At 69.0% G+C, this 223,013-nt stretch carries 228 protein-coding genes, 1 tRNA gene and 8 pseudogenes (1 of these 237 running past the window's edge); 99 read left to right on the top strand and 138 right to left on the bottom strand.

Annotated features, from left to right (window positions below; all coding sequences use genetic code 11):
- Positions 1-94 (top strand): annotated as a pseudogene (locus tag OP79_RS23115) (NUDIX hydrolase) (its annotated part extends 353 nt beyond the left edge of the window); the annotation flags it as partial.
- A gap of 31 nt (positions 95-125) precedes the next feature.
- On the top strand, positions 126-602 hold the full coding sequence (locus OP79_RS55345) for a hypothetical protein (RefSeq protein WP_157857354.1): 477 nt from the start codon (positions 126-128) through the stop codon (positions 600-602).
- Positions 603-613: 11 nt separating this feature from the next.
- Here the strand turns inward: OP79_RS55345 and OP79_RS23105 are convergent, their stop codons facing one another.
- Positions 614-2,020, bottom strand: coding sequence for a M1 family metallopeptidase (locus tag OP79_RS23105; protein WP_033322357.1), 1,407 nt, complete (start codon positions 2,018-2,020; stop codon positions 614-616).
- A gap of 109 nt (positions 2,021-2,129) precedes the next feature.
- On the opposite strand from OP79_RS23105, the gene OP79_RS23100 reads away from it, so the two are divergent.
- Positions 2,130-2,630 carry a hypothetical protein gene (locus OP79_RS23100; RefSeq protein ID WP_033322356.1) on the top strand — a complete coding sequence of 167 codons (501 nt, stop codon included), beginning with the start codon at positions 2,130-2,132 and terminating at the stop codon, positions 2,628-2,630.
- 169 nt (positions 2,631-2,799) lie between these two features.
- Here OP79_RS23100 and OP79_RS23095 read toward each other — a convergent pair whose 3' ends face one another.
- The 3 genes from OP79_RS23095 to OP79_RS23085 form a co-directional block, all read right to left on the bottom strand.
- Positions 2,800-4,215 (bottom strand): aromatic amino acid lyase, encoded by a 1,416-nt coding sequence (locus OP79_RS23095; RefSeq protein WP_245685420.1) that lies wholly within the window; start codon positions 4,213-4,215, stop codon positions 2,800-2,802.
- Positions 4,209-4,460 carry a hypothetical protein gene (locus OP79_RS57105; protein ID WP_033322353.1) on the bottom strand — a complete coding sequence of 84 codons (252 nt, stop codon included), beginning with the start codon at positions 4,458-4,460 and terminating at the stop codon, positions 4,209-4,211. The genes OP79_RS23095 and OP79_RS57105 overlap by 7 nt, the downstream gene beginning before the upstream one ends.
- Before the next feature lie 180 nt (positions 4,461-4,640).
- A complete protein-coding gene (locus OP79_RS23085; RefSeq protein ID WP_051744848.1) occupies positions 4,641-5,507 on the bottom strand; it encodes an RNA polymerase sigma-70 factor in 867 nt (288 codons plus the stop codon).
- A gap of 247 nt (positions 5,508-5,754) precedes the next feature.
- Here OP79_RS23085 and OP79_RS23080 point away from each other — a divergent pair, with 247 nt between their 5' ends.
- Positions 5,755-6,243 (top strand): carboxymuconolactone decarboxylase family protein, encoded by a 489-nt coding sequence (locus tag OP79_RS23080; protein WP_033322351.1) that lies wholly within the window; start codon positions 5,755-5,757, stop codon positions 6,241-6,243.
- 104 nt (positions 6,244-6,347) lie between these two features.
- Here OP79_RS23080 and OP79_RS23075 read toward each other — a convergent pair whose 3' ends face one another.
- Positions 6,348-7,031, bottom strand: a complete 684-nt coding sequence (locus tag OP79_RS23075) for a pentapeptide repeat-containing protein (protein ID WP_033322349.1) — start codon at positions 7,029-7,031, stop codon at positions 6,348-6,350.
- Positions 7,032-7,188: 157 nt separating this feature from the next.
- Here OP79_RS23075 and OP79_RS23070 point away from each other — a divergent pair, with 157 nt between their 5' ends.
- From OP79_RS23070 to OP79_RS50525, 4 genes are read left to right on the top strand one after another with little or no spacing between them, the layout of a single operon-like run.
- A complete protein-coding gene (locus OP79_RS23070) occupies positions 7,189-8,367 on the top strand; it encodes an NAD(P)-binding protein (RefSeq protein ID WP_033322347.1) in 1,179 nt (392 codons plus the stop codon).
- 52 nt (positions 8,368-8,419) lie between these two features.
- Positions 8,420-9,400, top strand: a complete 981-nt coding sequence (locus OP79_RS23065; protein WP_033322346.1) for a zinc-binding dehydrogenase — start codon at positions 8,420-8,422, stop codon at positions 9,398-9,400.
- 53 nt (positions 9,401-9,453) lie between these two features.
- The gene (locus tag OP79_RS23060; protein ID WP_051744838.1) at positions 9,454-10,890 is read left to right on the top strand and encodes an NAD(P)/FAD-dependent oxidoreductase; all 1,437 of its coding nucleotides are present in this window, start codon (positions 9,454-9,456) and stop codon (positions 10,888-10,890) included.
- A 14-nt stretch (positions 10,891-10,904) separates the two neighbouring features.
- The gene (locus tag OP79_RS50525) at positions 10,905-11,639 is read left to right on the top strand and encodes an alpha/beta hydrolase (protein ID WP_051744837.1); all 735 of its coding nucleotides are present in this window, start codon (positions 10,905-10,907) and stop codon (positions 11,637-11,639) included.
- A gap of 43 nt (positions 11,640-11,682) precedes the next feature.
- Here OP79_RS50525 and OP79_RS23050 read toward each other — a convergent pair whose 3' ends face one another.
- The 3 genes from OP79_RS23050 to OP79_RS23040 form a co-directional block, all read right to left on the bottom strand.
- Entirely contained in the window at positions 11,683-12,846 is a 1,164-nt protein-coding gene (locus OP79_RS23050) for a lactonase family protein (protein ID WP_033322344.1), read from the bottom strand.
- A gap of 252 nt (positions 12,847-13,098) precedes the next feature.
- Positions 13,099-13,755 carry a hypothetical protein gene (locus OP79_RS50520; RefSeq protein ID WP_051744836.1) on the bottom strand — a complete coding sequence of 219 codons (657 nt, stop codon included), beginning with the start codon at positions 13,753-13,755 and terminating at the stop codon, positions 13,099-13,101.
- A 187-nt stretch (positions 13,756-13,942) separates the two neighbouring features.
- Positions 13,943-17,755: an nSTAND1 domain-containing NTPase gene (locus OP79_RS23040; RefSeq protein ID WP_033322342.1), complete on the bottom strand. Its 3,813-nt coding sequence runs from the start codon at positions 17,753-17,755 to the stop codon at positions 13,943-13,945.
- Positions 17,756-18,156: 401 nt separating this feature from the next.
- On the opposite strand from OP79_RS23040, the gene OP79_RS50515 reads away from it, so the two are divergent.
- The 5 genes from OP79_RS50515 to OP79_RS23015 all read left to right on the top strand — a co-directional run bounded on the left by OP79_RS50515 (position 18,157) and on the right by OP79_RS23015 (position 21,910).
- Positions 18,157-19,062, top strand: coding sequence for a ribonuclease domain-containing protein (locus OP79_RS50515; protein ID WP_051744835.1), 906 nt, complete (start codon positions 18,157-18,159; stop codon positions 19,060-19,062).
- 121 nt (positions 19,063-19,183) lie between these two features.
- On the top strand, positions 19,184-19,666 hold the full coding sequence (locus tag OP79_RS50510; protein ID WP_051744834.1) for a barstar family protein: 483 nt from the start codon (positions 19,184-19,186) through the stop codon (positions 19,664-19,666).
- A gap of 278 nt (positions 19,667-19,944) precedes the next feature.
- Entirely contained in the window at positions 19,945-20,874 is a 930-nt protein-coding gene (locus OP79_RS23025; RefSeq protein ID WP_051744833.1) for a hypothetical protein, read from the top strand.
- A 164-nt stretch (positions 20,875-21,038) separates the two neighbouring features.
- Positions 21,039-21,599 carry a PH domain-containing protein gene (locus OP79_RS23020; protein WP_051744832.1) on the top strand — a complete coding sequence of 187 codons (561 nt, stop codon included), beginning with the start codon at positions 21,039-21,041 and terminating at the stop codon, positions 21,597-21,599.
- Positions 21,600-21,727: 128 nt separating this feature from the next.
- Positions 21,728-21,910: a hypothetical protein gene (locus OP79_RS23015; protein ID WP_033322340.1), complete on the top strand. Its 183-nt coding sequence runs from the start codon at positions 21,728-21,730 to the stop codon at positions 21,908-21,910.
- 101 nt (positions 21,911-22,011) lie between these two features.
- On the opposite strand, the gene OP79_RS23010 is transcribed toward OP79_RS23015, so the two are convergent.
- On the bottom strand, positions 22,012-23,022 hold the full coding sequence (locus tag OP79_RS23010) for a tyrosine-type recombinase/integrase (protein ID WP_157857353.1): 1,011 nt from the start codon (positions 23,020-23,022) through the stop codon (positions 22,012-22,014).
- Positions 23,023-23,130: 108 nt separating this feature from the next.
- Between OP79_RS23010 and OP79_RS55340 the strand changes: the two genes are divergently transcribed.
- Complete coding sequence (locus OP79_RS55340; protein ID WP_157857351.1) at positions 23,131-23,313, top strand: hypothetical protein; 183 nt, start codon at positions 23,131-23,133, stop codon at positions 23,311-23,313.
- Positions 23,314-23,472: 159 nt separating this feature from the next.
- Complete coding sequence (locus OP79_RS23005; protein WP_033322339.1) at positions 23,473-23,994, top strand: hypothetical protein; 522 nt, start codon at positions 23,473-23,475, stop codon at positions 23,992-23,994.
- A gap of 566 nt (positions 23,995-24,560) precedes the next feature.
- Here OP79_RS23005 and OP79_RS23000 read toward each other — a convergent pair.
- Positions 24,561-24,785 (bottom strand): hypothetical protein, encoded by a 225-nt coding sequence (locus OP79_RS23000; RefSeq protein WP_033322337.1) that lies wholly within the window; start codon positions 24,783-24,785, stop codon positions 24,561-24,563.
- Between the two features lie 129 nt (positions 24,786-24,914).
- Here OP79_RS23000 and OP79_RS49810 point away from each other — a divergent pair, with 129 nt between their 5' ends.
- From OP79_RS49810 to OP79_RS52025, 4 genes are all read left to right on the top strand, one after another.
- Entirely contained in the window at positions 24,915-25,922 is a 1,008-nt protein-coding gene (locus OP79_RS49810) for an AAA family ATPase (RefSeq protein ID WP_051744830.1), read from the top strand.
- Positions 25,858-26,655, top strand: a complete 798-nt coding sequence (locus OP79_RS50505; protein WP_051744829.1) for a hypothetical protein — start codon at positions 25,858-25,860, stop codon at positions 26,653-26,655. Before OP79_RS49810 ends, OP79_RS50505 begins: the two co-directional genes overlap by 65 nt.
- Before the next feature lie 275 nt (positions 26,656-26,930).
- Positions 26,931-27,308, top strand: coding sequence for a hypothetical protein (locus OP79_RS22990; protein WP_033322336.1), 378 nt, complete (start codon positions 26,931-26,933; stop codon positions 27,306-27,308).
- Positions 27,309-28,232: 924 nt separating this feature from the next.
- Positions 28,233-29,249: an HNH endonuclease signature motif containing protein gene (locus OP79_RS52025; protein WP_033322335.1), complete on the top strand. Its 1,017-nt coding sequence runs from the start codon at positions 28,233-28,235 to the stop codon at positions 29,247-29,249.
- 1,158 nt (positions 29,250-30,407) lie between these two features.
- On the opposite strand, the gene OP79_RS22975 is transcribed toward OP79_RS52025, so the two are convergent.
- Positions 30,408-30,776 carry a hypothetical protein gene (locus tag OP79_RS22975; RefSeq protein ID WP_033322333.1) on the bottom strand — a complete coding sequence of 123 codons (369 nt, stop codon included), beginning with the start codon at positions 30,774-30,776 and terminating at the stop codon, positions 30,408-30,410.
- 268 nt (positions 30,777-31,044) lie between these two features.
- Between OP79_RS22975 and OP79_RS22970 the strand changes: the two genes are divergently transcribed.
- The gene (locus tag OP79_RS22970; RefSeq protein WP_033322331.1) at positions 31,045-31,905 is read left to right on the top strand and encodes a DUF6551 family protein; all 861 of its coding nucleotides are present in this window, start codon (positions 31,045-31,047) and stop codon (positions 31,903-31,905) included.
- A gap of 289 nt (positions 31,906-32,194) precedes the next feature.
- On the opposite strand, the gene OP79_RS22965 is transcribed toward OP79_RS22970, so the two are convergent.
- Entirely contained in the window at positions 32,195-32,389 is a 195-nt protein-coding gene (locus OP79_RS22965; RefSeq protein WP_033322330.1) for a hypothetical protein, read from the bottom strand.
- A gap of 33 nt (positions 32,390-32,422) precedes the next feature.
- Positions 32,423-33,700: a hypothetical protein gene (locus tag OP79_RS50495; RefSeq protein WP_051744827.1), complete on the bottom strand. Its 1,278-nt coding sequence runs from the start codon at positions 33,698-33,700 to the stop codon at positions 32,423-32,425.
- A 785-nt stretch (positions 33,701-34,485) separates the two neighbouring features.
- Between OP79_RS50495 and OP79_RS22950 the strand changes: the two genes are divergently transcribed.
- The gene (locus OP79_RS22950; protein WP_033322327.1) at positions 34,486-34,737 is read left to right on the top strand and encodes a hypothetical protein; all 252 of its coding nucleotides are present in this window, start codon (positions 34,486-34,488) and stop codon (positions 34,735-34,737) included.
- A gap of 68 nt (positions 34,738-34,805) precedes the next feature.
- Here OP79_RS22950 and OP79_RS22945 read toward each other — a convergent pair whose 3' ends face one another.
- The 5 genes from OP79_RS22945 to OP79_RS22930 form a co-directional block, all read right to left on the bottom strand.
- On the bottom strand, positions 34,806-35,006 hold the full coding sequence (locus tag OP79_RS22945) for a hypothetical protein (RefSeq protein ID WP_033322325.1): 201 nt from the start codon (positions 35,004-35,006) through the stop codon (positions 34,806-34,808).
- A 173-nt stretch (positions 35,007-35,179) separates the two neighbouring features.
- The gene (locus OP79_RS58065) at positions 35,180-35,305 is read right to left on the bottom strand and encodes a hypothetical protein (protein WP_281193233.1); all 126 of its coding nucleotides are present in this window, start codon (positions 35,303-35,305) and stop codon (positions 35,180-35,182) included.
- A complete protein-coding gene (locus OP79_RS22940; RefSeq protein ID WP_245685419.1) occupies positions 35,302-35,532 on the bottom strand; it encodes a hypothetical protein in 231 nt (76 codons plus the stop codon). The genes OP79_RS58065 and OP79_RS22940 overlap by 4 nt, the downstream gene beginning before the upstream one ends.
- Positions 35,529-35,897, bottom strand: coding sequence for a DUF6415 family natural product biosynthesis protein (locus OP79_RS22935; RefSeq protein WP_033322324.1), 369 nt, complete (start codon positions 35,895-35,897; stop codon positions 35,529-35,531). The genes OP79_RS22940 and OP79_RS22935 overlap by 4 nt, the downstream gene beginning before the upstream one ends.
- A complete protein-coding gene (locus OP79_RS22930) occupies positions 35,894-36,103 on the bottom strand; it encodes a hypothetical protein (RefSeq protein ID WP_033322322.1) in 210 nt (69 codons plus the stop codon). The genes OP79_RS22935 and OP79_RS22930 overlap by 4 nt, the downstream gene beginning before the upstream one ends.
- 174 nt (positions 36,104-36,277) lie before the next feature.
- Here OP79_RS22930 and OP79_RS22925 point away from each other — a divergent pair, with 174 nt between their 5' ends.
- A complete protein-coding gene (locus OP79_RS22925; RefSeq protein ID WP_033322321.1) occupies positions 36,278-37,012 on the top strand; it encodes a DUF6879 family protein in 735 nt (244 codons plus the stop codon).
- Between the two features lie 10 nt (positions 37,013-37,022).
- Entirely contained in the window at positions 37,023-37,874 is an 852-nt protein-coding gene (locus OP79_RS22920; protein WP_033322320.1) for a helix-turn-helix domain-containing protein, read from the top strand.
- Here OP79_RS22920 and OP79_RS22915 read toward each other — a convergent pair.
- From OP79_RS22915 to OP79_RS22880, 9 genes are all read right to left on the bottom strand, one after another.
- On the bottom strand, positions 37,840-38,460 hold the full coding sequence (locus tag OP79_RS22915; RefSeq protein WP_245685418.1) for a hypothetical protein: 621 nt from the start codon (positions 38,458-38,460) through the stop codon (positions 37,840-37,842). The two genes, OP79_RS22920 and OP79_RS22915, sit on opposite strands and share 35 nt — an antisense overlap.
- Positions 38,461-38,507: 47 nt before the next feature.
- Positions 38,508-38,705 carry a hypothetical protein gene (locus tag OP79_RS22910; protein ID WP_033322319.1) on the bottom strand — a complete coding sequence of 66 codons (198 nt, stop codon included), beginning with the start codon at positions 38,703-38,705 and terminating at the stop codon, positions 38,508-38,510.
- A gap of 611 nt (positions 38,706-39,316) precedes the next feature.
- Complete coding sequence (locus tag OP79_RS22905) at positions 39,317-39,544, bottom strand: hypothetical protein (protein ID WP_245685417.1); 228 nt, start codon at positions 39,542-39,544, stop codon at positions 39,317-39,319.
- A 175-nt stretch (positions 39,545-39,719) separates the two neighbouring features.
- Positions 39,720-39,881: a hypothetical protein gene (locus OP79_RS55335; RefSeq protein WP_157857349.1), complete on the bottom strand. Its 162-nt coding sequence runs from the start codon at positions 39,879-39,881 to the stop codon at positions 39,720-39,722.
- Between the two features lie 5 nt (positions 39,882-39,886).
- On the bottom strand, positions 39,887-40,195 hold the full coding sequence (locus OP79_RS22900) for a hypothetical protein (RefSeq protein WP_033322315.1): 309 nt from the start codon (positions 40,193-40,195) through the stop codon (positions 39,887-39,889).
- A gap of 218 nt (positions 40,196-40,413) precedes the next feature.
- On the bottom strand, positions 40,414-41,544 hold the full coding sequence (locus OP79_RS22895) for an AAA family ATPase (protein ID WP_033322314.1): 1,131 nt from the start codon (positions 41,542-41,544) through the stop codon (positions 40,414-40,416).
- Positions 41,545-41,677: 133 nt separating this feature from the next.
- The gene (locus tag OP79_RS22890; protein WP_033322313.1) at positions 41,678-41,881 is read right to left on the bottom strand and encodes a hypothetical protein; all 204 of its coding nucleotides are present in this window, start codon (positions 41,879-41,881) and stop codon (positions 41,678-41,680) included.
- A gap of 1 nt (position 41,882) precedes the next feature.
- Complete coding sequence (locus OP79_RS22885) at positions 41,883-42,164, bottom strand: hypothetical protein (protein WP_033322311.1); 282 nt, start codon at positions 42,162-42,164, stop codon at positions 41,883-41,885.
- Between the two features lie 487 nt (positions 42,165-42,651).
- Complete coding sequence (locus OP79_RS22880; protein WP_033322310.1) at positions 42,652-42,846, bottom strand: helix-turn-helix domain-containing protein; 195 nt, start codon at positions 42,844-42,846, stop codon at positions 42,652-42,654.
- A 51-nt stretch (positions 42,847-42,897) separates the two neighbouring features.
- Here OP79_RS22880 and OP79_RS58570 point away from each other — a divergent pair, with 51 nt between their 5' ends.
- Positions 42,898-43,551, top strand: a complete 654-nt coding sequence (locus OP79_RS58570) for a helix-turn-helix domain-containing protein (RefSeq protein WP_078491950.1) — start codon at positions 42,898-42,900, stop codon at positions 43,549-43,551.
- Complete coding sequence (locus tag OP79_RS22870) at positions 43,532-44,734, top strand: tyrosine-type recombinase/integrase (protein WP_051744826.1); 1,203 nt, start codon at positions 43,532-43,534, stop codon at positions 44,732-44,734. The genes OP79_RS58570 and OP79_RS22870 overlap by 20 nt, the downstream gene beginning before the upstream one ends.
- Before the next feature lie 88 nt (positions 44,735-44,822).
- On the opposite strand, the gene OP79_RS22865 is transcribed toward OP79_RS22870, so the two are convergent.
- A tRNA-Thr gene (locus OP79_RS22865) sits at positions 44,823-44,899 on the bottom strand.
- A gap of 236 nt (positions 44,900-45,135) precedes the next feature.
- Between OP79_RS22865 and OP79_RS22860 the strand changes: the two genes are divergently transcribed.
- The 3 genes from OP79_RS22860 (at position 45,136) to OP79_RS22850 (ending at position 47,821) form a co-directional block, all read left to right on the top strand.
- Positions 45,136-46,272, top strand: coding sequence for an ABC transporter ATP-binding protein (locus OP79_RS22860; RefSeq protein WP_033322308.1), 1,137 nt, complete (start codon positions 45,136-45,138; stop codon positions 46,270-46,272).
- A 244-nt stretch (positions 46,273-46,516) separates the two neighbouring features.
- Entirely contained in the window at positions 46,517-47,011 is a 495-nt protein-coding gene (locus tag OP79_RS22855) for a hypothetical protein (protein WP_425428591.1), read from the top strand.
- Positions 47,012-47,089: 78 nt separating this feature from the next.
- A complete protein-coding gene (locus OP79_RS22850; RefSeq protein ID WP_033322306.1) occupies positions 47,090-47,821 on the top strand; it encodes a nucleotidyltransferase family protein in 732 nt (243 codons plus the stop codon).
- Between the two features lie 140 nt (positions 47,822-47,961).
- On the opposite strand, the gene OP79_RS22845 is transcribed toward OP79_RS22850, so the two are convergent.
- From OP79_RS22845 to OP79_RS22820, 6 genes are all read right to left on the bottom strand, one after another.
- On the bottom strand, positions 47,962-49,686 hold the full coding sequence (locus tag OP79_RS22845; RefSeq protein WP_245685416.1) for a DoxX family protein: 1,725 nt from the start codon (positions 49,684-49,686) through the stop codon (positions 47,962-47,964).
- 299 nt (positions 49,687-49,985) lie between these two features.
- On the bottom strand, positions 49,986-50,927 hold the full coding sequence (rlmB, locus tag OP79_RS22840) for a 23S rRNA (guanosine(2251)-2'-O)-methyltransferase RlmB (RefSeq protein WP_033322303.1): 942 nt from the start codon (positions 50,925-50,927) through the stop codon (positions 49,986-49,988).
- Positions 50,928-51,054: 127 nt separating this feature from the next.
- A complete protein-coding gene (gene cysS, locus OP79_RS22835; RefSeq protein ID WP_033322302.1) occupies positions 51,055-52,455 on the bottom strand; it encodes a cysteine--tRNA ligase in 1,401 nt (466 codons plus the stop codon).
- Between the two features lie 418 nt (positions 52,456-52,873).
- The gene (gene ispF / locus OP79_RS22830) at positions 52,874-53,389 is read right to left on the bottom strand and encodes a 2-C-methyl-D-erythritol 2,4-cyclodiphosphate synthase (protein WP_033322300.1); all 516 of its coding nucleotides are present in this window, start codon (positions 53,387-53,389) and stop codon (positions 52,874-52,876) included.
- Complete coding sequence (gene ispD / locus OP79_RS22825; RefSeq protein WP_033322299.1) at positions 53,379-54,122, bottom strand: 2-C-methyl-D-erythritol 4-phosphate cytidylyltransferase; 744 nt, start codon at positions 54,120-54,122, stop codon at positions 53,379-53,381. The genes ispF and ispD overlap by 11 nt, the downstream gene beginning before the upstream one ends.
- Positions 54,123-54,563: 441 nt before the next feature.
- On the bottom strand, positions 54,564-55,046 hold the full coding sequence (locus OP79_RS22820) for a CarD family transcriptional regulator (protein ID WP_003953493.1): 483 nt from the start codon (positions 55,044-55,046) through the stop codon (positions 54,564-54,566).
- Between the two features lie 616 nt (positions 55,047-55,662).
- On the opposite strand from OP79_RS22820, the gene OP79_RS22815 reads away from it, so the two are divergent.
- The gene (locus tag OP79_RS22815; RefSeq protein ID WP_033322298.1) at positions 55,663-56,379 is read left to right on the top strand and encodes a copper chaperone PCu(A)C domain-containing protein; all 717 of its coding nucleotides are present in this window, start codon (positions 55,663-55,665) and stop codon (positions 56,377-56,379) included.
- A 135-nt stretch (positions 56,380-56,514) separates the two neighbouring features.
- Here OP79_RS22815 and phoP read toward each other — a convergent pair whose 3' ends face one another.
- Both phoP and phoR read right to left on the bottom strand, forming a co-directional pair.
- The gene (gene phoP, locus OP79_RS22810; RefSeq protein WP_033322296.1) at positions 56,515-57,195 is read right to left on the bottom strand and encodes a two-component system response regulator PhoP; all 681 of its coding nucleotides are present in this window, start codon (positions 57,193-57,195) and stop codon (positions 56,515-56,517) included.
- Positions 57,192-58,532 (bottom strand): two-component system sensor histidine kinase PhoR, encoded by a 1,341-nt coding sequence (gene phoR / locus OP79_RS22805; protein ID WP_033322294.1) that lies wholly within the window; start codon positions 58,530-58,532, stop codon positions 57,192-57,194. The genes phoP and phoR overlap by 4 nt, the downstream gene beginning before the upstream one ends.
- A gap of 339 nt (positions 58,533-58,871) precedes the next feature.
- Between phoR and phoU the strand changes: the two genes are divergently transcribed.
- Positions 58,872-59,549 carry a phosphate signaling complex protein PhoU gene (gene phoU / locus OP79_RS22800; RefSeq protein ID WP_033322293.1) on the top strand — a complete coding sequence of 226 codons (678 nt, stop codon included), beginning with the start codon at positions 58,872-58,874 and terminating at the stop codon, positions 59,547-59,549.
- Positions 59,550-59,731: 182 nt separating this feature from the next.
- Positions 59,732-59,887: a hypothetical protein gene (locus OP79_RS56055; RefSeq protein ID WP_169786213.1), complete on the top strand. Its 156-nt coding sequence runs from the start codon at positions 59,732-59,734 to the stop codon at positions 59,885-59,887.
- A gap of 114 nt (positions 59,888-60,001) precedes the next feature.
- Here the strand turns inward: OP79_RS56055 and OP79_RS22795 are convergent, their stop codons facing one another.
- Entirely contained in the window at positions 60,002-60,763 is a 762-nt protein-coding gene (locus tag OP79_RS22795; RefSeq protein ID WP_033322292.1) for a phosphoglyceromutase, read from the bottom strand.
- A 147-nt stretch (positions 60,764-60,910) separates the two neighbouring features.
- Here OP79_RS22795 and OP79_RS22790 point away from each other — a divergent pair, with 147 nt between their 5' ends.
- Positions 60,911-62,173 carry an MDR family MFS transporter gene (locus OP79_RS22790; protein ID WP_051744825.1) on the top strand — a complete coding sequence of 421 codons (1,263 nt, stop codon included), beginning with the start codon at positions 60,911-60,913 and terminating at the stop codon, positions 62,171-62,173.
- A gap of 398 nt (positions 62,174-62,571) precedes the next feature.
- On the opposite strand, the gene OP79_RS22785 is transcribed toward OP79_RS22790, so the two are convergent.
- The 4 genes from OP79_RS22785 to OP79_RS22770 all read right to left on the bottom strand — a co-directional run bounded on the left by OP79_RS22785 (position 62,572) and on the right by OP79_RS22770 (position 66,170).
- On the bottom strand, positions 62,572-63,351 hold the full coding sequence (locus OP79_RS22785; protein ID WP_245685415.1) for a class I SAM-dependent methyltransferase: 780 nt from the start codon (positions 63,349-63,351) through the stop codon (positions 62,572-62,574).
- 182 nt (positions 63,352-63,533) lie between these two features.
- The gene (locus tag OP79_RS22780; RefSeq protein ID WP_033322290.1) at positions 63,534-64,328 is read right to left on the bottom strand and encodes an alpha/beta hydrolase; all 795 of its coding nucleotides are present in this window, start codon (positions 64,326-64,328) and stop codon (positions 63,534-63,536) included.
- A 14-nt stretch (positions 64,329-64,342) separates the two neighbouring features.
- Entirely contained in the window at positions 64,343-65,179 is an 837-nt protein-coding gene (locus OP79_RS22775) for an alpha/beta fold hydrolase (protein ID WP_033322289.1), read from the bottom strand.
- Between the two features lie 169 nt (positions 65,180-65,348).
- Positions 65,349-66,170: an alpha/beta fold hydrolase gene (locus tag OP79_RS22770; RefSeq protein WP_033322288.1), complete on the bottom strand. Its 822-nt coding sequence runs from the start codon at positions 66,168-66,170 to the stop codon at positions 65,349-65,351.
- A gap of 286 nt (positions 66,171-66,456) precedes the next feature.
- Here OP79_RS22770 and OP79_RS22765 point away from each other — a divergent pair, with 286 nt between their 5' ends.
- The gene (locus OP79_RS22765; RefSeq protein ID WP_033322287.1) at positions 66,457-67,437 is read left to right on the top strand and encodes a helix-turn-helix domain-containing protein; all 981 of its coding nucleotides are present in this window, start codon (positions 66,457-66,459) and stop codon (positions 67,435-67,437) included.
- A gap of 70 nt (positions 67,438-67,507) precedes the next feature.
- Here the strand turns inward: OP79_RS22765 and OP79_RS22760 are convergent, their stop codons facing one another.
- Entirely contained in the window at positions 67,508-67,996 is a 489-nt protein-coding gene (locus OP79_RS22760; RefSeq protein ID WP_078491949.1) for a DUF2000 family protein, read from the bottom strand.
- Here OP79_RS22760 and OP79_RS22755 point away from each other — a divergent pair.
- Complete coding sequence (locus tag OP79_RS22755) at positions 67,995-68,798, top strand: helix-turn-helix transcriptional regulator (RefSeq protein WP_033322285.1); 804 nt, start codon at positions 67,995-67,997, stop codon at positions 68,796-68,798. The two genes, OP79_RS22760 and OP79_RS22755, sit on opposite strands and share 2 nt — an antisense overlap.
- 21 nt (positions 68,799-68,819) lie before the next feature.
- Here the strand turns inward: OP79_RS22755 and OP79_RS22750 are convergent, their stop codons facing one another.
- Both OP79_RS22750 and mshA read right to left on the bottom strand, forming a co-directional pair.
- Positions 68,820-69,329 (bottom strand): type III secretion system chaperone family protein, encoded by a 510-nt coding sequence (locus OP79_RS22750; protein WP_033322284.1) that lies wholly within the window; start codon positions 69,327-69,329, stop codon positions 68,820-68,822.
- On the bottom strand, positions 69,322-70,659 hold the full coding sequence (gene mshA / locus OP79_RS22745) for a D-inositol-3-phosphate glycosyltransferase (protein ID WP_033322283.1): 1,338 nt from the start codon (positions 70,657-70,659) through the stop codon (positions 69,322-69,324). Before mshA ends, OP79_RS22750 begins: the two co-directional genes overlap by 8 nt.
- Before the next feature lie 203 nt (positions 70,660-70,862).
- On the opposite strand from mshA, the gene OP79_RS22740 reads away from it, so the two are divergent.
- The 3 genes from OP79_RS22740 (at position 70,863) to OP79_RS22730 (ending at position 74,733) form a co-directional block, all read left to right on the top strand.
- Complete coding sequence (locus tag OP79_RS22740; protein WP_078491948.1) at positions 70,863-71,675, top strand: class I SAM-dependent methyltransferase; 813 nt, start codon at positions 70,863-70,865, stop codon at positions 71,673-71,675.
- Between the two features lie 315 nt (positions 71,676-71,990).
- Entirely contained in the window at positions 71,991-73,070 is a 1,080-nt protein-coding gene (locus OP79_RS22735) for a C40 family peptidase (RefSeq protein ID WP_033322281.1), read from the top strand.
- A 322-nt stretch (positions 73,071-73,392) separates the two neighbouring features.
- On the top strand, positions 73,393-74,733 hold the full coding sequence (locus OP79_RS22730; protein ID WP_033322280.1) for a PP2C family protein-serine/threonine phosphatase: 1,341 nt from the start codon (positions 73,393-73,395) through the stop codon (positions 74,731-74,733).
- A 100-nt stretch (positions 74,734-74,833) separates the two neighbouring features.
- Here OP79_RS22730 and OP79_RS22725 read toward each other — a convergent pair whose 3' ends face one another.
- The 5 genes from OP79_RS22725 to OP79_RS22705 all read right to left on the bottom strand — a co-directional run bounded on the left by OP79_RS22725 (position 74,834) and on the right by OP79_RS22705 (position 78,401).
- The gene (locus OP79_RS22725) at positions 74,834-75,163 is read right to left on the bottom strand and encodes a DUF2516 family protein (protein ID WP_373302245.1); all 330 of its coding nucleotides are present in this window, start codon (positions 75,161-75,163) and stop codon (positions 74,834-74,836) included.
- 139 nt (positions 75,164-75,302) lie between these two features.
- Positions 75,303-75,896, bottom strand: coding sequence for a hypothetical protein (locus OP79_RS22720; RefSeq protein ID WP_033322279.1), 594 nt, complete (start codon positions 75,894-75,896; stop codon positions 75,303-75,305).
- A gap of 99 nt (positions 75,897-75,995) precedes the next feature.
- Positions 75,996-76,589, bottom strand: a complete 594-nt coding sequence (locus OP79_RS22715; RefSeq protein ID WP_033322278.1) for a helix-turn-helix domain-containing protein — start codon at positions 76,587-76,589, stop codon at positions 75,996-75,998.
- Positions 76,590-76,729: 140 nt separating this feature from the next.
- Positions 76,730-77,017 carry a DUF1905 domain-containing protein gene (locus tag OP79_RS22710; RefSeq protein WP_033322277.1) on the bottom strand — a complete coding sequence of 96 codons (288 nt, stop codon included), beginning with the start codon at positions 77,015-77,017 and terminating at the stop codon, positions 76,730-76,732.
- Positions 77,018-77,066: 49 nt separating this feature from the next.
- Positions 77,067-78,401 carry an MFS transporter gene (locus OP79_RS22705; RefSeq protein ID WP_106972450.1) on the bottom strand — a complete coding sequence of 445 codons (1,335 nt, stop codon included), beginning with the start codon at positions 78,399-78,401 and terminating at the stop codon, positions 77,067-77,069.
- A gap of 70 nt (positions 78,402-78,471) precedes the next feature.
- On the opposite strand from OP79_RS22705, the gene OP79_RS22700 reads away from it, so the two are divergent.
- Together OP79_RS22700 and OP79_RS22695 are read left to right on the top strand one after the other, a co-directional pair.
- Complete coding sequence (locus OP79_RS22700; RefSeq protein WP_051744824.1) at positions 78,472-79,494, top strand: GlxA family transcriptional regulator; 1,023 nt, start codon at positions 78,472-78,474, stop codon at positions 79,492-79,494.
- A 404-nt stretch (positions 79,495-79,898) separates the two neighbouring features.
- On the top strand, positions 79,899-80,762 hold the full coding sequence (locus tag OP79_RS22695) for a nitroreductase/quinone reductase family protein (protein WP_033322276.1): 864 nt from the start codon (positions 79,899-79,901) through the stop codon (positions 80,760-80,762).
- Between the two features lie 31 nt (positions 80,763-80,793).
- Here the strand turns inward: OP79_RS22695 and OP79_RS22690 are convergent, their stop codons facing one another.
- From OP79_RS22690 to OP79_RS22670, 5 genes are all read right to left on the bottom strand, one after another.
- Entirely contained in the window at positions 80,794-81,042 is a 249-nt protein-coding gene (locus OP79_RS22690) for a hypothetical protein (RefSeq protein ID WP_033322275.1), read from the bottom strand.
- Complete coding sequence (locus tag OP79_RS22685) at positions 81,039-82,382, bottom strand: S8 family peptidase (RefSeq protein ID WP_051744823.1); 1,344 nt, start codon at positions 82,380-82,382, stop codon at positions 81,039-81,041. The genes OP79_RS22690 and OP79_RS22685 overlap by 4 nt, the downstream gene beginning before the upstream one ends.
- Positions 82,383-82,656: 274 nt before the next feature.
- Complete coding sequence (locus OP79_RS22680) at positions 82,657-84,753, bottom strand: HelD family protein (protein WP_033322274.1); 2,097 nt, start codon at positions 84,751-84,753, stop codon at positions 82,657-82,659.
- A gap of 93 nt (positions 84,754-84,846) precedes the next feature.
- A complete protein-coding gene (locus OP79_RS22675; RefSeq protein ID WP_169786214.1) occupies positions 84,847-85,461 on the bottom strand; it encodes a TetR/AcrR family transcriptional regulator in 615 nt (204 codons plus the stop codon).
- A gap of 49 nt (positions 85,462-85,510) precedes the next feature.
- The gene (locus OP79_RS22670) at positions 85,511-86,638 is read right to left on the bottom strand and encodes a phosphotransferase (protein ID WP_245685414.1); all 1,128 of its coding nucleotides are present in this window, start codon (positions 86,636-86,638) and stop codon (positions 85,511-85,513) included.
- Positions 86,639-86,824: 186 nt separating this feature from the next.
- Here OP79_RS22670 and OP79_RS22665 point away from each other — a divergent pair, with 186 nt between their 5' ends.
- On the top strand, positions 86,825-87,634 hold the full coding sequence (locus OP79_RS22665) for an HAD family hydrolase (RefSeq protein WP_051744822.1): 810 nt from the start codon (positions 86,825-86,827) through the stop codon (positions 87,632-87,634).
- On the opposite strand, the gene OP79_RS22660 is transcribed toward OP79_RS22665, so the two are convergent.
- Entirely contained in the window at positions 87,576-88,259 is a 684-nt protein-coding gene (locus tag OP79_RS22660; RefSeq protein ID WP_033322271.1) for a GntR family transcriptional regulator, read from the bottom strand. The genes OP79_RS22665 and OP79_RS22660 overlap by 59 nt on opposite strands.
- Before the next feature lie 170 nt (positions 88,260-88,429).
- Here OP79_RS22660 and OP79_RS56045 point away from each other — a divergent pair, with 170 nt between their 5' ends.
- Positions 88,430-88,591 (top strand): hypothetical protein, encoded by a 162-nt coding sequence (locus tag OP79_RS56045; protein ID WP_033322270.1) that lies wholly within the window; start codon positions 88,430-88,432, stop codon positions 88,589-88,591.
- An 8-nt stretch (positions 88,592-88,599) separates the two neighbouring features.
- On the opposite strand, the gene OP79_RS22650 is transcribed toward OP79_RS56045, so the two are convergent.
- The 3 genes from OP79_RS22650 to OP79_RS22640 form a co-directional block, all read right to left on the bottom strand.
- Positions 88,600-89,265, bottom strand: a complete 666-nt coding sequence (locus OP79_RS22650) for a GntR family transcriptional regulator (RefSeq protein ID WP_245685413.1) — start codon at positions 89,263-89,265, stop codon at positions 88,600-88,602.
- A gap of 136 nt (positions 89,266-89,401) precedes the next feature.
- The gene (locus OP79_RS22645) at positions 89,402-90,112 is read right to left on the bottom strand and encodes an HAD family hydrolase (protein ID WP_033322475.1); all 711 of its coding nucleotides are present in this window, start codon (positions 90,110-90,112) and stop codon (positions 89,402-89,404) included.
- A gap of 32 nt (positions 90,113-90,144) precedes the next feature.
- Complete coding sequence (locus OP79_RS22640; RefSeq protein ID WP_033322268.1) at positions 90,145-91,023, bottom strand: GntR family transcriptional regulator; 879 nt, start codon at positions 91,021-91,023, stop codon at positions 90,145-90,147.
- A gap of 231 nt (positions 91,024-91,254) precedes the next feature.
- Here OP79_RS22640 and OP79_RS22635 point away from each other — a divergent pair, with 231 nt between their 5' ends.
- Complete coding sequence (locus tag OP79_RS22635; protein WP_033322267.1) at positions 91,255-91,443, top strand: hypothetical protein; 189 nt, start codon at positions 91,255-91,257, stop codon at positions 91,441-91,443.
- A 96-nt stretch (positions 91,444-91,539) separates the two neighbouring features.
- On the opposite strand, the gene OP79_RS22630 is transcribed toward OP79_RS22635, so the two are convergent.
- Positions 91,540-92,457, bottom strand: coding sequence for a winged helix-turn-helix domain-containing protein (locus OP79_RS22630; protein ID WP_078491947.1), 918 nt, complete (start codon positions 92,455-92,457; stop codon positions 91,540-91,542).
- Between the two features lie 202 nt (positions 92,458-92,659).
- Here OP79_RS22630 and OP79_RS22625 point away from each other — a divergent pair, with 202 nt between their 5' ends.
- On the top strand, positions 92,660-92,848 hold the full coding sequence (locus OP79_RS22625) for a hypothetical protein (protein WP_033322263.1): 189 nt from the start codon (positions 92,660-92,662) through the stop codon (positions 92,846-92,848).
- A gap of 111 nt (positions 92,849-92,959) precedes the next feature.
- On the opposite strand, the gene OP79_RS22620 is transcribed toward OP79_RS22625, so the two are convergent.
- On the bottom strand, positions 92,960-94,228 hold the full coding sequence (locus OP79_RS22620; protein ID WP_033322262.1) for a GNAT family N-acetyltransferase: 1,269 nt from the start codon (positions 94,226-94,228) through the stop codon (positions 92,960-92,962).
- Between the two features lie 252 nt (positions 94,229-94,480).
- Here OP79_RS22620 and OP79_RS22615 point away from each other — a divergent pair, with 252 nt between their 5' ends.
- Positions 94,481-96,469 carry an NAD-binding protein gene (locus tag OP79_RS22615; RefSeq protein ID WP_051744820.1) on the top strand — a complete coding sequence of 663 codons (1,989 nt, stop codon included), beginning with the start codon at positions 94,481-94,483 and terminating at the stop codon, positions 96,467-96,469.
- 15 nt (positions 96,470-96,484) lie between these two features.
- On the opposite strand, the gene OP79_RS22610 is transcribed toward OP79_RS22615, so the two are convergent.
- Positions 96,485-96,886: a nuclear transport factor 2 family protein gene (locus tag OP79_RS22610; RefSeq protein ID WP_033322473.1), complete on the bottom strand. Its 402-nt coding sequence runs from the start codon at positions 96,884-96,886 to the stop codon at positions 96,485-96,487.
- A 125-nt stretch (positions 96,887-97,011) separates the two neighbouring features.
- Here OP79_RS22610 and OP79_RS22605 point away from each other — a divergent pair, with 125 nt between their 5' ends.
- Together OP79_RS22605 and OP79_RS22600 are read left to right on the top strand one after the other, a co-directional pair.
- Entirely contained in the window at positions 97,012-98,883 is a 1,872-nt protein-coding gene (locus OP79_RS22605; RefSeq protein ID WP_033322257.1) for a S9 family peptidase, read from the top strand.
- Positions 98,884-98,968: 85 nt separating this feature from the next.
- Positions 98,969-99,805, top strand: a complete 837-nt coding sequence (locus OP79_RS22600; RefSeq protein WP_033322255.1) for an SURF1 family protein — start codon at positions 98,969-98,971, stop codon at positions 99,803-99,805.
- Positions 99,806-99,851: 46 nt separating this feature from the next.
- Here OP79_RS22600 and OP79_RS22595 read toward each other — a convergent pair whose 3' ends face one another.
- The 4 genes from OP79_RS22595 to OP79_RS22580 all read right to left on the bottom strand — a co-directional run bounded on the left by OP79_RS22595 (position 99,852) and on the right by OP79_RS22580 (position 104,566).
- Positions 99,852-101,174 (bottom strand): hypothetical protein, encoded by a 1,323-nt coding sequence (locus OP79_RS22595; protein WP_245685412.1) that lies wholly within the window; start codon positions 101,172-101,174, stop codon positions 99,852-99,854.
- A complete protein-coding gene (locus OP79_RS22590; protein WP_189323166.1) occupies positions 101,171-101,833 on the bottom strand; it encodes a SigE family RNA polymerase sigma factor in 663 nt (220 codons plus the stop codon). The genes OP79_RS22595 and OP79_RS22590 overlap by 4 nt, the downstream gene beginning before the upstream one ends.
- A 361-nt stretch (positions 101,834-102,194) precedes the next feature.
- A complete protein-coding gene (locus OP79_RS22585; protein ID WP_033322248.1) occupies positions 102,195-103,292 on the bottom strand; it encodes an aspartate-semialdehyde dehydrogenase in 1,098 nt (365 codons plus the stop codon).
- Entirely contained in the window at positions 103,292-104,566 is a 1,275-nt protein-coding gene (locus tag OP79_RS22580) for an aspartate kinase (protein ID WP_033322246.1), read from the bottom strand. Before OP79_RS22580 ends, OP79_RS22585 begins: the two co-directional genes overlap by 1 nt.
- 237 nt (positions 104,567-104,803) lie before the next feature.
- Here OP79_RS22580 and OP79_RS22575 point away from each other — a divergent pair, with 237 nt between their 5' ends.
- Together OP79_RS22575 and OP79_RS22570 are read left to right on the top strand one after the other, a co-directional pair.
- Positions 104,804-105,523, top strand: coding sequence for a response regulator transcription factor (locus tag OP79_RS22575; RefSeq protein WP_033322244.1), 720 nt, complete (start codon positions 104,804-104,806; stop codon positions 105,521-105,523).
- Positions 105,520-106,917, top strand: coding sequence for a sensor histidine kinase (locus OP79_RS22570; RefSeq protein ID WP_033322242.1), 1,398 nt, complete (start codon positions 105,520-105,522; stop codon positions 106,915-106,917). Before OP79_RS22575 ends, OP79_RS22570 begins: the two co-directional genes overlap by 4 nt.
- Here OP79_RS22570 and OP79_RS22565 read toward each other — a convergent pair.
- A complete protein-coding gene (locus OP79_RS22565; RefSeq protein WP_033322239.1) occupies positions 106,883-107,383 on the bottom strand; it encodes an SgcJ/EcaC family oxidoreductase in 501 nt (166 codons plus the stop codon). The two genes, OP79_RS22570 and OP79_RS22565, sit on opposite strands and share 35 nt — an antisense overlap.
- A 245-nt stretch (positions 107,384-107,628) precedes the next feature.
- Here OP79_RS22565 and OP79_RS22560 point away from each other — a divergent pair, with 245 nt between their 5' ends.
- Positions 107,629-108,360, top strand: a complete 732-nt coding sequence (locus OP79_RS22560; RefSeq protein ID WP_033322236.1) for a sulfite exporter TauE/SafE family protein — start codon at positions 107,629-107,631, stop codon at positions 108,358-108,360.
- Between the two features lie 341 nt (positions 108,361-108,701).
- Here the strand turns inward: OP79_RS22560 and OP79_RS49805 are convergent, their stop codons facing one another.
- The 4 genes from OP79_RS49805 to OP79_RS22540 all read right to left on the bottom strand — a co-directional run bounded on the left by OP79_RS49805 (position 108,702) and on the right by OP79_RS22540 (position 110,675).
- The gene (locus tag OP79_RS49805; protein ID WP_245685411.1) at positions 108,702-108,866 is read right to left on the bottom strand and encodes a hypothetical protein; all 165 of its coding nucleotides are present in this window, start codon (positions 108,864-108,866) and stop codon (positions 108,702-108,704) included.
- Between the two features lie 4 nt (positions 108,867-108,870).
- Positions 108,871-109,530 carry a DUF5063 domain-containing protein gene (locus tag OP79_RS22550; RefSeq protein ID WP_033322233.1) on the bottom strand — a complete coding sequence of 220 codons (660 nt, stop codon included), beginning with the start codon at positions 109,528-109,530 and terminating at the stop codon, positions 108,871-108,873.
- A 92-nt stretch (positions 109,531-109,622) separates the two neighbouring features.
- Positions 109,623-110,222, bottom strand: a complete 600-nt coding sequence (gene recR / locus OP79_RS22545) for a recombination mediator RecR (protein ID WP_033322230.1) — start codon at positions 110,220-110,222, stop codon at positions 109,623-109,625.
- A gap of 111 nt (positions 110,223-110,333) precedes the next feature.
- The gene (locus tag OP79_RS22540) at positions 110,334-110,675 is read right to left on the bottom strand and encodes a YbaB/EbfC family nucleoid-associated protein (protein ID WP_033322471.1); all 342 of its coding nucleotides are present in this window, start codon (positions 110,673-110,675) and stop codon (positions 110,334-110,336) included.
- A 288-nt stretch (positions 110,676-110,963) separates the two neighbouring features.
- Here OP79_RS22540 and OP79_RS22535 point away from each other — a divergent pair, with 288 nt between their 5' ends.
- On the top strand, positions 110,964-111,791 hold the full coding sequence (locus tag OP79_RS22535; protein WP_033322228.1) for an SLATT domain-containing protein: 828 nt from the start codon (positions 110,964-110,966) through the stop codon (positions 111,789-111,791).
- A gap of 132 nt (positions 111,792-111,923) precedes the next feature.
- Here the strand turns inward: OP79_RS22535 and OP79_RS22530 are convergent, their stop codons facing one another.
- The 5 genes from OP79_RS22530 to OP79_RS22510 all read right to left on the bottom strand — a co-directional run bounded on the left by OP79_RS22530 (position 111,924) and on the right by OP79_RS22510 (position 118,300).
- The gene (locus OP79_RS22530) at positions 111,924-113,324 is read right to left on the bottom strand and encodes a M20/M25/M40 family metallo-hydrolase (protein ID WP_033322225.1); all 1,401 of its coding nucleotides are present in this window, start codon (positions 113,322-113,324) and stop codon (positions 111,924-111,926) included.
- A 125-nt stretch (positions 113,325-113,449) separates the two neighbouring features.
- Positions 113,450-115,015 (bottom strand): PstS family phosphate ABC transporter substrate-binding protein, encoded by a 1,566-nt coding sequence (locus OP79_RS22525; protein WP_245685410.1) that lies wholly within the window; start codon positions 115,013-115,015, stop codon positions 113,450-113,452.
- A gap of 138 nt (positions 115,016-115,153) precedes the next feature.
- The gene (locus OP79_RS22520) at positions 115,154-117,142 is read right to left on the bottom strand and encodes a protein kinase domain-containing protein (RefSeq protein ID WP_033322221.1); all 1,989 of its coding nucleotides are present in this window, start codon (positions 117,140-117,142) and stop codon (positions 115,154-115,156) included.
- Positions 117,143-117,221: 79 nt separating this feature from the next.
- Positions 117,222-117,689, bottom strand: a complete 468-nt coding sequence (locus tag OP79_RS22515; RefSeq protein WP_033322219.1) for a MarR family winged helix-turn-helix transcriptional regulator — start codon at positions 117,687-117,689, stop codon at positions 117,222-117,224.
- Positions 117,686-118,300 (bottom strand): type 1 glutamine amidotransferase family protein, encoded by a 615-nt coding sequence (locus tag OP79_RS22510; RefSeq protein WP_033322216.1) that lies wholly within the window; start codon positions 118,298-118,300, stop codon positions 117,686-117,688. The genes OP79_RS22515 and OP79_RS22510 overlap by 4 nt, the downstream gene beginning before the upstream one ends.
- A 132-nt stretch (positions 118,301-118,432) precedes the next feature.
- Between OP79_RS22510 and OP79_RS22505 the strand changes: the two genes are divergently transcribed.
- Together OP79_RS22505 and OP79_RS22500 are read left to right on the top strand one after the other, a co-directional pair.
- Positions 118,433-119,116, top strand: a complete 684-nt coding sequence (locus OP79_RS22505; RefSeq protein WP_078491945.1) for a DUF4956 domain-containing protein — start codon at positions 118,433-118,435, stop codon at positions 119,114-119,116.
- Positions 119,113-119,904, top strand: a complete 792-nt coding sequence (locus OP79_RS22500) for a VTC domain-containing protein (protein ID WP_033322213.1) — start codon at positions 119,113-119,115, stop codon at positions 119,902-119,904. Before OP79_RS22505 ends, OP79_RS22500 begins: the two co-directional genes overlap by 4 nt.
- Here OP79_RS22500 and OP79_RS22495 read toward each other — a convergent pair.
- Together OP79_RS22495 and OP79_RS22490 are read right to left on the bottom strand one after the other, a co-directional pair.
- Entirely contained in the window at positions 119,901-121,190 is a 1,290-nt protein-coding gene (locus OP79_RS22495; RefSeq protein ID WP_033322210.1) for a sensor histidine kinase, read from the bottom strand. The two genes, OP79_RS22500 and OP79_RS22495, sit on opposite strands and share 4 nt — an antisense overlap.
- Entirely contained in the window at positions 121,190-121,876 is a 687-nt protein-coding gene (locus OP79_RS22490) for a response regulator transcription factor (protein WP_033322208.1), read from the bottom strand. The genes OP79_RS22495 and OP79_RS22490 overlap by 1 nt, the downstream gene beginning before the upstream one ends.
- A gap of 174 nt (positions 121,877-122,050) precedes the next feature.
- Between OP79_RS22490 and OP79_RS55330 the strand changes: the two genes are divergently transcribed.
- The 4 genes from OP79_RS55330 to OP79_RS22470 all read left to right on the top strand — a co-directional run bounded on the left by OP79_RS55330 (position 122,051) and on the right by OP79_RS22470 (position 125,817).
- A complete protein-coding gene (locus tag OP79_RS55330) occupies positions 122,051-122,599 on the top strand; it encodes a hypothetical protein (protein WP_157857348.1) in 549 nt (182 codons plus the stop codon).
- A 115-nt stretch (positions 122,600-122,714) separates the two neighbouring features.
- A complete protein-coding gene (locus OP79_RS22480) occupies positions 122,715-124,073 on the top strand; it encodes an aspartate aminotransferase family protein (protein WP_033322204.1) in 1,359 nt (452 codons plus the stop codon).
- Positions 124,074-124,223: 150 nt separating this feature from the next.
- Positions 124,224-124,952 carry a GntR family transcriptional regulator gene (locus tag OP79_RS22475; RefSeq protein WP_033322202.1) on the top strand — a complete coding sequence of 243 codons (729 nt, stop codon included), beginning with the start codon at positions 124,224-124,226 and terminating at the stop codon, positions 124,950-124,952.
- Positions 124,953-125,166: 214 nt separating this feature from the next.
- Positions 125,167-125,817 carry a hypothetical protein gene (locus OP79_RS22470; protein WP_033322200.1) on the top strand — a complete coding sequence of 217 codons (651 nt, stop codon included), beginning with the start codon at positions 125,167-125,169 and terminating at the stop codon, positions 125,815-125,817.
- 3 nt (positions 125,818-125,820) lie between these two features.
- Here the strand turns inward: OP79_RS22470 and OP79_RS22465 are convergent, their stop codons facing one another.
- The 11 genes from OP79_RS22465 to OP79_RS22425 all read right to left on the bottom strand — a co-directional run bounded on the left by OP79_RS22465 (position 125,821) and on the right by OP79_RS22425 (position 131,785).
- Positions 125,821-126,111: a DUF3303 family protein gene (locus OP79_RS22465; protein WP_033322197.1), complete on the bottom strand. Its 291-nt coding sequence runs from the start codon at positions 126,109-126,111 to the stop codon at positions 125,821-125,823.
- A 211-nt stretch (positions 126,112-126,322) separates the two neighbouring features.
- Complete coding sequence (locus OP79_RS22460) at positions 126,323-126,595, bottom strand: PIN domain-containing protein (protein ID WP_051744819.1); 273 nt, start codon at positions 126,593-126,595, stop codon at positions 126,323-126,325.
- 192 nt (positions 126,596-126,787) lie between these two features.
- Complete coding sequence (locus tag OP79_RS22455; protein ID WP_033322193.1) at positions 126,788-127,258, bottom strand: hypothetical protein; 471 nt, start codon at positions 127,256-127,258, stop codon at positions 126,788-126,790.
- Complete coding sequence (locus OP79_RS22450; protein WP_033322468.1) at positions 127,255-127,554, bottom strand: hypothetical protein; 300 nt, start codon at positions 127,552-127,554, stop codon at positions 127,255-127,257. Before OP79_RS22450 ends, OP79_RS22455 begins: the two co-directional genes overlap by 4 nt.
- A 98-nt stretch (positions 127,555-127,652) precedes the next feature.
- A complete protein-coding gene (locus OP79_RS22445) occupies positions 127,653-128,009 on the bottom strand; it encodes a hypothetical protein (protein WP_033322190.1) in 357 nt (118 codons plus the stop codon).
- Positions 128,006-128,158 carry a hypothetical protein gene (locus OP79_RS55325; protein ID WP_157857346.1) on the bottom strand — a complete coding sequence of 51 codons (153 nt, stop codon included), beginning with the start codon at positions 128,156-128,158 and terminating at the stop codon, positions 128,006-128,008. Before OP79_RS55325 ends, OP79_RS22445 begins: the two co-directional genes overlap by 4 nt.
- Positions 128,159-128,193: 35 nt before the next feature.
- Entirely contained in the window at positions 128,194-128,466 is a 273-nt protein-coding gene (locus tag OP79_RS22440; protein WP_157857345.1) for a hypothetical protein, read from the bottom strand.
- Entirely contained in the window at positions 128,466-128,852 is a 387-nt protein-coding gene (locus tag OP79_RS50490) for a hypothetical protein (RefSeq protein ID WP_051744817.1), read from the bottom strand. The genes OP79_RS22440 and OP79_RS50490 overlap by 1 nt, the downstream gene beginning before the upstream one ends.
- Before the next feature lie 180 nt (positions 128,853-129,032).
- Positions 129,033-129,230 (bottom strand): DUF397 domain-containing protein, encoded by a 198-nt coding sequence (locus OP79_RS22435; RefSeq protein ID WP_033322187.1) that lies wholly within the window; start codon positions 129,228-129,230, stop codon positions 129,033-129,035.
- 4 nt (positions 129,231-129,234) lie between these two features.
- Positions 129,235-130,089: a helix-turn-helix domain-containing protein gene (locus OP79_RS22430; RefSeq protein ID WP_033322184.1), complete on the bottom strand. Its 855-nt coding sequence runs from the start codon at positions 130,087-130,089 to the stop codon at positions 129,235-129,237.
- 412 nt (positions 130,090-130,501) lie between these two features.
- Positions 130,502-131,785 (bottom strand): adenylosuccinate synthase, encoded by a 1,284-nt coding sequence (locus OP79_RS22425; protein ID WP_033322182.1) that lies wholly within the window; start codon positions 131,783-131,785, stop codon positions 130,502-130,504.
- 187 nt (positions 131,786-131,972) lie between these two features.
- Between OP79_RS22425 and OP79_RS22420 the strand changes: the two genes are divergently transcribed.
- Positions 131,973-132,836 carry a diacylglycerol kinase family protein gene (locus OP79_RS22420; RefSeq protein WP_033322180.1) on the top strand — a complete coding sequence of 288 codons (864 nt, stop codon included), beginning with the start codon at positions 131,973-131,975 and terminating at the stop codon, positions 132,834-132,836.
- Between the two features lie 310 nt (positions 132,837-133,146).
- Here OP79_RS22420 and eutC read toward each other — a convergent pair whose 3' ends face one another.
- From eutC to OP79_RS22405, 3 genes are all read right to left on the bottom strand, one after another.
- Positions 133,147-133,986: an ethanolamine ammonia-lyase subunit EutC gene (gene eutC, locus OP79_RS22415; RefSeq protein WP_245685409.1), complete on the bottom strand. Its 840-nt coding sequence runs from the start codon at positions 133,984-133,986 to the stop codon at positions 133,147-133,149.
- Positions 133,983-135,377, bottom strand: coding sequence for an ethanolamine ammonia-lyase subunit EutB (locus OP79_RS22410; protein ID WP_033322177.1), 1,395 nt, complete (start codon positions 135,375-135,377; stop codon positions 133,983-133,985). The genes eutC and OP79_RS22410 overlap by 4 nt, the downstream gene beginning before the upstream one ends.
- A gap of 236 nt (positions 135,378-135,613) precedes the next feature.
- Positions 135,614-136,105, bottom strand: coding sequence for a GbsR/MarR family transcriptional regulator (locus OP79_RS22405; protein ID WP_033322175.1), 492 nt, complete (start codon positions 136,103-136,105; stop codon positions 135,614-135,616).
- 115 nt (positions 136,106-136,220) lie between these two features.
- On the opposite strand from OP79_RS22405, the gene OP79_RS22400 reads away from it, so the two are divergent.
- The 3 genes from OP79_RS22400 to OP79_RS22390 are packed head-to-tail and all read left to right on the top strand — an operon-like array spanning position 136,221 to position 139,097.
- Positions 136,221-137,138 carry an ABC transporter ATP-binding protein gene (locus OP79_RS22400; RefSeq protein ID WP_033322172.1) on the top strand — a complete coding sequence of 306 codons (918 nt, stop codon included), beginning with the start codon at positions 136,221-136,223 and terminating at the stop codon, positions 137,136-137,138.
- The gene (locus OP79_RS22395; RefSeq protein ID WP_033322170.1) at positions 137,135-138,751 is read left to right on the top strand and encodes an ABC transporter permease; all 1,617 of its coding nucleotides are present in this window, start codon (positions 137,135-137,137) and stop codon (positions 138,749-138,751) included. Before OP79_RS22400 ends, OP79_RS22395 begins: the two co-directional genes overlap by 4 nt.
- Before the next feature lie 37 nt (positions 138,752-138,788).
- On the top strand, positions 138,789-139,097 hold the full coding sequence (locus OP79_RS22390) for a hypothetical protein (RefSeq protein WP_033322168.1): 309 nt from the start codon (positions 138,789-138,791) through the stop codon (positions 139,095-139,097).
- Here the strand turns inward: OP79_RS22390 and OP79_RS22385 are convergent.
- The 10 genes from OP79_RS22385 to OP79_RS22340 form a co-directional block, all read right to left on the bottom strand.
- The gene (locus tag OP79_RS22385) at positions 139,080-140,330 is read right to left on the bottom strand and encodes a cytochrome P450 (protein ID WP_033322166.1); all 1,251 of its coding nucleotides are present in this window, start codon (positions 140,328-140,330) and stop codon (positions 139,080-139,082) included. The two genes, OP79_RS22390 and OP79_RS22385, sit on opposite strands and share 18 nt — an antisense overlap.
- 157 nt (positions 140,331-140,487) lie before the next feature.
- On the bottom strand, positions 140,488-141,153 hold the full coding sequence (locus tag OP79_RS22380; RefSeq protein ID WP_033322164.1) for a response regulator: 666 nt from the start codon (positions 141,151-141,153) through the stop codon (positions 140,488-140,490).
- Positions 141,150-142,514: a sensor histidine kinase gene (locus tag OP79_RS22375; protein WP_033322463.1), complete on the bottom strand. Its 1,365-nt coding sequence runs from the start codon at positions 142,512-142,514 to the stop codon at positions 141,150-141,152. The genes OP79_RS22380 and OP79_RS22375 overlap by 4 nt, the downstream gene beginning before the upstream one ends.
- Before the next feature lie 169 nt (positions 142,515-142,683).
- On the bottom strand, positions 142,684-143,358 hold the full coding sequence (locus OP79_RS22370; protein ID WP_033322162.1) for a response regulator: 675 nt from the start codon (positions 143,356-143,358) through the stop codon (positions 142,684-142,686).
- Positions 143,355-144,737, bottom strand: a complete 1,383-nt coding sequence (locus OP79_RS22365) for a sensor histidine kinase (protein WP_063741972.1) — start codon at positions 144,735-144,737, stop codon at positions 143,355-143,357. The genes OP79_RS22370 and OP79_RS22365 overlap by 4 nt, the downstream gene beginning before the upstream one ends.
- A 10-nt stretch (positions 144,738-144,747) precedes the next feature.
- The gene (locus OP79_RS22360; RefSeq protein WP_078491943.1) at positions 144,748-146,067 is read right to left on the bottom strand and encodes an acyltransferase family protein; all 1,320 of its coding nucleotides are present in this window, start codon (positions 146,065-146,067) and stop codon (positions 144,748-144,750) included.
- Entirely contained in the window at positions 146,060-147,127 is a 1,068-nt protein-coding gene (locus tag OP79_RS49800; protein ID WP_037973576.1) for an alpha/beta hydrolase, read from the bottom strand. Before OP79_RS49800 ends, OP79_RS22360 begins: the two co-directional genes overlap by 8 nt.
- 292 nt (positions 147,128-147,419) lie before the next feature.
- The gene (locus OP79_RS22350) at positions 147,420-148,325 is read right to left on the bottom strand and encodes an alpha/beta hydrolase family protein (RefSeq protein ID WP_051744815.1); all 906 of its coding nucleotides are present in this window, start codon (positions 148,323-148,325) and stop codon (positions 147,420-147,422) included.
- A gap of 231 nt (positions 148,326-148,556) precedes the next feature.
- Positions 148,557-149,219, bottom strand: coding sequence for a VC0807 family protein (locus tag OP79_RS22345; RefSeq protein WP_051744814.1), 663 nt, complete (start codon positions 149,217-149,219; stop codon positions 148,557-148,559).
- Positions 149,216-150,112, bottom strand: coding sequence for an alpha/beta fold hydrolase (locus tag OP79_RS22340; protein ID WP_033322159.1), 897 nt, complete (start codon positions 150,110-150,112; stop codon positions 149,216-149,218). The genes OP79_RS22345 and OP79_RS22340 overlap by 4 nt, the downstream gene beginning before the upstream one ends.
- 87 nt (positions 150,113-150,199) lie before the next feature.
- Here OP79_RS22340 and OP79_RS22335 point away from each other — a divergent pair, with 87 nt between their 5' ends.
- Positions 150,200-150,772, top strand: a complete 573-nt coding sequence (locus OP79_RS22335) for a TetR/AcrR family transcriptional regulator (protein ID WP_033322157.1) — start codon at positions 150,200-150,202, stop codon at positions 150,770-150,772.
- 57 nt (positions 150,773-150,829) lie between these two features.
- Here the strand turns inward: OP79_RS22335 and OP79_RS22330 are convergent, their stop codons facing one another.
- Positions 150,830-151,222: a VOC family protein gene (locus OP79_RS22330; protein ID WP_033322154.1), complete on the bottom strand. Its 393-nt coding sequence runs from the start codon at positions 151,220-151,222 to the stop codon at positions 150,830-150,832.
- Between the two features lie 166 nt (positions 151,223-151,388).
- Between OP79_RS22330 and OP79_RS22325 the strand changes: the two genes are divergently transcribed.
- A complete protein-coding gene (locus OP79_RS22325) occupies positions 151,389-152,174 on the top strand; it encodes a class I SAM-dependent methyltransferase (RefSeq protein WP_051744813.1) in 786 nt (261 codons plus the stop codon).
- 67 nt (positions 152,175-152,241) lie between these two features.
- Here OP79_RS22325 and kynU read toward each other — a convergent pair whose 3' ends face one another.
- Together kynU and OP79_RS22315 are read right to left on the bottom strand one after the other, a co-directional pair.
- Complete coding sequence (gene kynU / locus OP79_RS22320) at positions 152,242-153,453, bottom strand: kynureninase (RefSeq protein WP_033322152.1); 1,212 nt, start codon at positions 153,451-153,453, stop codon at positions 152,242-152,244.
- Complete coding sequence (locus tag OP79_RS22315) at positions 153,446-154,276, bottom strand: tryptophan 2,3-dioxygenase family protein (protein WP_033322150.1); 831 nt, start codon at positions 154,274-154,276, stop codon at positions 153,446-153,448. The genes kynU and OP79_RS22315 overlap by 8 nt, the downstream gene beginning before the upstream one ends.
- A gap of 276 nt (positions 154,277-154,552) precedes the next feature.
- Here OP79_RS22315 and OP79_RS22310 point away from each other — a divergent pair, with 276 nt between their 5' ends.
- From OP79_RS22310 to OP79_RS22280, 8 genes and pseudogenes are all read left to right on the top strand, one after another.
- On the top strand, positions 154,553-155,398 hold the full coding sequence (locus tag OP79_RS22310) for a hypothetical protein (protein ID WP_157857343.1): 846 nt from the start codon (positions 154,553-154,555) through the stop codon (positions 155,396-155,398).
- Positions 155,399-155,547: 149 nt separating this feature from the next.
- Positions 155,548-157,563: pseudogene (locus tag OP79_RS57100) on the top strand (bifunctional polysaccharide deacetylase/glycosyltransferase family 2 protein); the annotation flags it as partial.
- Between the two features lie 9 nt (positions 157,564-157,572).
- Positions 157,573-158,823, top strand: coding sequence for an acyltransferase family protein (locus tag OP79_RS57095; protein ID WP_245685423.1), 1,251 nt, complete (start codon positions 157,573-157,575; stop codon positions 158,821-158,823).
- Entirely contained in the window at positions 158,789-159,208 is a 420-nt protein-coding gene (locus OP79_RS22300) for a DUF3151 domain-containing protein (protein WP_033322145.1), read from the top strand. The genes OP79_RS57095 and OP79_RS22300 overlap by 35 nt, the downstream gene beginning before the upstream one ends.
- A gap of 217 nt (positions 159,209-159,425) precedes the next feature.
- Positions 159,426-160,214 (top strand): aldose epimerase family protein, encoded by a 789-nt coding sequence (locus OP79_RS22295; RefSeq protein ID WP_033322143.1) that lies wholly within the window; start codon positions 159,426-159,428, stop codon positions 160,212-160,214.
- 46 nt (positions 160,215-160,260) lie between these two features.
- A complete protein-coding gene (gene pyrE / locus OP79_RS22290; RefSeq protein WP_033322141.1) occupies positions 160,261-160,809 on the top strand; it encodes an orotate phosphoribosyltransferase in 549 nt (182 codons plus the stop codon).
- Positions 160,810-160,996: 187 nt separating this feature from the next.
- Positions 160,997-162,019, top strand: a complete 1,023-nt coding sequence (gene fbaA / locus OP79_RS22285) for a class II fructose-bisphosphate aldolase (RefSeq protein ID WP_033322139.1) — start codon at positions 160,997-160,999, stop codon at positions 162,017-162,019.
- A gap of 103 nt (positions 162,020-162,122) precedes the next feature.
- Positions 162,123-163,619, top strand: a complete 1,497-nt coding sequence (locus OP79_RS22280) for an MFS transporter (RefSeq protein WP_051744842.1) — start codon at positions 162,123-162,125, stop codon at positions 163,617-163,619.
- Positions 163,620-163,878: 259 nt separating this feature from the next.
- Here OP79_RS22280 and OP79_RS22275 read toward each other — a convergent pair whose 3' ends face one another.
- From OP79_RS22275 to OP79_RS22245, 7 genes and pseudogenes are all read right to left on the bottom strand, one after another.
- Entirely contained in the window at positions 163,879-164,802 is a 924-nt protein-coding gene (locus tag OP79_RS22275) for an SRPBCC domain-containing protein (protein WP_033322136.1), read from the bottom strand.
- A 57-nt stretch (positions 164,803-164,859) separates the two neighbouring features.
- A complete protein-coding gene (locus OP79_RS22270; protein WP_033322447.1) occupies positions 164,860-166,467 on the bottom strand; it encodes a polyamine aminopropyltransferase in 1,608 nt (535 codons plus the stop codon).
- Positions 166,468-166,637: 170 nt separating this feature from the next.
- Positions 166,638-167,156, bottom strand: a complete 519-nt coding sequence (locus OP79_RS22265; protein WP_033322133.1) for a DUF2617 family protein — start codon at positions 167,154-167,156, stop codon at positions 166,638-166,640.
- Positions 167,157-168,049: 893 nt separating this feature from the next.
- A complete protein-coding gene (locus OP79_RS22260; RefSeq protein ID WP_033322130.1) occupies positions 168,050-169,312 on the bottom strand; it encodes a tyrosine-type recombinase/integrase in 1,263 nt (420 codons plus the stop codon).
- A 79-nt stretch (positions 169,313-169,391) separates the two neighbouring features.
- A complete protein-coding gene (locus OP79_RS22255; RefSeq protein WP_033322128.1) occupies positions 169,392-169,631 on the bottom strand; it encodes a helix-turn-helix domain-containing protein in 240 nt (79 codons plus the stop codon).
- A gap of 299 nt (positions 169,632-169,930) precedes the next feature.
- Positions 169,931-170,539: pseudogene (locus tag OP79_RS22250) on the bottom strand (ATP-binding protein); the annotation flags it as partial.
- Positions 170,540-170,541: 2 nt separating this feature from the next.
- Positions 170,542-171,189: pseudogene (locus OP79_RS22245) on the bottom strand (bifunctional DNA primase/polymerase); the annotation flags it as partial.
- Positions 171,190-171,443: 254 nt separating this feature from the next.
- On the opposite strand from OP79_RS22245, the gene OP79_RS49795 reads away from it, so the two are divergent.
- Positions 171,444-171,974 carry an META domain-containing protein gene (locus OP79_RS49795; protein WP_078491938.1) on the top strand — a complete coding sequence of 177 codons (531 nt, stop codon included), beginning with the start codon at positions 171,444-171,446 and terminating at the stop codon, positions 171,972-171,974.
- Between the two features lie 52 nt (positions 171,975-172,026).
- On the opposite strand, the gene OP79_RS22235 is transcribed toward OP79_RS49795, so the two are convergent.
- The 3 genes and pseudogenes from OP79_RS22235 to OP79_RS57090 all read right to left on the bottom strand — a co-directional run.
- Positions 172,027-172,341: a MarR family transcriptional regulator gene (locus OP79_RS22235; RefSeq protein ID WP_245685408.1), complete on the bottom strand. Its 315-nt coding sequence runs from the start codon at positions 172,339-172,341 to the stop codon at positions 172,027-172,029.
- Positions 172,338-173,546 (bottom strand): FtsK/SpoIIIE domain-containing protein, encoded by a 1,209-nt coding sequence (locus OP79_RS22230; RefSeq protein WP_157857342.1) that lies wholly within the window; start codon positions 173,544-173,546, stop codon positions 172,338-172,340. Before OP79_RS22230 ends, OP79_RS22235 begins: the two co-directional genes overlap by 4 nt.
- A 138-nt stretch (positions 173,547-173,684) precedes the next feature.
- Positions 173,685-173,876 (bottom strand): annotated as a pseudogene (locus OP79_RS57090) (hypothetical protein); the annotation flags it as partial.
- Between the two features lie 168 nt (positions 173,877-174,044).
- Between OP79_RS57090 and OP79_RS51980 the strand changes: the two are divergent.
- From OP79_RS51980 to OP79_RS22215, 4 genes are all read left to right on the top strand, one after another.
- Positions 174,045-174,539 (top strand): lactococcin 972 family bacteriocin, encoded by a 495-nt coding sequence (locus OP79_RS51980; RefSeq protein ID WP_078491936.1) that lies wholly within the window; start codon positions 174,045-174,047, stop codon positions 174,537-174,539.
- Between the two features lie 214 nt (positions 174,540-174,753).
- The gene (locus OP79_RS22225; protein ID WP_245685407.1) at positions 174,754-175,248 is read left to right on the top strand and encodes a hypothetical protein; all 495 of its coding nucleotides are present in this window, start codon (positions 174,754-174,756) and stop codon (positions 175,246-175,248) included.
- A gap of 474 nt (positions 175,249-175,722) precedes the next feature.
- Complete coding sequence (locus tag OP79_RS22220; RefSeq protein ID WP_157857340.1) at positions 175,723-176,154, top strand: DUF3592 domain-containing protein; 432 nt, start codon at positions 175,723-175,725, stop codon at positions 176,152-176,154.
- Positions 176,155-176,191: 37 nt separating this feature from the next.
- A complete protein-coding gene (locus tag OP79_RS22215; RefSeq protein WP_033322120.1) occupies positions 176,192-176,617 on the top strand; it encodes a DUF3592 domain-containing protein in 426 nt (141 codons plus the stop codon).
- 362 nt (positions 176,618-176,979) lie between these two features.
- Here the strand turns inward: OP79_RS22215 and OP79_RS22210 are convergent, their stop codons facing one another.
- Positions 176,980-177,342, bottom strand: a complete 363-nt coding sequence (locus tag OP79_RS22210; protein ID WP_033322118.1) for a hypothetical protein — start codon at positions 177,340-177,342, stop codon at positions 176,980-176,982.
- A 75-nt stretch (positions 177,343-177,417) separates the two neighbouring features.
- A protein-coding gene (locus OP79_RS58565; RefSeq protein ID WP_425428590.1) for an IS630 family transposase occupies positions 177,418-178,481 on the bottom strand; the annotation gives its coding sequence in 2 pieces (ribosomal slippage) (positions 177,418-178,034 and positions 178,034-178,481; 1,065 coding nt in all).
- 245 nt (positions 178,482-178,726) lie between these two features.
- Between OP79_RS58565 and OP79_RS22200 the strand changes: the two genes are divergently transcribed.
- Positions 178,727-179,917, top strand: coding sequence for a pyridoxal phosphate-dependent aminotransferase (locus OP79_RS22200; protein ID WP_033322114.1), 1,191 nt, complete (start codon positions 178,727-178,729; stop codon positions 179,915-179,917).
- A gap of 240 nt (positions 179,918-180,157) precedes the next feature.
- Here OP79_RS22200 and OP79_RS22195 read toward each other — a convergent pair whose 3' ends face one another.
- From OP79_RS22195 to OP79_RS22180, 4 genes are all read right to left on the bottom strand, one after another.
- Positions 180,158-180,457: a hypothetical protein gene (locus OP79_RS22195; protein WP_063741966.1), complete on the bottom strand. Its 300-nt coding sequence runs from the start codon at positions 180,455-180,457 to the stop codon at positions 180,158-180,160.
- A gap of 257 nt (positions 180,458-180,714) precedes the next feature.
- Entirely contained in the window at positions 180,715-181,254 is a 540-nt protein-coding gene (locus OP79_RS22190) for a YbjN domain-containing protein (protein ID WP_033322112.1), read from the bottom strand.
- Between the two features lie 187 nt (positions 181,255-181,441).
- Positions 181,442-184,042: an ATP-dependent chaperone ClpB gene (gene clpB, locus OP79_RS22185; RefSeq protein ID WP_033322110.1), complete on the bottom strand. Its 2,601-nt coding sequence runs from the start codon at positions 184,040-184,042 to the stop codon at positions 181,442-181,444.
- A 291-nt stretch (positions 184,043-184,333) separates the two neighbouring features.
- Entirely contained in the window at positions 184,334-184,669 is a 336-nt protein-coding gene (locus OP79_RS22180; RefSeq protein WP_033322108.1) for a Rieske (2Fe-2S) protein, read from the bottom strand.
- A 366-nt stretch (positions 184,670-185,035) separates the two neighbouring features.
- Here OP79_RS22180 and OP79_RS22170 point away from each other — a divergent pair, with 366 nt between their 5' ends.
- Complete coding sequence (locus tag OP79_RS22170; protein ID WP_169786211.1) at positions 185,036-186,046, top strand: helix-turn-helix transcriptional regulator; 1,011 nt, start codon at positions 185,036-185,038, stop codon at positions 186,044-186,046.
- 23 nt (positions 186,047-186,069) lie between these two features.
- Complete coding sequence (locus OP79_RS22165) at positions 186,070-187,062, top strand: helix-turn-helix transcriptional regulator (protein WP_033322101.1); 993 nt, start codon at positions 186,070-186,072, stop codon at positions 187,060-187,062.
- On the opposite strand, the gene OP79_RS22160 is transcribed toward OP79_RS22165, so the two are convergent.
- The gene (locus OP79_RS22160; protein ID WP_033322099.1) at positions 187,016-188,059 is read right to left on the bottom strand and encodes a helix-turn-helix transcriptional regulator; all 1,044 of its coding nucleotides are present in this window, start codon (positions 188,057-188,059) and stop codon (positions 187,016-187,018) included. The genes OP79_RS22165 and OP79_RS22160 overlap by 47 nt on opposite strands.
- A gap of 313 nt (positions 188,060-188,372) precedes the next feature.
- On the opposite strand from OP79_RS22160, the gene OP79_RS22155 reads away from it, so the two are divergent.
- Positions 188,373-188,804: a hypothetical protein gene (locus OP79_RS22155; protein WP_033322097.1), complete on the top strand. Its 432-nt coding sequence runs from the start codon at positions 188,373-188,375 to the stop codon at positions 188,802-188,804.
- Between the two features lie 292 nt (positions 188,805-189,096).
- Here OP79_RS22155 and OP79_RS22150 read toward each other — a convergent pair whose 3' ends face one another.
- From OP79_RS22150 to OP79_RS22140, 3 genes are all read right to left on the bottom strand, one after another.
- Positions 189,097-189,717: a DUF3887 domain-containing protein gene (locus OP79_RS22150; protein ID WP_169786210.1), complete on the bottom strand. Its 621-nt coding sequence runs from the start codon at positions 189,715-189,717 to the stop codon at positions 189,097-189,099.
- A gap of 44 nt (positions 189,718-189,761) precedes the next feature.
- On the bottom strand, positions 189,762-189,926 hold the full coding sequence (locus tag OP79_RS57085) for a hypothetical protein (RefSeq protein WP_245685406.1): 165 nt from the start codon (positions 189,924-189,926) through the stop codon (positions 189,762-189,764).
- A 716-nt stretch (positions 189,927-190,642) separates the two neighbouring features.
- Positions 190,643-191,302, bottom strand: coding sequence for a Uma2 family endonuclease (locus tag OP79_RS22140; protein ID WP_033322093.1), 660 nt, complete (start codon positions 191,300-191,302; stop codon positions 190,643-190,645).
- Positions 191,303-191,427: 125 nt separating this feature from the next.
- On the opposite strand from OP79_RS22140, the gene OP79_RS22135 reads away from it, so the two are divergent.
- Together OP79_RS22135 and OP79_RS22130 are read left to right on the top strand one after the other, a co-directional pair.
- Positions 191,428-192,318 (top strand): helix-turn-helix domain-containing protein, encoded by an 891-nt coding sequence (locus OP79_RS22135; RefSeq protein WP_033322091.1) that lies wholly within the window; start codon positions 191,428-191,430, stop codon positions 192,316-192,318.
- A 2-nt stretch (positions 192,319-192,320) separates the two neighbouring features.
- Positions 192,321-192,503 (top strand): DUF397 domain-containing protein, encoded by a 183-nt coding sequence (locus OP79_RS22130; RefSeq protein ID WP_033322088.1) that lies wholly within the window; start codon positions 192,321-192,323, stop codon positions 192,501-192,503.
- Positions 192,504-192,622: 119 nt separating this feature from the next.
- Here OP79_RS22130 and OP79_RS22125 read toward each other — a convergent pair whose 3' ends face one another.
- Complete coding sequence (locus tag OP79_RS22125; protein WP_033322436.1) at positions 192,623-194,080, bottom strand: AAA family ATPase; 1,458 nt, start codon at positions 194,078-194,080, stop codon at positions 192,623-192,625.
- A gap of 215 nt (positions 194,081-194,295) precedes the next feature.
- On the opposite strand from OP79_RS22125, the gene OP79_RS22120 reads away from it, so the two are divergent.
- From OP79_RS22120 to OP79_RS58060, 8 genes and pseudogenes are all read left to right on the top strand, one after another.
- On the top strand, positions 194,296-195,840 hold the full coding sequence (locus tag OP79_RS22120) for a circularly permuted type 2 ATP-grasp protein (RefSeq protein ID WP_033322086.1): 1,545 nt from the start codon (positions 194,296-194,298) through the stop codon (positions 195,838-195,840).
- A gap of 56 nt (positions 195,841-195,896) precedes the next feature.
- Positions 195,897-196,829, top strand: coding sequence for an alpha-E domain-containing protein (locus OP79_RS22115; protein ID WP_033322084.1), 933 nt, complete (start codon positions 195,897-195,899; stop codon positions 196,827-196,829).
- A gap of 7 nt (positions 196,830-196,836) precedes the next feature.
- A complete protein-coding gene (locus tag OP79_RS22110; RefSeq protein WP_033322082.1) occupies positions 196,837-197,679 on the top strand; it encodes a transglutaminase family protein in 843 nt (280 codons plus the stop codon).
- 63 nt (positions 197,680-197,742) lie between these two features.
- Positions 197,743-198,018 (top strand): DUF1876 domain-containing protein, encoded by a 276-nt coding sequence (locus OP79_RS22105; protein ID WP_033322081.1) that lies wholly within the window; start codon positions 197,743-197,745, stop codon positions 198,016-198,018.
- Between the two features lie 312 nt (positions 198,019-198,330).
- A pseudogene (locus tag OP79_RS57080) lies at positions 198,331-198,960 on the top strand (DUF4097 family beta strand repeat-containing protein); the annotation flags it as partial.
- Between the two features lies 1 nt (position 198,961).
- Positions 198,962-199,700 (top strand): annotated as a pseudogene (locus tag OP79_RS51960) (ATP-binding cassette domain-containing protein); the annotation flags it as partial.
- On the top strand, positions 199,697-200,515 hold the full coding sequence (locus OP79_RS22095; RefSeq protein ID WP_033322434.1) for an ABC transporter permease: 819 nt from the start codon (positions 199,697-199,699) through the stop codon (positions 200,513-200,515). The pseudogene OP79_RS51960 and the gene OP79_RS22095, both read left to right, overlap by 4 nt.
- Positions 200,516-200,520: 5 nt before the next feature.
- Positions 200,521-200,649 (top strand): hypothetical protein, encoded by a 129-nt coding sequence (locus OP79_RS58060; protein ID WP_281193231.1) that lies wholly within the window; start codon positions 200,521-200,523, stop codon positions 200,647-200,649.
- A gap of 32 nt (positions 200,650-200,681) precedes the next feature.
- Here the strand turns inward: OP79_RS58060 and OP79_RS22090 are convergent, their stop codons facing one another.
- A complete protein-coding gene (locus OP79_RS22090; RefSeq protein WP_078491934.1) occupies positions 200,682-201,797 on the bottom strand; it encodes a sugar ABC transporter substrate-binding protein in 1,116 nt (371 codons plus the stop codon).
- Between the two features lie 284 nt (positions 201,798-202,081).
- On the opposite strand from OP79_RS22090, the gene OP79_RS22085 reads away from it, so the two are divergent.
- Positions 202,082-202,657: a dihydrofolate reductase family protein gene (locus tag OP79_RS22085; protein WP_033322078.1), complete on the top strand. Its 576-nt coding sequence runs from the start codon at positions 202,082-202,084 to the stop codon at positions 202,655-202,657.
- Positions 202,658-202,665: 8 nt separating this feature from the next.
- Here OP79_RS22085 and OP79_RS22080 read toward each other — a convergent pair whose 3' ends face one another.
- On the bottom strand, positions 202,666-203,046 hold the full coding sequence (locus tag OP79_RS22080; RefSeq protein ID WP_033322077.1) for a hypothetical protein: 381 nt from the start codon (positions 203,044-203,046) through the stop codon (positions 202,666-202,668).
- Positions 203,047-203,071: 25 nt separating this feature from the next.
- Complete coding sequence (locus tag OP79_RS22075) at positions 203,072-203,524, bottom strand: helix-turn-helix domain-containing protein (RefSeq protein WP_051744808.1); 453 nt, start codon at positions 203,522-203,524, stop codon at positions 203,072-203,074.
- A 371-nt stretch (positions 203,525-203,895) separates the two neighbouring features.
- Between OP79_RS22075 and OP79_RS22070 the strand changes: the two genes are divergently transcribed.
- Both OP79_RS22070 and OP79_RS22065 read left to right on the top strand, forming a co-directional pair.
- Entirely contained in the window at positions 203,896-204,150 is a 255-nt protein-coding gene (locus tag OP79_RS22070) for a hypothetical protein (protein ID WP_033322076.1), read from the top strand.
- Positions 204,151-204,199: 49 nt separating this feature from the next.
- Positions 204,200-204,709 (top strand): hypothetical protein, encoded by a 510-nt coding sequence (locus OP79_RS22065; protein ID WP_033322074.1) that lies wholly within the window; start codon positions 204,200-204,202, stop codon positions 204,707-204,709.
- A 119-nt stretch (positions 204,710-204,828) separates the two neighbouring features.
- Here the strand turns inward: OP79_RS22065 and OP79_RS22060 are convergent, their stop codons facing one another.
- The 4 genes from OP79_RS22060 to dnaK all read right to left on the bottom strand — a co-directional run bounded on the left by OP79_RS22060 (position 204,829) and on the right by dnaK (position 209,127).
- Positions 204,829-205,278 (bottom strand): heat shock protein transcriptional repressor HspR, encoded by a 450-nt coding sequence (locus OP79_RS22060; protein WP_033322073.1) that lies wholly within the window; start codon positions 205,276-205,278, stop codon positions 204,829-204,831.
- Positions 205,279-205,285: 7 nt separating this feature from the next.
- Positions 205,286-206,482 carry a molecular chaperone DnaJ gene (gene dnaJ, locus OP79_RS22055; RefSeq protein ID WP_033322072.1) on the bottom strand — a complete coding sequence of 399 codons (1,197 nt, stop codon included), beginning with the start codon at positions 206,480-206,482 and terminating at the stop codon, positions 205,286-205,288.
- A gap of 75 nt (positions 206,483-206,557) precedes the next feature.
- On the bottom strand, positions 206,558-207,268 hold the full coding sequence (grpE, locus tag OP79_RS22050; protein ID WP_033322071.1) for a nucleotide exchange factor GrpE: 711 nt from the start codon (positions 207,266-207,268) through the stop codon (positions 206,558-206,560).
- Complete coding sequence (gene dnaK / locus OP79_RS22045; RefSeq protein WP_033322070.1) at positions 207,265-209,127, bottom strand: molecular chaperone DnaK; 1,863 nt, start codon at positions 209,125-209,127, stop codon at positions 207,265-207,267. The genes grpE and dnaK overlap by 4 nt, the downstream gene beginning before the upstream one ends.
- Positions 209,128-209,800: 673 nt before the next feature.
- Here dnaK and OP79_RS22040 point away from each other — a divergent pair.
- The 3 genes from OP79_RS22040 (at position 209,801) to OP79_RS22030 (ending at position 215,453) form a co-directional block, all read left to right on the top strand.
- Complete coding sequence (locus OP79_RS22040) at positions 209,801-212,092, top strand: (Fe-S)-binding protein (RefSeq protein ID WP_033322069.1); 2,292 nt, start codon at positions 209,801-209,803, stop codon at positions 212,090-212,092.
- A 99-nt stretch (positions 212,093-212,191) separates the two neighbouring features.
- Positions 212,192-213,706: an FG-GAP repeat domain-containing protein gene (locus OP79_RS22035; RefSeq protein ID WP_033322067.1), complete on the top strand. Its 1,515-nt coding sequence runs from the start codon at positions 212,192-212,194 to the stop codon at positions 213,704-213,706.
- A gap of 265 nt (positions 213,707-213,971) precedes the next feature.
- Positions 213,972-215,453, top strand: coding sequence for a VCBS repeat-containing protein (locus tag OP79_RS22030; protein ID WP_033322065.1), 1,482 nt, complete (start codon positions 213,972-213,974; stop codon positions 215,451-215,453).
- Positions 215,454-215,476: 23 nt separating this feature from the next.
- Here the strand turns inward: OP79_RS22030 and OP79_RS22025 are convergent, their stop codons facing one another.
- Positions 215,477-215,905, bottom strand: coding sequence for a pyridoxamine 5'-phosphate oxidase family protein (locus OP79_RS22025; protein ID WP_033322064.1), 429 nt, complete (start codon positions 215,903-215,905; stop codon positions 215,477-215,479).
- A gap of 45 nt (positions 215,906-215,950) precedes the next feature.
- A complete protein-coding gene (locus OP79_RS22020) occupies positions 215,951-216,802 on the bottom strand; it encodes an NmrA family NAD(P)-binding protein (protein WP_033322062.1) in 852 nt (283 codons plus the stop codon).
- A gap of 94 nt (positions 216,803-216,896) precedes the next feature.
- On the opposite strand from OP79_RS22020, the gene OP79_RS22015 reads away from it, so the two are divergent.
- Positions 216,897-217,871, top strand: a complete 975-nt coding sequence (locus tag OP79_RS22015) for an AraC family transcriptional regulator (RefSeq protein ID WP_033322061.1) — start codon at positions 216,897-216,899, stop codon at positions 217,869-217,871.
- A gap of 15 nt (positions 217,872-217,886) precedes the next feature.
- On the opposite strand, the gene OP79_RS22010 is transcribed toward OP79_RS22015, so the two are convergent.
- Both OP79_RS22010 and OP79_RS22005 read right to left on the bottom strand, forming a co-directional pair.
- Positions 217,887-218,090, bottom strand: a complete 204-nt coding sequence (locus tag OP79_RS22010; RefSeq protein ID WP_033322059.1) for a DUF397 domain-containing protein — start codon at positions 218,088-218,090, stop codon at positions 217,887-217,889.
- Positions 218,091-218,102: 12 nt separating this feature from the next.
- Positions 218,103-218,924 carry a helix-turn-helix domain-containing protein gene (locus tag OP79_RS22005; RefSeq protein ID WP_342669541.1) on the bottom strand — a complete coding sequence of 274 codons (822 nt, stop codon included), beginning with the start codon at positions 218,922-218,924 and terminating at the stop codon, positions 218,103-218,105.
- Between the two features lie 249 nt (positions 218,925-219,173).
- Between OP79_RS22005 and OP79_RS22000 the strand changes: the two genes are divergently transcribed.
- Positions 219,174-219,557 (top strand): ATP-binding protein, encoded by a 384-nt coding sequence (locus OP79_RS22000; RefSeq protein WP_033322056.1) that lies wholly within the window; start codon positions 219,174-219,176, stop codon positions 219,555-219,557.
- A 287-nt stretch (positions 219,558-219,844) separates the two neighbouring features.
- Here OP79_RS22000 and OP79_RS21990 read toward each other — a convergent pair whose 3' ends face one another.
- Positions 219,845-220,177, bottom strand: coding sequence for an ArsR/SmtB family transcription factor (locus OP79_RS21990; RefSeq protein WP_033322053.1), 333 nt, complete (start codon positions 220,175-220,177; stop codon positions 219,845-219,847).
- 127 nt (positions 220,178-220,304) lie between these two features.
- Between OP79_RS21990 and OP79_RS21985 the strand changes: the two genes are divergently transcribed.
- Together OP79_RS21985 and OP79_RS21980 are read left to right on the top strand one after the other, a co-directional pair.
- Positions 220,305-221,501, top strand: a complete 1,197-nt coding sequence (locus OP79_RS21985) for an MFS transporter (protein ID WP_033322052.1) — start codon at positions 220,305-220,307, stop codon at positions 221,499-221,501.
- Between the two features lie 480 nt (positions 221,502-221,981).
- Positions 221,982-222,527, top strand: coding sequence for a pyridoxamine 5'-phosphate oxidase family protein (locus tag OP79_RS21980; RefSeq protein ID WP_033322050.1), 546 nt, complete (start codon positions 221,982-221,984; stop codon positions 222,525-222,527).
- Positions 222,528-222,617: 90 nt separating this feature from the next.
- Here OP79_RS21980 and OP79_RS51955 read toward each other — a convergent pair.
- Positions 222,618-222,743 (bottom strand): annotated as a pseudogene (locus tag OP79_RS51955) (sigma factor-like helix-turn-helix DNA-binding protein); the annotation flags it as partial.
- Between the last annotated feature and the right edge of the window lie 270 nt (positions 222,744-223,013).

Genomic DNA, 223,013 nt, shown 5'->3' with positions numbered 1-223,013 from the left:
GTGGACCCGGAAGGAGTTGGCCGACGCGGCGGAGTCCGTGTGGCCTCCCGAACTGCCGCGGCTGCTCACGGAGTTGGACGGGCGAGAGGCGTGACGTACGGGGACGCAGGGGGCAAGCACCTCGTGTGGAATGGATGACCTTGGCCGGTACGGGGCTTGGCGCGCTCGTCGGCGTCGGTGCGACGCTGCTCACCGAACGGGCACGGTGGCGCCGCGACTCGGCCGAACGTGCAAGGCAGGAGCGCAAGGAGATCTACGTCGCCTGCCTGACCACCTTCCGGCAGGCGCACGAGTCGATGCGCGCCGTGGCCTTCGGGGACCGGCTGTGGGAGGGGGAGGCAACAGCACTGGACGCGGCCGTACGGGAAGCGCTCCGGGCCTCGGGGTGCAATGAAGCGCGCGACACGGCGGCCCTCTTCGCCGCCCCGGAGATCGTCGCCGCGATCGACGACGCGTTCGTCAGCCTACGACGGCTGATGGACGTCCTCGCCGCGGGAAATGGCCTCGGCTCAGCCGCGTTCCAGGAGGCACAGATGGCACACCGGAGTGCCGTCAAGCTGGCGCAGGCTGCCATGCGCCAGGACCTCGGAAGTGACGCCTGACGCGGGTGCGGTCAGGCGTGGTCCGGCTTTCCGGACCCGTACAGCCAGTCCTCCCAGATCGCGCTGAAGTCCTCGTCCGGTGCCTGCTGTTCCACGTACGCGGTGAAGTCGGATGTGCTCGCGTTGCCGTGGCGGTGGGTGGTCGGCCAGCCTCGGAGGATGTCGTGGAAGGTGGCGTCGCCGGTCGTTTCGCGGATCTTGTGGAGGACCATGGCGCCGCGCTGGTAGACGGGGTCGTCGGAGATGTGCGCGGCGCTCGTCGGGCTCGCGGGCGGGAAGGACCACAGGTTTTCGTAGGTGTCCTCGCCGTGGTCGTACAGCGCGTCGAAGGTGGCCTGGGCCGTGTCGCCGCCGTGGTCCTCCTGCCAGAGCCACTCCGCGTACGTCGCGAAGCCTTCGTTGAGCCACATGTCGCGCCAGGACTTGGGGGTGACGGAGTTGCCGTACCACTGGTGGGCCAGTTCGTGGACGAGGAGGGCGGTGTCGGGGGCGCCGGGGAAGACGGGGCGGTTCTGGGTCTCCAGGGCGTAGCCCGCGTCGTTCGCGCGGTCGACGATCGCGCCGGTGGAGGAGAAGGGGTACGGGCCGAAGTTCCGCTCCGCCCACCGCATGATCTCGGGGATGCGAGCGAGGACCTTGGCGCTCGCCTTCGACTGGTCGGGGTCGACGGCCACGTACACCGGCAGGCCGTTCGCGGTCTTCGAGCGGCGTACGTCGTACTCGCCGATCGCGACCGTCGCCAGGTACGTCGCCATCGGCTCCGCCGTGCGCCAGGCGAAGGTGGTGCGGCCCCGCTTCGTCTCCTCGCGCCTCAACTCGCCGTTGGACACCGCCTTCAAGCCCTTGGGGACGGTGATCGTGATGTCGTACGCGGCCTTGTCGCTCGGGTGATGGTTGCCGGGGAACCAGGCCATCGAGCCGGTGGGTTCGCCGAGGGCGAGGGCGCCGTCCGCCGTTCTCAGCCAGCCCTCTCGTGAACCGTCGGGGTCGGTGATCGTCTCGGGGCGGCCGGAGTAGTGGACGGTGGTGCGGAAGGTGGCGTTCCTGTCGAGGGCGTCGGGCGGGCGGATGGTCAGTTCGTGGTCGCCGCCGCGGTGGAAGCGGGCGGACGCGTCGTCCACTTCGGCCGCGGTGACCTCCAGGCCCTTGAGGTCGAGGTTGAACGCGCTGAGGTTCTGCTTCGCCCGCGCTTCGATCTCCGCCGTTCCCGTCAGGCGGCGGGAGGTGGGGTCGTAGGTCAGGGTGAGGGCGTAGTGGGTTACGTCGTAGCCGCCGTTGCCCGCCTTCGGGAAGTACGGGTCGCTCAGACCGGGGGCGCCGGTCATGTCCTGCGCGCTGCCGTCGTCGCACGCGGTCAGGGTGAGGGCGAGTGCGAGGGCGGACGCGACGGCCGGTACGAGGCGGGCGGGTCGGGGCACGTTCGCGATCCTAGGGCGATCGGGACTGGGTCAGGGCCAGGACGACGCTGAGATCGGGGCCGGGATCGGGGCACGTCAGGGCCCGAGCGGGCGTGACACCATCACGTACGTGCTCGACATCGGCTACGCCCTCTCCGCCCGCTTCCCGGATCCTCCGCAGACCGACTACCGCCGCGCGGACGTCCGCGCCCTGCGGCACGACCTGTTCTGCGGCGACGTCTATCTCGCCGACACCAAGGCGGACCGGGAACTGTCCACAGCCTGGGGATGGGTGCCGGTACTCGACTTCGCGTGGGCCCTGTGCGACATCGTGGAGCGGATCGACCGGGATCCGGCGGGGTCGCGTGCGTCGCGCCCACAGCGAGCCGAGCTGGACTTCACCGAGTCGACCGACCGGATGCTCTTCGAGCGGCGCTTCGGGTGGGTGGACATCGAAGCCGACTGGATGCCGGTGGAGGAACCTGCGCTGAGCTTCTCGCACGCCGAACTCCGGCGTGAGGCACGGGACTTCTTGCACGATCTGATCGCCGACCTGTGCGATCTGCATGACGCTCTAGCGGAGAACCCGGCGATCTGGACCCTCCAAGCCCGTTTCCCGAGGATGCACTGAACGGGGTGCGGGTGCGTGTGCGGCGGTTTTCTTTCCCCAGGGCCCGCCCCTCCCCGGCTGTACTCAACCGACTCGACACACGCCCGATGCCAAACCTCAGCGGAACCAGATGGAGCAGCCACCACTCGTATCAACATGGCGTTCTCGTATGCTCGTGCCAAGACCGTGATCAAGCGATTCGCGTCCCCTGCGGGATGTCGGCGAGCTTTGGCAGCAGGCGAGCCGCCGCGGCGATGTCGGCGGTGAGGTCACGGTCGGCCATCTCCAGCGTCAGGTCGTCAAAGAGATCGTCCAACCGCGCACCGCGCAGTCGCAAGGCACGTACGGCGGCCACGAGTTCACACGCCAGCACAGTCCGGTAGTCGTCCGCCGCGGTCCATGCCTGCCGCGCACCGTGCGAAGCGAAACTCGCGTCTTCCTCGACCCCGCGCGACAGCGTCACGCTCTGGACTGCCGTCGGCATGGCAAGGGCTCTCAGCGAGCCGAGCGCGGAGGCCGCGACGTACTCGCAGGCCATCACACCCGACGCGCCTGCGGCCCCCGCCCCGAGGAACGGCGCCAATCCGGTGAACGCGGGCTCGGTGAGCATGGACACTCTGGCCATTGCCAGCTGCGCCGACTGGGCTGCCGCCGAGACGGTCGCATCGAGTGCCTGCGCCAGGTACACGGCGTGGAAGCCACCGTGATGGGCAACACCGTGACCGGGCAGCAGTGCGGGATTCTCGGACGGGGCGTTCGCCATACGGCAGACGACGTCGTCGAGGCGGGAGAGGGCGTCGATGAACGCGCCGTGCACCTGCGGCATGGTGCGCAGTCCCAGCGGGTCCTGGATGCGCGTGGGTGCTGTCACTGGGGAGACGAGCCGGCGCATCGACCGGCACACCTCGCGTGCCCCGCTGAATGGCGTCACTTGCTCGACGACCTCGGCGAACGCCTCAGGATTGCCGTCCACCGCCGCGAACGTCAGCGCCGCCACCGTGATCGCGGACCGTGACAGCGAGGCCAGCGAGGCGTGGGCGAGCGCAGCATCTGCGATCGCGGCGGCGTTGCTGTTGATGACCGGCATGGCGTCCTTCGGGCCGCAGGCGACCGGTGCCAAAAGCGCCGTGGACGTGGGGACCTCTCCGAGCAGCGCGAGGATGGTGACCGCGAGCGCCGGGAGGTCACCGGTGCCGATGCTGCCCACTTCGCGCACGGGCGGCAGTGCGTTGGCCGAGAGCATGACCACCAGCCCGTCGAGGAGATCAGGCGCCGCCCCGCTGCCTCCGGCGGCGAGCTGGTTGAGGCGTACGGCCAGCATCGCGCGTATGCGTTCCGGGCTCCGGAGCGGCCCCGCGGATGTGGCGTGGCTGCGCAGGAGGGCCAGGGCATGTGCGTTCGCATCGTCGATGGCGATGTCGCGATTGGCGCCCACACCTGTCGATCTGCCATACACCATGCGTTCGGTGCTGATCTGCACCGCGTGTTCGAAGGATCGCGCAGCCCGTGACCGCGCCTCGTCGGCGAGCCGGACAGGCGCCTCCCCGTATGCGAGGGCCGCGATGTCGGAACTGCTCAGATTGATGCCGTCGACGGTGATCAACACGCCTCCAGTCGATACCGGGAGATCAGGCTTGGAACAGCGCTGCACCGGCGGCGTCGTGGGTGACCGGGCAGCCGCCACGCGAGCTCTTCCAGCCCTTCCAGCAACTCCGGATCCACCACCATTCCGGCCACGTCCTGATGGGCGCAGGCCACCGTGGAGTCCACGCTGACCCGGTTCACATCCACCAGCTCCCACGCACCGGCCTCGGCGATCATCGCCTCCAGCAGCGCCTGGAAGCACACCACCCCAACGAACTGCTCCCGCAGCCCTCCAGACAGCGGCCGCGCTCCCCGACCGAAAGCAGTGGCCCGACCAACTCCCACTCGCCATCGACCAGATCGCCACACGCCAACCGGTCTGCTACCAGGCCACCCACTGGCGCGGGCCCCCATCACCCAAACCGAGATCAGAACCGAGAACACGCCCTAGCGGCGCAAGATGGTCTCCCGCTCCAGATGCGACAGCTTCTCGGGATTGCGCACGGCGTAGAGCCCGGTGATGAGGCCGTCGTCGATACGCATCGCCATGACGGTGTCGATCTCGCCGCCCAGCCGGACGATCAGCGCCGGGTCGCCATTGACCTGTGTCGGCTGCAGCGACATCGCGGCGGCGATCCTGCCCAGCACGTGGGCCACCTGGCCGGCCCCCACGACGGGCGCCAGTGCGGCCTGTACGACTCCGCCGCCGTCGGTCAGCAGGACGACGTCCGGCGCGAGGATGTCGAGCAGGCGTTGCAGGTCGCCCGTTTCGACCGCCCGCTGGAAGGCCTCGACGGTGCGGCGAGTCTCGGCAGCGGAAGCGACCCCGCGCGGCCGGCGCGCGGCGACGTGGGCCCGTGCCCGGTGAGCGATCTGGCGGACCGCGGCCGGGCTCTTGTCGATGGCCTCGGCGATCTCGTCGTACCCGAGGTCGAACACCTCGCGCAGTACGAACACCGCCCGCTCGGTCGGGGTGAGGGTCTCCAGCACCAGCAGCATCGCCATCGAGACGCTGTCGGCCAACTCGACGTCCTCGGCCACATCGGGCGCAGTCAGCAGCGGCTCGGGCAGCCAGGGGCCGACGTAGGACTCCTTGCGCCGGCCGAGCGTGCGCAGATGGCTCAGCGCCTGCCGGGTGGTGATCCGGACCAGGTACGCACGCTGATCCCGCACGGTGTCGAGATCGACGCCCACCCACCGCAACCAGGTCTCCTGCAGGACGTCCTCTGCGTCGGCGGCCGAGCCGAGCATCTCGTAGGCGACGGTGAACAGCAGGTTGCGGTGGGCGACGAACGCTTGGGTGACGCTGTCCATGTGGTCGCCACGAGCGACCGGCTCGGACGTGTCCCTCGTCCGGTCGCTCGTAGTTCGGTCGTTCATCGCCGACTCCTGCCCGTTCGCTCTCGACTGCGCCGTACACCAGACGCCGGCCCTCGCCGCTTTGTGACAGCCACGACCGGTGGCGCACGTCACATCACCGCGCCGTCACAAGGATCGGGCCGTCGGCATCTTGTGTTCGTCCAGTGCAGCAGCACGCAACACCACGAGTGAGGACGACGTCATGGAACCCCGTTTCAACCTGTTCGACAGCCCGACCGCCGCGAAGGTCGCCAAGCGGTTCTACAACACCTCGTTGGCCCTGGAAGGGTCGACGCTTCCGAAGGCCCTGCGGGAGCTGGTGGAGCTGCGGGTCGGCCAGATCAACGGCTGCGGTTTCTGCGTCGACATCCACACGAAGGAGGCCGCGGCTGCCGGTGAGACCGCGCTCCGGCTCAACCTGGTCGCCGCCTGGCGGCACAGCACGGTGTTCACCGAGGCCGAGCGGGCCGCGCTGGCGCTCGCCGAGGAAGGCACCCGGCTCGGCGACCACGGCGTGTCCGACGAGACCTGGGCCGAGGTGCGCAAGCACTTCGACGACGACGAGGTCGGTGCGCTGGTCTGCCTGGTCTCCCTGATCAACGCGGCCACCCGGATGAACGTGATCGTGCACAACCCGGGGGGCTCGTACGAGCCCGGCATGTTCGCCAGTACGTCGAGTACGTCGAGCTGACCGGCAGGCGAAACGCGGCCCGTCCCAGGATCGTTCGATCCGGGCCGGGCCCGCGCATGCCACAGACGACAAGGCTTCGCACCCCCGCCCACGAACCCAACCGCTCACCCCTCGGAGACCACCCGAACTCCCATCTCCGCCGCCAACACCGGTGCCAGATCCAGCAGTTGAGCCGGACTGATCACCGCCCCCGCCAACCGGTCCACCCCCCGCGCGATGTCCACCTCAGCCGCTCCCCGAAGGTCCACATCCGTCAGTGTCGCCGCGCTGAAGTCCACGCCCTTCAGCGCGCAGTCGACGAACTCCACCCGCTCCAGTCGCGCTCCCCCGAAGTCCGGCTCCACCAGCACGCAGCCCTCGAAGACGACGTCCCGGAGCCGACCCTTGCGCAGGTTCAGGTAGTCGATCTTGCCGCCGCGGATCAGTACCCGTTCCAGTACGGCACCGTGCAGTTGGACGCCGCCCAGTCTCGCGTCCACCAGCTCCACGTCGCGGAGGGTGACCTCGGCCAGATCGGTGCCGACGCCCCGCATCCCCGTGAGGACGGAGTCCATCACGCGCGCGTGGCGCAGTCGCGTCTCGTCCAGCGCGCACCCCGTCAGCGCGCAGTCCATGAAGCGAGCGCCCGCGCCGTCCTGCCCGGCGAAGTCCGCCTCCCGGAACTCCAGGCCGTCATAGTCCCCGTCCGGCTCCAGCTCGCCGCCGTACGGCACAAGCGGCGGCAGCCGCACCTCGGGACGCCGTGCCCTCTTGACCACCGTCTTCTCATCCGTCGCCCGCCTCACCATGCGCCCCATCCTGCACCCCACCACTGACAAACCCTCTGACCTGCACAAACGCCCGCGATGTCACATACCGACGCCCTCAACGAGTCGTACCTATGAGTCACGCACACGCGCGCACCCACCCACACGCACGCACCGGACCAGAGGGAGACCCCCAGCCATGCACCGCATCACCGTCGTCGGCGGCGGCTTCGCCGGCCTGACCGCGGCCATCACCGCCGCCGAGGCGGGCGCCAAGGTCACCATGTACGAGGCCCATCACACCCTCGGCGGCCGCGCCCGCACCGCGGAGGGGCCGTACAAGACGAACGAAGGCCCGCACGCCCTCTACAAGGGCGGCCCCCACTGGACCTGGCTCGAACAACGCGGCCTGATCGGCGAACTCGCCCCACTCCCACCCCTGGAGGCGGCCCGACTACGCCTCCGCCACAAGGGCACCCTCCGCCGCACCCCGCCCTTCGCGATGCTCAAACTCCTCCGCCGTACGTCCCAACAAGCGCCCGTGGACGTCGACTTCAGGACCTGGGCCATCGAGATCGCCGGAGAGGAGGGCGCGAACGCAGCCGCGTACTACTCCGCCGTCGCCCTCTTCCACCACGACCCGGGCGCCCTCTCCGCCGCCTTCGTGCAGGAACGGCTGCGGCGCGCCACAAAACTGCCCCCGGAGGCGCACTACCCGCGCGGCGGCTGGGCGAGCGTCATCGACCGGATGGCGGCCCGCGCCTGGAACCTGGGCGTGCGCATGGAGACCCTCTCCCGCGTCGACAGCCTCGACGAGCACGGCAGGCACGGGCCCGTCATCGTCGCCACCTCCCTCGACGCCGCCCGCCGACTCCTCCGCGACGACTCGCTGACCTGGACGAGCGGTCGTACGGTCCTGATCGATCTGGCCGTACGCACCCGCCGGGGCGACGCCTTCGCCGTGTCCGACCTGGACGCGGCGGGCTGGATCGAGCGGTTCACCGCCCAGGACCGTACGCTCGCCCCGGCCGGCGAACAGCTCGTCCAGGGCCAGATCCCGATCGCGCCCCACGAGTCGCGGGCCACCGGTATCGCCCGCGCCGAGGAACTCCTCGACCTCGGCCTCCCGGGCTGGCGCGAGCGCGTGACCTGGCGCCGCGAGGCCATCGCCAACGGCCGTACCGGCGCCGTCGACCTGCCCGGCACCAGTTGGCGCGACCGGCCCGCCGTCGACCGCGGCGACGGCGTCTACCTCGCGGGCGACCAGGTCGCGGCGCCCGGCGTCCTCTCCGAGGTGTCCTTCAACAGCGCTCTGACGGCCGTGTCCCTCGCCTTCGACATCCGGCGCAGGGCAGGGCTTGACCTCAAGGAAGCTTGAGGTACGAGGCTGAGGGCACGACAGCGCACCAGCTGACCCGAGGAGACTCCCCATGCACGCCATCCGCCTGCACGCCTTCGGCCCGGCCGAGAACCTCACCCACGAGCAGGTCGAGGACCCCGCCCCAGGCCCTGGCCAGGTCCGTATCGCCGTCGCCGCGGCAGGCGTCCACCTCCTCGACACCGCGATCCGCGAGGGCATGCAGGGCCCGCTGCCCGAGCTGCCCGCCCTGCCCACCATCCCCGGCCGCGAAGTCGCCGGCACCGTCGAGTCCCTCGGCGAGGGCGTCGCCGGGCTCTGGCTCGGCAAGCGGGTCGTGGCGCATCTGGGCTTCGCCCCGGGCGGGTACGCCGAACTGGCGGTCACCGACGCCGACCGCGTCCACGAGGTCCCCGAGAACCTGGACTTCGCGCAGGCCGTCGCCATGATCGGCACGGGGCGTACGACGATGGGGATCCTCCAGTTCGCCGAGCTCGGCCCCGACTCCGTGGCCGTGATCCCGGCCGCTGCGGGCGGCATCGGCACCCTCCTCGTGCAGTACGCCAAACACGCCGGCGCCATCGTGATCGGCCTCGCGGGCGGCCCGGAGAAGGTGGCCCGCGTCGAGAAGAACGGCGCCGATCTCGCCGTCGACTACAAGGACCCGGAGTGGCCCGACCAGGTCAAGTACTTCCTCTGGGGCCGGAAGGCCACGGTCGTCTTCGACGGCGTAGGAGGCGAGGTGGCCCGTACGGCCGTCGGCTTCCTCGGCCCCGGCGGCAAGCACATCGTCTTCGGCTGGTCCGGCAAGGGCCTGCACGACGGCGGCCCGCTCATCGTCGAGGGCGTGTCCGAGGAGGTCCTCGGCCCGGTGATGATGATGAAGGCGGGCGGCCCCAACCCCGTACGCACCCTGGAACTCCGCGCCCTCACCGAGGCCGCCGCCGGCCGCCTCACCCCGGCCGTCCAGCGCTTCCCCCTCACCGAGGCGGCAGCCGCGCACCGGGCGCTGGAAAATCGCGGCACGATCGGAAAAGTGGTCCTGGAGCCCTGAGTTCGGAATCCGAAGGAGACACCCACTGCCCCCAGCGGCTAACGTCGCGCTCCATGAGCAGCACGGAAAGCGCGGGCGCCACCCACGACACCAACCCCGCCCGCACCGTCGTCAACGGCGGCATATCGTTCTGGTACGCACAACAGGGCCTCCCCACACCCCGCGAACCACTCCCCTCGGACGCCGCCGCGGACGTCGTCATCGTCGGCGGCGGCTACACCGGCCTGTGGACCGCGTACTACCTGAAAAAGGCCGCCCCCTTCCTCCGTATCACCGTCCTTGAACAGAAGTTCTGCGGCTACGGCGCCTCAGGCCGCAACGGCGGCTGGCTCTACAACGGCATCGCCGGACGCGACCGCCACGCGCGCGTGCACGGTCACGAGGCCGCCGTACGCCTCCAGAAGGCGATGAACGAGACGGTGGCGGAGGTCGTCCGGGTCGCCGGGGAAGAGGGCATCGATGCGGACATCCACCAGGGAGGCGTACTCGAAGTCGCCTACACCCCCGCCCAGTTGACCCGCCTCAAGGCCTTCCACGAGACGGAGCTCTCGTACGGCGAGAAGGACCGCGAGCTGTACGGCGCCCGCGAGAGTGCCGAGCGCATCCGCGTCGCCGACGCCGTCGGCTCCTCCTGGACCCCGCACGGCGCCCGCCTCCACCCCGTCAAGCTCATCCAGGGACTCGCGAAGGCCGTCGAAGCACTCGGCGTCACCATCCACGAGTCGACCCCCGTCACCGAGATCCGCCCGAAGCACGCGGTCACTCCGTACGGCACCGTCCGCGCCCCCTACGTCCTGCGCTGCACCGAGGGCTTCACCGCCTCGCTGAAGGGACACAGACGCACCTGGCTCCCCATGAACTCGTCGATGATCGCCACCGAACCGCTCACCCCCGAGCAGTGGGAGTCGGTGGGCTGGGAGGGCCGCGAAACCCTCGGCGACCTGGCCCACGCGTACATGTACGCCCAGCGCACCGCCGACGACCGCATCGCGCTCGGAGGCCGCGGCGTCCCATACCGCTTCGGCTCCCGCACGGACAACGACGGCCGTACGCAGCCGGCGACCATCGAGGCGCTACGGGCCATCCTCCTCCGCTTCTTCCCGCAGCTCACCGGCGTCGAGGTGACCCACGCCTGGTCCGGCGTCCTCGGCGTCCCCCGCGACTGGTGCGCCACCGTCACCCTCGACCGCTCCACCGGCCTCGGCTGGGCCGGCGGCTACGTCGGCTCCGGAGTCGCCACCGCCAACCTCGCCGCCCGCACCCTGCGCGACCTGATCCAGCAGGACTCCGGACAGTCCGGCGCGACCGAGCTCACCACCCTGCCCTGGGTCGGCCACAAAGTCCGCAAGTGGGAACCCGAACCGTTGCGCTGGATCGGGGTACACGGCATGTACGCGACGTATCGAGCCGCCGACCGCCGCGAACGCGTCACGCATGCCGCACGGTCGTCCCGGCTGGCACGTGTCGCCGACCGGGTCGCGGGACGCTGAGGCAGGGGGCACACATGAACACCACCGTCATCGACACCGTCCGCTACACCGCCGACGGCCAGCTCCTCGACATCCACCACGCCGCCGGATCCGACGCCCCGACCGTCCTCCTCTGGCACGGCCGCGGCCCCGCCGAACGCGACGTCCTCGGCGCCCTCGCCGCCACCGTCGCCCGCCTCGGCGCCACCGTCATCGTCCCCGACTGGCGCCCCGACGCCGCCGACGGCGGACGCCCCCACCTCGCGGCCTCCCTCCGCTTCACCTGGGACTACGTAACGGACCCCGCCCGCGTCGTACTCGTCGGCTGGTCCCTCGGCGGCCGGGCCGCCATGGCCACCGCCCTCCAGCCCAACCCGCCGGAAGGCTGGCGCCCCGCAGCGGTCGTCGGCATCGCCGCCCGCTACAACCAGCCCGAACCCCTCCTCGGCCTCCCCTCCCCCATGGCCGTCTGCGCCACCGCACCGCCCCTGCCGATCCACCTGGTCCACGGCACCGCCGACAGGGTCTGCGACTTCAACAACGCCCTCGAGTTCCAGTCGGTCCTCGCCGACTGCGGCCGCCCGGCCCCACTCACCGAACTCACCACCGACCACTCGGGCGCGGTCATGGCCGAGTACGCCCCGGAACTGGGCCGCTGCCGCCCCGTCCACGGCGGCATCCCGTACGAGGAAGGACTCCGCACCGCCAACGTCATCGCGTCAGCGGCGGGACTGCCGATGCCCGGCGAGAAGACCCGGGCCGGCGGGTGACCCGGACCGACAGCCCGTTGCCCGACGGAGTCACTTCACGAAGTCACTTCGCGGCGATGCCCTCCATGCCGGCCTCCGCGAAGACCGGCAGGCCCTCGACGGTCGTGACCTTCGTGAGGGCGCCGTTCTTCTCGACACGGAAGCCGTCGACGGTGCCGGAGACCGCGTTCTGCACGTAGACGAACTTCTCGTCCTCGGTCACCGCGAGGTCGATCACGCCTTGGGAGTTGGCGGAGGGCGGGGTGGCGATGCCCACGTCGTTGGTGAGGGCGAGCTCGCCGCTCTTGGCCATGCGATAGCCGCTGACCGTCGAGTTCCCGGTGTTGCCGCCGTAGAAGTAGTTACCGGCGCGCACCAGCCAGCACAGCGTCTCCTGACCGTTCGCGAGGGGCTCCTGCAGAACCTTCAACTTGCCGCTGCGCCGCACCTGATACGCGGTCACCGTCGACTTCTCCGCCTCCGCGACCAGCATCCGCTTGCCCGACTTGTCGAAGCTGATCGCGAACGGGACGCCGCCCGCGGACTTGTTGACGACCGCCTCGTCGACGGCCGGCACCCCGTTCCGCTTCAACGGGAACACCTCGACCGTGTTCGCGGCCTTGGTGGTGACCACCAGACTGCGACCGTCCGGAGTGAACTCGACCTCACCGGGCGAGGTGTCGAAACGCGGCACATCCTCGTTGTCCAGCCCCAGCGAACGCTGCGAGCCCTTCAGCGGCTTGAGCCCCTTCTCGGTGATCGTGAAGCCCTGAACGCTGCCCGCTCCGCCCGCATTCATCACGTACGCCACCTTCCCGCGCACCGCGATGCTCGCCGGGAACTCCCCTCCGGAATCCACCTGCTTCGGATCCTTCAGTTCGGTGCCCTCGACCCGGAACGACGTCACCGTGCCGCTGCCCGCGTTGACCGCGAGGAGCATCCCGGAGGCGTCGTCGTAGACGAGCGAGCCCTGCGAGGCGAGCGAATCGGTGGGCGCGTCGACCTGGTCGCCGCCCTTGCCGCCGGTCGCGAACTCTCCCGCGGGCGACAGCTTTCCGTCGTCAGCCCGCGCGAACACATGGATCGTGTTCCCGTTCAGCTCGTTGCCCTGTACGAACACGGCCTGATCGGCTCCGGCGGGCGTCGTGCGAGCGTACTGCCCCGCGTTGGCCACGGACACCACGGCCGTCACCGCCCCCACCGAGGCGAGCACTCCGGCCCCGATCATGACCCGCCGTGTCCTGGACTTCGCCCGGTGCCCACTCGTGTGACCACCCTTGTGGCCACTGCGACGGCCATTCCTGTCGTACGTACCCACGCCGGCTCCTCGGTCTCTCGTCCCCCACGTCCGCGCCCTGCGAACAGGACCAGAGTGGCCAGTGGGGGACGTGAGACGAACCGGTTCCGGGGCCGCGTCAGGGTCTCGTAAGCGGTGCGCAAGGGTCTCGTAAGAACTCGTGAGAAACCGAAGCGGAGGGCGTCAGCACTTCCAGGTCGCCCAGTACCACTTGCCCTTCATCGTGCCGTCCGACCACAACACCGGCGTCTTGATGTGGACGCCCGTGGAGCCCTGGCCCGGGTAGTACCAGTGGTAGTGACCCTGCTTGCGCTTGCCGTAGTGGACCTCGAGCCAGCCCTGGGAGTTCCGCTCGTACGGCGCGAACCAGTAGCCGCCCGCCTCACCGGGCTTGATGGTCCCCTTGAGGGTGGTGCTGGCGCTGACGGTGCTGCCCGCCTTCCAGGTCTCCTCCTGCGACACGCCGGCGGACATGCCCCCTTCGAGGACGTCCGAGAAGCCGGCCTTGACCTCCACCGAGGTCGTCTGGCTGAAGGAGTACTCGGTGGTGCGGTCGATCCGGAAGATGCGGTCATAGCCCAGGTCGGAACTGCCCGCGCAGTTGTACACCGCGTTGCCGACCTGACGCCGCTTGCCCAGCTCGGTCCACGCGTTGACCTCGTGGTACTGGCACGAGTCGGCGTTGTCGTTGTTGCAGTCCCAGATCACGTCGGGCTTGTCGTCGCCCCAGCCGGGGCTGGTGTTGGCGCCGGCCGTCCCCGTGGAGAAGGGGATCAGGAAGAGGGCCAGGGCGGGCGCCAGCATGGCAAGGCGACGGCGGCCGGTCTTGAGAGCCTTCATGGATGGGTTCTCCCGTCGGATCGTTCGACACCCTCGTCGGGTGTTACGGCCGCTGCCCCGGCCGAGGGAAGAGGGGGATGGCCGGGACAGCGACGGTTCGATCCTCAGCGCCCGAGAATTGATCAGCCAGCCGCTCCATCAGGGCAATCAATCGCCCACCGGGTGCGTCAACCGCCCGCCGGGTGCGTCAACCGCCGCATACCCTCCGGTACGGCACGTCCGCCACGTGCGTCTTCCACTGCGCCCGCGTCAGACCGCCCGGGTCGCCGCTCCCCGCCACCCTCGCGCACACCGTCTCGACCGCCTTCGACGGTGCGATGGTGTACCGCTGCAGCGGGACGTGCGCGCTCCCCGCGTACACCGTGCCGCTGTCGGCGCTGAACGCCACCGTGTCGATCTTCTCGCCCGGCGTCGTCAGCGGGCCGCCGAGCGGTTGCTGGGTGTCGATGTCCCAGAGCTGGAGCGTGCCCGCCTCACCGCCCACGGCGAGGGTGCGCCCGTCGGGGCTGACAGCGAGGGCGCTCACGGCTTCCGAGCTGTCGCCGAGGAGGTCGCCGGCCGAGTCGTCGGCGGACTCCACGCTGACCGGGGCCGGGAAGACGTTCCGCAGGATCCCGGCTCGCTCCCGGACCTTCCCGTCCCACAGCGCCACCCGGCCCGTCTCGTCCCCGGCCACCAGCCGCGAACCGTCCGCGGCGAAGGCGAGGGCACCGATCCCGTTGCCCTGGACCAGGTCCTGCCCGGTCACCTTGCCGCCCGGCAGTGACGCCGTACGATTGTCGCCGACCAGGAGACCGCCGTCGGGGCGTACGGCCAGGTTGCTGCTGGACAGGGTCGGCAGGACCGCCGTCCTGCGGTGGGCCGCCGTGTCCCAGACCTCGTTGCTCAGCTCGCCGATGCCCGGGCTGCGGGTGGCGTAGAGCGTGCGGGCGTCCGGGCTCAGGGCGAGCGTGAGCACCGGGGACGCCGCTTCCTTCGTCCCCAGGTCCAGCGTGGTGCGGGACCGGCCCTTCGCGAGGTCCCAGATCGTGATGGGCCGCGAGGACGCCACAGTGCCGGGCTCTGAGATTCCGTACGCGAGCGTCTTGCCGTCGGGGCCGAACGCCAGCAGTGGTGAGGTGTTCCCCAGGAGCACCGGCTCCTCGGGGGCGCGGGAGACGGGGAGCGGCGGGGACGGCAGCGTCCGCAGCAGCTTGCCGTTGCCCGTGTCTCGCAGTTCGAAGCGGTAGCGGTCGCCGGTGCGGCGGGCGGTGGCAAGGGTGCGGCCGTCCGGGCTGAGGCGTACCCCGTCCAGTGGCTGATCGCGCCAGGCGGGCGTCACGGCCTGCGCGACGTCGAGGGAGTGGACCGTGCCGCCCTCCAGGTACCGCAGGACGGGGCGGTCCGGGTCCCAGGCCAGGCCGCCGGACACGTGCTGGTTGTTCAGGGAGTGCCGGAACACCGGGGCCGACATGTCGCCGGTGAGGCGCCACACCCTGACCTCCTCTCCGTCGGCGGTCGCCAGGAACTCCCCGTCCTTACTGAAGGAGAGGTACTTCACCCCCGGATCCTCGACGTCTGCCAGCCCTCGCCCCGACCGGATATCGAAGACGTGCACCCCGGTCCAGGTGACCGCGGCGAGCCTCCCCCCGGCTTCGGCCTCGCTTCGCTCGCCGCCGCCGAGCACGAGCTGCGACCGGTCCTGGCCGCAGATCTCGCCGTCCCGTTCCCAGGCCCCGGGCAGCCTGCGCCCCGCCTTCAGGTCCCGCACCAGGGGCGGACGCCCGTCAGTGCAGGACGCGACCAGCCGGCCGTCCGCGCTCGGCGCCACCACCGTCGTACTGGCCGCCTGCGTCTGGAACCGCAGGCCATCGTCGGCGGACGAGCGCACCTGCACCCGGTAGTCGCTCATGTCGCCCACGAGGTAACTGCTCCCGGAGAAGTCCACAAAGGACGAGGAAGGCAACCGGTCGCCACGCCACCGCCCGGCTGCGGTGTCCCACAGCCGCTCCCCGTCGTCTCCGACGATCGACAGCAACCGCCCGTCCGGAGCGGCGCCGACCACCTTGCCGTCCCCCGGCAGGCGACCCGAGGCGAGCTGCCGGTGCCGGACCACGTCCCAGGTGCGCCACACGCGTCCCTCGACGCTGAGCAACCTGCGACCCGAGTCGATCGGGAAGCGCTTGGGGCCGTCGCCCGGCGCCGGGTCGTTGAAGGAGTCGGGTTCCGGCTGGCCGAGTGAGCCCAGCAAAGCCCTCCGGGTCTCCGGCAGTTCGGCCGCGCGCCAGGCGGCGACGCCCAGCAGCTGCGCGGTGCGGGGATCGGTCGTACGCAGGGACTCCGCGACAGCGGCGATACGGCGAGCCGCCTCCTCGGTGCGCCGCCGCTGGTTGTCGCCGTGCTCCAGCCACGCGACCAGTCCGGCGACGAGAGCCACGGCGAGTACGGCCGACAGCACGCCCACCGCGGCCCGTGTCCGTTGCGTCGAGCGGGCGGCGGCCCGGCGTTCCGCCTCGCGGGCCTCGAAGGCGGCGACGAGGAACTCCCGTTCCGCCACGGTCAGTTCGGGGTCACGCGCGGGCTCAGGGAACAGCTCCTCCGCGCGCGCCAGCCGGACGCCCCGGTACAGCGTGCCCGGGTCACGTTCGTGCTCCAGCCAGGCGCGGGCCGCCTCGGTCAGCGCCCGGTGATGGCGCAGCCGCTCACGGTCCTCCTCGATCCAGCCGTGCAGCCGGGGCCAGCGGGTGATCAGCGCCTCGTGGGCGAGGTGGGCGTCCTCCTCGTCGACGGTGAGCAGGCGGGCGCGGGTCAGCCTCTCCACCACCACCGGTACGTAGGGGCACGCCCAGGCGTCGAGTTCGGCCCGGTTCAGGGGGCGCCGCGTGTCGGGGGCACCGCGCCCTGGCTCGACCATCCGCAACAGCAGGCGCCGGGCGGCGTCCGCCTGATCCGCGGTCAGCTGCCCGTACACCTCCTCGGCACTGGCCGCGATCGCGCCGCCCACGCCGCCGGCCGCCTCGTACGAGGCCAGCGTCAGCAACCGGCCGCGGCGCCGCCGCCAGGTCTCCAGCAGGGCGTGCGAGAGCATCGGCAGCCCGCCGGGCTGGTCCAGGACCTCCTCGACGATCCGGGCAGTCAGCTCCCGCTCCACCAGCAGACCGGCCGCCTGCGCCGGTTTGACGACCGCCTCCCGCAGCTCGTCCGCCGTCATCGGCCCGACCAGCAGTGCCGCGCCGCGCAGCATGTCCGCAAGCTCCCGGTGCTCGGCGCACCGGGCGTAGAAGTCGGCCCGCACCGCGATCAGCACCCGCACCCGGCTGTCCGGCTTCCGGGCGGCCAGCAGCAGGCCGATGAAACGTGCCCGCTCGGCCTTGTCCCGGCACAGGGTGAAGACCTCCTCGAACTGGTCCACCACGACCCAGCTCTCCGGCTCGTCCTCGGCCGGGGCCAGCAGGTCCTCGTACCGGGCGGCGGGCCGGTCCCCCGGAGTGAGGATCCGCAGCACCGCCGGACTCCCCCGGTCCGCGATCTTGTCCTGAAGACGCGGGATCAGTCCGGCCCGCAGCAGCGAGGACTTCCCGCTTCCGGACGCCCCGAACACCACCGCGAACCGCTGCTCGGACACCAGCTCGCACAGCTCGTGGGCCAGCCGGTCCCGGCCGAAGAACAGGTCACGGTCGGCCGGCTCGAAGCGCGCGAGACCCCGGTACGGCGGCGCCGCGTCCTCGTCGGCCTTCTCGTCCACGGGGATCTCCGCGGCCTCCGCTTCGGCCGCCTTCCACCGCGGTTCCCACTCCCCGGGTTCGCCCCCACAGGCTCGTACGTACCCCTGGACGACGGCCAGCGACGGCAGCCGCTGTCCGGCCGCCGCCTGGGACAACGTCGTCGCCGAGAACCCCGCCGTCCGGGCCATGGTCCGGTACGACGGCCCGCCGGCAGCCATGCGCAGCTCCCGCAGCTCGTGGGCGAGACGCTGCACCGGACCGGCCGCCGGGTCCACCGTTCTTTCGGGACGTCCCACGAAGCCGTCCCCTTTCCTTGGCAGTACGTGGTTATGGCAGTGCGTGTCTACGGCCCGTACGTGTCCAGGTCCGTACGTGTCTATGGCCGTACGTGGCTGTCTGGCTGGCGAAAAAGCCGTTCAGGGCGGCAAACGTACGTATCGCACCGCTCGGGCGTGAACCCTTTCCCGCTGTGACATCGGCCGTTGACAGCGGCGACGAAACGGCTCGGCGAACAATCCACGGCTGCCCACGAGGTTGATTGCCCCGGTGAAAGGGACGTGCCAATCAACGTTCCGGTTGCCAGCGTCGGTCAGGCACGACGCCCGTCGGCAGCTCTTCTGTCCGTCTCTGTCCGTCGAGGACAGCCGGACCCGGCGCGCGACCACACGATCCACACAATCGATCTGGAGAAAAGCGCATGCCTACCCCAGACCTCACGGCGGCCTCCGAGCCGGCCGCGCTCGCGGGCTCTGCCCACCGGCACCGCCCCCAGCCTTCGCGCCGGTTCACGGCGAAGTTCCTGGTGCTCTTCCTCGCAGTCGCGACGCTCCTGGGCGGCTTCACCGCCCTGGGGCCCCAGTCACAGGGAACGGCGACCGCCGCCGTCGACGACGGCAAGAACTTCGGCGGCTTCCCCACGAAGCTCGACGAGATGACCGCCTTCTGGACCGCCAAGGGATGGCCCTCCGACAAGAAGGCCTCGCGGGAGACCAATCCCTCCGACGGCATCACCGGCTTCATCTACCGTGGCGGCGCCTACGGCGACCGGGACGGCCAGCTCACGGCGTACATCCGGGCCAACTACCCCAACGCGGTGGCGCCGAGCTTCACGGAGTACGACATCGACTTCCGGCCCACCCGCAACACCCGCCGCAACGCCGAGCGCATCGTCCGGGACAACGCCAACGGCTTCGTCTTCTACACCAACGACCACTACGCGAACTTCCACCTCTACGCCTACGTCGGCCTCCCCGGCGCGGACGACGCGGCAGGGGCCATCCCCCCGACCGGCACCACGGTCGACGACAACCTCGCACCGGTCGCCGAGGAGACGGAGGGCGACCCGCAGCCGGGCGGCAGCGGCGGCAACCAGCCGGACCCGAACACCTTCCTGCCCGCCGAGGACCCGGCCTTCGAAGCCCAGTACAACGAGACGATGGGCCAGGCGGACGAGCGCGGTGACGCCATGTACGCGAACCTCAACGCGATCAACAACGACAACGACGGGATAGTCAGCAGGCTCGTCGCCTTCCTCCTCTACTTCGTAGGAAGCAATCACGCCGACCTCCCCGACCTCTTCCACGACCACCACACCGAGCTGTAGTCATCCAGGCTGTAGTCATCCGGTGGGCCCCCGGCGCCGTACTTTCGGCGCCGGGGGCCCACCGCTGGGCACGACGGCATCACCCGAGGAACCCTAGGCACCCGACGAACCCGAGGAACCTGTGGACCGCACCATGAACTGGCTACGACTGACCGCGCACGAGCCCTCCGGAGAATCCTTCTCGGCAGTGGTCCGCGGCACCGACTGCAGCACCAGGACGGGGCTGTTCTCCACATGGGCAAGAGCCCTGGCATTCCCCGCCTACTTCGGCCACAACTGGGACGCCTTCCACGACTGCGTCTCGGAGAAGGCCCTATGGCACTCCGACCCCGACGGGCCGCCCCCCGCACACCCCCTGACGATCCTGGTCGAGAACGCCGCCCAACTGCTGGCCGACGCGGCACCCCAGGACCTCACGGTCCTCCTCCAGTCCCTCTCCGACGCGGCCACGGTCCAGGCCGACGACGAGGACGCCGGAACGTACCCGGACGGCTTCAGACTCCGCCTACTGCTGCACGACACTCCCGCAGGGCTCGTGGAGCTGGCGGGGCGGATGAGGGAGGCGGGGTTCCTGCCCTCGGATGTCCCCCCTCAAGTCATGTGAGGGGGGACATCCGGCGGGTCATCCATGCTGTTGGAGCCCCCTGTCGGATTCGAACCGACGACCTACGCATTACAAGGTCTTTCAAGGTGGTAGAACCACCAGCACAAATGAGCTCACAGGCCGGTTGACCAGCGGAAACACATCCCTCGTTTTCTCTCGCTATCCCGGCCCATCTCGCAGCCATGTGTACGGCATGTGTACTGCGAAGCAGAGCGGCGCCAAAGGTGATCTGACCACCGAACGGCGCCTGGAGCCGGACTCCACACGAAGGAATCATCGTGAAGCTCCGGACTGAGACCCACGTCCGCCATGTACCGCACACCATCGACGGCGTCACCCACGACGTCCCCGAGCACTACGCCGTCACCATCCCTGCCCTGCCCCGCGACTGGGACCGGGTTGCCCTGCGGGCCGCCGCAAGTCTGGTCCTCGCCCTCACCCTGATCTCAGTCATCTGGTCCACCTACAGCATCGGCGTCCTGCTAGGACGTGGGATCGGGTTCGCCGCCGCAGTGGTCTTCGACCTGGCCTGGATGGTCAACATCCTTCTGGAGTGGCTGAGCCGCTTCGATCCGGCTAAGCGTGGCTTCTCCAAGCGCCTCGGCTGGGCGCTGCTCGCTGCGACGATGGGCGCGATCCTCTGGCACGGTCTGTCCCTGGGCAGCCCGGCCCTGGGTGTCGTCGGAGCCGGGGTGAGCCTGTTCGCGAAGACTCTGTGGTTCGGGGTCATGCGCTTCATCGACCGGGACCTTTCGGAGGCCGACGCCGCATGGGTACAGCAGGAGATGTCCCGTGCGAACGCCGCTCTCGCCGTCGCGGATGTCCGCCGCCAGGTTGCGCGTGCGGAAGACCGGGCTGCCGCCGAACTCCTCGCCGCCGAGCAGATCCGCACCCGCCTCTCCAACTCGCCACCTACGGTGTCCGCGTACTCGGCGAACACGGCTGCCGAACAGCCGAACATCGTTAGCGAACAGGATGGGAACGAGGAACCCGAGCGGCCGACCAACGTGCCCCTGACCAGTCCGAACAACGGCGAACGCAGCGGCACTTCGCCGAGCATCGCCCACCTCGCTCGCGAACAGCTGCACTCCGGTGTCAGCAACGCCGTGGCTGTCGCGAACATCCTCCAGATCCGCCTTGACGCCAACCCGGACTCCGTCGGCGCCACCGTCCGCCGTGAACGTTCCAAGGGTGTCGGTTACCTCTGACCGTCGAGGGTCCGCGTCCTTGCCGCCCCGCACCAAGACGATAAAGATCTGGAGTCTTCTGCCTGGCCCGAGGGTCGGAGGGCGATATACCGCTAGCCTCATTGCGCTATGCCTGACCCCACACAGGCCGCCGCTCCCTGTACCTGTTCTGAGAGAGGTCTGTGATGGCCAACATCAAGCCCGTCCGCCCGGACATCGACGCTGCTGCAGCACGGCTGGGAGGAGTGGTGTTCGGCTCCAAGCGGGAGATTGCGAAACTTCCCGAGGTGCTCTGGGAGGGCGAGGCCGTTCACATGCTGGCGACCGGTAACTACGGCGGCGGCCTGGGCTTGCTGGCGATGACCGACCATCGGCTGATCTTTCTCAAGCACGGGTTCATGTCGCAGCAGATCGAGGACTTCCCCTACAGCAAGGTCTCCTCGGTTCAGTGGAACGGCGGGATAGTCCAGGGAACGCTGACGGTGTACGCGTCGGGCAACCGAGCTGAGATCAAGCAGATTCCGAAGGCTGACGGGAAAGCGCTCGCGGACCGGCTGCGGATGCACATCGCTCAGGGCTCGACCCCTGCCGCCACGGCTCCTGCGTCGGCAGTGGGTGGCCAGCCGACGGCTCCCGTGCAGGACATCGCCTCGCGTCTCGCCACGCTGGACCAGCTGTATGCCGCAGGAGCAGTCAGCGATGCCGAATATCAGGACCGTCGTACCAAGATCCTTGACAGTCTGTAGGCCAAAATCGCGCGCCGAAGCACGTGTTCGGCCTACACCCAGACCCGTTTCGATGAGGCGTCCCCGAGTAGCTGTCAGGCCTCGCAACCCCGAGAAGCCGCGCTGCTACGGGGCGGAAGGATGAGTTCGTGACGTTGTACGTCTGCCCCAGCTGTGACGTCGACTTTGGCTACCCGCAGGGCCTGGCCGTCCATCAGGAGCTCGGCTGCGACTGGGGCGACGACGGGACCCACGGCGACGCCAAGTACTGCTGCAGCATGATCTATGAGGATGGCGAGTCCACCTGTCGCAGCTGCGGGGAGCCGCTGTAGCTCTGCCCCGCTCAGGCAGCGGCCGCTCAGCCGGATAGCCTCGTTGAGGCCCGGGTGAGCGATCCCGCCGAGGCGGCCGTGAGCCAAGGCTACGGAGCTACTCAGCTTTCCTCGTCGCGATGGTCCAGCCGACCCGCCATCGACGCTGCCACGGTGTACGCCGGATGCCCGTCCAAGCGGCGCCGGGCCCGGTTGTAACGCTGGGTTGTGCGTGGATCCTTGTGGCCAGCCGCGTCCTGGACGACGTGCAGCGGCACGCCCTGGTCGAGAGCATCCGTGATGAACCCGTGCCGCAGAACGTGCGGGTGGATCGTGTTGACCTGCGGCAGGCCAGCGCGCTTGGCCAGGCGGCGCAGCATCTTCCACACCTCCGGTTCACGCAACCGGGCCCCGGTACGGGTGATGAACAGCGGCCCCTCCGTCCGCCCCGCCAGGTAGCCGTCCAGGGCGTCGACTGTGATGGGCGGCAACGGCAACTTCGCGGTGGCCCCGCCCTTTTTCGTGATGGTCAGCGTGCGGTGCCCGCGATCGTAGCCAAGCGAGGAGACATCGGCGGACAGTGCGCCGTCCACCCGCAGGCCGAGGGTGTAGAGGAGCAGCACCAGGGCGTACGCGCGCGGCGATAGCTCTCGTGCAGCGGCGATCAGGCTCGCTGTCTCCTTCTCCGTCAGGCCCTCGGTTGCCGAGTGGTCCGGGTCGACGGTGGGCCGATCGACGTCGGCGAAGGGGTTGCGGTCGGTGGTCTCGACGCTGATCGCATACCGGTAGAAGGAGCTGGCGGTCGAGAGGGCATGTGCCACGGAGGTCGACGGCACACCGGATGCTTCAAGGCTGCGCATGTAGGCGTCGGCATGCGGTCGGCGCGCGGCCATCGGGTGAGTATCGAGGGAGCGACAGAACGCGTCCCAGTTTCGGAAGCCGCGGGCGTAGGCGCGACGGGTATGGGCGGAGCGCTTGGACATCAGCCACATGGAGACCAGTCGGGGCAGGTCGTCCGAGTAGTGGATCTCCAGGCCGGTGCGGGCTTCCTCGGCCTCCGGGGGTTCGACCGTTTGTACGGTCATCAGGGCTGTAATTGCGGTGCCGGGTACGTCTGCTGACGGGTCGTCCACGGAGGGAAGGATAACAGTAATTATCCTTCCCTCAGTGCGACAGCCCGGCCAAAACGACACAAACGCAAATCATTTCGCCACTGTCCCGTCTCACGCCGCCTGGCTCCGATGTCGCTGAAGCTGGACGCCCTGAGCCGCAGCCCCTACGAGGGGAGCGACAAGTGCGCCATGGTGATGCGGCGCATCGATCGATACTTCGACGGGCAAGCAGCATCGGTCGAACACGACCGGCTCTCACAACGAGACGCCTCAACGACGCCCGAACACGACAAGTCGCAGTCCCCGCCCTGAGGTTCGACCCCGGGGCAATGGAACCGTGGTTGGCGCCGAGATTGATCACGGTGGCGGCTTAGCGCACGTTCTGACGTCGACTCTCGCGAAGCCTGCACGTAATGGAATCCTGACGATCCAGCTTGACGCCCGATGGGCCGTAATGAAAACCTTACGGCCATGACGACCTATGAGTTCGACGGGCACCAGTTCAATGCCCTGACCGTGCTGGACGAGTCCGACCCCGAGTTCATCGTCCCCGTGGGCGTGGCGGCTGGTTGCAGCTGCGGATGGCGCGGCCCCGACGCCCTTCCCGGAATGGACGGGAAGGGCGGCTATCGCGGCGGCGACAGCCATCCGCTGACGGACGAGGAGGGCGAGGCCGAGCAGGCCGCAGAGGCCGAGTGGCGGGATGAGCATGTCGCCGAGTTCGCCGACAGCGCCGTCCCGGCCGCCCTCGCCGATCAGATCCGCGACGTTGGCAAACAGCTCGACGCCCTGATCCTGGCGGACAAGCCGATGGCTGCCCTGGCCGCGATCCGCCTGTCGGACGGCAACTTCGCCCGCCAGGCCCGCGACGCGGCCCTGCGCGCCAGCTTCCTGGACCATTCCTGGTCGCAGATCGGCGAAGCGCTCGGTATCTCCAAGCAGGCAGCATGGGAGCGGTACGGGAAGGCCCGCCCGGAACGGGCGTCGGAGTAGCAGGTCCAGTTCGGCGCCGTCCCGGCCGAATACTGATCGCATCATCTGCTGTAGCTGCGAGTGACGTTCGTGACGATGAGTCACTCGCAAAAAGTTCATCTGCGAGAGCCTCCGGAGTGATCACGTTTCCGCAGGTCGCCGTTTGTGATCTTCAGGGCTTCATAGCGTCGAATCTTCAGCGGTAATTGACGCGTGGCCACTCGCCGAAGGTGCTGGCGTCGACAGTAACGGCGTGAACGGTCCTGTCTCGCAGCCGGGTTGCAGGCATGGCCTGGTGTGGGGGCCGTGTTCTCAGTGTTCCGCGTGATCGCCGCGGTCGGAGGTCTGGGCCGCGCCCCGCTGATGGAGGGCGTCCACAAGGACGTCGCGCGGCTGTCCTGCTCAAGCATCGGAATCTGAACTGCCTGGTGCGCTACAGCTTCACCCCGTCCACCACTCCCGCGACGGGCTGCGGCCCCTGCGCGACCCGGACTCGATCGAGCTCGACGATGACGACGACGGCGGGGAGGAATGAGCCAGGCGCCGGGCGGGGGATCGCTCTCCCCGCCCGTGCTGGTCCCCGGGCTTCAGCCTCGGGACTTCTTGGCCGGCTCGAACCGCCACTTGCGGTGCGCCGCCAGAAGCCTCTCGCGCTGATCGGGCTTCGTGTCCCGCAGCACCATGCGCAACGTGATCAAATCGCGGATCTCACGGACCAGTCCCATCGTCTTCGACCGGGCCTTGCGCCGCCGCAGCACAAGCATCCCCACCAGCAGAACGGGGGCGCTGGCCACTGCCAGTTCGATGGTCATCTCCGGTACTCCTCCATAACGATCGTGCCGATTCCACGCGACCGGCCGGGCCGGTCGAGTACAGAATCAGCTCGTGAGGCGTTCACCGGGTTCAGTGAACAAGGATGAACAACAAGGTCAGGGGGCAGGGTGACCGATACGGAGCCGAACGGCGCCAACAGGGAACTGAAGATGCGGCTCAGGGCCGCTATGAAAGGTCAGGGCCTGAGCCAAGCCGACATCGTTACGCAGACACAGCTCAACGGCGAGGCGGTCGCCAAGGCGACGGTCAGCAATGCGCTGAACGCCGAGAAAGGGCCGCCGTCGTCTGTCACGCTCAAGGCGATCCTTAACGCGTTAGGCATCAGTGGCTCGGACAGGGAAGAGTTGTCCCGCCTGCGCGATCGAGCGGACTCCCGCGGCGACCAGGCTGTCGTGGGCGTCGTTGGTCTGCCTCGTGAGCCTGAGGGCTTCGTCGGCCGCCAGGACGAGATCAAGGAACTGCTTGAGGTGCTCGATCCCGCTTCGGGCAGCCGGCGTACGGCCGTGGTGGTGGGCATGCCCGGGGTCGGCAAGAGCGCCCTGGCGCTACATGCGGCACACATAGCCGTCGAAGAAGGTCGCTTCCCCGGCGGCGCCCTGTACGTCGACCTAGACGGCTACGCCGGCGAAGCGGAGAAGAAGGCCCGGCAGACACCGATAAGCGCGGCGCACGCGCTGGAAGTCATGCTGCACACCATGGGCGTCACCAGCGAGCACATGCCCCCGACAGAACCAGGCCGGGCGGCGCTCTACCGTGCCAAGCTCGCGGAGTTCAGCGGCCCCGCCATGATCCTCATCGATAACGCTCCGACAGCCGATGCGGTGAAAGCGCTACTGCCCGGCCTCGGCAATCATCGCGTCCTGGTGACATCCCGCCACACCTTCACCTCGCTCTCCGGTGCGCGTCATGTGGAATTGAAGGTGCTCACCGTCGACGAGTCGGTGGAACTGATCGACACTGCCTTGCAACTGTTCAACCCACACGACCTGCGTGTCCGCAAGGACCCAGGCCAGGCGCCTCGCCAAGCTGTGCGGGCTACTGCCGCTGGCATTGCACGTCTCGGCCGCGATCCTGAAAGGCGACCGGCATGGCTCGCTCGCCCACCTGGCCGATGAACTTGACGATGAACGGAACCGGCTGGAGAAGCTGAAGTACCCGGACGACGGCCAACTGGCCGTCCGGACGGCCTTCCGGGTCTCATACCGCCACCTCACTAAGAAGCAGCAGCGACTGCTGCGCCTGCTCTCCCATAACCCCCGCTATCCACTGGGCGAGACGGCGCGACTCTTCCGCAAGTTTTCTGTCCCACTGAATCCCTACCTGACCACCGCAGGCGCGGGGGTGCTCGCGGACAGCACCCCGGCCGCAACCCGGCCGCTGCTGCTGGAACTCGCCCGAGCCCACCTGCTCGAACAGCACTGGTGGGACCAGGCCACTCCTCCGGAACGCTGGCGGATACATGATCTGCTGTTGCTCTTCGTGAAGGAGCGGGCCGCCAAGAAGGCCAGCCAGGACGGAGCCGGGGAAGCCATCATGCGGTTCCTCTACTACTGGACCGAAACCGAGTTCGTCCATGGCATCAAGGCACACATTGAGGTGGAAGGCAGCCGCTACGCGACGGTCGAATTCCGGGAGGAGCTGGGAAATCTCGTCGTCGTCCCCACTGACGAGGCCAACTTCGAGCCCCCGCCCGGGTTCGAATGGGACGAAGAACACGGGGCATGGGTGCTCAGCGAGCCGAACGACGCTATGCGCGCGGCTTGGGAAGCAAGCGAGGCACAGCGCTGGGGAGACGGCCACATCACTGACGAAGGCACTACCGAAGGGCATGACGGAAGTGTTCGGTAGGTTTCTACATCGGTACAGCGGTTATCGGTGAGAACGATCAAGGTGGGCTAGCACAGTGATCCGTTGCCGCGCTGGGCTTCCAGGGAAGGTCGTCGATCACGGGTGAGGGGCGGTTACCGTCCGGTGCGTGCCTGTGGAATTTCTGACTGCCAGAATGGGCGGCCCCGGCAACTCTCCGCCAAGGGGGACACATGACTGATGGGCCGCGATCGCACGAACCGCCATCCGGCCCACCGCCAGAAAATGACGTCGAGCGAAAGCCTCTGCGGCGGCGCGTGACTGACGCCTGGAACAAGCTCGGGCCCGCCAGCAAGGTGGGGGCGATCAGCGTGGCTGCTGCCGTGATCGGAGGCGTCATCGCCGTCGCCCGCGCGACCGCAGCTGCGACCGACGACGAGGGCGAGGCTGAGGAGTCCGGCGACATCCTTGCTGAGGTCGCCCGCATCCTCAACCAAGCCGCTGCGGAACAGGACGACAGCTCCAGCCTCTCCAGCCCCCCACCCCGGCCGCCCTACACCGGTGACGTAAGCGGCTACTGGCGCTCCCAGTGCCTCAACCCCCGCGGCCACGCCACCGGCAACTGCAGACATGAGCAGCGGTGGGTGGATGACTACACCAAGGGCGCCGCGGAAGAAGAGGACGCCGAGGTCTAGCCCGCCACCAGTTCGACGCCGTCGCGGAATGTGTCGCTGTCGGTCGCTCCAGTTACTGCGGCCAGCCCGCCACGGGGCGACCTACTCTGCCCGATCAGCAGCGGATCATCACCAGGTCACACGAGACGGTGGCCAGAGCGCTGCGGGACGCCAACCGCAAACTGCACGAGGAAAACGAACGGCTCCGCAACGAACTCGCGGTCGCACTCGGACAGCTCGGCGATCTTCGCCGAGGCATCCCGGTCAGATGAACTTCTAGCGCATCGTGCGTGGGCACGCCAGCATTGCCATGATGCCGTGGCTCGCTCCTGGGCTTGGCAGCGGGGAGGGGCAGCATGCGTAACCCATACGCGGTCAAGCACGAGTGCGCCGACTGCGGCGCCATCACCAAAGTCAACACGAGGACCGGTCGTCTCTACTCTCACCAGCTTCCTGGCAAGATCGCCGTTTGCCCGGTCTCAGACAACGTCGTGGCAAACGGTCGGCCCGGGAAAGCGCCTCAACTTCCACCGTTGAGGCCAAAGCCAACCCCAGTACAGCAGCCGACGCGGCCTGTCGCGGACGAACCCTCGACCAGCGTGCGGGCAGTCCCCGGTGGCCTGCCCGGCCTCGGCAAGCGACGCTGACTACCCCTTAGCTGACAGTGCAAGCCACGCGATCGTCCAGTTCAGCACCTCGTTCGGAGCTGGAAGGTCCAGATAACGGCCTGCTCATCACTCAGAAACTCAACCGGCACGAGCCGGACCTTAGCCAGCCACGGAGCAAGTCCGGGGGCATTTCACCGAACCCCAGCGGCGAAGTGGATCACTGCGCTAGCCGACCATGATCCTTCTCAGCGCCAACGGCTGTAGAGATGTTCCCCAAGGCCGGAGAGTGCCGCGCCCTCGCCGATACCGAACACACCACCCTCAAGGAGACCACCCAGTGAGTGGCACAAAGGCCGCCGTGCGGCGCAGGGATGTCCTGATGGCCGCCCGCCGCGACGCTACGCCGAGGGCAGTGGAGGTCCCCTGTCCGGCGCTGTCGTCCGAGGACCGGAGGAGGCTTCCAGAGGATGCGATAGTGCGGGTGCCGAGCAGTGAGCGGATCACCGCGCACACGCTGAGGCGGCACGGCTGGACGTCGTACATGATCAGAATGATGGGCAAGCCGACGCGGGGGCCGGACGGCGTCCGGAATGTCTACGAGCCGATCCGGGTCGCCTCCTACGCCTCGCGGGCCTTCTTTCAGGATGTGCTCGCCCAGCACTATCAGGAGCAGTTGAACGCCCCGTCGCTGGTTCGGGCAAAGCGGCCGGTTCCGAAAAGGACACCGCGGCCCGCGCCGCCACCTCCCGACCTGCTATCCGGTGTCATGGTCTCGCGCGCAGAGAAGGTTCGCGCCGCACCGGTTCTCCAGCCTCGGGCGGCCGACGGTCCAGTGGTGGATTCCCGTTCCTGCCCGGTGTGCGGCAAGGGCGGCGTGCCGGTGGGTCGGTACCGACACCAGCGGTGTGACGGGCTCCGGGGTCGGGGCGAGAATGCCGTCGAGGCTCCGGCCGTGGCCGTCGGCAGTGTCGAGTACCGGCGGTTGGTGGCCGCGGTGGAGGAGCGCGAAGCACGGACGCGCGGTCGGCGCAGCGGCGCGGGAGGATCCCGGCCGGTTCGGATTCCGGCGGCACGCGAAGCTGTTCTTCTGAGGTGCGGTGGCCGGTGCGAGAATCCAGACTGTGGCGGTCAGCCTGCGGACGTGAAAGACGATGGGACTCCGATTCTGGAGGTTGATCACCTGGAGGAGATCGCGGCTGGCGGCCGTGACCATCCCGAGCAGATGGTCGCGCTGTGCCCGAACTGCCACGTGGTCAAAACGCACGGACGCACGCGGGAGGCCCTGCGGAGTCTGCTGGCCGAGGTGGCGGCCCATGCGCACGCCAGGTGGAACCGCGAGGTGGCGCTGTCCTGACGTCCCGGTCGAAGGGTCCCCGGCATCGGCACTTAGACCTTCAAGATCATCTCATGGCGGCTTCTGGGCATACCAGTACTGGACCCCTACTTGTTCCCTGGTGTCCGGGCTAGGACTCCGGTCCCAAGATCAAGTGCTTAGCGCTGATGGCTGTTCCGTTGTTCCATTTCCTTGCCGGTTCGCGCCACCAACGAGGAGTGGGCTGAGTTCCTCGGCCACTTCGGTGGCGCAACTACCCTTGGCGAACGAGGAGCCAACTCCAGTTTTTGCCCGCCACCATAGACGTCTGCCTCGCGGCGATCTGCCAGCCCGACATCCATTTGCCGTTCCCGTGATGGAGTGCTTGGCATGAGCATGTGCACAGGTGCCCTTTAGCGTCTCGGCAGGATGCTGTGCACCGTTCATCGTTGTTGTACTCGCGACCGACAGCCACGAACGGAAAACGCCCTAGGAGCTGCTCCGTCAGGCGAATTAGGCTCCGACTGGATACCGAGAAGTAACCCTCAGTCGGGTCCCACTCGATATATCCGGTTGACCGGGCATAGATCTCGACCATGGATTTCTGCTGACTGAATGCCTTGTCTGGAATCCAAATCCCCAACGGGCGCTTTGCAGGGAGTGCGAGAGTAGGCATCGTGCGGCCGTCCCAGGTCGGGAACCAGGTTGGAGTCGGCAGAGGTTCACGCATGCGGCTCCGGTTATTCTCCGAGATACCGCGAAGGATCAGGTTGCCATCGGCATCGAGGACGCCAGGTTGAAAGATCCTTTCGCCTGATCTGCGGCAGATCATTCGACCTCCCGGTACCTTATGGAGGACAGGGCTGCCCAGGAGCATGTCCACCTTGCAAGTCGCCCCACACGTTGTGCACTTCCACGTCTTCACTGTGCCCCCTCTGTGACGGTGAAGCACACATCGTTCTCCGGCATCAAGCCGGACGTGTCGCGATCAGGAGAAACCCACCGCGCCCCGAGTGGGAGAAGGCCGTCGAGTTCGCCTGCGAACCGCGCACCTTCCAGTAACACAGTCACCAGCCGCCCCGGATCATCCGAGAACTGGCGACCGATGGATACGCGAATTCACCAGTAAGCCCCCGCTCTGCGGCGGCTCTGCCGACACCGTATAGGAATGAGAGGCCGCGGTGCCCTTCCCTCAGGGGCTCAGGCTGCGGCTTCGCCGGGGTCTTCGTCCTCATCGTCGTCATCCAAGGAGCCGCCCCGCTCGTAGCCCGCAACGGGAACAACGCGCCCGTCAGCAAGGGTCCTCGTGTGCCCGACTACCGGGTGCTTGACGGGGGTTTTCCGTCGCTCGTCCACGGCCGCAGGGTCGGCGACCGACCCGGTGTCCTCGGCATCCTCGGTGGCGTTCTGTTCCATGGCCTGCCTGGCGACCACGAAAACGACGGCCAGGGCCACACCGCCCAGGGCTGTGCCAGCGGCGAGGATCTTCCCCTTGTGCTTCCCGCACAGGTTCTTCGTTTTCTCGACGAAGGAGGTGGGCTCGCCGTCCTCGGACGTGGAGTCATTCACGCACACACATCTACCGGACCCATCCCTCACCTGTCAGGCAATCACCCGACATCGCCCGATCAAGTTCAGTAGCTACAGAGAGTGACTTTCACCTCTGTCTAGTGGAGGACTGGCGACAGTTGAATACGCGAGCCCACCAGTACCAAGGCCGGTGCCCGCGAGGATTCGTTGCACGCGTAGATCCGCTATCCGCGTGAATTCCTAACACGCGGAGATTTTTCCGCGTAACGTGCTCTGCGTCCGACCACCGTGATACTGAGGGGGGCGCGTGTCCAGCACACGCAAGATCGTCCGGTCCAAGCCGGTCGTGAAGAAGTACTACGAGGCCATCGCGGTCTCGCAGTTGCGGGTCGACCGGAACCTCGACGCGCAGCGCATGTTCCAGGCCAAGTGGGCCGGCCGTCTGGCGAAGATCTGGGACCGTGAGGTGCTGATGCCCGCGATCGTCTCCCGTCGGCCGGAAGGCGACTTCCTACTTGACGGCCAGCACTCCACCAAGGTCGCTCTGGACATTGAGGGCCCGGACTTCGAACGGGACTGCATGGTGTACGAGGGACTGACCATGCAGCAGGAGGCCAAGCTGTTTTTGGCGGCGAATCGCGACCGCCGCGCGGTGAAGCCGTATGAGAACTTCGCCGTGGCGGTGACCGCCAAGGAGGTCGAGGCGGTCACGATCAACAAGGACGTGGAGAGCTGCGGTCTGCACGTATCGAGCGGCACGTCGAAGAACGGCGTCTCGGCGATCCAGGCGCTCAAGGTGGTGCACGGGATGCGCGCCCCCACGGACGGTCTCCTGCGCAAGACGCTGACGACGGTCCTCGACGCCTGGGGCTCGGACCCGACGTCGTGGGACGGGATGATGCTCCGCGCAGTCGCCCTGGTGATCAACAAAAACTGGGAGACGATCGACCTGGGCGCCCTGGCGCTGACCCTCAAGCAGGAGCCGGTCGGGAAGTGGAAAGACGCGGCGATCCGAGACACGGTCAGCGGCGGCGGCTCGCAGTCCCGTTCGATCCCGCTCGCGAACAACATCGCGTACGAGTACACGGTCGCGTACGGCGAGCGGCACGGGCCAGCCTACGGTCCGCCGAAACGCCGGAAGGTGAAGGCCGCCGTGGTAGCGGCGTAGCGCGGTTCTCCAGCGGGCCCCTGCCGACGTCGGCAGGGGCCCGTCCACGTTCCCGGGCGCAGATGGTACGGCGGGCTTGGACCAGGATCTCGACACCGGCACGCGGATCGTCTCACTAGTTTGCGGCTGGTGTCTGAGTTAGGACTCCGGGGCCATCAAGCCTGTTCGCCAACTTGGGCCGGGCCCTCACGTCTTCAAGATCATCCCATGGCCCCTTTTGGCCTCACCAGTACCGAGACCGTGGACGCCACCGAGCCGGCCGATTTCTCTACCCTCGCATCCGCGGCTTCTACGGCTTGGCCGGTACCGGGTCGCTGCGGCTTGCCGGGCCGTCGGCGGTGGGGTGCGGCTGCGCTTCCCGAAGCTCCAGGTGAAGAGCCTCGTTTTCCTGCGATAAAGCCTGCATCTGGCGCCGCAGCAAGTGCAGCTCGATGCACGCGTCCTGGTAGGCAGAGATCAGTTCGTTCTGGTTCAAGCTCAGCATGGTGTGCTCCTCGTGGTCTGGAAAAGGGTCTGATCAGGTGGCGCTCAGGGACACGAACATGTCGGTCCCGTCGGGCTGGCGGATCTTGAGGCGCCCGCCGGATACGTACAGGACAACGCCCCCGGTGGGGTTGGAAGCCGGGACCGTGGAGGCATTGGCGACGAACACGACACCCACGCCGCCGCCGTAGCTCTTGGTGCCGGTCAGAAGGCTGATATTCGGGGCGGTCGCCCGGTCCTCCACGAGCAGCGCGGTGAAGCCCTGGGCGCTGTTGCGGATGTGCAGGTCGTTGGTCGAGTCGTTCCGCAGCTGCAACGCCCACCGGTCCGTGCCCGAGGTGGCCAAAGCCAACGTCGCAAGGAATGAGGCGTTCGAGCCACGGTTCACACGGGCCTCGTAGCTGCCTGTACCGGCGCCGACGTCGAATGTGGTGCCCGGCGCGGTGGTCTGGACGCCGACGTTGCCGTTGGACCGCTTGACGAACAAAGGGGCGTCGAGCGCCACGCCGCTGTCGTTGAAGCGGGTGATCCGGAAGTCAGATCCCGCGTTCGACCCGGATTCGGCCGTCGAGTCGGCCTGAACTGCCCAGCGTCCCTCAGTTCCGTCCGGCACCAGGTTGTCGCTCAGGGTATTGGCGAACTGCAATTGCCTGTAGGACCCGGACGAGCCGGTAATGCGGAATTTACCGCCGTTGACGTTCACGTTGGACTGGAAAAACCCGATCTCAGTGGTGTCGTAGCCCCACGGGATAGAGAACCGGGTGTTTTTGTTCGCCAGGTCGGAGTTGCTGACTTCGATAGAGAAGTGCCGGTGCTGGTTGTTGAAGTAGGTGTTGTCCGGGGTGAACGTATGCGTGCCGGACCCGACGGCGGTGATGTCGACCTTCGCGGTCAGCGCGGCGTCGGTGTAAAACTCGACGGTGTTCGCGTCGATCCGCTTGGCGTAGTAGCTCGTTGCCAGGGACAGGCCGGTCGGCAGGGTGCCGGTGGTGGTGAGCTGGCCCTTCCAGCCGGGGCTTGACGGCAGACCGTGCGAGGTGGCCGTGGCCCGGTCGGTGGTGGTGTTGACGTCACCAGAGGTGAACGTGAACGCGTTGTACCAGTGGAGGTAGTTGTGCGCCTGGAGCCACACCTGTGAGGTTGCGTCTGAAATATCGTCGTCGAACCAGGCGACGGCGTTCTTCGCCGAGTTGCCTGTCTTCCCCTCCGGGTTGCTGAAGTGCAGCCGGACGGTTTCCGCCGATCCGACGCTGTCTGTTTCATGGTGTGAGGTTGTCGCTAGGACAGATGGTTGCGGGAGTATGTAGACCATTCGGACGGCTCCAGATTCAGCGGGATCGGTACTCCTATTATCCCGCTTTCGCACCCATTCACTTAGCCTTTTTATTTAGCCTTCTCATTCTCGAATTACTCGGCGGACGTGCGGTTGTAGACGTGATACGACTGGCCGCTCATCGTGGACGACCCGAACGCCCAGCCCGGCGACCACGGTGTGCAAGTACGCCCCGGCGTCATCGAGTACGGCCCTCGCCGCTGACCCGGTACCACCCCGTACGCGCCCGGCATCCTCATCGCGAAGAGCCGGGCGCTCCCGTTCCCTGCGGCCGTACGATCCCGGCATGAGCGACAGACCGAGCCGCAGCCTCCTGATAGCCGCTGTTCTTGGTGGCCTGATTGGCTCGGCCCTAACCATGGCCAGCGCCTTCATCCTGATGCCCGCCGAGGGCGCGCCAGCCCCGGTAGGCCCACGAGGAGCGCAGGGACCGGCTGGACCGCGCGGGCCTGCCGGGCTGACGGGGGCTGATGGCGAGTCACCGACGGAGGCTGAACTCCGGCAGGTGACCGGTGACAGCCTCCTGGGGAGCTACGTGATCCAGGGCCCATCCTGCCCAAGTGGCTCCCGTCCGAGCAGGATGATTCGCATCCCCGGCAGTGAGAGCACCGTCGGAGAGACGTTGACGCTCTGCTACTTCGGCCCGTAGGGACATCGCCCGGCATCCTCACCACGAGGGGCCGGGCGCCGCTGTTTGCGGATTCATCGGCGGAGGTCGTAGCCTCCCGCTCCACCTCGCCAAAGCGGGGTGGAAAGGAAGCGTGATGAGCCAGTCGTTCGAGGAACTCGAAGCGCAGTACAAGGAAGCTCTTAACCGGGTGAGCGTCGCCCATGCAGAGCAACAGCGGATCATGGGGGACTTCAAGCCGCTCGGTGCGGAGGAACCTCCAGTTGTCACCAAGCTGGAGCGCGATGCCCAGAACGAGGCGCACCAGGCGTACGCGGCGTACATCCCCATACGAGACCGGTATTGGGCGACGCGATGGGGTCGCGAGGGCAACCCGCCGAAGTCCTGACGACAGAGCGCCCGCGCCGGCCCCCAGCGGCCGGGCGCCTCTCGGCGAAGCTTTCGGGCGCACCCTTGTTAGTCGTCGAGCTCGACGTCCGGAGGGTCCAACTCCCACGGGCTGACACGTTGCATGGGACCGTGCTGGCGTTCAGCCGCTGCTCCGGCCGCAGTCATGTTGGCCTTCAGCTTGGCGAGCTCGACCGGCGACAAGGACGTCAAGGCAGCAAGCCGCTCGCGGTCCGACATGGCACGCAGTGCGTCCGGGTCGGTCGTCACGGTTCCTCCCTCAGCCGTTGCTCGGCAGGCTACGACTGCAACCGTGTCTCACACGACACGGTTCACTGCTGCTCGCGTACGCCAGACATGGAGCGGCCCCGGCAGGGACACAGGGACCGGCCGGGGCCTGATGCCGCCCGCCCTCCGGGGGATGGGAGGACGGACGGCCGTCTCTACTCGGGCGGGCACTCCTTGTGGATGTAGACGATCCAGCCGCCCGCCGACGTCGACGGCTTGTCGTGAGACGTGTAAGGCTCGCCGGGCCGGATCATCCGGCTGCACTTCTCGCAGATCTTCACCGGCGGTTCTCCCCTCCGGGATTGGACTGCGCGGCGCGTAGCGCGCGTATACGGGCGAGGAGGGCGAGCGGGCGCGGGTCGGGCATGACGAGGTGCGCGTGTTCGCGGTGTGCCCATACGGTCCAGCCGGGCCCGGACATGCCCGGCTCGTGGGCGACGGGAACGGCGTCTTCGGGGTCGGTGATGAGCCCGTCGCAATAGCGGCAGAGGTGCAGCGTCAGGGTCACGCGTGGCCACCGCCCAAGTTCTCGTAGTGGTCACACAGGGCGTTGACCACACGGGAGAGGCGCCGGGCGAATGCGATCCCGCCGTGCAGTCCGGGGCCCGGCTCCAGGCTGAGCTTCATTCGTGCCTCGCCGACGCAGGCGAGCGCGCAGTAACGGGGGATGTCGTCGTACGGGAGCCGTCCAGCCGCCTGCTCGACTTCCGGCACGAGCACGTTGATATGCGCGCGCAACTGGAGGGTAAGCGTCTCCAGCTCCGAGACAGTCGGCGTCTTCGCGTCCTCCGCGAGGAGCCGACACGCGCCCGCGCGCATGGTCTCTACGTCCAGCGGCTGCCGGTCTGCGGCAGGCGGCGTTCGTTGTGTCACGTCTCGCCACCCCCTCGCCTCAGTGCTTCGGCCAGCTTCATAATCACGTCGGCGCGGGCGCGCCCCAGTTCAACGAGCTTCAGGTCCGGCGATACGTGGTCGACCGAGAGGGACGGCAGAACGATCCGGCCCGCCTCCCACAGCGCTGCTCTCAGAGACTCCGCAGCCGCGTACGGGTCGACGTCCGGTTTCTTCTTCGTAGCCATGAACGGGACGCTAGAAGCGGGGAGTCGCCCGACGGTATGCTGTTTTCTCGAATTTGCTCGATGGCTCACGGAGATTGCTGGTGTTTTCTCCTGGGCTCGGTCTGACCCCGTAGTACCGAGCTGAGGCCCCGGACCATGCTGTTGGATCAACACCCCCTGGAAGGGAGAGCGTCCATGGCTCGTCAGCTTCGCTTCACCGGCACAGACAGCAAGGTCGACGGCTGCCCCGCCCTGCACACCGACGAGGGCACCGGCGAGATCATCGTTCAGGGCACACCCGTCACCGACCCGGAAGACCTCGCGCAGCTCAAGCACTTCGGGGCGGACGAGGCAGCGGTGGCCGTACCGCGCGAACTGCTCGTGAACTGGGGACCGAAGGAGATGGAGCGGGTGCCGGAACTCGTAGACCGGGCCACCTTCCGCCGTCTGTTCGAGACCTTCCAGCACACCGCTTGGCGGCTGGAGACTCGGCGCGGCTACGCGTCGGACCGTGAAGACCCCGACTTTCAAGCGTTCTTGGCCACCGGCTCCGCGCCCTGCGACCCCAACGAGCCCTGGTTCGTCAACATCAAGGCACAGACCGAGGCTGGCAAGACGGTCGGGCGGGTGCGCGTCGCCGACAACCCGATGACCACCGAACAGCGGTTCTTGCTCGACTACGCCCGGCACAACGCAGCGGTCGGTGAGGACATCCGCTACCTGTGGCGCGAGGACGCCGCCGACCTGCCCGCCGAAGACTTCTGGATCTTCGACTCGCGTTTGGTCGCGCTGCTGCACTTCGATGACGCCGACAACCTGCTGAACATCGAGCTGATCACCGAACCGGCTGAGGTCGTTCGGTACGCCATGGTGCGTGACGCGGCGATGCACCACGCTGTGCCGTTCGACCAGTTCGCCCCGACCGAATGACGCGTGACCGGTGAGCACTGACTATCAGCAAGCCAGGGTGGCCCTGGGGGCGCGACTGCGCGAACTCCGGTTCACCTGCCCTGGTGGTCGGCTCACCGGTCAGCAGCTCGCCCAGCGTCTCGGCTGGCCCGGCTCCAAGGTCAGCAAGCTGGAGAACGGCAGGCAGACGGCCACCCCCGAGGACCTGAGGGCGTGGGCCGACGCGACCGAGCAGCCGGGGGTGTACCCCGAACTCGCCGCCCGGCTGGCCGGGTTCGAGTCCCACATCAGGTCATGGCGTCGCGCGCTGGCGAACGGCTTCAAGCCGCTGCACGAAGGGCTGAGCGCCGAGATCGACCGCACCTCGGAAATGTGGGTCTGGGAAGAGTCCGTGATCGCCGGACTGATGCAGACCCCCGAGTACGCGCGTCATGTCATCCAGCGGTACGCGGAACTCCTCGGCGGAGCCAGCGATGTTGACGCCGCTGTGCGCTCCCGGGTGCAGCGGCAGGAGTGGCTGTACCGACCCGGCCGCAAGCTGCACGTCCTGATGTGGGAAGCCGCGTTGCGCTCGCTGATCTGCCCGCCCTCCGTGCTGGTCGCCCAGCTCGACCGTCTCACCGGCATGATCGGGATGGACACGGTGGAGCTGGGCATTATCCCGTTCACCGCTTCCGTCAAGATCGTGCCCGCCAACGGCTTCTGGGTCCTTGATGACCGTCTGGTGGTCGCGGAGGACTGGCACGCCGAGATGTGGTTGGACGACGCCGACAACGTCACCTTGTATTCGAAGGTCTGGAAGACCCTCCGCGAGTCGGCGGTGTACGGAGCCGACGCCCACAACGTCATCAACTCCGCTCGCCGTGCCCTGAACCCGCGTTAACGCCTCGGCGCAGGCGACGGCGTTGAGTGGACCGTCTAAGTGCAGCGGCCTCACGCAAAGCGGCCTCAAGGCGTTCGTCAGCGGCCTTGGACTCGTCAATGGCCCGAGTCGCGACGGCCACCGCTGCATTGATGTTCCGCTGCCTCCTCGGCCTGTCGCTCTCCGCCCCGGTATCTGAAAGTGCAAGCTCCAACCGCATGACGTAGCGCAGTGAGTTCAAGAACGCGTAGTTCGACTTGCTGTACGCCTGGACAAGCTCGGGCGTCGTGTAGAGCGTCAGCTTGGTGACGACCAACCGGAACTGGTCGTCCTGGTGACCTGGGTCGAGACTTTCAGGGCTGAAGCCGCTGGGCACCTGCCGTCGGGACCACGCGGTGTCGCGCGTGTTGCCGTGGGCGAGCATCTTCCGGTGCGCTTCCTCGATGGCGTCGGCTCGACGCTCCCAGATCTTGAAGGCGCTCTCACGGTCGCGGGTCGCGCGCTGGGTGAGGCTGGCCGACATGAGGGTGCCCACCGTGCCGATGACGGCCCCCAAGAACCCGGCACCGGTACTGATCAGGGCGAGGGTAACCGGTGTGATCGTCACAGCATGAGCGTAGCCCCGGAGGGTTGATCTCCAGGGCTCACGGACGTTCAGAGCACCCCAAGCGCTGACAACACCACCACGGTCAGCGTCAGCGAACCCCCGAACACGCCGCCGCCAAAGATCACCGACTTGCGCTTCGGTGCTCCCGGGTCGTGGTTGAGGAGAGCTGCCAGCCCTCCGACGATGATCGAGACCAAGATGCAGATGACGACGATGAGCACCTTGACACCGAGAGAGAGGTTCAACGGCCCGAGTACCTTTCCGGTGGTTCGGACCTTGGCACGCAGCGCTCAGCCCGACCACCACGTAACCAACGTGAGGTCTTGCTGAGGCCGTGCCGACGTCAGGCTCTCGGTGCCTTTCCAGGGCCTACTTAGGAAGCCTTCACCCTCTTACTGTGCGCCCTTGCTGAGCGCCTAGCTGTGGCTCGACGTCCCGAGGAAGCTTGCTCGGGATCGCTGGGCTTTCTGCGGCCCATGTCCTTGACTGCAACTCAGTCCGAGCTGGTCCAACAATTGAAGAAGGCCAGCTACTCAACTTCACGAAGGCGTCGGGCACTCCGCTCGCAGCGCGGACAACGGTACCTGAAACGAGGGGTGTTGGGAGGCCCGGCAGCCACGAGGGTATCTCCCGCGCCCTCTTGCTGGCGGGTACGGCCGGACGCCCCGGACCACCCCCAGAGGCCGCCGGAGACCCCACGCGATCCTCAAGCTGTCGCCCGGCAAGCAGGGCAGCGCCGCGGCCTACAACTGGATGGACGAGAAACTGAAGGCCAAGACATCACAGCCGTAGGCCGAACGACGAGAAGCCCTCTGAGCGGCCCGTGGGTCACGCAGAGGGCTTCAGCTTGCGGCAGTCACGCCAGCCGATAGACGGCCTGGCCCGGGTCCGGTCTCACGATGACACCGTCGTCGGCGAGTTCGCGCAGCTTGCCACGGGCTTCCTTGCCCGCGGCCTCTTCGCTCGCCGGCTCGTACCCGGCGACGCGCAGAGCCAGTACGGCGCGCTGCGTGTCCCACGTACCACCCAGAGCCTGAATTACCGCGGCGAGCGCCTGCTTGTGCGTCAACGGCGTATCTGCCATTGCATCCTCCCCATCCGGAAACCGCCACAGCATGGCAGAAACGCCCCCTGTACGGCCGTCATGACCGCGCTGGAGGCGCCGTGGTGTCTGGGCCGGACGGCCGTTGCACGGGCTGTCGACCGCTCCTATGGGTTCACGTACTGGGCTCTGCGGAGAGAAATCGGCCGGCACGGGCCTACCGGCCACGGATCGGGTTGATCCCGAGCGAGCGCAACGCCTGGACGGCCAACCTCACCCGTTCCCGGGCCATCTGCTTCCGCTGGTCGTCGTCCGTCTCGTCTGCGAGCGCCAGTTGGTGAACGGCGGCCCGGTAATTCGCCTGTAACTGCGTCAGCATCCGCATCAGGCGGCCCTCCCCGTGTTCCGGAAACGCATCTGCGTGTTCCTCAAACGGATCTGCCTTCCAGATGGTGTGCTGCTGGGCCGGTACGGAATCCAACCGGCCGCCTTCACCGCCTCCGACGTCGCCCGTACTCCCTGCCCCGCCGTACGTCTGCGGGCCTGGATCGCAGCCTCTTCCTCCGGGTCCACCTCGACCTCCGCTAACCGGGCACGGCGCTTGATCATGTACGCCTCCAGGTTCGCCCGGTCCAGCTCGGTCATGGCGTCGTCGTACGCCAGAAGAAGCAGTTCGAGTTCGTGTCTGGTCATGGTGTGTTTCCTTTCATCAGTTCGTTGTCCTGCCCTGACCCCGGGTCTGTCCCCTGTCCCAACCCCTAAAGGGGGGGTTGGGACAGGACAGGTGGACAGAGGGCGCTCGGGACAGTGGGACAGGTCAAGGGGACAGGTCTGACCTGCGGTTTTCTCGAAAGCGGGGACAGCCGGGACAGGTTGAGGGGACAGTCCGGAAAAAACTGTCCTGGGACAGGTCACTCCGGCTCCGGCAGACGCTCCGATTTCCGCCACGCCCGCACCGCCTTGGTGATCTGGGAGAGCATCCCGGTGTTGCCCGGCAGGGCGATCCCGTGATTAGCCGCCCACGCCTTCAACTGCTCGCGTCCGAAATCGGGCACCCCGGCGGCCACCAGCTGCTGCACGTAGCTGTCGATGTCCGTCCCGGACTTCCCACCCGCCTGCCGACGACTCCGGCCGCCGTCTGCGAGCGAAAGACATCGCGACTGCTCATCGAAGACCAGCGCGCCCTCCGGAACGTCCACGCTCCGGCCGAACGCAGAGAAGTACCGAGGGCCTGCCGGATCGTCCCCAGGCCGCACCACCTTCCACAGAGCATCCGGCCACCCGAGCAACCCGGAAGCGCCACGGGCACGTTCATGGCTGTGCCCCATGTGGTGAATCAAGAACAACTCCGCCACCCCGGCCGCCGCCGCCAGAGCGTTCAAACCTTGGAGCAGCGGCCCCATATCGGCATCATTCTTCTCGTCCAGGCCCAACGCCGCAGCGATCGGTGCCAGGCAGTCCACCACTAGCACCTCACATTCGACTGCCCGCAGCTGAACGGACCACTCCTCGCGGCATTCCTGGTCGGTCACGTCGAACGCCGCAGCCTGCCCGCGCATACCGGCATACATGACAGCCTCAGCCCGGACGATCCCCGTATTCCGCAGCCATCTCCGCGCCTCCCCCTCCGGCATCTCGAAGTCCAAGACGACGACACGGCCCGTCACCGGGGTCGTCTTGAAGCGGCCAAGGAACGGCCTCCCGTCCACCAGCGAAGAGATCACGTTGTGGACGAGCGTCGTCTTTCCCGCCTTGTACTGAGCGGAGATCAAGACGTTCCCACCGGACGGCCACAACTCATCGATCCGGTAACGCGTCTCCTCGTCCGGCTCCTCCAGGAAGGCGTCCAGTCGCTTGAACGTCGGGATCTGTGGCCGGGTCTCACTTCGGAGAATCCGCTTGGCCTCTGCCTGCCCGCGCATGCGCCGTAGGGCTTCCGTCGTGTGATAGCTCTGGACGACAATCGACTCCGCCTCTTCCGCGACGTCCACCACGTCCACGTAGAACGGCTTCGCCCGCTCCTCTGGCGGTAATTTCGGCATTTCAGTTATCCTTTCTATGTGTGGTCGGGCTGCTTCACCCGAACATGCCTCGTAGGGGAGATCGGTACGAGAAAACCCCTGGGTGTGGGACTTCCCGCCCTCCCAGGGGTTTTTTCATGCCCGGAAACGGCTGCTAGACCTCTGAGAGCCCGGTCACCGGGTCGTAACTCGTCACGGGGCCCTCAGTGACAGGCGTAACCCACGGGTGGCCGCTCAGGTACGTCTGCACGGCCTTACGCACAATGTCCTCCTCGCTGACACCAATCCCGGAAAACCGGGCCACCAGTGCCAAGCCAGCATCCTGCTCATCCGTAAACCACACGGTCATCTCAGACATGTCAGCGGCCCTTTCGGTCGTACGATCGGCCCCAGGCCGCCGTCAGATCCGCGTCAGTGATGCCATCACCAGCCACGGTGCCCATATCGCCCTGGACGGCGTTAGACAGCTCCACAGCAGGCTTGCGCTGGTTGCTCAGCTCCAGCTCGTCTTGACGCCGTTCGTTGCTGAGCCGGATTTCCTTCGCGATGTACTCCCCGAGCGCCACCCTTACGACCTGGCTGGCAGTCATCCCCTTGATGCGGGCCGTACTGTCGAGCGCGTCCGAGAGAGCTGGGGACATCCGGATGTTGCGCGGATTTTCAAGCGTTGAGAGTTCCTTTCCTCTTTGAAGTCAGCGTGCACTACTGCACTCCACAAAGAAAGCCCTAGCACATCGGGAATAGGCGAAGCGGCCGCAAGCTATTACACTGCTTACGGCCGCTCCAACAGGGCTTACACCCGTTCCCGAAAGAGGCGAGCCCTAGGTAACTCCAACGCGAATTAAACGCTGAACCCGTGACGGAGCAACACCTCCGCCAACTCCGGATCATCGGCCGGGATGAACCGCTCCAGTCCGGACCGCTGCACCAGCCACACTCCCCGCCAGACCGGGCCCTTAAGCGGTCAGGCCGCCCGGCGCTCCATTTCCCCCGGTCCGTGCAGCAGTCGTCGCAGCAGGGCTTTCTGCCTCGGCCCCAGCGGTGGAGCCTTGTCAACCTCTTCAGGTCGAAACGCGACTTCTCGCCCTTGACCGGCAGCCCAGTGTGGGGCCCGGTGGCAGCTTTGTGTCAGGACGCGATCGTCTGGCCGTCGAGCCACAGTTCAACGTCTGAGCGCCGGTACCTGATGCGTCCCCCACGGCCAGGGGTGAGCTTTATGTAGCGCGGCCCGATGCCCTGCCAGCGGTAATTGGCGAGGGTCTGGGGGGCGAGCCCGTAGTTCGTGTGTACTTCCCTCGGGCTTAAAAGCTCGGACGGCGCCACAAAAGCTCCATTTGATTTGATTTTAGGCTCATCTACTGCCAAAATAGGTTTATGCAAGTCAGTTTATCAAAAAATCTGCCACTAAAACAGAATCAACTAGCGCAAAGCACGTTCCCCATGACGGACCAACGGAAAACGAGCCGCAGTGCGGTCGAAGCCGGTCCCACATCAGCAGCAGTGGCCTGCAATGTGCGACGAGTCCGCGAACGGCGCGGCTATTCGACCTACCAGATGTCGCGGCTATTGAAAGAAGGGGGACGGCCCATCTCGCCTGCGGCTATCTCCAAGTTGGAGCGTGGCGAGCGGCGCGTGGACGTGGACGACCTGACAGCCTTGGCTTCCGTCTTGGGTATTTCACCGGCCGCCCTGCTACTACCGCTCACGGATTCCGATAAAGAGCTGGTTGAGGTGACCGGGGCAAGCGCTATCCTCGCCACAGTCGCCTGGGACTGGGCACTCGGCCGCCGTCCTCTCAGGGTGACGCCGGGCAAGGAACAAACTGAGCTGCTGGAGTACCAGCTCTACAGTCTGCCGCCCTGGCTTCGAGGTCCCGTGGGGCCTCGTGACGCTCTCAGGGACCGCTCCCCTCTGCGTGATCCGCGAGTCGGGGAGCTACTTGAGGAGATCGCTGCACTGGCTACTCCACGTCCATTGCCAGAACATCACAGGAAACAAGGGGGGACTGATGGCCAGGGTATGGATTGAAGACCGCGCGGACCACAAGAGCTACGCCGAGGCGCTGGAGAAGTGGCGGGACGCGAAAAAGTCCGGCATCAAGCGCGAGCCGCCGGGCCGCTGGCGGGTGCGCTGGTACGACCCGGACGGGAAGCCAAAAGCAAAGACGTTCGCCAAGCTGCCGCAGGCCGAGGCATGGAAGCAGTCGCTCACTGGACGGCTCGACAAGGGCTCATACCGCGACCCGCAGTCGGCGAAGGCCGCATTCGCGGTCGTGGCCGAGGAGTGGTTCAACGCGCTGCAGAAACAGGGACGCACGACACGCAGGGACTACCGCGAGCTGCTCGACCTGTACGTGATCCCGAAGTGGGGCACGTGGCAGGTCGGGGCGGTCCGGTGGGAAGAAGTGTCCGACTGGGTCAAGGAATTGCGTGAGAAGCCGGGGGCGCGCGGGAAATCACTCAGCCCTGCCCGGATCATCAAGATCTACCGCGTGTTCGGCATGGTGATGAAGCGCGCGGTGCAGTCTGGCAGGATCGCGGCCAGCCCCGCCGTTGACCACGACCTGCCGCGTGTCGAGGACGACGACGAACATGTCTACCTCACGCATGACCAGCTTGAGACGCTTGCCGATGTGGCAGGGGCCTACCGGCCGATGCTGCTGGTCCTCGGCTACTGCGGCATCCGGTGGGGCGAGGTATCGGCGGCGGCTGGCGGACAGCTGGACATCGACCGGCGGCGACTGCGGATCGTCCGGGCTTACTCGGACGTGAAGGGCGTACTTGAAATCGGGCCGGTGAAGAACCATGAGAAGCGGTCGGTGCCGCTGCCCCGGTCAGTTGCCGACGAACTGCGGCCTCTGGTCGAGCACCACGGCCGCGAGCAGCTGCTGTTCACGGCGCCGGAGGGCGGGCCGCTTCGGTACGGGAACTTCCGGAACCGGGTTTTCGATAAGGCAGTGAAGGCTGCGGGACTCAGCGACCTGGGCGTCACGCCGCACAAGCTTCGGCACACTGCGGCGTCGCTCGCTATCGCGTCTGGCGCTGATGTCAAGGTCGTACAGACGATGCTCGGCCACAAGACGGCGACGATGACCCTCGACCTGTACGGGCACCTCTTCCCGGACCGGCTGGACGAGGTGGCCGACCGGCTCGATGCGGGCCGTCTGACCGCACTCGCCAAGCGCAATGCGCCAGTCACACGCGGGGCGTGATCAGATCCATGTGTACTAAATGTGTACTGCCCGCTCGGAGTCCTCCGAACGGGCAGTGGGAAACCGGCCTGTGACCAGCTTCTTTGCCTGGAGCCCCCTGTCGGATTCGAACCGACGACCTACGCATTACAAGTGCGTTGCTCTGGCCAGCTGAGCTAAGGAGGCCTGCACGACGTGTCACGTGCGCGCCCGTGCAGTGTACCCACGTCACAGCCGGGCCCTGCCGAAAATTTCCGCGAAGTTCACAGCTCCCCGACTACTGACAGAACAGGTATACGCCAGGTACCGTCCTGACCCAGTCCGCCCTGCGTGGACTACACCACAACGGAATCACCCGTAGTGGCACCACCTTTACAACGGATCGTCCGGCACGTTCCTGCCGGTGAAGGGGGCCCATCACCATGGCCACTGTCTCGTTCAACAAGGCGACCCGCATCTATCCGGGTGGCGACAAGCCCGCCGTCGACCAGCTCGAACTCGATGTCGCGGACGGCGAGTTCCTCGTTCTCGTCGGTCCCTCCGGCTGCGGAAAGTCCACCTCCCTGCGCATGCTCGCGGGTCTTGAGGACGTCAACGCCGGCTCGATCCACATCGGTGACCGCGACGTCACGCATCTGCCGCCGAAGGACCGGGACATCGCCATGGTGTTCCAGAACTACGCGCTGTACCCGCACATGACGGTCGCCGACAACATGGGCTTCGCGCTCAAGATCGCGGGTGTCAACAAGGCCGAGATCCGCCAGAAGGTGGAGGACGCGGCGAAGATCCTGGACCTCACCGACTACCTGGCGCGCAAGCCGAAGGCGCTCTCCGGTGGTCAGCGGCAGCGTGTCGCGATGGGTCGCGCCATCGTGCGTGAGCCGCAGGTGTTCCTCATGGACGAGCCGCTGTCGAACCTCGACGCCAAGCTGCGTGTGTCCACCCGTACGCAGATCGCGAGCCTCCAGCGCCGTCTCGGCATCACCACCGTGTACGTGACCCACGACCAGGTCGAGGCCATGACGATGGGCGACCGGGTGGCCGTGCTGAAGGACGGTCTGCTCCAGCAGGTCGACTCGCCGCGCAACATGTACGACCGGCCGGCGAACCTGTTCGTCGCCGGGTTCATCGGCTCGCCGGCCATGAACCTCGTCGAGGTCCCGATCACGGACGGCGGCGTGAAGTTCGGCAACAGCGTGGTGCCGGTCAGCCGGGAGGCCCTCTCGGCCGCCGCGGACCGGGGCGACCGCACCGTCACGGTCGGCGTCCGTCCGGAGCACTTCGACATCGTCGAGCAGAACGGCGGCGCCGCGAAGGCTCTCACCAAGGAGACCGAGGACGCCCCGGCGGGCCTCGCCGTCTCGGTGAACGTCGTCGAGGAGCTGGGCGCTGACGGTTACGTCTACGGCAGCTCCAAGCTCGGCGACGAGCTCAAGGACCTGGTCGTCCGCGTCAGCGGCCGCGCGGTCCCGGAGAAGGGTGCCACGCTGCACGTCGTGCCGCGGCCGGGCGAGACCCACGTGTTCTCGACGTCCACGGGTGAGCGTCTCTCCGACTGAGGCACGCGCACTGAAGGCACCCGTACCGGGTGAATTCGCCCACGTTGACGAAAGGGGCCCCGCAGCTTGCTGCGGGGCCCCTTTTGTCGGCGTTTCGTCGTCGTTCCGTTGTCGACAAATACCCCGGCAGGCCGGGCATTTCGATCCTCGTACGTCAACTACACGCCCGAATTTGAGCGTTGACCGTCGCTCGAATTGATTACCAAATGTCGCCAAATCATCACTCCACGCTACCCTCACTCGCGTGAAGCACTCCACTAACCCCTCGACTAACCCCTCGACGCGACACGGCCGCCGCCCCGCCGACCGCCCGACGCGGCACGGTCGCGGTCCGGCCCACCGGATCGGCCGTACTCTCGCCCTCGTTCTGCCCGTCGTCCTGGTGCTCTCCGGGACTCTCGCGGTCGTCCGGGTCCCCTGGTCGGGGAGCGACTCCTCGGCCTCGGTGCTCGCCGCCTCCGCCGAGAACGCGTCCTCGCGCCCCGCCTCCCGCGCCCCGCAGGACGTGCTGCGCGACCAGCTCCTGCTCGAACTCCAGGAGAAGGACGCGACGGTGGCGCTCACGCACCTTCAGGAGGCGGTGAACGGCCGCCCGTCGCTCGCCAGGCACTGTGCCTCCATCGCCCGCTCGCTGGGCCGTGCCGCCGTCGCCAAATACGGCCCGTCCCGCGCCCAGTCGTTCTCCCGCCCCGTCTGCGACACGTCCTTCGCCACGGGCGTCGCCGACGGGCAAGGCTGACGACGGGCCAGGTGGCGCGGCCCGGCGCCGACGCAGGCCCCGACAGGCCCCGAACGGGGCGCGACGTACAGTGCGCTCATGAAGCATCCGAGCGCCGCGTCGCGCCCCGTTCAAGCCGTTGTCCTGGCCGGTGGCCAGGGCTCCCGGCTGCGTCCCTACACCGACGACCGGCCCAAGCCGATGGTCGAGATCCCCGGCACCGGGACTCCGATCATCGGCCATCAGCTGGCCTGGCTCGCCGAGGAGGGTGTGACGGACGTGGTCGTCTCGTGCGGCCATCTCGCCGAGGTCCTTCAGCAGTGGCTGGAGTCGGTCGAACTCCCCGTCCGTGTCACCACCGTGGTCGAGAAGGAGCCTCTGGGCCGCGGCGGCGGCCTCAAGTTCGCCGCCAAGCACCTGCCTCACCCGGACCGCCCCTGGTTCGCGACGAACGGTGACATCTGGACCCGTTTCTCGCTGCGCGACATGGCGGACTTCCACACCGAGCGCGATGCGGTGGCGACCCTCGCGTTGGCCCGCCCCCGCATCCCGTGGGGCGCCGTGGAGACCGACAACTTCGGTCACATCACGGACTTCATCGAGTCCCCGCCGACGTCGTACGAGGTCAACGCGGGTGTCTACGTCTTCTCCCCCGAGTTCACCGACCTGCTGCCCGACCTCGGCGACCACGAGCGCACCACGTTCCCGCGACTGGCCCGCGAGCGCCGCCTGTTCGGCTGTCCGATCCCGCAGGGCGCGTACTGGCGCGCCATCGACACCGCGAAGGACCTCACGGAGGCGGCGAAGGAGCTGGCGGCACTGGGGCGTTGACCCCGGCCGCGCGCCCCTCGCAGCTCGCAGTTCTCTTCTCGTACGTACGTGACTTCTGCGTACGTACGTCATCGGGGCCCCGCACTCGTGAAAGTGCGGGGCCCCGACTGCTTACCGGCGAAAGGCCGTTACCCGAGCGGCTACCCGAGCAGACCGCCCACAAGGCTGCCTTCGTCCGAGCCGCCGCCTCCACCACCGGAGCCGTCACCCGAGCCGCCGCCCGAGTCGCTGCCGCCGCTCGTGCCTCCGGGGGACCCCGTTCCGCCCGTGCCGGCGCCACCCGAGGAGGACGGGCCCGCACTGGTGCTGGGCGCCTCGGCGGGGGGTGCCGTCTGCTGGGCGGGCGGGACCTGGCCCGTGCCCTGGGTTTCGCTGGGCCGGTCGGCGCCCGCGGTGGCCGACTCGCGGGAGGCGCCCGGGGTGTCTGTGGCGTCCTTCTCGGAGGGGCTGGCCGAAGTCGCGCCCTGGGTGGGCGAGTTGGCGGCCGAGGGGCTCTCCGAGCGGCGGTCCTCGCCGGACTCCTCGGGGAGCGGGGAGCCGGGGAGTTCGTTGCGCGGGGCATCGCCGGGGCCGGGGACGACCACGCGGTCGGCGTCGCGGACGGCGCCGCCGAGCATCGAGCCGACGAGCAGCGTGAGCCCGACGACGACGGTGGCGACGAGGGCGCCGCGGCGCAGGACGTAGCGGCGCAGGTCCCAGATGTCGGCGCGCGGTCCGAGCCGGCGCCAGGCGCCGCCCGCGAGGCGGCCGTCGACGGAGTAGACGGGGGCGCCCGCGATGATCAGCGGGGTCCAGGCGGCGAGGTAGATGATGTCGGTCGCGTCGTAGGCGGGGGCGCTCTTCCAGCCGACGGTGATCAGGAGCGCGGCCGACAGCAGCGCGCCGACGACGGCGGCGGCCCGCTGCCACAGGCCGAGGACGGTGAGGACGCCGACGATGACCTGGAAGAAGGCGATGAGGAGTCCGGAGCCGACGGGGTGCTCCAGAGCGAACTGGCGCAGGGGTTCGGCGACTTCCCAGGGATGCAGCGAGTTGAGCCACTTGACCATGGAGCCGCGCTTGCCGCCGTCGAAGTAGTGCGGGTCGCAGAGCTTGCCCATCCCGGCGTAGATGGAGACGAAGCCGAGGATGAGGCGCAACGGGAACAGGACGACGCCGAGGTTCATCCGGCGGCCGGGGTAGTACGCGTGCCGTACCGGGTTGGCGTGGTGTCGCCCGGGCCGACCGTCCTCGTCGGTCTCGTCGTCGTATGCGTCGGCCTCGAACTCGTCCTCTGCGTACGGGTGTTGGTCGTACTCGTCGTCCGCGCTGCCCGCTGTGCGCATCTGCGGAAGGATGGGGGTGCGGGGGCCGCCGATGGTGGGGGTCGCGACGGTGGCGTCGGTGTCGTATCCGCCATATCCGCCGTATCCGGTGCCGCTGTAGCCGTTGCGGTCGTAGCCGCTGTCGTCGTATCGGTCGCTGTCGTGGTCGAGGCGCGGGATGACCTGGGTCGCGCCGGCGTCGCCCGTCGGGTCCGCGACGCCGTGGTGCACGCTGGTGCTCCGCGCGGCCTGCAGCAGGCGGGTGGCGCCGGTGTCGTCGGGTGCGGACTTCCCGCTCCAGACGACAGGGGCGCGGCGGCGGGTGCCGGCGGCCGTGCCGATGGCGGACCTGCGCGAGGGGTCGGCGGAGCTCAAGTGGCGTGCGGCGCCCGGGGACTGCGTACGGGACGCGGTGCCCAGCTGCACGCGGAAGCTCGCATGATTGACGATGACCTGCGCCGGATCGCTCGGCACCTTCACCATGCTCAGCGCGGGAGCGTCGTCGAAGCCCGACGTGCGGTCCCCCGTGGGTGTGCGGGGTGTTCTGGTGTCCACACTCATCTAACCGAGTGACGTGTCGTTAGGACACTGCCTTGACCGCCCCGATCTGTCCGGACCCCGTCAAGATCACCCCCGCCCGCCGCCAAAGGGGACTGCCGAAGTCCGGGGCGGTACCGCGCCCCGAGGGGGGCCGCAGGCCCTCAAGGGACACGGGGCTGTGTCAATGTGCGGCTCCGCCGCGATGGGGCCCCCGCTCTGGGGGTCCCCCAGGCCCTTAAGGCACCGGGGGAGAATTCGAGAGTGGGGGAGCGACCAGCCACGACGGACCCGCAGCGTCGAACTGCACTCCCAGCGAAGCGCTAAGCGCGCCGCCGAGCCGCCTCGTACAGCACAACTCCCGCCGCCACACCGGCGTTCAGCGACTCGGCACCGCCCGGCATGGGAATCCGTACACGGTAGTCGCAGGTCTCGCCGACCAGCCGGGACAGGCCCTTGCCCTCGCTGCCGACGACGATGGCGACGGGGCCACCGAGGGCTTCCAGGTCACCGAGTTCGAGCTCGCCGTCGGCGGCCAGGCCGACGACGATGATGCCCGCCTTCTTGTACGCCTCCAGGGTGCGCGTCAGGTTGGTGGCGCGGGCGACGGGCGTACGGGCGGCGGTGCCGGCGGAGGTCTTCCAGGCGCCGGCGGTCATGCCGGCGGCGCGGCGCTCGGGTACGACGACGCCGTGGCCGCCGAAGGCGGAGACGGAGCGGACGACGGCGCCGAGGTTGCGCGGGTCGGTCACGCCGTCGAGGGCGACGATCAGCGGGTCCTGGCCCGCGTCGTACGCGGCGGCGGCGAGGTCCTCGGGGTGCGCGTACTCGTACGGCGGGATCTGGAGGACGAGGCCCTGGTGGTTGAGGCCGTTGGTCATGCGGTCGAGTTCGGGGCGGGGGGCTTCCATGAGGTGGATGCCGCCGCGCTCGCCGACGAGTTGGAGCGCCTCGCGCACCCGCTCGTCGTTGTCGATGAACTGCTGGACGTAGAGCATGGTCGCGGGCACGCCCTCGCGCAGCGCCTCGACGACGGGGTTGCGGCCGACGACGAGTTCGGAGGTGGACTTGCCGCCGCGGCCCTTGGGGGCGGGGCGGCGGGCGGTCTGCTTCGCCTTGGCGGTGGCGACGCGGTTCTTCTTGTGCCCCTTGCGCATCTCGGCGGGCGGGGTGGGGCCCTTGCCTTCCAGGCCCCGGCGTCGCTGGCCGCCACTGCCGACCTGCGCGCCCTTCTTGCCGGACATGCGGCGGTTGTTAGCGGCCATGACCTACCTGTCTGTGAGAAAGCGTGTGTGTGTACGTCTCTGAAAGTGTCGTACGTCTATGAAGTGTGCCGCCCGGATGGCCGGGCGGCACAATCGATCAAGGAATCGACCGAGGATCAAGGAACGCTCAGCGCGAGCCGAGCGTCCAGCGCGGGCCGGTGGGGCTGTCCTCGATGACGAGGCCGGCCTGGCCCAGCTGGTCGCGGATGGCGTCGGCGGTGGCCCAGTCCTTGCGGGCCCGGGCCGCCTCACGCTGGTCGAGGACCAGGCGTACGAGGCTGTCGACGACCCCGTGCAGGTCCTGGCTCTGGTCGCTCTCGCCGACCCAGTGCGCGTCGAGCGGGTCGAGGCCGAGGACGCCGAGCATGGCCCTGACCTCGGCGAGCCGGGCGACGGCCGCGTCCTTGTCGTCGGCGGCCAGCGCGCTGTTGCCCTGCCGGACGGTGGTGTGCACGACGGCGAGGGCCCCCGGCACTCCCAGGTCGTCGTCCATGGCCTCGGCGAAGGCGGGCGGCACGTCGGCCGCGGGCTCGACCGGCCTCCCCGCCATCTCCACGACCCGCTGGACGAAGCCCTCGATGCGCGCGAACGCCGACTCGGCCTCGCGCAGGGCGTCTTCGCTGTACTCGATGGTGGAGCGGTAGTGCGGGGTGCCGAGGTAGTAGCGCAGCACGATGGGCCGCCACTGCTTGACCATCTCGCTGACGAGCACGGAGTTGCCGAGCGACTTGGACATCTTCTCGCCGCTCATGGTGACCCAGGCGTTGTGCACCCAGTACTTGGCGAACTCGTCGCCGAAGCCCCTGGCCTGCGCGATCTCGTTCTCGTGGTGCGGGAAGATGAGATCGATCCCGCCGCCGTGGATGTCGAAGGCGGATCCCAGGTACTTGTGCGCCATGGCACTGCACTCCAGGTGCCAGCCGGGCCGCCCCCGCCCCCACGGCGTCTCCCAGCTCGGCTCGCCCGGCTTGGCGGACTTCCACATGGCGAAGTCACGTGGATCCCGCTTGCCGGTCTCGCCGTCCTCGGAGGGCTGGCGCAGGTCGTCCAGGTCCTGGTTGGAGAGAGCGAGGTAGCCGGGCAGGGAGCGTACGTCGAAGTAGACGTTGCCGTCGGCTTCGTAGGCGTGCCCGCGCTCGATGAGCGTGCGCATCATCTCGACCATCTCGGTGATGTGGCCGGTGGCGCGGGGTTCGTACGTGGGCGGCAGGCAGCCGAGGGCTTCGTAGCCGTCGTTGAACGCCCGCTCGTTCTCGTAACCGATCGACCACCAGGGCCTGTTCTGCTCCGCGGCCTTCCTGATGATCTTGTCGTCGATGTCCGTGACGTTGCGGATGAACGTCACGTCGTAGCCCCGGTACGCGAACCAGCGGCGCAGGATGTCGAAGTTCAGGTTCGACCTGACGTGCCCGATGTGCGGGGCGGCCTGCACGGTGGCACCACACAGGTAGATCGAGACACAGCCCGCTGCAAGCGGGACGAAGTCACGGATCTGCCGGGCGCTGGTGTCGTACAGGCGAATAGTCACGGCTCTAAGGGTAGTGGGTGTCCCTCCGGGGGTTTGGCGATTGGGTTCGTTGTCGTGTACGGGTTGCCTCCGGCGGTTGGGTGGTGGGGTTCGTTGTCGGGTGCGGGCCCGTTGTGGTTGCTCGCGCAGTTCCCCGCACCCCTAAAAACCAAAGCCTGCGGCTCCACTCAGCCAAAGCCACAACAAATCCCGCACTTGCCCTCCGGCGGGAGGGGTCGTGGGCCGGTGCGTCCTATGCCCGTCGCGTAGCTCCGGTCTCGGAGAACCAGGGCCCTGTACCAGCCCAGGGCCGTATGCCCGCCCTGCGACGGGCTGACGCACCGGCCCACGACCCCGCACCACCCACCGGACCCCAGGGGCGCGGGGAACTGCGCGACCAGCCACCCACGCACCCGCACTAAACAACGAACCCAACTGCTCAACCGCCGGAGGCAGGCGTGCGAACGACAAGCGCCGTAGCGACCGCCAGCAACCCCTCGTCGCGCCCCGGAAAGCCGAGGCCGTCCGTCGTGGCGCCCGAGACCGACACAGGCGCCCCCACCGCATCGGAGAGCAACTTCTGCGCCTCGTCGCGGCGTTTGCCGATCTTGGGCCGAGGCCCGACGACCTGAACGGCGACGTTGCCGATGGTGAAGCCTGCGGAACGGACGATTCGGGCCGCCTCGGTGAGCAGCGTGATGCCGGACGCCCCGGACCACTCGGGCCGCCCGGTACCGAAGTGAGCGCCGAGGTCACCGAGCCCGGCGGCGGAGAAGAGCGCGTTGCAGGCGGCGTGCGCGACGACGTCCGCGTCGGAGTGCCCGGCGAGCCCCGGCCCTTCGTCCTCCCACTTCAGCCCGGCGCACCACAGCTCCCGCCCCTCCTCGAAGGCGTGAACGTCGGTACCGATCCCGACCTGCGGCAACACGAAGGGCAGGGGCGCCTCAGAAGCCATCGGTCGCCCTCCGCCGCGCCAGTACCGCCTCGGCCAGCACCAGATCGAGCGGCCGGGTGACCTTGAACGCCTCCTCGTGCCCCGGCACGACCACGACGGGCTTGCCCAGCTGCTCGACCATGCTCGCGTCGTCGGTGACCCCGTCCGTGACGGTCTCGTGGGCGTGCAGCAGGGTGTCCCGGTCAAAGCCCTGCGGAGTCTGTACGGCACGCAGCCGACCCCGTTCGGGAGTGGCGACGACCGGCTCGGGCGAGCCGTCGGTACGCGGCTCGACCTCTTTGACGGTGTCCGTGAGTGGCAGCGCCGGTACGACGGCGGGGGCCCCGTCCCGTACCGCCTCGATGACCGCGTCGACCGTGTCGACGGGCACCAGCGGCCGGGCCGCGTCGTGCACGAGCACGATGTCGATGCCGGGCGGCAGCACATCGAGGCCGAGCTTCACGGACTCCTGCCGGGTGTCGCCGCCGGGCACGACGAGGAAGTCGGTCCGCTCGGGCAGCGAGTGCGTGTCCAAGAGCGACTTGACCTCGGCGGCACCGTCGGGCGGCGCCACGACGACGACCAGCGAGACGGCGCGCGACGCGGCCATCGCGCGTACGGCGTGAATGAGCATGGGAGTGCCGTTCAGCGCGCGCAGCGCTTTGGGGGCGCCCGGGCCGAGGCGCACGCCTCGGCCCGCGGCCGGGATCACGGCCGCGGTGCCGGCCCCGGAACGGCGTGAATCGTCAGACATCGGCTCCCTGTCGGGTATGTGTACGTACGGGTGCGTACGGGGTGTGTACGGTCACGTCCTGTCGTCGGTCCGGCGTCCACCGGACGTCAATCCGGCGTCCACGAACACCGCCCGGCACGCACCGGTTTGACCCGCCGGTTCGCGCCGGTTTGACGACCGGGCCTGTGTGGGTATGGCCTCAGCGTGCCGGGCGCGACGCCTTGACCGGGGACCCTTCCGTGACATCTGGTCGAGCCAGCTGCCCGGGCCCGGCACGCCAAGTATCGGCGGCCGGAAATCCATTACCCAGCCTCCGGAGTACGGTCGTACGGTGTTCTGGGTACGAGCATGCCGCAGCGCCCGGCGACAGAACTTACGTCATCGGGCACCGCGGCATTTCAATTGCGTACGCCGAACCGCTCGTTTCGCTTCTGGTCGGAAGCGATCAGAGAGTGACGGGCGTCAGGACGCGAGGACCTCGTCGAGCAGGGCCTCGGCCTTGTCCTCGTTCGTGTTCTCCGCGAGGGCGAGCTCGCTCACCAGGATCTGCCGAGCTTTGGCGAGCATGCGCTTCTCGCCGGCGGAGAGTCCACGCTCACGCTCACGACGCCACAGGTCACGGACGACTTCCGCGACCTTGATGACATCGCCGGAGGCGAGCTTCTCGAGATTTGCCTTGTAACGACGCGACCAGTTCGTGGGCTCCTCGGCATACGGCGCGCGCAGCACTTCGAAGACCCGGTCCAGCCCGTCCTGACCGACCACATCACGCACGCCGACGAACTCCGCATTGTCCGCTGGCACACGCACCGTCAGGTCGCCCTGAGCGACCTTCAGCACCAAGTAGGTCTTGTCCACGCCTTTGATCTGACGAGTTTCGATGGCCTCGATCAGCGCGGCCCCGTGATGGGGATAGACCACGGTGTCGCCAACCTTGAACGTCATGTGACAGGTACCCCTTCCGTGGCTATCCAGAGTAACACGAGAACCGCATCTTCTGAATGGCGTTTTCGCAGGTCAGGGCACATCTCGGGGCTTGACAACAGCGACAGGAACGTGCTTCGAGGAGGCGACGGAAGGGGGTATTCGCAGGTCGGAGCGGTTCCTCGGGGGAGGCGAAACCCGCCCGTTACAAGGCTTCACAGGCTTCCCCGCGTGGCCGAACGTCCAGATTTGTCGGGTTCCGAGGGTGGGACTTGCGCTACTCCGTTCGGTGATCGGGGGCGGGTGCGAGACGAATCCGGAATTGATCACGACAGGCCGAAGATCAATTCTCTTACGGACCCCTGAACGCATTCCTTATGGGAAATGTTGTCAACGTGGCTCGCGTGCTCTTTGTTGCAAAGACATGGCGGAGTGATACGAGGGGCGTGCCCTCGGCGCGACGGTCGTGACGGGGGCGGGAGAACCGTAGGTGGGTCCCCCGGTTCGAGCGAAGTCGAGGGCTGGGGAGGGTCGGGTGCGGGGGCGCAGTGGCGGATCGGTAACCTGAAGCCGCTGACAGACCCTTAGGGCGGTTTTATAAAGCCGCCACCCCTGCGTTCAAGGAGTTGCCGCCGCCGTGAGCAGCAGCCTTCGACGCGGCGCCCTCGCCGCCGCCGCCATCGCGTTCTCGATCGCCTCGCTCGCCGCGTGCGGCGCCGGAAACAACGCCCAGTCGCTGGAGATCAAGCCGGACCACGCCGCGACCAGCGTCGGCGACATCGAGATCCAGAACGCCGTGGTGATCACCCAGCCCGACCCGGAGTCGACGGGCCCGGCCGCGATCTCCGCGACCCTGTTCAACAACGGCGGGAGCGACGAGACGCTGGAGTCGATCCGCGTGGAGGGCGTCGAGGACCCCGTCACGCTCAGGCCCGCAGAGGGCACCGGCCCGATCACGGTCCCGGCCGACGGCTCGGTGATCCTCGGCGGCAAGGGCAACGCCTCCGCTGTGGTGACCGGCAGCAGCGAGGCCTTGGAGGACGGTGACGCGCAGCCGGTCACCTTCTCCTTCAGCGAGACGGGTGAGGTGAAGCTGCGGGCGTTCGTCGTCCCGGCCGACGGTTTCTACGCCGAGTGGGGGCCGTCCGCGACTCCCCAGGCGCCGGGTTCCGAGGGATCCGGGAGCCCGAGCCCCACTGGGTCTCCGTCCCAGTCCCCGTCGGCCACGCCGACCGAGCCGGGGGCCGGTGAGGCCGGCGCGGGCGAGGCCGGGCAGGGCGCCACGGACGCGGCCTCGCAGAGCGTGACGCCCACGGCTCCCGAGGGCGGCGAGAACGCGGTCGGGGAGGACTGAGCGGGCGGCTGAGCGGCGTACGGCCACGGAATTCTCGTACGTACGCGGCTTCTTCTCGTACGCACGAAGGGCGGGAACCCCGGCGCTTGCCGGGGTTCCCGCCCTTCGTCGTGCTCAGCGTGCGAGAGGTTCGGTTTACGGCTCGAACTTGTACCCGAGGCCTCTGACCGTCACCAGGTACCGCGGCGCGCCCGGGTCCGGCTCGATCTTGGCGCGGAGGCGCTTGACGTGGACGTCGAGGGTCTTGGTGTCGCCCACGTAGTCGGCGCCCCAGACACGGTCGATGAGCTGCATACGGGTCAGCACGCGGCCCGCGTTGCGCAGCAGCATCTCCAGGAGGTCGAACTCCTTGAGGGGGAGGTCGACCTTGGAGCCGGAGACGGTGACCACGTGACGGTCGACGTCCATACGGACCGGGCCGGCCTCCAGTGCGGCGGGGGTGACCTCCTCGGGCTCGCCGCGGCGGCGCAGTACGGCGCGGATGCGGGCGACCAGCTCGCGTGAGGAGAAGGGCTTGGTCACATAGTCGTCGGCTCCTATTTCCAGGCCGACGACCTTGTCGATCTCGCTGTCCTTGGCGGTGACCATGATCACCGGGACGTTCGAGCGGCTGCGCAGCTGACGGCACACTTCGGTGCCGGGCAGTCCGGGCAGCATCAGGTCGAGCAGGACGAGATCGGCGCCGTTGCGCTCGAACTCGTCGAGGCCATCGGGCCCGGTGGTCGCGATGGCGACCTCGAAGCCCTCCTTGCGGAGCATGTAGGACAGGGCGTCGCTGAAGGACTCCTCGTCCTCGACGACGAGCACTCGGGTCACGGAAGGACCTCCGGGGCAGAAAGCGATTCGTACGGGGATGTTGTGGGGGTTGTGACGGTGGTCGTTCCGTCGGGCGGCCCGTCGTCGACGTCGTCGGCGAGTCCGGACATGTGGTCGGTCGCGCGGTCGCGGGCCACGCCCGCCTCCGGCAGCCGGAGGGTGAAGGTGGAGCCCTGACCCTCGGAGCTCCACACCGTGACCTCCCCGCCGTGCGAGGCGGCCACGTGCTTGACGATCGCCAGGCCCAGTCCCGTACCGCCGGTGTGGCGGGAGCGGGCCGGGTCGACGCGGTAGAAGCGCTCGAAGACGCGCTCGCGGTCCTTCTCGGAGATGCCGATGCCCTGGTCGGTGACGGCGACCTCGATGAGGTCTCCGCCGGGGGCGGGGACCCGGCGCGCGGCGATTCCCACGCGCGTACGGGCGGGCGAGTAGTTCACGGCGTTCTCGACGAGGTTGCCGAGGGCGGCGGCCAGCTGGCCGCGGTTGCCCCAGATCTGCAGGTCGGCGGTTTCCGCCTGTCGCCCGCCGCCGTCTTCGTCCGAGGCCCCCATGGGCCCGCCCCCCACATTGGCGGCCATGGTGATCTGCTTGGTGCCGGCCTGGTGGCGGCAGCGGTCGATGGCCTCGGCGACGAGTTCGTCCACGCGTACGGGCTCGGCGTCCTCGAGGGGGTCGTCGTTCTGGACCCGGGAGAGGTCGATGAGTTCCTGGACGAGGTTGGTGAGGCGGGTGGCCTCTATCTGCATGCGTCCGGCGAAGCGCTCGACGGCTTCCGGATCGTCGGAGGCGCCCATGACCGCCTCGGAGAGGAGGCTGAGCGCGCCGACAGGGGTCTTGAGTTCGTGGCTGACGTTGGCGACGAAGTCGCGTCGTACGGCCTCGATGCGGCGGGCCTCGGTGAGGTCCTCGACGAGGAGGAGTACGAGGCGGGAGCCCAGCGGGGCGACGCGGGCGGACACGGCGAGGGCTTCTCCGCGGCCGGTGCCGCGGCGGGGCAGGTCCAGCTCGACCTGCCGTATCTCGCCGTCGCGCCGGGTGTCGCGGGCCATCTGCAGCATGGGCTCGACGGCGAGTTTCCCGCCGCGTACAAGACCGAGGGCGTACGCGGCGGAGCTGGCCTTCACCACGGCGTCGGCCTCGTCGAGCACGACGGCGGAGGAGCGGAGCACGGACAGGACCGTGTCGACGCCCGGCGGAAGCACCGGGTCCGTGTGCAGCGACGTGCGCGTCGGCCGCTTCTGCTCGCGCTCGCTCCAGCGGAACGCCAGCATGGCGATGACGCCGGTGAGCACACCGGCGATCGCTGCCGCTGCGGCGACCGCCGCGTTCACGTCCATGGCTCCAGGTTAGGCATGACGTACGCCCCCCTTACAGCGCCCAGAGTGTCAGCTCGAGCACTCGTCGCCCAGAGTTCACCGTGGAGACCGTGTCGGTTCACTTACTGCGAGCGGACTCACGGAAGGCATACCGGTGGCGAGGTGCGATGTCGCCCATAGTTCACCTGGGTGATAGAGATGGTTCATTTGAGGTGGCGGAAACGGACGCGTTCAGGCCGGACCGTGGAAGCGTGGGGTACGCGAGCCCCTTGGAATCCCGCAGGGGAATCGTGCATGGGGAACCGTGTACGTGGATCCATGTACGGGATCCGGAAGCTGACGTAAGAGAGGGACATCCTGATGCGCGACGCGTACCACGAGGAACTTGACTCGATCGGCGAGGGCCTGGTCGAGATGGCCCGGCTCGTCGGGTCGGCGATCGGGCGCGCCACGACGGCGATCCTCGACTCCGATCTGAAGCTGGCGGAGACCGTGATCGCGGGCGACCAGAAGGTCGACGATCTCCAGCACGAGCTCGAGGCGCGGGCGATCGCCCTGCTGGCGCGGCAGCAGCCGGTGGCGACGGATCTGCGGATCGTGGTCACGTCGCTGCGGATGAGCGCGGACCTCGAGCGCTCGGGCGACCTGGCCCAGCATGTCGCGAAGCTCGCCCGCCTCCGCTTCCCGGAGCGCGCCGTCCCGCAGGACCTGCACGCCACGATCCTGGAGATGGGCCAGCTCGCTCAGCGCCTGATGGCGAAGGCGGCGGAGGTCATCGTCACGAAGGACGTCGACCTCGCGCTCCAGCTGGAGCAGGACGACGACGCGATGGACACGTTGCACCGCGCCCTCTTCCAGCACCTCATGGACGACCGCTGGAAGCACGGCATCGAGACGGCCGTCGACGTCACTCTGCTGGGCCGCTACTACGAGCGCTTCGCGGACCATGCGGTGTCGGTGGCGAACCGGGTGGTGTACCTGGTGACGGGGGAGCACGCGGACGAGATACAGCCTGTGACGGGGGTTGAGGGGGCGTAAGCGCTCCGCTGTGGGGCGTACGGGCGGGTTGCGAGGGCGTATGGGCCTGTTGCGGGGGCGTGCGGTTCCGTTGCACGGGCGTACGGGCTCGTGGTCGGGGCGTGGGAGCCTCGGTGCGCCGTTGATACGCCGGACGGTGAGGGCCTGCAATGGGCGTAGGCACCAGCCTTCAAGGAGGGACCATGGCCGAATCCCCCACCACCACTCCCGACCCGACCCGGGAGCGCGAGACGGAGCAGCCCGCCGAGATCATCAGCCTCCCGCTTGTCGCCGCCTGCGGCTGCGGTTCGGGCTGCAAGTGCGGCTGCCAGTCGGGGAGTCCTTGCCAGTGCGGTTGACGACGCACTGGTCGTAGGACTTGTACGGCTTGAACAGCCCAGCGCGGGCCCCAGCACAACGAAGAGCCCTCTGCCTCCGGAGAAACCGGAGGCAGAGGGCTCAATGCGGGAAAGTTACTTCTTCTTGCCCTGATTCTTCACAGCCTCGATCGCCGCCGCAGCCGCATCCGGGTCCAGGTACGTACCGCCCGGATTGACCGGCTTGAAGTCGGCGTCGAGTTCGTACGACAGCGGGATGCCCGTCGGGATGTTCAGGCCCGCGATGTCCGCGTCCGAGATGCCGTCGAGGTGCTTGACGAGGGCGCGCAGCGAGTTGCCGTGGGCCGCCACCAGGACCGTGCGGCCGGTGAGGAGGTCGGGGACGATGCCGTCGAACCAGTACGGGAGCATGCGGACGACGACGTCCTTGAGGCACTCCGTCTGCGGGCGCAGCTCCGGCGGGAGGGTCGCGTAGCGCGGGTCCTCGAACTGCGAGTACTCGGCGTCGCGGTCCAGCGGCGGCGGGGGCGTGTCGTACGAGCGGCGCCACAGCATGAACTGCTCCTCGCCGAACTCGGCGAGCGTCTGTGCCTTGTCCTTGCCCTGGAGTGCGCCGTAGTGACGCTCGTTCAGGCGCCAGCTGCGGTGGACCGGGATCCAGAGGCGGTCGGCGGACTCCAGCGCGAGCTGCGCGGTGCGGATGGCGCGCTTCTGGAGGGAGGTGTGCACGACGTCGGGCAGCAGGCCGGCGTCCTTGAGCAGCTCACCGCCGCGGACTGCCTCCTTCTCGCCCTTTTCGTTGAGGTTGACGTCCACCCAGCCGGTGAACAGGTTCTTCGCGTTCCATTCGCTCTCGCCGTGGCGGAGGAGGATCAGCTTGTACGGTGCGTCGGCCATGCCCTGAGCGTAATAGACGCCCTGAAGCCGTCGTGTGGCTGCCCGGCAGCCGGACAGTTGACGGTACGCGGAAATTGACTGGCCTCGCCGAGCAGGCCGCTTGTAAGCTCCAGAGGGAGTCTGAGCCGCTTACATCCGGGGGATCCGATGTCACGCGCCGCCATGAAAAGCGCCGTCCGCGAATCCGTCTCCGGCTTACCCCGCGCGTTCTGGTGGCTGTGGCTGAGCACGCTCGTCAACCGGCTCGGGGCCTTCGTCGCCACCTTCATGGCCCTGTATCTCACCCTCGAACGCGGCTACTCCGCCTCGTACGCCGGTCTCGTCGTCGCACTTCACGGGCTCGGCGGGGTCGTCTCCTCCATCGTCGCGGGCGTGCTGACCGACCGGCTCGGGCGCCGGCCCACCCTGCTCATCGCCCAGTCGTCGACGGCCGCGAGCGTCGCGCTCCTTGGCTTCATGCAGCACCCGTTCGCGATCGCCGCCGTCGCCTTCCTGGTCGGCGCGACCAGCAGCGCCTCTCGGCCCGCCGTGCAGGCGATGGTGGCCGACATCGTCCGGCCCGAGGACCGGGTGCGCGCCCTGTCCCTCAACTACTGGGCAATCAACCTCGGGTTCGCGATCTCGTCGGTGGCCGCCGGGTTCATCGCCGAGTACAGCTATGTCGCCGGGTTCCTGATCGAGGCCGGGATGACGCTTGTCTGCGCGATCGTCGTCTTCGCCAAGTTGCCGGAGTCCAGGCCCGTTCGTACGGAGAAGGAGAAGGCGGCTGAGGAGGTGGGCCTCGGCACCGTTCTGCGCGATGGCCGGTTCATGGCCATGGTCGGGCTGTTCTTCCTCGTCGCGCTGATCTTCATGCAGGGGATGGTGGGGCTGCCGGTGGCGATGGGTCAGGCGGGGTTCGCGCCCGCCGACTACGGCATGGTGATCGCCATCAACGGCGTACTGATCGTCGTCCTTCAGATCCCCGTCACCCGCTTCCTCGAAGACCGGGATCCCGGGCGGCTGCTCGTCATCTCGTCCCTCCTCGCGGGGTACGGCTTCGGCCTCACCGCCTTCGCCGGATCGGTCGGACTCATCGCGCTCACCGTGTGCGTCTGGTCCCTCGGCGAGATCGTCATCGCTCCCGTCCAGATGGGCCTGGTCGTCCGCCTCTCGCCCCTGCACGGCCGGGGCCGCTACCAGGGCGTCTACGCATCGGCCTGGCCGGTGGCCAGCCTCGTCGCGCCGCTGATGGCGGGCGGCATCGTCGACGGGCTCGGGACGGAGTGGCTGTGGGGGGCGTGTGCGGTGGTGGGGACGGTGGCGGGGGTCGGGTACTGGGTGCTGATGCGGGGGCTGCCGGAGGAGGAGCCCTCCGCTCGACGGTCGGAGGGCGGGGCGTCGAAGCGCCTGCCCGAGCAGGCGGCCTGACCTCACTGGAACGGCGGGACACGGCCCGAGATCTTCTCAACACGGCCAGTGCGGCGGCTGCCCGGATCGGCACCGACCGGATCGACTACGCCACGCCGTTCGGCCCGACCAACGCCTGTGTGGCCAAGGTCAACTTCCTTGTGGAGATGGGAGAGGGCTCGGACGCGCTTCGCGCAGCCCGGGCCGTACCTGATCTGGCGTCACTGCCGCCGACGTGGCGCGCGCGGTTCCATGTCGACCGGGCGCTTGCATACGCCGACCTGAACGACGACGGTGCGGGCCGGGCGGCTCCTGCCGGCCCGGTCGACCGACTCACCTTCGACGCGGCCATCATCGAAACCGGACACGGCCTCCTACCGCCTCGCCCAGACCCGAGCATGAGCCGGTGCGGCAGCCGACTAAGAATCCAAGTCCCCGACCTGTCCCACGAGCGTGGACACCCTCACATGCTCAGTGAACCGCTCGTCCGCGGGGAGTGCTTGCCGGATACGTTCGGCGAAGACGACGCGGTCGTCCGGTCCGGGCAACTGATCCGCGGGGATTGCCGAACACACTCCGCCGAACAGCTGATCGAAGCTCAGCTCACCGCTGTATTCGACCGCCAGTTCCCGCACATCGACGAAACCCGCGCGCTTCAGAGCCTGGGCGTATCTCAGCCTGTCGTGGCTGCTGGTGCCGCAGGACGCTTCCAGCGTGGTGCCGAACCACCCTTCCAGACACCCGCGCAGGGCACGGGACCATGCGGTGTCCTGGAGCCACAGCGGCGTTCCGTTCGAAATCACCGCGATGCCTCCGCCCCTACGGAGCAGCGGGGTCACAGTACGGAAGAGTTCGTCGTGCTGCATCCAGTGAAGCGCCTGTCCGATGACCGTCAGCGCCAGCGACCGCTCCCCCATCAGTGCCCTCAGTGCCGGAACGTCGGTGTCGGCACCGAGCATCCAGGTCGCGTTCCGGATCCCCTGGTCATCGGCCGCGTCCCGGGCCAGCCGCAGCATGTCCGGCTCGGGGTCCATTCCCACCACGGAACGAACTCGGGAAGCGAAGGGAAGGGCGAGCTGGCCAGTGCCACACCCCACGTCGAGCACGACATCGGCTTCCGACAACTCGAAGGCTTCTTGCAAGGCATCGAAAACCTGGGAGGGGTACCCACGCCGGAACTCTGCGTAGTACTCGGCCACAGCGCCACTGAATCCCACCGTCATACCCCCACCCTGCGGGGCATCCGCCACACGGGGAACCTCTCGCACGAGATGATCGCTATCCGCTGAACCTGAGACCGGTCCCCCGACGACCTGGTGCCCGCATGCCTTCGGACGGACCGCCCAGCCCGAGCGGCCCGTCCGAAGTCGGCCGGTGTGTGTCAGGAGTGATCGAGGGCCCAGCTCAGGGCATGGTCGGCGATCTCCTCCCAGCCCTTCTGGGCGGGCATCAGGTGGGATCGGCCGGCGTACTCGACGACCTCGGTGACGGCGGTGTTCGACTTGTAGTGCTTGGCGTTGGACCGCTGGACCTTCGGTGGCATCAGATGATCGTTCTCGCCCGCGATGAACAGCAGCGGCGCCCGGTCGTCGTTGTGGTAGTCGACGTACGTGTCGGCGTGGCCGGGCTGGATGTTGGCCAGCACGTTCTCCCAGAAGACGTGCCCGGATGCGGGGACGTGGTAGCGCTCGTACAGGGCGCGGGCCTCGTCCTCGGGGAAGGTGTTGGTGAAGGCGTACCGCCACTGGTCGAAGGTGAGCCCGACCGCCTTGTGCCGGTTGGCGGGGTTCTTCAGCACGGGGAAGGCCGCCTTCAGCTGGGAGAACGGGACCGTGACGACGCCTTCGGTGGGTACGGAGTTCATGGCCACGCCGGCGCTGCCGTATCCGTGGTCCAGCAGGATCTGGGTGATCGCCCCGCCGGCGGAGTGGCCCATGATGATCGGCTTGGTGTCAAGGCCGTCGATCAGCTTCTCCAGGGACGCGACGACCGCGGGGAGGGAGAGTTCCTCGATCGGGGTGGGGTCGGCGTTGAGGGCCTCCACCTCCACCTCGAATCCGGGGTAGGCGGGGGCCAGCACCCGGAAGCCCTGGGACTGGTAGCGGGTGATCCAGTGCTCCCAGCTGCGCGGGGTCACCCAGAAGCCGTGGACCAGGACGATGGTGTCGGGTTTCATGAGCCTTCGCTCCTTCAACGGGTCGCGGCGTAGGCCGCGTTGATGATGCGGGCGGCGGCGTCCGGGTGGGACATCATGACCACGTGCGAGGACCGGATCTCGGTCACCCTGCTGCCGGCGCGCTTGGCCATGAACCGCTGGACGGCGGGCGGGATGACCTTGTCCTGGGTCGGGATCAGGTACCAGGACGGGATGGACTTCCAGGCCGGGATGCCGCTTCCGCCGCTGAGGCCCTCGACGGAGCCGGGACGCTGGGTGGCCGCCATCAGACGGGTCCTGGAAGCGGGCAGATCGGCGGCGAACACCGCGCGGAACTTCTCGGGTGCGATGTAGCCGTCGGTGCCCTCGCCGCCGGGCAGCGGGTAGGGGCGTGGGACGAGAGCGGCGCCCAGCTCACTTCCGGGGAACTGCTGTGCCAGCTGCAGCGCGCTCTCGCCCTCGTCGGGCGCGAACGCCCCCAGATACACCAGGGCCTTGACGTTGGCGTGGCCGCGCGCGGCATTGGTGATGACGACGCCGCCGTAGGAGTGGGCGGCCAGGATCACCGGGCCGGGAATGGTGTCGAGGAACCTGGAGATGTAGGCGGCGTCGCCCGCGGTGTCACGCAGGGGGTTGGCCGGGGCGAGAACCGGAAAGCCGGACTTCTGCAGCAGTGCGATGGTGTCGTCGAAGCCGGAGGCGTCGGCGAACGCGCCGTGTACGAGCACGACGGTCGGCTTCGGTCCCTTCGCCCCGGCCTGCTCGGCCTGCGTGGGTCTCTGGGACGTCGCCTGTGCGGAGACCGCCCCGGCCACGATGAGAACGACGGCGGCCAGTGCCGTCATCAGTCGGCGCAGTGCAGGAACACGCATGAAGAACCCTTTCGGAAAGGAGGGTTGGAGTGCGCTGAGCTGTCCGCGGGTGCCGTGATGTGCCGATCTGTGCTCTCTGTGCCGTCGTGGTGCCGTCGTGCGTGGTCATGACGGCACGGGTGAGCCGCCTACGAGGTGACGGGGGGTTCAGGAGGACAAGGACGGAGGTTCAGGAGGACAGGAACGTGAGCAGGTCGGCGTTGAACTCGTCCTTGTACGCGCCCACCAGTCCGTGCGGAGCGCCCGGATAGACCTTCAGCCTCGCGTCCTTGACGAGCTTGACCGTTTCCAGGGCGCTAGCCGCGATGGGGACGATCTGGTCGTCGTCGCCGTGCGCGATCAGCGTGGGTACGTCGAAACGCTTGAGGTCCTCGGTGAAGTCGGTCTCGGAGAACGCGCGGATGCAGTCCAGGGCGCCCTTGAGTCCGACCTGCATGCTCCACATCCAGAACGAGTCGCGCAGGCCCTGCGAGACCACCGCCCCGGGCCGGTTGAAACCGAAGAAGGGCAGGCTGAGTTCGGCGTAGAACTGCGACCGGTCGGCTGCCACACCCGCGCGGATGCCGTCGAACACCTCGATCGGCAGCCCCTGGGGATTGTCGTCCGTCTTGAGCATGAGGGGCGGGACCGCGCCCAGCAGGACCGCCTTGGCGACCCGGGCGGTGCCGTGCCGGCCGATGTAGCGGGTCACCTCGCCGCCGCCGGTCGAGTGTCCGACGAGTACGACGTCGTGCAGGTCGAGGGTCTCGATCAGCTGGGCGAGATCGTCGGCGTACGTGTCCATGTCGTTGCCGTGCCACGGCTGCGCCGACCGGCCATGGCCGCGGCGGTCGTGGGCGATCGCGCGGTAGCCGCGCGAGGCGACCAGGTTCAGCTGGTCGTCCCAGGTGTCGGCGTTCAGCGGCCAGCCGTGGCTGAACACGACCGGCTGCCCGCTGCCCCAGTCCTTGTAGAAGATCTCCGTGCCGTCGTTTGTGGAGATGAAGCCCATGGCAATGCTCCCAACTTCGGGGGGTCTGCGACTCGGGCGATCCTGTCAGCGCCGCGGGAGCGGGTGTTTACCGTGCACGCCGCGTTCTGTTCCCTGCCTGCCGCGACATTGCCTGCCACGCCGCATTGGGGCCGTCTGAGCCGGCCAGGACGGGCGACCGTGATCCAGGCGCCCTTCCGCGGATTTGAGGACCCACACGTTCCGCCCACAATTAGGCCGAAAGTGTGGAGAATTCGAGGATACGACCCGGCAGCGCAGATGTCGCTGCGGCCGACCTGGGGGGATCATGCTGGTCCTGGACACGACACAGTTACCGGCCGCCGACCGTATCGACGCCTTTCACGCCGTCGCCGTCGGGGAGAGCGGCAGCTGCTCCGTCGAGCACGAACATCCCGAGGCCGGCATCTGGAAGAAGCTGGAAGTCTGGACTTTCGGCCCGTTGACCCTGTTCGCCACGCACGGCTCGGGCATGCGTATCTGGCGCACCCCGCGGCACGCCCGGTTCGACTCCCTGGACACCGTCTCGATCATCACCCAGAGCCAGGGCACGGGTGCCTTCACCTGGAACGGCCACCAGCAGCGCGTCGGCCGCGACGCCCTGGCGCTGGCCCACAAGACGGCCGGATACGAGTACGAGTGGTCCGGCAGCGGGCTGTCCGTCGCGTTCATGGTCGACGCCGACCGCCTCGGCCTACCGGAGCAACTGGTCCGCGCCGCGATCCCCCTCCTGCACCACAGCCGGATCGGACCGTTGCTCCTGCAGCACATCCGCGGCCTGCACCACGATGCCGACCGGCTGAGCGCCGATCCCGGCGCCGAGGCCCTCGCCTCCGCCACCCTGGACCTCACCCGCGCCGCCATCGTGTCGGTGGCCGCCGACGAACGCACCCGCCGTTCCGTCGCGGAGGACACCCTCCTCACCCGCGTCCTCGCCTACATCCGCGCCCACCTGGCCGATCCCGGCCTCACGCCTCAGCGCATCGCCACGGCCCACAACATCTCCGTACGGACCCTCTACCGGCTGTGCGAGGACGGCGGTCTCAGCCTGGAGAAATGGATCGTCCGCCGCCGTCTGGAAGGCACGCGCCGAGACCTGGCCGCGCCCGAGCACGCCCACCGCACGATCGGCGCCGTCGCCCGCTCCTGGGGCTTCACGAACCCGTCCTATTTCTCGCGCCGCTTCCACCAGACGTACGGCGCCACACCCCGCGAATGGCGGCAACTCGCTCACCATCGGGCCGCACTCCCGACCCCTGACGAGCCCTAGACGCAGCTCTGGACGCCCGACGCCCCTCCCGCCGAGAGGGTGGCGGGCAAAGGGGACCAGATCCAGGACCTCAGGGATGCATCCGCGCCCCCTTCACCACCTTGTCCACCCCATTGCGCGGCCCGTACACCGCGAGGCCCACCAGGTCCAACTCCCCCGCGGCGACGGCCCGTACGGCCGCGCGGTTGTCCCGGTCGTTGCCCGTGGTGAACAGGTCGGAGGTGAAGACCGAGCGGGGCAGGGCACGGGTGAGGGCGCGGCTGTGAGCCGCGGTCAGTGTCTCCTTGGAGGCCTCGAAGATCATCACGGGCTGGCGGATCATCGGAAGATACGGGGTTCCGTCGGCGTCCTCGTACGGCTCTCCGATCACCTCGGGCAGCTCTGTCCCCAGGCCGCTGACCAGGAAGGCGGCCACGTTCAGGCGCTGCCAGGACTCCAGGTCGTCCCTCAGGAGTACGGCGATCTTGGTGTCGAAGCGAATGGGTTCGTCTGTCATGCCGTCGTTCATGCCTTGAGACTGCCAACCGCCGTACGCCACCGTCTTGTACGTTCTTTGCATGGTCGCCCAGCGTGCAGTCTCCGCGTGGCGCCCGCGTGTCCCGGGTGTCGTGGAGGTCTTCCACGCCCACTTCACCGAGTACGCGTACCCCATGCACGTACACGACGCGTGGACCCTCCTGATCGTCGACGACGGCGCCGTACGCTACGACCTCGACCGGCACGAGCACGGCACCCCACACGACACGGTCACCCTGCTGCCGCCGCACGTGCCGCACAACGGCTCGCCCGCGACCCCGCACGGCTTCCGCAAGCGCGTCATCTACCTGGACGCGACGCAGCTCGACGAGAGCTTCATCGGCCCGGCGGTGGACGGCCCGGACCTGGCGGATCCCGTACTGCGCACCCGAGTCGGACAACTCCACTCGGCCCTGAGGCACCCCGGTGACGAGTTGGAAGCCGCGAGCCGGCTCGCGCTCATCGGCGAGCGGCTGCGCGGGCATCTGCGACCCCGGCTGACCGGTCCGACCGGGGAACGGCCGTCGCCGGACCACGGCGTCGCGCACACCTTGCGCGAACTTCTCGACGCCCGCCTCGTCCCGGGCATCGCGCTGGACGAGGCCGCGCGGTTGGTGCATGCCCATCCGGCCCATCTGGTACGGGCGTTCAGCGCGGCCTTCGGTATCCCCCCGCACCAGTACGTGAACTCCCGCCGGGTCGACCGTGCCCGTCGCCTGCTTCTCGACGGTCACGCACCGAGTGAGGTGGCCACGGCGACCGGCTTCTACGACCAGTCCCATCTGACGCGTCACTTCAAGCGGTTGGTGGGTGTGACTCCGGGCCGGTACGCCCGTACCGCCTGATGTGGACCAGTGAACCGGGCGTCAGTCGCCGCGCGGCTTCGTGAGATGCGCGAACGCGTCCAGGTTGCGCGTCGATTCGCCGCGCGACACCCGCCATGCGTACTCCTTGCGGATCGCGGACGCGAAACCGAGCTCCAGGAGGGTGTTGAAACCGCCGTCGGCGGCCTCCAGGACCGAGCCGAGCAGCCGGTCGATCTCGTCGGGTGTGACGGCGGACAGGGGGAGTTTGCCGGTGACGTAGACGTCGCCGAGCGGGTCGACGGCGTAACTGACGCCGTAGAGCTTGAGGTTGCGCTCCAGGAGCCAGCGGTGGACGCCGGTCTCGTTCTCGTCGGGGTGCCGGATCACGAAGGCGTTGAGGGAGAGGGAGTGTCTGCCGACGATCAGTGAGACGGTCGTGGAGAGCTTGCGGGTGCCGGGGAGCTTCACTACGTAGGTGCCGGGTTCGGGGCTCTCCCACTCGAGTTCGGCGTCCTTGAGGAAGCCCTCGACGACCTGTGCGGCCTGAGTGGCCTGCCGTACGTCAGCCATGGTGGGAGCGTACGCGACGGCGGTGGTCGTGGACCGCCGCCGTGTAGACGTCCGCGGTGGCCGAGGCCGCGGTGTTCCAGCCGAAGGACTTGGCGTGCCAGGCGGCGGCCTCGCCCATCCGCTCCGGGAGCGCGGGGTTGTCGGCGAAATCGCGCAGCACGCGCGCGTAGTCGACGGGATCGTGGCCGGGGACCAAAATGCCGGTCTCCTTGTCGCGTACGGCGACAGGGAGTCCGCCCACCGCCGCCGCGAGCACCGGAGTGCCACTCGCCTGCGCCTCTATGGCGACGAGCCCGAACGACTCACTGTAGGAGGGCATCACGAGGACGGAGGCGGCCCGGAACCAGTCCGCGAGCTGGTCCTGGTCGACGGGTGGGCGGAAACAGACGACGTCGGCGATGCCCAGGCGGGCGGCGAGTTTCTGCAGGCCCTCGGGCTTGGCGAGGCCGCTGCCGCTCGGACCGCCCACTACAGGGACAAGGATTTTCGAGCGGAGCTCGGGGCGCTCCTGAAGGAGGACGGCTACCGCGCGCAGCAGTACGTCGGGGGCCTTCAAGGGCTGGATGCGGCCCGCGAAGAGGGGGATCAGGGCGTCCTGCGGGAGGCCGAGGCGGGCGCGGGCGGCGGCGCGGCCGTCGGCGGGGCGGAAGCGGTCGAGGTTCACACCGGGGTGGACGACCGCGACCTTGCCGGGGTCGGCGTCGTAGTGGCGTACGAGTTCGTCGGCCTCTTCGGAGGTGTTGGCGATGAGGCGGTCGGCGGCGCGGACGATCTGGGTCTCGCCGATGACGCGGGCTGCGGGCTCGGGGGCGTCGCCCTCGGCCAGGGCGGCGTTCTTGACCTTCGCCATGGTGTGCATCGCGTGCACCAGGGGGGCGCCCCAGCGTTCGGCGGCCAGCCAGCCGACGTGGCCAGAGAGCCAGTAGTGCGAGTGCACCAGGTCGTAGTAGCCGGGTCGGTGGCCGGCCCAGGCCTGCATCACGCCGTGCGTGAAGGCGCACAGCTGGGCGGGCAGGTCCTCCTTGGCGAGGCCTTCGTAGGGGCCCGCGTCGATGTGGCGTACGAGGACGCCGGGCGCGAGTTCCACCTTGGGCGGCAGGCCCCCGGTTGTCGCGCGCGTGAAGATCTCGACCTCGATGTTGATCGCGGCGAGTCGCTGGGCCAGCTCCACGATGTAGACGTTCATGCCGCCGGCGTCGCCCATGCCGGGCTGGTGCAGTGGCGAGGTGTGCACGGAGAGCATCGCGACGCGGCGTGGCCTGCGGTGCAGCCTGAGCCTTGAGGGTGCCGCCGGTGAGCGACGCCCGAGCCTGCTCACGTACTGGCTCACGTGGCGTTCCTCCTTGCTGCGGGCATGCCGGACCGGAGGGCTTGGAGTGCCCTCCAAAGCAGGAACGCCGGAGCGCCCTGCTCCATTTCCTCTTTACCGAATCATTGCCGAATCTCGCTCAACCGTTCGAGGCTGCCGTGCGTAGACGTGGTGGCGGACACACCCAGGGCTTGCTGTCAGAGCCGCCCCCTACCCTCGTACGCATGACATCCCGCGCAGCCAGCCGCCCTGTGGGAACGGTGACGCGCGGGACCACCAACCCCAACCGGCTGCGGCGCATGGACCGCTGGATCGCCGCGGTGCACGGCGCCGAACTGCGCCGGGCCGGCGACGCGGTGGCGGTCGATCTCGGTTACGGAGCCGCACCGTGGACCGCGGTGGAGCTCCTCCAGCGGCTTCGCACCGTCGCGCCACGCGCGCGCGTGGTCGGCGTCGAGATCGATCCGGCCCGGGTCGCGGCGGCGCGGCCGTACGAGCGCGAGGGGCTCGCCTTCCGGCACGGCGGCTTCGAGATCCCGCTCCCGGAGCGGCCCTTGCTGATCCGCGCGGCGAACGTGCTGCGTCAGTACGAGGAGGCGAAGGTGGCCGAGGTCTGGGCGCGGCTGTGCGCCCGTCTCGCGCCGGCGTGCGCCAACTCGCGCGGTGGGCTCCTCGTCGAGGGCACCTGCGACGAGATCGGCCGACGGCACGTCTGGGTCGCCCTCGACCCCGAGGGCCCGCGCACCGTCACCTTCGCCACCCGCCTCGGCTCCCTGGACCGCCCCTCCGACCTCGCCGAGCGCCTCCCCAAGGCGCTCATCCACCGCAACGTCCCGGGTGAACCGGTGCACGCCTTCCTGCGCGACTTCGACCGCGCCTGGGCGGCAGCGGCGCCCTACGCCTCGTACGGCGTCCGGCAGCGCTGGATACGGGCCGTACGCGATCTGACGGCCGACTGGCCGGTGACGGACGGCGTGACGCGCTGGCGGCAGGGCGAAGTGACCGTGCGGTGGGGGGCGTTGGCGCCTCGCGGGTAGTCCGGCAGTCCGGTGGTCCCAGCTGTCATCCCGCGCAATCCCCGCGATCCCGTACCAGTGACCCCGCACCGGTGACCCCGCACCCGTGATCGGCGTGCGCTGATACGGCGGGAACGATCTCCGCGAGTCGTTCGTCACATGGGCGGGGAGATCATCGTCGAGTGGGCAGGGACCCGAGGGGAGTTGCCGAGTGGGCGGTGACCCGAGGGGAGTCGGGGGAGTTCTCGCGTGCCTCTGTCGGATTGCGGGACGCCATGGCACCATCCCCGAGGCATCCGTAAGTTACTGACGGTAAATCAGCTTGGGGAGCGGAGTATGGGAACGGGCAAGCGGAGCCTGACCACGGTGACCATGGCCCTGGCCTGCGCGGCGGCCATCATGGCCGCGCCCGGGGTGGCGTACGCGAATCCGGCACCGAGCCCGACACCAACACCGACGCCGTCTTCAAATCCCGCGAGTACCAAGGACCTTGAGGCGATCCGCAAGAAGCTGGACAAGCTCTACCACGACGCGGCGGTCGCCACGGACGCGTACAACGCGGCGGAGGAGAAGACCGAGAAGCAGTCCGCCCAGCTCGTCGAGCTGGCCCGCGCGGTCGTCGAGGGCCAGGAGAAGCTGGACAGGCTGAAGGACCGGGCGGGCGCCGCGGCCCGCGCCCAGTACCGCAGCGGCGGGCTGCCACCCGAGGCGCAGCTGATGCTCAGCGGCAACCCGCAGGAGTACCTGGACGGAGCGGGCCGGATGCGCCAGGGCGAGCAGGCGACCAAGGGCATGCTCGCCGAAATGGCGCGTACGCAGCGGGACTTGAAGCAGTACACGAAGGACGCCTCGGCCCAGTGGCAGAAGCTGGAGGGCAACCGCAAGGCCAAGGCCGAGGCCAAGAAGAAGGTCACGAAGCAGATCGCCGCCGCCGAGAAGCTCGAGTCGGAGCTGGAGGAGGACGAGAAGGAGCGGCTGGCCGAGCTGGAGCGGGAGGCCGCGGCCAAGGCGCAGACGGCCTGGCTGGACACCGGTGTGATCGAGAAGGCCAAGGGCCAGGCGACGGCGGCGGGCAAGAAGGCCGTCCAGTACGCGACGGAGCAGATGGGCAAACCGTACGAATGGGGCGCCGAGGGCCCGAAGACGTACGACTGCTCCGGACTGACCTCGCAGGCGTGGGCGTCGGCAGGCCAGGCCATCCCGCGGACCTCGCAGGAGCAGTGGAAGCAGCTCGACCGCGTCGACATCAAGGACATGCGCCCGGGCGACCTCATCATCTACAACCCCGATGCCAGCCATGTGGCGATGTACATAGGCGACGGCGCGATCATCCACGCCCCTCGGCCTGGGCGGACCGTGACGATGGCGGGGGCGGGGTCCATGCCGATCCTGGGGGTCGTGCGTCCGGCTGCGTAAGGGGCGTGGACATGAGGGACGTGAGGGTGCGGACGGCGACCCCTGCCGCACCCTCTCCCGTAACCCCTGACACGTGACGCACTCCGCGTGACGTGCAACACGTTCCGAGGCCCCCATCAACCCCGGCAACGTGACGTTCGTCATTACCTGGAGAGCCAACCGATGTCCAAATCCGTTACAGGATGCGGCATATGACAGGGGCTGTTTTGCGTACCGATCGCTTTACGCCATTCCTATGTGGCGGCAGCTGACGCTATGGTCCCCGTCGGTGGGCTAGACCTTGTCCCACCGTGCCCTCGGGGGGAGGGAAGGAACCAAGACGATGCCCGTACCCGTACCGCGGCAGAGAGCGATCCCGGCCGTGGAAGGTGGTCAGGCTCGCGCCGCCTCCAAAGTCGGCGCCATGGCCGACACCGCGTCCGCACCGGGCGCCCCGGCCGCCCAGACACCGCCCTCGGCCACGCGTGACACCGGCGCCTTGGCCGGCAGCGCCCCGTTGACGCTGCTCGTCATCGAGGACGACCCGGCCGGTTCGCTGAGCGTGCCCGAACTGCTCGACTCGGCCGGCAAGCCGATCCGGGTCCGTACCGCCCGCAACCTCACCGAGGCCGGACGGCTGCTCACCGACGACGTCCAGTGCATCCTGCTCGACCTCGCGCTGCCGGCGCCCGGCCGGGCCGTCGAGGGCGACGACGAGCTGGCCACGCTCAAGCGCGTACTGCGGCTCGCGCCCCGGCACGCCGTCCTCGCGCTCACCGCGTCCGGGGACGCCGAGCGCGGCGCGGAGGCGGTGCGCGTCGGCGCCCAGGACTACCTCTTCCGCGACGAGCTGGACGGCCGGCTGCTCAGCCGCGCGATCCGGTACGCGGTGGAGCGAAAACGGTCGGACACCACCGAGCGGCAGCTCGCCGAGGGCCGGGTACGCGCCCAGGAGAACCGCCGCCTGGAGCGCGGCCTGCTGCCCACGCCCCTCCTGGAGGGCTCCTCGCTGCGGTTCGCCGCGCGCTACCGGCCCGGCCGCTCACGCGCACTGCTCGGCGGCGACTTCTACGACACCGTGCGCACCCCGGACGGCACCGTGCACGCCATGATCGGCGACGTCTGCGGGCACGGCCCCGACGAGGCGGCGCTCGGCGTGGAACTGCGCATCGCCTGGCGCGCGCTCACGCTGGCCGGCCTGTGCGGCGACGAACTGCTCGGCACGCTCCAGCAGGTCCTGGAGCACGAGCGGGACAGCGACGAGATCTTCGCGACGCTCTGCACGGTGGACATCGCACCGGACGGCCGCCGCGCCGGCCTGTGCCTGGCCGGACACCCCACCCCGCTGATCGCCCGCTCCGGCCACGTCGCCGAACTGCTCCCGTACGAGAGCGGCGGCCCGGCCCTCGGCCTGCTGCCGAACGCCCGCTGGCCGCGCCGGCAGGTGGAGCTGGGCGGCGCGTGGAGCCTGATGCTCTACACGGACGGCCTGATAGAAGGCCGGATCGGCGCGGGCAAGGAGCGGCTGGGCCAAGAGCGGATGGTCGACATGGTCCGCCGCCAGCTGGCCCAGGGCCTGAGAGGCGAGGAGCTCCTGAGGGCGGCCGTGAACGAGGTCCGGGACCTCAACGGCGGGGAGCTGACGGACGACGTGGCGGTACTGCTGCTCGACCGGGGACCGTAAGGACCGTGCCGGGCCGCACACCACAAGGGTGTACGCCTCCGGCCTCCGTACTCTGCGAACGTACGACCTCTTGCTACGGGCTTACGCGGCCTCGCGGCTGTCAGCGTCCGCCGTTATAAGGCCCGTACGGACCGTCGCTACTGCTGCCCCCGCGACGGCCGCCGCCGCCCGAGACCTGCTTGATCGCGGGCCGTACGTCCACGAAGAAGACGATCGTGGCGATGAGCCCGGCGATCTGCAGGAACAGGATCGGCACCAGCAGGTTCACGGCGACCGTGACACCGAGCATGATCATCCAGAACATCTTGTTCTGCTTGTCCGCGGCGCGGTACGCGTCATCGCGGGCCATCGCCGCCATCACCAGCGCCACCACGGCGAGCACCAGCATGCCGAGGAAGAGCAGCGACATGAAGCCGCCGAATGCCGTCATCAACACTGTGCCCACCACCCGAGTCGAGTCGTCTCTACGCCGTCACCGTACCCGGAGAACGGGTCGGGGACTCCGATAGTGCCCGGAGTCCCCGACGGTTCTTGCATGGGTGAATCTCTGTCAACGCCCTGTACGCCGCTTACTTGCTGGGCGGCGTCGTCTTCTTGGCCGTGGTCTTGCGAGCGGCCGGGGCCTTCTTGGCCGGGGCCGGCTTCTTCGCCGCGGCGGGCTCGGACTTGGCCTCGGCAGGCTTCTCGTCCTTGACCTCGGCCGGCTCCGGGTTCGGCTCGACGGCGACCGCCAGCTCCTCGATCTCCTCGGCAGCCTCGCCGCGCCAGGTCTTCACGGTCTGCTCACCGTGCTCGGCGACCTTCTCGTAGGTCTCACGCGCCTTCACGGCGTACTCGGCGGCCACGCCGACACCACGCAGGGCGAAGTCCTGAGCGGTCTCACCGATCTTCTTCAGGTCGGTGTCGAGCGTGCTGATGAACTCCGTGACCTTGCTCTGAAGGGTCTCCTGCGCCTCCTTGGCGCGGGTGGTGGCCTTCTCCTGGACGGCGTTCGGGTCGATCTGCTTGACGGCCTCGATACGGGACGGGGCCTCGGTACGGATCTGCTCCACGATCGTGGGCACCTTCTTGGCCTGCTGGATGGCAAGGTCGGCGGTGCCGGCGGCGAAGTAGAGCGGGGTCGGGTTGCTGAAGGTCTTGCGCAGGTCTTCGGTGATCGCCATGGCGATGATCCTTCCGGAATCGCTAAGTGAGGGTTTTATGTGAGGGTTTGTGCTACGGCGTACGACCGCTGCTCCGCGGTGGGGCTCCGTCGCCCCGGGTCAGCTCGCGGACTGCCGACCGTGCGGTTCACCGCGATCGTTCTCGTCACTCTTGTCGGTCTTGTCGGCCTTGCGGCCGTTCTTCGTGTTCTCGTGCCGGCTGTCCTCGTCGTACGGGTCGCGCTGCCCGGCCTCGCTGCCGTCGGCCGCGCGGGCCCTGTCAACGGCGGTGACCCGACCTTCCGTTACGCCCTGAGCATCCAGATCATCCTGAACGTCCTGGAAATCCTCGACATCCTTGATCTCGAAGCCGTTCTCCTTGCGGAAGGACTCGTAGATCTGGAGCAGCACCTGCTTCTGCCGCTCACTGAGCGTCGGGTCGGCGATGATGACGGCTCGCGTCTCCACCTCGTCCCGGTCCCGCTCGGCGTCGAGGATCCCGGCCCGCACATACAGCGTCTCGGCGGAGATCCGCAGGGCCTTGGCGACCTGCTGCAACACCTCCGCGCTCGGCTTGCGCAGCCCGCGCTCGATCTGGCTCAGATACGGATTGGACACCCCGGCGGCCTCGGCGAGCTGCCGCAGGCTCAGCTGCGCATTGCGCCGCTGCTCCCGCAGATACTCACCAAGATTGCCGACGTTGAGCGTTGCCATGCCTCCACTCTGCCCCAGCCGCGCTAACTATTGCAAGCGCCTGCTTGCAATAGTGCGCTACGCCACTGTGCGCCACTTGGCACCGGCAGGTCGTTCTTCGTTGCCAACCTGTGCCTGCTAACCCGCAGGGAGCTCGCTGCTCAGATTCGGACCGTCAGCTTCACGGTCACGTCGTCACCTGCCGTGAGACCCTGCGGCTTGCGCACAGCGTCCTTGAGAGGCAGCAGGTATCCGCCGTCCTTGGGGAAGAGCGACGTCCCGAAGGCAATCTCGCCGATCCGGGCCTCGACCGGGATCACGCCCCAGCCGTACGTGGCCATCGCGGCCACCTCGCGTATGTCGTCGCACTCCTCGCCCGGCACGCGGACGAAGTAGTACGGCGACGGTCCGCGCCATTCGATCACCTGGCTGGTGAAGACGAGTTCCATGGGGTCAGTCTTCCTGCTCGTCGGCGGCACCGGTACGAGTTCGGCCGGTTCACCCAGGCGCGTCCGGGCGCGTCAGTTTCCGTGGGGATGACGGGCGGGACCCGCGCCTCGCCGGCTCTGATGAACCTGCCCGTGGCGGCCGTATTCGTGGCCGTACTCGTTCCGGGCCTTGCCCCGTACCGGAACGCGGGCCGAGCCATGAGCCGGGGCGTACAAGGAGTGTGGTGGCTGCCACCAGGGCCGTGACCAGGAATGCGGCGCGCAGTCCGTGGCTGTCCGCGAGGGCGCCGAGTGTGGCGGGGCCGGTGATGGTGCCCAGGCCTACGAAGAGGATGGTCGCGGTGAAGCCGGTGGAGGGCTTCTCCGGGAAGGTGTAGTAACTCCAGACCGCGAGCAGCGCCGAACCGGCCATGAAGCACGGCCCGTACAGCACCGCGGAGGCGGCCACGGCGGGCAGCGAGCCCGGGGCTGTGCCGAGCAGGGCGACGGCGACGGCGAGGCCGGTGAACAGCCCGATGTGCGTGCGGCGCAGACCGTGGCGGGTGATGGCATGGCCGGTCAGCGCGCCCGCCGTACCGGCCAGCCCCATCAGGGTCCAGAACAGCGGCGCGGTGGCCGAGCCGGAGCCGGTCTCGTCGGTGATCGCCTCGATCGCGTACGCCCAGTAGACGGCGCCCACCAGCCCGTACGAGACCGCCGTGAGATAGAGCGGGACGGCGCGGCGGCGCAGGAACCAGCCCCGGCCTGCCCCTGATCCGGCTCGGCCGGCCTCGCTCCGCCCGCGTGCGCCGTGCGGCGCTGCGTGGTGCGAACCGCCGGGCAGCACCAGCGCGTTGTAGACCGTGGCGGCCAGCGCGGCCACGGCGAAGACCGACCAGGCGTGCCGCCAGTGGGAGTTACGGAGGAACAGGGCGAGCGGTCCCGCGACGACGACGCCGAAGGCGGTGCCGGTGGCGATGACCGCCATGACGCGCTCGCGACGGTTCCGCGGGATCACACGGTCCACCACGTCGGAGTACGGAGCCCAGACCCAGCCGGAACTCATGCCCGCCAGCACCAGACCCGTGGTGAGGGCGGCCGGATCGCGGGCGACGGTGACCAGGCCCATGCCGGCGGTCGCGCACCCTCCGCCCATGATCACCATGGCGCGCGGGCCGAAACGGGCGACCAGCGTGCCGACCAGAAGCAGGGCCACCACGAAGCCGATGTAGCTCGCACTGCCGATCAGACCGACCGTCGCGACGGACAAGCCGAACTCCCGGCGGAACTCGGGGAGATAGAGGCCGTAGCCGTAGCGGGCGAAGCCGAAGGTCACGCCGACGGCACTGAGTCCGGCGAGACCGACGTGCCACTGGGGACGACCGATGATGCGTGTCATAGCCATACCTCAAGCCTGTGACCTGGAGAGACAGCAAACCAGTGGCGGAAACGTCAGGAAGCACTAGATTTACGTCATGGCCAAGGACAAGTACGCCGACGACAAGCAGGCAGGACCGATACGCGTTGTGGTCGCACTCCTGGAGAAGGCCTCTCTGTTCGAACTCTCGGTGCCCTGCGCCGTGTTCGGCGAGGGTTACGAGCTGACGCTGTGCAGCACCACACCTGGTGGCATCCAGCGGGCGCCCGGCGGGCTGAGCCTGACCGCCGAACGAGGCGTGGACGCGTTGCGGGAGGCCGACCTCGTCGTCGTACCGGCGTGTGTGATGGGCGACGCGTACGAGCCGCCCGAGGCGCTGCTCGACGAGCTGCGTGCCGCGCACGCCCGAGGGGCACGGGTGGCATCGCTGTGTTCCGGGGCGTTCGTGCTGGCCGCGGCCGGACTGCTGGACGGGCGCGAGGCCGCCACGCACTGGATGTACGCGGACGAACTGCGCCGCCGCCATCCCCGCGTACGCGTCAACGAGCGGGCCCTGTACATCGACGACGGCTCCATCCTCACCAGTGCGGGTACCGCGGCCGCCATCGATCTCTGCCTGCATATCGTGCGCCACGACTACGGCTCGGCGGCGGCAGCCGAGGTCGGCCGCCGCATGGTCGTCGCCCCGCACCGGGAGGGCGACCAGTCGCAGTACGCACCGGCCCGCACGCCCCGCGTACAGACGTCGGGGCAGGGACTCGCCCCGGTCCTGGACTGGGCCCTGGACCGACTCCAACAGCCGCTGACTGTAGGGGAGTTGGCGGCACGTGCCGGAATGAGCACTCGTACCTTCGAGCGGTACTTCGCGCGCGAGGTCGGCACCACTCCGCTGCGCTGGCTCAACCAGCAGCGGCTGGCGCGCGCTCGGGAGCTGCTGGAGACCACCGACCTTCCGGTGGACACCGTCGCCCAACGCAGCGGACTGGGCAGCGGCGACGGCCTCCGCCAGCACTTCCACCGCGCGCTCGGCACCACCCCGGCCGCTTATCGCCGCGCCTTCCGCGTGCCGCACAGTCATGGCGAGAAATACGGCATTGCTCAACCGCCCGTATTCCATTAACGTCTTCTCCGTGACTGCCGGGTCGGCCATGGGCCAAGAGCGAGTTGGGTTCCCGGCCTCTGCGTGAGGCCGGGGTGGGCCAGGGGCCCGCCATTTTCTGAGTACGCGTATCGAGTACGGCGGCTGCGTCGCCACGCGTGTTTTCTTCCGTGATCCGCGTGCCCGTATGCCTCTTGCCGATGCTCACGCGACGTCTTCACCTGGTACCGGATGCCTTTCGCCCGGTGCCGGATGTGTTCTCACCTGGTGCCGGATGCGCTCCGGATCCCTCCGTCGAAATCCGCGCACCCTTCCGCCATTCCTTCACCACGGTCGCGCCCCATTTGCCGCCCCGTGGCAATTCGCCCTGCCCTCATGCAGAAATTCGCAGAGCCCCAAGAAGAATCTCGAGAAGAAAGAAGAGAATGCCCAACGAATTCAACCGACAGGTCATCGAAGAGTTCCGCAGCAACGTCGGCCAGGTGGGCGGCTATTTCGAAGGAGCCCGGCTGCTCCTGCTGACCACCACGGGAGCCCGTACCGGCACCCGGCACACCACTCCCGTCGGCTATCTCCCCGACGGCGGCGGCAGGGTCCTGGTCATCGGCTCGGCGGGCGGTGCGCCGAAGCATCCGGACTGGTTCCGCAACCTCCTCGTCCACCCTCAAGTCACCGTGGAAACAGGGGTGTTCACGTACGAGGCACGGGCCGTCGTCCTGGCGGGCGAAGAGCGCGACCGGGTCTTCGCCCGCGCGGTCGAGGCCGAACCGGGCTGGGCGGAGTACCAGGCGAAGACGGACCGGGTGATCCCCGTGGTCGCCCTGCACGAGATCCCGAGCGACGGCCCGCCGAACGTGGCCGCCTCCTCGATGGGTGAGTACCTCAAGGTCGTCCACGACGCGTTCCGACGCGAACTCGCCCTGATCCGCAAGGAATTCGCCGACGCGGGGCCGGGCACCACCGCCCTCGGCGCCCAGCTCCGCGTCAACTGCCTGACCTTCTGCCAGGGCCTGCACAACCACCACACCGGCGAGGATGTCGCCATGTTCCCGGCTCTCGCCGGCCGCCATCCCGAACTCGCCCCGGTCATCGACCGCCTGAGCCGGGAGCACGAGCAGATCGCCGCGCTCACAGAGGAGTTGAAGACGGTCATCGACACCGCGGATCCGGAGAGCGAGGGCGGCATCACCCTCGTACACAAGGAAGTCGAACGCCTCACGGACGCGCTCGAAGCCCATCTGACGTACGAGGAGGAGCAGTTGATCCCCATACTCGACGCGCCGGCCTGATCACCGGATGTGAACTCACCGGGATGTGACCTCACTGGATCGAGGAGTCGGGCGGGGGCAGTTGGATGGTGATGTCCCGGTCCACGGATTCGACGCCGTCGACCGCCTCCAGGGCCGGGATACGGTCCTCCGCGACGGTGCCGGAGAGCGTGCCGAGGATCGGCTGCTCTCCGGTGACCGTCAGCCCGGCCTGCCGCAGGGCCTCGACCACCTCCGCGAACCGGCCGGGGTCGACCGCGAGGACGACCCCGACCGGAGCGGACCGGTTCGATTCGCTCATGGCGCCTGGAGCAGACCGGCGCCGACGTCCCGGGCGGGCAGCATCAGCGGGAACGCACCGGACTTCAGGGCCGCCAGGAGGTCGGCCGCGGAGGCGTTGGGGTTCGCCTGGGAGAGCAGGGCGATGACGCCCGCGACGTGCGGCGTGGCCATGCTGGTGCCGCTCATTGGCTGGTACCCGCCGCCGGGGGCAGCCGAGTGCACCTGCCAGCCGGGGGCGGCGATGTTGACCTCGCCGCCCTGGCCGTTGACGCCGCCGTTGGAGAAGAAGGCCGACGTGATCGCCTTGGTCAGCGCGGCCACCGCGAGGATGGAGGGGCAGTTGGCGGGCCGGCCGACGGGCTTGATGTCCGGGGGACGGTTGCTCTCGTTGCCCGCGGCGGCGACGATCACCGTGCCCCGCTCGAGCGCGCGCTGGGCCAGCTTCTCGTACGTCTGCGGGAACAGCTCACCCGGCTGGACGCGCGCGCCGAGGGACAGGGAGATCACCCGCGCGCCGTGGGCGACGGCCCAGGCCATGCCCGCCAGGATCTGGCCGTCGGTGCCCGTGCCCGCGTTGTTGAGCACCTTCGCCGCGAGGATCCGGGACTCGCAGGCCACGCCGTAACGGGGCCCCTGCTGCGGCTTGGCCGGGCCGGCCGCGGTGCCGATGCAGTGCGTGCCGTGACCGTTGCCGTCCACGACGCTCTCGTTGGGCACGAAGGAGGCCGTCGCCTCGATGCGGCCGGCGAAGTCCGGGTGGTCGGTGTCCACGCCGGTGTCGAGGACGGCGATCTTCACATCGCGTCCGGTCAGGCTGGACAGGTGTGCGTGGATCGCCTGCAGGCCCCAGGTCCACCTCTGCTCGTCCCACGCCGGGCCCTGGGCGGCGGCCATCTCGGCCCGGGTGTGGCGCGCGACCACGTCCTCGTCGCTGCGGTAGGCCGGGTAGAACTCGGTCGGCGCCTGCTGCGGAGTGATGACCGGCGAGGCGTAGACCAGGCGCTCCGGCTCCGCCGCGATGATCGAGGGCTCCGCCTCGGCCGTGGTCACCAGCGCGTGGCGCTGCTCCGGCCGCACCTCGACGACGGCGACGCCGAGTTCCTCGAAGTGCACCGAGACGTCGGGGCGCTCCAGGAGTTCGGCGATATTGCCGGCCTCGGTTCCTCGGACACGTTCGACGGACGCGATGTCGGCGGAGGAACGCAGTGCGTTCAGTCCGCTCTCCTGGTTGCTCTGGTCGAGCAGGATCACGTACCGGCCGGTGTACTCCGTGCCCTGGCCCATTCCGGGGCTGTTGGGCCAGCCTGGTCGGCCCGGCTGCTCGCCGAAGGCGCGTCGGTCCATGGGTCCGTTCGCCATGTGGTTCTCCCGCTTTCTGTGCGCTCCCCCTGTTGCGTGGACGCGCGCCGACGCACGGACTGTCAGGCACCACGGATCGTGGGGCGCGGTTCAGCCGTGTATCAACGCGTACTGTCGTGACCTGCAAGGTTGCCCATTGCCAGGCCGTCGGCATTGCCCCTCGTTCACGGTGGCACCGGGCACGGGGACCGGCAACTCAGGACCGCCGACGGGGGTCGCGGGGCCGGGCCGCAGGGCTCGGTCGCAAAGCCCGGTCGCGGGGCTCCGAGCGGCCTCAGTCGAACGGCAGTGCCCGACCGTGCACCACATCGAGCCGGGACACGGCCCGGGTCAGCACGACATACAGCCGGCGCAGCCCTCGCGCACTCGCCCCCGCCGCTCCCTCGCCCTCCCCCGCGTTCTCCGTCTCCGCCTCCGCGATCGCCGCCGGCTCCACGGCGACGACATGGTCGTACTCGAGCCCCTTGGCGACCCCGGCCCCCAACACCGCGACCCGTGCGCCCAGTTCGTCGGGCCCCGCCGACTCGATCCCCGCTGCCCCGAGCGCCTCCCGCACCCGTACGACATCGCAGTCGGCCGTGATGACCCCGATGGACCCTTCGCAGGCGAGCGCGTCCCGCACGGCCGCGACAGTCTCTCCGACGACGTCCGCGGCCTGCCGAATCCTCAACTCACCGTCCCTCCTCAGTGACCGAGCCGCAGGCACCCGCACATCCAGCCGCGCCAGCAGCCGGTTCGTCAGCTCGACCACCGCCCCCGGCACCCGGAACCCGGTCGTCAACGGCACCAACGCGGCCTCCGGTTTCCCGAGATGCCCGAGCAGTTCGGCCCAGTCGCGCGCGGCCCACGGCGTGGTCCCCTGCGCGAGATCACCGAGCACCGTCAGCGAGCCGAAGGCCGCCCGCCGCCCGATCGCCCGGCACTCCATCGGCGACAGATCCTGCGCCTCGTCGATCACCAAGTGCCCGTACCCCTCCGGGTGTTCGACCAGTCCCGCCACCTCGTCGAGCAGCACGAGATCGGCCGCCGACCACCGCGCCGACTTGTACGAGCGAGGCGGCCGGGCCCACAGAACCGCCTTCTGCTCGTCCGCGTCCAGCACCCCGTCCGCCGCCACGGCCAGCGCGTCCGGATCGGCGAGCAGCTCCGCGAGAACCTCCTCGGGCCGCACCGCGGGCCAGACAGCGTCGACGTACGCGCTGACCGCCCGCGCCCGCTCGATCTTCCGTACCCATGCGTTCGGCACCGCCCCCGCCCGCCGCTCGGCCTGCCGCTGAATGTGCCGCACGACCCGCGTCCGTACGCGCTCACGCCCGACGGCGTACGGCGGCTCCTCGTCCCGTACGCCCGCCACGATCCGCGCCAATTCCTCACCGGACACCCGCCAGCGGTACGAACCGTCCGGCACCGCAAGGTCGCCCGGCCTGTCCGTCCCCACGCGGGCGTACAGCGCCCGGCGCAGCACCTGAGCCATCCGCGCGTCGTGCTTCACGACGGCCGCCGCTTCCGCGTCCGTGGCGGTCACGGGGTGACGGGCGATCTCGTCCGCGAGGGTCGACTGCCGCACGCCCGTCTCGCCGAGCGCGGGCAGCACCGCCGAGATGTACGAGAGAAAGGTGCGGTTCGGACCGAGGATCAGCAGGCCGGAGCGCTGGATGCGCTGCGGGTACGTATAGAGGAGGTACGCGGCGCGGTGCAGCCCGACCGCGGTCTTGCCGGTGCCCGGGGCGCCCTGCACGCAGACGGAGGTCGCCAGGTCGCCGCGTACGAGATCGTCCTGTTCGGGCTGGATGGTCGCGGCGATGTCGCGCATGGGGCCGACGCGGGGGCGCTCGATCTCGCCCGCGAGGATACGGCTCTGGGTAAGGCTCTGCTGCCGGGTCTCCCCCGCACCGAGGCCCGCCCCGAGGTGCTCGTCCTCCAGACCGGTGAGGTCGGCGGACTCGCCCCGGCTGCCCGGTGCCCAGCCGAACCGCCGACGCACGCGGACGCCTTGCGGGTCGTGGGCGGTCGCCTGGTAGAAGGCGCGTGAGACGGGGGCGCGCCAGTCGATGACGAGGGGCGGGGCGGCGGGGTGTTCGCTGATCCTCAGCCGCCCGACGTGGTAGCTCTGCCCGACGTGTTCACCGCCGTCGAAGTCCAGCCGCCCGAAGAACAAGGGCCCGTCGGGCAGCTCGCGCAACTCCTTTGCCTTGCTGCGCAGTTGGTACCCAAGCACTTCGGCGTCGGCTCCGGAGGCGGAGACGTCCTCGCCGGTGACGACGTGCTCCTGGGCGCCGTCGATCATCGCCGTGAGGGCGGCTCGGCAGGTTTCGTGATGGGCGCGTTCTTGGGTGAGGGCGTGCTGGAGGGAGGGCTCGGGGGACGTCATTCCAGCAAGGATAACGACAAAACGTTACCGAGTTAAATTTTTTATCGAGTATCACATACGGGCGGGAACGGCGGGCTGTAGCTCACCACACGCTCACGCGAACCGCTTCAACCCTGCCGTCAACTGCCGAAAGGCCAGCTCGGCCACGGCGACAGCATCCGCCCGGACCTCCTCCGCGCGCTCCCCCGCCGCCATCCGCCGCACGTTCTCCATCGCGAGGATCCGCCGCACGGCAACGATCTGCCCGGCGGCGAGCCGCGCCTCCAGGTCCCCGCCGAGGGCACGGGCGAGCGCCTCCTCGGACCGCTCCAGAAACCCGGACAGCCGGGCCACGAGCGAGGGCGTCCCGTAGAGCAGCCGGTGAAAGGCGAGCACGGGCTCCGCGTCATTGAGCCCGGTGACGGGATCACACCGCTCAAGGCCGTCGAGGAAGTGCACCCGCAGCGCTTCGAGCGGCGACTGCCCCTCGGCCCGCTCGCCAACGACCCGCGCGGCCTCGTCCTCGTGGTCGGCGAACCGGTGCAGGACCAGGTCCTCCTTGGCCGGGAAGTACCGGAAGAGGGTCGGCTTGGAGATCTCGGCGGCGGCGGCGATCTCGGCGACCGACACCTTCTCGAACCCCTTCTCCAGAAACAGCGCGATGGCCAGGTCGGAGACCTCCTGGTACATCCGCCGCTTCTTGCGCTCGCGCAGACCTGTGTCGCGCAGTCCCGTGTCGCTCATGCGGACGAGCGTACGCAGGAACGGCTCACCGTCCTTACTGCGCGTGCTTCTTCCCGGGCTCGCGATTCCGGTACCACTGCGCGAGGGCACCCTTGATCTTCTGCGGGTTCGGCACCGTCTCCAGACCGAGCGGATCGGCGGCGGCGGTGAGGACGTCGTGGACTTTTATGCCTGCCTGGGAGAGGCGGATCGGGTCGGGCTCCTGGTCGGCCCCAAGAGGCTCAAAAGGCCCATGAAACCCAGAAGGCTCAGGAGGAAGATCCAGCGACAGGGACTCCCGGATGACATCGGTGAACACCGACTGGGCCTTCTTGTAGTTCAGCAGCTTCGGCAGATCCTCCTTCCAGCCGGCCGAACTGCCTGGCCTGACCTCGTCGACGACCTCGCACCACCGCTCGACCATCTGGTCCTCCTGATGCTTCGGGTAGCGCATCAGGTAGAGGTGCGTGGCCAGGTCGTAGAGCGGATCACCGAGCATCGCCAGTTCCCAGTCGATCGCCCAGAGCAGGCCTTCGCGATCGAGGATGAAGTTCTCGCGGTGCAGATCAGCGTGCAGGAGGCAGAAGGGCCGCTCGTTCAGACCGGACACTTGTTTACGGAGGTGCTCGAAGGAGTCACCTTTCACGCCGAGCTCACCGAACAGGCCTGCGAAGTCCTTGCCCTTCTCCTCGTACACGCGCTTCTCGGTGAACCGGATAAGCCCCTCCAGAAAGCCTGAAGTGTCGCCGTCCTTCGCCCGGTCCGTGGGCTTGCAGGTCCGCTTCACAAGAAGCGTGTCGGGGGTGACATGGACCAACTGCCGGAAGAGTTCGACGATTTGCTCGAAGACGGACGGCGGAATCGCCTGCCCCGCCTTGTGGTACCAGCCGAGCGTCTCTCCCTCGATGAACCGCTGCAGGCGGACGGTCTCCGCCTGGAAGATTTCAGGGATGCCCGTGATACGCCCTTGCAGGGAGTCGATCAGGTCCTCCTCCGAGGCGAAGCAGCGCCGGTCGAACCAGAAGGCGTTACTGCGCGGCTCACGGCATTTCCAGCGGACCTGCCGCAGTCCTTCGGCCTTGCCAGGCAGCGGAAACACATACGTCTCGTGGTGGTAGCCCTGGAGTGGTCCTTCGACCACACTCGCGTTGCCACTCACCTCAACGGCCCGCTGCAGAGCCATGTAAGCCGATTCGGGTGACATTGACCGTTCTCTCACTGAGCCCGCAACCAATGGTGACGGATTGAAGCAAGGTACTCCTCCGCGGACGAGCATGGTGCCAGAACCGTTTCTCTGAAACTCACCCGTACCCGCGTGTCCGCTCCCGGCGTGTCCTGACCACAGGCTCCGGTGGTCCACACTGTCCGGATGACGAACAAGAGGCCCGCGAGCGGCGAACCTGGTGAACCTGGTGAACCCGGTCAACAAGAGGCCCTGCGAGGGCTGTTGCATGAAGTGGACGCGGTGCTCGTCGACTTCGACGGCCCGATCTGCGACCTGTTCGGCTCGGCGCCGACCGCACACATCGCCGAGGAGATCAAGGTCATGGCGCGCCAGGAGTGGGGCATAGGCGTACTGGACCAGGTGGTCGAGGACTGCGACGACTCGCACGGCATCCTCTTGGCGCTCAAGGACATGTACGACCGGGCGTCACCGGTCCCCCTCAGCCGCACACCGCTCGAGGAGGCACACAAAATTGTCACGCGGCACGAATACGCCGCCGTCGCCTCCGCCGAGGCCGCCCCGGACCTCGAACCGCTACTGAACGCGCTGACCGCTCTCGGCATGCGTCTCGTGGTGGTGAGCAACAACGCCGAGGGTCCCGTGTGGGAGTACCTCAAGCGCGAGCAGCTCCAGTCGAAGTTCGTGGATGTCTGCGGCCGGGATCCGCACGAGCCGGGCCATATGAAGCCGGACCCCGACTCGTTGCTCCGCGCGCTGAAGTGCCTGGACGGTCTGGCCCCCTCCCGCGCCGTCATGGTCGGGGACCAGCTCACCGACCTGGAGGCGGCCCAGAAAGCGGGCGTCCGGTTTCTCGGCTACACCCACGATGCGGAACGTATGCGGGAGATGAGGCAACGAGGCGCGGACTGGGTGGTCGACTCGCACGACCCGGTGGTCACTGCTGCCCGGACGCTTGTGGCGACGGCTCCGGGAGATGCTTCCACACCGAGTTGAACCATTCCTGCATGCTGTTCACGAAGAAGGTTCCCGGCGAGTCCGGGTCGTCGTCCTTGACGTAGTGCGTGAGGTCGGCTCCGAGCCCGACGACGTCGATCGCCATGACCTCCTCGTCGCTGTCCAGAAAGATGGGGCGTTCGGTCACCTTGTACGGCCCGAACAGTGCCCCGGTGCCGTTGAGCAGGTAGAGCTTGAAGGCCGGAGTCAGTGGTGCGTGACGGATCTCCAGCCTGACGTCCGGCACGAGGTTCTCGACGCGCAGCGTTTGGAGGACGTACCGCAGTGACGCCGTGGACCGGTCCGCGATGGACTGCAGGCGCTCCTGCGGGCGGGTATCAGCCGGGTTGTTCTTGGCGCGCGGGTAGGGCAGTTCCAGTTGCTCGGAGGGCAGGAGCATGCGCACGGCAATGCTCTGCGGGGCGATCTCCCGGGAACGGATCCGGTCCGCCTGAACCCGGATGTACGTATCCAGGGACTCGGACGTCAACTCTTCGGCAAGCTCTCGCTGGGGCGGCAGCCGGTTGCCGACCTGGTACGTGCCGTCGGTCAAGCGAGTTCGGAGCGCGTCCAGGACCCGCTCGAACTCCTTGCCGCCGCCGTCGCCGGTCCGTTCGTCTCCCACATGCCGACGGTACCTCTTCCGACCGACAAGCAAACCGGTTTCCAGTCAACTCGACCATTCAACTTGACTGCTGATTAGCGATCAAACCGGCAGGGCACAACAACCTTGTAGTAAACCAGTCCAATTGGACTGAGAATTGATCGCTTAACTGGACATTCAAGGGGTGGGGGATGGTCATCTTTCAATTCGGCTTGGAGCAGCTGATCCAATGGCGGTACGGGGCCATGGGCGTCTTCTGTCTTCTGCTGATCACCTGTGGTGCCCGAACCCGCAACTCGACGTGCTTGCTCTTCGGCACCGTACTGTTCGTTCTGCTGATGCTTCAGGCCTGACAATCGGCCTACTCGGCAAGCAGGTTCCAGGCGGAGTCGAACCAGGACTGCATGCTGGCGACGGAGACCGACCCCTGTGAATTCGGGTCGTCGTCCTTGACGTAGTGAGTGAGGGTGGCTCCGAAGCCGAGCACGTCGAGGGTATCGATCTCCTCGCCGCTGTCCAGCTCAATGCGGCGCATGAGGACCTCGTACGGACCCTGCAGTACTTCGGCACCGTTGAACAGGTAGAGCTTGAACGTGGGGACCAGCGGCGCATGCCGGATCTCGATGTCAACGGTGGGGACCAGGCCCTCGGTTCGCAGTTCCCGTAGGGCGCGTCGCAGCGAAGCCGTGTGCTGGCGGGTGATGCCGAGCAGGCGTTGACGCACGTCCTCGTTGTAGGCGGGGTCCTTGGCTCGCGGGTAGGGCAACTCCAGTCCCTCGGACGGCAGCAGCATGCGCAGGGCGATGCGCTGCGGTGCTGTCCCTCTCGCGCGGATTCGTTCGGCCTGCACTCTGACATGGGCGTCGAGGGACTCGGAGGTCAGTGTGTAAACGTCCAGGGTGATCTCGGGCTGCTCGAACGCCTCACTGATGAGGCTGCCCAGCGTCACAGCGCGGCCCCCTCGTTCTTCGGCAAGCTCTCGCTGGGGCGGCAGCCGGTTGCCGACCTGGTACGTGCCGTCGGTCAAGCGAGTTCGGAGCGCGTCCAGGACCCGCTCGAACTCCCTGCCACCCCGGTCCCCCCTCCAGTCCCCGCCCACACAGCGACCGTACCGCCGCCAACCATCACGCAAACCAGCCCAATTGGCCGCACGATCGTTCGCCTCACCGCCTCCGGTCACGGAGCATCCCCAGCACGGGCTCGAACGACCCCACGACCACCTCGGCTCCAGCCGCCCGCAACAGCTTCTCCTTGTGTTCATTACGCGCGTAGCCCATGAAGCGAACCCCGGCGCTCTCGGCCGCCTGGAAGTCCGTTGCCGCGTCACCGATCATGAGCGTCTCGGAGGGCTCGGCGCCCAGGGCGCTCAAGGCGCGGTTCAGGCAGTGGGGATGCGGCTTCAGGAGCGAGAGGTCCTGCGTGCGGCCGTAGATGTGCGGGGCGAAGCACTCCGTCAGGCCGCGGGTGGTCAAGTAACGGGTGGCCGCCAGCGGGGAGTTGTTGGTCGCGACGGCCAGCCGTGCCCCCAGCGCGCGCCAGGTCCGGATCAGTGGATCCACGTGGGCCGTGGGGTACGCCGACTCCACGGCCCTCAGCTCCTGCAGGGTGAGACGTTTCTCCAGCTCGATCACCAAATCACTGTCAGGATGCCGACGATCGACCATCCGCAGCACGACGTGCGGATCGGGTTCGGCCTGCTCCTCCTCCGTGAGGAGCCCACGCAACCCTCTCTCCTCGAGCCACCGCACCTGGTCCTTGGCCACCTGCTCCGCCGTGTGCCCCGCGAACAACCGGCATATCGGGCCGTCGAAGTCGAAGAGCACGAAGCGTGCTCCGGCGATCAATCCCCTCAACTTCTCTGTCTCTACTGTCACCAGCTCAGTCTGCTGCTTCGTATCAGGAGTCACTAGGAGAGTGTCAGGTCAGTGGTGATGGTTGCCCAGAGGGCGTCGAACCACTTCTGGGATTGGTCGACGAAGGCAGCGTCCCGTTCACTGGCGGATTTCTCGAAGGAGAAGAGCAGGGACTCGTAGCCCAGCGCGTCATACATGTCCAGGGTTCCGCTCTCCCACTCCTCCTCGCGTCGCGTCAGCATGTAGTACGCGATCAGGGCCTCGACGCCGTTGAGCAGGTACAGCTTCACCGGCGGGGTGAAGGGGAGCGCGCGGAACGTCACATGGACGTCGATGCCGTGGGAGGCGCGCAGGGCCAGGAGGTTGTAGCGCAGGACGTGGCCCTGGGCGTTGCGCTGCTCCAGCCAGCGCCGGTGGACCGGGTCGTCGTCGCCGCGTCCCTCCACCGGGACGGGGAAGGCCAGGTCGATGTCCCGGGACGGCAGCAGGATGCGTACGTCGATGGATTCCGGGCGGAGGTCGCCCGCGTGGATGCGGCGCACCGGTTCACCCAGGGCCGTCAGCAGGGTCTCGGCGGTGAGGCAGGCCGCGTCGATGCGTACGTGCTTGGCCTTGAAGGCCTCCATCAGCTGCGGGGCCAAGCCCACCATCGTCGACTGGGGCTTGTCGGTGGACGGGGTCACCTCGGCGATACGCGGGGGGCTGCCCTTGCTGACGTTACTGAGCAGGCCGTCTTCCTGGAGGGCGCGGAGGGCCTGGCGGACCGTGCCGCGTTCCACGCCGAACTCATCGGCGAGTTCGGCCTGCGTGGGCAGGCGATCGCCGGCCTTCAGCTCGCCGCTGCGGATGCGGTCCCGCAGGATGTCGGCGATCTCCTGGGGCGAGAGCCTTCTGCTGCCGTTCACTGCGACATTCTCCTGGGTCACGACCAAACGCTATAACTTTGCTCCATCTTAGGCGAGTTGTTCGCTACTTGCCGGTTAACGTCGACCAACTTGGGGTAAGTTAACCATAGTTGGCAACCAACTAGGCCAAGATGGCGGAATGCTTCCCTCCTTTCGCAAGCACTTGGCAGATACGCAGTACGCGCCCGAAAGTACCTGCTCTGTCCGCTCTGCCCGCCCGCCCCTGGAAGCCAGGCACTGCCCGAAGGAGGATCCACCATGCCCGCCATCGCACTCATCCCCGCAGTCTTCGTCGTCGGCTTCGAGGAGCTCGTCGAGTGGCACTACGGACCCGTCGGCATCTTCGGCCTGCTTCTGCTCAGCATCGGGATCAAGACGAAGAGCCACACCTGCAGCTCGATCGGGGCGGTCCTGCTCGCCGTACTCGTCGCGGGACCGGCAATGTGAGCTGGGAAAACCCCGCCCCGACCGAGCTGCCGACCGGCCCTCCGAAAGACCCACCACCCGAAGATCCTCCGCTCGAAGACCCACCCGTGGGAGACCTCAGTTCGTGAGCTCCAGCTCCAGACTGATGGTCTCCCACAGTGCGTTGAACCACAGATGCGACTGCTCCACGAAGGTGGTGTCCCGCAGTGCGGACCCCTGCTCGAAGGGGAACAGCATGGACTGCGTGCCTTCGGTGTCGTACATCTCCAGGTACTCGTGGTCGATCTCCTCGCCGCGCCGCGTGAGCGTGTAGTACGCGAACAGCGCCTCCTCCCCGTTGAGCAGGTACAGCTTCACCGGCGGGGTGAACGGCAGCGCGCGGAACGTCACATGGACGTCGATGCCGTGGGAGGCCCGTAAGGCCAGCAGGTTGTGGCGGAGCACCTGGCCCTGGGCGTTGCGCTGGGCCAGCCAGCGCTCGTGCACCAGGTCGTCATCGCTGCCGCCGTCCACCGGGACGGGGAAGGCGAGGTCGATGTCGCGGCTCGGCAGCAGGACCCGGACGTCGACCTTGGCCGGTTTCATACGGCCCTCGTGGATGAGGCGGAGAGGTTCGCCCATGGCGAGCGTGAGAGAGACCGCTTTCAGGCACAGGGCGTCGATCTCCACGTGCGGGGCCGTGAAGGCGTCCGCTATCCGCGGCGCCAGCGCCACCATCGTGGGCTGCGGCGTTTCCGGCCCGGGCAGGACCTTGCCCACGTCCGGGGCGACCGTCGCCGGGCTGCCCTTGGAAACGTTGGAGAGCAGGTGCTCCGACTGCAGGATGCGCAGCGCCTGGCGCACGGCCCCGCGCTCGACGCCGAACTCGTCGGCCAGCCTGGCCTGCGTGGGCATGCGCTGTCCCGGCTGCAGCTCTCCGGACCTGATCCGGCTGCGCAGCGCGTCAGCGACCTCTCGGTGTGACCGCTGTGGTCGCTGGGGCCGTTGAGACCGATTCCGCCCATTGACGGCGGCGTGTTTCGCGTCCACAACCAAACAGTACAACTTCGCGCCATCTTTGGGCAGTTACCGTGAAGGTGGTTATGAGACGCATCCAGGCGGAGATAAAACCCTTGGAGTTGGTCACCAACTTCGGCAACATGGCCAGACTTTTGGAGAAGTTGGTTACCACCGGTGACTGGATCGACCAGTTGGTCACCGCCGGTCACCGCGTCCCCATCCCGAAGGAGGGACCGAAATGCCGCTCATCGCCACCCTCGTCATCGCCGCCCTCATCATCGGTTTCGAGCAGTTCGTCCAGCTGAAGTTCGGGGCGATGGGCCTCATCGCGTTCGTTCTCCTCTCCATCGGCATCAAGGCCAAGAACACGTACATCGGCGGCATCGGAGCGTTCATTCTCGTGGTGCTGCTCACCCAGACCGGCTGACCGGACGCCACCGTCCGACAGTCCGGCTGGCCGGGCTCCCTTCCGGAGGGGAGCCGGGAGCTCGGCCAGTCCGTTCCCATCACGCTACGGAGGGAGGAGGTGACAGGGACTTCAGAAGACGTCCGGGCACCACGGTCGCCTGGACGTACGCAACAGGGCGTCGGCGGTGGTTGCGGCGCCCGCCCGCGACTCGGCCACCCGGCCGAGCGCGGCGAGCCGCACCGCCGACTCGTCCCCGAGCCAGAGCGCCGCCAACTCGCCTGTGCCCAGCGTGAGTTCGGCGGCGTCCGTGGTTCGCGTGCAGCTCGCCCCGTCCGGTGACGCGTCCAGCCGGTATCGCCCGGCCGACAGCCCGTCCGGATCGGTGACCTCCAGCACGAGCGTCCCGGTACCCGCGTACGTACGCGCCTCAAGAGCCCGTACGACATCCAGGATCCGCACCCACAGCCAGTCGGCCTGCGAGGTGAGCCGCGCGGCCCGGGGGTCCGGCAGCAGGTGCGGCAGCAGGTCGTCCGGAGCGCGATAGCCCGTCTTCACCGACGTGACCCAGTCCACCGAGCAGACGTGCTGCCACAGCGCGCGCTCGGCGGCCGGCGACACCGCGATCATGCCCTTCACCTTCGCCGTGTTCAGCGGCTGCTTCTTGCCCTCGTCCCACTCACCGTCCGAGGTGTAGCTGAGCAGGCCCTCGGCCTCGCCCTGCGCATTGCGGTACACGGCGTGGAAGGGCTCGGTCCACGCGGACCGGTCCAGCGTCAGCACACCGGTGGCAACCTGCCACCATCGCTCGTCCCGGTCGACCACCCCCGGCTGCACCCGCCGGAGCCGCTCGTGCAGCTCCGGACCGATCTTGCGTACGTCCTCGCCGTCCACGAGGTCGATCCGCCCGCCGTCGTCCGGGCCCGCCCACCGGGGATCCAGTCCCGCCCGCGGCACCTCGATCGTCCACTCGGTGGCGGTGGTGGCCGGCCCGAAGCCGTACCGGCCGTAGATCGGATACTCGGCCGCGATCAACGTCGCCACCACGTCGCCCCGTTCCTTCGCGGCGGCCAGGTCCCGCGCCATCATCCGCGTGAGCAGCCCACGCCGCCGATGGGTCGACGTGACGGTCACATTCGAAATGGCATCGGCCGGTACGAAGCCCCCGCCCACCACCGTGAGCTTCTGCGCGAACGACCGGAACGTCGCCACGCACCGCCCGCCGTCGAAGGCCCCCAGCGTGCGCTCCGGCACGAGGTACGAACTCCGGTCCGAGATCTCCGCCTCCGAGACGGCGGGCGGTCGCAGAAAGCCGGTGTTCAGCGCGCGGATCCAGTCCGGGATCTCGGTCCCGGTGATCGGGCGTACGTCTATGTCCTGTATGTCCTGGCGGCGGCTCATGACTGTCAGCCTAGGCAGGTGGGCACGGGCTTCCCCAGGGGTTTTCCGTCGGCAGGATCACGGCGGAGGGTCGTGGCGGTGGTGCGGGGGTCGCCGCGCGAACCGACGCCTCCAACTCCCGAGCGGCGAGCGGAAGATACGTCAAGGGGCCCGTCAAGGGGCCGCGGTGGAACCACCCGTGCTGGTGAGGCACTCTGTGCAGTTGTGGGGAGCCTTCCGTATCAGAGCGGGTCCAGGGACGATGCCGCGCACATGGTGGTGTGCGGGGACGATGCCCTGGCGCACCGGCTGGCGGCCGAGTTGCGCGGGGTGTACGGAGAGCAGGTGACGCTGGTCGTACCGTCCGCCGTGCGGACCGTACGGCCACCGGTCGTCGGGCGGGCGTCCACGCTGCTCGACCGGGTGTCGGCGGCGGTGAACCGGGCGCCACGCAACGGCGGCAGTGGCGGCGGCAGCGGCGGTGGCGGTGGCGGGGCTTCCGCGGGCCGGACCGCCGGTGATGGGTCGCCTCCCGAGCCGTTGGAGGCCGGCGAGCTGACCGAGGCCGTGCTCGCCGAAGCGGGCGTCGAGCGGGCGGACGCGCTGGCGCTCGTGTACGACGACGACGAGACGAACATCCGCGCCGCCCTCACCGCCCGCCGCCTCAACCCCCGGCTGCGCCTGGTCATCCGGCTCTACAACCGCCGCCTGGGCCAGCACCTCGAGGCCCTGCTGGACCAGGCCTCGGCCCTGGCCATGGCGGGAGCAGGGACCGGGACCAGAGACGGAGACGGTGCCGGTGATTCCGGGGAGCCCGGTCACATCGACGCCTCCACCACCGTCCTCTCCGACGCCGACACCGCCGCTCCCGCCCTGGCGGCGACCGCGGTGGCCGGGACCTCCAAGGTCGTGCAGACGGAGGGGCTGTTGCTGCGGGCCATGGAACGACCGCCGCCGGGCCCCGGCCAGGTGGCCGACCCCGGTCTGTGCACCCTCGCGCTGCTCTCGGCGACGACCAACGACCCAGCCGGCGCGGACGGTTCCGACAGCAGCGGTGAACACGGCCCTCAACTCCTGCCCGACGAACGCTCCGTGGCCGCCGCGACCGGCCGCGGCACCGTCGTCCTGGAAACGGTGTCGTATTCCGGTCCCACCGCTCCCACGGGCCGTGGCGTCGTGCCCGCACTGCCCTTCGCCGCGCTGTTCTCCCGGCGACTGCGCTGGTCGCTCGCAGGCCTGGTGGGCTGTGTGGTCGCGCTCGTGATCGCGTCGATGGTGACAACGGGCGATCATCCGCTGCACGCCACGTATCTGACGCTGCTCGATCTCTTCGCCATCAACGAGCCCGCGCTCAACCAGGACCAAGGCCGCCAAATCCTCCAACTCCTCACCAGTCTCGTCGGCTTGCTGCTTCTTCCCGTGCTGCTCGCCGCGGTCCTCGAAGCCCTCGGCACCTTCCGCAGCGGATCCGCGCTGCGCCGGCCACCCCGCGGACTCTCCGGCCATGTCGTCCTGCTCGGGCTCGGCAAGATCGGTACGCGCGTGCTCACGCGGCTGCGCGAACTCGACACCCCGGTCGTGTGCGTGGAGGCCGACCCCGAGGCCCGCGGGATCGCGACCGCGCGCCGCCTGCGCGTGCCCGTCGTCCTCGGCGACGTCACCCAGGAAGGCGTCCTGGAGGCCGCCAAGATCCACCGGGCACACACACTGCTCGCCCTGACCAGTGCGGACACCACCAACCTCGAAGCCGCCCTGTACGCCAGGACGGTGCGGCCCGATCTGCGCGTCGTCCTGCGGCTGTACGACGACGACTTCGCCACCGCGGTGTACCGCACCCTGCGCTCGGCCCACCCCTACGCGCTCACCCGCAGCCGCAGCGTCACCTACCTCGCCGCGCCCGCCTTCGCCGGAGCGATGATGGGCCGCCAGATCCTGGGCGCCATACCCGTCGAACGCCGCGTGCTGCTCTTCGCGGCCCTGGATGTCGCCGGGCACCCGCAGTTGGAGGGCCGGACGGTCGCCGAGGCGTTCCGCCCCGGGGCGTGGCGGGTCGTCGCCCTGGACACGGCGGCCCCGGACGAGCGCAGCCCTGACCTGGCCAACGGCCCCGCCCCGGACGCCCCCGCTCGGACACCGGGCCTGGTGTGGGACCTGCCGCCCGGCTACGTCATGGGCGCCGGCGACCGCGTGGTCCTGGCCGCCACCCGCCGCGGCCTCGCGGAACTACTGGGGCGCCGGCGCCGGGAACGGACGAACCCTTAAGTGGCCGACCGCGCCTCAGTAACGCTCCACCAAGTGCTCGCGCCCCGCCGGGGGTTCGTACGGCTCGGGCCAGAAGTCCGTCATCGATATGACGCGGCTCTGGTCGTCCCCCGTGAAGAACGAGATGCCGTACATCTCCTCCAGGCCCGTCGTGAAGTGGATCCACGTGACAACCTGCCCGGGCTCGGCGACTATCCGCTCGATCCGCAGGTGCCAGTCGCCGGGATACTCCCGGTTGAACTGGACGAACGTCTCCCGCCCGCGGATGCGCTCGCGCGTCTGGGGCAGGGTGTAGACAACGTCTTCCGCGAGGGTCTCCGCGAAGGCCGCCCAGTCGCGGGCCTCGGCCGTGGCCCAGAAGGTCTCAACTGTCTTGCGCAGATCGGTCAGTTCGCTCGGATCGGTCGATGAGGTCATGCCGCGATAGTGCACGACGCCACTGACAATCGCCCTGACCTGCGGAAGTCAAGAAAGCCCACGAGTTATCCACAGGCTGGGAGCCTCGGCAGCGGATTGTCGGTCCCAGCGGGCAGTATGGGGCCATGACTGAGAGCAACGGGGCCAACCCGGACGAGGGGACCATCTCGCACCACGCGGCGATGCCGCACGACGAGGCCATGCCGGACTGGGAGAAGCGTTTCCGGGCGCCGCGGGTGTCCTTGCCCGACTGGGCGCAGGACGCACCGCACCGGTCGCTGTTCGTGTCGAACGCGACGGGGACGTACGAGTTGTACGCATGGGATCGCACGACGGGCGCCCAGCACCAGGTCACGGACCGGCCGAACGGCACGACGGACGGGGTGCTGACGCCCGACGGCGAGTGGATCTGGTGGTTCGACGACAAGGACGGGGACGAGTTCGGGATCTGGCGGCGTCAGCCGTTCGACAGAGACGAGAGCGCCCCGTCCGGCCCCGACGAGGCGGCGGCTCCCGGCCTCGACCCCTCGTATCCCGCCGGACTCGCGCTCGCGCGCGACGGACGTACGGCGGTCGTCGGCAGGTCGACCGATGAGGACGGTTCGACGATCTACGTCGCCCGGTCCGGTGAAGACCCGGTGGAGATCTACCGGCACCGGGAGTCGGCGGGCGTCGGCGATCTCTCGTACGACGGCTCGCTGATCGCGATCGAGCACACCGAGCACGGCGACGCGATGCACTCGGCGCTGCGGGTGCTGCGGCTGGACGGTTCGGCGGTCGCGGAGCTGGACGACACCAAGGGCGGCACGGTCGAGCTGGGCCTGGAGGTGCTGGGCTTCGCCCCGGTCGACGGGGACACCCGGCTGCTCGTCGGGCATCAGCGGCGCGGGCGCTGGGAGCCGATGCTGTGGGACGTGGCGTCCGGCGAGGAGACCGACCTGGCGCTGACCGAGCGGCTGGACGGCGATCTGAGCGCCGAGTGGTATCCGGACGGCTCCGCACTGCTGGTCGTGCACAGCTACGAGGCGCGCAGCGAGCTGTGGCGCTACGACCTGGCCTCCCGCCGGCTCGAGCGGATCCGGACGCCGAAGGGCACGGTGTCGGGGGCGACGGCCCGCCCGGACGGCAGCGTGGAGTATCTGTGGTCGTCGGCGGCCGAGCCCCCGGTGGTCCGCTCCACGTCCGGCGAAGTCGTCCTCGACCCTCCCGGGATGAAGTCACCGGGATCAGTGCCCGTTCAGGACGTATGGGTGGACGGTCCGGGCGGCCGCATCCACGCCCTCGTGCAGCGGCCCGCGGGAGTTACGGGCCCGCTGCCCACCGTCTTCGACATCCACGGCGGCCCGACCTGGCACGACAGCGACTCCTTCGCGGCGGGCCCGGCGGCGTGGGTGGACCACGGGTACATGGTGATCCGGATCAACTACCGCGGCTCGACCGGATACGGCCGGGAGTGGACGGACGCGCTCAAGCACCGGGTCGGTCTGATCGAGCTGGAGGACGTCGCGGCTGTCCGGGAATGGGCGGTGACTTCTGGTCTCGCCGACCCCGCCCGGCTGATCCTCACCGGCGGTTCCTGGGGCGGGTATCTCACGCTCCTCGGCCTCGGCATCCAGCCGGACGCGTGGGCCCTCGGGATCGCGGCGGTACCGGTCGCGGACTACGTCACGGCGTACCACGACGAGATGGAGGCTCTGAAGGCGATGGACCGCACCCTTCTCGGCGGCACGCCGGAGGAGGTCCCCGAGCGCTTCGAGGCCTCGTCCCCTCTGACGTACGTCGACGCGGTCAAGGCCCCCGTCTACATCTCCGCCGGCGTCAACGACCCCCGCTGCCCCATCCGCCAGGTGGAGAACTACGTCACTCGCCTCGCCGCCCGCGACGCCGTCCATGAGGTGTACCGCTACGACGCGGGCCACGGCTCCCTGGTCGTGGACGAACGCATCAAGCAGGTCCGTCTGGAACTGGACTTCGCGGAGCGGCACCTGGGGAGGTGAGAGCAGCGGGCGCCGTTTCCGGGGGACCCGGCGACAGCCGACCCCTCGCCAGAGCCGCGGGCAAGGGCCCCGTAACGTGGAGGGCGTGTACCGGTTCCTGCTGACCACCCCCCGCTGGTGGGCGATCAACGTCTTCGTACTGCTGGCCATCCCCTTCTGCGTCTTCATGGGGTCATGGCAGTTGGGGCGGTTCGAGGACCGCGTCGAGAGCCACCGCACGGCCGAGGAGAAGGTGTCCGAGGACCAGCGGGAAGCGGCCCGGCCCCTGGCCGAGCTGCTTCCCGTGGACAAGGAGACGTCGGGCGAGCAGGCCACGGCGACGGGCCGGTACGGGAAGCAGTTGCTCGTGCCGGACCGGGAGCTGGACGGCAAGCGCGGCTACTACGTCCTGACGATGCTGCGCACGGACAACGACAAGGCCCTGCCCGTGGTCCGGGGCTGGCTGCCCGGTGACGCCGACACCGCGAAGGCCCCGGCCGCCCCGACCGGCGAGGTCACCGTGACCGGCGCGCTCCAGGCGTCCGAGAGCCCCGGCTCGGACGGCGTGAGCGCGGCCGGTGGTCTGCCCTCCGGCCAGACGGGCGCGATCAGTGCGGCGTCACTGGTGAACCTCGTGCCGTACGAGGTGTACGACGCCTGGGTCACGCTCGCCGAGGCCGACGCGGGGATGACGGCGGTGCCCGCGAAGGCGCCGCAGGACACGGGCCTGGACCTCAAGGCGTTCCAGAACCTCGGCTACACCGGCGAGTGGTTCGTCTTCGCGGGCTTCGTGGTCTTCATGTGGTACCGGCTGGTGCGCAGGGAGGTGGAGTTCGCGCAGGACGCGGAGCTGGGCCTCACCGAGGAGCTGCCGAGCGAGCCCGCCGAGCCCGCCGACGCGGCGCACGACGAATCGAAGGCGTCAGCCTCGCCCACGGCCTGACCTCAGACATCAGCCAGCAGGCATCAGGCATCACACGACCTCACGTTCAGGACGCGGCCAGCATCCCGGTCCGATACACCGTTCCCGCGCAGGCGTTGGGCACGGTCGCCGAAGTCGTCGGGGCGCCGTCCACCGCCGTGTTCGACACCACGACGCTGCCGTCCTGGACGCCCTCCTCCGGAGCGAGCTGCGTGGTCGTGCCGTCGCCGCCCGTGCCGCCCTCCGAGCCCGTGGTCGTACCGCCGCTGTCGCCGCCGGTGGTGGTGCCGTCCGTGGGCGTCGGCTCGTCGGGCGTCGTGGGGTCGTCGGGAATGGTCGGGCAGGTCTCCGAGGGCACCCAGGCGAACTGCACCTCGTACGCCGACCCCGGTTGCAGTACCAGCGTGCTGACCTCGGTCGCCGGGTCGGGCAGCCCGGTCGCCGCGTCGCCGGAGCTGTGGGAGACGACCTGGATCTTGGCCCCGTCCGCCGCGCCCTGCGGGAGAGCGGACACGGTGCCGGAGCCGGTGACCGTACAGGTGGCGGCGGAGACGTTGGCGATCCGGAAGCTGCCGTAGACGGCGCCGCCGGCGTCCGGGGAGCCGACGTTCGAGGTGGCGTTGCCGAGCTGCGCGGACGTACAGACGGGGGCGTTCGCGGCCGAGACCGTCGGCTCCGCTCCGCCGGTGGCCCCGGTGCTGCTCTCGTCCTTGTCCTCGCCCGGCGTCTCCTTCTTGTCTTCCTTGTCCTTCTCCTTGTCCTTGCCCGGAGAGCTGCCGGGGCCGCTTTCCTCGCTGTCCTGGGCCGAGCCGCCCTGGCTGGCCCCGCCCTGGGTCTGTGAGCTCTGGTGGCCGGCCATGGAGGGGTCGGCGTCGGGGCCGGTGGAGTTCGAGACGTGCAGGAGAGCCGGGACCGCCGTGCCGATGAAGAGCGCGGCGGCTGCCATGCCGACGACGGCCTGGCGCTTGCGCGCCCGCCGGGCCGGTACCGCGCGCCGCAGATGCTCCAGTGTGCCGTCGTCGTCGGCGGGCTCGATCTCCTGCACGGCCTGGTGCAGCATCCTGCGCAGGGCCAGTTCGTCGGACGCGAGGCCCTCCGGGCCGGAGCCCTCCGCTCCGTCCGGGCCGGAGACGCCCGAACCGGAGACGCCCGAGGCACTCGAGGCCTCGGGGACCCCTGACCAACTCGGCGCACTCGCCCCGCGGGGCGAACCCGGCGCGCCAGACGCCCCCGGCCCGTTCGACTGCCCCGACCCGCTCGGCTCCCGCGGGCCCGGATTCTCCGAGGGGCCGTGACTCACAGTTTCGTTCCCAGCGTGCCGCTCATGATCGTGCCCGTACCCATGCTCGTACTCGTTGTCGTCGCGGTCGCAGCGATCGTGGTCGCTCATGCCGAGGCCTCCATGGCGACGCGCAGGGCCGCTATGCCGCGCGAGCCGTACGCCTTCACCGAGCCCAGTGAGATGCCCAGCATCTCGGCGACCTGTGCCTCGGTCATGTCCGAGAAGTAGCGCAGGACCAGGACCTCGCGCTGGCGGCGCTGGAGTCCCTTCATGGCCTTGATCAGGGCCTCACGCTCCAACTGGTCGTACGCGCCCTCCTCCGCGCTCGCCATGTCGGGCATCGGCTTCGTCAGCAGCTTCAGGCCGAGGATGCGGCGGCGCAGCGCCGAGCGCGACAGGTTCACGACGGTCTGGCGCAGATACGCGAGGGTCTTCTCGGGGTCGCGCACGCGCTTGCGCGCCGAGTGCACCCGGATGAAGGCCTCCTGGACGACGTCCTCGCAGGAGGCGGTGTCGTCGAGGAGGAGCGCCGCGAGGCCCAGGAGCGAGCGGTAGTGGGCGCGGTAGGTCTCGGTGAGATGGTCGACGGTGGTGCCCGCGGCCGTGGCGTCGTCAACGCCCTCGCGCTGATCCGGGATGCGGGTGGGCCGGGCTGCGGGCATGGGCGCGATCACCGGCATGCCGCCGGGCCCGCCGGACAAGCGGGGCCGACGGGGTGGGCGCAGGGCTGTGCCGCGCGCAGCTGTGAAATCGAGTACCTCTGCCACGCCAGTTGGACACGTTTACCCCCGTCAGGGTTGTACGCGACAGGCATCACATTTGCGTCAGGCCGCGCGCCCCCCGACGCGAACGTCAGCGCGCCCGACAGCGCGTCGAATGCCCTCATGCGTACCAGCTCTTCCTTTATGCCCATGTGAACGCGGCGTCCGGACGCCCCTGAAGGGCGACCGCAAAGACGCTCCCCGCCCTCCGCGCGGTTGCAGAGAACGGGGAGAAAAATCTTCGGACGCCCAAGGCTCCGATCCAAGTGGTCCGGACCAACGGCCGAGCCCTCAAACTCACACAGATTCTACAAACGTTTCAACTCAGAACCACACGATTACCGACTCCGGGCCAACCACTGACCGGCTACCGGGCCGACGCCCCACGCGAGACCCCGCGCAACTCCCCCGCCACCAGCTCCGCGATCTGCGCCGTGTTCAGGGCGGAGCCCTTTCTCAAGTTGTCGCCGCAAACGAAGAGTTCAAGGGCCGTCGGATCGTCGAGCGCCCGCCGTACGCGCCCCACCCAGGTGGGATCCGTGCCCACCACGTCGACCGGTGTCGGGAACTCCCCCGCGGCCGGATCGTCGAACAGCACCACCCCGGGCGCTGTGGCGAGGATCTCACGGGCCTGGTCCACGGTGACCTCGCGCTCGAAGCAGGCGTGGACGGTCATCGAGTGCGTGGTGACGACGGGCACGCGTACGCAGGTGACGGCGACGCGCAGATCCGGCAGCCCGAGGATCTTGCGGGACTCCTCCCGCACCTTCATCTCCTCCGAGGACCACCCGTCCTCCCGCGCGGTCCCGGCCCACGGCACCACATTGAGCGCCACCGGCTCCGGGAACGGCCCGGTGTTGTCCCCCACGACGCGGCGTACGTCGCCGGGGGTCGTCCCCAGCTCCGTACCCGCGACGAGCGAGAGCTGCTGCCGCAAGGTGTCGACGCCCCGGCGTCCGGCGCCGCTCACCGCCTGGTACGAGGACGCCACCAGCTCCCGCAGCCCGAACTCGGCGTGCAGTGCGCCGAGGGCCACGATCATGGACAGCGTCGTGCAGTTGGGGTTGGAGATGATGCCGCGCGGCCTCAGTCGGGCGGCGTGCGGATTGACCTCCGGGACCACCAGCGGCACATCCGGGTCCATCCGGAAGGCGCCGGAGTTGTCGACCACGACCGCGCCCTTGGCGGCGGCGATGGGCGCCCAGCGCTCGGCCACCTCGTCCGGTACGTCGAACATGGCGACGTCCACACCGTCGAAGGCGTCCTCCGTCAGCGCCACGACCTCGACCTCCTCGCCGCGCAGGGCCAGCTTGCGGCCGGCCGAGCGCGGCGAGGCGATCAGACGGATCTCGCCCCAGATGTCCGCGCGCTGGGACAGAATCTGGAGCATGACCGTGCCGACAGCACCGGTCGCTCCCACAACCGCGAGCGTCGGCTTGCCTGCCCGCCCCGCATCCGCGGTCATCAGCGGCCGGTGCCTCCGTAAACGACGGCTTCGTCGCTGTCGGAGTCGAGACCGAAGGCGGTGTGCACGGCGCGGACGGCTTCGTTGACGTCGTCCTGGCGGGTCACCACCGAGATGCGGATCTCGGAGGTCGAGATCAGCTCGATGTTGACGCCCGCGTCGGACAGCGCCTGGAAGAAGGAGGCGGTGACGCCCGGGTTGGTCTTCATGCCCGCTCCGACCAGGGAGATCTTGCCGATCTGGTCGTCGTAGCGCAGCGATTCGAAGCCGATCGCGCTCTTCGCCTTCTCCAGGGCGTTCATGGCCTTGTGGCCCTCGGCCTTGGGGAGCGTGAAGGAGATGTCGGTGAGGCCCGTGGAGGCCGCGGACACGTTCTGCACGATCATGTCGATGTTGATCTCGGCGTCCGCGATGGCGCGGAAGATCACCGCGGCCTCGCCCGGCTTGTCCGGGACGCCGACGACCGTGATCTTTGCTTCGGAGACGTCGTGGGCGACTCCGGAGATGATGGCGTGCTCCACCTGAGTGTCCCCTTGCGGATTCTCGTTGCTGACCCAGGTGCCCCGCAGTCCCGAGAAGGACGAACGGACGTGGATCGGGATGTTGTAACGGCGTGCGTACTCGACACAGCGGTGCAGCAGCACCTTGGAACCGGAGGCGGCGAGCTCCAGCATGTCCTCGGAAGAGATCCAGTCGATCTTCCGGGCCTTCTTCACCACCCGCGGGTCGGCGGTGAACACACCGTCGACGTCGGTGTAGATCTCGCAGACGTCGGCGTGCAGAGCCGCGGCCAACGCGACCGCCGTGGTGTCCGATCCGCCACGGCCGAGGGTGGTGATGTCCTTCTTGTCCTGGCTGACGCCCTGGAACCCGGCGACGATGGCGATGTTGCCCTCGTCGACCGACGTCCGGATCCGGCCCGGCGTGACATCGATGATCCGCGCTTTGTTGTGGACCGAGTCGGTGATCACGCCTGCCTGACTGCCGGTGAAGCTCTGGGCCTCGTGGCCCAGGTTTTTGATCGCCATCGCCAGCAGGGCCATGGAGATCCGCTCTCCGGCGGTCAGCAACATGTCGAACTCTCGTCCGGCAGGGATCGGGGATACCTGCTCGGCGAGATCGATCAACTCATCCGTCGTGTCACCCATCGCCGACACCACGACGACCACCTGGTGGCCGTTCTTCTTGGCGTCGACGATCCGCTTGGCGACTCGCTTGATGCCTTCGGCATCCGCTACGGAGGAGCCTCCGTACTTCTGCACGACAAGGCCCACGTGCGCTCCTCGCTCATTTGGTCTCGTACCGCACACTGCGGTCGGCTCAGTCTAACGAGCGGCCGAATTCCACCCGGGCGTTATCGCATCGTGAGATGTCCCGCCCACGACGTGATCACCCCGGCGCTCCGGCCGCTCCAGCACGGCATCTGCCCCATGAGCCGCCGCCCACTCGGAAAAGTGCGCCGCGTCACACCTGCCGTCGAGCCTTAAATTTCAAGCACTAAGGTTCCGCTTGTGCGCGTACTCCTGGTGGAAGACGACGAGCCGATCGCCCAGTCGCTACGGCGCGGGATGACGCGATACGGCTTCGAAGTGGAATGGGTCTCCACAGGTGGAGCGGCCCTGGCCTACGAAGGCGCGTACGACGTCGTCCTCCTCGACCTCGGCCTGCCCGACACCGACGGCCTCGACGTCTGCAAGGCCCTGCGGCAGCGCGGTGACGTCCCGATCATCGTGATCAGCGCACGGAGCGACGAGACGGACCGGGTGGTCGGCCTCGAGCTCGGCGCCGACGACTACGTCTCCAAGCCCTTCGGCGTACGAGAGGTCATCGCGCGCGTGCGTGCGGTGATGCGGCGGGCACAGCCGCGCGCCGCCGGGGCGACGACGGAGGTCGGCCCCGACCGGTACGGGCCGCGCCTGACCATCGACCGCAAGGCCGCCCGCGTACGACTGGACGACGAGGAAGTCTCCCTCGCGCCCAAGGAGTACGACCTGCTCTCGTTCCTCACCCAGGAGCCGGGTGCGCTGATGTCGCGCGAGCAGATCATGGAGGCGGTCTGGGACGCGAACTGGTTCGGGCCCACCAAGACGCTGGACGTTCATGTGGCGGCGCTGCGGCGGAAGCTGGCGGGCGCGGTCACGATCGAGGCGGTACGGGGTGTCGGGTTCCGACTCATCGTGAACGAGGGTGCGGCCGACTCCCGTGACCAGGGTGCCGGCAGCGCCTCATGATCAGTCAGCTCATCCGCAGTTACGTCCTGCTCGTCGCGGTCGCCATCGCCCTGTTCACGGTGCCGGTGGCCTTCACGCTCACCGACCAGTTGCGGGAGGACACCAAGGAGTCCGTCGAGCGGGAGGCCAGGACCATGGCGCTCCTGTTGGGCAACGGCGACGCAGCCTCGTGCCAGGCGTTGGAGGAGATGGCCACGGCGTACAGCGGTGAGACGCCCGACGATGTCCAGGTCCTCTCCGAGGAGGAGCCCTGCGCGGGGAAGCTGCCCCAGCCGGACCAGGACGCGGCCCTGGCAAAGGCCCTGAACGAAGGCGAACCCACGTCCGACTGGGGCTCCACGTTCATCTGGGGTCCGCACCTGGTGGTCACCGTTCCCGCCCACGCGGATCCCGCGGATCCGGATGCGGACAGCGACAAGGGCCCCGTCGTCGGTGCCGTACGGATCGAGTACTCGACCAGCGCGCTCACCGGCCGGCTGTGGAGCATCTGGGGCTTCCGGGCGATCCTCGCCGTGCTCGTGCTGGCCGTGGCCGCCGTGATCGGTGCCGTGGTGGCCCGCCGGCTGACCCGTCCGCTGCGCGAACTCAACGACATGGCGAGCAAGTTCAGCGACGGTGACCTGACGGCCCGTTCCCCCGTGACGGGCCCCCAGGAGACACAGACCCTCGCGCGCACGCTCAACCAGGGCGCCGAACGCCTCGACACCCTCATGTCCGCGCAGCGGATCTTCGTGGCCGACGCCTCCCACCAGCTCCGTACACCTCTCACGGCGCTGCGCCTGTCGCTGGACAACATCGCCGACGGGGTGGACGACGAGTTCGTCAAGGAAGACGTGGAGCAGGCGACGGCGGAGGTGGTCCGGATGAGCCGCCTGGTCAACGACCTGCTGGTGCTGGCACGGGCCGAGGCCAAGGTGACCGCCGCCGAACCGCTGCCGCTGGGTGACGTACTGGAGGAGCGGCTGGCGGTGTGGCGGCCGGCCGCCGACGAGCGCGGAGTGTCGATCGCGCTCAGGGGGAGTGCCGACGGCCGGCTTCTTGTGTTGGCCAGTCCCGGTCATCTGGACCAGGTCCTGGACAACGTGCTCTCCAACGCCCTGGAGGTCTCACCGGACGGCGCGACCATCACCGTCCACGCGGAGTCCAAGGGCGATCAGGTGGTGCTGAAGGTGATGGACCAGGGCCCCGGTATGTCCGAGGCCGAGAAGTCCCGCGCCTTCGACCGCTTCTGGCGCGGTCAGGGCCTCACCGGGCGCTCCGGCTCGGGCCTCGGCCTCGCCGTCGTCAGGCAGTTGGTGACGGACGACGGCGGAACCGTTGAACTGCAGGACGCGCCCGGGAGCGGGCTGTGCGTGGCGATCAGCCTTCGGGCATCGCAGAGGAGTGGTGGTTGACGATCTTCCACTCGCCGTCCCGCTTCTCGTACTCGTACGTGTAGCGGGCCTCGACGACACGCTTCTCGCCGGTCTCGTGGTCGGTGAGCGCGAACTCGTACACGCCGGTGTCGATGGCGGAGTTCGAGTCGAGGACCTTGACGATCGTCTGGACCTTCGTGCCGACCGGCTTGTTCTGCAGGAAGTGCTCGAAGTAGTCGACGATTCCGGCGCGGTCGCTGCGGACCTTGTTGGACACGGTCGGCAGGAGAACGGCGTCGTCCGCGTAGAGGTCCGCCACCGTCTCCGCGTCGCCGGTCGCCAGGGCCTTGTTCCAGCCGTCGAAGAGGGCGGTGATCTCCGCCTTGGGGGCCTTCTTCGGTGCGGCGTCGGGGCCGGCCGCACTGACACCGACGGCCACAGTGCCGGTGGCGACAAGGACGGAAGCGGTGACGAGGGCGGCGCGTATGCGGGTCTTGCGGGTCATCGCAACTCCAGTGCGGTCGTGGTGGGTTCCTCCCTTCGCTTCCTCTGCGGCGGGAGTGACTCCAGACTCGCGTTGCACCGGTTAGGGCCCATGCAGCGGACGTACAGGGGTGGGACAAGGTCCGTCCAAAGACGGAGGGTGACGCTTTGATCACGCCTTCCCGGGGGCTCGTTCCGAGGCCTCATGAGGGAGGATTCCGCACTGTGACGGGGAATCTGAGCAGTGACGGGTGGTGGGTCTGAGCTGTGACGGGTGGATGGGCGGGGAACCTGCTGCTGGGCGGCATCATCCTGCTCGGTTCCTCCGTGCAGTGGCTGACCGGCATGGGCTTCGCACTGGTCGCCGTACCCGCGCTCGTCCTCCTGCTGGGGCCGAGCGAAGGCGTCGTCCTCGCGAACTGCGCCGCCGGGGCCATCTGTCTCGTCGGGCTCGCGGGCGGGCGGCGGTACGTGCGGCCGCGGGCAATGGTGCCGCTGTGCGCCGCGGCCGCGTGCACCGTACCGGCCGGGACATGGGTGGCCCGGCGACTGCCCGAGCCCGTCCTGCTCGCCTTCATGGGAGCGCTGGTGACAGTGGCCGTGCTGCTGGTCATGCGCGGCGCCCGGGTGACCGCCCTGCGCGGGGCCGGCGGCGCGGTGACCGCGGGAGCACTGGGCGGGTTCATGAACTCGGCGGCAGGCGTCGGGGGACCGCCGGTCTCCCTGTACGCGGTCAACGCGGGCTGGCCGGTACGGGAGTTCGTCCCGAACGCGTTCTTCTACGGAGTGCTGGTGAACGCATTCTCCGTCGCCGCGAACGGGTTGCCCCAACTCAGCACGCCCGTCTGGCTGTTGGCCGCGACCGGCATGGCTGCCGGAGCCGCCATCGGGAGGGCGCTTGCCCCTCGGGTGCCGGATAAACGGGCCCGGGGGTTGGTGCTGCTGCTGGCGTTGGGCGGGGGGCTCACGACTTTGGGGAAAGGGCTCTGGGGACTGTAGAGGTTTTGCACCTCGTCTCCCTCAGTCCACGAACTCCTTGAGCGGATCGGTGTCCAGGGTGATGTTCACAGGCGCCGGGAGGTCGACACGTTCAGATGCAAGTCGATCACGGAACGTCACTCTTATGAGTTGCGCGCCCTCGACTCACGTACAAACTTGGTTGGTTGAGTTAATCCCCACCAGACCCAAAACCCAGTGGAAGAGCTCGGGTCTCGGGGCTCAAGCTCCGGGCTGGACTGCGGAAACGAAGGCGGACCCGGCCGGGCGGTGATCACCAACTCCGGGCTGACGGAAGGTGGCCAAGCCGTCAGCCCGGCCGCCCCGGCATACCTGAGCCCGCGTCAGCCCTGCTTCTCGCGGATCTCCCGCAGGTGGTGATCCACGACGTACGCCTCGGTCGCCGTGCGCGCCGCCTGCCTGCGGGACTCCCATTCGGCGTCGGACACGTCGGGCCGGTTCTCCCGCATCCGGCGCTTGACCTCTGCCCAGCTGCTGTACCGGCTCATCGCGTTATTTGACCTCGCGCAACCCCAGCGGCCCCGCCAGCTCCTCCGCCATGACCTTGCCGGCCTCCTCCGCCAGAGCGTCCTCGTTGAAGTCCTGGTCGGTGTCGAGGCCGTCGAGTTCTTCCAGGGGCTGGTTCAGGCGTACGTGGGCGACCAGGGACTGGAGGGCTCGGAGGGTGGCGGAGGCCGTGGAGCCCCAGTTGGAGAAGTACGAGAACTGCCACCACCACAGGGCCTCCGTGGTGCGACCCGCGCGGTAGTGGGCCATGCCGTGGCGGAGATCGGCGATGACGTCGGCCAGGTCGTCGGAGATACGGGCGGGGACCCGGCCCTTGCGGTGCTCGTAGGGGTCGAAGACCTCGGAGTAGACGTCGATCGGGTCGAGCAGGGCGGCCAGGCGCTCGCGGAGTTCGTCCACGTCCGGCTCGGGGCCGAGGTCGGGCTCGTAACGCTCCTCGGGAAGGATGTCCTCGTGGGCGCCCAGACGGCCGCCCGCCAGCATCAGCTGGGAGACCTCGAGCAGCAGGAAGGGCACGGCCGAGTCCGGTTCGTCGCCCTTGGCAACCTCGGTGACCGCGACAAGGAAGCTCTCGATCTGGTCCGCGATCTGGACCGCGAAGTCACCCGGGTCGTGAGCGGTCGCGTGCAGCGTGGCGTCAGACATCTAGAAGTCGACCTTCCTCATGAGCGAAAACACGTTCAGACATCCAGGAACCGCCCTCTCGCGAAGGCGCGGCCGTCTCGATGGCGTTCGTCTCAGACATCGAGCAACCGCCTCCCCTCGAAAGCCCGGCCCAGGGTGACCTCATCGGCGTACTCGAGGTCACCGCCGACCGGCAGACCGCTGGCCAGGCGGGTGACCCTGAGGCCCATGGGCTTGATCATGCGGGCGAGATACGTGGCCGTCGCCTCGCCCTCCAGGTTCGGGTCCGTGGCCAGGATCAGCTCGGTCACCGTGCCGTCCGCGAGGCGGGCCAGGAGTTCCCTTATCCGCAGGTCGTCGGGGCCGACGCCCTCGATCGGGCTGATCGCGCCGCCGAGGACGTGGTACTTGCCCCGGAACTCCCGCGTCCGCTCGATCGCCACGACATCCTTCGGCTCCTCCACCACGCAGATGACCGAGAGGTCGCGGCGCGTGTCGCGGCAGATGTTGCACAGCTCCTCCTGCGCGACGTTCCCGCAGGTGGCGCAGAAGCGGACCTTCGCCTTCACTTCGAGGAGCGTCTGCGCGAGACGCCGTACGTCCGTCGGCTCCGCCTGCAGGATGTGGAAGGCGATCCGCTGCGCGCTCTTGGGACCGACGCCGGGAAGCCGCCCCAGTTCGTCGATGAGGTCCTGGACCACGCCTTCGTACAACGGATTGCCTTCCTGTTCACGCTCTCTCGGTACGTACCGTAGTCGCGCTTGCTCTCTTGGTACGTACGGTAGTTGTCGTCCGGCCTTCTTAGAAGAGACGGCCGGGTTGACTTAGAACGGCAGGCCGGGGATGCCGCTGCCGCCCAGGCCCTGTGCCAGCGGGCCGAGCTTCTCCTGCTGGAGCGCCTGCGCGTTCTCGTTGGCCGCCTGGACCGCCGCGACGATCAGGTCGGCGAGGGTCTCGGTGTCCTCGGGGTCCACGGCCTTCGGGTCGATCTTGAGGGCGCGCAGCTCGCCGGAGCCCGTCACGGTCGCCTTCACCAGGCCGCCGCCCGCCTGGCCGTCGACCTCGGTGCGCGCCAGCTCCTCCTGCGCGTTCGCGAGGTCCTGCTGCATCTTCTGGGCCTGCTGGAGCAGCTGCTGCATGTTGGGCTGGCCACCACCGGGAATCACGATCAGCTCCTGGTTTCGTACGGCTGTCCGGGCAGGGTTCTCCGCCCGCGCGGGCGTCTCCCGCCTGGGCATGAGCCTACGTGGTCTACAGCGGCATCGCTCCAGCACTCTTTCGAGTGAGTCAGGGCGATTGCCTATACCTGATCAAGGATCACGTCCGAGCGTAAAACCCCCGATACCGGGGCCATCGCCACCCATTGGGAGTTAGTAAGGGTGGGGGCGCTTCAGCAGCTTGCGGCACCCTTGCGCCACGGTACCGTCACGCAACGTAACGATGAGGGAGCGTCGGTGAGCCAGCCGGAGATGCAGCCCGAGGGGTCGGCCCAGGACGGTCGGGGTGACGGGCGGGGGGACGGTCGAGCTGACGGATACGGGAGCGAATATGGGGGCGGCGGATATGGCGGCGGCGTGCGGCCCGGTGATCCGGTGCGGGCCGGGGAGGCGGCACCCCGTGATCTGATGGGGCGGCCGTTTCCGCTCAGTGACTGGGCGGAGCCGGCTGAATCGCTCCATGAGCTGTACCGGTGGGTGGAGGCGGGGGCGCTCGCCACGGTCTCCTGGTATCTCGCCGGGCGGGGATGGAAGCGGCGGGGGGCGCGGGTGCTTCGGGCCGGTACGGCTGTGGGGGCGGTGGCTGGAGCGGCGTTTCCGGTGCTCGATCTCACGGGGGCGGTGGGTGGTGTGGCCCCCTGGGGTTATCTGGCGCTCCTGGGTGGGGTCGCTTGTGTGGCGGTGGACCGTTTCTTCGGGGTCACGTCCGGGTGGATAAGGGATGTGGCCACGGCTCAGGCCGTGCAGCGGCGGCTTCAGGCGCTGCAGTTCGACTGGGCGTCGGAGTGTGTGCGGGAGGTTCTCGGGCCTACGGAGGGGACGGCCGCGGATGCTGCCGAGCGGTGCCTCGGGGTGTTGCGGCGGTTCTCCGAGGACGTCACGGAGCTGGTGCGGGCGGAGACCGCGGACTGGATGGTGGAGTTCCGCACGGGTTCCGCTCCGCTGGGTCTGCAGTCGTCCGTGGCCGGGGCTTCGCGGCCGGACCCGTTGGCGCCGGGGCGGCTGCCTTTGGTGCCGGGGGCGCGGCCGAACATGCCGCGGCAGCGGCCGCCGGAGGCTCGATGAGGGCCGGCGGCGGAGCCGCCGACCCTCCCCTGGGGGCTCCGCCCCCAGACCCCCGTATCGGCCTGAACGGCCTCGTCCTCAAGCGCCGGACGGGCTGACTTGTGCCTGGCCCGGGCTGGAAAGTTCAGGTAGTCACGTCTGCGGCTGCGGGAACGCCACCGGGCTTCGATAACCCGCCCTGCTCACCGCCCTCACTCCGAAGAACACGTTGTCCTTCGACAAGTCCACCTTGTGTTTCGTCACGTCGCCGACCCGGATCACGTGCGTCCAGTCGGGCTCCGTGGTCTCGCGCCACACCACCTCGTAGCCCGCGAGGTCGGGCTCGGAGCCGCGCGTCCAGGTCAGCTCGGTGGAGTTCGTCAGCGCGGCGGTGAGGATCTTGGCACCCCGCGGTGTGCCGGGGGCCTGGGCCAGGCTCCAGAGGGCGGCCGCGTTCACGCGCGCCACGCGGGCGATGAAGGCGAAGTCGCAGAACTCCGGCAGGTCCCCGTACTGCTTGCCGTTCTCGACCCGTACGTCCTGGTGCTGGTGCGCGTAGTCCTCGGCCGGTTCGGTGAAGCGGGCGGCGGGATAGGCGCGTTCGAGGAACGGGATGTGGTCGCCGCCGCGGCGGTAGCGGTCGCGGCGGTAGATGACGCGTACGTTCATGCCGGTCGCGGAGTTGTCCGCCGTGTCCCTGACGAAGCGGGCCAGCTGGCGGGTGGCGGAGTCGTTCTCGCCGCCCACGGAGCGGCGGGTGTCGGCCTGTTCGGGGGTTTCCGAGGAGGGGACGCCCTCCGCGAAGAGACGGATCGTGTACGGGTCCTTGGTGCCGTCGTCCGCGGTCGAGCTGCCCACGATGTCGTTGGTGAACATGCCCTGGACGTCCGCGTCGGCCGACCGGAACCGCTGCGCCATGTGCGCGGCCCCGTACAGCCCCTGCTCCTCCCCCGCCACCGCCGCGAACACGATCGTCGCGGCCGGGCGGCGCCCAGCCATCACGCGGGCCAGTTCCATGGCGACCGCCACCCCCGAGGCGTCGTCGTCCGCGCCCGGGGCGTCCGAGGTGGCGTCCATGGGGTCGGAGCAGCGGGAGTCGTAATGGCCGGAGACCACGTAGATGCGGTCCGGCGTGACCGAGCCGCGCAGGGTCGCGACGACGTTCGTGATGCGGGTGGCCGTAGGGATACGGTTCGCCGGCTGCTGGACGTACGACTGGAGTTCGGCCGTCATCCGGCCGCCGGAGGCTTTCGCGTACGACTTCATCTCCGCGAGGATCCAGTCGCGGGCCGCGCCTATGCCGCGTTCGGGGTCGTCCTGGGAGGAGAGGGTGTGCCGGGTGCCGAAGGAGGCGAGTTTGCGGACGGTCGCCTCGATGCGGTCGGGGTCGATCTCCCCCAACAGGGCGCGGAGTTCGCGGGACGGGGGCTGAGCGGTGGCGGGGGGACGCGTACCTGTGGGCTCCATGGCCTTGGCCTGCGCGGCGACCGCGTCGGCCGAGACCGCTACGGCGGCCGATGCCGCGGCCAGGACGTTTCTTCTGCTGGGGCGCATGGGTCCTCCCGGAACACGGGTGCACGGGTGTACGGGTGTACGGGTGGGGGAACGACACCGTGACTTGCCATCGTTCTGCACGCGCCAGGCAGGGGCAAGGGCGCCCGGGGACCCCTGCCAGTCGATCAGTCGGCCTCGTCGCTCCTGGCCTTCTCGTCGCACAGCTTGGCCCCGGTCACCGTCTCGCACGGCACGTGCCCGTGGCCGCGGATCACGCTCTGGGCGGTGCCCCGGCGGACGTAGGCGAGGAAGCTGTCGGTGAGGGAGTTCGCGGAGGGGCGGCGGTAGGTGTAGGCGTACTCGAGCCCGTAGTACGGGTAGGCGTTCCGGCCCTTCTCCAGGTCCTCGACGGAGGCCTCGTGACCGTCGATGGCGAGTCGGCGCAGGTCGCGCCGTTCGGTGGCCTGGCTGAGCTCGCTGTAGCCGATGGCGCCGGCGGTCGCGGCGACCGTGTCCAGCACCTGTTCCGTGGAGCCGAGCTCGCAGCGTGTGACGGGATAGGACGAGTCGTCCTTGCTGCCGCAGTCCAGCGAGGTGCTGGGCACCCGCTCCCAGCTGTCCAGCACCTCCCGCTGGAACATCTGCCGCGTACCGGAGTCGGCGTCCCGGCTGACGAGGACGACAGAAATGTCGGGGAGCCGTGCGTCGAGCTGCCGCCAGCGGGTGACCTCGCCGCGGTAGATACGGCGTACGTCGTCCAGGGTCAGGCCCCCGCTCGGCCGGATGCCGTCATTGACGACCAGGGTGAACAGGGACAACGCGACCCGGTTCGCGGTCAGTTGGGGATCGTCGATGGTCCTGGGGCCGTCGGAGAAGGCGATGACGGCGGGCGAACCCTTCGACCGGGCGCCCAGAGCGGCGAGTTCACTGACCCCGGCCGTGCTGCCGCGCGCGTCCACGTCGATGTCGGCGCCCTCGCAGTCCTGCTCGTACTCCTGCGCCAGGCCCTCCAGCACGGGCTTGAACGCGGTCGACCCGGTGAGCGTCAGCCGGCCCGTCTCGCATTCGATCGGCGGCGGAGTGTCGTCCCGGGCGACGACGATCGTGGCCAGGGTGATCACGCAGAGCGTCAGCAGCACGGTGATCAGCCGGGCCGCGCGGCTGAACAGCGGCGGTTTGTCGTCCGGAAGAACGGCGCTGTTGGGATGCACCTCGCCGTCGCGGATGCCGCCGATGAGCCGTATGCCGCAGCCGACGTCCCCGCCCGACAGCAGCACGAGCAGCTTGAAGTGCTCGCCCCGGTTGAGCGGGACTCGGGGGATGCGCAGGACGCCGTCCTGATAGCCGAAACCCGCGGCCGGGGTGAAGTGGTCCATGAGGTGGTCGGTGCCGACGGGCTGCGTGACCGACACACCTCGGATCACGCGGTCGCTGAACACCGCGGTGAGACCGTGCCGTTCACGCCCGGTGTAGTCGCTGTCGGCGATGCTCTGCGAGCCGTCGTTCTCCACGCGCAGCAGCACCAGCGTCGCATCCGACATGTCCGACGCCTCGTCGAACAGCCCGAGCCGTACGTTCGCGCGGCCCGAACGCACATCGTGGCCTATGGGGTTGTCCATCTGCACGCGGTAGCCGATCCGCTTACGGCGCGGCACCCGGCGCTCGTACCAGACCATCACGGCGGACGCCACGACACCGACGACCGCCGTCGTCAGCGCGATGACGTTCTCCGCGCTCAGCCAATCCTGCACGTGAGCCACTCCCCCGAGCATGACACTGCGTGGTCAAGGTACGGCCCTCGGCGGGGACATTACGGACACGACAGCGGAAGTTCAGCGGCAGTTCAGCGACTTCACAGCTTTGTGCACGTCAACTCGCCTTGCTGTACGTCATTGCGTCCTGGTGTAGGTCAGCTCGCCGCCGCCCGCCGTGTTCACGCGGCGCAGGCGGCCGTCCGGGAGGATGGTCAGTTCCGTGGCCTCACCGGGGCTGCAGGCGGTGGCCGGTTCGCCGACGGTGACCGTGGAGGGGCCGATGCGGAGCGGACCGCCGGCGGTCGGGGCCTCGGCCAGTTCCGCCTGGAACACGCAGTGGTACGTAGCGCCGTCGGCCGGTCCGTCCGCCGTGAGCGAGAGCACGATGTCGCCCACCTCGCCCTGCTGGATGGTGAGCCGGCGGGTGTTGCTTCCGGTGCCGGTGTCGAAGACCGCCGTCCAACTGCCGAGGTATGCGGTGGGGATCGTGCCGCCTGCGGGGTTCTCCTCCGCGGTCGTCGGTGGCTGGGTGGTCGGATCCTGGGCCGGGCCCTGGGTGGTGGTCGGGTCCGCGGTCGTGGACGCGCTCGTCGTCGGTGACGCCGTGGGGTCGCCGCCCGCGCCGTCGCTGTCCCCGCCGCCGCTCATCAGCGCGTAGACCGAGCCTCCCGCGGCGAGCGCGACGACCAGGGCCACCACGATCAGGAAGGCGGTGGAGCGGCCGTTTCGGTGGGGTGGTTGCTGCGGGGTGCCGACTCCGGGCCCGTACGGAGGTCCGTACGGAGGAGTCGAGCCCGGCTCGGGCGCGTACGCCGGAGTCGGACTCCAGGTGCCGGGCTGCTGCGGGTAGCCGTACCCGGCGGGCTGCGGGTGCTGCTGCGGATAGCCGTAGGCCGGGCCCGGCGGATGGGTGGGCGGAGCCGTCTGCCCCGGGCCGTTGACCATCGTGGGCAGGTGATCCAGCGGGGCGCTGCCCGGCGGGCCCGGCGGGGGCGGGGCCAAGTCGTCGGAGGCGGGGGCGTGTTCGGGGGCGGCTTCGGGGATGGGGGCGCGTTCGGGGGTGGGCGCGTGGGGCTTGACGACGTCCACGGCGGCCGGACCCTCCACACCGCCCGCGGCGGCCACCTCCGCGGAGCCCGCAGGGCCCGCAGTACCTGCCGCCTTCTCGGCGCTCGCGGCGGCCGCAGCCCCCTCCTCCGGACTCTCCGGATTCTCGGTGTCCAGCAACTGCACGGCATGGCGCCCCAGTTGGGCCACCAGCATGCTCGGCAGCCAGGGTTCGCGGCTGCGGCCGTCGGCGACGGTGTCCTCCGCGCCGGTACGTCGCAGGATGTCGTCCAGGCTCGGGCGGGCGGCCGGGTCCTTGCGCAGACAGAGCCGTACGAGATCGGCGAGGCCTTCCGGCAGCCGCTCCAGGTCCGGTTCCTCCTGCGCGACGCGGAACATCAGGGCGTGCACCCCGCTGTTGGCCGTACCGAAGGGAAGGTCGCCGGTAGCCGCGTACGCGAGGACGGAACCCAGGCAGAAGACGTCGCACGCGGGCGTGATGCGGTCGCCGCGCACCTGCTCGGGGGCCATGAACCCGGGCGAGCCGACGAGCGCGCCGGTACGTGTCAGTCCCCCGTCGGTCACGGTCTCCAGGGCGCGTGCGATGCCGAAGTCGATGACGCGGGGGCCGTCGATCGTGACGAGCACGTTCGAGGGCTTGAGGTCGCGGTGGATGATCCCGGCGGCGTGAATGTCCTTGAGGGCGTGGGCCAGTCCGGCCGCGAGGATGCGTACGGAACGCTCGGGCAACGCGCCATGGTCGTGCCCGACGACCGTCTGAAGGGACGGCCCGGCGACATAACCGGTCGCCACCCACGGAATCGCGGCCTCCGTGTCCGCGTCGAGCACGGGCGCGGTCCAGTACCCCCCGACCCGCCGTGCCGCCTGCACCTCCTGCCGGAACCGCGCCCGGAACTCCTCCTGCTCGGCAAGCTCCTGCCGGACCAGCTTCACGGCGACGGTACGGCCCCGGTCGGAGCGCGCCAGATACACGTTCCCCATACCGCCGGCGCCCAGCCGCGCCAGCAGCCGGTACGCGCCGATCCTCTGCGGATCTCCTGGCCCCAGCTTCTCCATGGCCAGCGCCACCTTCCCCCGTGCGTGTGCAACAGAGTGAGGATAATGCGGCCGTACGGGGCGGTGGGTCGGGCGGTATCTACAAGCCCGTAACAGGTGACGCCGACGACGAGACCTCGTCGAGTGCCTGCGACAGGCGTTCCAATACGCGTACGGTCTCGGCGAACGCGTCTTCGCCGAGGGCGTCCGCGAGGCGGTCGGCGAGGGCCGCGTGGCCGGGGTCGATCTTCGCGATGGCGGCGCGGCCCTCCTCGGTCGGGGTGAGCAGCTTGGCGCGGCGGTGGGCGGGGTTCGGCGCGTACTCGGCGAGGCCCTTCTCGACGAGCAGGTCGGCGATCCGTTGCACGCTCTGCCGGGTGATGCCCATCGCGCGGGCGATCCCGGAGACGGGGAGGGGCTCGGAGAGTACGGCTCCGAGGACCTGCCACCAGGCGGCGGTCAGTCCGGCGGGCCGGGCCAACTCCTCTGCCACGGACAGGAGTTGACCGTTGAGCCGGAAGACATCGAGGGCGCTGCGGCTGAGCAGATCCTGACGCTCTCGGCTCACTGGCCGGCCGCCTCGAGGACGGCGTACGCCTCCGGGTCCGAGTCGTGGAACAGCCGGTACCAGGCGTCCAGCACCTCGCCTTCGTACACGCCGAGCAGCCGGAACACCTCGCGGGCGAGGGCGACGGGTTCGGTGGGCCCGGCGGTGATCAGCTTCCCGTCGGTCACGGCGTCGGCGTCGACGTATCGCTCGCCGCCCTTGTAGCCCGTGGCGGCCAGGTAGAAGGAGACAGCGCTGGTGTGGCTCCGGTCGTCGAGCAGGCCCTCGCGGGCCAGCCCGGCCGTCGCCCCGCAGATGGCGGCGACGGAGACGCCCGCGTCGAGAAACTCCCGCGCCTTGCGCGCGAACGGCGCGAGGTCGTCACTCGTGTCCCAGAGGTCGGCACCGGTGAGGATCAGCAGCGAACTGTCCTCGGGACGTACGCCGTCGAGGGCGAGGTCGGGCTGAATGCGCAGGCCGCCGATGGTCGTCACCGTTTCGAGGGTGGGTCCCACGGTCCGGATCTCGTACCCGGCACGGGCGAGATACGCGGTCGTGTGTCCGGTCTCCCAGTCGGCGAAGGTGTCGTAGACGGCGAGGTGGACGGGCTTGCGGGGTGTCGTGCCGGTCATGGCTGCTCCTCCTAGTGTGCACCGCAATGCGATGTCAGCATGCTGTCAAAAAGGCAGCAGGCTGTCAAGAGCTGGGGCTCCTTAACCCGCGCGAGCGGTCCGCTTAACCCCTCGTTCCCTAGCGTCTTCGACATGGACAGCACAGAGAATCTCGGACTGATCGCCGCCCACCTCGGCCTCGATCTCGTCGCCGTGACGCTGCTGACGTTCGGCGTCTTCCACCCACGGCACCACAGGCGGGAACTGGTGCCGGCGTACCTCGCACTGAACGTCTCGCTGTTCGCGGTCGTCGCCGCGCTCGGCAGGATGGGCAACGACGGCGGACTCGCGCTCGGTTTCGGGCTGTTCGGGGTGCTGTCGATCGTCCGGCTCCGATCGGACGCGGTGCAGCACCAGGAGGTCGCGTACTACTTCACGACCCTGGTCCTGGGCCTTCTGTGCGGGCTGCCCGGCCTGGGCCTCGGGGTCGCCGCGGGCCTCGCGGTCGTTCTGCTGCTCGTCATGTACGTCGCCGACCATCCCCGGCTGTACGCACGGGAGCGGCGGGCCGTCGTCACGCTCGACGTGGTGCACCGCGACGCGGGCGCGCTCCGCGAGGACCTGCGGCTTCGGCTGGGCGAGCCGCTGGGATGGATAGTCAGGGAAATCGACTACGTGCGGGACCTGATGGTTGTGGACGTGCGGTACCGGGAGCCGGGAACGGGATCCGTGTCGGAGTCGGCGACAGTGGCGGGGGCCGCCGGGGCATCCGCGTGGGAGCCGGCGGCGGTCCGGAACGGTGCGCGGGTACCCGCGGCCACGGAACCGGCGCGGTGAGCGCCGCCGAGCGTGCCGTCGGTCGGGCCGCGCTCGCCGCGCACACCGCCTCGCTGGCCGAGCTGAACGCCCGCGCCGAGCTGCTCGCCCGCCACGACAACAGTTACGTCGTCCCCGTCGCCGTCTTCGAGGACTTCGCGGCACGGCTGACCGATCCGCGACGCGCGGAAGGCCCGTTCCGGGTACTGGCCATCGGCGGGCTGCGCTCCTTCCAGTACCGCTCCACGTACTACGACACCCCCGGACTGCGTACCTTCCACGATCACCGTCAGGGTCGGCGGCTGCGCTTCCGGGTCCGGGAGCGGGTCTACCAGGACAGCGGGGAGCGGCAGTTCGAGATCAAGCTCAAGAGCGGGCGCGGCGAGACGGTCAAGCACCGGCAGCGGATGGACGGGGGTGATCACCCTCTGGACGGAGTGCGGCGCCGGTTCCTGACCGACGTCCTCGGGCGGTCGTACGGCATCCAGGCCCCGTCCGGTCTCGTGCCCTCCCTGGTGACGGACTACCGGCGTGTGACGTTCGCCGTCGACGGGGAGCGGGTGACGTGCGACGCCGGACTGCTCGTCCGGGATCCGGCGACGGGCCGTACGGCTGCCGCCGCCGAGGGGCTGGTGCTCGTCGAGACGAAGACCCGGGGCCATCTCACGGCGGCGGACCGCATCCTGCACGGGTACGGGGTGCGGCCGGCCGACTTCACGAAGTACAGCGCGGGGCTGGCGGCCCTGCGGCCCGACCTGGGGGCGAACGCGTGGGTGAGGTGGGTGCGGGCGGTGTTCGGGCAGTGCTAGCTCTGGGCCGCGGGGAACGTCAGTGTCACCCGCGCCCCGGGCGCGTTCTCCGTACGGAAGCGGCCGCCCGGCTCCTCCGCCGTGCGGCGGGCGATGTCCAGGCCCAGGCCCGTGGAGCCCGCGCCGCTGCTGCCGCGTTCGGTGGCGTGGGTGCCGGGGAAGCCGGGGCCCTCGTCCGCGACGAGGAGTTCCGGCCCGTCGGGGGTGGCGCGTGCCCTGACGCGGAAGGGGGTGCCCTGGGGCGTGTGGTCGAGGACGTTGCCGATCAACGCGTCGAGGGCGGCGGCGAGTTCGTCGGCGGGGACGGTGACCGGGAGTGCCCCGGAAGGGGTGTCGACCTCGACCGGGCGCCCCTGGTCCTCCGCCAGCGGCAGCCAGAACGCGGCACGTTCGCGGGCGACGGCGGCCAGGTCGGCACGGGGCGCCTCTTCCCGGAGGGGACGCCGGGCCGTGCGGATGACCTCGTCGACGCTGTGCTCCAGCGCGGCCACACCCGCGGCGATCCGTTCGGCCTCGGCCGGGTCGCGCAGGGTCTCGGCGTCCAGGCGGAGGGCGGCCACGGGGGTACGGAGGCGGTGGGCGAGGTCGGCGGCGTTCTCGCGTTCCGCGGTGAGGAGTTCGTCGATGCGGGCGGCGAGCCGGTTCAACTGGCTGGCGATCAGCCGAAGTTCGGGCGGCCCCTCGGGTTCTGCGCGGGCCGACAGATCACCGGCGGCCAGCCGGTCCGCGGTGCGGGCCAGGGAGCGGGTCGCGCCGACGAGGCGCGCGCCGAGCCGGTCGGCGAGCAGCAGCCCCAGCAGGACGAGGCCGACGCCTATGCCCGCGAGGACGAGCCACGACGTGAACACCCCGTCGTACAACTGCCCTCTGGTGAGGGCCACTTGAGCCACCGCCGTACCGTCGGCGGCACCCTGCACCGGCACGAGGACGACCCGCCCGCCGTCCGGCGGCTCGTACGTGAACGCCCGTCCGGTCCGCGCGAGCCGCACCGCGTCCGTCACCCGGGCCGGCGCCCCGATGACGGAACCGTCCGCCAGCACCAGCGAAATGCTCGGCAGCCCCGGCCCGTTCACGCTCTGCACGGTCTGCTCGGCGCCCTCCCGGCCGCCCGCGCCCGCGACGAGCTCGGGTCCGGCGGCGGCCGCCACCCACTGCGCCCGCGCGGTCGCCTCCGCGGTGGCCCGGTCCGCGGCGTGGCTGCGGGTGAGCAGGGTGAGCGGCACCAGCAGCGCGGCCAGCACGAGTGCGGTGGTGGCCCCGGTGAGCAGGAGCACCCGCCGCCGCACTAGCCGGCCTCCGGCGCCATCAGCTTGACGCCGACCGTTCGTACCGTGTGCAGGTAGCGCGGTGACTGGGCCGTTTCCCCCAGCTTCCTCCTCAGCCAGGACAGGTGGACGTCGACCGTCTTGTCGGCGCCGCCCAGCGGCTGTTGCCAGACCTCGGCGAGGAGTTCGCGGCGGGACACCACCTGGCCCGGGCGGCGGGCCAGGTGGGCGAGAAGGTCGAACTCGCGGGGCGTCAGGTCCAGGGAGTGGCCGTCGAGAGTGACCTCGCGGGACATCGGGTCGACGGTGAGGCCGCCCACCCGTAGCGGTTCCTCCGCCTCGGGCGGGCCCAGGCGTCGCAGCACCGCCTTGATCCGGGCGTCCAGCTGCGCCGCGCCGAACGGCTTCACGATGTAGTCGTCCGCGCCGCTCTCCAGGAGCGCGACCATCTCCGGCTCCTCGTCGCGTGCCGTCGCCACGATCACCGGTACGTCGCTGACGGCCCGCAGCATCCTCAGCACCTGGCCGCCGTCCACGTCCGGCAGCCCCAGATCCAGCACGATCAGGTCGGGCGGGCTGGTCACCGCCGCGTCGAGCCCCGCCATACCGCTGGGCGCCGTCGCGACGGCATGGCCCTTGTCCCGCAGGGCGCGCACCAGGGCGCCGCGCAGCGCCGGATCGTCCTCCACCACGAGCAGATGGGCCATGCGGCCACCGTAGTCAGGGAGTTGGGGTGGGGGTGGCCGCGGGCGGGGGTAGGACCTCTCCTTGTACGCGTTTTAACCGGGCCTTAGGAAAAGGTGCGCGAAGCTCTTCCCGCGAGGTGGTTCCGAGGTGGTTCTTCTGAGGCGGTTCTTCTCATGAGGTGGCGGAGCGCGGTCGTGACCGCGGTATGGGTCGCCGTCGGCACGGGCGCGGGCGGACTCGGCGCATGGCAGCTCGCGAACGCCGACGGGGACGGCGGCGCGCACGGACGGGCACTGGACGACGCGGCCGTGCGGCGCGCGCTCGCGGAAGCCACGCCGGGGCCGGGCACGCCGCGTTCACCTGGTTCATCGGGTCCGTCGGGTCCGTCGAATTCCGGATCCGATTCAGGGACGTCCCCGGCCGGGACAGCCCCGAAATCCCCAGGTTCCGCCACACCATCGGGTTCCCCCAGCACCGACCCCACCCGCACATCCCGGAGGGACACGGTGCACTTCGCCGGCGGCAGCGCCACCGCCGAGTGCCGCGCCGACGGGAGCGTGTTCCTCGTCTCCTGGAGCCCGGCCGACGGGTACCAGTTCGACGAGGACGTAGAGCGAGGGCCCGCCCCGGTGGCCCGCCTGGAGGCGGAGCCGACCGCCGACGACGCGGACGACCTCACGTACGAGATCACCTGCAGGGCCGACGGGCCCAGGGCCCAGCGCGTGGCCGACACCGACGACTGACGGCCCACGCCTCGAGAGTGCACGCGGCGAACCCGACACTCTGTCGCGATCGGCCCCGTAGCGCAGGCAGAACGCCGATATCGCGCCCACCCCCCGGATACCTACGCTCACCCGCATGACCCCTCAGCCCAGCCACCCCCAGGCCGGTGCCGCAGTCAAGGCCGCGGACCGTGCCCACGTCTTCCACTCCTGGTCCGCGCAGGAACTCATCGACCCGCTCGCCGTCGCCGGCGCCGAGGGTTCGTACTTCTGGGACTACGACGGCAAGCGGTACCTGGACTTCACCAGCGGGCTCGTCTTCGCGAACGTCGGCTATCAGCACCCGAAGATCGTCGCCGCCATCCAGGAGCAGGCCGCCACCCTCACCACCTTCGCACCCGCCTTCGCCGTCGAGGCCCGCTCGGAAGCCGCCCGGCTCATCGCCCGTAAAACCCCCGGCGACCTCGACAAGATCTTCTTCACCAACGGCGGCGCCGAAGCCGTGGAGAACGCCACCCGCATGGCCCGCCTGCACACCGGCCGCCCGAAGGTGCTGTCCGCCTACCGCTCGTACCACGGCGCCACGGCCACCGCGATCAACCTCACCGGCGACCCCCGCCGCTGGCCCAACGACACCGCGTCCGCCGGAGTCGTCCACTTCTGGGCGCCCTACCTCTACCGCTCCCCCTTCCACGCCGAGACCGAGGCGCAGGAATGCGAGCGCGCCCTGACGCACCTCGCCGACACCATCGCCTTCGAGGGCCCGGCCACCATCGCCGCGATCATCCTCGAGACCATCCCCGGTACGGCCGGGATCATGATCCCCCCGCCCGGCTACCTGGAAGGCGTCCGCGCGCTCTGCGACGAGTACGGCATCGTCTTCGTCCTCGACGAGGTCATGGCCGGCTTCGGCCGCACCGGCGAGTGGTTCGCCGCCGACCACTTCGGCGTCGTACCGGACCTGATGACCTTCGCGAAGGGCGTGAACTCCGGTTACGTACCCCTCGGCGGCGTCGCGATCTCCGAAGCCGTCGCGGAGACCTTCGCCCGCAGGCCCTACCCCGGCGGGCTCACCTACTCCGGGCACCCGCTGGCCTGCGCCGCCGCCGTCGCCACGATCAACGTCATGGAGGAGGAAGGCATCGTCGAGCAGGCCGCACGCATCGGCGAGAGTGTCCTCGGCCCCACTCTGCGCGAGCTCGCCGCCCGTCACCCCAGCGTCGGCGAGGTGCGCGGCACCGGCGTCTTCTGGGCCCTGGAACTCGTACGGAACAAGGAGACCCGCGAACCTCTCGTCCCCTACAACGCGTCGGGCGAGACGAACGCCCCCATGGCCGCCTTCGGTGCCGCCGCCAGGAAGCACGGCCTGTGGCCCTTCATCAACATGAACCGCACCCACGTCGTCCCCCCGTGCACCATCACGGAAGCCGAGGCGAAGGAGGGCCTGGCCGCGCTGGACGAGGCGCTGTCGGTCGCGGACGAACACACCGTGTAGTACGCGGTGGAGGCATACGGCCATGGGGGGCGCCGTATGTCCTGATGCGCCCCCCATCGCACCCGAACCTGAACGCGTAAGGTGACGTGCTCGTAGACATGTTCGTAGACATGAGCGCGTACTGGCCCGATCGGGGGAGGACCAAGAACCATGCCCGGCACCGGCGGTGGCAATGGCTCCGTGACGCGCAGCACGCTGCGGCAGCAGATCGCGGACGCGCTGCGTGACGAGGTGCTGGCCGGGCGCCTCCAGCCGGGCCAGGAGTTCACGGTGAAGGAGATAGCCGAGCAGTACGGCGTCTCCGCGACCCCCGTCCGCGAGGCCCTGGTCGATCTGTCGGCGCAGGGTCTGCTGGACGCGGACCAGCACCGCGGTTTCCGCGTGCACGAGTACTCGCCGGCCGACTACCGGGGCATGATCGAGGCCCGCGGCCTGGTCACGGACGGACTCTTCCACCGGTACCTGGACGAGAAGTCCGACATCAGCCGGGCCGCCCGCGCCGCCTTGGACGCACGCGCCGGCGACCCGCGCACCGCCGCCGTTCTCGCCGGAGTGCGCCGCCGCGGCGAGGAGGCCGAGCGTGCCGCCGTCGCCGGTGACCTGAACATACTGATCGGCTACGACCTGCGCTTCTGGCGCGAGCTCAGCAATCTCTTCGGCAACCCCTACCTCTCCGACTTCCTGCACCGCCTGCGCGTCCAGTCCTGGGTGTGCGCGGTCCAGTACCTGCGTACGGTCGATCTGCGCGGCTGCCTCTGGGCCGAGCACACCGCGCTCGTCGACGCCCTCGTGCGCCGCGACGCCGAGGCCGCGCACGCGATCGTCACCGAGTACAACGCGCACTCCCTCGCCCTCATCGAACGGATCGCGGCGGGATGACCGCGGTCGCTTGCCGGGCGTCAGGGGACGTGGGTCGGCGGGGTGTGGGTAACGGGGGGTGGGTAGGGGATCTGCACGACAGGGGGCGGCGGGATCCGTACGTCGGGCGGGCCGGATCCGTACAACGGGCCGGCGGGTTCCGCACGACAGGGGCGGACCGCGCTTGTCACCCATTACGCTTCCTTGACCACCGTGCTACCCGAGGAGTTCTCTGTTGGCCTGTGACCTGTGGCTGGTCCCACTCGTCGACGTGCTGTGCCACACCCCCGACAACCCCTTCGCCGAGGAACTGGCGCTCTACGACAAGGCCCTGAGCGAGGCCGGACTCCCACCGGTGCCGGTGTACCAGTACATGCCGGGGCTCTCCGGCGACGTGGCCCCGGTCGCGGGCTTCGACTACGACGCGCTGCACTTCCTTCGCCGCGCGTACCTGCTGCAGGTGCGCGGCCTCGCGGTGACCCCGGTCGACGACCTGGTCGGCGACTACGAGCAGTTGCTGGAGATCTTCGAGGCGACGGCCCAGCAGTCGCACCTGGTCTGGCACTACGACCACGCGGGCGCGTACGTACCGGTCGACTTCCCGCACCCGCTCTCGAACGACGAACTCCTCGCGGGCGGCGGCCCCTTGGGCTCCTCCCAGACCCTGCTGCGCGAGCTGGAGTTCGTGGCCCCGACGATCGGCATCGACCCCGCGAACCCGCCCCTGCCTCCGGAACCCCCCATGGCCCCCACGTCGTTGGAGGAACCGGCCGCCCCCGCCCCCTTCGACGCGAGCCCCTTCGCCCGCGAGCGGCATGTGTGGCTGGGCCTGCACGCGGCGGCGACGCGGAGCCTGGCCCAGGGCTCGATGATCATCTTCAGCTGAGGGTCACCCCAGCTGCGACAGTCCCTTCTGCAGGTCGTCGAGGTTCATGACCGGGCTCACTTCGACCTTGGCGCCGAGCTGGAGGAAGAAAGGCTCGGCGAGGGACGGCAGGTCCGAGCTGTCCTGCATGTCGAAGACGAACACGCAGGAGCGCTGCCCTTCATCGGGCATGAAGTAGGCGGCCTCCGGCTTGATGGTGTCCATGGTCGACTTGATCAACTCCGCCAGCTTGCCCTCCCGGATGGCCTCACTCGACTTCTCGGTGTCCAGGGTCGCCTTGAGCATGACGCGCATCGCTCTCACCTCTCGTCAGGCGTTCGAGACGGTCAATTTCTGGCCTTTTACCCAGTATGTGCCGAGGTCGAAGACGGGGCATGTCGATCCCGTGGGCACCCGAGGGCTCAGCCGGGCGGGCGCCTGAGGCCGAGAACCTCGGGCCTACCGGTGTGCCCCGCGGTCGAGTGCGGGGCACACCGGTAGGCCGGGCTCGCTCACCCGGCCCAGGTCACCGTTGCCACGGCAGCCTGATGGCGTATACGAGAGGCATATCCGCGTACGGGGCAGGGTCCGCGGTCACCACGTGCCGGCCGTCCGGCCAGTCCGGTGTCGGGCGGGACAGGTGGACCGCGTGGCCGAGACGCCACTCCACACCGTCACGCAGCAACGCGCCCGCGAAGTCCAACTCGACGATCTCGGCCGCGGACAGGGCCCCGATGTGCTCCGCCGGCCCCTTGCGCATACCGTCGGCGGCGGCCAGGCAGAGTGCGGGAACGTACACGTGCCGCCTCGGCCTGCTCGCCGGTTTCCCTGTCCGCTCCGGCAGCCATGCCTCACGCCTCCCCTGTGTCACGGTCAACCGCATGGGGGTCCATGCTGCGGGACGGGGAGCGGAGGACGGGGAGCGGAGAGGTGTGAGGCGGCGTCCCCTGAGGGAGAGTTGCCTGGATTCGCACGGCCATGAGGACCTACGTCAAACGGCCACGGCCGAGACGTTGCCGCCGGGCAGTGTGGCGGCGTACGCATCGATGTCGTCGCGGTCGGAGGTGAGAACGCTGCCTCCGCCGTGACTGGCCGCGATGAAGACGGCCAGGGCGTCCACCGGATCAGGGCGCTTCTTCGGCGGTAGTGCAGCAGACCCGATCATGTCGCCGAGTGTCTTCCAGCCCTCGATATTCACTCCTCCCGCACAGGGGAGACAGCGCGGCGGAAGACCGTCGGCGTACCGGACCCTGTCAACGGGGTACACGAAGACATCGGCAAGGAGACGCTTCCAGGCGTAGGCCGTCTTCGGGCTTGTCTGCCATGCCTGCGACAGGGCGGGACCAGGGACGATCGGCTGGTGTCCGCCGGCCGTGACGAACCCCTTGTGCAGGATGTGCGCCCGGCGGTCCTGACCGACCAGCGCCATCAGCATGCCTGCGTCGTACACGACCACGCTCACGCGGCGGCCTCGCCGTGCGGTGCAGGGCCGAGAATCGCGTCGACCTCCGCCTGCTCTCCCTCTGTCGGCTCGATGTCGTCACCTGCCCAGACACCCGTACCGGCTTGCTCCTCGGCCTCCGTGCGCGCCTTCTGGAAGGGCTCGAAGATCTCCCTGACCCGATCCTGCTGGTCCATCTGCGCCTGGGCGGCGATCGCCAGGAACGTGGAAACGTCGAGTCCGGCGTCTGCGGCGTGCTCCTTTATCCGGTCGCGCACCTCGGCCGGCATGCTGATCGAGAAACGTACAATCGCCATGCCAATACCGTAATACCGAGTGTTACGCAGCTGGGAGCCCACGCCTGCACCGGGGACGAGGTGGCTACGGCTGGCGTGGGCGTACTCCCAGCTCCAGCTCACCGGCGCACCGCCACCATCGCCTCATCGAGAACCTTGGACAAGTCGTCGGCAGCTGCTTTGACGGTGGCCTCGTCGGAGCGCGCATTGTGCATGCGGTGCAGCGCGTCCTTGTAGCGGGCGGCCAGCTCGGGCCTGCGCGCGATCTCGATATCCCGGGCCCAGGTGAGGATCCAAGCCCGGAGTGGCGTCAGCGAGTTCTCTTCGAGCGCCTCGGCAACGGCCTTGTCACGCTGCTCCGCCATCTCCTCCAGGCGCTGCGGAGCGACGACGGCCAGGGCCTGACGCAGGGCCTCAGGGGTGCGTTCGGGACGGGGAATCAACTCTCCGCCATATTGCTCGGGCTGTGCGGTCACGGTTCCTCCTCACGATCCCCCACCAGCGCAGTGCCCCTCTCCTCGGCCGCGGCCAGGATACGGCTGATCTCGGCGGCAGCTGCGCGGCGCTCGGCTCGGTCGTCGGAGGCGGCGACGATCCGTTCGCACTGGGTGGGCGACCCGTTCATGTTCGTCGGGCCGCCCACACGCCGGGATGCCGTTCCTACGGCCAGCGGACTCCCTGGCTGCCCACAGCGGACTTGCGGCAGTCGGGCAGCTTGGACACGGGCGTGATCACCGAGGCCGTCGCGTCGTCGAGCACGTAGCAGAGCTGGGCGTGCAGGACCTCCGCCTCGGCGGGCGTGAGGCGCAGCGCGAGGTCCGACTCGAAGGCACCGTCCCTGCGCAACCAGAGATCGATGGCGAGCGTCCCGTCCTCCTCACGCCGTACGGGCTTGCTGGGTACGCGACTTACCTGCATGCGTGGTTCGCTCATCAGGCCGCCACCCCCACGGACGCCGTCATCCGTCGCACGACCGGCTCGCCGATCCGATGCCCGTGGATCACCTGCGGCCCGACGTCGATCCCGTCGAGCGCGAGCACCAGCGCCCTGCGGCGCATGCGCTGCTCGTGCGCGATCAGATAGGGACGGACGCGGGAGGCGGGACGGCGTGCGGGCGCGGTCGCCTTTCTGCGGGACCTCAGCAAGTACGGCGGCAGCGCGGGGATCTCGGCACCGGTGACGAGGAGCCGGTAACCCGGTGGTCGCCGGACCACGTCCGACGCCGGGATGGGGACGAGTACGCGCAAGAGGCACGCGAGGAAGAGAACGGCGGCATGCACGAGTGCTCGCGCGAGGCCGGGCCGGATACGGTTGGACATGCTGACGCTCCTACGAGGCGTTGGCCAAGCCCCGGGGTGCCGCAAACACCGCCGGGGCGCTCGACGTTCGGACGGTTACCGATCGACTACCGTCCGACATCAAGATAGCCACAACCATGCTGCCGCATCAACGTTGATGCGCAATGGGAGTGGGTTGGTATATGCCGAAGCCGGTGGACATCACATGAGGTCGTCGAACTTCCTGGCCTTGGCCCCCGCCAGGAACGCCGCGAGCTTGGCGGGAGTCGTGCTGACGACCACGCCGGGCTCGTCGCTCTCCCTGACGAGTATCTGGCCGTCGACCACCGCCAGTTCGAGGCAGTTGCCCGACTGCTCGGAGTACGACGCCTTACGCCACTGAATCTCCAACGTCCTCACGCCCTCATAGCTCGTGCATCACCTTGCGAATGAAGTCACGCGAGCGTCCCGGGTCCAGGGACCGCTGCTCCATGCGGTCAAGTACAGCGCGGTAGTTGGTGAGGTGGGTCTCGGAGTCCAGGAACGTGACCCCGTACGGGACGTCGATCTGCACGGTGTCGAGCTGGCGTACCGGGCCGCTGGCGTACATCGTGGAACTGCCCGCGCTCGGGAAGCCGCCGGCCGAGAACGGCACCACCCGCAGGGTCACCGACTCCCGCTCGGACTGCTTCAGCAGCTCTTCCAACTGCCGCCTCACGACGTCACGGTCACCGAACAGCATCCGCAGTGCCGCTTCGTGGAGAAGGAACGAGCAGGCCGGCGGTTCTGGCCGGTCGAGCAGAGCCCGGCGCCGCAACCGGAACTCGACCTGGAGGTCGAGCGCCTGCGGCGTCAGCGGCGGGACGGCCTCACTGAAGACGGCCCTTGCGTAGTCCGAGTGCTGCAACAGTCCGGGGAGGTGTGTGATCTGCACATGCCGGAGGCCGACAGCGTGGTGCTCCATCTCGACCAGATCAAGCATGAACGAGGGCATGGAGTCCCGGTACTCGTCCCACCAACTGGAGCCGGCCCGCTCTCTGGCCATGCCTGCAAGCGCATCCACATAAGCCTGGTCCGAACACGAGTAGTTGGCAGCCCACACCCGCACCCGGTCCGCGCTCACCCCGAACCGGGCGGACTCGGTGTTGCTGATCGCCGTCTTGTCCACCCGGTGCAACGCGGCGGCCTCGGTGAGGGAGAGCCCGACCTGCTCACGCATCCGCCGCAGCTCAGCCCCGAGCCGCCGCTGGCGGGCGGTGGGGGACTTACGGATGGGCACGAAGGGCCTCCCGGTAGTTCGCGCCGACGCCGTTCTCAGGCGGCTGCGGCGGTGAGCTTTCCACTGAGCAACCTGGCAGCCAGGCCTTGCTTCATCGTGCGAATCTTCTCAAGGTTGTCCATCTCCGCAGCGATTTGCTGATCACAGGCATCCAGCTCGGTGGCCTCGCCCTCGGTGAAGACATGGACCTGGCGGGGTCTGCTGGATCGGCCCTTCGTCCCGCCTTCGCCCTTCCTCCGCCCGCAGGGACCGGACGTTCGCCACTCGGAATCTCAGCAGCATCCTGGCTTCTTCATGGCGGACAGATTAGTCACACCATGCGGCCGGCGTGGCCTGGTGCGCGGCGTGCGGCGGCCGACGTACGCAGGGTCGGCCGCCGCACGGCTGCCTCTTGGAAGCAGCGGATTGCGTCTTACAGGAACGAGTTGATCTCGATCGTCTCGTCGCGGCCCGGGCCCACACCGATCGCCGAGATCGGCGCCCCCGACATCTCCTCCAGTGCCTTGACGTAGTCCTGGGCGTTCTTGGGGAGGTCGGCGAAGGTCTTGGCCTTGCTGATGTCCTCGGACCAGCCGGGGAGCATCTCGTAGACCGGCTTCGCGTGGTGGAAGTCGGTCTGGGAGTAGGGGAGTTCCTCCACTCGCTTGCCGTCGATCTCGTACGCCACGCAGACCGGGATCTCCTCCCAGCCGGTCAGGACGTCGAGCTTGGTGAGGAAGAAGTCGGTGAGGCCGTTGACGCGGGTCGCGTAGCGGGCGATGACCGCGTCGAACCAGCCGCAGCGGCGGTCGCGGCCCGTCGTGACGCCGCGCTCGTGGCCGATGCGGCGCAGGGCCTCGCCGTCCTCGTCGAAGAGTTCGGTCGGGAAGGGGCCGGCGCCGACCCGGGTCGTGTAGGCCTTCAGGATGCCGATGACCCGGCTGATCTTCGTCGGGCCCACGCCCGCACCCGTGCAGGCGCCGCCCGCGGTCGGGTTCGACGAGGTGACGAAGGGGTACGTGCCGTGGTCTATGTCCAGGAGCGTGCCCTGGCCGCCCTCGAAGAGGACGACCTTGTTGTCTTCGAGAGCCTGGTTGAGGACCAGGACGGTGTCGGCGACGTACGGCTCGATCTGCGCGGCGTAGCCCAGCAGTTCCTCGACGACCTGGTTCACGGCGATCGCGCGGCGGTTGTAGAGCTTGGTCAGGATCTGGTTCTTGGCGTCGAGGGCCGCCTCGACCTTCTGGGTCAGGATCGACTCGTCGTACAGGTCCTGGACCCGGATGCCGACTCGGTTGATCTTGTCCGCGTACGTCGGTCCGATGCCGCGGCCGGTCGTGCCGATCTTCCGCTTCCCGAGGAAGCGTTCCGTCACCTTGTCCACGGTGACGTTGTACGGCGTGATGATGTGAGCGTTTCCGCTGAGCAGCAGCTTGGACGTGTCGACGCCGCGCTCGTTCAGACCGCTCAGCTCGGAGAGCAGGACCGACGGGTCGACGACGACGCCGTTTCCGATGACCGGCGTGCATTCAGGCGAGAGGATTCCGGAAGGGAGGAGGTGCAGGGCGTACTTCTGATCGCCCACTACCACCGTGTGGCCGGCGTTGTTGCCGCCCTGGTAGCGCACCACGTAGTCCACGGATCCACCGAGCAGGTCGGTGGCCTTTCCCTTGCCTTCGTCACCCCACTGAGCACCGAGCAGCACAAGTGCGGGCACAGGCGTACACCCCTTCCGGGTGGGGCATGTCCAAGGTCAGGGGCGTACGCTGCACGGCTTGTGCCGCGTACACCGGCGACCTTCGTTGGCCGCGACCCGTCGGACCGGATGCCCCGGAATAGACGAAGCCCCTGGCGCAATAGCGCAAGGGGCTCTTGCACAAAGATGCTACCCGAGGAAGCGAGGCATGACCGAGGTGGCGGCTTCCGACCAGCTCCTGGTGGTCATCGACCCGGTCGCCCGTCGCCATGACGGTGAGTCGGTACGGATCGCGAAAGACGTGCTCAGCGCGGGTGCGACCGTCAAACTGTGCCTCCCCGACGGGCCCGAGGAATTCGCCCGGGCACTGATCCGACGCGGGTCCCGGCGACCGGTCGTCGTGGGGGACGACCGGGCGTTTCTGCGGGCGGTGTCCCTTTTGCACCGGCAGCGGGAGCTGGCTGGATGTGCGCTGTCGGTGGTGCCGGTGGGGGGTGCGCTGTCGCTCGTACGGTCGTTGGGGGTGCCCACCGGTACCGTCGCCGCCGCGCGGGCCGTGCTCGACGGGGTCGAGCGGAGGCTGGATCTGCTCGCCGACGACAGCGACGGGGTGGTGCTGGGGGATCTGCGGATTCCGCCGCTCGCTGTGCCGCCGGGGACGGGGCATCCGGACGTCGCCGACCAGGATGCCGCCGAGGAGCCGTCCTCGCATCCCTGGCTGCGGACGTGCCAGTCGCTCGTACGGACGCTGGCGGCGCGGCCCTCCCGGGTGGTCTCCACGCCCGGGCCCGGCCCCTCCCGGCTCCGGGTCGAGGTCGACGGCGTCACCCTCGTCGACCTCGACCAGCCGGTGGAGGCGGTGTCGGTCACGCCCTGCGGTTCCGGTGCGCGGGTCGAGGTCCGGCCTGCGTCGGTGGGGGCGGAGGCCGCGCCGCTGGAGGCTGTCGCCCGGATCATCACCGTGTCGGGGGCGCATTTCCGCTACCGCGCGGACGCGGTGGTCAGCGGGCCGGTGCGGACTCGGACCTGGACGGTCCGGGAGGGGGCTTGGGGGCTTACGTTGCCGGGGTGAGGGGTGGGGTTTTCTCGCCCCCGCCGCCCTTACCCGTCCCGTACCAAGGGGCTCCGCCCCTGGACCCCGCTGGGGGCTGCGCCCCCAGACCCCCCGCTATCGGCCTGAACGGCCTCGTCCTCAAGCGCCGGACGGGCTGGTTGTGCCTGGCCTGCGCTGCATCGTTGAGCAAATCAGCCCAGGCCGCGGAAAATCAGCCCCTCCGGCGTTTGAGGAGCGGGGGCCCGGGGGCTGGCCCCCGGAAACGGGGTCCGGGGCGGAGCCCCAGGGACGGGACGGGTAGGGGCGGCGGGGGCGAAAACAGCCCCACCTACGCCGACAACGCGTCCGACTCGTCCTTCAGTCCCACCCCGGTGAGCCGCAGTTCGCGGGCCCGGTGCATCAGAGATGCCAGCTTGGCGGCAGCCGTCTCGTAGGTCAGGCCCAGCGGCGGGCGGATGTTGGACAGGCAGTTGCGGTCCGCGTCCGTCGTCGTGCCCGGGGCCGGGGCGTACGTGAGGTACGCGCCCAGGGAGTCCGCCGCGGACATGCCCGGGCGTTCGCCGACCAGGACCACGGTCATCGTCGCGCCCATGGCGTGGGCGATGTCGTCGCCGAGGGCGACCCGGGCCTGTTCGGCCAGGACGACCGGCGCGATCCGCCAGGCCCCCAGCCGTGTCATCGTCTCGCGCACCACCGGCGCCGCATGCTCGTGGACGGCCCGGCTGGACAGGCCGTCGGCGACGACGAAGACCACGTCCCACTCCCCCACGGGAAGGTGGACCCGGTCCGTGTCCTCCAGCCGCCGCCCCAGATCCGGCCGCTGAAGATACGTAAGCCGGTCCGCAGCCGCGCTCCGCACCCGCACGGTCGCCAGCCCCGTCCCCGCAAGCCCCGCCGCGACCACATCCGGCTCGAACGGCGAGTGCACCGCGTCCCGCGCGGCGGCATGCGCGGCCTGGAGTTCCAGCCGGTGCCGGGTCGGCAGCCCGGACCCCGCCCGGCCCAGCCCGATCCGCGCCTGGGTGTGCCGGCGAAGGGGGGCCCACAGCGCGGTATCGGGGGACTCAGGGGGCTCGATGGACTTGGAGGGCTCGATGGTCTCGGGGGCCACCAAGGCCCGTACCGCCATTGCCAGTTGACGATCCGTTGTATCCGCCGTATCCGTCATGCCGCCAGCTCCCTGCCGATCGCCGTCAGCGGATGCCCTGTACCCGTGACATCCCGTATCCCGCCCCGCTCGTCCAGCAACCCGATCCTGTCCAGCCACGCCTCGAACTCCGGGGCGGGACGCAGACCCAGTACCTGCCGGAGGTACAACGCGTCGTGGTACGAGGCCGATTGGTAGTTGAGCATGATGTCGTCGCCGCCCGGCGTGCAGATCACGAACGAAGCGCCCGCCACGCCGAGCATCGTCAGCATCGTGGCGATGTCGTCGTCGTCCGCGTCGGCGTGGTTCGTGTAGCAGATGTCCAGGCCCATCGGCAGGCCCAGCAACTTGCCGCAGAAGTGGTCCTCCAGGGCAGCCCGGAGGATCTGGCGGCCGTCGTAGAGGTACTCCGGGCCGATGAAACCCACCACCGTGTTGACCAGGAGGGGGTCGTAGCGGCGGGCGACCGCGTACGCGCGGGCCTCCACCGTCTGCTGGTCCACTCCGTGGTGTGCGTCGGCGGACAGTGCGCTGCCCTGGCCGGTCTCGAAGTACAGGGCGTTCGAGCCCACCGTGCCCCGGCCCAGTGAGGCCGCGGCCTCGTGCGCCTCGTCCAGCAGGCTCAGCGTGACGCCGAAGGAGGCGTTCGCGGCCTGTGTACCCGCGATGGACTGGAAGACGAGGTCCACGGGAGCGCCACGCGACATCAGGTCGATGCTCGTCGTGACGTGGCTGAGGACGCAGGACTGGGTCGGGATCGCGTACCGCTGGATCACGCCGTCCAGCAGTTCCAGCAGGTCCCGTACGGCCTTGGGGCTGTCGGTCGCCGGGTTGATGCCGATGACCGCGTCGCCGGAGCCGAGCAGCAGGCCGTCCAGCAGGGCGGCCGCCACTCCCGCCGGGTCGTCCGTGGGGTGGTTGGGCTGGAGGCGGGTGGCGAGGCGGCCGGGCAGGCCGATCGTGGAGCGGAAGGCGGTGACGACGTGCGCCTTGCGGGCGACGGCGACGAGGTCGGCGTTGCCCATCAGCTTGGAGACGGCGGCCACCATCTCGGGCGTCAGGCCGGGCGCCAGCGCGGTCAGCGTCGTCGCGTCCGCCGCCTCGGACAGCAGCCACTCGCGGAACTCCCCGACCGTGAGCGACGACACCGGTGCGAAGGCCGCCGCGTCGTGCGTGTCGACGATGAGGCGCGTCACGTCGTCGCTCTCGTACGGGATCACCGGCTCGGCGAGGAACCGTGCGAGCGGCACCTCCGCGAGCGCCCATCGCGCCGCGACCCGCGCCTGCGCCGACTCGGCGGCGAGCCCTGCGAGCCGGTCGCCGGAGCGCTCGGGGCTCGCGGCGGCAAGCAGCCTGGGCAAGTCGCCGAACTGATGGCTCCGGCCGCCGAGGGTCGCGGTGTAGGTGCTCATGGCGGCGACCGTACGAGGGGGTGGCCGACGGGGTCCATGGAAAGAAGACGTATGGAAGAAGAGTTAACGCAGACGTTCGTTCTAAAGGTCTAGTTGACAAGCATTTAACGCCCAGACCTGTGAGCCGACTCAATCATCCAGCAGGATTCCGGCGTCACAATGGTCGTCCTGGCGATCTTTGCGATCTCTTCGGTCGGCCGACATGGGTCAACATGGGCGTCGCGGACCAGGGAGCGCTACCCGAACAGCCTGGCCCGCTCCACACGCCAGCGGTCCATCAGGGCCTGCAGCTCGCCCTCGAGGAACTCGAAGAAGGCCAGGGTCTCGGCGAGCCGGCGGCCGGCGGGGGTCTCGGGGCCGAGACCGTCGACGCCCTCCCGCAGGGTGTACTCCCAGCGCTTGAGCACCGCGTCCCGGTTGGTCACCGCCTCGTACCACTGATTGCTGTGCACCCGGTACCGCTCGCGCCGGGAGCCGGGGTCACGTTCACGCGAGACCATGTGCTGCTGCGCGAGGTAGCGCACCGCTCCGGAGACGGCAGCCGGGCTGATCTGCAGTTGCTCGCCGAGTTCGACGGAGGTCATCGCCCCGGAGTCGGAGGCGAGCAGCGCCGCGAACACCCGGGCCGCCATGCGCTGCATCCCGGCCTCGACCAACTGCGCGGCGAAGCTCTCGACGAACTTCGAGACCGCCTCCGGGTCCCGTCCCGCCGCACTCGGTTCGCTCATCTCTCGATCCTCTCCCCTGTTCAGCGCTGCTCAGCGCGCCGTTGTCGATTCTAGCCGGACGTTTTAACGCTTCCTTAACTTCACAAATTTGTGAAACACGCGTAGGTTAAAAATCATGACGAAGGCAAACTGTGCCGTTGAGGTATCCGGACTGCACAAGTCGTTCGGCAGGACACACGCGCTGGACGGCCTCGACCTGAACGTCGAGACCGGCGAAGTCCACGGCTTCCTCGGCCCCAACGGCGCCGGGAAGTCCACCACCATCCGCGTCCTGCTGGGCCTGCTGCGCGCCGACGCCGGCGCCGCGCAGGTACTCGGCCGGGACCCCTGGGCCGACGCGGTGGAGCTGCACCGCCAGGTCGCGTACGTCCCCGGCGACGTGACCCTCTGGCGCAACCTCTCCGGAGGCGAGGTCATCGACCTGTACGGGCGGCTGCGCGGAGGGCTCGACAAGGCGCGGCGGGCCGACCTGATCGAGCGGTTCGAGCTCGACCCGACGAAGAAGGGGCGCACGTACTCCAAGGGCAACCGGCAGAAGGTCGCCCTCGTCGCCGCCTTCGCCTCGGACGTCGACCTGCTGATCCTGGACGAGCCGACCTCCGGCCTCGACCCGTTGATGGAGGAGGTCTTCCAGCGGTGCGTGGAGGAGGAGCGGGACCGGGGTCGCACCATCCTGCTGTCCTCGCACATCCTCAGCGAGGTCGAGGAACTCTGCGACCGCGTGAGCATCATCCGCAAGGGCGTCACCGTGGAGAGCGGATCACTCGCGGATCTGCGCCATCTGACCCGTACGAGCGTCACCGCCGAACTGGCCGGTGAGCCCAACGGGTTGGGGAGGCTCCCTGGCGTCCACGACCTGGACATCCAGGGCAGGCGAGTGAGGCTCCAGGTCGAGAGCGACAAGCTGGACGCGGTGCTGCGGTCGCTGACCGAGTCGGGCGTACGGTCGTTGACCTCGACGCCGCCGACGCTGGAGGAGCTGTTCATGCGGCACTACCAGGACGAGGTCGCCGCGGAGGCGATGTCGCGATGACCGCCGTGGCCACCAACACCAAGTTCGCCGTACGGACCGGGGGTTCGCGTCAACTCGCCGGAACCGGCGCCCTGTTGAGGCTCGCACTGCGCCGCGACCGGGTGATGATCCCCCTGTGGGTCGGCGTCATCGCCCTGATGGTGCTCTCCATGCCGGGCTCGCTGGAGAGCGTGTACTCCACTGCCGCCGAACGCGCCGACGTGGTCCGGCAGCTGGCGACGAACAGCTCGCTGCGCGCCACGTACGGGCCGGTGTTCAGCGACTCGATCGGCGGGCTCGTCGCCTGGCGCATCGGAGTGTTCGCGGGGGTGCTGGCCGGGGTCATGAGCCTGTTCATCGTCGTACGGCACACCCGGGACGAGGAGGAGAGCGGCCGTCAGGAGATGGTCTCGGCCGGGATGGTGGGGCGGCGCGCCCCGCTGACCGCGGCGCTGCTCGCGGCGTTCGTCGCGAACGCGGCGCTGGCGCTGCTCATCGCCGGAGGCCTCGCCGGGCAGGGTTCGTCGGGCGCACTGGCGCTCGGGCTCGGCACGGCCGGCGTCGGCATGGTCTTCGCCACGATGGCGGCGATCGTCGCGCAGCTCACGGAGAGCGCGCGGCTCGCGAAGGGGCTGACGGGCGGGCTGCTGGGCGCGGCGTTCGTGCTGCGGGCGGCGGGCGACTCGGCCTCGGAGGACGGTTCGCACGTGCTGACCTGGCTCTCGCCGATCGGCTGGCTGGAGAATCTGCGGTCGTTCGCCGACGAACGCTGGTGGGTGCTGCTGCTGTTCGTGGCCGCCGTCGCGGTCCAGGGCGTGGCCGCGTACGAGCTGACCGGCCGCCGCGATGTCGGCATGAGCTTCCTGCCGACCCGGCCGGGGCCCGCCGTCGGCCGGCTCGGTACGGCGGGGGCGCTGGCCTGGCGGCTGCAGCGCGGCAGCGTACTCGGCTGGAGCCTCGGGTTCTTCGCCGCGGGGGCCGCCTTCGGCGGGATCACGAAAGGGGCGACGGACCTGGTCGGCGACAACGACCGGACCCGGGACATCATCGAGCGGATGGGCGGTCAGTCCGGGATCACGGACGCGTTCCTCGCCACGATGGCCGGCATGCTCGGGATGGTCGCCGCGCTGTACATCGTGCAGTCCGTGCTCCGGCTGCACGGCGAGGAGACCTCGCAGCGCGCCGAGCCGGTCCTCGCGAACGCGGTGGGCCGTCTGCGCTGGGCCTTCGGCCACCTGCTCATCGCCTTCGGCGGGTCCGTACTGATCATGCTCCTCGGCGGCCTCGGTCTGGCGGCCGGCTACGGCCAGGACCTCGGCCCCATCGTCGGCGCCTGCCTCGTCCAGCTCCCCGCGATCTGGACGATCGGCGGCCTCGCGGTGCTCCTGCACGGGGTGTCTCCGCAGGTGGCGCTCGGCGCGTGGGGGGTGGCCGGCGCCGCCCTGCTCCTGGGCTGGATCGGCCCGGCTCTGGAACTGCCCGAGCCGGTCATGGACCTCTCACCGTTCGGCCACCTGCCGAAACTGCCGGGCGGCGACATGACGTGGACACCGGTACTGATCCTGACGGCCATCGCCGCCGCCCTGGTCACGGGAGGCCTGGCGGCCCTGCGGCGACGGGACATGAGCACGTGACGGAACCCATGGCCCGCCAGGCGCGTCCCTTGCGGGCATGGAGCGACGGGAAAGCGCGGCGTCGTGTGGGGGATGTGTCCTGGCGGTGGCCGGGGCGTCGGTGGCGGCACTCGTCTGGGCCTCCTCGGAGCGTACGCGGCTGCACATGGGCGGCGGTTTCGAGGGCGAGGGCACGGACTACAGCGTGCTGCTCACCGAGCTGCCGCTCGTCGTGGCAGCCGGAGCCGCCCTACCCGCCCTCGCCTGTGCGCTGCTGATACGTGTGTTGCGCAGGCGCCGCCGGGCCACGGCCGCCACCACGGACACGGCCCCGGCCACGGCCACTGACTCAGAGCTCCACGAGTAGTTCCTTGAGGCCGCGGATGACGAAGTTCGGCTTGCGCTCCGGCTCGGCGGCCAGGCGGAGTGTCGGTGCCCGGTCGAGCAACGCGCCCAGGGACGCGGCCAGTTCGATACGGGCCAGGGGTGCGCCGATGCAGTAGTGGATCCCCGCGCTGAACGAGATGTGCGGGTTCTCCCGCCGGGCGAGGTCGAGTTCCTCGGGGCGGGTGAAGACCGCCGGGTCGTGGTTGGCGGAGCCGAAGAGCATTGCCACCTCGCTGCCCCTCGGGATCACCGTGCCGTCGATCTCGATCTCGTCCAGCACCCAGCGCTCGAAGAGCTGGAGCGGAGTGTCGTAGCGCATCAGTTCTTCCACAGCTGTGGACAACAGTGCGCGGTCGGCGCGGAGAGCCGCCAGCTGGTCGGGGTTGCGGAACAGCGCCCACCAGCCGTTGACCGTGGCGTTCACCGTCGCCTCGTGCCCCGCGTTGAGGAGCAGGACGCAGGTGGAGATCATCTCCTGCTCGGTCAGCCGATCGCCCTCCTCGTACGCCTCGATCAGACCCGAGATCAGATCGTCCCCCGGCTCCTTGCGCCGAACAGCGATCAACTCCCGCAGATACTCGGTGAATTCGACCGACGCCCGGACCGCTTTCGCCGCCGTCTCCTGTGACGGGTTCAGCTCGTACATCCCGCAGATGTCCGCCGACCAGGGCCGCAGCGGGGCACGGTCGGACTCCGGAATGCCCAGCATTTCGGCGATCACGGCGACCGGCAGCGGCTCGGCGACCGTCGTCAGCAGATCGCCTCCGCCGTCTGCGACGAGGCCCGCGACCAGCTCGTTCGCCAGCTTGTGGACGTACGGGCGCAGCCCCTCGACCGTACGCGGCGTGAACGCCTTCGACACCAGGCGCCGGATCCGGGTGTGGTCCGGCGGCTCCAGGTCGAGCATGCCGTGGTCGTTGAGCACATGAAACGGCTCGTGCTCGACCGGCGGCGCCGTCCGCCCGAAGTCCTCGTGCGTGAACCGGTGCTGATACGTCCGCCCCAGCCGCCGGTCCCTCAGCAACGCCGACACGTCCGCGTGACGCGGCACCAGCCACTGGTTGGTGGGCTCGTAGTAGTGCACCCGCCCCCGGTCACGCAGCTCGGCATACGCAGGGTAGGGATCGGCGACGAACCCGGGATCCCAGGGGTTGAACGCGTCGAGAGCACGGTCGGAGTCAGAGGAGTTGGAGGAGTCGGAAAGGTCTGCCATGTCGGGACGCTAACCTGCCGCGTCTCGGCCCACCAGAGCCGCCCCCTCCGTGGAACGCCACACCCTCCTCCGAACGGCACGCGCTTCCGTCCCGGCGTGCCTCTCTTCCGGGCTTGCCCTCCCATCCCGGCGTGCCCCCTCACCCCGAGGTGACTCCTCACCCCGGCGTGACCAGCCTCGCCTCGTACGCGAACACCGCCGCCTGGGTCCGGTCCCGCAGGCCCAGCTTCACCAGGATCCGACTCACATGAGTCTTGATCGTCGACTCGGCGACCACGAGCCGCTCGGCTATCTCGCCGTTGGACAGCCCCTGCGCGATGAGCACCAGCACCTCCGTCTCCCGCTCGGTCAGATCTCCGTACGCCGCCCGCGCGGTGGCCGACAGCCGCGGCGCCTCCGACAGCTTCGAGAACTCCGTGATCAACCGCCTGGTGACGGACGGCGCGAGCAGGGCCTCGCCGGCCGCCACCACCCTTACACCGTCCGCGAGTTGGCGGGCCGAGGCATCCTTCAGGAGGAAGCCCGACGCACCGGCGCGGAGCGCCTGGTACACGTACTCGTCGAGATCGAACGTGGTCAGCACCAGCACCTTGGCCCCGCCGTCCGCGGCGACTATCTCCCGGGTCGCCTCGATGCCGTTGAGCTCGGGCATACGAATGTCCATCAGGACCACGTCGGGAGCGAGCTCCCGCACCCGGTCCACCGCGTCCCGCCCGTTGACCGCCTCGCCGACCACCTCGATGTCCGGCATCGCGCCGAGCAGCACCGAGAACCCTTCGCGGACCATCATCTGGTCATCGGCGATCAACACCCGGATGGTCATACGGAGTCTCCCGAGTCCCTCGAGGTCTCCGTGTCGGAGACGGGCACCGGCAGGAAGACCGTCACCTCGTACCCCCCGTCGTCCGTCGCGGCCGCCGTCATCTCACCGTTCAGCATCGTCACCCGCTCCCGCATCCCCGTGATCCCGTGCCCGGCACCGGGCGAGGGCTTCACCGGCTCGGTCGCCGGACCGTTGACGATCCGCAGCCCGAGGCCGCCCAGCACATAGCCGATCTCCACGCGGGCCGAGGCACCAGGCGCATGCCGCAGCGCGTTGCTGAGCGCCTCCTGGACTATTCGGTACGCGGACAGCTCTATGCCCTGCGGGAGTTCACGGACGGCTCCGGTGATCACCTTCTCGACGGTCAGGCCGGCGTTGCGCACATTGGTCAGCAGACCGTTCAGGTCGGCGAGCGTCGGCTGCGGGGCGTCGGGGGCCTCGTAATCCTCAGCGCGAACGACACCGAGGACGCGGCGCAGCTCGGAGAGCGCGATCACCGCGTTCTCCCGTATCACCGCGAACGCGTGCTCCAGCTCCGGCGGCGGGTTCTCCACCCGGTAGGGCGCGGCCTCCGCCTGGATCGCGACCACCGACATGTGGTGGGCAACCACATCGTGCAGCTCGCGGGCGATGGTGGTGCGCTCCTCGAGCAGGGTGCGCTTGGAGCGCTCGTGCTCGGTCACCGTCTGCTGGGCGATCACCTGCCGCTCTGCCGTACGGCGTATGTGGACGACGGCGACGACCAGGAGGGCCAGTGCGGAGACGAACAGCATCGGGCCGGTGTTGGAGGAGTAATAGTCCGAGCCGAAGACGGCCTCCGCGAGGATTCCGTAGCAAGCCGTCAGAGCCCACATCCACGCGGCCGTGCGGGGACGCGTCCGCAGCGCCACGACCGTGAGCACCACCAAGTGCGCGGCGAAAGCACCGGGCGGCCAGGGCCAGTCGGGCCAGCCGTCACCGTTGAACGCCGCGGCGACCGGGGTCGCCGCGGCGGACGCCCAGAAGGCGCCGACGGGCCGGACCAACGTCAGCAGGACCGGGATCAGCGCGAGGAGGGCACTGATCGCCGCGCTGATCTCACCGCCGTGGCTCGCGGTGCCGGCTATGGCCATCGCCAGCAGGCCGGCCCCTAGCACCACGGCGTGCGGGGTCCACCCCGCGTACTCCCGCAGGCGCCCGGGCAGCCGCCGGGTGATCGGGCCGTCCACGCTCATGCGCGGCAGCGGGCGGTAGGCGAACGCGTCGTGGACCAGCTCCTGCCGCAGCCCGCGCAGGGCGTCCACGGCCAGCCGGTACTCAGGACTGCGCGACTTGGCTCCGCCCCGCGGGGGTGTCGTCTGAGTCTGGGTCGTCTCGGTCACGTTCAAAACAGTAAGCGGCGGGCGGCTCGCGGTCGTCACCAGTGAGAAGGGTCCTCCGAGGTCCCTCTCAGGTACTACGGGCAGCCAGGGGCGAGCCCGTGCGGACGCCCGTGGTCCGTGCGCGGACGCCCACGGCCCGTACCCAGCAGGCAGTTCCGCGACCGGTGGTTCAGTACCCGGCAGGCCGTACCAGACCCGACTCGTACGCGAACACCGCCGCCTGCGTCCGGTCCCGCAGCCCCAACTTCACCAGGATCCGGCCCACATGAGTCTTCACCGTCTGCTCGGCCACCACCAGCCGCTCGGCGATCTCGGCGTTCGACAGACCCTGCGCGATCAGGGCGAGGACCTCCGTCTCGCGCTCGGTCAGCTCACCGACGCGTTCCTTGAGCGGGGCGCGGGGAGCCCCGTCGAGCTGGGAGAACCGGGCGATCAGACGCCTCGTGATCCCGGGCGCAAGCAGTGCGTCCCCCGCGGCGACCACCCTGATCGCCTCCGCCAGCTTGTCGGCGGACGCGTCCTTCAGCAGAAACCCGGAGGCACCCGCGCGCAGCGCGTCATACACGTACTCGTCGAGATCGAACGTGGTCAGCACCAGCACCTTGATCTGCGGGGTCTTGTCGGTGATGCGGCGGGTGGCCTCGATGCCGCCGAGTTCGGGCATGCGGATGTCCATCAGGACGACGTCCGGGAGGAGCTCGGCGACCTGGGCGACCGCGTCCAGGCCGTCGACGGCCTGGCCGACCACATCGATGTCGGGCTGGATGTTGAGCAGCACCGAAAAGCCCTGCCGGACCATCTGCTGGTCATCGGCGATGAGTACGCGGATGGCGCCACTCGTCATGGTCGTTCTCCTGGGGAGTCTGTGGAGTTGTCGGAGTCTGCCGAGTTGTCGGAGACAGTGTCGTCGAGGGAGGCCGTTCCATCGGCGGTTCCGGCGCGGGGCAGGAACGCCGCCACCGTGAAGCCGCCGCAGGACGTCTCCATCGCCATGAGGGTGCCACCGAGCATCGCCGCGCGCTCCCGCATACCCAGCAGACCGTGGCCCGCGCCCGGCGACGGCGGGGCGGGGCGCCTTGGCGCGGAGTTGATGACCCGGATCTGCAGGCCGCGCGGGAAGTGCGTGAGCTCCACGCGCACCTCGGAACCGGGCGCGTGTCGCAACGCGTTGCTCAGCGCCTCCTGGATGATCCGGTACGCGGACAGCTCCACGCCCGGCGGCAGCGGAAGCACCTCGCCGCTGATCTCGGTGTTCACCTTCAGACCTGCGGCACGGGTGTTCTCGACGAGCACGTCGAGCCGGTCGAGGGTGGGCTGCGGGGCGTCGGGCGCGGCTCCGGTACCGGGAGCGCCGAGACCGTACGGGTCCTCGGGGTTCTCCGAGCGCAGCACGCCCAGCACGCGGCGCAGCTCGGTGAGCGCCTCGAGCGCGTTCTGCCGGATGCCGTCGAGGTTCTCCCTGAGCTCGTCGGAAGGGTTCTCGACCAGGTGAGGGGCGACCTGGGCCTGGATGGAGATGACCGACATGTGGTGGGCGACCACGTCGTGCAGCTCGCGGGCGATGCGGTTGCGCTCCTCCAGGACCGTACGGCGGGCGCGCTCCTCGGCGGTGATACCGGCCTGCTTTACGAGTTGGGTGCGGGCTTCGCGGCGACCGCGGAGGGCGGTGCCGAGGAGGACGACGCCGGCGAACAGGGCCACGGCCAGCGTGCCCGTCGACGAATAGTTCGCGGCGCCGATGAGGCCCTGCACCACCCACGTGACCAGCGCGGTCAGGGCCAGGGCCGCGGCGGCCACGCGCACAGGCACCCGCAACGCCAGCAGGAACAGCACCACTGCGTGTGCGACCAGACTGGGCGGGCCCCACGGCCAGGGGCTGTTGAACGCGACGTGATCGGCGAGCAGTTGGGTGCGGGCCCCCATGGCCACCACGACCATGGTCACCATCGACAGCCACCACGCCGGAACCGGCCACCGCAGCGCCATCCCCACCGCGGCACCCTGGGCCAGCGCGCACACCAGGGCGTACTCCGTACCCAGGTTGTAGCCGTCACCGAACTGATCCCCGTTGGCGATGGTGGTGCCGATCGCGACCAGAACCACCAGCCCATGCGGCAGCCAGCGCAACCACACCGAGGGCGGCAACGGATCCGCCTTCCCGGTCCACAGGTCCTCGCGCAGCACCCGCAGTCCCCGAACCAGCCGCTTCTCCACCGCACTCATCCACATCACCCTAGGCACGCCCAACCCCCTTCGCTCCCGCCCTGCCACGGTGTACGTGGACCACGCGCGACAGGCGCCCACCGCGCCGACGGCGCCCCTGCTCGTAGGAGCGAAAGGCCGCCCAGCACACCATGAGGGCGAGGGCGAAGACCGGAAGCCAGGCGAAACGAGCCAGGACCCAGGCCAGGCTGTCGGGGGTGGTGTGCAGTCCCGGGAGACGGCCGGCGAACAGGCCCGTCGCGGTGACCGACATCAGCGCCGTCTGGTGCCACAGGAATATCGTCATCGCGGAGAGGTTGACGAACGCCACCGCCGCCCACGCCACGGGCCGCCGCATCGCCCGGCGCAACGGCTCCCGGAGCAGCAACGCCAGACCGCACTGGGCCAGGCCGAAGGTGACGGCGGCCAGGGTCGGCGGGTTGAGGTTGGAGACCGCGGAGCCGGGGACGCCGACCATCGACGCCGGGTATCCGGCCCACGCAACGAGCGCCGCGGTCGTCGCCGCACCGCCGATCAGCATCACCCACCCGGAACGCCGGGTCAGCTCACCCCGCATCCAGGCCGCGCCCAGCGTGTACGGCACCAGCCAGCCCGCCGCCACGTTGATCCAGCCCAGCCAGGCCGGACCGCCGAACCCGAAGCGTATGAGGTCCACATGGAGAACGACGGCCAGCGGCCACAGCGGGTTGATCCGGGCAACGAGTGGGGTCAGCGCCGTCAGTCCCGCGAAGACCAGCAGGAACCACAGGGGCGACAGGACGAGCTTCAGCAACGCATGCACCGTCGACACACCCGTCCCCGTCACGAGCAGACAGACCGCGGCCACGGTCCACAGGCCCAGCACGGCGGCCACCGGCCCGAAGAGGCGCGACAGCCGCGTACGCAACCACTTCCCGTACGTCGTGCCACGGGCCCGCGCCGACTCGTAACTCCTGGTCGCCACATGCCCGCCCACCAGAAAGAACACCGCGAGCGTCTGGAAGACCCAGGAGACCGGGGCCAGCCATGGCATATACGCCAGCGGGCTCGACGTACGCAGTGCGCCGCCGTCCGCGACCAGTGCCGTGACCAGCCAGTGGCCGAGCACTATGCCGAGTATCGCGAAGGCGCGCAGGGCGTCGAGGGAGCGGTCGCGGTGGGGCGGGGTGGCAGCGTCGATCTGGTGGGTGGCTTGGCGGAGGCGGTGGAGGGCTTCACGAACTAGGCCTTCCCGGAGGAACGGGCGTGGGGTGGTGCCCGGCGAATGACCGGGGCGGGCGGCGTTCCGCGTGGAGTCCTTCGGGGGGCCCTCCCCCTCCCCCACCCTCCCCCTCAACTTCAGCTCACGCATGGGTCACCTCCGAAGTCTCGCCGAGAACGATCCGGGCGAGGTTGTCCAAGGACACCGAGCCCGGCTTGAGGTAGTCGCTGTGGCCGCCGTCGCCGGCCGCGAAGACGCGCGCACCGAAGTCCGGCGACACGGGGTCGGTGCCGAAACCGACGGTGGTGCCGAAGAGGTCGGCCTTGGCGTGCGGGACGTCCGCGATCCAGTCGTCGGCGCCTCGGCCCGCCCATACGCGGGCGTCCGTGTGCAGCCCGGCGACGGAGTCGGCGCCGGTTCCGGGGCTGCCGAAGAGAGCGATGTCGGAGACATCGAGGTCGCCCATGGCGCGGCCCTCGCCGCTTGCGGCACGCGAGGCACCGACGGCACCGGATGAACCGACGGGCCCAGAGGACCCGGAGGACCGTACGGAACCGGCGGCCCGGAAGGCGCTCTCGGCCGCCTCCGCACACACGACGGTTCCGTATGAGTGGCACAGGAGGGAAACCCGGGCTTGCAGGTTCAGGTCCTCCAACTCCCGTATAAATCCGCGCAGTTCAGGTGCCGCGTCCTTAGCCCGCCCCGTGGTGAGGACCTCGGGGCTTATGGTTCCGGGCGTCTCATAGCCGAGCCAGGCGACGACCGCGCCACGTATGCCGAGCCGTTTGTGCAGGGCGTCGGCACCCGCGCGGAAGCGCTCGTACGTGTCCAGGTTCGTGTCGGAACCGGGCACGAGTACGGCCACGCGCTCGGCCTTCGCCAGGTCGCCGAAGACCTCGACGGCGCGGCCGGAGCCGCGGGCGTCGAAGGAGAGGAAGTGCCGGCCGGGGTCCGCCATGGAGCGAACCGCTGCCGCGCGGCCGTGGTCGCCGTGGTCGGCGGCCATCCGGGCCGCCTCGGCGGCGTTCGCGCGGTTCGCGGCATACGCGTCGTCCAGCGTCGCCGAGCTCATCGCCGTGAGGCGGGCCGGTGCGGGGGCCGGGATCTCCGGGTGCGCGGCAGCGGCGGAGATGGGAACGACGACGGCGGCCGTGACCAGCGCGGCGAGCAGCCCGCGCGACAGTCGGCCGAGCCGCCCCGGCCGACGCACCCGAGCCGAACCAGACCAACCAGCCGACCCCGTCGCCGAATCCGGCCTCGCCCCAGGCTCCGGCCTGCGCTTCCCCCGCACCCCCATGACGCCCGTCCTCCCACTCCCAGCTCACCGACCCGTTCATCGGGCCTGACTGGAAAGGAAGTTACGGACGCGACCTTGTGGTCAGCGTCCCGCCAGGGAGCTCACCTGCGACGTAGCTCTCAGGTATTACGGGTATGACCGGGCGGCTGGGCAGGAGGACCCGAGCCGCCAACAGCCCGCCTCACGCCCCCGTCCACCAACCGGCTCACCAACCCAGCTGCGCGATCTCCTCCGCCACCACCGCACACGCGTCCGCAGCCGGATCGATCAGCGGAAAGTGCCCCACGTCGTCGAGGAGCGTGAGCCCCACCACCTCCCCGGCCTTCGCCGCCGCGTCCGCGTACGACTCGGCGACGGCCTGCGGCACGACGACGTCTGCCCGGCCCTGCACCAAGGTCGTGGCGATTCCGGTGGGCAGCAGAAGCGCGGGATCGGCGTACGGCTGCCGCTCCGCGAACTTCCCCTCCCCGCCCAGGAGTTGAAGAGCTGCCCCAGCACATACGTCCAGCTTCTCGGCGACAGCGAAGTCTGCGATCGGAGCGAGCGCGACAACACCCCGCAGCGGCGCCGGCCGCTCCGTACGCCAAGGCGCGTCCGCCGGCAGCAGGTGCCGGGCGGCGGCCCACAGGGCGAGCTGCCCGCCCGCCGAGTGCCCAGTGATCACCGTACGGCGCGCGTCGGCCTGTGGCAGGGCCTCCCGTACGAGACCGGGGAGCGCGTCGAGCGCCGCCGCGACGTCGTCGAAGGTGTCCGGCCAACACCCCGCGACGGAACCGTCATCGCCCTCCCCCGACCCGGCACCGCCACGCCGGTACTCGACATTGGCCACGGCAAAACCCCGCCGGGCCAGGAAGTCCACGAACGGCGTGATGTGCCGACGGTCGTACGCGGCCCGCCAGGCGCCCCCGTGCAGTACGACGACGAACGGCGCCGACTCCTCGCCTCCGCGCGGCGCATAGAAGTCGATCACCTGGTCGGGATGGTCGCCGTACGCGGCGGTGGTGTCGGGATCGACAGGCGGATGCGAGAAAGCCGACTGCTCCTCGGCCGCGGCACGGGCAGCGACGGCGTCCGGTTCCGCGGCTATGCGGGCTGCGTCGTCCTCCGGCATGCTCCAACCTCTCAGCGCTGTTCGAACGTTGGCCGGGACGCTACCAGCCCTGTGACGTGGGCCGACATGGGGCTGGCACGCTGTTGCGGTTGGCAGCGAACGGCGTCCGCCCAGCAACGGTGGCGGGCGGTGAACGCACCCCACCTCGTGGCCCTCGTCAGCGCCAGAGCCCGCTTCGAACGGTCCGGAGAAGGTTGATCCGGTGAGGATGGAGGCGGTGTTGGCCAGAGCTCAGGCCGTCGGCCGCGCCGCGTCGTCGCTGGTCTTGATGTCCTTGGGGGTGTGCCGGGTCTGGATCCGGCCGGCGTACCAGGCTGTCCAGGCGGACAGCAGCGCGATCACGACCAGCAGCAGTACGACGCTGAGACCGGCCATCACGTCCGCGGACAGCACGTACACCAGCGGCACCCGCAGCACTGCCTCCAGCAGCAGGCCCGTTCCCCACACGGCCGACATCCGCACGAACGCCCGCCGGAAATGCGGCACCTGAGCGCACAGCCGGTCTATTTCCGCGCGCTTGGCTGCGGACGAGCCGGCCCGTACCGCCACCAGGACCAGCGGCGTGCGGCTCGCACAGCTGGTGAGCAGGATCAACGCGGCCGCCGCGGTGCCGAAGGACTCCTTCACGAGGATGAACCGTGCGTCGCCGGTGGCGAATGACGGCACGAGGCCGACGGCCAGTACCGCCGCGAGCAGGGCGGCGAAGGCGTCGAACGAGCGGTGCCGCACCGCGACCCAGGTGATGCGCAGTGCGGCGAACACCGCACCGGCCAGCAGCGCGACCTGCTCACCCTGCCCGGCGGCGCGCAGGCCGTAGTAGGCCAGCAGCGGCAGTCCCGCGTCCCACAGCACAAGCGCGACCAACGGGCTGCCGCCTGGTGTCCGGTCCCTCATCGCCGCACCTGACCCTGTTGCTCGATCTCGGCCAGGAACTCCAGCAGCCGGGCGTTGACCTCGGCGGCCGACTCGCCCGCGATCGCATGCGTCGCCGCCGGCCACAGCTCGACCCGGGCGTCCGGCAGCAAATCGCGAGCGCGGGCGGCAGCGCGCCGGCCGTCGTGCATGACGCTGCGGCCCGCGATGAGTGCGAGCACCGGGACCGTCATGCCGCGCAGTTGCGCGTCGGTGAACAGGACCGGGGTCGGCAGCGCGATCCGGTAGGTCCGCATGCCCTCGTCGATCACCGTTGCCACCGGGTCGTCCTCGGCCACCTCGGCGCCGTCGGAGATCCAGGCCAGGAAGGACGGCCGGGCCCAGCGACGGATGCCCGGGACGAGGGTGAGCGCGGAGCGCACGAGCAGGGGGATCGGGAACCGGGCGAAGGTCTGCACCGGGTCGATCAATGTCAGCGAGGCGAGCCGGTCCGGCGCGCCCACGGCCAGGTTGGTGGCGAGCCAGCCGCCGAAGGAGTAGCCGACGAGGTGCACGTTGCGCAGGGCCAGCGTGGTGAACACGGTGTCGAGCCAGGCGGCCTGGTCGTCGGCGTTGTGGAGGGGAGCGGTCTGTTCGCTGCGTCCCGGTTCGCCGATGAGGTCGAGCCCGTACACCGGGCCGCGTGCGGCGAGCGCGGGGAGATTGGGCTCCCACATGATCGTCGTGCCTGCCCGGCCGGGGAGCAGCACCACCGGGGCGGGGCCGGGCTCGCCGAAGCGGTAGACCCGCGCGGTGCCGAACGCCGTCGACACGTCGCGCTGTTGGGTGGGGGCGGGCAGCGCGGCGAACCCCCGGTCGTATGCCGTGTCGTACTCGGCGCGGGCCTGCGGCGAGGTGAATCCGCCGAGCGTCATCGCGACCTCCCTTTTTGGCGATACGATCGCATCGTAAACAGCTCCGGAGCGTTTTGCAATCCGTTCGTATCGTGAAGAGGTGGTGTGATGCCCAAGCGGGTCGATCACGAGGAGCGGCGACGACTCATCGCCACCGCGGTCCGCCGCATCGCGGCCGATCGCGGCCTGGAAGCGGTGAGCCTCGGTGAGGTCGCGGCCGAGGCCGGCATCTCGAAGGGCCTGGTGCAGCACTACTTCCCGAGCAAGGACGCCATGCTGCGCCACGCGACAAGGACACTGCGTGACCAGGTGGAAAACCGGGTGCAGTTCGCCGGTGGACTTGCAGGTCTGCGCGCCGCCCTGGTCGCCCTGCTCCCCCTCACCGACGAGAGCCGGACCGAGGCGCTGGTCGCGAACGCGTTCGTCGTGCGCGCACTGAAGGACCCGGAGATCGCCGAACGATTCCGCACCGGTCACGCACAGCTCCGCGATGCCGTAGCCGCCATGGTCACCGCCGCCCAGGCAGACGGCGACCTGCACCCGAAACTGGACCCGGCCCAGGAATCAGACCTCCTGCTGGCCCTCGTTGCCGGCCTCGGCGACGCGGTCCTGCTCGGGCACCGAACGCCGGCAGAGGCGAAGTCGCTCGTGGACCATCATCTGTCCCGCCTGATGCCGTGACCCCGCAAGGCGAGTCGAGAGCCTTAAAGACCTTGATCCACAGGGCTTGATGTTTTCTCAGCGTGGTGAGCCGGTGCGCACAAAGAGACAGAACGGGTGGCCCGCCGGGTCGCACAGCACGCGCACGTCGGCCTGAGGTTGGAAGTCCGTCACGGTCGCTCCCAGGGCAAGGGCGTGATCGACGGCCGATGACAAATCGTTCACCTCGATGTCCAGATGCATCATCATCTGCTGCTCGGACCGGGTGGAAGGCCACTGCGGACGGGTGAAGAGCGGCTCCGTCTGGAACGACAGCCCGGCACCGCCGTCGGGCGGTGCGATCTCAACCCAGTCCGGTTCCTCCTTCTGCATCGGCCATCCGAGCAGGGTTTGGTAGAACTGCGCCAACTCGTGGGCGTTCGGTGCATCGAGAGTGGTGGCAGCCAACGTGAAACGAGGTTGGGGCTTCATGCAGTGCTGCTGCCCGGTTTTGCTGTTGAAAGGCCGACTGCCCACCTTTCGGCCGCTCAAGCCCTCGTACTGGACGTACTTGGGCTTGTGCCCGGTGCGGCGAGAGGGCGTGCCGGGCGTCGCGACGGGGCGAACGTTGCCTGCCGGGGCACTAGCACCAGAGATCGTGACCTTCTACGCGGAGACCACCAACGAGGACGAGCGATTGACCGTATCGGCCGACGGACGCCTCGAGCTGGTACGTACGCAGGAACTCCTGCGCCGCTTCCTTCCGCCCGCACCTGCCCGCATCCTCGACGTCGGTGGCGGCCCGGGCGTCCACGCGCGATGGCTCATCGAGGACGGCTACACCGTGCACCTCGTCGACCCGATCCCGCGCCACGTCGAGCAGGCCAAGCACACCGGCGCCACGGTCGAGCTGGGGGACGCACGCCACCTGACCGCAGAGGACGCCTCGTACGATGTCGTCCTTCTGCTGGGCCCGCTCTACCACCTGCTCGAGCGCGCCGACCGGGACCAGGCCCTCGCCGAGGCGTACCGCGTCCTCAAGCCCGGCACCCTCATCGGGGCGGCCGGCATCAACAAGTACGCCTCGCTCTTCGAGCACACGGCGTTCGCGCATCTCCACCGTGAGCCGGTGCAGAAGAGCATCGGCAAGATCCTCGCGACGCAGAGGCACGACGGGAAGAAGGCCTTCACCGCCGCGTACTTCCATGGCGCCGAGCAACTGCGCGACGAGGTGGCCGCGGCCGGCTTCACCGAAGCCGAAGTGTTCGGTATCGAGGGCCCCGCCTGGTCGCTTCTGGCGGCGACCGAGCGGCACACCGGACAGTCCCTGATCGGGTCCGAGATGTTCGAGTCCGCCCTGACCGCGGCACGCATGGCCGAGCCGTACCCCGAGCTGCTCGCGGCGAGCTCTCACCTCCTGGCGGTGGGGCACCGACCGGGCTGACTCCGGCCATGACGAAGCCCCCTCTCGCCCGAAGGCGAGGGGGGCCAACGCAGTTACTCAGACCAACTCAGCCCACCACCCCGGCCAACACCCGCGCCGCCCTCTCCACATCCCCGAACCCCACATACAACGGCGTGAAGCCGAAGCGCAGGATGTCCGGTTCGCGGAAGTCGCCGACCACTCCGCGGGCGATCAGGCGGCGCATCACCTCCCGTGCGCCGTCGCAGCGCAGCGCGACCTGGCTCCCCCGGTCCGCGTGGGCCGAGGGGGTCACGGACTCGACCCGGCCCTCGGGGACGTACACCGAGACGCACTCCAGGAAGAAGTCCGTGAGCGCGAGGGACTTGGTGCGGACCGTCTCGATCGGCACCCCTTCCCACACCTCCAGCGCCGCCTCCAGGGCCAGCATGGAGAGGATGTCCGGGGTGCCGACGCGGCCGCGCGGTGCGCCTCCCGCCGGTTCGTACTCCGAGCGCATGCCGAAGGGGTCCACGTGGGAGTTCCAGCCGGGGAGCGGGGAGTCGAAGCGGTCCTGGAGGTCGCGGCGTACGTACAGGAATGCCGGGGAACCCGGGCCGCCGTTCAGGTACTTGTACGTGCAGCCGACCGCCAGATCCACCCCGTGCTCGTCGAGCCCCACCGGCAGGGCGCCCGCGCTGTGGCAGAGGTCCCAGACGGCGACCGCTCCCGCCTCGTGCACGGCCGCCGTCAGGGAAGGCAGATCGTGCAGGCGCCCCGTGCGGTAGTCGACGTGGTTCAGCAGCACCGCCGCGGTACGCGGACCGAGGGCCGACGGTACGTCGCCGGGGGCCACCGCACGCACCGTACAGCCGGTCATACGCGCCGCCGACTGGGCGATGTACCCGTCCGTGGGGAAGGTGGTGGCGTCGACGACGATCTCGTCCCGCCCCTCCCCCGACAGGCGCACCGCTCCCACAACTGCCTTGAAAACGTTGACACTTGTCGAGTCGCCCACCACGATCTGCCCGGCCGCAGCACCCACCAGCGGAGCGATCCGGTCCCCGATCCGTTCGGGTGCCGTCCACCAGCCGCTCTCGTCCCAGGAGCGGATCCGCAGCTCACCCCACTGCCGCCGTACGACGTCCTCGACCCGGCCGGGCACGGCCGCAGGCAGCGCGCCGAGCGAGTTCCCGTCCAGGTACACGCCCGCGGCGTCAGCCGCATGATCAGACACAGTGTCGAGTACGAACTGCGAGCGCAGCTTGGCCAGTTCGTCGGCCGCGTCCAACTCCGCAGCTTTTACGCTCAGTTCAGACATAGGACCGCGCCGTCCACAGCTCGGGGAACACGTTCTTCCGCGCCCGCTTCTCCAGCCAGGCCACGCCCGCCGAACCCCCGGTCCCGGCCTTCGCGCCCATCGCGCGCCGGGTGGCGACCAGGTGGTCGTTGCGCCATCGCCACACCAGCTCGGCGACATCGGTCAACGCCTCGCCGAGGCGGGCGAGTTCGGAGGTGTCGTCGCCCGCGTACAGGGACGCCCACACTTGTTCGACCTCGGGCGACGGCTCGTACCTGAGCGAGACGTCGCGCTCGAGCACGGCGGCGGGAATCGCGTGCCCGCGCCGGGCCAGGAGCCTCAACACCTCGTCGTACAGGCTCGGTTCATGCAGCGCCTTCTCCAGCTCGGCGTGCACACGGGGCGCGCCCCGGTGCGGTACGAGCATGGACGAGGACTTCTCGCCGAGCAGGAACTCCATCCGCCGGTACATCGCGGACTGGAAGCCGGAGCCTTCCCCGAGGGCGTTGCGATACGAGTTGAACTGGGCCGGGGTCAGCTGGCCGAGGGGCTTCCATGAGGCGTTCAGCGCCTCCAGCTCCCGTACGGACCGCTTCAGCGCCGCCACCGCGACCGGCACGTCGTCCTCGCGCAGCGCCTTCGTCGCGGTCTCCCACTCGTGGACGATGACGGTGAACCACAGCTCCATCACCTGGGTCGTGACCAGGAAGACCATCTCTCCGGGATCGTCGGAGAGGGTGTGCTGGAGGTGGGTGAGCACATCCGCCTGTACGTAGTCCTCGTACGGGGTCGTGCCGTGGAAGTCGAGATGCGGGGTCTCGGGCTCTGCAGCCTCGTGGGACATCGCTGTCTCCTGTTGTGTACTCCGGGTAGCGGTCCGCCCCTGCCGTTTTCGACACGGGGGCCCCGGTCCCCACATCGCATCTTGCGGGTCGCCTTCCGCCACCGCAAGGCCGACCGGATCACACCGACCAGGGGCCGCTCCGCCGGGAACGCCGCGGCCAACAGGAGACACCCAGCTTGTGTGGAGTGTGTGACGACTCGCAGCTCACCTGCGGGCGTCAATTTTGGCTTCTAGGTTGGGCAGTTGAACCGTTGAACGTTCGACATGGGGGGAACCGTGACGAACTCTGTCTCCGGCGCGCACGAAAGCGCCGGGAACGAGGGCACGACCGAGACCGAGAACGCCGGCACGACCGAGAACGGCAGCACGACCAGGGCCGTATCGACAGCCGAATCCATATCCGCATCCGAGGCCGAGGCCGCGCCCGAGTCCGCATCGGCATCCGAGTCCGCGCCCGAGAACGACCCGGTGTTCGTCGACTCCAGCGGGCGCCGTCCCCGCTGGGTCCGCCGTGTCGGGTGGGGTATGGGGGGCATCTGCGTCGCCTACTGCCTGACCCTCGGGCTGAGCCTGGCGGGTGCGGCACCGTTCGCTCCCGAGACGCTGATGCCGATACGGGACCGGGACAGCGAGCCGTCCATCGGCGCCGCCGACGGGCGGGACCAGGGCGCACCGGAGTCCAGCAGGAGTGGGCGTAACGATTCAGCACGGGGCGAGGCGGCGGACCCCCCGGCTGACCGGCCGAGCGAAACCCCGACCGCCGGGGAGGCCGAGGGGGGCGTGGAAGAGCCGGCGGGCGGCAGGAACACCGACCCCGACACACCGACTCCCGACCGCCCGACAACCACGACGCCACCCGCGCCCGCCCCCCCAGCCGGTGGCGGGAACCCGGACACCCCGGACGAGAACGACCCGGGCGAAGAGCCGACAACGCCCACCGATCCCACCCCGAACGACCCCACTCCCACTGACCCGACCACCGAGCCGTCCACCCCCTCCGACCCCGGCGGCACAGACGGAGGCGGCACAGGCAACGGAGGCGGCGTCGGCGACGTGGTCGACGGCGTCCTGGACCCGGTCACCGACACGGTGGGCGGTCTCCTGGGCGGGGTTCTTGGGTGACACGCCTGCTCGCCGGCCGCCGCTCGACGTCGACAGCACCACGTCCGACAGCACCACGGACCTCCCCGAAAACATCCCCGACGTCCCGACGGCCCCGCCCGCACATCGTCGTCCCCTCACTCGTCCTGCTGGCGCTGGTCTGCGTCCTCATGCTCGGCGGTTACGTACGAGGCGACTACGCCGCCGACCACCGCACCCACCCGCTGGTCGCGGACAGTGACGTACCCCGGGACGTCCTCAACGGCGGCCCGATCGTCGACGCCACCGGCGATGAGCCCCGCGCGCACACCACGCCCGACCGCACCATCGTGCTGACCTTCGACGACGGACCGGACCCGACCTGGACCCCGAAGGTCCTCGACGTCCTGCGCGAACACCAGGTGCCGGGCACGTTCTTCGTCACCGGCACCATGACGTCGCGGCATCCGGGCCTCGTCGCGGACATGGTGCGCGAGGGACACGAGATCGGGCTGCACACCTTCGGCCACCCCGACCTCGCGTACAAGGACGCGGCGGGCATCGACCGCGAGACGTCGCAGGCGCAGCTCGCGCTGGCGGGTGCGGCCGGGATCCACAGTTCGCTCTTCCGGCCGCCGTACTCCTCGAAGCCCGAGGCTCTCGACAACGCCTCCTGGCCGGTGGTCGAGCGGCACGGCGAGCAGGGCTATCTCGTCGCGTTCATCGACCGGGACACCGAGGACTGGAAGCGGCCGGGGGCCCAGAAGATCGTCGACGCGGCCATGCCCGAGGGCGACGACGGGGCGATCGTCCTGCTGCACGACTCGGGCGGCGACCGCTCCCAGACCGTCGAGGCCCTTGACCGGCTGATCCCCAGGCTCCAGGCGCGCGGCTACCGGTTCACCACCGTCGCCGACGCCGCCGGGTCCGGCCCGCTGAACCAGCCCGTGTCCGACACCGAGCTGTGGCGGGGCCGGGTCTTCGTGGCCGCGGTGGTCCTCTCCGAGTGGGCGCTGCCCGTGCTCGCCGGTCTGCTCGCCGTCGTCGGTGTCCTGGTGCTGGGCCGTTTCCTGGCGATGCTCGTCCTCGCCCGCCGCCATGCCCGGGCCCGCCGCAGAGCGGACTTCACCTGGGGAGACGGCAAGGCGGTCACCGAACCGGTGAGCGTGATCATCCCCGCGTACAACGAGAGCGAGTGCATCGCCGACACCGTGCGCTCGCTCGCCGAGAGCGACCATCCCATCGAGATCATCGTGGTCGACGACGGTTCGACGGACGGCACCCCCGAGATCGCCGCCGCGCTCGACCTGCCGAACGTCACGGTCCTCACCCAGCTCAACAGCGGCAAGGCCGCCGCCCTCAACACCGGGATCGCGCACGCCAGTCACGACCTGATCGTGATGATGGACGGCGACACGGTCTTCGAGCCGGACACCGTACGGCAGCTGGTGCAGCCCTTCGCCGATCCGGCCGTCGGCGCGGTCGCGGGCAACGCCAAGGTCGGCAACCGCACCACCATGATCGGCCGCTGGCAGCACATCGAGTACGTGATGGGCTTCAACCTCGACCGCCGCATGTACGACCTGCTGCGCTGCATGCCCACCATCCCGGGCGCCATCGGCGGGTTCCGCCGCGTGGCGCTCGAGGAGGCCGGGCGGATGAGCGACGACACGCTCGCCGAGGACACCGACATCACGATGGCCCTGCACCGGGCGGGCTGGCAGGTGGTGTACGAGGAGAAGGCGATCGCGCACACCGAGGCCCCGGGTTCGCTCGGCGAGCTGTGGCGCCAGCGCTACCGCTGGTCGTACGGCACCATGCAGGCGATGTGGAAGCACCGCGGCGCGCTGCGCGACAGCGGGCACTCCGGGCGCTTCGGCCGGGTCGGGCTGCCGCTGGTCACCGTCTTCATGGTGCTGACCCCGCTGCTCGCCCCGCTCATCGACCTCTTCGCCCTCTACGGCTTCTTCTTCATGGACCCGGCGAGTACGGCCTTGGCCTGGTGCGCGGTGCTCGGCATCCAGGCCGTCTGCGCCGCGTACGCCTTCCGCCTCGACGGCGAACGGTTGCGGGAACTGTGGGCGCTTCCCCTCCAGCAGCTGGTCTACCGGCAGTTGATGTACCTGGTGCTCATCCAGGCCTGCCTCACCGCGATCAGCGGCGGCCGGCTGCGCTGGCAGAAACTGCGCAGGACGGGGGAAGTCGGCGCCCGCGTCATGGCGAAGGGCGGCATCCCCGCGCCGGCGACCACGCTCGGCAGCATCCCGGAGCAGAGGACCGCGGGCGCGGCACCGTCCGCACCCCCGGCCCGCCCCGCCGGACGCGACCGCTACCTCGACCTGCTGCGCTCCCTCGCCCTGGTCCGCGTCGTCACGTACCACACCTTCGGCTGGGCCTGGCTGACGCTCGCCTTCCCCTCGCTCGGCGTGATGTTCGCGCTGGCCGGCTCGCTGATGGCGCGCTCGCTGAGCAGGCCCGCACTCTCCGTGATCCGCGGCAGGATGCGGCGCCTGCTCATCCCGTTCTGGGTGTTCGCCGCCGTCGCGGTCTGCTGGATGCTGGCGCGGGGCTGGAGTCCCGTAGAACTGCCCCGGATGCTGCTGTGGGTGCTGCCGCTGGGCGATCCGCCGGGCAGCGAGTGGGGCGAGCAGCTGACCGGGACACTCTGGTACGTCCGCGCCTACCTGTGGTTCGTCCTGCTCTCCCCTCTTCTGCTGTGGGCCTGGCGGCGCGCCCCGCTCCCGCTCCTCGGGGGCTTTCTCGCGCTGGCCGCGATCAGTCAGTACGAGCTGTGGGACCTGCCGGTCCTGGTCGGCTCGGCCCTCACCGACCTCGGCGTCTTCGGCGCCTGCTGGCTGCTCGGCTTCGCCCACCAGGACGGTTCGCTGGACGCGCTGCGCACCCGTACCGTCGGCGCGGCCTCGGCGCTGCTGCTGGCTGCCGGCGGCTGGTTCACGTTCACCCACCCCACGAGCGAGGGCTACGACCTGGGCTCGATCCCGCTCGGCCAGGCCCTGTGGTCGCTGGGCTTCGTCCTCCTCCTGATGCGGTTCCGGCCGCGCTCGCTGCCCCGGTGGCCGTGGCTCGACGGACTGGTCCGGCTCTTCAACAACCGTGCCGTCACGATCTACCTGTGGCACGAGGTCGCGCTCATCCTCGCCGTGGCGATTACCGACCGGATGTGGCAGGTGCCGTTCCTGGCGCAGTATCTGCCGCTGGGCTCGGACTGGTTGCTGTTCCTGCTGGTCTGGCCGCTGATCGCGGCCGCGATCCTGACGGTCGGCTGGGCCGAGGACCTCGCCTCCCGGAAACGGCCCCATCCGTGGCCCACGAAACCACCGAAGAAGCCCTCGACCGCCACTCCCGCTTCATCGTCACCCAGCGGTCCGTCGGCTGCCCGAACGCCTGACCGCAAAGTGGCAGACTGCATGCATGACGACTCACAAGAACCTGCTCGGCGGCCCTGAGCCGACGCACCTGCCGGAGAACGAAGACGCGTACCGCATGCTGGGCGAGGAGTCCCAGGCCCCGGCCGAAGTCGCGGCGAAGCACCCCACGTTCTCGCTGGCCTGGGCCATGCTCGCCGACGACGCCTTCGAGGCGGGGCGCGTGGTCGAGTCGTACGCGTACGCACGCACCGGCTACCACCGCGGACTCGACCAGCTCCGCCGGGCCGGATGGAAGGGGCATGGCCCCGTTCCCTGGGACCACCGCGCCAATCGCGGTTTCCTGCGCTGCCTTGCCGCGCTCGCTCGCGCGGCCGATGCGATCAGCGAGAAGGAGGAGGCGGAGAGGTGCTGGCAGTTCCTGCAGGACAGCAGCACTGAGGCGTACGCGGCGCTCAGGCGGTAACGGTCGCTTCAGGGTGCCCTTTGCTTGCCTGGTCACTCGGCGCGGGTGCGGGCGTTCCCGGGGGCTGCGCCCCCAGCCCCCCCTTGATAGGTCGTATCTCGGCCGCGGGTCCGTTGTCGCTGGTCGCGCCCGCGCGGCGGAGCCGCAAATCGATACAGCCCCGCGCCCCTTACGGGGCGCCACCGCCCGCACATCGTCCGACCAGTAAGGTCATCCCGTGCATAACGAAGACATCACGCTGACCGCGGGTGACGCGGAGGTGACCGTGCGGCCGGGGAACGGCGGGCGGGTCGGTGGGCTGCGGGTCGGCGGGCTTGAACTGCTGCGCCAGGGCGGGAAGTTCGGGAGCTTTCCGATGGTGCCCTGGTGTGGGCGCCTGAGGGACGGGCGGTTCCTCAACGGAGCCACCGTGCACCAACTGCCCCTCAACTCCCCGCCGCACGCCATCCACGGCACCACCCGCGACGGAGCCTGGCGGACGGCGCGTACGAGCGCGAACGAGGCCGTCATCACGTACGACCTCGTCGAACCCTGGCCGTACGCGGGCCGCGTCACGCAGGTCTTCTCGCTGGCCGAGGACGCGCTGACGCTGACCATGTCCGTGGAGACGTACGACGACTCCTTTCCGGCGCAGATCGGCTGGCACCCGTGGTTCAACCGCAACCTCGGCGGTGACGACGTACGCATCGACTTCTCGGCCGCCTGGCAGGAGGAGCGCGGCGACGACCATCTGCCCACCGGGCAGCGGCTCGACCCGAAGCCGGGCCCGTGGGACGACTGCTTCGGGATGCCCGGTGGCGTCGACGTGACCCTGACCTGGCCGGGGCAGCTGGAGCTGAAGGTGGCCAGCCGCGAGGAGTGGGTCGTCGTGTACGACGAGCAGGAGGCGGCCGTGTGCGTGGAGCCGCAGACCGGTCCGCCCAACGGGCTCAACACCCTGCCCCGCCTGGTCACCCCGATCGAGCCCCTCGAAGCCACCACCACATGGTCCTGGCGGCAGCTCTGACCTACGCCATCTGGACCCGGCGGCGGGCGGCTCTAAGCTGGCGGGCATGACGGACGTACGCGGCGCGCTGCTGCAGCAGATCAAGGACAAGGCCGTGGTGCACGGCAGGGTGACCCTCTCCTCGGGCCTGGAGGCCGACTACTACGTCGACCTGCGGCGCGTCACCCTCGACGGAGAGGCCGCCCCGCTGGTCGGGCAGGTGCTGCTCGACCTCACCGACGGCCTCGAGTTCGACGCCGTGGGCGGGCTGACCATGGGCGCCGACCCGGTCGCGGGCGCCATGCTGCACGCCGCCGCCGCGCGCGGCAGGCGGCTGGACGCCTTCGTCGTACGGAAGGCGGCCAAGGCGCACGGTCTTCAGCGGCAGGTGGAGGGGCCGGACATCAAGGGCCGGCGGGTGCTGGTCGTCGAGGACACCTCCACCACCGGCGGCTCCCCGCTGACCGCCGTCGAGGCGGTGCGGGAGGCCGGGGCCGAGGTGGTCGCCGTCGCGACGATCGTCGACCGGGCCACGGGCGCCGCCGAGAAGATCCAGGAGGGCGCCGGGGTGCCGTATCTCTTCGCGTACTCGAAGGACGAGCTGGGCCTGGACTGACCAGTGCCCGGTTGTCCAGGGGGAGTTGTCCACAGGCTCCCGGAAACCGGGACGGGAGTTGTCCACAGGCTGGGGCGGCGTGGCTGGATCATCCGGCCAATTCTGGAAAGATGGGGACGACGATGACGTCGCCCCCTAGGTCAGGGCTGTAAAGCAGAACTCCACCCGCACATACAAGGAGCGGACAATGCCCATCGCAACCCCCGAGGTCTACAACGAGATGCTCGACCGGGCGAAGGCAGGCAAGTTCGCCTACCCGGCCATCAACGTGACCTCGTCGCAGACCCTGCACGCTGCGCTCCGCGGCTTCGCGGAGGCCGAGAGCGACGGCATCATCCAGATGTCCACCGGTGGTGCGGAGTTCCTGGGCGGCCAGCACAGCAAGGACATGGTCACCGGCGCGGTCGCACTGGCCGAGTTCGCGCACATCGTCGCCAAGAAGTACGACATCACGGTCGCCCTGCACACGGACCACTGCCCCAAGGACAAGCTCGACGGGTACGTACGCCCGCTGCTGGCCGTCTCCGAGGAGCGCGTGGCGCGCGGTGAGAACCCGCTGTTCCAGTCCCACATGTGGGACGGCTCGGCGGAGACCCTCGCCGACAACCTCACGATCGGCCAGGAGCTCCTGGAGCGCGCCCGCGCCGCGAAGATCATCCTCGAGGTGGAGATCACCCCGACGGGCGGCGAGGAGGACGGCGTCTCGCACGAGATCAACGACTCCCTGTACACGACGGTCGACGACGCGATCCGTACGGCCGAGGCCCTGGGCCTGGGCGAGAAGGGCCGCTATCTGCTGGCCGCGTCGTTCGGCAACGTGCACGGCGTGTACAAGCCGGGCAACGTCGTCCTGCGTCCCGAGCTCCTGAAGGAGCTGAACGAGGGCGTCGGCGCCAAGTACGGCAAGGCCTCCCCGTTCGACTTCGTCTTCCACGGCGGCTCCGGCTCCACGGAGCAGGAGATCGCGACCGCGCTGGAGAACGGCGTCGTCAAGATGAACATCGACACGGACACGCAGTACGCCTTCACGCGTCCCGTCGTCGACCACATGTTCAAGAACTACGACGGCGTCCTGAAGGTCGACGGCGAGGTCGGCTCCAAGAAGCTGTACGACCCGCGGACGTGGGGCAAGGCCGCCGAGGCGTCCATGGCCGCGCGTGTCCTGGAGGCCTGCCAGAACCTCCGGTCGACCGGCACGAAGATCAAGTAAGGCGCGCGTCGACCACATGAGGCGCCCGTTGATCAAGTAGGGCGTACTTTTCGGACGGTCCGGGACCCTGTGGGGTGCCGGACCGTTCCGTATGCTCCGGGGTATGGCTGCCCCTCCCCAGGAGAACCAGCAGGACACAGGCGTCAGGATCGGCACTCCCGCGGGGAGATGGATCCTGCTGACCACGGTGCTCGGTTCGAGCATGGCGTTGCTGGACTCGACGGTCGTGAACGTCGCGCTGCCGCGCATCGGCCGCGAGCTGGACGCCGACCTCGCCGCCCTCCAGTGGACCGTCAACGCGTACACGGTCACCCTCGCGGGCCTGATCCTCCTGGGCGGCGCCCTCGGCGACCGCTTCGGGCGCCGGAAGATCTTCGTCATCGGCGTGATCTGGTTCGCGGTGGCGTCGCTGCTGTGCGGCATCGCGCCGAACGCCCCCGCGCTCGTCGCGGCCCGCGCCCTTCAGGGCATCGGCGGCGCGCTGCTCACTCCCGGCTCGCTCTCCCTCATCCAGGCTTCCTTCCACCCCGACGACCGGGGCAAGGCCGTCGGGCTGTGGTCGGGGTTCGGCGGCGTCGGCGCCGCGGTCGGCCCCTTCGTGGGCGGCTGGCTGGTGGACGGCCCGGGCTGGCGCTGGGTGTTCCTGCTCAACGTCCCGCTCGCGCTGCTGTGCGCGCCGATCGCCCTGCGCCACGTACCGGAGTCGAAGGACGGGCGCAAACACGCGCGCGGATTCGACGTACTCGGCGCGGCCCTCGGCGCGCTCGCCCTCGCCCTGGTGACGTACGCCCTGATCGAGGCCGGCAGCGGCACGCTGATCGTCGCCGGGACGGCTGCCGCGGGGGTCGTGGCGGGCATCGCCTTCGTGTACGTCGAGCGGAAGCGGGCCGATCCGATGATGCCGCTCGACATCTTCGCGTCCCGCCAGTTCACGGCGGTCAATCTGGTGACCCTGTGCGTGTACGCGGCCTTCGGCGGCTTCTTCTTCCTCGCCGCACTCCAGCTCCAGGTCGTCTCCGGCTACTCGGCGCTCGGCGCCGGTACGGCGCTGCTGCCCACCACCGCCCTGATGCTGCTCCTGTCGGCCCGCTCCGGCGACCTGGCCCGGCGCATCGGCCCCCGCATCCCGCTCACGGTCGGCCCGCTGCTGTGCGCGGCAGGGATGCTGCTGATGCTGCGGGTGGGCACGGACGCGTCGTATGTCCTGGACGTCCTGCCCGCGCTGCTGGTGCTGGGCCTGGGCATGGTCACCCTGGTGGCGCCGCTGACCGCGACCGTGCTCGCCTCCGTGGACAACTCGCGGGCGGGCCTGGCCAGCGGCATCAACAACGCGGCGGCCCGCGCGGCAGGTCTGATAGCGGTCGCCGCGCTGCCGCTGGCCGCGGGGATGGGCTCGGAGGCGTACCGCTCGGCGGCCGCCTTCGACGACGCGTTCACGCGGGCGATGCCGCTGTGTGCCGCGGTCCTCGTGGTGGGCGCGATCGTCGCCTTCACGACCGTTCGCCGGCCGGCGTCGGACTGTCGGCGGCCGGAGTGCCGGACGCACGGGAGTGTTACGGCTCCGCCGCTGGAGCGGGGGTCCGGCACGTCCGGCGCATGAGGGGTGGGCGTTGGGGGGGCTCCGCCCCTGGACCCCGCTGGGGCTGCGCCCCAGACCCCCATCGGCCTGAACGGCCTCGTCCTCAAGCGCCGGACGGGCTGATTATGCGCGCCCCGTCAGGGGCGCGGGGAACTGCGCGACCAGCCACGACCAACCCGCGGCCGAGATACGGCCTATCGAAGGGGGTCTGGGGGCACAGCCCCCGGGAACGCCCACACCCGTACCGGGTGACCAGGTACCCAGCGCCCCCGCGGAGCGCTCAGCGCCGCCGGCGCAGGACGCGGCCCAGAACGATGGCCGAGGCCACCACAAGCGCGGCGGCCGGCGCGGCCCAGCGCAAGGCCGCGCTCCTGGATACGGCCTCAGGTGCCGGCACCGGCGCGTAACGGCCACGCGGGGGCGCGTGATCGACCTCCTCCGCGCTCCGGCCGATCATCGTCCGCCGGGCGTGCGCGGCCTCGGCCGGAGGCTCCCCGTCCTCCTCCTCGAATCCACCCTCGAAGTCGTCCTCGGCGAACGGGGCGAGCGCGGGCGGTGGAACCTCGGCCTCGAAGACGGAGGGTTCCTCGGCAGCCACGGCCTCGGCATCCTGGGCCCCTTCGGGCGGCGCGATCGCCGAGTCGGGGGCGGGGGTCGGCTCGGGCGTCGCATCCGGCGCGGCCGAGTCGGACGCCCCCTCCGCCTCGTCAGAAGCCTCCTGACCGCCAGGAGCCCCCGCTTCACCAGAAGCCCTCGGCTCACCAGAAGCCCCCGCCGAACCGCCGGAGGCCCCGGCCAGGTTTTCCGCGAAACGGTTCAGCAACCGCGTACTCGCCGAAGCCACCGCATCCGACGGCAACTCCACAACCCGCCCGTCAGCCGAAACCGTCCCCCCGAAGGCAAGCATCGAGCCCCCCTCGGCCGAGCGGAGCGACAACGTGAGCGCGAGCTTCACCGAGCCGCTCCCGCGGGCCTCGGTGGCGTCGCCTTCGACGGCGTACGAACCGTCGTCCTGCCCGGTGACCCGGAGCGTGCCGCGATAGGTGATGCTGTGACTGCCGACGCGTACCTTCAGGCGTCCGGAGACGGGCGCCGTCCCCGCGTCCTGTTGGAGCCCGGGCACCGCCCGGGCCACCCGCGAGGGATCGGCGAGCGTCTCCCGAAGACGTTCGACGGGAACCGGAACGAACACCTCATGCTCCATGTCGGCCGAGCCTACCCAGCGTGGCCCGTTCCGCACCCGCATATCGGCGCGTTCGGTTCAGCCGGCGTACCGCGGATGCATCAGCGTCGACGGCGGCAGGCCCGGCAGCCGGGTGCGTTCCGCCGCGCGCGCCGCTCCGGGGAGGGACAGCACGGGTGTCGTACGGGCCGCGAGAACGAAGCCCCAGTCGTCCGGCGCCCCCGCCGGGCCACTCGTACGGTCGGGCCCGGCCGCGAAGCCGGAGTCGCGGCCGCCCACCCGGTACGGCACGGTCCGCAGCCCCGCCGCCCGCACCGTCGCGTCGACCGTCCAGAACACCCGCGGCCGGGACGCGACAGGTCCCGCGTGCACGACGAGCCGCCCGCGCTCGGCGAGAACCCGCCGCGCGAGCCCGTAGAACTCCTGCGAGTACAGCTTCGTACTGGCCGTGATCCCCGGATCCGGCAGATCCGAGATCACGACGTCGTACGTGTCCCGCGTCTGACGCAGCCGCACGAAGGCGTCGGTGTTGACGACGCGCACCCGCGGATCCCCGTACGCGTCCTGGTTCAGCGCGGACAGCGCCGGGTCGGTGCGCGCCAACCGCACGACGTCCGCGTCGAGTTCGGCCACATCGACCCGTCGTACGCCCGGGTGCCGCAGCACTTCGCGTACCGCGAGCCCGTCCCCGCCGCCGAGGACGAGCACGCGCGCGTGCGGCCCGCTGCGCATCGCCGGGTGCACCAACGCCTCGTGATAGCGCCGTTCGTCCCGCCCGCTGACCCGCAGCCGCCCGTCGAAGAACAGGCTGAGCGGACGCCCGTCCGAGCCGCCGGTGAGGACGACCTCTTGTACGTCCGTCTGCAGCGCCACCCGTACGTCGTGGCCGTACACCGCCTGCCGCGCCGCCCGTTCGAAGTCGTCGACGTGGACGGCGGCCGAGGCGAGCAGCCCGAGGACGACGACATTGGCGACGACGAGCAGCCGGCGCCCGCGGCGGGTCAGGTCCTGCCGGAACAGGCCGAGTACGAGGGCGCCGCCCACGATCACGTTGACGGTTCCGGTGATCAGCGCCCCGGTCAACTGGCCGAGCAGGGGCAGGAGCAGGAAGGGGAAAGCGAGTCCGCCGACCAGCGCGCCCACGTAGTCCGCGGCGAACAGGTCGGCGACCGCGCCGCCCGCGTCCTGCCGCCTGATCCGCTGGATCAGCTCCATCAGCAGGGGCACTTCGACGCCGATGAGCAGTCCGATCACCAGGGAGAAGGCGACGAGCAGATAGCGGGAGCCGCCCTCCCACACGCCGCCCCAGTCGCCGGTCCAGGCGAAGGCGGCGTACAGGGCCATCGCACTGCACCCGCCGACCAGCGCGAGCAGCGCCTCGACCGCGCCGAAGCCGGCCGCGGCGCGGCAGCACAGACGTTTGGCCACGAGCGAGCCGATGCCCATCGCGAAGACCATCACGGAGAGCACGACGGAGGCCTGGGTGACGGAGTCGCCCATCAAGTACGAGGCGAGGGCGACGAGTTCGAGTTCGTAGACGAGTCCGCAGGCCGCGCAGACGAAGACGCCTGCGAGTACGAGGCACCTGCCCGTGGCTGCCTTGACTGGCAGTCCCGGGCAGGTGCCTCCCGGACCTGCGCCCCGGGGCGGTGCTCCGGGCGTGGCCGGGGCGTGCGGGTCGATCACCCAGGTCACGGTACGTCACGCCTCCGGCGGGGTGCGTCACTCACACGTGTGGAACTTATTGGGTGTGCGCGTGCCTTGCGCTTCCGCGGGTTTCGTTTTCGGCTGCGGGTTTGTGGTGGGTTGCTCGCGCAGTTCCCCGCGCCCCTTGGGGGCGCTCCCCGCCCCGGCGCTTATACCGGAGCCGTGACCCTTACTCCAACTCTCGTCCTTGTCGCCACCAGTTGGCCGTCCTGCGGATATGCGTGCCAGGTGCGCCAGTGGACCTGGCCCTCGTGGCGTTGGGCGAGCATGGCTGTGAACGCGTGGGGGCTGCCGGGGAAGACGCCTGCCAGGCCGTGGGGGTGGTCGGAGACCAGCGCGAGGAGCTCCTGTGCGCGCCCCGCGAATGAGCCGCGTGACAACGTTTCTACGCGGGCTGCAAACTCGTACTCCCACTCGCCGACGCGTTTGGCGACGCCGAGCGGCAGTGGGGTGCTGCTGCCCGGGATGCAGGCGACGGTCTCCGAACAGGTGCCCCGCCGCTCGTCCAGGAGTACCTGGTGGGATGCGCCGAGCAGTCTCAACTGGAGCTTCGCGCCGGACAGTTCGAGGTCGAGAGTGGCGAGCGCGGGGAGCGGCTCGCGTCCCAGGGCCCAGGCCAGGTCGGCTGCGCGCGTGTCGGTGTAGGCAGTGTGGAGGGTGGTGAGCATGGATCGGCTCCCGCTGGCACGCAAAGGATGAGTGGGGGGCCCGTCGCATCCTGGCCGGCTCCGGGAAATCGCCCGGTCTGCCTGGTCAGAAGGATGCTTCGGGGTCTGCGTGGGGGATTAAGAGGGAATCATGAACGGCGCGTCCGCCACAGCCTTTTTACCCATCTTCATGCGATTTCCATCCCTCCGAGGGCTCCCCAGCTCACTTGTTCCATCAGGGAGTGCGCCCCCGACGACCGAGTGCGCCGTGAGCGCCCCAACTGCCAAGCGCCCAGCGGCAGATACCCCAACGACGAAGCGCCCGCCGGAAAGTGTGACACTTTCGCAGCAAGTGTCACACTTTCCGGCGGACGCCTCCTGGTGCCGGACGGTCCGGATGCGGTTCCCCGGCGGACCAGCTGCCCCGTGTCAGCTGCCTCCGCCGCCGCATCCTCCCCCGCCGCCCCCACAGGACGACCCGCCTCCGCAGGACGAGCCGCCGCTGCACGACGAACCGCCGCCCCCGTGGTGACCACCCCTGCCCGAGGCCCACCAGCTGCCGCTGCGCGAACGTGAGCGCGCCCTCCTGCTGTCGCTCGTCGCGGCGACCAGAACACCGATGACGACCACTGCACCGACCACCGCCAGGATGATGCCGATATTCATGGCGTCACCCTCCTTTCGTTCCCCCGAAGCGACCCCCCGTGGGCCATTGCTTCTCGCTTGTGTTCCTGTCTGTGTTTCTGTCTGCTTCCTTGCTGTTCCTGCTTGCTTCTTTCTGGCTTCCTTCTTGCGTGAGAGGGAGATGCCCCCGGCCGCCGGAGCTCAAAGCAGAGTTGAGGAAGCTCAGAGGGTTCTCTTGGGGCGACGGCCCCTGAACTGCGCAGAAAGGCAGTTCAGGGGCCGTCCGTGCCTCACTGGGCCGTCTGTGGGCCGTGATCTTCCTGTGAGAGATGCTGAAACACCGAGTCGATGGCACGCCGGGCACGCTCGCGACTGTCGGGCATCAGGTGGGCGTACACCCGCAGCGTCATTGCCGGGTCAGCATGCCCCATGTACTCGCTGACGGCCTTGATGTTCTCGCCCGCGTCCAACAACGCGGAAGCGTAGAAGTGCCGCAGAGCGTGCATCCCGTGCTCGCGCGCCGACTCGTACTTGCCGTCATCGTCCGCCTCCGCGATGAGGCCCGCGACAGCAAGAGCGGGCTTCCACTGCTGGCGGTTGAAGTTGCTCCGCCACACCATGTCCCCTTGCTCAGCCGTGAAGATCAGCCGAACGGACACCTTCGGCCCCTCGAGCACGTCCCATGGCAACGTGATCTCTGTGGGCTTGAAGGCGTCCATATGTGCCCGGAGGGCTTCCGCCACGGAGTTGGGCAGCGGCACGTCTCGCCTCTTGCCACCCTTGGGGAGAGCGAACACGAGGTGCCCTTCAACGTGCTTGATCTGTCGTACGACATGGAGCGTGCGCCCGTCGGCGTCGATGGCATCCTCTGCAAGCCCGAACACCTCGCCCTGACGCAGCCCGCATCCGGCGCCGATATCGACCATCGCCTGGTACCGCTCCAAGAGCGCCGCTCGAACGGCGAACACCTGGGCGGGCACCCATGGGATTACTGGGGGCGAGTCAACCTTGGGTCGCCGCACGGTCCTAGCACCACACGGGTTGCGCGACAGCAGCGAGTCATCGACAGCAGCAGACAGGACCGACTGAACGTCCGCGAAGATGTTCCGGGCGTAGGCAGGGCTCACGCCGGGCTTCGCTTCCAGCGCGGCTACAAGCTCCCTGATGTGCTCGGGCCGGAACGTCCCGATCGGCCGTGAGCCGAGCACCGGGTAGACGTGCAGCCGCAGGCGCCGGCCGAGTTCCTTCCGGGTCATCGGGCTGGAAGTCTTGCTGTCCAACCATTTCTCGGCGTACGTCCGGAACGTGATCCGCACGGCCTTGGGATCGGTGTACTGACCCCGCGTCATGTCCGTCTCGATGGCGCTGAGCCACTTCTCGGCGAAGCGCTTCTGTCCGTCGGGGAAGCTCTTGGACTTCTCGGTACCGTCGGGGCCGACGTACCGCGCGCGGTAGCGCAGGCCGGTCCCGTGGCGGTCGGTCTTGACGCGGACAGCCTTGCCGTCGGAGTTGCTCTCGGTCCTGTACCAGCGGTCTTGGATGTGGCCTGCCATGCGGCGGCGGTCCTCTCGACATGCAGCAGGGAGAGCCGCTGAATAACGACTCTCCCTGCTGTCTCTGGTGGGTGTTCGGTCAGGCGGCGTCTTGGTCGGCGTTCTTGCGTTGGGTGACGTAAGCGCGCACGTCGGCGGGGTCATAGCGAACGTGCTTGCCGATGCGGAAGCCGGGTGGTCCAGTGCGCTTCCTGCGCCACTGGTAGACGGTCTCTATGGGCACCTCGAACATCTCGGCGATGTCGTCGGGCGTGAGGTACCGGTCCGGGAGGCCGCCCCGGAGAGTGGCGCGGAGGTCGGGGTCTGTCGGCGTTGCCATAAGGACTCCAAGCGGGGAGGGCATGGCCGCGTCTGTCCGAGGTGCGGATTTCTGCGTCATTGCGTCATCGGTGCGGCATGGCCTGCGTCATCGGGTGACGCAAATGACGCAGGATGACGCAGCGTCTTCTCTCTTAGGACAAAAGAGGGGGTGGCGTCTGTTGTAGTGCGCGCCTTACAGCGTGAAGAAGGAGCCGCTGCGCGGCGCGACCTTGGGGCGGCGCGTTGCGCCGAACAGCAAGAGGAGCACGCTTAGCCGCTGGTGCTCTTCTTGCTTGTCCGGGCGGTCGTGGTCGCAGGTCAGAGCAACCGGGTCTGCTTGTGCGGGGACGGAGCGGCCAGGCGGGTCAATTCGAGGTATCGGCCCGCGCTGGTGCGCCCCGAATCGATGAGGACGCCACGGGCGGCCAGGGTCGGTTGGAGGCGCTTGAGCCGGTCGGAGAGGACTTTGCCCGTGGTCGGCCACCCCTTGGGTAGGGATCGCAGCCCGTCATCGCTGTAGAGGGTGCTGAGGAGGTGCAGCCACTCCGTAGACGTCATCCGCTGGTCCGCGCCCGGGGCGATCGTGTCGGCGTGCCTGAGGACGGTCTGCGCGAGCAGATCGCCCTCAATCACGTCGTCGTTCAGGTCGTCCAGACTGGCCCGGTATGCGGGGAGCGCCCCGAGTCCGGTTGCGGCATCGAGTTGCGCGCACAGGTGGGCAAAGTCCGCCATCCGCAGATCAGTCGGTGTCTCCGCCTCCGCCCCGCGGACCTTCACCGTGAGATCCAGGAGGGACCCGAGAACGACCGGCAGCACCTCCGCGTACTCGGCCCACAGCTCCGCTTCGGTGCGCCGGACTTTGGGGCGCTCCAACCGCAGCGGCAGGAGCCGTTCTGCCAGGTCGGGGCGGATGACGCCGACGTCGATTAGACGGTGGCGTGCACCGCGCTGCGGGCTTCGGTGATGCGCTGTTCGGCCATGGCGATGCCACGGTCCAGGTACGCAGGCGTGCGGTGACGGCACTCCCCTTCGCCAGCCCGTGCGGGCACGGTGAGGGAATGTGGCGCCGGTCGGACCGTGGAGGGTTCCTTCACGACCAGCGCGCGCACGGCATCCGGCAGTGCGGTCATGGTGCCGGTGCCGAACCCGAGCCAGCGGGCGTAAGCCATGGTCGACTTGACGTCCACGCCAGGCCGAACCGCGTTGGCAGACTGCATCACACCGAGGTAGAGCCAGTGCTCGCCCCGGGTGGTGGGCACGACCTGCGTGGTCGGCAGGTTCTCGCGGGCCCACGCGATCGCGTCGGCGTTGTCCAGGTCCACGACCGTCAGCCCCGCCCCGCCCGGGTGATAGGCGACCGCTTCGGCTCGCAGCCATGCGCGGCGCCAGGGACCGGAGTTGATGACGTGCGGATCGGTGGTCGCTGCGGCCCACGCGTGGCAGGGCCCGGGGCAGGCGCACGGCCCCGGGGTCTTCATGTTCGGCCGGCCGCCACAGGCGTTGTTGGCGCAGCGGCGGCAGTTGCCGAACGGCACCTTCCCGGGAGACCTCCACAGGTCTGCTGAGGGCAGGTGGATTGGCGGCGGCCCCGGTTCTTGGCGGAAGGGGGGCCGCCGTTGTCGTTGGTCGGGCCGGTCAGGCGGCGGTCTCGTCGTCGCCGCGCGCGGTGGTGAGTTGTCCGTCGGGGGTGCGGGTGAGCGCGCGTGGGGGACGTGCCGATCTCGCCCCACTGCTGCCGCTGATGGGCTGACCGCAAGCCTCCACACGAGGGACTGGACAATGGACTGGTAACAGCACCGAACCCACCGCCCGCCTCGTGCGTCGAAGAGTCATGAAGCGGACAACAAGAGCGAAGTACGCCGCCGCGGCTCTGGCTGGCACAGCGGTGCTGGCCGCCTGCGGCACGGTGTCCGATAGAGGGAACAGCTCGGTCGGAGACGGGAGCGCCACGGACATCGCCGACATCCGCTGGGTGCCGCAGAGGGTGACCGTGGACGGCAAGGACTATGTCCTCCCCAAGGGCGACCAGTTCCGGGTCGACGAGGCCCATGTGACGTTCAAGCCCGGCGCCGCCGAGCCGGACGTTGGCGGAGGGGAGTCCGGCGGCACTGTGGGCTGTAACAGCTTCGGTGCCGACGTTGAGATCAACGGCGACACCGTGCAGGTCTCCGACCTCGCTTCGACGATGATGGGCTGCCCTGGTCCGGTCCAGGAGTTCGAGGAGCGGTTCATCAGCGTCTTCAGGGGCACGCTCAAGGCCGTGGTCGAGGAGCGCGACGGCACCAAGACCCTCAGGCTGACCAGCAGTAAGGGCGACAGCATCACCCTCGGCGAGGGGAGCGAGGAGACGGCCCGCCCCTGACAGGCACCGGTGGACGATCGACCCCCTGACTTAGGTCAGGCAGCGGCGGTGCTCAGGCCGCTTCCCGGCCGGGCAGGAGCATGCCGTCGTCGGTCTTGCGGAGGGCTCCCGCGACGGTGAGGGTCTTGATCTCGCGGGACACGGTGCCCTTGTTGATTCCGGTCCGGTCGGTGATGTCCCGCAGGGTGCGGGCGCCGTCGTGGACGGCACGCAGCACCCGGTCCCGGTTCGTCTCCACACCGGCCGCTGCGGGCGCGGATGCCGTGGCGGGCGTCGGGGTGGCCGGCTCCGTGACCAGGCGGAGGGTTTTCCCGGACGGCCGGGAAGGCCCGCGGTGCCAGGTGGGCCGCTCGGGGAGGGCGATCACGTCGGCGGGGGAGAACGCGCGGGTGCTGATCGGGTGGGGCCTGGCTTTCGGCCCGGAGCGCAGCATCGCCACGCCGGGCATGGGCAGTTCGTGTGCGTGCCAGCCCTTCTCGGTGGCGTCCTCTCCGAAGACCACGCGGGATTCCCCGAGGTGGACAGCGCGAGTGCGGCCCGGTAGGTGATCTGCGCGCTGATCTGCGGGTCGATGCCGCCCTTGGCGTCCATCGTGGGCTTCTGCGTGGCCCAGATCAGGATGATCTCGGCCGCGCGTGCCATGCGGGCCAGGGTGCCCAGGTTCTCCATGATCTGCGACCAGTCGGGATCGCCCGGCTCGCCGTCACCGCCCTTGGCCCGCTTCTTGCGGGCCAAGGTGATGACTTCGGCTCCCTCGTCCACGAACACCGTGATCCGGGGCCGCTCTTCGCAGATCTCAATGGTGTCCCGGCCGCGCGGGATCAGGGCGAGCCGCTCGTGCATCTCGGCGACCAGCTCGTCGGTGACCTCCAGCACCTCATCAATCGTGATCGCGGTGCGGGCGCGGTGTTCCCAGTTGATCGCCTCCACCCGCTTCGGATCGATGACCACCAGGCGGTGATCCGGCGCCTCGGACGCCTCAGCGAGCAGCGCGCGGGTCGACCAGGACTTGCCCGACCCGGACGTGCCCGCAATCAGCATCCGGCGGCCCAGCGGGACCATGACCGGCTCGCCCGTGACCGTGTCGACGCCCCACGGGTCGCCCGGCGTCCAGCCGGTCAGGTCGATGCCGTCGGCCGCGCTGCGGGTCCGCAGCGTGATCGTGGCACGGTCGCCGTGACTGCCGGAGGTGATCTCCATGCGCAGGTCGGACCGCGCCCCGAGCAGGGCCCGGATCTCGTCCGCCTTCGCACGGAACGTCTTCGGCGTCCACCGGCCGTCGAGCCGCACGTGCGAGATGAGTCCAGCCGGGGTGAGCCTGGCCGGGGTGGGCACGGTGCCCGACAGCCCGCGCGGGTCGGCGTTGGGCACCCAGAACGACGGATCCAAGCGGGAGGCCAGGCGCCGTTCCTCCGCGGTCATCCCGTCCTCGAGGCGCACCGACGGCTGACGACGTCCCAGCCACAGACCCGCGATGTTCAGGCCGATCAGCCCGGCGGACACGGGCGCCGGCCACAGCGTGAGCGCGTGGGCGGCTTCCGACATCAGCCACGTGGCCAGGCCGCTCGGCACCGTGCCGCTGCTCTGTTTCGAGACGTGCGTCAGCAATCAGTCGTTCAGCAGCCAGATAGCGGGATAACTCAAGCGGCTGATCGAAATAAGCGCGCAGATGCTCGGCAGCAGTTTCCTGCGACTTCACGAATGTTCTACTCACATATCCAGCAAGAGCGGCAGAGACTGCACAGAGTTCGCCAGCGACGACGGTGCCAGCTGTTGTGCTGGGTGTCGGTCGGTGTGGGCGCGTCGGGCGGAGGCGATGTTGACGTGCCCGGCCAGCTTGAGAGCATCACGGATCAGGTCGCGGACGGTGGCCAGGACGGCGGGGGTGTTATGGGCCCCGACAAGACGCGTGCCGTGGCCGCGCGTTATGGCCCCGCCCGTGAATACCACCGCCCGGACAACGGTTTCAGGCCGTGCCGGGGCCGTAAATCGGCCAAGTCTTGACCGCCATAGCGCCCTCGTAGAAGATCTCTCCGAACCCCCGATAGCGGGGAGCGGAGAAGGAGTAACGTGAAAAAGCTTGGAAAGTCAATACTGTTCGCCGTGTCGGGCGCCGCGCTTGTGGTTTCCAGCTTAGTCGCCCCGGCGGCGGCCGACCCTCAGAGCGGAACCGGTACCGGCAATTCCGCAGTTGAGGCCAGCGACGGCCTCGTACCTGGGCAGCCCGTCATCCACAAGAGGGGTGACGGCGTCAACCCGCCAGCGGAGCTGGGTAACCCCTCCGAGTGGGGCGTGGTAAAGCTAGAAATCAACGATTCGGCCGTTCAGCTGAAAGCGAATACCTGCAAGAATGTGACTCATGGCAAGTGGTGCTATGGGTACGAGCTGGTGTCAGCTGGAAAGAGATGCTACTCGAACTACATCGCGGATGTGAAGCACAAGTCAACGGTCAGGGTCCGGAACGTCGACCATTCAAGTGGCTGGGTGGCGAAGGGGGAGACCTCCTACGCCAGCTCAACACAAGGTGCGGCATGGACCTGCCATGCATTTTACAGTAATGCATAAATGTGTCCGCCGTGATGAGGGTTGATCTCCCTCGGGTGGGGCATTACTCCGGGCGCACACGGGCCCGGAGTAATGCCGCATTAGGCCGGAAGGGGAGAGAGTGGACTTATGGGGTGCTCGGGCCGCATCGTTTGCGGTGCCACTCGGGATTGGCTTGTTGCTTGGCCTGATAGGGCCTACCGTTGAGCATTGGGGCGGCCGTCCAGGTGCGGCCGTGGGCGCCGTTTTCACCGGTGGGTGGCCGTGGGCCTGTTACGCGTTTCTGGTGGGTTATTTCCGCCGGTCCAAAATCGAATCGGTTGTTCTCGCGCCTCTGGGGCTGACTATCGGTGTCGTGACCTACTACCTGACTAAGGGAAACCTGGCCTCCCTGGGTGGACTGGATTCCTCAGGTGCGGGATCATCTGGAATTGCCCTCTGGGGTGTGCTGGCATTCTTCTTCGGAGCACCCCTTGGGCTCCTGGGGAACCTCGCACAGGCGCCGGGCATCGGCGGCCTGTTCTTCCGGCTGCTTGTTCCCCTGGTGGCTTTTTACGAGACTTCCATGCGTCTGGAGACGGAGTCGCGCGGGCCGAGTCAGGTTGTTCTGGGTACCTGGACCACCGTTCGGTTCACGGCTGTTGCCGTTGCGATCGCTCTGGTGGGCCACACGGTCTGGGGTTGGCGGAGGTCTCGCCGTATTCGTTCCGCCGGGGTGGGCGTTGGCTAGTGTCTCGTGATCCTGTTCATGTCAGTTCGAGTGGACTTGATGACAGCTTGCCGGGGCGCAGCCATGGCAGGGCCCCGGGTGCGTGTCTAACTGCGTGACAACGCCGACGAACAACGGCGGACGAGTTCGGAAATCTGCGGACCACCAGCGCAGGTGAAGGGCACGCCCTCCCAAGGCAGAACCCATACCGAAGTTGCTTCGGGACGAAGAGGTCGCGGTCTCAGTCGTGGTCTCAATCACCGCTCGTTCCGGGGTGGTCCGCTGGTTTCCGGCGAAGTCCGGAAGGTCCTCCGACCAGCCATGCGAGCCTTTCCGGGGACGCCCATGGACACCCCGGGATCAAGATCGGACAACTCGTAATGCGTAGGTCTCGGGTTCGAACCGACTCATGCCAGCTAACGCTGCTGCCCGCCCCGGCACGTGATGCCAGGGCGGGCAGCAGTTTGCGCACACATACGAGAATAGAGAGACGTGATGCGTCCATTCTTGGCCATGGCCGGGGTTATTCTGGTTGGTCTTGGGATTGTGGCTTGCGTTCTGAATTTGGGGGGTCTTTTCATTTTCCTGAAGTTGCGGAATCTGAAACGCCGTGGCGTCGAAGGCAAGGCGGTGTCCACGCTTCAGGAATGGATCAGCAGTGGACATCGCGTCTACTACGACGTCCTTCTGCCCGGAGCCCCACCCCAGCAGAGACCGCCCCGGTTCATCGAGATCGGGCCGGAGCCACAGGGGCCGGTGGGGACGGTCGTGCCGGTGGTGTACGACCGCAGGAAGCCGAGTCGGGCCAAGACGGGAAGACTCGCGGACGTCGATCCGTCCGAAGAGTGGGGAGGGGTGAAGTCGCACTGGGGTATCGGACTTGTCCTGATCTCCGTGGGATGGGTGCTCATACTCGCTACTCTCTGACATGGAACAGCCTGGTTGTCAGAATGGGTGGGGTGCCGTGGAAAATTCGACCGTCGGCTTCGTTGTCGCAGGCCTCCTTGTGATGGCCGGCTTCGCTGCCATGATTATTCAATCCACTACATTCCTTACATATCACCGTCTGCGGAATCTGGTGCGGCATGGAGTCGAGGGCGAGGCGGTCTCCACGACGCACGATTACTACGGCGGCGGAAGATACCGCGTCCGCTACGAGGTTCTCCTGCTCGCAGGTGAGTCGCAGGCCGAGTTCCGCGAGGTCCAGAGGGATCTGCCGAGCCCCGGCATGGTGGTCCCAGTGGTATACGACAGAAGAAAGCCGCAGCGTGCAAAGACTGGATTCCTGAAGGACATCGACTATCGCGCCGAGAGGATCCTCGTGTTCGTCCTCGGGTATGGCGGTCTGGCGATGTTCGTAGCGGGAATCTTGCTGCTGATCATGGTCTGAGGGTTGTTACGCAGCCCAAAGGCGCTCAGATGACCTCTACTGGGGTGCTTCTACTGGAAACCCCACTACCCAGTAGCCGCCCGTGTGCGGGAGCTCCGCCGAGCGTCGGCGCCCGAAGGACGGTCCATCTTGTTCTTCGTCCTGCCGATACGGACCGGTATCGCGCGAGCGCACGCCGACGCCCTTGTCTTGTCGCTTGCCCCTTGTCGCGCGACAAGACGTAGACACAGAGCGGGGACCGCGAAACACGGCCTGACCTGCAACGCGACAAGCGACAAGCCGCTACTGAACTTGAATTCGTGATGTCGGTCGGATCGTGGTGTCGTGCAGATCGGAAACCGCTGGGCGCTGGCCGTCCGGGATCAAGAGCGTGGCTGCAGCCAGTGACGCGCGGCGGCCAGTGTCACCTCGATGTCGTCGCTCCATGAACAGACTTCTAGCCACGACAAGTAGCCGCCCTGCGTGAAGGCCAGGACCTCGCCGGGGCATTCACCGGCCTCGGTGACGAGCTGCGCTTCGGCCGCCACGACAGTGCCGGGGCCGGTGGGCGCGGGCTCGACCTCGCTGGTGTCGAGTTCGAAGTAGGCGGTACCGCACCCGCATGTGCAGCGAGCTCGCACGCTGAGGTGCGGAACCTGCCGCCGGAGCGCGGCATGAACCGGATTGTCCGTGTTCAGGACTGCCGCAAGCACGTCGGCTACGTCGGCAGGCAGGCTCCCCGTCATCCCGTCACCGTATCTGAGCAGGGGCTTTTAGCTCCGACCGTGCCTGGCCTATCGCCGTTCGGCCGGCCGGTGTGTTCACGCGTCCAGGGCCAGGTCGGTGCCGGCGAGGCAGCCGTCGATGACCTCCGGTCGGTACTGCAACATCTTGAGCTTGCGCTTCACGGCGCGGGTGATCTGGCCGAGGTCAGCGGCGGCGAGGTTGCCGATGTCTCGCTTGACCAGCGACCAGATACCTTCTTGCGGGTTCGGGTCAGGCGCGTAGGTGGGCAGCTGGAAGACCGTGAGCCAGTCTGCGTTCGCTTCGATGAACTCCCGCAGGGGCTTGGTCAGGTGCAAGCGGACGTTGTCCCAGACAAGGACGATCGGGCCGCCGAGCTGGGTGCGTGCACGGATCAGCAGGTCGCGGAAGTCGCGCCAGCCGAAGCCTTTGGGTTGGTTCTTGCATCCGGTGTACTCGCGGACGGAGTAGAAGAGCCGGGACCGCTCGCCGAGCTTGTAGCAGGTCATGCCCGCTATCGATACCCGGCCTGAGCCTCGGCCGCGTACGCGGACCACCGGGGTGCAGCCCCTGCGGCCCCAGGTCCTGGCCCGCGGCGGCGTCAGCGACTGACCGGCCTCGTCCTCGAAGACGATCCATCCGTCGCAGGCCGCCGCGGTGCTTTTACCCGCGGCCAGACCTCCTTCTTCCAGAGGTCCACCGCGTCGTCGTCGCGCTCGATCGCTCGCCGTGCTGGCTGCTGCCACGACCAGCCGTGCCGCTTCAACAATCGCCACGTGCCCTCCACGGTGTAGGAGACGTGGAACATCCGACCGATCAAGGTCTTCACACGGGCCAAAGTCCACCGCTGATCAGCCCAGCCATGCGCGAGTGGACCGCGCTCCAACTCCCGTTCCAATCTGGAAATTTGGCCGTCGGATAGCCGGGAGCGGCCAGGCGATCCTTTCGAGGCGACACCAGGTGCACCGCCCTCACGCCACTGACGTCGCCACCGTTCCACCGACCGTTCCGACACTCTGAGCGCGGTCGCGATGGCTCTGGTCGTCTGCCCAGTCTCGAACCGGACCACCGCATCCAGACGCACTTGCTCGCGAGCAGCCCTCTCCGCGTCGGTGAAGCCCCCACCTTGCGCATACCTCACAGCCCCAGCAGTACCGGACCCGGAGTCCGGGATCGGCCGAACGCCCCGACATCACTCGTTCAGGTTCAGTAGCAGCTCAGCGGGCCCTTCGCCGGGCCGTCTGTGGGCCGTCCGAGGGTGGCCAACGACGACAGATGACGACAGTCGATGACAGCCCTCCCCCTGCTCAGAGACGGTGCCCCGGTCACCGGCACAGGTGCTCATCCCCGAAGGTAAGTTGAGGAAGTCCAGAGGTTGCGCGCAGGATGACCGCCATGACCTCCACCGCGCGCCCGCTCCTCAACCGCCGTCTCGCCGAGTTCGGGACGACGATCTTCGCCGAGATGTCGGCCCTGGCCCTGAGCACCGGCTCCATCAACCTCGGCCAGGGCTTTCCCGACACCGACGGCCCCGAAGAGGTCCGCGAGGCGGCCGTACGGGCGCTGCGCGACGGCCGCGGCAACCAGTACCCGCCGGGCCCCGGCATCCCCGAGCTGCGCACGGCGATCGCCGCTCATCAGGAGCGCCGGTACGGGCTCATGTACGACCCCGACACCGAGGTCCTCGTCACGGCGGGCGCGACGGAGGCGATCGCGGCCGCGCTGCTCGCCCTGCTGGAGCCCGGCGACGAGGTGATCGCGCTCGAGCCGTACTACGACTCGTACGCGGCCTGCATCGCGATGGCGGGCGGCACTCGCGTCCCCGTGACGCTGCGCCCGAGCGAGGGTTCGTTCCGCCTGGACCTCGACGAGCTGCGCGACGCGGTCACCGACCGCACCCGCCTGCTCCTGATCAACACCCCGCACAACCCCACCGGCACGGTCCTCACCCGCGACGAACTCACCGCGATCGCGGCACTCGCCGTCGAACGCGACCTGCTCGTGGTCACCGACGAGGTCTACGAACACCTGGTCTTCGACAAGGCCGAACACATCCCGCTCGCCACACTGCCGGGCATGCGCGACCGCACGGTCACCATCGGGTCGGCCGGGAAGAGCTTCTCCTTCACCGGCTGGAAGGTCGGCTGGGTTACGGCGACCCGGGAACTCGTCTCGGCCGTCCGCTCGGCCAAGCAGTTCCTGACGTACGTCGCCTCCGGGCCCTTCCAGTACGCCGTGGCCGAGGCCCTGCGCCTGCCCGAAGCGTACTTCGAGGAGTTCCGTGCGGACATGCGCGCCAAGCGGGACCTGCTCGCGGGCGGCCTGGAGCAGGCGGGCTTCAAGGTCTTCCGCCCGGCCGGCACGTACTTCATCACCACCGACATCCGGCCCCTCGGCGAGAGCGACGGCTTCGCCTTCTGCCGCGCGCTGCCGGAACGCTGCGGGGTGGTGGCGATCCCCAACGCCGTCTTCTACGACCACCGCGAACAGGGCGCGCCCTTCGTACGGTTCGCCTTCTGCAAGCGGACAACGGTGCTGGAAGAGGCGGCCTCCCGGCTCAAGACGCCGACCGCATAACAGCCGACAGGCGTACCCGCAAAGGTACCGGCCACACGAACACGGTTGCTCCGAGCCGCCGCGCACCCAGTGGCGCGATGGATGTGGACGGGCACGACTGTTGACGCGGAGTTGCACGACCGGGTGGGGCGACTGGATTCACGGGGAGCTGTGGCTGCTCCCGTCCTGGTTGGTTCGACGACGGCTCGGGTGCACTGCCACCCTGGCGAACAGGCCCCCTGGCACCCGGCGGGCCGGTGCTCATGACCCGATGGAGGTTTCCCCGCCGGTCCTCCTGCTCGACCACCGGGCCGACCGACCCCGCGCCGCCGCGAGCGCCCGGCCGCGGTAGCCGCGCAACTGGCTCCGGGACAGTCTGGCCCGCTGCCCGCCGCCCGCGATCAGGGCGTTGACCGACACCATCGGGTCGCCCCCGACCGTCCGCGCCACCAAGGCCCCGACCACCAGCGGGACCAGCACCACCGAGAGGGCCGAACCGGTGGCGGTGACCGTGGCGGTGACGTTTCGGATGGGGCGCGGGCGCGTGGTGTCCGTGGTCATGACGACAGTGCACCAGCCGCCCGGGATCCGGGGTACCGGGCAACATACTCAGTCGCTGCGGCCGGAATACTCAGGTCAGGGGGCGGGCAGGGCGAGCGCGAACTTGCCGATGACGTGGTCGGCGCCCAGGGCCCGCCCCGCGCGACGAACGGCGAGAGCCCGGCCGGGGCACGCGACGCTACTGGTCGCGACCCTGACCGGGCTCTCGTTCGCGTACGGGGCCGAAGCCCTGGAAAACGCGAGGATTACCGCGGGAACTACTCCTCGTCGCCGTCGTCAGGCTTCTCGGCGTCGTTGACCTCCTGCTCAAGGCCGAGCTGCTCGACAAGCCACTTGTCGAACTCGATGGCGGCCCGCACCCAGCTGACCGTCGAGGACACGAAGTGCTCCAGGCTGACACCGGTACCGATCAGCATCTGCGCCTCGCCGATGAGGCGGACGGTGCCGTCGTCGTGCGTGTGGCTGTAGAGCTTGGGCCACAGCGTGCGCCGGTTCCAGTCGTCGATCGACTCGAGGAGCTGGGGCTTCTCGTCGATCTTGTGCGGGCGGTCGTAGAACGTCCGCACCGAGAAGACCTGCTGGTCTCCCTCGCCACGGAACATGAAGTACGTACGGAACTGCTCCCACGGCGCAGCGAGGTCACCCTCGTCGTCGACGACGTACTTCAGCTCCATCTGGTCCAGGAGCTGCTTCACGAGGTCCTGATCCGGGACGACGGGGCCCGCCGGTCCGCCGCTCTGCGGCTCTGGTTCGGGCTGGCCCCCGAAGTTCGGAATCGAGGACGGGTCGATGGACATACTTGGACACTCCTGTGCTCGTCTGGCTCGTCCGGCCATAGCTGAGACCAGACGTACACAGCCCACCCTCTCTCTCTTGGGCCGTGACCGGCAACCGCCCCAGGCGAAGGGCTCCCGAATGTGGCCGAATGAGCGGCGGAACGGCCGCTCAATCGCCCACGCCCCAGGCAGCGGATTGCGACACGTACTACAGCGTCTTGCCCGTAGCCGGCCCCACGATCAGGCCGTCCCCGAACGAGTCCACCCGCACCGTGTCGCCGTCCTTCACCTCGCCCGCGAGGATCTCCTTGGCGAGGCGGTCGCCGATGGTGGTCTGGACGAGGCGGCGGAGGGGGCGGGCGCCGTAGGCCGGGTCCATGCCCTCGTCCGCGAGCCAGGTCAGGGCCTCGTCGGTGACCTCCAGGGTCAGGCGGCGCTCGGCCAGGCGCTTGGTGAGGCGGTCGATCTGGAGCCTGGCGATGCGCTTCAGCTCGGGCTTCGTCAGGGCCGAGAAGACGACCAGGTCGTCCAGGCGGTTCAGGAACTCCGGCTTGAAGGAGGCGCGGACCACCTCGAGCACCTGCTCCTTCTTCTCCTCCTCGCTGGTGATGGGGTCGACCAGGAACTGGCTGCCCAGGTTCGAGGTGAGGATCAGGATCGCGTTGCGGAAGTCGACCGTGCGGCCCTGCCCGTCCGTGAGGCGTCCGTCGTCCAGCACCTGGAGCAGGATGTCGAAGACCTCCGAGTGCGCCTTCTCGACCTCGTCCAGCAGCACCACGCTGTACGGGCGACGCCGCACCGCCTCGGTCAGCTGGCCGCCCTCCTCGTAGCCGACGTAGCCGGGCGGGGCGCCGACCAGCCGCGCCACGCTGTGCTTCTCGCTGTACTCCGACATGTCGATGCGGACCATCGCCCGCTCGTCGTCGAAGAGGAAGTCCGCGAGCGCCTTGGCCAGTTCGGTCTTGCCGACGCCCGTCGGGCCGAGGAAGAGGAAGGAACCGGTGGGACGGTCGGGGTCCGCGATACCCGCGCGTGTGCGGCGTACGGCGTCCGACACCGTCCGTACGGCCTCGGTCTGGCCGATGAGCCGACGGCCCAACTCCTCCTCCATGCGCAGCAGTTTCTGCGTCTCGCCCTCGAGGAGCCGTCCGGCGGGAATGCCGGTCCAGGCGGCGACGACGTCCGCGATGTCGTCCGCGCCGACCTCCTCCTTGACCATCGTGTCGGACTTGGACGCCTCCTCCTCTTCCTCGGAGGCGGCCTCCAAGTCCCGTTCCACGGCGGGGATCTCGCCGTACAGCAGCTTGGAGGCGGTGTCGAAGTCGCCGTCGCGCTGGGCGCGTTCGGCCTGCCCGCGCAGTTCGTCGAGCTTCTCCTTCAGCTCACCGACCCGGTTGAGGGACTGCTTCTCCTTCTCCCAGCGGGCGGTGAGGCCGCGCAGCTCCTCCTCCTTGTCGGCGAGATCGCGGCGCAGCTTCTCCAGGCGCTCACGGGAGGCGGGGTCGGTCTCCCTCTCCAGCGCCAGCTCCTCCATCTTCAACCGGTCGACGACGCGCTGGAGTTCGTCGATCTCGACGGGAGACGAGTCGATCTCCATACGCAGCCGGGAGGCGGACTCGTCGACCAGGTCGATCGCCTTGTCGGGCAGGAAGCGGGAGGTGATGTAGCGGTCGGAGAGGGTGGCCGCGGCGACCAGCGCGCTGTCCGCGATCACCACCTTGTGATGGGCCTCGTACCGCCCCTTGAGCCCGCGCAGAATCGCGATGGTGTCCTCGACGGTCGGCTCGGCGACCAGCACCTGCTGGAAGCGCCGCTCAAGGGCCGGGTCCTTCTCGATGCGCTCGCGGTACTCGTCGAGGGTCGTGGCGCCGACCATGCGCAGCTCGCCGCGGGCGAGCATGGGCTTGAGCATGTTGCCCGCGTCCATGGCGGAGTCACCGCCGGCACCGGCGCCCACGACGGTGTGCAGCTCGTCGATGAACGTGATGATCTGCCCGTCGGAGTCCTTGATCTCGGCGAGTACGGTCTTCAGCCGCTCCTCGAACTCACCGCGGTACTTGGCGCCCGCGATCATCGCGCCGATGTCGAGCGCGACGAGCCGCTTGTTCTTGAGGGACTCGGGCACGTCCCCCTTGATGATCCGCTGGGCGAGTCCCTCGACGACGGCGGTCTTGCCGACGCCGGGTTCGCCGATGAGGACGGGGTTGTTCTTCGTACGCCGGGACAGCACCTGTACGACGCGCCGGATCTCCTGGTCCCGCCCGATGACCGGGTCGAGCTTGCCCTCACGCGCGGCGGCCGTGAAGTCGGTCCCGAACTTCTCGAGTGCCTTGTACTGGCCCTCGGGATCCGGTGTGGTCACGCGGCGCCCTCCCCTCGCTTTCTGGAAGGCCTCCAGCAGCTTCTTCGCACTGGCGCCCTGCTGGGAGAGTACGTCCCCCGTCTGGCCGCCCTTCGCGGCGATGCCGATCAGCAGGTGCTCCGTGGAGAGGTACTCGTCGCCCAGCTCCTTGGCCCGCTCCGTGGCATCGGCGATGACGGCGAGCAACTCGCGGTTGGGCTGCGGCGGGGCGACGGTCGAGCCGGTCACGCTGGGCAGGGCACTCAGTACGCGCTCGGCGCCGGCCCGTACGGCCGCCTGGTCCGCCTCTGTCGCGGTCAGCAGGTCGGTGATGTTCTCGTTCTCCTGCCCCTCGAGCAGTGCGAGCAGCAGGTGCGCGGGGGTGAGATCCGGGTGGCCCTCGGACACGGCACGGTTACTGGCCGCGTTGATCGCGTCCCGGCTCCTGTTGGTCAGCTCGGCGTCCACGTCCGCTGTCTCCTCCTTGCGTCAGCCGTTGTCAGCCATCTTCCAACACTGACTTTGGCAACGTACACAAAGTTGAGTCTATTCCACTCAAGGAGATGAGGGAGGCCACCCAGAAGGAAGGTGCCCGCAGCAACGGAAAAAGGACAGAAACCAGCCGCGCTTCACAGCGCCCAGAAGCGGGCCATACCAGGAGATTCCGCGCAAACGACAGCGGCGTCACCGTGTTCAGGTCACGGTGACGCCGCTGCGGGGGGGAGCACCTGCGCGATCTACTACGACGGGGGAATCGCGTCAGGCACTGCGGGGGGTGGCTGAGATGGTTCGTACGTCCGGGGCTTCCGGCTCGACCAGCTCGTGATCACGCTGGTCGAGGTTCACAAAGATCATTCCGTACCGAATGGCACACCGCACGGGTTGCGGCGCTCCTCGCGGACGTCGTAGACACCGGTACGCCCGCACATCGTCGTCCTCGTCCCGGGTGACGACGACCGGCTCTCCGAAGACGGTCACCATCAGTGAGTCGCCACTGTGGGGGATGGCGGTGACCAGGTCGATGAAGTGCCAGCCGGAGCGGTAGGCGGTGGCCATTTCTCTCCGGAAGGAGCGGTCGTCGGGTGGGGTGGTCATGACTCGGCGACCCACGTGCTGTCATTGTCGCCGTCGGTGGACGCCGGACTGATCCAGGTACTGTCACCGGGTTTGGCGGCAGGCACCGGACTGACCCAAGTACTGTCACTGGGGTCGTCGGCAGCAGCCGTGGCACTCACGCGCCACGTACTGTCGCCCAACGGAGCGTCACCCTGCGTACCCACGAGGCCACCCACGGCCCCGAAGGTCACAACGGCGGAGAAGGCGGCGGCAAGCGCCGAGCGAAGCATTCTCTTATGCATAGTCGGCTTCGTCCTCATTTGAAGGTCACCTCTCCCCCGTCGAATACGACGATGGCGCATTCGGGCACGTCATGGCCACCGAATGGATGCATCATGTTCCTGCATGTTCAGGACCCTGGGGGGTGGAGATTTGGCTACAAATGGGACTAAGCAGACACATCCTCATGGAGTGACTGAGCTGTGCGAGGAAGGTCGCCGTCTTTATGAGAGCGCTTTGCGCATTGGGCGCATCGCCCGCGCGGACGTGGAGCCCGCTCCCTGCCTGATGGAGTTCGCCCTCCTGCACCCCGATCCCGACGACGCGAACTGGCTGCGCCCGGTTCCCCCGTCGATCGCCCTGGCCCAGCGGCTCAACCCGATCGAGCACGAGATCACCAAGCAGCGGCGGATGTCGATCGAACTGGCCGACGCTTTCGAGCCGTTCATGGCCCTCAGCGCCCAGGCGACGTCAAACACCCACTCGATCACAGTGTTGGAGGGCATCGAGCGGATCAATGCGGCACTCGATCTGGCCACGGCCCAGTGCCAGTCCGAGATGCTCACGGTCCAGCCGAGCCGCCGTCGGCTCGAGCACACACTCCATCAAGGACTGGAGCGCGACAGACCGTTGATCGAACGAGGCTGCCGCATAAGGACTCTCTACCAGCACACGGCCCGCTACAGCCCCGAGACCCTGGCGTACGTGGCCCAGTTCTCCAACGGCAAGGTGGAGTACCGCACCATCGACGAACTCGTCGAGCGGCTCATCATCTGCGACGAGACCGTCGCCTTCATACCTACGCGGGACGACGGGCAGGTCGCCCTCGAACTCCGTCATCCCGGGCTCGTCCGCTACCTGATCAAGGTCTTCGAGTTCATGTGGGGCCGTTCGGTCCCCTTGGACGAGGGCGCCCCCTACGAAACCGCCCCCGACGGCATCACGGACATCCAGCACTCCATCGCGAAGCTACTCGTGGAGGGCTATGTCGACGAGGCCATAGCCCGGCGTCTCGGCATGAACGTACGCACGTGCCGCGCCCACATAGCGAAGTTGGCCACCGCCCTCGGGAGCGGCAGCCGGGCCCAACTCGGCTTCCTCATCGCGCAGTCGGGGATCCTGGACCAGGATCACTGAACGCCGACCGAAGAGAGCCACATGTGACAAGCGAGGCACACGGCCACGGGCCGGAGGAACTGTGCGAGACGGGCACGCGACTGTACGCACGAGCCCTGCGGGAAGGGCGCGTACGCAGTGCCGACGCCGTCGAAGCCCCCTGCCTTGTCGACTTCGGGCTGCTGCAGCCGTCCGTCGAGGACCTGAGCCGACTGGAGCCCATCGCACCGGCCGCGGCCCTCCACAGGCTGCTCCGCATCGCCGAGGACCGCATCGCCGACGAACGGCGACGCGAGGAGCGGCTGGCCATGGTGTTCGAGCCGCTGATGCGGCTCGACGGCGGTCGCACGGCAGCGACGGACAGCCCGACGATCAGGGTCCTCACCGGTATGGCGCGCATCAACCAGGTCATCACCGAGACCTTGGCTGACGCCTCCAGCGAACTTCTCGCCATCCAACCGCACGCCTCGCACATCGGTCCGCCTCCCCAGGTCCACATCGAAGCCCTGGACCGCGACCAGGCTTTCCTCGACCGCGGCGGCCGCATCCGCACCCTCTACCAGCACACGCTGCGCCACGCACCCACTGTGCTCGCCCGCTACGAACAGTTGGCGGGCGATGTCGAGGCCCGCACCCTGGACGAAGTCACCGAGCGGCTGCTCGTCGTCGACCGGACCGTGGCCTTCATACCCGCCCACAAGAACCGCACCATCGCCGTGGCGGTCCGTCACCCGGCCCTGGTCGGCTACTTCGTCACCACCTTCGACCGCCTCTGGCGGCTGGCCACTCCCATGTACCCCGAAGCGGTCCGGCGCCCGTCCCTCGACGGCGTCACCCCCCGCCAACGAGCCATCGCCGCCCTTCTCATCGAAGGCCACACCGACGCGGTCATCGCGGACCGCCTCGGAATGAACGTCCGCACCGCCCGAGTCCACATAGCCAAACTCGCCGCCACCCTCGGCAGCGAAAGCCGAGCCCAACTCGGCTATCTCATCGGCCAGTCGGGGATTCTGGAGCAGCCGGACCAGGAGCGGTGAGAGGCTGAAGCTCCGTGGAGCGCGGCGGACCGTCGAGGCCCGCCTGGGCGATGCGGACCCCCAGTTGCGTACGGCTGGCGGCCCCCAGCGTCTCCGACAACCGCGCGATGTGGGCCCGGCACGTACGAACGCTGATACCCAGCCGCTCCGCGACCACCGCGTCCTGGTGGCCCTCGGCCAGCAGCGCCGCGATGGCGCGTTCGCGGTGGGTGATGCCCTCGATGCCCGTGTCCGGGAGGGGCGCGGTGATCGGGATCGCGAGGCGCCAGAGCCGTTCGAAGACGGTGACCAGGTAGTCGACCAGCGCCGGGTGGCGCAGCTCCAGTGCGATCGTGCGGTCCTGGCTCGCGGGGATGAAGGCGACCGTGCGGTCGAAGACGATGAGCCGCTCGGGGACCTCGTCGAGGGTGCGGGCCTCGGCCGCGTCGCCCATCAGCTCCATGTAGTTGAGCAGGCCCTGACCATGCCGGGCCACGTGCGTGTACAGGTCGCGCATCCGTACGCCCCGCCGGCGGAGCGCGAGCGCCCGGTGCAGCCCTTCGGAGAGTTCGTCCTCGCGGCGGATGCCACCCGGCTGCACGGCCAGCACCTCGGACGTGCACGCCTCGGTCGCCTCGTCCATGGCGGCACGGATGCGGGGCAGCCCGTCGAGCACCCGGATCGCCACGCCCTCGGCGGGCGACCGCGCGTCGCCGCCCAGGGACGCGTACCACTCGAAGGCGGACACGGTCGCACCCATACGCGACTGCGCCGCGACGACGTCCTCGTGCATCTCCCGCAGCAACCGCGTCATGACCTCCTGCGGCGAGGTCGGCACCAGATACCGCATGTCGTCGGGGTCGGGATGCAGCAGCGCCAACTCGACCAGGCAGGGCACGGTCTCGGCATCCTCACGGGACACCCGGCCACGCCGCACCGCCCGGGAGTACACCCGGTCCCCCGCATCGCACAGGCGGTCAGCACCGTGCGGATGCGCTTCCGTCCTGTGCCCGGCCATCTCCCCAACCCCTGGTTCCAGCCTCTCCGGAGCGCAACTATGCGGGGCCGTTCCCGCCTCCGCAACACGGCTTCGTCGCATCCACACCCCCTATCGACACATTGGATCCATATTTGTCCGCCCCTCCGCATGGCTGATTGCAACAAGCTGACGGTGGTGGCTGCACAAGCAACGGGTGCATCGTTGGAGCGCTTCCTACGGGCGTCAAGGCAACCCGAGCGGCCTTGGCCAGATACCCCCCATCCGGCCAAGGCTTCCAGGAAACGGCGATGCACAGGCGACAGCTGGCGTTCTGGCTGAAAGAGATCACGAGGTGACCCTGGAAACCGACAACCGCGACCGGCTGATCACAGCCGGGTGCGTAGTCCTGCTCGTCATCGCCTTGCTGCTTGCCGCGGCCGCGATCCTGGTGTCCATCGCGGTGCAGGGATTCTTCGACCGCCCGGCACCGCCGGACGACGAAGTCCTTGCCAAGAAGGCCGGACTGACCGGGTACCAACTCCATGAGGCCACACGGGACGGGGCTCTCACGGACAAAGAGATTGCTCACGCGGCCGGGGATGCCCGCTGGGGCAGAGCACGCGACGCTTCAACCACCAAGATCACGGTCGCTTACACCGCAAGCGGTGGAGCCGCGACCTGCTACCGGTTCATACTCTCTCTGCCCCTCACCGACCGAACCCTCGTCAACCTCGTACGGCTTGCCCGCTGCCCTACCAACCTCAGCGAACCAGGCGCTTCGTGAGCAAACGCCGCTCCGGATAGTGAATGTCTGTGCGCGTCGCGGACGGGCCAGGGCACGTTGCCACCGGGATTGGCAGCACAGGCGGCAGTTGGGGAAGGACGGCGAGAGCCGATAACACGGCGATCACGGCTTCCGAGAGCGTGGGGGAACTGCGAACCTGTTCTTCCAGCCCATCCCCGGCCGCTACGAACGCGCGTCCGCGATCGTGACCAGCAAAAAGCCCTTCGGAAAAATGCGCACTTCGCGCGAACCTGTGTGAACTACTGCCGAAAGTCGATGCGTTCTGTAATGGTCAGGGGGTTTCGGGGGTGAGGATGAACAGGCCGCTGACTTGGCCTTCTTTGTTGAAGGTGGCGCGGCCTTTCATCTGGCCGGCTTCGAATTCCAGCGGGATGTCCACGACTGTGTGGTCGCCGAGTTGCCGGACCAAGGGTTTGTCCATTCGTTCGTAAGCGCCGAGCATGCCGATGATCTGGGCCCAGGCGGCGGCTATCTTGTCGGGCGGAAGTTGCGCGGTCATCGTGGGGTCGAAGTGAGCGACGATCTTGTCGTGTCGTCCGTCGATCCAGTTGATGAACAGGTTGGTCGCGCGGTTGGCGGCATCCGGAAGTGCGGCGTTGCTCATGGGTTCTCCTGTCCGTGGATCGATGGGGCGTCCGAAGCGTTGAAAGGCGGCCTGCCGGCTGACGCCGAGCAGGTCACCGATCTCCTGCCAGGTGTGGCCGACGGCGCGGGCTCTCTCGACACTGACGCGCAATGCGGTGTCGGACAATGCATCCAGGTCACGTGCGATCTGCACGCTGGTGAGCTCGGCGGGCACTGCGTTGTTGCGCTCGGTGACATCGGCGAGCAGGCGAGCGAGCGCCGTCATCTTTGCGGCCAGTGCCGCGAGCTCACTTCGTGGACCACTCACACTGTAAAGATTCCCTTGACACCGATGATATGTCAAGGATGCATTTACAGCCTTTGGTCCGGTGCCGTAACCGGGCGCTGGGGTGGGAGGCGTCCATCGTCTTCGCGGTCGGCGAGATGGATCAGGGTGGCCTGCAGGCTCATGCCGAAGGCGACGAGCCTGAGGTCCATGGTGTTGACCCGGTCAACGAGGCGGGTGCTGCGGATCATGCGAGGGGGACTCGCAGTCGTCAAGGAGGTGCGAAATATAGGCAGTTGAGGCCAGGGTTCGCCCGGCCTTTGTTCCCTTGGTGACCATCACGTGTGAGTTGTCGGTTCGCCATGCCTCGCTGCAGCACTGTCCAGGAGGCGGGATTCAGCAGGACGATGTGGGGGCGCTTGCCCAGTCGGACGGTCTGGTTCTGTGAGTCCAGGTCGGTGGTCTGCAGCATCCGGACCTCCGCGTTGGAGGCGCCATGCAGCAGGGCGAGCATGCCCAGCAGAGGCTCATGGGGGTGGACGTGCTCGCCGGTGGTTCAGCGTCGGAAGAGCTCGCCCTGTTAGTCGAGCCTGAGCGCTCTGCCGCAGAAGCGGTTCGCCGCCTTCGCCGTCAGGGTGCGGGTGGGGTCGATCAGCACGATGTGCCGGGAGCGGGCAGAACGGAAGACTCGCCCGCCCGGCGCGTGGCAACTGATCAGATGGGAAGGACCACTCCCTGAACGAAAGCCTTAGGGGCGGTCCTGCTTGCCGTTCTGGCAGTGGTTCTGGTCTCGTACGGGGACAGTGACTCCCGTGAGGCGACGAGGAAAGACGCCGCTTTCGAGGCGACCCGGAATGATGCACGACCCTTCACGGATGCCGTCGTCGGCAATCCTCGGATCTGACATCAGCACGATCTCGGCCATGAGTGGATCACGCCGTATGCCCCCATCGGCTGCCCGACCCGCTCATCCCCGCCTGGGTCCGGTGATCGCCACGCCGATCACGAAACCCTTGGCGGGGCCCTCGGGAATGGTTACTTCGGTGCCGTAGGGGACGCGGTGGATGTCGTCCCAGTCGGCCTTGTCGGGACGCGGTCCGGTGAACAAGGTGACGGAGCCCTGGTCATCGAAGTCGTCGATGGTGACGTAGACGGGGATGCCGGCGCGTGCGTACTCCCGGCGCTTCCGCGCTCGGTCCCGGGCCTGGTTGCGGCTGCCCGGAGAGACGACTTCGACGATCAGGCACACGGACTCGGCTGTGACTCCGAGGTCGTCCTCGTCACCGCACTGCTCGGTGTCCTCCGGTGCGACGAAGGCATCCGGAATCCATGCCTTGCGTTTGTGGATCACATTCACGTCCTGGTGACAGGCGTACTCGCCGCCGTCCAGGAACTTGTCCAGGGCCCTTCGCACACGGTTGGTGATCAGGCCGTGCGAACGGCGGGCGGTGGGCGACACCTCGATGGCTCCCTCGATGATCTCGGCGCGGTAGCCCTCGGGGAGTTCCATGGCCTTCCATGCCTGCCACAGGACCTCGTCCAGGTCGGGGCCGTTCTCGGCGGGGGACACGGACTCGGTCCTGATCTCAGGCATGGTCTCGGGCCTCTCGTGCGCAAGAGCGGTCATGGCGGCACCTCCTCCTCAAGTGTGGGCTTGGCGTACTAGAGGCACAAGCAACGCGATCACGGTACGTACGGCGATGAGGCCGACCAGGGCAAAAGCCCCCGCGTCCCACGGGAAGAGGAACCACGTTGGCACTCCGCACCAGCCCGACAGAGCGACAGCGGCGCCTCGGGGCAGAGTTGCGCAAGCTGCGCGAGGCGTCAGGCCATTCTGTGACGGAGGGCGGGGAGTTCATCGGCATGGGCCGCGCCCACCTCGGACACGTCGAGGCGGGCCGGACGGCAATCCCGACGGACAAGCTGCGCGCCCTTTGCCACGCTTATGGGTGCACACGGGAACCCTTGATCGAGGCCTTGGTCGCGATGAGTGAGGCCAACGGGAAGGGGTGGTGGACCGAGTACCGCCGCACGCTGAGTCAACCCGTCCTGGATCTGGCGGAGCTCGAAGCGGCGGCCGACGCTCTCTTCTCGTACGAGTCCCTGTTCATCCCGGGCATCCTGCAGACGCAGGAGTACACACGCTCCATCTTCCAGTCCAGCGAGCGCCCGCACGAGGACTTGGACAAGGCGGTTCAGTTCCGCATGAAGCGGCAACAGGTCCTGACACAGGCAGAACCCCCTGCCCTGTACGCCGTGATCCACGAGGCTGCCCTGCACGTGCGGTTCGGCGGCGCGGCTGTCATGCGCAGGCAGCTGTTGCACCTGATCCGCATGGCGGAAATGCCGAACGTCACGATCCAGGTGCTGCCTTTCACGGCCGAGGGGCTGCCGGCCTTCAGCACCCCGTTTCTGCTCACCGAATCCCACAAGTCGGCCCTGCAGACGGTCCTCGTCGAGAACCCGGCCGGCTCGCTCTACATCCATGAAAGCGAGGCGCTCCTGAAGTACCAGGCGCGTTTCGACCGTCTTCGCTCGGCATCCCTGCCACCTCTGGACCCCGCGGTACCGGCGGTTGCACACGAGTCCCGTGATTCCCTGACTCTGGTGCAACACCTGCTCTACAGCCTTCAGGAGGCCTGACCATGCACGAACCGACCTGGCAGAAGTCGTCGTTCAGCGAGGACCAGGCGAACTGCATATACCTCGCCGCCTCCCCCGACGGAACGATCCGCCTCCGCGAGAGCGACGACCCCCGCACCGTACTCACCACCGCCCCGCAGGGCCTCGCCGCTCTCCTCGACCACCTCCGGCGAAGCGCCACTTGATACCGAGGCGTTCAGCGACCACCGCGTCCTGACGGCCCTACGAGAGCAGCGCCGCAGATCTGGTGTCGGCGGCACGCACGCGTCCATTCGGCGGCCCGCGATCCGCCCGTAGCCCCGGCTCACTCCCCTCGGTACAACCGCTCGAGGTCAATCAACTGGACGGACGAATCCGCACCAGCAGCGGCCCGGAGGCCATCACTGAACCCCGCCCCGCTGAAGCACAGCAGCCGCGTACCGGCGGCGTCCGTGCCCGAGCGCTTGCGCAACAGTTCGCGGATGTGGCGGAGTCGGTCGAGGTGGCCTGTGCCCATGGTCTCGTTCCACTTGGCCTCGCCGATGGCCAGCAAGGTCTCGCGGCCGTCGTCCGTGCGTCCGAAGACCGCCAGGTCGACCTCGTGGCTGGTCTTGGCCGTGGGGTCCGCGACTGTGCCCGACTCGACGCGGGTTCGGTGTCCCCCCAGGGTGTCGGCGGAGGCGTACCAGCGGGCCCATGTGCGGCAGATCTGCTCGAAGTGCGGGCCGACGACCTTGCTGCGGAAGGTGGACTGCGACCGCTCCCAGACGGCCAGTGCCTGTCCCGGCCGTTCCAGGTCGCTCCACTCCGGGCGCATGACGGCGTAGTAGAAGGTGAGGATGGGCTCGGCGATCCGGTAGGCGGAACGCTTGCCGTGGAAGGCGTCCGGATCGCGCATGATCAGGCCGGTGTCCTCCAGAACGGTCAGCGCGTGTCCGAGGTCGGTGGACTTGCGCTCCAGGAAGCTCGCGATGCCGCCCCGGGTGTGGTTGCCCTGGGCGATGGCCGCGAGAACGCCGTGGTAGAGCGCGGTGTCGCGCAGGTCCGGCTCCTCGGCGAGGAGGAAGCGTGCCTCGCGGAAGAGAGGGCGGCCGGGGTTGAGGACGTTGCGCAGTATCCAGGGGCCGAAGTCGTCGAGGTCGGCGGGGGTGTCGCCGAGCACGAACTCACGGCCGTAGGCGGGGGTGCCGCCCACCACGGAGTTGAGTACGAGAGCCAGGCGGGGGTCCTCGACGCCCCAGAACCGGGCGGCGGACCGGTAGTCGAGCGTCGGCACGACCAGTTCCAGGCTCGCCCGGCCGCGCAGCGGCGCCGTACCGGAGAGCAGGTTGCCCATGAAGGACAGCGCCGATCCGCACAGCAGCAGCCGGACGGGCCCGCCCTCCCGGCGCCCCTGCGGCCCGAGGGCGCGCTGGAGCAGGGACGGCAGCTCGGGCGAGGCCTTGACCAGGAACGGGAACTCGTCGAGTACAACGGGCAGTGGTCCGGTGTCCGGCGTCGCGAGCCGCATCATCGCCTCGACGGCCTCGTCCCAGTGCGCGAACCGGTACGGCGTCCGCCGCCCTTTGAACCGGGCCATCGCCGCGCCGAACTGCCGCAGCGATTCGGCCTCGGTGGCCTCGCTGGCTGCGAAGAAGAACCCACCGGTCGCCCGGCACACCCCGTCCAGCAGGAAGGTCTTGCCCTGCCTCCGCCGCCCGGACACCACGCCCAATGTGGCCTCGGGGCCCTGATAACCCGCGTAGCGCACGAGCTCGGCCCACTCGAAGTCGCGGTCGAACATGGTCTCGGGTTTCTCGGGCTTGGGAATCACAGGGCCTCCAATGTGCCGCGTCCTGCTGCCAGGGTTCAATGACCAGGGCATCTATTATAGGTGTGCTTATCATTGACCCCTGCACGTCATCGGCGCAGTTGGCGCCCCACCCCACGATCACCCCCGTGAGCTGCTCGAAATCCCCAAGTGATCGCCCCGTTACCTGCCGCACCTACCGTCAGGCCATGGCGGACATATTTGACGCATACGCGTTGGCCGACGCGTGGGACGAGATGTTTGAGCGGCCGGGTGAGGTCAGGACCGCCTATGAGCCGGTACTGGCAGCACTCCAACCGATGGAACCGGCCGAACTCCGGTTCAGGGCCGACCAGATGGCCCGCGCGTTCACGGACCGCGGCGTCACCTATGCCTTCGCGGGCGAGGAAAGACCCTGGCCGCTGGACCTCGTACCCCGGGTTCTCGACGCCCTCGAATGGGATCTGATCCAGCGCGGGGTCTCCCAGCGGGTCAGGGCGCTCGAGGCCTATCTCGCCGACGCGTACGGGCCATGCCGGGCCTTCGAGGACGGAGTCGTCCCCTGGAGACTCCTCCTCAACTCCGGGCACTTCCACCGGGCCGCGCACGGCGTGGAGCCGCCGGGCGGGGTACGCATCCATGTCGCCGGCATCGATCTCGTACGCGACGAGGCGGGCGACTTCCGGGTCCTGGAGGACAACGTACGGGTGCCGTCGGGGGTCTCGTACGTCATCGAGAACCGGCGCGCGATGACCCGGATCTTCCCCTCCCTCTTCGCCGAGCAGCATGTGTGTCCGGTCGACGGCTACGGGCAGCGCCTGCTCGCGGCGCTGCGCGCGGCGGCGCCCGACGGGGTCGGCGATCCGCGCGTCGTCGTCCTCACCCCGGGCCCGAACAACGCCGCCTACTTCGAGCACGCCCTGCTGGCCCGGCTGATGGGCGTGCAACTGGTCGAGGGCCACGATCTCGTGTGCCGCGGGAACCGTGTCTGGATGCGGACGACGCGCGGCGAGATGCCGGTCCATGTCGTATACCGGCGGCTCGACGACGACTTCCTCGACCCGCTCCACTTCCGCCCCGACTCCGTCATCGGCTGCCCGGGCATCATGAACGCGGCCCAGGCCGGGAACATCACACTCGCGAACGCCGTCGGCAACGGCATCGCGGACGACAAGCTCCTCTACACGTACGTACCGGATCTCATCCGCTACTACCTCGCCGAGGAACCGGTCATCCCCAATGTCGAATCGTTTCGCCCCGAAGAACCAGGGCAGCTGGAGGCCGTCCTCGACCAGCTCCACCAACTGGTCGTGAAGCCGGTCGACGGGGCGGGCGGCCAGGGCATCGTGATCGGTCCGCATGCGGACAAGGCCACGCTGGATCGCGTACGCAAAGAGGTGATCGCCGATCCGCGCGGGTGGATCGCTCAGCGTCCCGTCGCCCTGTCCACCTCCCCCACCCTCTCCGGCGACCGGATGGCGCCGCGCCACATCGATCTGCGGCCGTTCGCCGTGAACGACGGCAGCGATGTGTGGGTGCTGCCCGGCGGGCTCACCCGGGTGGCGCTCCAGGAGGGCAACCTCATCGTCAACTCCAGCCAGGGCGGCGGCTCCAAGGACACCTGGGTACTCGCCGACGGGCCGACGGGCGGGCCACGACCGGAGGAGCCCAGCACCGTACCGGACGTCGTCCCGCGCCAGCTCGGCCCCGACGGGGAGCGCCTCGTCTCGCAGGAAGGGGCGCAACAGCAGTGACCACCACGCACCGGACACCCCCGGACGGAGCGAACACTGATCGAGGAGGTACGGCCGTGAACGACGTGATCCTCTCCCGCATCGCCGAAGCACTGACCTGGACGGGCCGGTACGTCGAGCGCGCGGACGCCACCGGCCGCATCCTCGACGCGTATCTGCACCGGCTCCTCGAGGACCCCTGGCGGGATGAGGACGTGGCCTGCCGCTCGCTGTACGCGATCCTCGGCGTCGACGCGGGGGACGAACGCGTCGACATGCAGCAGGTACTGGACCAGCTGGCCTTCGACGCGCGCTCGACCTGCTCCATCGAGGGGGCGCTCGGGGCCGCGCGTCTGAATGCGAGGAGCGCCCGTGAAGCCGTGTCCTCGGAGATGTGGGAGTGCCTCAACTCCACCTGGCACGCCCTCGCCGACCAGCGCATGGCAGCCCGCCGCACCGGCCCGTACGCCTATCTCGAACTCGTACGCCGCCGGGCCGCGCTCTTCTTCGGACTGGCCGACTCGACGATGAGCCGCGACGACAGCTGGCGTTTCGTGGTGCTCGGCCGGAGCCTGGAGCGGGTGGACATGACCGTACGGCTGCTGTCCGTACGGGTCCTGGACGCCCCCCACGCGCCGGACTGGCCGACGCTGCTGAGCGCGAGCGGGGCGGACGAGGCGTACGCGCGGGTGTACGGCGGCTTCGGGGACACGGCCCGCGTGGCTGAATTCCTCATCATGGACCGGGAGTTCCCGCGTTCGGTGCTGCACGCCCTGACCACAGCGGAGGAGTGCCTGGCGGCGCTGGGGCGTCAGCGCCAGGATCCGGCGCGGCGGCCGATCGGCCGGATGCGTACGCGCCTGGAGTATCAGGACTCCGGCGCCCTGGAGGACGTACTCCCGTCCCTGTTGCGCGAGTTGCAGACGTCCTGCATGACTTCCGCCGAGGCGGTCGCGGAGAAGTTCTTCCCGTACCAGGGGCCCGTCGAGTGGGCCCAGGAAGGAGCGTGAGTACGCCATGACGCGCCGACTCCGCATCCGGCACACCACGAAGGTGTCGTACGCCCAGGCCGCGGTCCGCTCCCACAACGAGGTCCGCATGACCCCGCTGACGCTTCCGGGCCAGACCACGCTGGACGCCCGCGTCCTCGTGAACCCCTCCACCCCGACCTGGTCGTACTGGGACTACTGGGGCACCCAGGTCACCGGCTTCGACCTGATGGAACCGCACGCGAACCTGACGATCACGGCGGTGAGCCTGGTGGAGACGGCCCCGCCGGGCGGGCTCCAGGCGGCTCCGACGTGGGCGGAGGTGGCCGAACTGGTGGCGAAATCCCGCCTGTTGGAGTACGCGACGCCGACCTCGCGTACGGCCATGCCCGACGCACTCGTCGAGCGGGCGCGTGCGGCGGCGGCCGGCCTGGACCCGCACGAGACGGCGGTGGCGGTCTCGTCGCTGGTCGCCGACCACGTCAGGTACATCCCGGGCTCCACCGGCGTGAACACCGCCGCCGCCGAGGCCTGGGAGCAGGGCGCCGGCGTCTGCCAGGACATAGCGCACCTGACGGCGGGCCTGCTGCGCGCCCTCGGCCTGCCCACCCGCTATGTCTCCGGCTACCTCCACCCCGAACGCGACGCGGAACTCCACCGCCCCGTCGAAGGCCAGAGCCACGCCTGGGTCGAGTACTGGGCGGGCGACTGGACCGGCTACGACCCCACCAACCGGGTACGCGCCGACGAGTCCCACGTGGTCGTGGGCCGGGGCCGCGACTACGACGACGTGACGCCGCACAAGGGCGTGTACCGGGGAGTGGCCGGAGGGCCACCGGAGGTGATGGTGGAGTTCACGCGAGTGGCGTAACCGGGGCGGGCGGGCGGAAGCTGTTGTTATCTGTGTAGCCGGCCGTCTCCGGAGGTGATCGCGATGACGCACACGGCTGTCGGATGGCACGTGGAGCTGGAATTCGACGAGGACGACCAGCGCACCCGCGCCGCCGCCCTCGTACGACTCCCCGACAGAAGCGAGGTACGGGCCCACGGCTACGCCAAACGCCACCCCTCCGACTCCAACCAGCCGAGGGTGGGCGAAGAGGTGGCGGGAGCCAGGGCCCTGAACGAACTGGCCATGAAACTCCTCACCAAGGCCCACGACGAAATAGACGAGGCCTCGGGCCGGATCTCACATCCGCTGACTCCGTGACCTGTCACACAGCAGAATCCGCCCAACCCGTCCCGCGCCTCCCGCGCCTCAGCCCCGCTTCGGGCCCGTGATCCCCTCACCGATCACGAAGCCCTTGGCGGGGCCTTTTGGGTTTGGTGCCTCCGGCATAGCGTTCACCCTCAATTCATTGCAACGAACAAGAGGTGGCGTTGCATTAAATTCAGAACCGTTGCAACGATTTCTAAGCTTTGACCTGCATTGATAGCGATTCCTCGCAACGACCTTGTTGCCTACTCATTGAACGCAACGTAGCTTTTCCTTCGTCGGAAAAACGAACCGAAGGAGAGCACGATGCAGAAGTTCGCCACCCCCGCCCCGATCTCCGCCGTCCTGGACATCCCCGCCGGACGCATCCAGTTCATCGCCGCCGACCGGACCGACACCACGGTCGAGGTCCTGCCCGCCAACGCCTCAAAGAGCCGCGACGTGAAGGCGGCCGAGGAGATCGAGGTCTCCTACAGCGACGGCGTCCTGCGGATCCAGGCCCCGGAGGCGAAGAACCGGATCCTCGGCCACACCGGATCCGTCGAGGTGACCGTCCAACTGCCGGCTGGCTCCCGCGTCGAGGCGAAGTCGGCCGCCGCCGAGTTCCGCGGCGTCGGACGGCTCGGCGACGTCGCCTTCGCGGACGGCTACCGCTCGGTCAAGCTCGACGAGGCAGCAAGCGCCCGCCTCACCGTCCTCGACGGCGACGTCTCGGTCGGCCGCCTGGGCGGCCCCGCGGAGATCAGCACCCAAAAGGGCGACATCAACATCGCCGAGGCCCTCTCCGGCACCCTCGTGCTGCGCACCCAGATGGGCAACGTGTCGGTCAGCGCCGCGGCCGGAGTCTCCGCCTCCCTGGACGCCGGCACCGGCTACGGCCGGATTAACAACGCCCTGAAGAACACCGACGGCGCCGCGGCCGGCCTGACCATCCACCGGTCCGAACGGTGCCGGCAAGACCACCGCCGTCAAGATCCTCTCCACCCTCATCACCGCCGACGCCGGCGACCTGCACGTCGGCGGCCACGACCTGGCCGCCGACCCGCAGGCCGTGCGGGCCGCGATCGGCGTCACCGGCCAGTTCTCCGCCGTCGACGGCCTGATCACCGGCGAGGAGAACATGCTCCTCATGGCGGACCTGCACCACCTGTCCAAACGCGAGGGACGGCAGGTCACCGCCGAACTCCTGGAACGCTTCGACCTGGTGGAGGCCGCGAAGAAGCCCGCCTCCACCTACTCCGGCGGCATGAAGCGCCGCCTCGACATCGCCATGACCCTGGTCGGCAACCCGCGGATCATCTTCCTCGACGAGCCCACCACCGGCCTGGACCCACGCAGCCGCCACAACATGTGGGGCATCATCCGCGAACTCGTCACGGGCGGTGTCACCGTCTTCCTCACCACCCAGTACCTGGAGGAGGCCGACGAACTCGCCGACCGCATCGCCGTGCTCAACGACGGCAAGATCGCCGCCGAAGGCACAGCCGAGGAGCTGAAGCGGCTCATCCCCGGCGGCCACGTCCCTGCGCGCCATCCTCGACTGGCTGGACTCGGCCGGCATCGAGGCGGACGAGCTGACCGTGCACACCCCCGACCTCGACGACGTGTTCTTCGCCCTGACCGGCACCGCCAACGTCCCCAACCAGACCACCCAGCCCAAGGAGACCGTCCGATGAGCACCCCCCTGGCTCCCGCCCGCCCGGCCCGGATCTCCCTCGCCGTACGCGACTCGTCCACGATGCTGCGCCGCAACCTCCTGCACGCCCGGCGCTACCCGTCCCTCACCCTGAACCTGCTGCTCACCCCGGTCATGCTCCTGCTCCTCTTCGTCTACATCTTCGGCGACGTGATGAGCGCGGGCATCGGAGGCGGCGGCGCGGACCGCTCCGCGTACATCGCCTACATCGTGCCGGGCCTGCTGCTGATGACCATCGGCAGCACCACGATCGGGACCGCGGTGTCCGTCTCCAACGACATGACCGAGGGCATCATCGCCCGCTTCCGCACGATGGCGATCCACCGCGGCTCGGTGCTCATCGGGCACGTCGTCGGCAGCGTGCTGCAGTGCGTGATGAGCGTGATCCTCGTCGGGGCCGTCGGCGTGGCCATCGGCTTCAGATCCACGGACGCCACGGCCCTGGAGTGGCTGGCGGCGTTCGGCCTGCTCGTGCTCTTCGCCATGGCGCTCACCTGGGTCGCCGTCGGCATGGGCCTGATCAGCCCGAACGCCGAGGCCGCCAGCAACAACGCGATGCCGATGATCCTGCTGCCGCTCCTGTCCAGCGCCTTCATCCCGGTCGACACGATGCCGGGCTGGTTCCAGCCGATCGCCGAGTACCAGCCGTTCACGCCCGCCATCGAGACCCTGCGCGGCCTGCTGCTCGGCAGCGAGATCGGCCACAACGGGTGGCTCGCGGTCGCCTGGTGCCTGGGCCTCGCGGTGCTCGGCTACTTCTGGTCGGCCTCGAAGTTCAACAGCGACCCGAAGTAACCGCCATGACAACGCGGGCCATCTCCCGCACCCCCGACCCGCCCCAGGGCGGCGTACACCGACACCACGTCGGCGTACGCCGCCCCGTTCGCGTCTTCGGCCGCCTCCTGAGGCATCTCAAGGGCGAGAGCTGAAGATCCGCTCCAGAAGCCCCGCCTCAGAACCCTTACTTCTTCAGGCCGATCTCCTCGCAAGCCGCCTCGTACTCCGAGGTGCAGATGTCCGAGACCTTGTAGATGCCGTCGTCGATGACCGTGTCCTTGATGTTGTCCTTCATCAGGGGGGAGACGAGGACGAGGTGCGCCGGGATGTCCTTCTTCGTCGGGCTGTCGACCTTGTCGCGGGTGAGGGCGTCGAACTCGATGCCCCAGCCGTGGGCGCGAGCCACGGCCAGCTCGGCGGCGGTCTCGGCCTCTTCGGGGTACGGCTTGTAGACGCTCATGTACTGCTCGCCGGAGACGATGCGCTGCACCGCCTCGAGTTCCGCGTCCTGGCCGGTGATCGGCGGCAGGTTGGTCACACCGGCCGCCTTCAGGGCGGAGACGATGCCGCCGGCCATGCCGTCGTTGGCGGAGTACACCCCGTCGATGTTCTCGGCGCCGATGGAGGAGATCGCGGCCATCATGTTGGCCCGCGCGTTCGAGGGCTTCCAGTCCTTGGTGTCGTACTGCTTGGCGATGGTCACCTTGTCGCCCAGCTCGGCGAGGGCGGCCTTCTTGAACTGGGCCGCGTTCGGGTCGGTGACCGCGCCGTTCATCATGACGATCTTCTGGGACTTGCCGCCGTCCAGGGTCTCGGCGAGGGCCTTGCCCTGCACCTCCCCGACCTGCTGGCTGTCGAAGGAGATGTACGCGTCGATGGGGCCCTCAGCCAGCCGGTCGTACGCGATGACGGGGACGTCCGCGTCCTTCGCCTTCTGTACGCCGTCCGCGATGTCCTTGGCGTCCACCGCGTCCAGGAGCACCACGTCGACCTTGTCGTCGACCATCCGCTGAAGCTGCTTCTTCTGCTCGGCGGCGTCCTGGTCGGCATTGGCGTATACGACCTCGCCCTTGCCCTTGGTCAGCTCGTCGACCTTCTTCTTGATGATGGGGTGGTCGAACTTGTCGTAGCGCTGGTTCTCCTTCTCCGGCAGCAGCAGGCCCACCGTGATGTCGTCGCCCCTGGTCGGTTCCGCCGAGCCGCCCTCCGTGTCGCTGTCGAGCACACCGCAGGAGGCGAGCGAGAGAGCCATGGTGGACACGGCCAGGGATATGGCGATACGACGCATACGATTGCTCACTTCTGGTGTCTTTCGGACGAGGGCACAGCTTTGCGACCCTGGTGACCAAAAGCCAACGCGGGCTTGTCAATAGCGTCAAGGAATTCCGGTTAACGAGATCGCAACAGCACTCTGTGTGCTCATTGTGAAGACGCAGAGGTGAAGGTCTGGAGGATCTGCGGGCGGAGATGGAGCATGCGTGGTGGCCTGTCTATCGACAGTTCACCAATCCGACCGGCCGTATGTCCACCCGCCCGTCCACCGGCCGCCACTCCGTCCAGTATCCGCGAGCCCCAGGAGTCCCGATGCGCAAGATCACGCTGAGTCTGTCCGTATCCCTCGACGGTTACTTCGCGGGCCCGAACGGCGAGCTGGACTGGCACCTGGTCGACGACGAGGTGCACCGCTACTTCAACGAGCGCATCAAACCGATGGGCGGCTTCCTGCACGGGCGGGTCATGCACCAGCTGATGGTCGACTACTGGCCGACAGCCGACAAGGATCCTTCGGCTGCGGAGCCCGTGCGCGAGTTCGCGGCCATCTACCGGGACATGCCGAAGATCGTGTACTCGCGCACCCTGGAGCCGGGTCCCGCAGACTGGAACACGACCGTCGTACGGGAAGTCGTACCCGAGGAGGTCAGGGCGCTGAAGGAGCAGCCCGGCGGCGACCTCGGAGTCGGCGGCGCGGGGATCGCGGCGGAGTTCCGCCGGCTCGACCTGATCGACGAGTACCTGCTCTACGTCGTCCCGGTCATCCTGGGCCGCGGGCGTCCCCTCTTCCCGGAAGCGGACGTCACCACCCAGCTCCGCCTCGCCGAGACCCACACCTTCGGCAACGGCCTCGTACTGCTGCGCTACGAGCGAGTCGGCGCCTCCTGAGTCCTGAGTCAGTCCCCGTCGTAGCCCTCGTACACGTCGTCCGGAGGGCGTTCCGGGAAGCGGAGGAGGCGGGCCGGGGGCAGCGGGAAGTGCTCGCTGTCGGGGTGTTGGCGCCGATCGCCGTCGTCGGTACAGGAGTTGGGGCCGGACCCGGGAGGGGCTTCGGTGTGCGCGCCGGAGGACTGCGGCTGCGTCGCGCGAGCGTGCTCGTGCCAGCCGGCGCGGAACCAGTTCAGCTGCTGCCGTTGCAGTTCCTCCTCGGTGAGCACGCGGACGCCCTCCGGGCCGGCCGCCCGGAGCTTCTCGCCGAGCCCGATGAGCAGTTCGCCCACCAGCCTGGAGACGCGTTCCGCCTCGTCACCGCGACTGCCGCCGCCCGGATTCCCCATTCCGCACTCCCTCGACTCCCTCGCGTCAACCGCCCTCCGGCAGGAACTGCCTCGCCACCTTGGCGAACAGCTCCCGCAGTTCGGGCGGCACACCCATCCTGCGAGCCGCCTCCTCGGGGCTCAGCACCGCATGGCCGTCCCCGGCCGCCGGGTGCCCGCCGCCCGCGACGACCGGCAGGTCGTCCTCCGTCAGCCGCCCCGAGCGGATGAGCATCTCGCGGAGCGGGACGCCGAGTACGGCCGCGATACGCCGCATCGTCTCCAGGTCCGGCATGGACTGACGCTGCAACAGCCGGCTCACGGCGGCCCGGTGCACCCCGGCATCGTCGGCGAGCTTCGAACGACCGCCACCACGCGGGCTGTCGATGTCGTAGCCACGGTCGCGCAGCAACTCCTCGATCCAGCCGGCGAACTCGTCGAGCCCCTCGGCCCGGTATCTGCGATCTGTATGGGCATCGGCCCCTGAGCTGGAACGCATATGTCCGCTCTCCCCTCGTCGCGCGGACAACGTACCGACCGCCCTCGCACCAAGGTGTGTGCGCGCTCGCGCGTAACGGTGGAGATTCGGCAACGGCCGCCAGATCAGCGGCAGTTGGCGTACGGCTTGGAGCGTCACCATTGCGCCCGCCTCCACGGAGGGTAGTCACTTGCGTACGCGCTCGCATCATGCCAGTCTGTTCGCTCGCTCCCTGTTATCGAACACATGTTCCCACACTCGGAGCGAAGAAGAGCGGAGACGCGCGAAGAAGAGCGGAGAAGAGAGGAGCACCACGATGACCGATGCCACGCGCAGAACGACGCTTCGTACGGACCGGCTGCTGCGCGAGGACGCCGGAGCGGAGGCCGACCATGACGACGACTGAGGCCGACGAAGTCGCGCTGGAGCTGGAACGCCTGCGCCGCTCGGTCGACGTCGGCTTCGCCACCACCCGTGGCGACCTCGCCCTCCTCCTCCAGCGCGCCGACCAGACCGACAAGACCCTCGACGAACACGAGACCCGCCTCGAAGCCCTGGAACGCGCCCGCTGGCCCCTCCCGTCCCTGGCCGCCCTCACGTCCTGCATCGCCCTGGCGGTGACGCTCTGGCAGGCGGCGGGGCGGTGATCGACGACGTACGCTGTCCGAACTCACGTGCCCGCGGCAAAGGAAGCGCATGCCCGTCGAAACCCTCGCCCAGGACGACCTGTTCGGCGAACTGAGCGTCTGGCTGGACCCTGAGAAGGGCGAACTGGCCATCGGGGGAACGGCGGTTCCCGAGATCGTCCTGCGCCGTGTCGCCGGGACCAGGACCGAGGAGCACATCCCGATCGGCACCCGGAAGGGCGACCGGCTCACCCTGGACGTCGACGGCCAGGAGGCGGTCGTCAGGCCTGCGAAGGGACGGCTGACCCGGCGCTCGTACCGCATCGACGTCCGGCACGCGGGCCACGCCTACCGGCTGGTGCCCGACTCCGTCGCGGGCAGCCGGCTGCTGAAGGACAGGAAGCACATCGGGGACTTCACCTCGGAGGGCGACGGGCATGTCCTGGCCGAGTGGAAGGAGGGCGCCCGGGTGGAGGCCACTGACGCGGCTCTCGGGTATGCGCTCGCCGCCGCGTTCGGCACCGGCGCGCAACCCATGTGGATGCTCACGGTCGAAGCGATCGGCGACCTCATCCCCTGAGGGTGCCGCCCGGCACGAAGGCCCCCTTCGGAGTCGTACGCCTCCGGTGTCGTACGACATGAAGGGGCCCGGAGGATCGACGATCAACCTCCGGGCCCCTCAACGCTGTTGCGCTGTCCCTAGTCCGACTGCTGGCGCTTCGGCCGCCACACCACCAGTGCGCTCGTCTGCTGCACGTCCTGGTACGGGACCAGGTCGCGGCGGTACGAGGCGTGGACCGCGGCCTCTCGCTGCTGCATCGCCGCGGCGGCGCCTTCCAGGGCCGCCTGCAGTTCCGCTACGCGGGACTGGAGGGCGGCTACCTGGTTCTCCAGCTCGATGATGCGCTTGATGCCGGCCAGGTTGATGCCCTCGTCCTGCGACAACTGCTGGACCGTGCGCAGCAGTTCGATGTCGCGGGCCGAGTAACGCCGGCCCCGTCCGGCCGTGCGGTCGGGGGAGACCAGGCCGAGGCGGTCGTACTGGCGCAGGGTCTGGGGATGCAGACCGGAGAGCTGGGCCGCCACCGAGATGACGTACACCGGGGTTTCCTCGGTCAGCTCGTACGGGTTGCGTCGACGGCCATCCATGGTGTCCTCATGCTCCCTTCGCCGCCTGGAACAGCTCGGCCCGTGGATCCTCGCCCACGGTGGCCTCGCGGTACGCCTCGAGCGCGTCACGCGCCTTGCCCGTCACGTCCTTGGGGACCACGACCTCGACGGTGACCAGCAGGTCCCCGCGGGTGCCGTCCTTGCGGACCGCGCCCTTGCCGCGGGCGCGCATCGTCCGCCCGTTGGGCGTGCCCGGCGGCAGCTTCAGGGTGACCGGCGGCCCGCCCAGGGTCGGCACCCGGACCTCTCCGCCCAGCGCCGCCTCGGCGAACGTCACCGGCACCGTCACCGTGAGGTTGTCGCCCTTGCGGCCGAAGACCGGGTGGGCGCCCACGTGCACGATGACGTACAAGTCGCCCGCCGGACCGCCCCGTTCACCCGGCGCGCCCTTGCCGCGCAGCCGGATGCGCTGGCCGTCGCTGACGCCCGCGGGGATCCGGACCTGCATCGTGCGCGACGACTTGGCCCGGCCGCTGCCCTTGCAGATCTCGCAGGGGGTCTCCGCCAGCAGACCGCGGCCCTTGCAGTCGGGGCACGGATCGGTGAGCGAGAAACCGCCGCCCGAACCGCGCGCCACCTGTCCCGTGCCGACGCACGTCGAGCACACGCGCGGTGTGCCGTTCGCGTCGCCGGTGCCCGAACAGGCCTTGCAGGGCGACTGCGAGGACATCCGCAGCGGAACCGTCGCGCCCTCGATCGCCTCGGTGAAGCTGAGCGTGACCTCGGACTCGATGTCCTGGCCGCGCCTTGGCTGCGTACGCGTGCCGGTGCCCGTGGCGCCGCCCCGGTTGAACAGGCCCCCGAAGACGTCACCGAGGCCGCCGCCGAATCCGCCGCCGGCACCGCCCGCCCCGCCCTGGCCGGGTGCGCCTCCGAAGAGGTCGCCCAGGTCGAAGTTGAACGTGCCGCCGGCGCCCGCGCCGGGCCCCGGCCTGAAGCCGCCGTTGCCGAAGAGGGTGCGCGCCTCGTCGTACTCCTTGCGCTTCTTGGGGTCGCCGAGGATGTCGTTCGCCTCGGAGATCTCCTTGAAGCGCTCCTCCGCCTTGGCGTTCCCCTTGTTGGCGTCCGGGTGGTACTCCCGGGCCAGCTTGCGGTACGCCTTCTTGATCTCGGCCTCGGTGGCGTCCTTGGGGACGCCGAGGACCTTGTAGTAGTCCTTCTCGATGAAGTCCTTGGTGCTCATCCTCGACGTCCCTCCTTCCTTCTCACGCGCCGTACGGTCCGTACGTTCATTCGTACGCCCCGTACGCCGCCGACGTCAGCCCTCGTCCGGGCCACCGTTCTCCTTGTCGTCGGCGTCGGACGACGCCGACGCGTCGGTCTCGTCGCCCTTGACGGTCTGCGCGCCCGGCTGCGGCTCGGCCACCGCCACCCGCGCGGGGCGGATGGTGCGCTCGCCGAAGCGATACCCAGGCTGCAGAATCGCCACGCACGTCGTCTCCGTGACATCCGGCGCGTAACTGTGCATCAGGGCCTCGTGGATCGTCGGGTCGAAGGGCTCGCCCTCCTTGCCGAACTGCTGGAGGCCCAGCTTCGCCGCGACGGTCTCCAGCGACTCGGCCACCGACTTGAAGCCGCCGACCAGTTCGCCGTGATCCCGCGCGCGGCCGATGTCGTCGAGTACGGGCAGGAGCTCGGTCAGGAGGTTCGCGATGGCGACCTCCTTGACCGTGATCCGGTCGCGCTCGACGCGGCGGCGGTAGTTCTGGTACTCGGCCTGGAGCCGCTGGAGGTCCGCCGTGCGCTCACCGAGCGCCGTACGCACCTGGTCCAGCTGGGCCGTCAGGGCCGTTACCTGCTGCTGTGCTGCCGTCTGGGCTGCTGCCGCGTCCCCGGCCGGGGCCGCCCCCTCCTGAGGGGCGGCCTTCGGCTCCGCGTCATCAGAGGTGGCGCCGGAAGGGACGTCGGGCTGCTGAGGCTGAGCCTGCGGCGGCTGCTGCTCGTCGAAACCCGGGGTCTCCTCCGTCACGCGGCACCATCCTTCCGGTCCTCGTCGACGATCTCGGCGTCGACGACATCGTCGTCGGCCTTGGCCTGCGCGCCACCGTCGGCGGCACCCTCAGGACCGCCGGGACCGCCCGCGGCCTGCGCGCCCTGAGCGTCGGCGTACATGGCCTGGCCCACCTTCTGCGAGACCGCGGCGACCTTCTCGGTGGCCGTACGGATCTCGGCGGTGTCCTCGCCCTTGAGCGCGGTCTTCAGCTCCTCGACGGCGGTCTCGACCTCGGTCTTGACCTCGCCGGGGACCTTGTCCTCGTTGTCCTTGAGGAACTTCTCCGTCTGGTAGACGAGCTGCTCGCCCTGGTTGCGGGACTCGGCGGCCTCGCGGCGCTTGTGGTCCTCGTCCGCGTACTGCTCGGCCTCCTGGCGCATCCGGTCGACCTCGTCCTTCGGCAGCGAGGAGCCGCCGGTGACGGTCATCTTCTGCTCCTTGCCCGTGCCGAGGTCCTTCGCGGTCACGTGCATGATGCCGTTGGCGTCGATGTCGAAGGAGACCTCGATCTGCGGGACACCGCGCGGGGCCGGCGGCAGACCGGTCAGCTCGAACATCCCGAGCTTCTTGTTGTACGCCGCGATCTCGCGCTCGCCCTGGTAGACCTGGATCTGCACGGACGGCTGGTTGTCCTCGGCGGTGGTGAAGATCTCCGAGCGCTTGGTCGGGATCGTCGTGTTCCGCTCGATGAGCTTCGTCATGATCCCTCCCTTGGTCTCGATACCGAGGGACAGCGGGGTCACGTCGAGGAGCAGTACGTCCTTGACCTCGCCCTTGAGGACACCGGCCTGGAGCGCGGCGCCGATGGCGACGACCTCGTCCGGGTTCACACCCTTGTTGGCGTCCTGGCCGGCGGTCAGCTCCTTGACGAGCTCGGCGACGGCGGGCATACGGGTGGAGCCACCGACGAGAACGACGTGGTCGATCTCGCTGAGCTGAATGCCGGCGTCCTTGATGACGTTGTGGAACGGCGTCTTGCAGCGCTCCAGAAGGTCGGCCGTCAGCTGCTGGAACTGGGCGCGGGTGAGCTTCTCGTCCAGGTGCAGCGGGCCCTCGGCGGACGCCGTGATGTAGGGCAGGTTGATCGAGGTCTCCGTGGAGGACGACAGCTCGATCTTGGCCTTCTCCGCGGCCTCACGCAGGCGCTGGAGGGCCATCTTGTCCTTGCCCAGGTCCACGCCGTGACCGCTGGCGAACTGCTTCACCAGGTAGTCGACGACGCGCTGGTCCCAGTCGTCACCACCGAGGTGGTTGTCGCCGTTCGTGGCCTTCACCTCGACGACGCCGTCGCCGATCTCGAGCAGCGAGACGTCGAAGGTGCCGCCACCGAGGTCGAAGACGAGGATCGTCTGGTCGTCCTTGTCGAGGCCGTACGCCAGGGCGGCGGCCGTCGGCTCGTTGACGATCCGCAGGACGTTCAGGCCCGCGATCTCGCCGGCCTCCTTGGTGGCCTGCCGCTCCGAGTCGTTGAAGTACGCCGGGACGGTGATGACCGCGTCCGTGACCTTCTCACCCAGGTACGACTCCGCGTCCCGCTTCAGCTTCTGCAGGATGAAGGCGGAGATCTGCTGCGGGTTGAACGGCTTGTTGTCGAGCTCGATCTTCCAGTCCGTGCCCATGTGCCGCTTCACGGACCGGATGGTCCGGTCTACGTTGGTGACCGCCTGGCGCTTGGCGACCTCGCCGACGAGCACCTCACCGTTCTTGGCGAAGGCGACGACGGACGGCGTGGTCCTGGCGCCCTCGGCGTTGGTGATGACGGTGGGCTCACCGCCCTCCAGAACGCTGACGACGGAGTTAGTCGTGCCCAGGTCGATGCCGACCGCACGTGCCATGGTTTTTTCCTCCAGCTGACTTGAGTGGGACAGACTCAAGTGTGCACGACGCTGACCGCTGGGTCAAAAGGCCTGAGTCAGATGGGCTCAACTTTTATGTGAACCTTAGCTTCAGGGGCCGTTTTTCGCCTAAGGGGCGGGGAGTTGGGGTTCACGGGCGAGTGCGGGTTCGTCGTGGCCGGTCGCGCCCACGCGGCGGAGCCGCAAATTGACACAGCCCCGCGCCCCTGAAAAGCCTGCGGCTCCACTCACCCCCAGCCACGACGGACCCGCACTTGCCCTCCGGCGGGAGGGGTCGTGGGCCGGTGCGTCGCATGCCCGTCGCGTAGCTTCGGTCTCGGAGAACCCGCACCCTGTACCAACACCGGGCCGTATGCCCGCCCTGCGACGGGCTGACGCACCGGCCCGCGACCCCGACCCACCCACGCACCCCAGGGGCGCGGGGAACTGCGCGACCAGCCACGACGGACCGGCAGCCGACAACGAACCCACCCGCCCAACCCGAGCGGAGCGGTGAGGCAACCCTCAGTAGCGCAGATCACCGCGCCGCTGGCTACAGTGCGGCACATGATGCGGGTACTCTGAGAAGTACGTAAGTTACCGCTTAGTAATCTCGGGGACGGCCTCCGCGGACCTCCTCGACGAAACCCCTCGCAGGCCCGAGGAGCCCCAAATGCAACTCGCCGCGATCGTCGTGTCGCTGGTCCTGACCGTGATCGGCGTTGCTCTGCTCGCGCGTGCCGTCGGCCAGTTCGTCCGGCACTTCAAGCTCGGCCAGCCCGTTCCCGCCGGCAGCCGGACCGACAACCCCTGGGACCGCAGCGTGACGCTGGTCAAGGAGTTCCTCGGCCACACACGCATGAACCGATGGGGCATCGTCGGCTTCGCGCACTGGTTCGTCGCGGTCGGCTTCCTGACCCTCCCGCCCACCCTCGCGCAGGCGTACGGGCAGCTCTTCGAGGCCGACTGGACCCTCCCGGTCATCGGCGGCTTCCTGCCGTTCGAGATGTACATCGAGTTCATCGGCGTGATGACCGTCATCGGCATCGCCGTACTCATCGTCATCCGGCTGCTCAGCCTGCCCTCCCGGGCCGGCCGCAAGTCCCGGTTCACGGGCTCCAAGGCCTGGCAGGCGTACTTCGTCGAGTACGTCATCCTCACCATCGGCCTCGCGATCTACACGCTGCGCGGCCTGGAGGGCGCGATCCACCACGTGGAGCACTACGAGGCCGCGTACTTCGCCTCGTACCCACTGGTGCTCGCCTTCGAGGGGCTGAGCACCGGCACGCTCCAGAACCTGATCTACCTCACCGCGATGATCAAGGTCAGTGTGTCGCTGATCTGGATGATCACGGTCTCGGTGAACACCAACATGGGTGTCGCCTGGCACCGCTTCCTCGCCTTCCCCAACATCTGGTTCAAGCGCAACGCCGACGGCTCGACGGCCCTCGGCGCGCTGCAGCCGATGACCAGCGGCGGCAAGCCCATCGACTTCACCGACCCCGGTGACGACGACGTCTTCGGCGTCTCCCAGGTCGAGCAGTTCTCCTGGAAGGGCCTGCTGGACTTCTCCACCTGCACCGAGTGTGGACGCTGCCAGTCGCAGTGCCCCGCCTGGAACACCGGCAAGCCCCTCTCCCCCAAGCTGCTCATCATGTCGCTGCGCGACCACGCGCACGCCAAGGCCCCGTACCTGCTGGCCGGTGGCGGCAAGACCATGGAGGGCGAGGAGAAGGCGAGCGAGGAGCAGCTCAAGGACGTGCCCGCCGCCGCTCTCGCCGAGGCCGAGCGGCCCCTCATCGGCACCCTCGAAGAGAACGGCGTCATCGACCCCGACGTGCTGTGGTCCTGCACCACCTGCGGTGCCTGCGTCGAGCAGTGCCCCGTCGACATCGAGCACGTCGATCACATCGTCGACATGCGCCGCTACCAGGTGATGATCGAGTCCGCGTTCCCGAGCGAGGCGGGCACGATGCTCAAGAACCTGGAGAAGAAGGGCAACCCCTGGGGGCTCGCGAAGAAGCAGCGCCTGGAGTGGACCAAGGAGGTCGACTTCGAGGTGCCGGTGGTCGGCAAGGACATCGAGGACCTGTCCGAGGTCGAGTACCTGTACTGGGTCGGCTGCGCGGGCGCGCTGGAAGACCGCGCGAAGAAGACGACGAAGGCCTTCGCGGAACTCCTCCACATCGCGGGCGTCAAGTTCGCGATCATGGGCGGCGACGAGAAGTGCACGGGTGACTCGGCGCGGAGGCTCGGCAACGAGCCGCTGTTCCAGGAGCTCGGCATGGAGAACGTCTCCGCGCTGAACATGGCGTTCGGCGAGGAGATGGACGACGAGGGCAACTTCACCGCGGAGTCGAAGAAGCCGAAGTCCGCGAAGAAGATCGTCGCCACCTGCCCGCACTGCCTCAACACCCTGGGCAACGAGTACCCGCAGATCGGCGGCGACTACGAGGTCATCCACCACACCCAGCTGCTCCAGCACCTCATCGACGAGGGCAAGCTCATCCCCGTAACCCCCGTCGAGGGTCTGATCACGTACCACGACCCCTGCTACCTGGGCCGCCACAACAAGATCTACACGCCCCCGCGCGAGATCATCGGCAAGGTCCCGGGCCTCAGGAACGAGGAGATGCACCGCCACAAGGAGCGCGGCTTCTGCTGTGGCGCCGGTGGTGCGCGGATGTGGATGGAGGAGCGGATCGGCAAGCGCATCAACAACGAGCGTGTTGATGAGGCCCTGTCGCTGAACCCCGACATCGTCTCCACGGCCTGCCCGTTCTGCCTCGTCATGCTGACCGACTCGGTCAACGGCAAGAAGAACGATGGCAAGGCGAAGGAGTCCATCCAGGTCGTGGACGTGGCCCAGTTGCTGCTCGACTCGGTCAGGACACCGGTCGACGACGAGCCGCCGGCGGGCGAGACCGAGTCGGAGAGCGAGCCGGAGCCGCAGCCGGTGAAGTAGCGGTTCGGGTAACGGCAACCCGTCGGCAACAGGTACGGCTGGATAACGAAGCACCCCATGGCCCTGGTTCAAACCGGGGGCATGGGGTGTTGTCGTGGAATGAGAGCGACAAGGGGTTCCAGGCGTGCGGTTCTGGTCGCGTGCGCCGTCCTGCTGGGCGCCGCCGTCGCCGGCTGCGAGACGGTTGGCGAGGGCTCCGGGGGCGGCGGAAGCAGGGGTACGGGGCCGGGGGCGCCCTCCGCCCCCACGCCCCCGAACTCCACCTCCACCGGCTTCACGCTCGGCGCCCTCGCCCAGGGCCCCGACCGCCCCGCCGCCGGAAAGCCACAGGACCGCCCCCGCGAGGGCGACCTCAACGGCGACGGCTACGACGACGTGGCCCTCGCCCGCACCGGCGCCGTCTACGTCGTGTACGGCTCGGCGGACGGCCCCGACCCCCGCACCCGTACGACCCTCACCGTGGACGGCGGCCACCCGGGCCGCGACGCCGACAACATGCCCCGGCTGCACCGCGCCGACCTGGACGGCGACGGGTTCACCGATCTGCTGGTCACCGTGAACGACGGCAAGCAGTACGCGCTGTGGGGCGGGGCTCGCGGGCTCACGGGCATACGTCAACTCGCCATCAGCGGCGAGGCGTTGCGCGAACTCGGTCCCGCGGGCGGTGACTTCGGCAGCGTCGCCGACTTCGACGGGGACGGCAGCGGCGACGTCTTCCGCCTCGGCGGCCCCGACCGTTCCGCCGGGGTCGTCTTCCACGGCCCCTTCGACCGCCGTACGGGCAAACCGGCCCGCCAGGCCGAACTCACCGGACCGACCCCCGCCGACAGCGCGCCCTACCAGTCCACCTCCGAGGACTACGACGGCGACGGGCGCGCCGAGCTGACCGTGTGGTTCGAGTGGACCGACCCGGACAGCGAGGGCGACGGCGACCTGAGCGTCCGAGGGGTGCACCACTTCCGCGGTACGGCGCGTGGGCTCGTACGGGCGCAGGAGTCCGAGCAGGGCGAGGAGTTCGCGGGGCATCCCGGGGATGTGGACGGGGACGGCGACGACGAGCTGTACAAGGCGAGCTTCTTCGCCTACGACCAGAAGATCACGGTCAGCGTCAACTCCACGCCAGGAAAGGCGAGTTCCGCGTCGCCGGTCACCCTGACCGACCTCCCCGGTCTCAACTCCCGCTGCTGCGGCGGCACCGAGGGCCGAGCGGTCGGTGACGTAACGGGCGACGGACGCCCCGACCTCGTACTGAGCGCGCCCGCGATCAACAGCGCCCACGGGCTCGTCTTCCTGATCCCGGACCTCGCCCACGTCACCCCAGCCACCGAACCCCAGGCGGTCGACCTGGAATCCACAGGTGTGGACGGAGAGAACCGCGACCCCGGAGAGGGCGACAAGCAGTACATCCGCCACCGCCTGATCTCCAAGCCGCCTCTGCTCGACGTAAACGGCGACGGCCGCCTCGACGTGGTCGCCGCCTCCGGCAACCGGCATCCCCAGGACGGTTCCGCCACGCGCCGTACGACGGGGTTCTGGGTCTTTCCGGGCTCCCCGGAGGGCTTGGACACCAGCACCTCACGGCACATCACGGAGGATGACCTGGACCTTGGGTGAGCGATCCCGCGCGAGTTCCCGCACAGCTGCGGTCACGTGCGCGTTATTGCTGTGCGCCGTCGCCGACTTCGAGCTGAGCCGAGCTGTCCCATCAGCCTCATAAATTCCTTGAAGTCACGTACAACCCTTCGCCCCCTCCACGGGTCTCCTGATCGCCAACCGCCCGCAAAGCCGAGGAGAACTCCCGGCGAACACGGGCGGTACGCGCACCCCATTGACTGTGGACGCCCGCCAGGCGTCCCCGCATGCCGCAGGAGAATCCCGCATGCACAAGAAGCACCGGAGAATCGCCCTCGCGACGGCCGCCGCGGCCGCGTTGACGGGCGGTCTGCTCACATTCTTCTCGGCCGTGACGGCGACGGCCGGGGACTCGGTTCACCACCCCGTGGCGGACTTCAACGGCGACGACTTCGGCGACGTCGCGTACTCGGCCGGTTCGGCCACCGTCGGCGGCAAGAAGCAGGCCGGCCAGATCGTCGCCCTGTACGGCTCGGCGAGCGGCGTGACATCCACGAAGCGCGCCACCATCAGCCAGAACACCACGGGCGTGCCCGGCGCCGCCGAGACCGACGACGGGTTCGGCTGGGTCAGCGCGTACGGCGACTTCAACTCCGACGGCTACGACGACCTCGCCGTGTCCGCGTCCCAAGAGGACGTGGACGGCGACACCGACGGCGGCACGGTCCTCGTCATGTGGGGTTCGGCGGGCGGGCTGTCCGGCGGTACGACGATCAAGGACCCGGCGGTCTCCTCTCACGACCGCTGGGGCACGACGCTCGCCGCGGGCGACTTCGACGGCGACGGCACGGAGGACCTCGCGGTCGGCTCCTCGTCGAGCACGGTGCACGTCTTCAAGGGCGGCATCACCAAGTCGGGTACGTACGGCGGCCGTTACACCTTCAAGACGGACATCGCGTCCGGTGGCGAGGGGGGCCCGCTCGTGCTCACCGCGGGCGACGTCAACGGCGACAAGCGGACCGACCTGGTCGTCGACGGTTACGAGACCGACAGCGACATCGGCTACAACACCAACTTCTACGTGCCGGGCTCGGCCTCCGGCCTCGACGCCTCGTCCGCGCGGGAGCTGAAGCGCGGCATCATCACCGGTGTCGCCGACGTCAACGGCGACGGCTTCGGCGACATCGTCACCGGCCAGGAGTGGGACCCGGCCAACGACAGCAGCGAGCCGTCCGTGCCCGAGTCCTCCACCGGCGGCAAGGTCCACATCATCTACGGCTCCGCCGACGGCCCGGCCGCCGCCGTCGCCGTGACGCAGAACAGCGGCAACGTGCCCGGCTCCTCGGAGCGCGGCGACTGGTTCGGCAGCGAGCTGTCGCTCGGCGACATCAACGGCGACGGGTACGCGGACCTGGCGGCAGGCGCGCCCGGCGAGAACCTGAACGGCGTGGTGAACACCGGCGCGGTGACCGTTCTCTACGGCTCGGCGTCCGGCCTGAACACCGGCTCCGGGTACCAGTACTTCGCCCAGTCCACAGCCGGTGTGCCCGGCTCGGACGAGAAGGACGACTGGTTCGGCGGCGAGGTGAAGCTCACCGACGTCACGGCCGACGGCAAGGCGGACCTGACGGTCGGCGCGTACGGCGAGAACGCCGGTAACGGCTCGCTGGTCTACCTGCCCTCCAACGGCACGAAGATCACGACGACCGGCTCCCGCTCCCTGCCGACATCCTCGGTGGGTGTCTCGACGGACGCCCAGCCGTTGTTCGGCGCGAACGCGGCCAACTAGATATCGTCCAGACGCCGTGCCGGTCAGTACGCGTAGCGGCGCACGGTCTCCGGGTGGATGACGACACGGGACAGGTCGGCGGCCAGCATCGTGGCGAGGTCGCCGGCCCGGGTCCGGTCGTCGAGGTCCCAGTAGCGGGCGGCGAGGCGGGAGCACAGGTCGTGTGCTCCGTCGGCCTCCACCGTGGCGCGGCCGGCGACGGACACCCAGCGTTCGCGTTCATCGACCGGTGCCGCGACAACGATCGAGGCGCGGGGGTCGCGGCGCAGGCGCCGCACCTTCAGCGAGTCCGGCTCCGTGATCAACTGGATCGTCCCCTCCGCGGTGGCCTCGAACCACACGGGCCGTGGCTGTGGCGGCTGCGCTCCCCCGGCCACGGACAGGAACCCGTGCAGGGGGCGTCCGAGGAACTCGAGGTCCTCGGCGGTCAGCAGGCTGGTGGCGGTGCTCATCGTGGCCCTTTCAGAAGATGGTGAGGGGATGGTGACGGTGGAGGGTCATGGCCGCCAGGCTCCCGCCGCCGCGGCCCGCACGACGTAGTCCTCGAAGGTCCGGGGCGCGCGCCCCAGCACGGTGGCGACACCGTCCGTCGTTTCGGCGATCACCCCGCGCTCCATCAGCACGAACATCTCGGCGACGTGGTGGGCGTCGTCCTCGCCCCAACCCTCCTCGACCAGCGCCGCGATGTACTCGGCGGGGGAAACCTGCTTGTAGGTGATGGGCAGCCCGGACGCCCGGGAGATCAGCTCGACGGCCTCGGCGAAGGTCAGCGCGCGCGGCCCGGTCAGCTCGTAGATCCGCCCGGCGTGCCGACCGGGCTCGGCCAGCACCGCGGCCGCGGCATCGGCGACGTCGTCTATGTCGATGAACGGCTCGGGAACCGCACCGGCCGGGAGCGCCAGCCCGCCGGCGACCAGCGGGGCATGGAAGAGGTCCTCGTCGAAGTTCTGGTTGAAGTTCGACGCCCGCAGAACGGTCCACTCCAGCGCCGAGCCGCGCACGGCGTCCTCGGCCGAACGCATGTCAAGACCGAACGTGGAGTCGCCCCAGGTGTCGGCGCCGTGCCCGGAGAGCAGGACAAGGCGCCGCACTCCGGCGGCCTCGGCCCGCGCCACGAACTCGTGCACCGGGCCCGGCACGGGCGGGGGTACCACGTAGGCGGCGGTGATGCCCCGCAGGGCCGCATCCCAGCCGTCGGGGTCGGACCAGTCGAAGCGGGTCGGGCTCGATCGGGAGGCGGCACGCACCTGCGTGCCGCGCAGCCGCAACCGGGCGGCGACCCGTCGGCCGGTCTTGCCTGTGGCGCCGAGGATGAGGGTGGTGTCGTTGTTGCTGGCAGCGTTACTCATGGCAGCGATTCAACGGCATCCGCTCGGACGACTCCATGGGTGAGAAGCCGGATCGCCTTTGTCATCGTCCAACTCGGCGTCTAACCTCGGCAGGGTGGACGCGTTCGGTGACCTCTTCCGTGGGATGCGGGCCCAGGGCTCGTTGTTCGGCAGCTCGACCCTGTCCCCGCCCTGGGCGCTGCACTTCGTGGACGGCCCGCCGCTGACGTTGTGCACCGTCCTCGGCGGGGCGGGCTGGATCGTGCCGGAGCACCGCCCGCCCGAACAGCTCCGCGCCGGCGAGACGGTCATCGTGCGGGGCCCCGCACCGTTCACCTTCGTCGACGAGGTCGGCACCCGGGCCGAACCGGTCGCGTGCGGCGAGTTCTGCGCGACGCCCGAGCAGGGCGGGACCCGGCACCGGCTCGGCTGGAACGACACCAGCTGCGACTCCGGTGACGGCGCGACGACGCTGATCGTCGGCGCCTATCCGGTGCGCGGCGAGATCAGCCGCAGGCTGCTGGACGCGCTGCCCGTCGTGCTGCGCGTGGCTTCCGGCGGCGGGGCCGACGCCGTACTCGACCACCTCGCCGCCGAGGTCGCCGCCGACACCCCGGGCCAGCAGGTGGTCCTGGACCGGCTGCTGGACTGGCTGCTGGTCTGCGCGGTGCGCGAGTACTTCGACCGGCCCGGCGGCGAGCCGCCGGCCTGGTACGCCGCCCAGCGGGACCCGGTGGTCGGCGACGCGCTGCGCCTGCTGCACGCCGAGCCGGCGGCGCCCTGGACGGTCGCCGCGCTGGCCGACCGGACCGGGGTGTCGCGTTCCACCCTGGCGAAGCGGTTCGCCGACCTGGTCGGCGAACCGCCGCTGACCTACCTCACCCGCTGGCGCATCACGCTCGCGGCGGACCTGCTGACCGAGCGCGAGTCGGCGACCATCGCCGAGATCGCCCGCACCGTGGGCTACTCCGACGCGTTCGCATTCAGCGTGGCGTTCAAGCGGATCCGAGGCGTCAGCCCGAGCGAGTTCCGGCGCACCGGTACGGCCGGTTCGGGGGCGGTCTTGGCAGGCGCGACGATCTCGACCTGATTTACGCCCGTACGGCTAGGAATGGGCCGACGAGGCGTAGTCGTCGTGCAGGTGGCGTATGAGGGCGGCAAGTCCAGTACCACTGGTTGCTATTACGGTGCCGGGCTCGTCGCTTTCGCGGAGAAGGAGGGTGCCCTGGCGGGCGGCGAGTTCGACGCAGTCTGCGTCGTCATCACCGCCGGAGAACGACGACTTCTGCCACACGGGAACCTCGGACATGTTCGCGGCCTTTCAGATCTGCTGAGCCAGGCTGTGAATGAAGTTCCTCGACTCTACGACTCCCAGCGCCTGCTTCTGCACCTGCGCGAATCCCCGTCGATAGCGATCGAGCTGCGCCTCTGCATCCAGGTAGTTACCCCCGTGCGGAGTGTCCATTAGAACGGTGTCCAACTGCGGAACCGGGCCGCCGATGATTGTCGGCGCGTAGCCGATTCGGAAGCCGTCCATGTCGAACGGCACCACGCGCAGGGCGACTTGAGGACGCTCGGACTCCGCCAGGATGTGCAGCAACTGCCGCCGGGCAATACTGCGGTCGGCCCTCCGGATGCGCAGAGCCGCCTCGTGGATCACCACGTCATAGACGAGGTCATCCCGGTTCAGGACCTGCTGGCGCCGTAGCCGGAACTGCGTGCGCAGCTCGCGCTGATCCTCGGCCGTCCCCCAAGTTCCGTCGCTGAAAATCGCCCGCACATGCTCCTCGGTCTGCAGCAGACCGGGGATGAACACAATCTCGAACGTCCTCAAATGCCTTGTGTGGTACTCCAGTTCCGCGAGGTCGAGGAACCCCCGCGGCAGCTGGCCGCGGTACTCCTCCCACCAGCCGCGCACCCGCTCAGTCGCCATGACTGCCAGGGCATCGACGAGTGGGGTTTCCGCGTCGCCGTAGGACCCGGCCAGGAACCGTACGCGCTCCGCGCTCACACCCACGCGGCCCGCCTCCACGTTGGACAGCTTGCCCTCATTGATCCCCGTCGCACGGGCCGCCTCCCGAAGGCCCAGCCCCGCCCGCTCCCGCAGCTTGCGCAGCTCCTTGCCCAGGCGCTCCTGCCGCACGGTGATGACGCTCCTCGCAACCATCTGCCCCTCCTCTTCCGCAAGTTGAGGACACGATATTCCGGGACGAGCTTGACCCAGGTCAAGTTAGCCCCCTACCTTCAGTGACGCGCCGCACACGCTGCGGAACGCCGGGACCCCGGAAGCGCACCGCACCGCCATGCCATGGCGGGCGCGACAAAGACACCGCCCGACACCGCCGCGCCTCACCCTCACCCACTGCAGCCCCACCCACCCTGGGAGACACGTATGCCTAAACCTTGGGAGTACACCCTCTACGTCCCCAACGACCCCCGAGCCGTCCGAATCGGCCGCCGCACCCTCCGCGACATCCTCACCACCCACGACCTCCCCTCCCTCATCGACCCGGCGGAACTCCTCGCCTCCGAACTCCTCTCCAACGCCATCCGGCACACCGAAGGACCCGCCGCCCTCAAGATCAGACAGTCGGGCCCCTCGTTCCGCCTGGGCGCCTGGGACACGGATCCGACGCCTCCGGCGACCACGCCCAACCCGAGCACGTCGGGCCACGGCCTGCGCATCGTCGACGCGTACGCCGACGACTGGGGCTGGTTCAAAGTCAACGGCTCCGGCGGCAAGTACGTCTGGTGTGAAATGGGCACGAAGACGTGAGGCGGGGCGAGCGGGGTTCACGGAGGCCGGAATTTCTGACTCGCTGGGCTGTCTGATGCTGCTGGCCGCGGGGTTCCTCGACAGTCCGTCCCCGGACACGGTTGCCGACCGGATCAGCCGTGCCCTTGCCCGATCCGGGTTCACCAGGGAACAGGGGCGGCGCCTGGCGAAGGCTCCGCGCCTCTCGGAGGGGCTGCGTCAGGCGCTGCTCGCGGGGCTGGACAGGATGCCCGCTCGCTCGCGGACTCGTGCGGTGCCGGATCAGCGGGATGCTGCCTGATCAGGCGTCAGCCTCCCGCGGCTGAGGGCGTGTGGCGAGTCCCGTTCAGCACGGAGTCGAGCAGGCCAGGGAACAGCGCGTCCAGATCGTTGCGGCGCAGCCGCACCAGTCGGGACCGGCCCTTGACGGTGGTCCAGGTGACGCCCGCCTCGCGCAGCACCCGGTAGTGGTGGGACAGCGTCGTCTGGTGAACGTCCAGGTCGCCGCCGATGGCGTTGCAGCTCTCCTCACCGGTCACGGCGAGCCGTTGGACGATCTCCAGCCGCACCGGATCGGCCAGCGCACGCAGCACCTCCACCATCCGGATCGCCTCGGTCGCCGGCTGGGAGACCTCACGCATCGCTGCTTCCCTCCGTCCGTGACAGGACAGCAGCCTATCCACTCATTGATACATGGACAAGCATCCATGCATTACTTACAGTGCCGATCACCTACCTCCGCAGTGCTCCGGAAAGGCGGCACGATCCATGCTGAAACGACTCCTCCCCCTGGCCCTGGCGACGTTTGCCGTCGGCACCGACGGCTACGTCATCGCGGGCCTGCTCCCCGCCATCGCGGCCGACCTGGAGGTCTCCACCCCGGCAGCCGGCCAACTGGTGACGGTCTTCGCCTTGACGCTGGCCTTGTCCGCGCCGGTCATGGGGGCCCTCACCAGCAGCCTGGACAGGCGGTCGGCGCTGCTGACCGCCTTGGCCGTGTTCGTGATCGGCAACGCCGTCACCGCCTTAGGCACCAGTTACGAGGTGGTGTTGGCCGCCCGCATCGTCACCGCCATGGGAGCGGGCATCATCACCGCCGCCGCCTCCAGCACCGCGGCGGCCATCGCACCCCCGGAACGCCGCGGCCGGGCCCTCGCCTTCGTACTGGGCGGCCTCACGCTGGCGACCGCGCTAGGACTGCCGCTCGGCACGCTGATCGGCCGCACCGACTGGCACATCACCCTGTGGGCCGTCGCCGGGATCGGCCTGCTGGCGGCCGTCGGCATCGCCGCCGGCCTCCCCAGGGTGACGCTCCCCGCCGCATCACTGCCCGACCGCCTGCGTCCGCTCAAGCAGAGTCGCGTGCTGGCGCTGCTGGCGGTCACCTCCCTCGCTTTCCTCGGCGCCTACACCCTTTACACCTACATCGGCCCGACCCTGCGGGACGCCACCGGCGGCAACGAGTCACTGCTGACCCTGGTCCTGCTGGCCTGGGGCTTAGGCACCCTGGCCGGGAACATCACCGCCGGTCGCCTGGTTGATCGCCACGACTCCGCCCGCGTCCTCACCGGCACCCTCGCCTTCGCGACTCTCGCCCTGGCGCTGACCCCGCTGGCGACCCGCGCCCTCGCGCCCACCCTGGTCTGGGCGGCGGTCTGGGGCGTGAGTGTCGGCGTGATCGTCGTCCCGCAGCAGCACCGGCTCATCGCCCTCAGCCCTGCCGCCGCGCCAGTCCTGCTCGGTCTCAACTCCTCCGCGCTCTACATCGGCGTCGCCCTCGGCGGCGGTTTCGGCGGGCTGGCGCAGGAGTGGTTCGGGCTTGTCCCGGCCGAACTTGGGCTGGTGGCCGCTGGTGTCACCGCTCTCACCTTCGTATGGCACCTGGGAACCACGCGTCGCCCCGCCACACCCGCCCCCACGTCACCGACGCCGACCTCGGCCACTCCGGAAGAGTCCAAGGCGTGACCCGTCCCGCCTCGCCGTGTGCACAGCCCCGCGCGCAGTCACCCGTGCTGCTTCAGCGGGAGGCGTAACCATCACCCGGAGTGGGCGGCGCCCCTGCCCGCAGACTCAGGCGCTGATCCGCAAAGTGAAGGGCTCAGCCACATCAGGTTGGCCAGTCTGCCCAGACTGGCCAACCATCCTGAAAAGTGGCCAACCAACGTGACCCGTCTCAATCACGCTCGAAGTCTTCGCCACCGGCCAGTTCCCAATCTGGGAACCGGCCGTGACCACCCGTACCGACGAGGTCGGCGTACGGAGGTTCACCGGGAATCTCCTGTGACTGTGCGCCGTAGGTGGCGGATGAGCGCTCTACTTGGCGGAACTGACTTGTGCTGTTCCTCGTGCTCATTGATCTCTGTCAGAAGCCGGGCCCGAGCGCCACCGGGCCGGGCTGCGTAGCCTTCGTTACAAGAAGAGGGAGAAGAGGGAAAGGAGTTCCGCATGACGCCGAAGCAGCCCAGGACCGAGCTCGACGCCCGCTACAGCTCCGCGCTCAACCCGCGCCCGGGCGCGGAGGACGTCACCGCCACCGACTGGGCCGAGGCCCAGCGCCGGCTGCGGGCCTCCGAGGTCTTCTGGATCACCACGGTCCGGCCGGACGGCCGGCTGCACGTCACGCCGCTGATCGCCGCCTGGCACGACGGGGCGCTGCACTTCAGCACCGGGCCGGGCGAGCAGAAGGCGAAGAACCTGGCCGGCAATGCCCACTGCGCACTCACCACAGGGCACAACTCACTCTCCGAGGGCCTCGACATCGTGATCGAGGGCACGGCGGAGCGGGTGACGGATCCGGCGCGGCAGGACGAGGTCATCGCCGCGTTCGAGGCGCAGTACGGGGACCACATCACCTCGCCGGAGGGGATCTTCTACGGCTTCGGCGACAGCATCCGCAAGGGCAACGACCTGCTGTTCGCGGTGGCACCCGGCACGGCGTACGGCTTCGGGCACGACGGCCAGGTGTTCAGCCACACCCGCTACACCTTCTAGCGGGCCTGCGCACAAGGAAGCCGCCGGCCGCCAGGGGGAAGGCGTGCCGGGGGCTGCCTGTGAGGGGCGGGGCACAAGCCCCGCCCGGGGTTACGCCGCGGACTCGAAGCCCGTATCGCGGGCGAGCTTCTTCAGCTCGACCAGCGCGTGCTTCTCGATCTGGCGGATGCGCTCGCGCGTCAGGCTGTGCTGCTTGCCGACCTCCGTGAGCGTGCGCGAAAGGGTCTGAAGAGGTGGTTCCTTTTCAGGCCCTTTACGCTGCGCGTCCCGCCGACTACAACACTCAGTTCCGCCAAGTAGAGCGCTCATCCGCCACCTACGGCGCACAGTCACCTCTCCACACCTCTACGCGGGATCCTCACCTGGCGGCGGCTGCGTTTCGGCAGGTGCACCGGTAGGCCGTGGGCGAGGTGCCTGCGAGGCAGGCCCTTTTCCCACGACCCCCGGTCCGAACCGGACGTGCCCGTTTCCAGGCATCCGGCTCTC

This window comes from Streptomyces yerevanensis (assembly GCF_000716805.1).
GTDB classification, from domain to species: Bacteria; Actinomycetota; Actinomycetes; order Streptomycetales; family Streptomycetaceae; genus Streptomyces; species Streptomyces flaveus.
This window is presented reverse-complemented; position numbering and strand designations above follow the sequence as displayed.

Bases quoted from the DNA above. Each gene is read 5' to 3' on its own strand.
- OP79_RS23085 (WP_051744848.1), bottom strand. From the start codon at position 5,507: ATGGACAGCGTCACCCAAGCGTTCGTCGCCCACCGCAACCTGCTGTTC.
- OP79_RS23080 (WP_033322351.1), top strand. From the start codon at position 5,755: ATGGAACCCCGTTTCAACCTGTTCGACAGCCCGACCGCCGCGAAGGTC.
- OP79_RS23075 (WP_033322349.1), bottom strand. From the start codon at position 7,031: ATGGTGAGGCGGGCGACGGATGAGAAGACGGTGGTCAAGAGGGCACGG.
- OP79_RS23070 (WP_033322347.1), top strand. From the start codon at position 7,189: ATGCACCGCATCACCGTCGTCGGCGGCGGCTTCGCCGGCCTGACCGCG.
- OP79_RS23065 (WP_033322346.1), top strand. From the start codon at position 8,420: ATGCACGCCATCCGCCTGCACGCCTTCGGCCCGGCCGAGAACCTCACC.
- OP79_RS23060 (WP_051744838.1), top strand. From the start codon at position 9,454: ATGAGCAGCACGGAAAGCGCGGGCGCCACCCACGACACCAACCCCGCC.
- OP79_RS50525 (WP_051744837.1), top strand. From the start codon at position 10,905: ATGAACACCACCGTCATCGACACCGTCCGCTACACCGCCGACGGCCAG.
- OP79_RS23050 (WP_033322344.1), bottom strand. From the start codon at position 12,846: ATGATCGGGGCCGGAGTGCTCGCCTCGGTGGGGGCGGTGACGGCCGTG.
- OP79_RS50520 (WP_051744836.1), bottom strand. From the start codon at position 13,755: ATGAAGGCTCTCAAGACCGGCCGCCGTCGCCTTGCCATGCTGGCGCCC.
- OP79_RS50515 (WP_051744835.1), top strand. From the start codon at position 18,157: ATGCCTACCCCAGACCTCACGGCGGCCTCCGAGCCGGCCGCGCTCGCG.
- OP79_RS23020 (WP_051744832.1), top strand. From the start codon at position 21,039: ATGGCCAACATCAAGCCCGTCCGCCCGGACATCGACGCTGCTGCAGCA.
- OP79_RS55340 (WP_157857351.1), top strand. From the start codon at position 23,131: ATGTCGCTGAAGCTGGACGCCCTGAGCCGCAGCCCCTACGAGGGGAGC.
- OP79_RS23005 (WP_033322339.1), top strand. From the start codon at position 23,473: ATGACGACCTATGAGTTCGACGGGCACCAGTTCAATGCCCTGACCGTG.
- OP79_RS23000 (WP_033322337.1), bottom strand. From the start codon at position 24,785: ATGACCATCGAACTGGCAGTGGCCAGCGCCCCCGTTCTGCTGGTGGGG.
- OP79_RS22965 (WP_033322330.1), bottom strand. From the start codon at position 32,389: ATGCTGAGCTTGAACCAGAACGAACTGATCTCTGCCTACCAGGACGCG.
- OP79_RS50495 (WP_051744827.1), bottom strand. From the start codon at position 33,700: ATGGTCTACATACTCCCGCAACCATCTGTCCTAGCGACAACCTCACAC.
- OP79_RS22950 (WP_033322327.1), top strand. From the start codon at position 34,486: ATGAGCCAGTCGTTCGAGGAACTCGAAGCGCAGTACAAGGAAGCTCTT.
- OP79_RS22930 (WP_033322322.1), bottom strand. From the start codon at position 36,103: ATGGCTACGAAGAAGAAACCGGACGTCGACCCGTACGCGGCTGCGGAG.
- OP79_RS22925 (WP_033322321.1), top strand. From the start codon at position 36,278: ATGGCTCGTCAGCTTCGCTTCACCGGCACAGACAGCAAGGTCGACGGC.
- OP79_RS22905 (WP_245685417.1), bottom strand. From the start codon at position 39,544: ATGGCAGATACGCCGTTGACGCACAAGCAGGCGCTCGCCGCGGTAATT.
- OP79_RS55335 (WP_157857349.1), bottom strand. From the start codon at position 39,881: ATGCTGACGCAGTTACAGGCGAATTACCGGGCCGCCGTTCACCAACTG.
- OP79_RS22900 (WP_033322315.1), bottom strand. From the start codon at position 40,195: ATGACCAGACACGAACTCGAACTGCTTCTTCTGGCGTACGACGACGCC.
- OP79_RS22895 (WP_033322314.1), bottom strand. From the start codon at position 41,544: ATGCCGAAATTACCGCCAGAGGAGCGGGCGAAGCCGTTCTACGTGGAC.
- OP79_RS22890 (WP_033322313.1), bottom strand. From the start codon at position 41,881: ATGTCTGAGATGACCGTGTGGTTTACGGATGAGCAGGATGCTGGCTTG.
- OP79_RS22885 (WP_033322311.1), bottom strand. From the start codon at position 42,164: ATGTCCCCAGCTCTCTCGGACGCGCTCGACAGTACGGCCCGCATCAAG.
- OP79_RS58570 (WP_078491950.1), top strand. From the start codon at position 42,898: ATGCAAGTCAGTTTATCAAAAAATCTGCCACTAAAACAGAATCAACTA.
- OP79_RS22870 (WP_051744826.1), top strand. From the start codon at position 43,532: ATGGCCAGGGTATGGATTGAAGACCGCGCGGACCACAAGAGCTACGCC.
- OP79_RS22860 (WP_033322308.1), top strand. From the start codon at position 45,136: ATGGCCACTGTCTCGTTCAACAAGGCGACCCGCATCTATCCGGGTGGC.
- OP79_RS22850 (WP_033322306.1), top strand. From the start codon at position 47,090: ATGAAGCATCCGAGCGCCGCGTCGCGCCCCGTTCAAGCCGTTGTCCTG.
- OP79_RS22845 (WP_245685416.1), bottom strand. From the start codon at position 49,686: ATGAGTGTGGACACCAGAACACCCCGCACACCCACGGGGGACCGCACG.
- rlmB (WP_033322303.1), bottom strand. From the start codon at position 50,927: ATGGCCGCTAACAACCGCCGCATGTCCGGCAAGAAGGGCGCGCAGGTC.
- ispF (WP_033322300.1), bottom strand. From the start codon at position 53,389: ATGGCTTCTGAGGCGCCCCTGCCCTTCGTGTTGCCGCAGGTCGGGATC.
- ispD (WP_033322299.1), bottom strand. From the start codon at position 54,122: ATGTCTGACGATTCACGCCGTTCCGGGGCCGGCACCGCGGCCGTGATC.
- OP79_RS22820 (WP_003953493.1), bottom strand. From the start codon at position 55,046: ATGACGTTCAAGGTTGGCGACACCGTGGTCTATCCCCATCACGGGGCC.
- phoR (WP_033322294.1), bottom strand. From the start codon at position 58,532: ATGGACGTGAACGCGGCGGTCGCCGCAGCGGCAGCGATCGCCGGTGTG.
- phoU (WP_033322293.1), top strand. From the start codon at position 58,872: ATGCGCGACGCGTACCACGAGGAACTTGACTCGATCGGCGAGGGCCTG.
- OP79_RS56055 (WP_169786213.1), top strand. From the start codon at position 59,732: ATGGCCGAATCCCCCACCACCACTCCCGACCCGACCCGGGAGCGCGAG.
- OP79_RS22795 (WP_033322292.1), bottom strand. From the start codon at position 60,763: ATGGCCGACGCACCGTACAAGCTGATCCTCCTCCGCCACGGCGAGAGC.
- OP79_RS22790 (WP_051744825.1), top strand. From the start codon at position 60,911: ATGTCACGCGCCGCCATGAAAAGCGCCGTCCGCGAATCCGTCTCCGGC.
- OP79_RS22780 (WP_033322290.1), bottom strand. From the start codon at position 64,328: ATGAAACCCGACACCATCGTCCTGGTCCACGGCTTCTGGGTGACCCCG.
- OP79_RS22775 (WP_033322289.1), bottom strand. From the start codon at position 65,179: ATGCGTGTTCCTGCACTGCGCCGACTGATGACGGCACTGGCCGCCGTC.
- OP79_RS22770 (WP_033322288.1), bottom strand. From the start codon at position 66,170: ATGGGCTTCATCTCCACAAACGACGGCACGGAGATCTTCTACAAGGAC.
- OP79_RS22765 (WP_033322287.1), top strand. From the start codon at position 66,457: ATGCTGGTCCTGGACACGACACAGTTACCGGCCGCCGACCGTATCGAC.
- OP79_RS22755 (WP_033322285.1), top strand. From the start codon at position 67,995: ATGGTCGCCCAGCGTGCAGTCTCCGCGTGGCGCCCGCGTGTCCCGGGT.
- OP79_RS22760 (WP_078491949.1), bottom strand. From the start codon at position 67,996: ATGCAAAGAACGTACAAGACGGTGGCGTACGGCGGTTGGCAGTCTCAA.
- OP79_RS22750 (WP_033322284.1), bottom strand. From the start codon at position 69,329: ATGGCTGACGTACGGCAGGCCACTCAGGCCGCACAGGTCGTCGAGGGC.
- OP79_RS22740 (WP_078491948.1), top strand. From the start codon at position 70,863: ATGACATCCCGCGCAGCCAGCCGCCCTGTGGGAACGGTGACGCGCGGG.
- OP79_RS22735 (WP_033322281.1), top strand. From the start codon at position 71,991: ATGGGAACGGGCAAGCGGAGCCTGACCACGGTGACCATGGCCCTGGCC.
- OP79_RS22730 (WP_033322280.1), top strand. From the start codon at position 73,393: ATGCCCGTACCCGTACCGCGGCAGAGAGCGATCCCGGCCGTGGAAGGT.
- OP79_RS22725 (WP_373302245.1), bottom strand. From the start codon at position 75,163: ATGACGGCATTCGGCGGCTTCATGTCGCTGCTCTTCCTCGGCATGCTG.
- OP79_RS22720 (WP_033322279.1), bottom strand. From the start codon at position 75,896: ATGGCGATCACCGAAGACCTGCGCAAGACCTTCAGCAACCCGACCCCG.
- OP79_RS22715 (WP_033322278.1), bottom strand. From the start codon at position 76,589: ATGGCAACGCTCAACGTCGGCAATCTTGGTGAGTATCTGCGGGAGCAG.
- OP79_RS22710 (WP_033322277.1), bottom strand. From the start codon at position 77,017: ATGGAACTCGTCTTCACCAGCCAGGTGATCGAATGGCGCGGACCGTCG.
- OP79_RS22705 (WP_106972450.1), bottom strand. From the start codon at position 78,401: ATGGCTATGACACGCATCATCGGTCGTCCCCAGTGGCACGTCGGTCTC.
- OP79_RS22700 (WP_051744824.1), top strand. From the start codon at position 78,472: ATGGCCAAGGACAAGTACGCCGACGACAAGCAGGCAGGACCGATACGC.
- OP79_RS22695 (WP_033322276.1), top strand. From the start codon at position 79,899: ATGCCCAACGAATTCAACCGACAGGTCATCGAAGAGTTCCGCAGCAAC.
- OP79_RS22690 (WP_033322275.1), bottom strand. From the start codon at position 81,042: ATGAGCGAATCGAACCGGTCCGCTCCGGTCGGGGTCGTCCTCGCGGTC.
- OP79_RS22685 (WP_051744823.1), bottom strand. From the start codon at position 82,382: ATGGCGAACGGACCCATGGACCGACGCGCCTTCGGCGAGCAGCCGGGC.
- OP79_RS22680 (WP_033322274.1), bottom strand. From the start codon at position 84,753: ATGACGTCCCCCGAGCCCTCCCTCCAGCACGCCCTCACCCAAGAACGC.
- OP79_RS22670 (WP_245685414.1), bottom strand. From the start codon at position 86,638: ATGGCTCTGCAGCGGGCCGTTGAGGTGAGTGGCAACGCGAGTGTGGTC.
- OP79_RS22665 (WP_051744822.1), top strand. From the start codon at position 86,825: ATGACGAACAAGAGGCCCGCGAGCGGCGAACCTGGTGAACCTGGTGAA.
- OP79_RS56045 (WP_033322270.1), top strand. From the start codon at position 88,430: ATGGTCATCTTTCAATTCGGCTTGGAGCAGCTGATCCAATGGCGGTAC.
- OP79_RS22635 (WP_033322267.1), top strand. From the start codon at position 91,255: ATGCCCGCCATCGCACTCATCCCCGCAGTCTTCGTCGTCGGCTTCGAG.
- OP79_RS22625 (WP_033322263.1), top strand. From the start codon at position 92,660: ATGCCGCTCATCGCCACCCTCGTCATCGCCGCCCTCATCATCGGTTTC.
- OP79_RS22620 (WP_033322262.1), bottom strand. From the start codon at position 94,228: ATGAGCCGCCGCCAGGACATACAGGACATAGACGTACGCCCGATCACC.
- OP79_RS22615 (WP_051744820.1), top strand. From the start codon at position 94,481: ATGGTGGTGTGCGGGGACGATGCCCTGGCGCACCGGCTGGCGGCCGAG.
- OP79_RS22610 (WP_033322473.1), bottom strand. From the start codon at position 96,886: ATGACCTCATCGACCGATCCGAGCGAACTGACCGATCTGCGCAAGACA.
- OP79_RS22605 (WP_033322257.1), top strand. From the start codon at position 97,012: ATGACTGAGAGCAACGGGGCCAACCCGGACGAGGGGACCATCTCGCAC.
- OP79_RS22595 (WP_245685412.1), bottom strand. From the start codon at position 101,174: ATGAGCGACCACGATCGCTGCGACCGCGACGACAACGAGTACGAGCAT.
- OP79_RS22585 (WP_033322248.1), bottom strand. From the start codon at position 103,292: ATGACCGCGGATGCGGGGCGGGCAGGCAAGCCGACGCTCGCGGTTGTG.
- OP79_RS22570 (WP_033322242.1), top strand. From the start codon at position 105,520: ATGATCAGTCAGCTCATCCGCAGTTACGTCCTGCTCGTCGCGGTCGCC.
- OP79_RS22565 (WP_033322239.1), bottom strand. From the start codon at position 107,383: ATGACCCGCAAGACCCGCATACGCGCCGCCCTCGTCACCGCTTCCGTC.
- OP79_RS49805 (WP_245685411.1), bottom strand. From the start codon at position 108,866: ATGAGCCGGTACAGCAGCTGGGCAGAGGTCAAGCGCCGGATGCGGGAG.
- OP79_RS22550 (WP_033322233.1), bottom strand. From the start codon at position 109,530: ATGTCTGACGCCACGCTGCACGCGACCGCTCACGACCCGGGTGACTTC.
- OP79_RS22530 (WP_033322225.1), bottom strand. From the start codon at position 113,324: ATGCGCCCCAGCAGAAGAAACGTCCTGGCCGCGGCATCGGCCGCCGTA.
- OP79_RS22520 (WP_033322221.1), bottom strand. From the start codon at position 117,142: ATGGAGAAGCTGGGGCCAGGAGATCCGCAGAGGATCGGCGCGTACCGG.
- OP79_RS22510 (WP_033322216.1), bottom strand. From the start codon at position 118,300: ATGACCGGCACGACACCCCGCAAGCCCGTCCACCTCGCCGTCTACGAC.
- OP79_RS22505 (WP_078491945.1), top strand. From the start codon at position 118,433: ATGGACAGCACAGAGAATCTCGGACTGATCGCCGCCCACCTCGGCCTC.
- OP79_RS22490 (WP_033322208.1), bottom strand. From the start codon at position 121,876: ATGGCCCATCTGCTCGTGGTGGAGGACGATCCGGCGCTGCGCGGCGCC.
- OP79_RS22480 (WP_033322204.1), top strand. From the start codon at position 122,715: ATGACCCCTCAGCCCAGCCACCCCCAGGCCGGTGCCGCAGTCAAGGCC.
- OP79_RS22475 (WP_033322202.1), top strand. From the start codon at position 124,224: ATGCCCGGCACCGGCGGTGGCAATGGCTCCGTGACGCGCAGCACGCTG.
- OP79_RS22465 (WP_033322197.1), bottom strand. From the start codon at position 126,111: ATGCGCGTCATGCTCAAGGCGACCCTGGACACCGAGAAGTCGAGTGAG.
- OP79_RS22450 (WP_033322468.1), bottom strand. From the start codon at position 127,554: ATGGCGATTGTACGTTTCTCGATCAGCATGCCGGCCGAGGTGCGCGAC.
- OP79_RS55325 (WP_157857346.1), bottom strand. From the start codon at position 128,158: ATGAACGGGTCGCCCACCCAGTGCGAACGGATCGTCGCCGCCTCCGAC.
- OP79_RS22440 (WP_157857345.1), bottom strand. From the start codon at position 128,466: ATGAGCGAACCACGCATGCAGGTAAGTCGCGTACCCAGCAAGCCCGTA.
- OP79_RS50490 (WP_051744817.1), bottom strand. From the start codon at position 128,852: ATGTCCAACCGTATCCGGCCCGGCCTCGCGCGAGCACTCGTGCATGCC.
- OP79_RS22420 (WP_033322180.1), top strand. From the start codon at position 131,973: ATGACCGAGGTGGCGGCTTCCGACCAGCTCCTGGTGGTCATCGACCCG.
- eutC (WP_245685409.1), bottom strand. From the start codon at position 133,986: ATGACGGATACGGCGGATACAACGGATCGTCAACTGGCAATGGCGGTA.
- OP79_RS22410 (WP_033322177.1), bottom strand. From the start codon at position 135,377: ATGAGCACCTACACCGCGACCCTCGGCGGCCGGAGCCATCAGTTCGGC.
- OP79_RS22405 (WP_033322175.1), bottom strand. From the start codon at position 136,105: ATGAGCGAACCGAGTGCGGCGGGACGGGACCCGGAGGCGGTCTCGAAG.
- OP79_RS22400 (WP_033322172.1), top strand. From the start codon at position 136,221: ATGACGAAGGCAAACTGTGCCGTTGAGGTATCCGGACTGCACAAGTCG.
- OP79_RS22395 (WP_033322170.1), top strand. From the start codon at position 137,135: ATGACCGCCGTGGCCACCAACACCAAGTTCGCCGTACGGACCGGGGGT.
- OP79_RS22390 (WP_033322168.1), top strand. From the start codon at position 138,789: ATGGAGCGACGGGAAAGCGCGGCGTCGTGTGGGGGATGTGTCCTGGCG.
- OP79_RS22385 (WP_033322166.1), bottom strand. From the start codon at position 140,330: ATGGCAGACCTTTCCGACTCCTCCAACTCCTCTGACTCCGACCGTGCT.
- OP79_RS22380 (WP_033322164.1), bottom strand. From the start codon at position 141,153: ATGACCATCCGGGTGTTGATCGCCGATGACCAGATGATGGTCCGCGAA.
- OP79_RS22370 (WP_033322162.1), bottom strand. From the start codon at position 143,358: ATGACGAGTGGCGCCATCCGCGTACTCATCGCCGATGACCAGCAGATG.
- OP79_RS22365 (WP_063741972.1), bottom strand. From the start codon at position 144,737: ATGAGTGCGGTGGAGAAGCGGCTGGTTCGGGGACTGCGGGTGCTGCGC.
- OP79_RS22360 (WP_078491943.1), bottom strand. From the start codon at position 146,067: ATGCGTGAGCTGAAGTTGAGGGGGAGGGTGGGGGAGGGGGAGGGCCCC.
- OP79_RS22350 (WP_051744815.1), bottom strand. From the start codon at position 148,325: ATGCCGGAGGACGACGCAGCCCGCATAGCCGCGGAACCGGACGCCGTC.
- OP79_RS22345 (WP_051744814.1), bottom strand. From the start codon at position 149,219: ATGAGGGACCGGACACCAGGCGGCAGCCCGTTGGTCGCGCTTGTGCTG.
- OP79_RS22340 (WP_033322159.1), bottom strand. From the start codon at position 150,112: ATGACGCTCGGCGGATTCACCTCGCCGCAGGCCCGCGCCGAGTACGAC.
- OP79_RS22335 (WP_033322157.1), top strand. From the start codon at position 150,200: ATGCCCAAGCGGGTCGATCACGAGGAGCGGCGACGACTCATCGCCACC.
- OP79_RS22330 (WP_033322154.1), bottom strand. From the start codon at position 151,222: ATGAAGCCCCAACCTCGTTTCACGTTGGCTGCCACCACTCTCGATGCA.
- kynU (WP_033322152.1), bottom strand. From the start codon at position 153,453: ATGTCTGAACTGAGCGTAAAAGCTGCGGAGTTGGACGCGGCCGACGAA.
- OP79_RS22315 (WP_033322150.1), bottom strand. From the start codon at position 154,276: ATGTCCCACGAGGCTGCAGAGCCCGAGACCCCGCATCTCGACTTCCAC.
- OP79_RS57095 (WP_245685423.1), top strand. From the start codon at position 157,573: ATGGCGAAGGGCGGCATCCCCGCGCCGGCGACCACGCTCGGCAGCATC.
- OP79_RS22300 (WP_033322145.1), top strand. From the start codon at position 158,789: ATGACGACTCACAAGAACCTGCTCGGCGGCCCTGAGCCGACGCACCTG.
- pyrE (WP_033322141.1), top strand. From the start codon at position 160,261: ATGACGGACGTACGCGGCGCGCTGCTGCAGCAGATCAAGGACAAGGCC.
- fbaA (WP_033322139.1), top strand. From the start codon at position 160,997: ATGCCCATCGCAACCCCCGAGGTCTACAACGAGATGCTCGACCGGGCG.
- OP79_RS22280 (WP_051744842.1), top strand. From the start codon at position 162,123: ATGGCTGCCCCTCCCCAGGAGAACCAGCAGGACACAGGCGTCAGGATC.
- OP79_RS22275 (WP_033322136.1), bottom strand. From the start codon at position 164,802: ATGGAGCATGAGGTGTTCGTTCCGGTTCCCGTCGAACGTCTTCGGGAG.
- OP79_RS22265 (WP_033322133.1), bottom strand. From the start codon at position 167,156: ATGCTCACCACCCTCCACACTGCCTACACCGACACGCGCGCAGCCGAC.
- OP79_RS22260 (WP_033322130.1), bottom strand. From the start codon at position 169,312: ATGGCAGGCCACATCCAAGACCGCTGGTACAGGACCGAGAGCAACTCC.
- OP79_RS22255 (WP_033322128.1), bottom strand. From the start codon at position 169,631: ATGGCAACGCCGACAGACCCCGACCTCCGCGCCACTCTCCGGGGCGGC.
- OP79_RS49795 (WP_078491938.1), top strand. From the start codon at position 171,444: ATGAAGCGGACAACAAGAGCGAAGTACGCCGCCGCGGCTCTGGCTGGC.
- OP79_RS22220 (WP_157857340.1), top strand. From the start codon at position 175,723: ATGCGTCCATTCTTGGCCATGGCCGGGGTTATTCTGGTTGGTCTTGGG.
- OP79_RS22210 (WP_033322118.1), bottom strand. From the start codon at position 177,342: ATGACGGGGAGCCTGCCTGCCGACGTAGCCGACGTGCTTGCGGCAGTC.
- OP79_RS22200 (WP_033322114.1), top strand. From the start codon at position 178,727: ATGACCGCCATGACCTCCACCGCGCGCCCGCTCCTCAACCGCCGTCTC.
- OP79_RS22195 (WP_063741966.1), bottom strand. From the start codon at position 180,457: ATGACCACGGACACCACGCGCCCGCGCCCCATCCGAAACGTCACCGCC.
- OP79_RS22190 (WP_033322112.1), bottom strand. From the start codon at position 181,254: ATGTCCATCGACCCGTCCTCGATTCCGAACTTCGGGGGCCAGCCCGAA.
- OP79_RS22180 (WP_033322108.1), bottom strand. From the start codon at position 184,669: ATGACCACCCCACCCGACGACCGCTCCTTCCGGAGAGAAATGGCCACC.
- OP79_RS22170 (WP_169786211.1), top strand. From the start codon at position 185,036: ATGTTCAGGACCCTGGGGGGTGGAGATTTGGCTACAAATGGGACTAAG.
- OP79_RS22160 (WP_033322099.1), bottom strand. From the start codon at position 188,059: ATGGCCGGGCACAGGACGGAAGCGCATCCGCACGGTGCTGACCGCCTG.
- OP79_RS57085 (WP_245685406.1), bottom strand. From the start codon at position 189,926: ATGATCCGCAGCACCCGCCTCGTTGACCGGGTCAACACCATGGACCTC.
- OP79_RS22140 (WP_033322093.1), bottom strand. From the start codon at position 191,302: ATGACCGCTCTTGCGCACGAGAGGCCCGAGACCATGCCTGAGATCAGG.
- OP79_RS22130 (WP_033322088.1), top strand. From the start codon at position 192,321: ATGCACGAACCGACCTGGCAGAAGTCGTCGTTCAGCGAGGACCAGGCG.
- OP79_RS22125 (WP_033322436.1), bottom strand. From the start codon at position 194,080: ATGTTCGACCGCGACTTCGAGTGGGCCGAGCTCGTGCGCTACGCGGGT.
- OP79_RS22120 (WP_033322086.1), top strand. From the start codon at position 194,296: ATGGCGGACATATTTGACGCATACGCGTTGGCCGACGCGTGGGACGAG.
- OP79_RS22110 (WP_033322082.1), top strand. From the start codon at position 196,837: ATGACGCGCCGACTCCGCATCCGGCACACCACGAAGGTGTCGTACGCC.
- OP79_RS22105 (WP_033322081.1), top strand. From the start codon at position 197,743: ATGACGCACACGGCTGTCGGATGGCACGTGGAGCTGGAATTCGACGAG.
- OP79_RS22095 (WP_033322434.1), top strand. From the start codon at position 199,697: ATGAGCACCCCCCTGGCTCCCGCCCGCCCGGCCCGGATCTCCCTCGCC.
- OP79_RS58060 (WP_281193231.1), top strand. From the start codon at position 200,521: ATGACAACGCGGGCCATCTCCCGCACCCCCGACCCGCCCCAGGGCGGC.
- OP79_RS22085 (WP_033322078.1), top strand. From the start codon at position 202,082: ATGCGCAAGATCACGCTGAGTCTGTCCGTATCCCTCGACGGTTACTTC.
- OP79_RS22080 (WP_033322077.1), bottom strand. From the start codon at position 203,046: ATGGGGAATCCGGGCGGCGGCAGTCGCGGTGACGAGGCGGAACGCGTC.
- OP79_RS22075 (WP_051744808.1), bottom strand. From the start codon at position 203,524: ATGCGTTCCAGCTCAGGGGCCGATGCCCATACAGATCGCAGATACCGG.
- OP79_RS22070 (WP_033322076.1), top strand. From the start codon at position 203,896: ATGACGACGACTGAGGCCGACGAAGTCGCGCTGGAGCTGGAACGCCTG.
- OP79_RS22065 (WP_033322074.1), top strand. From the start codon at position 204,200: ATGCCCGTCGAAACCCTCGCCCAGGACGACCTGTTCGGCGAACTGAGC.
- OP79_RS22060 (WP_033322073.1), bottom strand. From the start codon at position 205,278: ATGGATGGCCGTCGACGCAACCCGTACGAGCTGACCGAGGAAACCCCG.
- dnaJ (WP_033322072.1), bottom strand. From the start codon at position 206,482: ATGAGCACCAAGGACTTCATCGAGAAGGACTACTACAAGGTCCTCGGC.
- dnaK (WP_033322070.1), bottom strand. From the start codon at position 209,127: ATGGCACGTGCGGTCGGCATCGACCTGGGCACGACTAACTCCGTCGTC.
- OP79_RS22040 (WP_033322069.1), top strand. From the start codon at position 209,801: ATGCAACTCGCCGCGATCGTCGTGTCGCTGGTCCTGACCGTGATCGGC.
- OP79_RS22035 (WP_033322067.1), top strand. From the start codon at position 212,192: ATGAGAGCGACAAGGGGTTCCAGGCGTGCGGTTCTGGTCGCGTGCGCC.
- OP79_RS22030 (WP_033322065.1), top strand. From the start codon at position 213,972: ATGCACAAGAAGCACCGGAGAATCGCCCTCGCGACGGCCGCCGCGGCC.
- OP79_RS22025 (WP_033322064.1), bottom strand. From the start codon at position 215,905: ATGAGCACCGCCACCAGCCTGCTGACCGCCGAGGACCTCGAGTTCCTC.
- OP79_RS22020 (WP_033322062.1), bottom strand. From the start codon at position 216,802: ATGAGTAACGCTGCCAGCAACAACGACACCACCCTCATCCTCGGCGCC.
- OP79_RS22010 (WP_033322059.1), bottom strand. From the start codon at position 218,090: ATGTCCGAGGTTCCCGTGTGGCAGAAGTCGTCGTTCTCCGGCGGTGAT.
- OP79_RS22000 (WP_033322056.1), top strand. From the start codon at position 219,174: ATGCCTAAACCTTGGGAGTACACCCTCTACGTCCCCAACGACCCCCGA.
- OP79_RS21990 (WP_033322053.1), bottom strand. From the start codon at position 220,177: ATGCGTGAGGTCTCCCAGCCGGCGACCGAGGCGATCCGGATGGTGGAG.
- OP79_RS21985 (WP_033322052.1), top strand. From the start codon at position 220,305: ATGCTGAAACGACTCCTCCCCCTGGCCCTGGCGACGTTTGCCGTCGGC.
- OP79_RS21980 (WP_033322050.1), top strand. From the start codon at position 221,982: ATGACGCCGAAGCAGCCCAGGACCGAGCTCGACGCCCGCTACAGCTCC.